Raw genomic sequence first — 224,436 nt, forward strand, 5'->3', positions numbered from 1 at the left:
GGCCCGCGCTCCCCGTCGCTGCCGTGCAGAGCGCCATCGGAGCGATCGCCCGCCTGACCATCACCGCAACCAACGGCGTCTCGCTGAGCGCCACACCCCTCCCCGCTTCGCCGGGGCAGCACCAACCAACCGGAATCCCCGCATGACCCCCAGCTGGCACGACAAACTCCTCGGCGGGTTCAAGCGGACCTCCGACCGACTGCTCGGCAATCTTGCCGGGCTCGGCACCGGACCGCTCGACCGCGCGACGCTCGATGAGATCGAGGAGGCGCTGATCGCCTCCGACCTTGGCCCGCAAACCGCCGCCCGCATCCGCCACCGGCTTTCGACCGGCGTGTTCGAGCGCGACATGGAGGATCTCGGCATCCGGCTCGTCGTCGCCGAGGAGATCGAGAAGGTGCTCGACACCGTCGCAAAGTCGCTCGAAATCACCGGCTTCCCGCGCCCGCACGTCATTTTGGTGATCGGCGTCAACGGCTCGGGCAAGACGACGACGATCGCCAAGCTCGCGCATCTCCTGAAGGAACAGGATTACGGCGTGATGCTCGCCGCCGGCGACACCTTCCGCGCCGCCGCCATTGGTCAGCTCGCCACCTGGGCCGAGCGCGCCGGGGTCCCGATCATCAGCGGCAAGGAAGGCGGCGACGCGGCCGGAATCGTCTATGAGGCGGTCAAGCAGGCGACCGCCACCGGCATCGACGTGCTGATCGTTGACACCGCCGGCCGCTTGCAGAACAAGCGCGAGCTGATGGACGAGCTGTCGAAGATCCGCCGCGTGCTCGGCCGCCTCAACGTCGATTCACCGCACGACGTCCTGCTCGTGCTCGACGCGACGACGGGCCAGAACGCGCTCAGCCAGATCGAGGTGTTCAAGAAGGACGCCGGCGTCACCGGCCTCGTGATGACCAAGCTCGACGGCACCGCGCGTGGCGGCGTACTCGTCGCCGCGGCCGAGCAATATGGCCTGCCGATCCACGCGATCGGCGTCGGCGAGGGGATGGGCGATCTGCGCCCGTTCGACGCGAACGAGGTTGCGCGGATCATCGCCGGCGTGGAAGGGGTCCGCAAATGACCCCAACCTCCCCCAAGCCCATTCCTGCCGGGAAGAAGCCGCTCGGCGCCGGGCAGCGCCTGGCGATCGACATCGGCCCGATCGCGATCTTCTTCCTCGTCAATTTCCTGACGCCCGGCCTCGACATGGTCAAACTGATCGCGGGCACCACCGCGTTCATGATCGCGAGCATCGCGGCGATGGTCTATTCGCTCGTGCGCTCGGGGCGGATCTCGCCGATGCTGTGGCTGACGGGGACGCTGGTGCTCGTGTTCGGCGGGTTGACGCTCTATTTCCACAACAAGGAATTCATCCAGATCAAGCCGACGGTCATCTATGCGATGCTCTCGGCGATCCTGGTCTTCGGCCTGCTGACCGGCCGGCCGCTGCTCAGCCTGTTCCTCGAAGCTGCCTATCCCGGCTTGAACGAAACCGGTTGGCGCAAGCTGACGATCAATTGGGCGGTGTTCTTCGCCTTCCTGGCGGTGATCAACGAAATCGTCCGGCACGAATTCAGCTATGCCTTCTGGCTCGGCTTCAAGCTGTGGGGCGTAATCCCGCTGACGCTGATCTTCGCCTTCGCCAACGTACCCATGCTGATGAAGCACGGTTTCAGCACGCAGGACGAGCCGCCGATCCCGCCGCAGGAGTGATGCGCGCCGGGTAGCGCACCTCTTGCTCGTCCCGGCACCAACCCGATGCCATGCCGCGTCTGAAACGCGCGCGGTGCGGTGCCCCCGGGACAAGCCCGGGGTGACGAGACCAGCAAACCTGCTCGCTGCAAATCGCGGGGGAGAGCCCCCTGCTCCATCCCCCGCACGATCGTGTCGCCGTTGCCGGTCTTACCGGCGGCCTACCTCTTCCGTCGTTTTTGTTATGATCCGGCGCTACGACAGCGACTCGACTATATTAGGCGGCAAAACAAAAAAAGGCCGGTCTTTCGACCGGCCGTGAAAGTTTTAGGAGAGGATGCCTGAAAGGCACACTCTTTGTGCAGTGCAGCAGGATCTTTAGCAATTGCGTTGTTTGCGCTCCCAAATGCGTTTCACGCAACTGCAATCGCGACATCCCGCCGCTGCGTGTCAGGCCGCGTCGAAGCGCTTGCCGGCTTCGTCCCAGTTCACGACGTTCCACCACGCCTTCAGATAGCCCGGACGGTCGTTCATGTAGGTGAGGTAGTAGGCGTGTTCCCACACGTCGTTCGCGAGGATCGGCGTGCCCTTGTCCTTGGCATCGTCCATCAGCGGATTGTCCTGGTTCGGCGTCGAGACGACCTTCAGCGCGCCGCTCTCGTCCTTGATCACCCACGCCCAGCCCGAACCAAACTGGCCCGCACCCTTGGTGTTGAAATCCTCCTTGAGCTTGTCGAGGCCACCATAGGCGGTGATCGCCTCGGCGAGCGCGCCCGAAGGCTGCGTCGAGCCGGCCGGGCCCATGATCTTCCAGAAGAAATCGTGGTTCCAGAAACCGCCGCCATTGTTGCGCACCAGCGGCGGCAGGCTCGAGATCATGCCGAGGATTTCCTCGATCGTCTTGCCTTCGAGCTTGGGATCGGCGGCGACGCCCTCGTTGAGCTTTGCGGTATAAGCCGCGTGATGCTTGTCGTGATGGAAGGTCATCGTCTCTTTCGAGATCGTCGGCTCCAGCGCGTCATAGGCATAAGGCAGCGGGGGAAGTTCGAAAGCCATGGGTCTTCTCCTGTAAAGCTCGATACGCAAACGTCAGGCCCGGCAAATGGGTCCGGGGCGCTCGTTACGCAACCGATTCTGTCGCCGCACCAGAAATCAGCCCGTGGCGCTTCAGCGCATGGCGCAACTGGTCGTAACTGAGGCCCAGCGCTTCGGCGGTGGCGCGCTGGTTGAAGCGGTTCTCGGCCATCGCGGTCTGCAGCATCTCGCACTCGAAGCGCGCGAGCCGCGTCTTGTAATCCATCGGCGCTGCAGCCTCGCTCGAAGGCGTCGCTGCGACGGGCGGTGCCACGGCTGCGACGGCATTCGGCTCGGGCACCTGCGTGACCGTTGCGGGGCGGTGCGGAGAGGCGAACGGATCGAACTGGATCGCATCGATCGGCCCGTCGAGATCCCAGCGATACACCGCACGTTCGGCGACGTTGCGCAATTCGCGGACGTTGCCCGGCCATGAGTAGGCCTTCAGCGCCGCCTCGGCGGTCTTGCTGAACCCCGGCCAGCTGTCGCGACCCAGTTCCGACGCCATGCGCCGTCCGAAATGCTCGGCGAGCACGAGCACGTCGTCGACGCGTGCGCGCAGCGGCGGCAAGGTCACCACCTCGAAGCTCAGCCGGTCGAGCAGATCGGCGCGGAACTGATGCCGCGCGACCTTGTCGGGCAGATGCTCGTTGGTCGCCGCCACGATACGGACATCGACGCGCATCGGCCGGGACGATCCGATCCGCGTCACCTCGCCATATTCGACCGCGCGCAGTAGCCGGTCCTGCGCCGCCATCGACAGCGTGCCGAGCTCGTCGAGAAACAGCGTACCGCGATGCGCCTCCTCGAAGCGCCCTGCCCGCGCCTTGGTCGCGCCGGTGAACGCGCCGGCTTCGTGACCGAACAGTTCGGCCTCGATCAACGTTTCGGGCAAAGCCGCGCAGTTCATGATGACGAGCGGCTGATCCCAGCGCGGGCTCAGGCGATGCAGGCGCTCGGCGACGAGCTCCTTGCCCGTCCCACGCTCGCCGATGACGAGCACCGGCCGGTCGAGCGCCGCCGCGCGGCTGGCAAGTTCGAGCGCATCGAGAAACGCGCCCGATTGTCCGATTACCTGGGTCGTTCGCTCCATTCCCAACGCTTGGCGTAAAATCCCAAGCCTTGGCAAGTGTGTTTTTCCTATACCACACTAGAAACGGCGCAAATCCGCCATTCCGGAAACTGGCACGCTCCCTGCAAAGCTGTTGGTACCGCCCCACCGGGCACCGCACTTCCGCCAAGGAGACTCGCCATGACCACCGAATACACATCGCGCAGCTCGCTCGCCCAGATCGCCGTCGCCCTCGTCGCCACCGTCCTGATCGGGTCGGTCGCGGTAGTCGGCACGGTCGGGCAGGCCGCCGCCGCGCCGCACCAGATCGCCGCCCAGCCCCACGGGTGAGGTGATCCGCGGCGGGGGCCCACCTCCGCCGCGGTCTTATCGAGTATCACAAGCGTACCCCCCGAAGGAGTAACACGATGGGCATCTTCAGCCGCACCCGCGATATCATCGCCGCCAACTTCACCGACCTGCTCGACAAGGCCGAAGACCCCGCGAAGATGATCCGCATGATCATCCTCGAGATGGAGGAAACGCTGGTTGAGGTCCGCGCCTCCGCCGCGCGCACGATCGCCGACCAGAAGGAAATGCGCCGCCACATCGGCAAGCTCGGATCGTTGCAGGAAAGCTGGACCGAGAAGGCCGAGCTCGCGCTGTCGAAGGGCCGCGAGGACCTCGCCAAGGCCGCCTTGGTCGAAAAGCAGAAGGCCGCCGACATGGCCGACCAGCTCGGCAGCGAGATCGTAGTGCTCGACGAAGCGCTGCGCAGCTCGGAAGAGGACATCGCCAAGCTCACCGGCAAGCTGCGCGAGGCGCGCACCCGCCAGAACTCGATCGCGACGCGGCTCGAAACGGCGCAGAACCGCTTCAAGCTGCGTGACCTCTACGCTGGCCCGAAGATGCAGGATGCCTTCAGCCGCTTCGAGATCATGGAGCGTCGTGTCGACATGGCCGAGGGCCGCGCCGACGTCGCCGGCTTCGGCGCACCGCCCAAGACGCTCGACGAGGAAATCGCAGAGCTCAAGGCGGCCGAGAAGGTCGATGCCGAGCTCGCCGCGATGAAGGCCCGCGTCGGCCCGAGCACTGGCGGAAACGGTTGAGATGGAGGACGTCCTCGTCCCCATCGCCGTCTGCGGCACGCTCTTCATCGGAATTCCCTGGGTCATCCTGCACTACATCACAAAGTGGCGGCAGGCGCCCAAGATCACCAATGAAGACGAGAAACTGCTCGACGAGCTCTATTCGCTCGCCCGCCGGCTCGAGGAGCGCCTCGGCACGGTCGAACGGATCATCGCCGTCGATCACCCCGAATGGCGCGCGAGCATGCCGCTCGCCGAGCCGACCCCTTACGATCCAGCACGGAGGAACTGAAATGTCCGCCAGCCGCACCAAATTCTACCTCGACAAGCAGAACAGCAAATGGCTGGGCGTCTGCTCGGGGATCGCCGATTACACCGGCATCGACGTCACCCTCGTCCGCGTCGGCACCGCGATGCTGACGTTGGTCACCAGCGGATGGGTGCTGCTGGCGTACATCGTCATCGCCTGCGTCGCCGACAAGAAGCCGCTCGGCCTCTACGACAGCGCCGAGGACGCCAAGTTCTGGCAAGGGGTCCGGACCAACCCGACACGCTCGACCGCCGAAGTCCGCAGCAAGTTCCGCGACATCGACCGTCGCCTCGCCGACATCGAGACGATGTACACCAGCCGCAACACCCGCCTCGCCGACGAGATCGACAGCCTGCGCTGATCTGATCCGGGCTTGGGGCAAAGCCGAACAGGGGAAATGACATGAGCGACTTAGCACTTTGGATCCCGATCGCCGCGATCACCGCCGGGCCGGTTGCCTGGGCCTTCACCACCTGGGTCCGCGCCAAGCACGGCTACCCGATCGAGACCAAGAAGGGCGAGCTGATCACGCGCGACAGCGACCTCAGCCTGGTGCGCCAGACCGACTTGCTCAAGGCGGAGAACGAGAAGCTGCACGGCCAGGTCAGCCGGCTCGAGGAGCGCCTCGCGGTGCTCGAACGCATCGCCACCGATCCCGCCGAGCGTGTCTCGCGCGAAATCGACGCGCTGCGCTGAACCAGACCCAGGGAGACGCGCCATGAATGGTTTCACGATTTTCATGATCGCCTTCGTGGTCGTCGGCATCCCCGTCATCGGCGGGTTGTGGCACGAGACCTACAAGGTCGGCCTCAAGCACAAGGAAAAGATGGCCAATGCGCTAAGCGCGCAGACCGCCGAGAAGGCCGCGCAATATGCCGCGCAGACCGAACGGCTCGAACAGCGCGTTCGCGTGCTCGAACGGATCATCACCGACCGCGGGGTCGATCTTTCGCACGAGATCGATCGGCTACGCGACACACCGCTCAACTAACTCTATAAAAACGAACTCTTTCTCCCCGAGGATATCATGATCGCATTCTTTATCGTGCTCGCCGTCGTCACGGCGGGGGGTGTCTGGGCGACCGAAAGCGTCGACCGCCCACGCCGCCGCAAACTTCGCGAAGCCGCCATCCCCGCCGAATAGGCCGGTCCGATTCCACCCTTTTGAAGGAGTGACCTCTATGAACCCGTTTGAAATGGTCGTCACGCTCGGCCGCGTACTGACGGCGCGCTACGGCGCCAGCTGCAGCAAGGCCGGCCAGGATGTCCGCTTCCGCGACGATCCCGCCGCCGCCGCCGAGAACGACCGGCTGCGCGACGAGCTCAAGGCGATGAAGGACCGGCTCGCCGTGCTCGAACGCCTCGCCACCGACAGCAACGACAGCGGCGCCCGCCTCGATCGCGAGATCGAGAAGCTCCGCGACCGGCCCTAACCAATGACCCTTTTCGCAGGAGCAGGGATGATGACCGACCCGACCTTCTACATCACCATGGCCGCCGCCGGCCTCGCCGGGCTCGCAATGCTGACCGGCGCCGCGCTGACCGGCTGGCGCGGCTGGCTCGCCTTCAAGCAGCACGAACTCCACGCGTTCGGCGATCCGACGCCGACGCAATCGCTTCCGAACGCGAGCGCCAGGATCGAGATCGCCGACCTCAAGGAGCGCATCCGCAAGCTCGAGGCGATCGCGGCCGGCGTGGATCTGTAATCCTCTAGCCCCTCCCCTGAAGGGGAGGGGCGAAAAAGGTGACGAAGTCCGCGCCGGGCGGCTATACGCCCCCCATGCAGACCCTCGCCGATCTCGAATCCGACTACAGCTTCCTCGACGCGGACGACCGCTACCGTCTCCTCATCGACCTGGGCCGCGAGCTCGAACCGATGCCCGACGCGCTCAAGACCGATGCGACGCTGGTGCGAGGATGTTCAGCCTCGGTCTGGGTCTATCCGATGGCGAAGGACGACGGCACGCTGCACTTCCTCGCCGATTCGAACGCCGCGATCACCAAGGGGATCATCGCGTTGGTGTTGCTGGCGGTGCAGGATCAGCCATCGGCCGCGATCCTCGCCACCGATATCCCGACCGAACTCGCACCGTTCGATCTTAAGAACCAACTCAGCTCGAACCGTACGCAGGGCATCCCCAACATGATCGCGCTGATCCGCGAGACCGCCGCGCGCTACGCCAGCGCATAGCGCGCGTTCCGCAGCGACATCGTCCAAGTCAGGATTGGGCGTCGTCCGGCGTCTCGCGCAAGCCGAGCGCAGCCGCGACCGCGGCGACCGGCAGGCCCTCGCGCACCAGCATCCATTCCCCCGGGGTCGCACCGTTCACAACGGTCACAGCGCCCTTGGGACATACGCCGAGGCACTTCACTTCGACGATCCCGAGCGTACCCTTGCGGCCCTTGGCGACGCCCAGCTCGGCGCGGAGCGCGTTGGCGAGCCCGGTCTTGCCCTTCGCGCCAAAACCGCCGTCCAGCTTCTTCGAGCATTTCTTGCAGACCAGCAGCGTGTTCGACCAGCCCGACCGGACCGTTTTCAAACCGTGGGTTTCCACTGCCGCTGCTCCTCGGCCGCCTTGAGCACGTCATAGGCGGCCTGGATCGCGAGGAAGCGCGCCGCGGCATCCTTGTCGCCGGGGCGGACATCGGGGTGGTTCGACTTGGCAAGCCGCCGCCACGCGAGCCGCACCGCGTCGAAATCGGCGTCGACCTCGAGCTCGAGCACCTCGAGCGCGCGCATTTCGTCACGCGAGCGGCTGCCATCGCCCGGCCCCGCCCACTGATTGGTGCGCGATTCGGTATAGCCCTCGGCGGTCTGCGTCTCGGCGCGTTCGCGCTCGGCAGCTTCCTCGGCGGAGAGACCTTCGAAATAATTCCAGCCGCGATTGTATTCGCCGGCATGGACCTGGCAGAAATACCAGCGTTCCGGGCTGTTCGGCGATTTCGGCGCAGGGCAATCGCCCTTCTCATTGCAGCCGTGACGGTCACACAACCGCACGGTCGCGGCTTCGCTGCCAGCCTCGCCATAAGCGCGCCAGCGCGGAAAACCCCAGTCGACCGATCGTGATGATGTACGCGCCATAGCGGGCCATCTAAGCATCGTGGTGCGATAGCGCCATGACGCTTTTGTGAAACACCCGTGAAAAGCGTCGAAATCGAAAATGCGCCAGAGGGTCTGTAAGCCGGGTTCTGTCCCCCCCGCCATGCGACGGGGATAGGCGACCATTCCTCTAGGACGACGTTTGCACGCCGCCTCAAGCAATCAACCCGGGTGACGAGCTGAAACGAAGCCCATGTGCCACCCCTATTCGATCTTGCTCCCGGTGGGGTTTACCATGCCGCTTCGGTTACCCGTCGCGCGGTGCGCTCTTGCCGCACCCTTTCACCCTTGCCTGTTCCTCACCTCCCTTGCGGAAAGATCGGACATCGGCGGTCTGCTCTCTGTGGCACTGTCCCTGGGGTCGCCCCCGCCGGGCGTTACCCGGCACCGTCGTTCCGCGGAGCCCGGACTTTCCTCGCGGTGCATGAAGCACCCCGCGGCCGCCCGACCCTCTGGCTGCGCGTTCCTTAGTCGTCCCCCTGCGGCTTTGGCAACAGCAGTGCGAGCAGGATGCTGCGGCATTCGCCGTCGATCACGCCGTCGATCAGTTCGGGCCGAAACCGCCGCTGGAACGCGACGACCGCGGCGAGCTTGTCGCGCACGTCATAGCCGAAGCGCTCGAGCGCGACGAGGAACCCCGCATCGGCCCACATCGGATCGAGCAGTTTCTTGGTCGGCCGCGGCAGCGCGAGGCGCACCTTGGCAAGCCGGCTCCACGGGAACAGCTCACCGGGATCCTGCTTGCGCGTCGGCGCGATGTCCGAATGGCCCACGACATTGCCGCGCGTAATGCCGTGCCGTTCGGTGATCCCCGCGACCAACGGGATCAGCGCGTCGATCTGCTCCTCGAAGAACGGACGATAGCCGAATTCGTGGCCCGGATTGACGATCTCGATCCCGATGCTTGCCGAATTGACGTCCTCGATCCCGCGCCAGCAGGATTTGCCGGCGTGCCAGGCGCGCTTGTCCTCGGGCACCATCCGCAGCACCTGGCCATCCTCGGCGATGAGATAATGCGCCGAGACCTTCGCCTCGGGGTCGCGCAGCCGGTCGATCGCTGCCTGGCCGCTCTCCATGCCGGTATAGTGAAGAACGATGATCGACACCGGCAGGGTGCGGTCGTCGAAATTCGGCGAAGGGGTTTCGATGATCGTCATGGGGAAGTCCCTGCGCAAGCCAAACCAAAGCTTAAGCACGGACACGCGCGCCAGGAAACCCCGTCAGCCCTCGCTCGACACGTCGCGTTCGTAGAGGCCGCGATATGCGCTGCTTGGACGAAACGCCTCGGTTTGACCGATCACGGTCTCGCCCGCGCCGAGCACCAGGACGCCGCCAGGCTGCAGAATCGTCGCGAACCGGTCGAGGATCTGCTGGCGGTGCTCGGCAGTGAGATACAGCAGCACGTTGCGGCACAGGATGACATCGAAGCGCCCCGACGGCTGGGCGGGGGCGACGAGGTTCATCCGGCGAAAGGCGATCCGCCGGACGAGATCGGGCTTGGCGATCCAGTCCGCTCCGTCGGTGTCGAACCACTCGACCATCCGGCGGATCGGCAGACCGCGCTGGATCTCGAATTGCGAATACCGTCCGCTGCGGGCGCGCGCCAACGCCGCTTCGGAAACGTCTGTCGCCACGATCTCGGGCATCGCCGCGCCGCGAAATGCCGGCTGCTCGGCGAACAGCATGGCGAGCGAAAGCGGCTCCTGCCCGAACGAACAGCCGGCCGACCAGACCCGCAGCCGCCGCGCCGGATGCGGCTCGAGCATCGCAACCGCCGCCTTGGCGACAAGATCGAGCACCGATGCGTCGCGAAAGAACGAGCTTTCCTGATTGAGCAGTGCTTCGGCGACCTGCTCGGCGATCGCGGGGGTGCCCTGCGCCGCCAGCGCCAGCGCCTCGAGCGTCGCGAGGCCGAGCTCGCGCATCAGCGGGGTGAGCTCGGTGCCGATCCGCCACGCACGGTTCGCGGCGAGTTGCTGCCCGGTGCGGCTTTCGAGGATCGCGGTCAGCACGCCCATCGCCCCGCTCGACGAAGCGCGTTCCACCGGCAGAGGAGGCTTCAGACCGCTCGCGCCCATGCTCATATCGGGCGGCGGCGGGCGGCGACGAGACGCCCGATCTCGGCCGGCGGCAGCAGAGCGCTGGCGAGCCCGGCGGTCGCGATCGCGCCGGGCATGCCCCACACCACCGAACTCGCGCGGTCCTGCGCCACGATCGCACCGCCGCGATCGATCATCCGACGCGCACCCTCGCACCCGTCGCGCCCCATGCCGCTGAGCACGATGCCAAGCGCGCGCGCGCCGTAGACCTCGGCCAGACTGTCGAACATCGGATCGACCGAGGGCATGCAGCCACTCTTGCTGACCTCGCTGGTGAGACGGATCGCGGCGCCATCGCCAGTGCTGACGACCCGCATGTGCGCGTCGCCCGGCGCGACGATCGTTCGCCCGGGGCGGATCCGCATCGAATCGGTCGCAACGTCGCACGGCCGATCCGCCATGACCGCGACTTGCGCCGCAAAGAACGGCATGAACGAACCGGGCAAATGCTGCGTGATGAGGATCGGCAGCGGAAACGATGCGGGCAATTCGCGCAGCAAGCTGGCGAGCGCGTGGATGCCGCCGGTCGAGGCACCGATCGCGACGATGTCGAAGGCCTGCCCGGTGACCAAGGCGGCGCTGACGGGATCGGGCGAGCCACGCCGCGGCGCAAGCGGCGCGTCGACCGGCGCTTCCACAGCAAGCAGGCGGCGCAGTTTCTCGACGATCGCAACCGAGAACCGTCCGGCGAAATCGCCGATGCCCGGCTTCATGAGCGTATCAGCGGCGCCGAGCGCCAACGCCTCGATCGTCGCTGCGGCGCCCTCGGCCGCTGCCGACGAGACGATCAGCACCTTGGCTCCCTGCCCCGCGACGATCAGATCGGGCAGCGCGGCAAGCCCCGAAATGCCCGGCATCTCGAGGTCGAGCACGACCGCATCGACCACGGTGTGCCGCAGAAACGCCAGTGCAGCGTCGGCGTTCGATACCGCCCCCGCTACCAGAAAGGGTCCGCCTTCCAGCGCCCGCGCGATCACCGCGCGGGCGACCGCCGAATCATCGACGATCAGCACCCGTGGCGGGTCGTCGGCGGCGCGTGCGGCCAAGCCGGAAGGGTGAGACGGCATCGACGTGCCCTCAGGCCATGCCGACGATCTGAAGTTTGCTCTCTAACGTTTCGCGGTCGAACGGCTTCATGACATATTCGTCGGCGCCCGCCTCGATCGCCGCGCGGATATGCGCCATGCCGTTCTCGGTGGTGCAGAACACCACCTTGGGGCGGCTGGTGATCGCGCTGTCGCGCAGCGCACGCAGGAAATCCATCCCGCTCATCACCGGCATGTTCCAGTCGAGCAGCACGACGTCGGGCGCCGAGGCGAGGCACGAATCGAGCGCCTCGCGGCCGTCACCGGCTTCGGTGACACGAAAGTTGAGCGTTTCCAGGATGTGGCGGGCGACCTTGCGGATCACCTTCGAATCGTCGACGACGAGGCAGGTCTTCATGAATTCACCCTGTTTGAGCACGCTGTGGCAAACCTTGCCCGAAATGCGTAAGCGTCGCGTTAATCTCAGGCCGCGAGCGCAAGCCCGCGTGGAATGAGCGCGGCGAGGCCGATCGCGAGGATCGGCTCGCCCTCGCGCTCGATGATCCCGCGTCCGACGGTCAGCCAACCCTTGTCGAGCACGATCCCGGCCGCGAGCGGCGCGAGATCGAACGGCGCGACATCGTCGAGCGCATCGACCAGCACCGCATAATGATGCCCATCGACGATCGTGATCACCGCGCGATTCGCCTCGCGTGTCCCGCACTCGAGCCCGAGCGCGGCGCGCGTATCGAGCACGGTGACGACGCGACTGCGAAGCGCGGCGAGCCCGCGGACATGGCGGTCGGCGCGCGGCACCGGGATGATCGTCCCGATGTCGATCACCGATTCGACCTGGTCCGATTCGATCGCGACGGTACGGCCGGCAATCTGCGCGATCAGGAACAACGGCATCAGCGGCCTCCTGCCGACCGTGCGACCGCCGCCAATACGGCGGGGCGATCGTAGCGGAAAATCGTGTCTTCGCCGCCGCCCTCGGCATCGCGCCGCAGCCGGACGATCGGGATCACGCTGACGGATGGCGCTGCGTCGCCCTCCATCCGCACCAGCACCTGCGGGACTTCGCCCGGTCGCAGCGCGGCGGTGACGCGGTAGCCCGAGGCCTCGAGCACGGGTTTGAGAAACGTCGTCATCCACGCCGATTCGGCGCCGTCGAGCAGGCAGAGCGGCGCCTCGGCCTCGAGCGGACTCGCCCCGTGCGTCGAGAAGATCCAGAAGAGATCGAGCACTTCGATCTGCTCGCCGTCGAGCGCCACGACCCCGGCGATCGGCCCGATCTCCTGCGCTGCGACGATCGCGCTGGGCAGTTCGACGATGTCGAGCGCCTCCTTGATGGCATAGGCGATCTCGGTCGCGCCATCGCGTAGTCGCAGCACCGACACGGTCGGCAGGTTGGCCCATTCGCCGAGCGCGACGAGCGGGATGATCGCGCCTTCGACCGACAGCCGCAACCGCCCCGCCGACAGGCGGATCGCGCCCGCGGCGACCGGCTCGACGCGGTCGATCACCGACAGCGGCACGATCCGGCGGCAGCCGTCGAGATCCTCGAACAGCAAGGCCTGCACCCCCGGCACGACATCGACCTCCACCTCTTCATCGGCTGCAGTCGCGCGCGTGAAGACCAGCCCGGCGACGTGCGCGATTCCCGCACAATCGAGCATCAGCATCGGCAGCCCGCTATCGGGCAGCGTCTGGCCGGCATAGATCCCGGTCGCCATGATCGCGGGCGCGGCCGGCTTGATCACCAATTCCTCATGGTCGAGCACGCCGTCGACCGCGAGCGCATAGCTGCCGCCCGAGACGCTGACGATGACGAGCATCGCGGGATCGTGCGGCGTGAAGCCGAGCAGGCCGCCCAGATCGATCAGCGGCATCCGCCGGTCGCGCACGGTGGCCGTCAGCGTATCGCCGATCCGGTCGATGCGGATCGTCTGCCCGCCGACACGGACGATCTCCTCGATCGCCTGGCGCGAGATCGCGAAGCGCTGGTCGCGCACGGCGACGCCGATCGTCGACATGATCGACAGCGTCAGCGGCACGTGAATCGCGATCCGCAAGCCCAGCCCCGGCGTGTTGAACAGTTCGATCCGCCCGCCGATCTGCTCGACATTGGCGCGCACCACATCCATCCCGACGCCGCGCCCCGAAATCGCGGTGACCACCTCCTTGGTCGACAGGCCGGGCTCGAAGATCAGGTCGAGCTTCGCCTGCGCGCTCAGCCCACGCAATTCGGCCTCGCTGCGCCGGCCCTCCCGCGCGGTCCTGGCGATCAGCGCGTCGACATCGATCCCGCGACCGTCGTCGCAAATCTCGATGATGATCTGGTTGCCCGATTGCCGGGCGGAAACGTTGAGCCAGCCATTCTCGCGCTTCTTCGCCAGACGGCGGAGCGCGGGCGGCTCGATCCCATGGTCGATCGAATTGCGGATGATGTGGACGAGCGGATCGCGCATCATCTCGATCATCTCGCGGTCGAGCTCGACGTCGCTGCCCTCGATATGCAGCGTTACCGACTTGCCGAGTTCGGCAGCGGTATCGCGCACCATCCGCGGCAGTGCCGAGAACAACGCATCGATCTTCTGCATCCGCGTGCGCGTGACGGTGTCACGCATCTCGGCGACGGTCAGCGACAATCGTTCGAGCGCCGCCTCGACACTCGGATCGGCGCCATCGTCGCGCAGCCGGCGCGCGAGTTCGTTGCGCGCCAGCACCATGTCGGACATGCCGCTCATCATCCGGTCGAGCAGATCGACGTTCAAGCGTACGCTGCGGCTCGGCGCGCGGCTCGGTGTCACCACGCTGATCGGGGCGACCGCCTGCGCGCCGGGGTCGAGCGCCGCGACGAGCAGATCCTCGCCCGAATCGTCGACGGCGTGGCCAGCATCGATCGCCTCGACGAGCTCGCCGATCCGGTCGACGATCGCCAGCACGGCGTTGACCAAAGCGGTATCGGGCATGCGCTCGCCCGCACGGACCGCGGCGAGCACGTCCTCGGCGGCATGGCTCAGCCGCGCGAGCCGCGGCAGATCGAGAAAACCGCAGCTGCCCTTGACGGTGTGGACGAAGCGAAAGATCGAATCGAGCCGGTCGCGGTCGCCCGGCGCCGATTCCCACGCGACGATCTCGCCCGAGAGCGCCTCGAGCGTCTCGCGCGTTTCCGCGATAAATTCCTGTAATAGGTCGTCCATGAGTCCCCGCGAAACGGTACGGGGGACCATGGTCGAAAAATGGTTAAGGGCGGGTGTAGCGCGCGAAATAGCGCTGCGCATGCCGGGAGTTGCCCGGCCGCGCGGCTCAGCCGGCCTTGAACGCCGCCCCGAACAGCAGCACCGCGTCGCCCGGATCGGAAACCTGGACGCCCCCCCCGCCCTCGGCCACGAGCGCATGGACCAGATAGGCCGCGGCGGCGCGCGGCGTGATCACCGCATCGCCCTGCGTGCCGGTCAGCGCGGCGCGCATCTCGGCATCGAGCACGATCCGTGGCCCCGATGCGCGCACGACGATCTCGGTCTGGCCCTCGATGGTTTCGGCGCCGACATCGAGCTGCCCGCCGCGCACGAGCGCATCGCCGGCGATCAGCGCAAGGTTGAGCAGCACCTTGATCGCGGTCTTGGGCAGCGTTGCATTCTCGACCAGCCAGCCGAGTTTGACGCGGTGCCCGTCGCCGAACAGCCCCTCGATCGCGGCCCGCGCCTCGCGCGCGTCGATCGTCTCCCCGAACCCGCCCGCGGCGCCGAACGCCAGCCGGAAGAATTTGAGCTTGTTGGCCGATGCCTTGGCGCTTTCGCTGAGCAGTTCGAGACAGCGCGCGCGCATCTCGGGATCATGCTCGTCGGCAAGCAGTTCGAGCCCGTTATTGAGCGCACCCACCGGGCTCAGCAGATCGTGGCAAAGCCGCGAGCAGAGCAGGCTGGCGAAATCGACGGAGGTCATCGTCATTGGATAAGCGGCTTTCGGGTCACCATGTGTCGGTTCTTCTTACGGCGCGGGGCGTTTGGCGCAAGCGGCGTGCGGGTTTAGCGTTGGTATCCGAGCGTGGAGCGCGTTGGTGTGCGGGCCGGACGGGGCGGGGCGATGTCTGAGGTCGAGGGAACCCTGCCCTTGCCCACCCCCGTCGCCCCGGCAGAGGCCGGGGCCGCTGCATCCGGCATCGGCCGTTCGCCAGCCCACCGACGGGCCCCGGTCTCTGCCAGGGCGACGAACAGCGTACGTCTCTTTTTGGTGGAAAGCGGTCGTTCGCCCTTCTCACCCGGTGAGGGTGGGGAAACGCTCGCCTTCAATCCAACCGGTGCAGAAAAGCTCTATGAGCGCTTTTTCGTTCACGGCGAACCCGAGAACAAAGCCGATCTGCTCCGATGAAAGATTTTCAACCCGGTATTGGCCTTCGTCGTCAACGATCATCCATCCTATCTCCCTCCCGGAAGGTCCGAGCGGATATCGAAATCGAAGAGGCTTATATCGCTCCGATATTTCAGACCGGCCGACCCGTTTAATTACGTTCTGCCTACTTGCCGAATGCACCGGAAACACGATCGTAAATCTGAAATCTGATAGCTCGGCGTCAGCGAATACAGCTACTGCACTCCCGAATGTGGAATTTGAGCCAACGTGCTGAAGGTAGAGCGGGCCACATTCAGATGGCATCTCGTATATTGCTCCAGAGCCAGTCTGCGTCATCTCCGCCCCTCAACTGCAAGCAAGCTTCGGTTTCTACGCTCCACGGGAATGTCTTCAAGTGGTCGAGAGCGGACGTGGCTTTGTCCCACACTTCCACCGTCATGAAATATGCGACGAAGCATTTTGAAATCGTCGAACCTGCACAGCGTCGTTCGCGAAAAACCTGCACGATCATCGTTGTAAACTTCGCCTAGGGGGAAACCGGTCGCACGGTTCGTCGCACGCATGGCTCCCAACGCCTCCCACCCGCCCCCGGCGCCAAGCGCCTGCGGCCTACAGCGTCCAGATGACGACGTTGCCGACCAGCACCGCCGCCATCACCAGCATCAACACACCCTTGCCGACGTTCTGACGCTTGGCGATCAGCATGCCGCCGCCGATCAGGCAGGCGAACGCGGCGAGCATTGCGATAGCGGGCGCCAGGCCCTCGAGGTTCTTCATGGCGCACCCTTCCTCCGGTTCGTGCGAAGCCTGTCGCCCCCTCCTCTCCACCAGCGCGGCGATCGTGGCTAGGGCCCTTCGAGCGGCTCAGCGCGAAGCGATCGCCGAGTTCGCGCCCGCCAGCACCGCGCCATACGCCGCCAGATCGACATTCCCGCCCGACAGGATCACCAGCAACCCTGGCTCGACCGCCACCTTGCCCGCCAGCACCGCCGCCAGCGCAACCGCGCCGCCCGGTTCGACCACCAGCCGCAACTTCTCGGCCACCCAGCGCTGCGCGGCGCGGATCTCCGCCTCGCTCACCGCCACCCCGGTCGCCCCACGGCGCGACAGCACGTCGAAGGTGAGCCCCGACACCCGCATCGTCTGCAAGGCGTCACACGCAGTTGGCGGAGGCGAATCGCCGACGGGTTCGATCCACCCCGCCTCGAGCGAGCGGCGCATATCGTCCCACCCCTCGGGCTCGACCACCGTGATCGCCGCCTCGGGCAATGCCAGCGCCAGCCCCGCCGCGAGCCCGCCGCCGCCGCACGGCACCACCACGCGGGTCGCGCTCCCCAGCCCCGCCGCCGCCATCTGAGTGGCCCCTTCGATCCCGGCACTGCCCTGCCCCTCGATCACCCACGGATCGTCGAAGCTCGGCACCAGCACCGCGCCGCGCGCTTCGGCGAGTCGCGCGGCGATCTTCTCGCGGCTCTCGGTCTTGCGGTCGTAGCTCACCACTTCCGCCCCCAGCGCGAGCGTGCCCTCGCGCTTGGCCTTGGGGGCATCGGCCGGCATCACGATCGTCGCGGGCATCTGCAGCCGTCGCGCCGCCCAAGCGACTCCCTGCGCGTGATTCCCTGACGAGAAGGCGACCACGCCTTTGCTGCGCACATCGGGCTCGATCGCGGTCAAACGATGCCACGCGCCGCGCAATTTGAACGCGCCCATCGGCTGCAGGCACTCGGCCTTGAAAGCAACGGCAACGCCCTGAATATCCACGATGAACAGCGGCGTTGCCGGCACCACCGAGGCGACCTTGGCGGCGGCATCGCGGACCCCTGCGCGTGTCGGCTGTCTTAAAATCGTCACGTGTTACCTCCCGGGGTCCAAAACCGCTTTACATTGAAAAAGCGCGACCCTATTTCGCCCATCCGCTGCCCCATGGGACTTCCAACCGCAAGGCAGTGTTTTCGTGAACTTGTCTGCGGACATTGGAGGTCCCTTGAATTGCACAACCTACATCGCGCGCTGGGGTTAGCGACCACCCCTTCGACTGCCATTGCTGGCATCGACATCGCTAAGCAGAAGCCGGTTCAGCCGGTAACGCTCGTTCGTCCGCACGCTGCTGCGCGTGCGGCCCGGTTCTTCGCGGAGAAGTTCCCGGGTCGCTCGATGTATGCGGTCAAGGCGAACCCCTCGCCGGATCTGTTGAAGATCCTGTGGGATAGCGGAATCACGCATTACGACGTGGCTTCGATCGCCGAGGTACGGCTGGTGGCGTCCACGCTGCCGGGAGCGACCCTGTGCTTCATGCACCCGGTCAAGGCACCCGAGGCGATCCGCTCGGCCTATTTCGACTATGGCGTGAAGACGTTCTCGCTCGACAGCGTGGAAGAGCTGGAGAAGATCGTCGACGCGACCGATGGCGCCGAGGACCTGACGCTGTGCGTCCGTCTTCGCGTTTCGTCGGAGCATAGCAAGCTGAGCCTCGCCTCGAAGTTCGGCGCGGCGCCGGGCGAGACCAAGGACCTGCTGTTCCGCGCCCGCCAGGCGGCGGACGCGCTCGGCATCTGCTTCCATGTCGGATCGCAAGCGATGACGCCCGAAGCCTATTCGAACGCGATGGAGCGCGTCCGCGCGGCGATCGTCGATGCGGCGGTGACGGTCGACGTGATCGACGTCGGCGGTGGTTTCCCGTCCTCCTATCCGGGGATGGAGCCGCCTCCGCTCGAGCGCTATTTCGAGACGATCCACCGCGTCTTCGAATCGCTGCCGGTCAGCTATTCGTCCGAGCTGTGGTGCGAGCCCGGCCGTGCGCTGTGCGCCGAATACAGCTCGATCGTGGTGCGCGTCGAAAAGCGTCGCGGCGACGAGCTCTACATCAACGACGGCGCGTACGGCGCGCTGTTCGATGCGGCGCATATCGGCTGGCGTTTCCCGGTCGAGCTGCTGCGCGAGCTCGAGAGCCGCTCGAAGGACATGCCGTTCAGCTTCTACGGCCCGACCTGCGACGACATGGACCATATGGTGGGGCCGTTCTACCTCCCCGCCGACGTGAAGGCCGGCGACTATCTCGAGATCGGAATGCTCGGCGCCTATGGCTCCGCTATGCGCACGGCGTTCAACGGCTTCGGTTCGGACGAGACGGTGATCGTCGGCGACGAGCCGATGGTGTCGCTGTACGGCGAAGAGCAGCCAGAGGTCGCTTCGAACGTCGTCACGCTGTAACACGATACAATCACTATCGCCTGACCTCCTCCCCTCCCGCTTCCGGGAGGGGTCGGGGGAGGGCCTGTAATCATTGGGGACGCGGGTCGACATGCCCTCCCCTGACCCCTCCCGCAAGCGGGAGGGGAATATGGAGACTATGATGAACGACATCGCCACCACCAACCGCAAGGCCGAGCTCCTCTCGACCACCGTCGAGCATATCGACATCACCAAGTTCGACGCGCGGCCGATCGTCGACGCGATGAAGAAGATGAGCTTCACCAGCCGCGACCTCGGCCGCGCGACCGACATCTACAACCAGATGCTCGCCGACAAGGATTGCTCGATCTTCCTCGTCATCGCCGGCTCGACCTCGGCCGGCGGCTGCATGGACCTCTATGCCGAGCTGCTGCGCAACAACATGATCGACGGCGTCGTCGCGACCGGCGCGTCGATCGTCGACATGGATTTCTTCGAGGGCCTCGGCCACAAGCATTATCAGGCGCTCGAAGTGCCCGATGACGACACGCTGCGCTCGCTGCTGATCGACCGGATCTACGACACCTATATCGACGAAGAGCAGCTCCAGGATTGCGACCACACGATCCTCGAGATCGCCAACTCGCTCGAACCGCGGCCCTATTCGAGCCGCGAATTCATCCGCGAGATGGGCAAGTATCTCGTCGAGAACGGGAAGAAGGAAAACAGCCTCGTCAAGCTCGCCTATGAGCATGACGTGCCGATCTTCTGCCCGGCATTCGTCGATTCGTCGGCGGGCTTCGGTCTGGTCAAGCACCAGGTCGACCGCGCCAAGGAGGGCAAGCCGTACATGGTGCTCGACGCGATCGCCGATTTCCGCGAGCTGACCGACATCAAGATCAAGGCGGGCACCACCGGCCTGCTGATGATCGGCGGCGGCGTGCCGAAGAACTTCATCCAGGACACCGTCGTCTGCGCCGAGATCCTCGGCCATGACGACGTGCAGGTCCACAAGTACGCGGTGCAGATCACCGTCGCCGACGTGCGCGACGGCGCCTGCTCGTCCTCGACGCTGCAGGAAGCGGCATCGTGGGGCAAGGTCAACACCGGGATCGAGCAGATGGTGTTCGCCGAAGCTGGATCGGTGATGCCGCTGCTGGCATCCGACGCCTATCACCGCGGCCTGTGGAAGGACCGCGTCAAGCGTCGCTGGGGTGCCAGCTTCGACTGATCGCGTTGCAAACAGCAACGAAGTGAGGCAGCCTCCCCCAAGCAATTGGGGGAGGCTTTTTCATGCACAGCGAGATTTTGAAACCGGTCGTGGCGCTGATCGCCTGGTCGCTGGTCATGCTGCTGTGGATGCTCGTGACTCGGCTGCCGGCAATGAAGGCATCGGGGATCGATATGGCCAAGCTGGTCGGCACCAAGGCCGCCGATGCCGATCGCGGCCTGCCGCCCAAGATCCAGTGGATCGCGCACAACCACAACCATCTGACCGAACAGCCGACCTTGTTCTACGCGGTGTGCGGCGTGATCGCGCTCACCGGCACCGGCGACGGTTTCAACGCCTGGATCGCCTGGGCCTATGTCGGCTTGCGCGTCGCGCACAGCCTCTGGCAGGCCACCGTCAACAAGGTGTCGGTGCGGTTTGTCTTGTTCCTCGGATCGTCGCTGGCGCTCGTGGCGCTGACGCTGCACGCGGCGATGGCGGTATTCCGCTAGTTCAGCCGAACAATCGCGCCATCGCGCGTTCCAGCATCACGAGCTGCCACAACGTCCGCCCATGATCGGCGCGGCCGCTGCGATGGTCATCGGCGAGCCGCGCGATCGTCGCGGCGTTGAACCAGCCCGTCCCGGCGAGCACGCGCGATGACGCCAGCCGCGCCGCTTCCTCCGCCAAGGCGCCTCGGAACCACGCGCTGATCGGCGTCACGAACCCCATCTTCGGGCGATACAGGATGTCCTTGGGCAGATACCGCTCCATCGCCTTCTTGAGCAGCCACTTACCCTGCCCGCCCCGCAGCCGCATCCCGACCGGCAGTTTCGCCGCGAACTCGACCAGGCGGTAATCGAGCAACGGCTCGCGCGCCTCCAGGCTCACCGCCATGCTCGTGCGATCGGCCTTGGTCAGGATGTCGCCGGGCAGCCAATGCTGGAAATCGGCATATTGCGCGCGGTCGAGCGCGTCGCGCGCCGGCGCATCGCGCATCGAACGGACGTAGCGATCCTCGGCGCGGTGCCCGCCAAGCGCCGTTCTGGCGGCATCGGTGAACAGCGCTGCGCGCAAAGCCGGCGTCGTCACCCCGACCGAGCGGGCATAGCCCTCCGCGCCATCCTCGGCGAGCGCGAGCAAGGTCGTCTTGGCGCGTAGCGGTCGCGGCGCCCAATCGGCCTTCGGGTAATAGCGCCCGAGCGTGCCGAACACATTGGCGCGCACCGACGCTGGTACCAGCCCGCGCACCCGCTCCTCGGCGGCCTGGAACTTGTAGCGCCGATAGCCGGCGAACGCCTCGTCGGCGCCGTCACCCGAGAGGGCAACCGTGACGTCCTCGCGCGCCAGCTCGCACACCCGGTAGGTGGCGAGCGCCGAGGCATCGGCAAAGGGTTCGTCGAAGGCCTGGACCAGCGTGTCGATCAGCGAGAAATCGTCGGCCGCGACGACACGCTCGCGATGCTGCGTCGCGAAGCGCTGTGCGATCTCGTTCGCATATGTGCGCTCGTCGAGGCCGCTTTCGTCAAAGCCGATCGTACAGGTCCGCACCGCCCCGCGCGAGGCTTCGGCCATCAGCGCGACCACCGCCGAGCTGTCGACCCCGCCCGACAGGAACGCGCCGAGCGGAACGTCGGACACCATCCGCGACGTCACCGCCTCGCGCAGCAATGCCGTCAGTTCCTCTTCGAGCGCCTTGGCCGATCCGGTCGCCCGCCTCGAGAAATCGACGTGCCACCAGCGCGACGGCGCGGGCACCGGCTTGCCGCGCTCGATCAGCAGGTAGTGCCCCGCGGGCAGCTTCTTGACCCCGGAGACCAGGCAGGCATCGTCAGGCACATAGCCGAACGCCAGATAATCCTCGACCGCGCGAATGTCGGGCACGCGGCGCATCAAGGGATGCGCGAGCAGACCCTTCAATTCCGACGCGAAGGCCACCGCGCCATCGGCGAGTTCGGCATAATGGAGCGGCTTCACCCCGAGCCGGTCGCGCGCGAGGAACAGCCTCTGCCGGCGCGCATCGTGGAGCGCGAAGGCGAACATGCCGTTGAGCCGGTCGAGCATCGCCGGCCCCCATGCCGCCCAGCCGTGGAGCAGCACCTCGGTATCGCCCGCGGTGACGAACACAGCGCCGAGCGCCTGCAACTCGGCGCGCAATGCCGCAAAATTGTAGATCTCGCCATTGTAGGTAACCGTGAGCGCGCCGTCCTGGCTCGCCATCGGTTGCGGTGAGCCCGCGACGTCGATGATCGACAGACGCCGATGCCCAAGCCCGACGCCCGGCGCTGTCCACACGCCCGAACCGTCGGGACCGCGATGCGCCTGCGCGTCGGCCATCGCCTGGACCCGCGCGGGATCGACCGGCTTGGGGGTGGCGGGATAATAGAGACCTGCGATGCCACACATCAGCGCGACATCCCGGCAGCGCGATCGGCCAGGCGGTCGATCGGGCCGAGCGCCGCGACGAAGCGCGTCATCGCCGCGCGCGGATCATGTCCCGGCAGGATCTCGGCGGAGACATGCACCGCCACCGCGCGCTGCGGCCCACCGAGCAGCTTGGCTTTCACCGTTTCCAGTTTCACGATCGGTCCCTTGGTCGTCAGCGCATCGCCGACACGGTACCACGTTACGATCTGCCGCTCGACCGGGCCAGGTGCGCTGACGCGGACCACAGCGCCACCCGCGAGATCGGGCAGATCCTCGACGCGCAGCCAGACATCGTCCTCGCGGATCGGCCCGACCCCGAACGCAACGAGCTCCTTGCCCTCCTGCTGGCTGCCATAGACCGCGATCGCGAGATCGACCATGCCGCCCGCGCTGTCGGCATAGCGCCCGAACAGGAAATGGTCCGCCCCCGGGTAATTGGGCGACCAGGCCGCGCGCGTGCTCGTCGCGACGCGGTGCCAACCGGGGACCTCGGGGAGCGAAATCTCCGCCGGCAACACCTGCGCCCGTCCCGCGATGGCGGATGACCAGGCCGGGAATAGCGCCGCCGCCGCCAATACCAGCACCGCGCAGACGACGGCATCGAGCCGCAACCGCGGGACGGTCTGCAGCTTTGCCGGATCGAACACCGGCGCATCGGGCGCGCGATCGAACCAGCGCCAGCCGATCGCCAGCGTCGCCGCCATCACCAGCCCGAAGAATACCCAGCCATAGACGATATGGTCGAACCCCGTCGCTTGCTCGACCGAGCTATGATAGGCGGCAAAGATCGTCGCGAAGGCGCGCACGCCGTTGGCGAGCACCGGCACGACGATCGACACCAGCATGAACAGCGCGCGCCGGCTCCACGACACGAAGCAGACATTGGCGACAAGCGTGCCATAGGCGATCATCGCGATCACGAACTTCGCGCCCGAACACGCCTCGGCCACTTCGAAATAGCCGTTGGGGATCGTGATCAGCACGCCGTCGACCTGCGCGGGCACGCCGAACAGGTGGAGCAGCGGCATCGTCATCCCCACCGTCACGCGCTGCAACGGCGCCTCGAGCCCCTCGCCGAACGGCACGAGGAAGACGGCGTAGGCCAGCGGGAAAAGCAAAGCGCGCGCAACATTGGGGCCGAGCAGCGTCACCACCGCCCCCTGCAGCATCATGACGATCCCGAGATGCCGCGCGAGCGCGACGCCGCCGGCATCGCCGAGCAACCAGCCGAACCCGCCAAGCGCGACGATCGCCAGCCCCGGCGCCCAGGCGACCGGCGCCATCTGCGCGAGCTCGACGCGCCGCTGCCACACCAGCCAACCGAGTACGGGCGTGATGAACAGGCAATGCCCGAAGGTCGTGCTCGTCCACCAGATCGTCGTCAGCGCGGCGACATCGCTGCGGAACAGGGCGAGCAACACGACCGCGACGACCGCCAGGATCGCCGACTGCCGTCGCCAAAGCATCGCGCGTGACACCCGCGAGGAAGCCGACGCCGGCGCTGGCATCGCGAGCGTCACCGCGTCAGGCCGCGGTGCGGCGCGGTGCGGCCTCGACGCCGATCCCGAGGATCGCATCGAGCGGGGAGAGCCGCGCGTCCCAGCTGTACCGCGCCTGGACCCGCGCGCGCCCGGCGCGGCCCAGTTGTGCCGCCGCTGCGGGATCGTCGAGCAAGGCGATCACTGCATCGGCGATTTCGCCGGCCGTCTCGCCGACGCGCAGCGTATCGGCATGATCGATCCCCTCGGCTGCCGCGCGCGATGCCACCACGGGCCGCGCCATCGCCATCGCCTCGAGCACCTTGTTCTGGATCCCGCGCGCGAGCTTGAGTGGTGCCACCACGACCGCGGCGGCGGCGAGCCAGCCGCGCACATCGGCGACCTCGCCGGTGACGATCACGCCGGGCTGCCTGGCGAGCGCCTTGACCGCCTCGCTCGGCGCGCGCCCGACGATCGCGAACTGTGCCTGCGGAAAGCAAACGCGGATCTGCGGGAAGATCGTCTCGGCGAACCAGCTCACCGCTTCGATATTGGGCCGATAATCCATCTGGCCGGTGAACACGATCAGCGCATCGATCGCGTCGACCTGCCCGAACGGCGCATTCGGCGCGAAGACGGCGGTGTCGATGCCGTTCTCGACGACATGGACGCGCTCCGCCCCGCTACGCTCACGGAACAGCTCGGCCTCGGCTTCGCTGACGAACAGGCTGGCGTCGGCGCGTGCGGCGATCGCGCGTTCATACTCGAACAGCAGATGGGCTTCGCGGCGCATCACCCAGGCCATAGGGCCACGGCCCGCGCTCGCATAGGCGGCGAACTTGGCCGAATCCATGTCGACGAAATCCATGATGACCTTCTGCCGCGGGCGCGCTGGCAGATATTGCGCCATCTGGCTGGAAAAGACGTAGATCGTGTCGATCGGCTCGCAGGCGAGCAGCGCCTCGACCGCGCCGCGCACCGCACTGCTGTCGAACGCGGTGAGTGAGATCGGCTTGCGCGTCAGCAGCGCCTCGATCGAGGCGCGCAGCCGCGATTTGGCGCGCCAGATGACCGAGGCGTGGCCCGTCATCTCCGCCGGCGCCTTGGCGGCGAGGTCGCGCGGATCGTCGGCAAAGGCGATGAGATGAACGCGTTTGCGCGCCGACAGGTATTTGAGGATGTGGAACCCACGGATCTTGTCGCCGCGATCGGGCGGGTACGGCACGCGGTGGCCGAGAAAGAGGATATCCCCCATCAGCCAAGGCCGCGCGAAATGTGCGGGCCAAGCTGGTTCGCGACCCACAGTGGCAGCTTCTTCCAAAGTTCGACCTTGCGCGAATAGCGCGGATCGAGCGGGTTGATCTCGCGCGGCTCGGTACCGGGCGCAGCGCGCTTGGCGTAGGGCAGCGGGACGCCCTCGAAGCCCCAATTCTTCTTGAACGCGGCAGGCCCGGTCCCGGCCTTCGAGCGTCCGAAATCGAAGCGGCTGCAACCGCGCGCGCGGGCGTGCGCCATCAGCGCGAAATACATCCGGTCATTGGCGCGAAGCCCGCGTGCGGCGTGCGTGCCGCCGCCCCAATAGGGATAGACGGTGCCGTTGAAATACAGGCTGAGCACCGCCGCGACGGGCTCGCCGTTCGCGCGGACGGTGAGGATGTCGGCATCCTCGCCGAATTGGTCGAGCACCGCGCGGAACAGCCGCTTCGGGAAGACCGGCGTGCCGAGGTTGCGCACCGATTCGGCATAGACCGCATAATGCGCCTTGAGGTCGGTCGGGGCGCGACCGATCGAGACCTCGAGATCGCCGTCGAGCGCCTTGCGCACCTCGGCGCGCTGCTTGCGCGGGATCGCGAGCAGTTCGTCGGCATCGCTTGGCGCAAGGTCACGCGCGAATCCGAGATAGGTCGTCGTATCGATTTCCCAGCCCTCGGCCGGGATCGGGCCGCCGCGCAGTTCGAGCGTCGGGCAGCCGAGCCGCTCGCCCAGCGCCCAGCCGGCGTCGGCAAGCGCCGGGATCGCCGCAGCGTCGGTCGCGAGAATACCGCCGCCGACCGCGAAGCCGTTCGAGACCAACGCCTTGCCGAACAAGGGCGAGCGCACTTCGGTCAACGGGAGCATCCCGACGAGCGCCCCATCGGCCTGCTCGGCGACGAGCGTATGGCTGGTCTGCCCGCAGCCGTGCGCGACGCCGAGGCTCCACGCCGGCAGATGGAACGGCGTCGCGTGATCGTGCGCGCGCACGAAGGCATCGAGCCGCGCGCGTTCGTCGCCAGTCCGGAGGTCGATCGCCCGGACGCCGACCGGCATCGCGAGCAACGGCACCGTCACGCGACGGGCTCGCGCGCCCGCGCCGGCAGGTCGAGCGCGGCGACGACGGCGTCCATCCGGCCCCAGTCGTGCCGGCCGATCAGCCCGCGCAGCTTGCCCGCCATCGCGCCGAGCCGGCTGTAATGCCGCAGCTTCGATTTCGCGGGCGCGTTGGCGACGCGCGGCTGGCCGGGATCGATCTCCCACGGATGGAAATAGAAGACCGCCGGCTGTGCCGCACGGCTGACCTGGCGCACCGCATGATCGGTGAGCGCTGCCGGGAAGAGCCGGAAGAACCCGCCGCCCGTCGCCATCCGGCGCTGGCCGAATTCGGCGACCGTCACCGGCACCTCGATCAGCGGCGCATCGGCGAGCGGGCGGAAGGCGTAACGCGAGGCTTCGGGCCAGCCGTAATGATCGTGGCGGAGCGGCGCGACGCTCGACGAATAGGCATAGCCCTCCTCGGCCAGCACGTCATACGCCCACGGCGTGCGCGCATCGATCGAGAAGCTCGGCGCGCGATAGCCCGTGACCGCAACGCCGGCCGCATCCTCGAGCGCAGCGCGCGCGCGGCCAATGTCGGCGCGGAAGCGCGCGGCGTCGAGCGTGAAGACACGGTCATGGTCCCAACCATGGCTCGCCACCTCATGCCCCTGCTCGACGATCCGGCGGATCAACGCGGGGTACCGGTGCGCCACCCAGCCGAGTGTGAAGAAGGTCGCCTTGACACCGCTCTCGCCAAACAGCGCGAGCACCGCATCGGTATTGCGCTCGACGCGCGGCGTCAGCGAATCCCAGTCGCGCTTGTCGATCACCGTCTCGAACGCGCCGACCTGGAACCAGTCCTCGATATCGACGGTCAGCGCGTGGCGCATCGGCTCAGTCCTCGTCATGCGGCATGGCAAGGCCGGGGGCCTGGCCCGATTCCGCCCAATCGACGAGCAGCTTCAGCACGCGTCGCAGGGCGAGATCCTGCTCGTCCACGCGCGCGGTCAGAACGGCGATCTGCTCGGCCAGCGCCGGGTCGGGAGCGTGTTCGGTCGCGGGAACCGGCTCGTCGTGAGCGGCGGGCGTCCAGTCGCCCTCGTCGATCTCCGCGACGGGCGGCGCAGACCCTTCCTCGACCGGTTCCGCAACAGGCTCGCTGACCGCAAGCACGACCGGATCGGGCGCGTGCAGCGTTTCGAGCTCCGGTTCTGGCTCGGACGCTGGCTCGGGCTCAGGTTCTGGTTCTGGTTCCGGTTCCGGTTCCGGTTCTGGCTCGGGCTCGGGCTCTGGTTCTGGCTCCGAGTCCAGCTCGGGCTCCAGGTCTGAGTTCGGCTCGGGCGGCACAACCGGATCCGAGTGCGGCACGGCCGGCGCGTCGGGTTCGGGCACCAGGCTCGGCACCGGTTCGGCGAGCAGCGCCGCGCGCTCGGGGATCGCGATCGGCTTCACGCCGGGCATGTCGCCCGCGATATCGGCGAGCACGGTTGCCACTGCATGCGCGTCGATCGTCTCGAGCTGCTCGATCGCGGCATAGAGCAGGACCCGCCCGGCCAATTGGTTGAGCCGGCGCGGCACGCCATCGGTGCCCTCGTAAAACGCTTCATAGGCGTCGGTAGTAAAGCCCGGTCGCCCGTCCCACCCCGCCACGCCGAGGCGATGGCGCATATAGGGCTCGACCTCGTCGCGCTCCATCGGGTCGAGGTGATGCACCGCGATCACGCGCTGGCGGAGCTGTTCGAGCCGGTCGGACCCGTGCAACCGCTCTCGAAACTCGGGCTGGCCGAGCAGGAAGATCTGTAGGAGCGCATGGCTGCCGGTCTGGAAATTCGACAGCATGCGCAGCTCTTCGAGGCTCGACACGGGCAGCGCCTGCGCCTCATCGACGATCAGCAGCGTGCGCCGCCCGGCGCGCGCGGTCGCACGCAACCCGCGCTCGATCGCGACCAGCAATTGCGCCTTGGTCAGCCCGTCGCTTTCGATCTCGAGGCCGCCCGCGACGATGCGGAGCAGATCCTCGGCCTCGATCTGCGTCGACACGATCTTGATGACGTGCAGCCGCGTCGCATCGACCGTGTCCATCAGATGGCCGACCAGCGTCGTCTTGCCCGCGCCGACATCGCCGGTGATGACGATGAAGCCCTCGCCCTGCGCGAGGCCATAGCCGAGATACGCCATCGCCTTGCGATGCGTCGCGGTCTCGAACCAGAAGCGCGGGTCGGGCGTCAGCTGGAACGGGCGACCGCGCAATCCGTAATAGTCTTCGTACATACTGCTATCCCCGCAATGACAGTCGTCCGCCCGTGCGTTTTAGAATTGATACCGTACACCGACTTGCCCTGTCGCCGAAATCTGGTCGGCGAGCCCAGATTGGCTGAACGAATAGAGCCCCGCCGAAGCGCTGGTGCCGATCCGTCCGAAATTGTGGTAATAGAGCGCGGTCGCGGCGGCACTGGTTACGCCCGACGCGTCGGGTATCCCGCTGTCGTAGTAATTGTAGATCAGCGTGCCGTTGATCCCCGAGTCGCGCGTCAGCGGCACGTTGGCGAAGGCCTGCGCATAATAGCTCTGGTCGCTGACGCCGTTGATCGAGAAGGCCGCATTGGTCTGGTCGGGCGCGAGGAAGCGACGGTTCGAATAGCCAGCGCCCACGCCGAGATTGAGCTTGCCGCGCGTCGCCGAGATCACAGCGTCGATGCCGCGTGCGCGGTACGCCGAAGTCGAGATCGACTGGAACGCGCCGTTGAGGCACCCGCCCGCCCCGGCGCCCGCCGCGCCGAAGGTGCAGCCGCCATATTGCTGGGTGAATGCGGTCCGCTGTTGCAGGAAGGACGTCGGCAATCCGGCCAGGCTGTTGCGCAGCTGCCCGCCAAAGGTCTCGACCGCGTCATAGACATCGGCATTGACCGAGATCGAGCGTGTCGCAGCGTAGCTGAGCGTGCCGAAATAGGTCATCCCGCCATAACGCCGTCCGACATGCCCCTGAACCGTCGTGCGCGACGACGGACGCCAGATCACCCCCGCGTCATAGATCAGCCCGTCGGTCTCGTAGGCGATGCGCTGCGGCGAGGCGGGGTCGGTCTTGAACCGCCCGTTGGTATCGACCACCGGCACGCCATTGGCGTCGAGCAGGGCGTCGCGCTGCTTCACCTGCAAATTCTCATAGCCCACACCCGCGGTCAGCGCGACCGTCGGCGCGACCGGCGCGACAAAATCGGCGCGGACGATCTTGTCCTCGAACTTCTGGTCGAGCTGGTTCGCGGTCTCGCGGTCGTACGCCGCCGAGACGTTGACGCCGACGGGCAGCACCGTGCCCGGCTTCACGCCCGCGCTGACGTTGACGGTATGGCTTTGCGAACTGTCGAACACATCGAGCCTGGGGCTACCGGGCGTGACGCCGGTATTCCCAGGCGACCCCGCCTTGGTATAACCGTAGCGATAGCTCGCCGCGACGCCGACCGGACCGACATGCGCGGCATAGCTCGGCCCGACATAGCCCGAGAACACCTGGCTGATATTGTCGCGCCGCCCGACCTGCGCGATCGGCGCGGCACCGCGGATGTCGGTGCGCGTCTGCGTCGCGAGCAGGCCCGCCTCGACGCTGAGATTGGGCGCGACGCTGATGCTGCCGCGCGCGAGGCCGTTGTGCAGATCATCGTCGCCGACGCGCTTGGCGTAGGAGAAATGCCGCTCATAGCGATAGCTGACCTGCAGCTGCGTGCGCGGCGTCTGGACCGACGCCTCGACCCCGCCCGCGACCGTCGTATAGGTCAGGACGTCGTCGTTCGTTAGGTCGGCCGTGACGATCTGGCCGATCTCGATATAGGGCGAGATCCGCGTTCGGCGTTGCTGGTCCTGCGCCTGCGCCTGCGCGGGTGCGGCCGCGATCAACGCGATCAGCGCGGTCCCGAGCAATACAGCGGTGGAGCGGATGCGGCACATCATGACGCGTCTTCCTGTTGTCCATAATAGCTGCCGAACCGCCGCCCCCCAGGGGCGAACGACACGGCGTTGAGGAGGAGTTGGATGTCTTCGCAGCCGTCGAGCAGATCGACGGCTTCGCGCAGATCGCCTTCGCCGGTGCGATCGGCCCGCACGACGAGCATCACCTGCCCGGCATGATGCGCGAGCGCGGCAGCGGGCGATGCGGCGAGCACCGGCGGCGAATCGAAGATCAGCACGCGGCGCGGATCGGCGGCGAGCAGCTCGGCGATCAGCTCGCCGGTGCGCGCGCTCGCGACGAGCTCGGTATCGGCGTTCGACTTGGTGCCGCACGGCAACAGGCTGAGATGCTGAATATCGGTTCGGACGATGCAGCTCTCGAGCTCGACCTGCGGATCGGCGAGCGCATCGAGCAGCCCCCGCCCCTCGCTCAAGCCAAGCCGCGCCATGACGTCGGGCTTGGCGAAATCGGCGTCGATCAGCAGAATCTCGAGGTCGCGCTCGGCCGCCATCGAGATGGCGAGATTGAGCGCGCAATAGGTCTTGCCGTCATCGGGCTGTGCCGAGGTGACGAGGATCGTCCGCGACAGATCGCCTGCGCGGACGCGCACGCCGCGCGCGGTCGTCAGCAACTGGCGCTTCACCAGGCGGAATTCCTCGACCAGCGCACCGATCGGCGCACCGGGCACGAGCATCCCGCGCTCGGCGAGCAACGCGCGATCGATCTTGACCTCGGTGCCCGGCCGCGAAACTGTTCGCGGCTTGGCGGCCGGGTGCGGCGCAGCCTCGGGCGAGGCCACCGGCGCGGCGACTGACGACTGGACTGGCGACTGGGCCGGCGACCGGGCCGGCGACCGGGCCGGCGCCTCGGCCGGGACGTCGTCGAGCGGACGGATCCGGTCGTTGAAATCGTAGCGGCTCGCGGCCTGTTCGAGCAGCGACGGACGCTTGCGCGGGGTTGGATCGCTCATGCCGCCAATCCCCGCTGAAGCATCTCGACCCCGAGCAAACCGACATAGGCCGCGCCGAGCGCACCTGCCCCGCCGGCGAAATAGGCCAGCATCCGCCGTCGGTGCGCGATCTGCGCCTTGGTCACGATCGCGCCGATCGAGCCGAGCACCGGCAGCCCGGTCGCCTTTTCGAGCCGACCCGCGGTCGCAAACGTCGTCTTGAACTGCGCCAGCCCGAACGCGACCGCCACGCCCCCCCCCAGCGCGACGATCAGCACGCCGGTCAGCAGTAGCGGCCGGTTCGGCGATGCCGGGACGCGCGGCGCGGTCGGCGGGTCGATCACGCTGAACTTGATCGAATCGGTCTGGCTCTGGGCCTGGCCGCGCAGCTTGATCGCTTCGCGATCAGCGAGCAGCTTGGCATAGCCGTCCTTCATCACCTGATAGTCGTTGTCGATCTGCGATTGCTGCGCGGCGACCGCCGGGTCGCCCGCAAGCTTTCCATTGATCGCATCGAGATCGTGCTGCAGCTGCGCCTTGCGGGCGCTCAGCGCTGCGACCTGCGCCTGCTTGTCGGCCTGGATCGAGCGCAGCCCGACATAGGCCGGGTTTGATGCCGCAGCCGCGCCACCGCCGCCGACTATTGGTTCGCTCCGCGCCGCCGCCTGCGCCGAAGCCAGCTGGCTGCGGAGCGCGACGACGTCGGGGTGGTTCTCGGTATAGCCGCGCGCGCGCGCATCGGCGAGCTGGCCCTGGATCGCATTGAGCCGTGCGCGTGCGGGGCCTGCACTTGCCGCGCTGCCCGCCATACCCGGGATGTTGGCCGGGGTGCCCGCCATCTGGCCATTGACGACGGACAGCGCCGATTGCGCCGCCGCAAGATCGCTATCGACCTGCGCCATCGCCGAACGCGCCGCGCCCATCCGGTCGGTCAGCGACCCAGACCCCGGCAGGCTGCCGAGATAGCGGTTCTGAAAATCGGCGCGCTTGGCGTCGGCATCGGCGAGCTGCTTCTGGCGCTGCTCGAGCTGCGCATCGAGGAATTTGAGGCTCGAATTCGTCTCGTCGCGATCGCCCGACAGGTTCTGCTCGACGAACAGGTCGATCAGCTTCTGGACGACCTGCGCGGCCACCTTGGGGCTCGACGCGCTCGCGACGATTTCGAACAGATTGTCCTGCTGCGCCGTGATCTTGATCGCCTTGGACAGCGTGCTGACACGATCGGCGACGTCGCGATCGGTCTTCACCGTATTGGCAAGATCGGTGCCGCGCACGACCTTTTCGAGGTTGACCGCCGAGGTCAGCGTCTGCCGGATCGTGTCGACGTCCTTCTGCTGGTCGGCGGCGGTGATGCCGACCGCGCTCGGCAGGATCGTGTTGAGCTGGACGAAGACGCGCGCACGCGATTCATAGCTGTTGTGCAGCTGCGCGACGACCGCCCAGCCGAGCACCGCGACACCCCAGGCGACGCCAAGCGCGATCCAGCGCCGCATCCACATGGTGTGCAGGATGATCTGCACTTCGGTGAGGAAACCACTCATCTACCGCCGCCCCTAGAACATGCTCTCGGGGATGATGATCACGTCGCCGGGTTCGAGCCGGACGTTCGCACGGCTGTCGCCGTCCTTGAGCAGGCGCGACAGCTTCAGATTGTATTCGACCTGCTTGCCCGTCTCGCGGTTGTAGCGGACGAGCTTGGCGCGGTTGCCTGCGGCATATTGGCTTAAGCCCCCAACCGAGATCATCGCGTCGAGCAGCGTCATGTTGGCGCGGTACGGGATCGACGCGGGCTTGGCGGTCGCACCGACGATGCGGATCTGCTGGCTGAAGGTTCCGCTGAAATTCTCGACGATGACCGAGACGATCGGATCCTTGATATATTCGCCGAGCGCGATCTTCATGTCGTCGGCGAGCATCCGCGGCGTCTTGCCGACCGCAGGCATGTCGCTGATCAGCGGCGTGGTGATCCGGCCGTCGGGGCGCACCTGCACCTTCGACGAGAGCTCGGGGTTGCGCCATACGAAGATGTTGAGCTGGTCGAGCGGGCCGATGATATATTCCTCGCCCGGCTGTTCCTGCCCGGCGACGAAGGCCGCCTGCGGCAGTTCGGGCCGGCTCGCGGTCGTGCAGCCGGCGAGCGCGAGCGCACTCGTACCAACGCTCAGGAGCCCGCGAACTGACTTAGAAAAACGCTGCATGCATACCTCCCGCCGCTTCCTGTTGCCGACCCGAGTCACGTCTGACCCCGGCGAGCAAGCTACGGCTATTGCACTGCTATGATGCCGAAGGGGTGAATATACCGTTAGGAATGCCGGGCGAGGATTTCCAGCGGCATAGGATGCCCAAGAAACGCCGTCGGGCTCGCGCTCACCCCGTAGGCGCCGGCCATGAAAACCGCAACCAGATCGCCGACGTGCGCGACCGGCAATGTGACGCGGTCGGCGAGGCGATCGAGCGGCGTGCAGAGTGGACCGACGACGCTGACGGTCTCGGTCGGCGCTCCCGCGGCAGCGGTGGCGACGCTGACGGGATAGTTGCGTTTGACCACCGTCCCGAGATTGCCGGTCGCCGCGAGCTGATGGTGCAGCCCGCCATCGACGACGAGAAACGTCTCGCCGCGGCTTTCCTTGCGGTCGACGACGCGCGTGAGATAGACGCCCGCCTCGCCGACCAGCCAGCGGCCGAGCTCGATCGCGAAGCGCGTGTCGCGCAAGGCGGCGCTCCGATTGGCGCGGGTTTCCGCGAGCGCCTCGCCGATCACGGCGATGTCGAGCGGAACCTCGCCCGGAAAATACGGGATCCCGAATCCGCCGCCAAGATTGACCAGGGGCGGCATGACGCCGATCTCGTCGGCGAGTCGCCCGGCAAGCGCCATCGTCGCCGCCTGCGTCTCGATGATCGCCCTGGCGTCGAGCGCCTGCGACCCTGCGAAGATGTGCAGCCCGCGCCAGTCCGCGCCGGCCGCGATCACATCCCGCGCCACCGCCGCGGCGCGATCGGCGTCGATCCCGAACGGCGACGCGCGACCGCCCATCCGCATCCCCGATCCCCGCAGCTCGATCTCGGGATTGACCCGGATCGCCAGGCGCGGCGTGACGCCGAGGCGATCGCCGATGCCGACCGCGCGCGTCGCCTCGCCCGCCGATTCGAGGTTGATCGTCACGCCCGCCTCGATCGCCGCAGCCAGCTCGTCGTCGCGCTTGCCGGGGCCAGCGAAGCTGATCGTGCGCGCGGGTTTATCCGCCGCCAGCGCCATCGCCAGTTCGCCGCCCGAGGCAATGTCGAAGCCATCGACCAGCGGCGCCATCGCGGCGAGCAACGGGGCGAACGGATTGGCCTTGATCGCATAGTGCAGGTCGATCCCGGCAAAGGCAGCGCGGAAGCGGGCGATCCGCGCTTCGGCCGCCGCCATGTCATAGACGAACAGCGGCGTATCGCCCGCCGCCCCGACCCAGTCCGAGGCGCTGCGCCCGGCTATGGTCAAAGGAGACCCGCCAAAGTCGGCGGGGATCGTGCCCATCGGTTTCATGACGTCAGTTCCGCTTTTATCGCTGCCCGGTCGAGCTTGCCATTGGCGTTGCGTGGCAGTTGCGCGCGCCACTCGTAGCGCAGCGGCTGCTGAAAGCTCGGCAGATCGCGCCGCAAGCGCGCCCGCAAGTCGGCCTCGCTCAAGCCATCGCCACGCGCCACCACGACGATCGCCTGGCCAAGCCGCGGATCGGGCAGGCCGAGCGCGACCGCCTCGACGGTCTCGCCGCCGGCCAGCACGGCCTCCTCGATCTCGGTCGGGCTGATGCGGTTGCCCGCGCTCTTGATCATCTCGTCGTCGCGCCCGACGAAGCGGAGCAGCCCGTCACCGTCCATCACCACGGTATCACCCGACCACACCGCCGTGCCGCCCGCTGCCGACCAGGCCGGCGCTGGACGAAAGCGCTGCGCGGTCCGCTCGGCATCGCGCCAATAGCCCTGCGCCACCAACGGCCCGGCGTGGACGAGCTCGCCCGGTTCGTCCGGCCCGGCCTGCGCCCCATCGGGGCGAACGACCATCACCTCGGCAAAGGGAATCGCGCGGCCGATCGAGTCGGGATGCGTAGCGACCAGTTCAGGCGCGAGATAGGTCGAGCGGAACGCCTCGGTGAGCCCGTACATCGGGTATAGATCCGCCTCCGGGAAACGCGCCCGCAAACCGGCGATGAGCGGCGCGGTCAACGCCCCGCCCGAATTGGTGAGTCGTTTCAGACGGTTTGCCACGGCATCCGGCCATTCGCTCTCGATCAGCTGGACCCACAGCGGCGGCACGCCCGCCAGCGTCGTCGCGCCGACGCGTTCGACCGCCTTCACGACATCGCGCGCCGTCAGATAGTCGAGCGGCGCATAACTGGCGCCCGCCGCCCAGGTCGAGAAGAGCTGGTTCTGGCCGTAATCGAAGCTCAGCGGCAACACGCCGAGCACGCGGTCGTCGGGCGTCAGCGCGAGATAGTGCGCCACGCTGATCGCGCCGAGCCACAGATTGGCGTGGCTGAGCATCACGCCCTTGGGGCGGCCGGTCGAGCCCGAGGTATAAAGGATCGCGGCGAGCGTATCGGGATCGCCGGACGACGGCGGCAGCGGATCGGCCGCACTTACATCCGCCTCCAGAAAGCTCACACATCCATCTGGAATGTCGCCGTTTTCCAGCGTCTCGCGCCTGCCCGCCTGCGTCAGCAGCACAGACGCACGACTGTCGGCCAGGATATGGCCGACCTGCGCGCGCTTGAGCATCGGATTGATCGGGACATGCACCAGCCCGGCACGCGGTGCGGCCAGCGGCAACACGCATGCCAGCCGCGTCTTGGGCAACCAGCTCGCGACCCGCGCGCCCGGCGCGTAGCCTTGCGCCGCCAGCCATGCCGCCACTTCACCCGTCAGCCGCTCGAGCGCGTCGAAATCGAGCGTACCCGCGCGGTCGATCAACGCCACCGCGTCGCCGCGCCCACATCCGGGCAGCGTATCGATGGGCCGAGGGATTGGGTCTAGCGCGGACATGCCCCCCTGATAGCGCACGCGGCCTGCCTGTGAAGGGCCCGCACAGGGCTGGCACGGGGCCCGCACGGGGCGCGCTCTTGGCATAAGCGGGCCCAGTCTCTATCGCGGCGCAACATAACGGCTAGAACCGGGGCTCCTTGTGCTTCCAGATGATTACGACCAGATCGATTCGACCGTCCGCGCAACCTTGCGCGACGTGCTGGGGCTGAGCGCGGCGCGCGCCGCATCGCTCACCGCCGACACCGCGCTGTTCGGTGCGTTGCCCGAGCTCGATTCGATGGCGGTTGCGGGGCTGTTGACAGAGATCGAGGAACGGCTCGGCATCCTGATCGAGGATGACGAGGTCGATGGCGAGATGCTCGAAACCTATGGCAGCCTCGTCCGCTTCGCCGCGGCCAAGACGCCGCGATGACGGCAACCGCTTGATCGGCTCGTACGAAACGCGCCTTGGCCGCGAGGCCATGCTGCGTTTCGGGCCGGCGACGGGGCCGGTCGCGGTGGTCATCCTGCCGTTGTTCGAAGAAGCCAATCGCGTCCGCGCGCTTGCGGTGGCGATCTGTCGCGCGCTTGCCCGGCGCGGCGTTGGCAGCCTGCTTCCCGACGTGCCGGGCCAGGGCGAGAGCCTCGTTCCGCTCGAACAGTGCAGAATCCCCGATCTGAGCGACGGGGTCGCCGATGCGGTCCGGCAAAGTTCGGACAACGGCCGCCGCTGCTACAGCGTGGCGATCCGCAGCGGCGCACTGCTCGACAGGACCGCCGCTCTGCACGGTCGCTGGCAGCTCGCGCCGCAAGACGGCGCGAGCCTGCTGCGCGACCTCAAGCGGATCCGGCAAGCCGCCCGGCCTGGCCCCCCTCTTGGCGACCGATGGTATCACGACGGCGACGCACCAGTGGAGATTGCGGGGAACCGCATCGCGCCGGATCTGCTGACCGCGCTCCCGCTTTCCATGCCGTGGCGCCGCGAGGATGGCGGGGTCGTTCGCACTGTGCGGCTCGAAACCGACCCCCTGCCCGCCGACCGCCACGTCGCCGGCGCACCCCTCTGGCGCCGGGCCGAGCCCGACACCGACCCCATGCTCGCCGCGCTGCTCGCCGACGACATTGCCGACTGGATCGCGCGATGCGAAGGGTGATCCGCTTCGCCTGCGCGGGCGACACGCTGTACGGGACGCTCGATGCGGCGCCAGGCAAGACCGGGGTGCTGATCGTCTCGGGCGGCAACGAGATCCGCATCGGTGCGCATCGCGGCATGGCGTTGCTCGCGCAGGCGCTCGCCGCGCGCGGGATCCCGGTGCTGCGCTTCGACCGGCGCGGGATCGGCGATTCGACGGGGATGAACGGCGGCTTCCTGTCGTCGGGCCCCGACATCGGCTGCGCGGCCGCGACCTTCAGCGCCGAGGCGGGGATCGAGCGGCTCGTCGCGTTCGGCAATTGCGACGCCGCGACCGCGCTCGCGCTGTTCGGCGCCACCGCGGGGATCGACCGGCTGATCCTCGCCAACCCCTGGGTGATCGAGCAGCAGGACGACTTGCCCCCCGCCGCCGCGATCCGCGCGCGCTATGCGGCGAAACTCAAAGACCCGCGCGAATGGCTCCGCCTGGCGCGCGGCGGAGTCGATTTGCGCAAGCTGGCCAGCGGGTTGGCGAAGGTTGCTCAGCCGCAGGCGGAAGCGCCCGACGGCCTCGCGCAACGCCTATCGGCGGCCTTGGCGGCGAGCCGCCTCGACACGACGATCCTGCTCGCGGCGCGCGACAATACCGCGATCGCGTTTCGCGAAGGCTGGGATGGCCCGGTCGCGATGTGCGACACCGACAGCCACAGCTTTGCCCATCTCGCCGACGCGGCGTGGCTGGAGGAGCAGATCGTCGCGGCGGTGCTGCGCGACTAGCCGCGCCCCTCCCGCACGCAGGAGGGGAAAGACCGCTCCGCTATTCCGCCGCCTCGGCCAATTCGAACTCGGCCTCTGCCAGGAACTTCTCGGCATCGAGCGCGGCCATGCAGCCGGTCCCTGCCGCGGTCACCGCCTGGCGATAGATCTTGTCCATCACGTCGCCGCACGCGAACACACCCGGCACGCTGGTGCGGGTCGAACCCGTCTCGACCCACAGATAATGATCCTCGTCGAGCTTCAAATGCCCGCGGAACAGTTCGGTTGCGGGATGATGCCCGATCGCGACGAAGCCGCCCTCGGTGTCGAGCCGCGACTGTTCGCCGGTGACGGTATCGATCAGGTCGATCGCCACGAGGCCCGCATTTCCGCCCCCGTCGACGAACTGGTCGACTTCCTTGTTCCACAACACTGTCACGCCCTTGTGCGCGAACAGCCGCTCCTGGAGGATCCGCTCGGCGCGGAGCGCGCCGCGGCGGTGGATCAGCGTCACGTCGGGCGAATGGTTGGTGAGATACAACGCTTCCTCGACTGCCGTATTGCCCCCGCCGATCACCGCCACCTTCTTGCCGCGATAGAAGAAGCCGTCACACGTCGCGCAGGCGCTGACGCCCTTGCCCTTCAACGCTTCCTCGCTATCGAGCCCCAGCCATTTGGCCTGCGCGCCGGTCGCGATGATGAGCACGTCACCTTCATAGACGTCGCCGCTGTCGCCGGTCAGCCGGAACGGGCGCTGCGTCAGGTCGACCGCGACGATCGTGTCGTACATCAGCGTCGTGCCGACATGCTCGGCCTGCTTCTGCATCTGCTCCATCAGCCACGGGCCCTGGATGACGTCGGCGAAGCCGGGATAATTCTCGACATCGGTCGTGGTCATCAGCTGACCGCCGGGCTGGATGCCCTGGACAAGGATCGGCTTCATTCCGGCGCGCGCGCCGTAAATGGCGGCCGAGAGGCCGGCGGGGCCCGAGCCGAGGATCAACATGCGCGTGTGGTGGGTGGTCATGATGGCTTTCGTCCTGTCGGTCCGTCGCCGCTAGGGGAGCGACAGACCGGCCAATGAGATGGGAGGTCCCGGCCGGCGCACAAGGGCGCGCCGGCCTGCATCAGGCAGGCATACGATGCAGGGAGCACAGCTTGTTGCCCGCGGGGTCGCGCAGATAGGCGAGATACAGCTTGGCGAAGCCGGCATCGCGAATGCCGGGATCGTCCTCGACTGCGGTACCGCCCGCGGCGAGACCTGCGGCATGCCACGCATCGACCTGCGCGGGCGAGGATGCGGCAAAACCGATCGTGCCGCCATTGGCGTGGCAGGCCGGCGCACCGTCGATCGGCTTGGTGACCAGAAAGCGCCCGCCGGCGTGATCATAGACGAGTCGGCCATGGCTCTCGATCGCGGGCTTGGCGCCGAGCGCGGCGAGCGTTGCGTCGTAGAATGCACGCGACGCCTCGAGATCGTTCGATCCGACCATGATGTGGCTGAACATGGGATGCTCCATAACTGGGCCGCGCCCTGTGCAGCGGCATCCCGCCGCGGCTAGCGCATTTGCCGCAGTCACGAAAGATACCCGTTTCGACCCTAGCGTCTGCGCGGCCGCAAAACGCGCGCACGCGCAAACGCCGCTTGTCGCGCTGCCCGCGACCGCCCTATCGCTGACCGCAGATGCTCAGCCAGCTCGAACAGGTCAGCGTGAACTTGGCCGCGGCGCGTGCGCTGCGCGCGGAGGGCGTGCCATATCGCGAGATCGGGCGCCGGCTGCGGCTGACGACAAGCCAGCTCGGCCATATCCGCCGCACGCTGAAGCGCGAAAAGGCCGGGCAGACCCGCTTGCAGACGACGATGCCGGGCGCCACGGCGCGGGATTTGCCGATCGGCCGATCGGCCTTGCCAGCCGGACTGCGTCGCATCCTCATGAGTGCAGGCTATCGTACGCTCGGCGCGGTCGCCGCCCGGGTCGCCGACGGGGACCAGCCCGGGCTCGAGTCGATGGCGGGTATCGGGCCGTTTCGCATACGGCTGATACGGGCGTTGCTCGACCAATTCGACCTCAACGCCGGCCCGGGCGATCTTCAGGCGGAAGTCGAAAAGCTGTTTCCCGAGTTCCGCGATTAACGGGCGCAGCGTCGAGCGATACTGAGGGGCCAGCCCTTCGCTGCGCGACGTGTTCCGGCGCGGCCGCGCCGTCTCGTGGAGGAAGCGCCCAGGCTACCGCATCGCACGAGGCAGTGCGTGGGCCGCTTGGGTCGTCGGCAAAGGCGACCCGCCGCGCCGCGCGCCTCCGTGCTCGACACGGTCCACGCCCCGATCGTCGCCTTTGCGCGCGATGATCCGTGGCCTGCGAAGCGCGTTCGGTGCTGGCCGTTGGAGCCATTCGACGCGTCATGCTTTGATGCGCTGACCGCCTCGCCCCCACGCCCCGTGAGCGGCTTCGGAAGGATTCTAAATGCGCTACAACAAGCTTGGCCGCACCGGCCTGTTCGTCTCGGAACTGTGCCTCGGCACGATGACCTTTGGCGGCGGCGATGACATGTGGGGCAAGATCGGCCAGCTCGGTCAGGACGAAGCCGATGCGCTCGTCCGCGTCGCGGTCGATGGCGGTATCAATTTCATCGACACCGCCAACGTCTATTCGAACGGTCGCTCGGAAGAGATCACCGGCCAGGCGATCCGCAACCTGGGCCTCAAGCGCGAGGAGATCGTCGTCGCGACCAAGGCGTTTGGCGATATGGGTCCCGGCCCCAACGCCCGCGGCGCCTCGCGCTACCACCTGATCGACGCGTGCAAGGCGAGCCTCAAGCGGCTCCAGCTGGACCATATCGATCTCTACCAGATCCACGGCTTCGATCCGGCCACGCCGATCGAGGAGACGCTGCGCGCGCTCGATACGCTCGTCCAGCACGGCCATGTGCGCTATATCGGCTTGTCGAACTGGGCGGCGTGGCAGATCGTCAAGGCACTTGGCGAATCGGCGCGGCTCGGGCTGCACCGCTTCGCCTCGCTCCAGGCCTATTACACGATCGCCAGCCGCGATCTCGAGCGCGAGATCGTGCCGATGCTGCACTCCGAAGAAGTCGGGCTGATGGTATGGAGCCCGCTCGCCGGTGGCTTCCTGTCGGGCAAGTACGACCGTACCGACGAAAGCAGGACCGATGGCCGCCGCGCCAAGTTCGACTTCCCGCCGATCGACAAGGATCGCGGCTATGCGATCATCGACGTGATGCGCCCGATCGCCGAGGCCCACGGCGTCTCGGTCGCGCAGGTGGCGCTCGCCTGGCTGCTCCACCAGAAGGCGGTGTCGAGCGTGATCGTCGGCGCCAAGCGGCCCGACCAGCTGACCGACAACCTTGCCGCGACCAAGGTCGAGCTGTCGGCGGACGATCTCGCCAAGCTCGGCGAAACGAGCGCCCTGCCCGCCGAATATCCGGGCTGGATGTTCGAGCGCCAGGGCGACTATCGCCGCACGCTGCTCGAAAAGATGCGCTGATGCTCCGCGCCCGGTTCGTCCATGCTGGCGAGCCGGGCCTGTCCCGCTCATAGCGGGAGCGGTGACCCGAAGCCGAGTTCTGAAAGGGATGGTAGCGAAGGAGGGACTTGAACCCCCGACCCCAGGATTATGATTCCCGTGCTCTAACCAACTGAGCTACTTCGCCGAGGCCCCGGCTAAACCGGAGCGTGCCGCTGTGTGCGAGGCGCGGGCTATAAGTAGGCGCATCCGAGCGGTCAACCCACCTTTGCGCCGGTTTCGTCTCAGGCGAACATATGGCGCGAGAGCGGCTCCCACGGGCCACCGCGATACCACCAGCTCGCGAGCCCCGCGAGGCGGACGGTGCGGGGTTGAAAATCGCGCGCGAGCTCGGCTTGCAGCGCCTTGGCGACCGCGGGCTCGACCTTATTCTGGACGGTGACGTGCGGCCGCCAGCCCGCGCGGTCCTGCGGCGTCAGCACTGCGGAAAAGGCATCGGCGAGCCGATCGCGGATATCCTCCAGCGCGGGCGATTCGATCCGGAACGCGACACCGCGGCCAAGCGACATAAGCCCGGAGATCCGCGCCTCGGGCGCGCGAACGCGGCTGGTCTCCGCCGCGAGCCGCTGCTTGAGCTCGCGTTCGAGGCTCGGCGCGAGATGGTGGAACATCGTCAGATGCGCCTTGAGCTGGTTGCGCTCGGGCGGGAAGTGCCGGACGCGCAGATCATCGAACCACGCCGCATCGCCCGCGCCGAACAGCGCGGTGACGATGATCGGCGCAGGGCCCGACGCGGGCGCGACCTCGCTCAAATCTCGAGCTGGCTGCCGAGTTCGACCACGCGGTTGGTCGGCAGGCGGAAGAATTCCATCGCGCTTTCGGCGTTGCGCAGCATCCACGAGAAGAGCTTCTCGCGCCACAGCATCATTCCCGGCCGCGACGACGGCAGCAGCGTCTGGCGCGACAGGAAGAAGCTCGTGTCGATCATGCGGAAATCGGCACCGCAGCGATGGACATTGGCGAGCGCCACCGGCACGTCGGGCTCCTCGATAAAGCCATAGCGCAGGACCATGCGGTGGAAGCCGGCCCCCAGATCCTCGATCATGCAGCGATGCCCCTCGGACACGTAGGGCACGTCGGCGATCTTGATCGTCAGCAGGATGATCCGCTCGTGGAGCACCTTGTTGTGCTTGAGGTTATGCAGCAGCGCGTGCGGCACGCCTTCGGGCGACGAGGTCATGAACACCGCGGTTCCCGGCACGCGCGTCGCCGAGGTGGCGGCCGACTGGATGAAGATCTTGATCGGCATCGCGCCCTCGCGCATCCGGTCGATCATCAGCTGCCGCCCCTTCGACCAGGTCGTCAGGATCGTGAAGATGATGAAGCCGACCAGCAGCGGGAACCAGCCGCCCGCCGGCACCTTGGTCAGGTTCGCCGAGAAATAGGCGCCGTCGACGAGGAAGAACACCGCGAGCAGCGGCACCGCATAATAGACCGGCCAGTTCCACAGGCGGAACAGCACGACGCTGAGCAGGCAGGTGTCGATGAACATCGCCCCCGTCACCGCGATGCCGTACGCCGAGGTCAGGTTCGACGAGGTGCGGAAGAAGATCACCAGCAGCAAAACCATCGTCAGCAGCAGCCAGTTGACGAGCGGGATGTAGATCTGTCCGACGGTCGCCGCGCTGGTATGCTCGATCCGCAGCCGCGGCATGAAGCCCAGCTGGATCGCCTGCTGCGTCACCGAGAAGGCACCCGAGATCACCGCCTGCGACGCGATCACCGCAGCCATCGTCGCGAGGATGACGAGCGGCAGCTGGAGGCTGTCCGACGCGAGCATGTAGAACGGGCTTTCGAGCGCCGGTTGCCCCATCCGCGACAGCAATGCGCCCTGCCCCATGTAATTCATCATCAGCGCGGGCAGTACGACGAACAGCCACGACACGCGGATCGGGTTGCGCCCGAAATGTCCCATGTCGGCGTACAACGCCTCCGCGCCGGTCACCGCGAGCACGACCGACCCGAGCGCAAGGAATGCGCGCAGCGGATCGAGTGCGAAGAATTCGACCGCGTAGTGCGGCGAGAACGCCCACAGGATCTCGGGTGTCTTGACGATGCTCAGCACGCCAAGCGTTGCGATCACCGCGAAATAGAGGATCATGATCGGCCCGAAGAACAGCCCGACGCGTGCTGTCCCGCTGCGCTGGATCCAGAACAGGCCGATGATGATCGTCATCGCGATCGGCATCACGAGGCCGCCGAGCCCCGGCGAGACGACCGCGAGGCCCTCGACCGCCGACAACACCGACACTGCCGGGGTGATCATCGAATCGCCGTAGAACAGCGCGGTCGCGAACACGCCGAGCAGAATGATACCGCGCGACCAGCGCTTGTTCTTGGTCCGCCCGTTGACGAGCGCCAACAGCGCGAGGCTGCCGCCCTCGCCCTTATTGTCGGCACGCATGATGATCGTGACATATTTCAGGCTGACGACGATCATCATCGACCAGAACATCAGGCTGACGACGCCCATGATGTGGATCGGATCGAGCGCGAGCTTGTGATGCCCGGCAAAGGTTTCGCGAAAGGCGTAGATCGGGCTGGTGCCGATATCGCCGAACACGATGCCGATCGCGCCCAAAGCGAGCTTTGCCAGGCCGTCCTTGCCGTGATGGTGCGCATCATCCGCGCCTGTATCCGGCGCCGAGTCGCGATTGGCGGGCACGCTGCCCGCACTTGCTTGAGTGATGCTCACGCTAAGGGTGTTCTTGCCCGGATTTCATGCAGATAGGTCATGGATGACGGCGCTGGCCTCGGTCCCGATGGTGCGGCGCAATAGCACGCGGCATTGCCCCCCGCAACGCCGTGTACAGCGAGGGTTCAGCCAGGCTCAATCTTCGGTCGCGAGCGTGCGGATCGTGAATTGCGTAACGAGCCGATGGACGCCGGGAAGCGCCGAGAGCACCTCGCGGTGGATGCGTTCGTAGCTGTCGTCCTCGCGCACCAGCACCTTTAGCAGGTAATCCGATTCGCCGCTCATCAGATGCGCCTCGCTGACTTGCAATGTTCGCGCGAGCGCTTGCTCGAACTGCTGCATCGTCGCTTGCCGTTGGTCGGTCAGCGTCACCGAGACGAACACCGTTGAGGGATTGCCGCGTGCGGCGCGCGACAGGCGGGCACGGTAGCCGAGGATCATCCCCTGGAGCTCGAGCGTCTTGACCCGGCGATGCGCCGCCGAGGGCGACAGACCGACGCGCGCGCCGAGCGCCTCGCTTGTCAGCCCCGACTCCTGCCCAAGCTGTGCGATGATCTTGCTGTCGATCGTATCCATGCGGGACGCTGTTGCGCGGACGCCTCGCTTTTTGCAATACCATCCCGATCTGCCCCGCCTTGCTGGCGAGTTTGCACGCACTTCCTGCGCCCGCTGCTGTAAAAGGCGCATACTCAATAGGAGAGTTTGCGATGCGCATCGGCGTTCCCAAGGAAATCAAGAATCACGAATATCGTGTCGGCCTGACCCCTCCGTCGGTTTCCGACCTCGTCGCCGCTGGCCATAGCGTTGCGGTCGAGACCGGGGCTGGCCTCGGCATCGATTTCGAGGACCAGGATTATGTCGCCGCCGGTGCGACGATCCTGCCCGACGCCGCGAGCGTGTTCGCGCAGAGCGACATGATCGTGAAGGTCAAGGAGCCGCAGGCGAGCGAGATCGCGCTGCTCGAGCCGCGCCACCTGCTGTTCACCTATCTCCACCTCGCCGCCGACAAGCCGCAGGCCGAAGGCCTCATGAAGTCGGGCGCGACCTGCATCGCGTATGAGACCGTCACCGCGAGCGACCGCTCGCTGCCGCTGCTGAAGCCCATGTCCGAAGTGGCCGGGCGCATGTCGATCCAGGTCGGTGCGCATTATCTCGAGAAGGAGCAGGGCGGCCGCGGCATCCTGCTTGGCGGCGTGCCGGGCGTGGCGCCAGCCAAGGTCGCGATCCTCGGCGGCGGCGTGTCGGGCGTCAACGCCGCGCAGATGGCGGTCGGGATGCGCGCCGACGTGACGATCTACGACATCTCGAACGCGCGGCTCGCCGAGCTCGACATGTTCTTCGGCAGCCAGATCAAGACCGCCTATGCCTCGCGCGCGGCGATCGCGGCGGCGGTGAAGAATGCGCATCTCGTGATCGGCGCGGTGCTCGTCCCCGGCGCGGCGGCACCCAAGCTCGTCACGCGCGACATGCTCAAGACGATGAAGCGCGGCTCGGTGCTGGTCGACATCGCGATCGACCAGGGCGGCTGCTTCGAGACGAGCCATGCGACGACGCACGAAGACCCGGTGTTCGAGGTCGACGGCGTGATCCATTATTGCGTCGCCAACATGCCTGGCGCGGTCGCGCGGACTTCGGCGTTCGCGCTCAACAATGCGACGCTGCCGTTCGTGCTGAAGCTCGCCACGCTCGGCGCCGAGGGCGCGATGGCGGCGGATGCGCATCTGGCAAACGGGCTCAACGTCTCGGCGGGCAAGATCCGGCATCAGGCGGTGGCGGATGCGCTCGACCTGCCGTTCGAGGCGTGGGCGGGCTGAGCGAAAGCTCGGCGCTTCGGTAAAGGGAATGCGCTGCGGACCGGCGGTCCGCAGCGGGATTGCCGGAGCTCGCTGTTCCACGGTCTTCGTCCCGCGGCGGGATTGCCAATCGGTGTGAACTCGTCCAGCCTCCGGCCATCCGGGGGATACGATGTCACTGATTATTGCTGCATTATCGGCCGCGGCCATCGTCCAGGGATCTGGCGCTTCCCCTGCCGCTCCGCCATCCGCCGGGACCATTCCGACCCTGCCTACCGCCGAACAGCGGATCGCCCAGGCAGTGAACGTCGGCCGCTTGATCTACCTTTTCGACCGGGCGGCATGGGTGAGCTCGGATGCGTTGACGGCGAGCGTGCCCAAGGATCAACTCACCGGCGCGGGCGGCTATGTCATCGAACTGACGGACCCGCAGACCTTGCGAGTCACCTATTATCATGGCGCGGGGGCGGCTGCCCGGGCATTCTTTATCGCGGATGTGCGCACCGGGCAGGTCGTCCGGAAGGACGTGCTCGCCACGCCCGTCGCGTTGAGCGCCAATCAGGCGATCCTCGCGCGGGCACGCGATGTGGCGTCGGCCCGGGCGGTCGAGCGCGCGTATAAGCCCTGCACTCCCTTCCCGTTCAACACCGTCGTCTTGCCGTCGCGCAACGGTGGTCCGATCGCGGTGTACCTGTTGTCCGCCATGCCGGATGCGGCGACCTATCCGATGGGCGGGAATTACCGCGTCATCATGGCGTCCGACGGAACCGTCGTCGCTTCGCGCCCGTATAGCGTGAGCTGCCTCAACGTGCCGGTGCCGAAGCTCCCGGCCGGCGCCAAACCGGTCGGCATCGTGGTCAATCACCTGCTGGACCCGGTTCCGACCGAGATTCATGTCTTCGCATCCTACAGCCTCAGGATGCCGGTATTTGTCGCCACCCCTGACAAGCGGGTGTGGGAAGTGCAGGGGAGCACTATAACGCTAGCGAAAATGAAATGATGTCGCGCCGCAGGGGGACGGTCGCGGCTTTGAGACCGCAGTGGATTCGCCCCTCGGGCTCAGACGCTGGGCGATAGAGGTTCGTTCGCACCGGTTTCCCGCGACCCGGAAATCCGCTAGCGTACGGCCGTGCGCAGTCTTCCCTTCGTCCTCGCCTTGCTCGTCGGCCCGACCGGCGTCTGGGCACAGTCGACGCCGCCGCTGGTGCCGACGGAAACACAGCAGCCCCCGGCGGTCCCGGCAAACCCGCCACCGCTGATCGCGACCCAAACCACCCCGCCCCCGTTCTTCGCGCTCCCGATCCTCGAAACCCCAGCGGCCGCGCGCGCCGAGGACGCCGCCGAATATGCCAAGCTCTTCGCCGTCCCGCTGCGCGACGCAATCGCGCGGCTTGCGGTGCAGGATGCGAGCGTTCCCGTCACCGACGCGATCGCCGAGCGCTATCGCGACCGGCTCGCGGGCATCGCGATCGAGCATCGGCCGGCCTATCGCATCGTCGTCAACCTTACCGGCTCCACGCCGGTCGCGGCCGAGCAGGTCAGCGCGGGCGGGATCACCGTGCCGATCGTGTTCCGCCCCGGCGCCGCGGTCACACGCGACCGGGTGATCTGGGCGATGACCAATCACCAGGCGGGGATCCGCGCCGCGTTGCGCACCCCGCCCGGCATGGGGCTCGATCCGCACACCGGCGCGCTCGTCGTGACGATCGGCAGCACCGACGCCGCCGAGGGTGCGGCCAATCTGGAGAAGCGCCTCGGCGCGATCGCCGGCGTGCCGGTGAGCGTCCGCGCGCTCAACCAGAGAGACGTCAACCTCTCGCCCGAAGGCGGCGCGCGGGTCGAGGGGCTCAACCCGGCCGACAATCGCCGCTACGTCTGCACCACCGGCTTCAACATCACCGATGGCGCGCGCAGCGCGGTCACCACGGCCGCGCACTGCGTCGACCATCTCGATTATCGCGGCGCGCGCGGGACGGTCGAGCCGCTGAGCTTTGTCGGGCAATGGGGCTGGGGCTATCGCGACGTGCAGATCAACGCGTCGCTCGGGCCGCTGCCGCCGACCTTCTATGCCGATGCGGCGCGCACCCGGCTGCGCCCCGTCACGGGCAGCCGCGGTCGCGCGAGCACGCGCGCCGGCGACTTCGTATGCCATCGTGGCGAGCGCACCGGCTATAGCTGCGCGGTCGTCCAGCTCACCGATTTCGCGCCGGCCGGCGATCTGTGCGGCGGGCCATGCCTGCCGACCTGGGTCACGGTATCGGGCCCGACCTGCAAGGGCGGCGACAGCGGATCGCCGGTGTTCAGTGGCACCACGGCGCTCGGCATCCTCAAGGGCGCGAGCTATCGCGGCGACGGATCGTGCGCGTTTTATTTCTACATGTCGCTCGATTATCTGCCAGAGGGCTGGTCGTTGCTGCAGGCGATGCCGGGCGTCGTTCCGACGGGATGACGCTAGGCCGCGCCGATCTTCTCCCGATCGAGTCTGGCCAATCCTATGTATCGCGTATCGCTCCTGCCGTTGGTGGCGCTTGCCACGCCCCTGCCCGCGCTCGCGCAGCAGGCCCCGCCCCTGCCCCTGCCAACCGACGGCCCGGATATCGTCGTGCTCGGCCAGCCGCTGCCCGTCCCGCCGGGCGTTCCGGCCTATGGCTCGGTGACGATCTCGCGCGACCGGCTGACGGGGGACGCGTCTGGCCGGGTCGAGGATGTCCTGCTCGACGTCGCGGGCTTCCAGCAGTTCCGCCGTGCCGACAGCCGCTCGGCCAACCCTTCCGCGCAAGGTGTGACGCTGCGCGCGCTCGGCGGCAATGCGTCGAGCCGGGCGCTGGTGCTGCTCGACGGGGTGCCGCTCGCCGATCCGTTCTTCGGCTATATCCCGTTCAACGCGATCTCGGCGGATCGCCTCGGCGGCGTGCGCGTGACGCGCGGCGGCGGCGCGGGGGCGTTCGGCGCGGGCGCGGTCGCGGGGACGATCGAGCTGGCGAGCGCGACGCGCCGCGACGTGCCGTTGGTCGCGGGCGAGGCTTTCTACGGCAGCAACAATGCGCAGGAGGTGTCGGCGAGCGTCTCGCCGAACGTGGGCGGCGGATTCGTTAGCGTCTCGGGCAAGTTCGAGCGTGGCGACGGGTTCTATACGACGCCCGAAAACCAGTTTTCCGCAGCGACCGTGCGCGCGCGCTATCGCGATTTCTCGGGCGGGATGCGCGCGGTCGTGCCGATCGACGCCGAGACCGAGATCCAGGCGCGCGGGCTGCTCTATCGCGATTATCGTACGCTGCGCTTCGCTGGCGCCGACAGCAGTTCGCAGGCCAATGACGCGAGCGTCCGGCTGATTCATCGCGGGCCGTGGGCGATCGACGCGCTCGCTTATGTCCAGACGCGCACCTTCACCAATCGCGTGATCAGCGCGACGACCGCCAAGCTGACGCTCGACCAGCGCAACACGCCCGCCACCGGGATCGGCGGCAAGATCGAGCTGCGCCCGCCGGTCGGGCCCGACCATGTGCTGCGTGTCGGCGTCGATGCGCGGCTCGGCGACGGCACGCTGTATGAAGATGCCTATGCCGCGACCGGGCTGGTGACCACCCGACGGACCGCCGGCGGAAAGACCAGCACGCTCGGGGCGTTCGTCGAGGATGACTGGACGCTCGGCAAGCTCGTGCTGACCGCGGGAGTGCGTGGCGACCGCTGGACGATCACCAACGGCTTCTTCCGCGAGGCGAATGCCGCAGGGGCGATCACCACCAACACACGCTATGCCGATCGCGACGGGTTCGAGGGGACGGCCCGCGCCGGCGCGCTCTTCCACGCGAGCGATGCGATCGCGTTGCGCACCGCTGGCTACACCGGCTTCCGGCTGCCGACGCTCAACGAACTGTATCGCCCATTCGTCGTCTTCCCGATCACGACGCAGGCCAATGCCGCGCTCGGGCTCGAGCGATTGCGCGGGGTCGAGGGCGGCATCGACCTCACACCGTTCACCGGGGTGACGCTCGGCATGACCGCTTTCTACAATCGGCTCGACGGTGCGATCGCAAACGTGACGATCGCCCCCAACGTCCGCCAGCGGCAGAATGTCGATGCGATCGTCGCCAAGGGAATCGAGCTGACCGGCCATGTCACGCACGGCGCCGTCTCGCTCGACGCGTCCTATGCGTATAGCGACAGCACGGTACGCGCATCGGGCACGCAGGCGGCGCTCAACGGCCTGATCCCGGCGCAAAGCCCGCGCCATACCGGCAGCGCGACGCTTGCCTGGGCCAGGAACGGCCTCGGCGCGTCGGCGACGGTGCGCTATGCCGGCGATCAGTTCGAGGACGATCTCCAGACCGGGCTGCTGCCCGCGGTGACGACGCTCGACGGCGTGATCACGCTGCCCGTCGGGCACCGCGTGTCGCTCGTCGCGCGCGCGGAGAACCTGCTCGATGCGACCGTGCTGACGCGCAATGCGGGCGGCTCGATCGACCTCGGCACGCCGCGTACGCTGTGGATCGGCGTGCGGCTGCGCTGAGGCGTCAGGCCGGGCCGCTCGCCGCGACGATCTTGAGGAAGGCGCGGCAGGTCAGGCTGGCATCCTCGCGCAGGTGGAGCAGCCACATGCCGGTCCGCGATTCGGGGTCGGACAGCGGGACATAGACGAGCTTGCTCGACTGCAGCGCGCAGAGCGACTCGGCCACCACCGTCATCCCGATCCCCGCCGCGGCGAGCCCGAACAGCGTCGACACTTCGCGCACGGTATGCGCGACATTCGGCTCGACCCCGACGCCGCGCAGCATCGCGAAAAGTTCGCCGGTGAAGGTCGCGCCGTCCTCGCGGCTGTAGACGATCAGCGGTTCGCCCTCGAGATCGCGCAGGCCCAGTTCGGGGCGGTCGGCAAAGCGATGGTCGGGGCGCATCGCCACCATCATCCGCTCCTCGAGGATCGGCGTCGCCTGGATCGTCGCATCGACATCGGGCCGGCGGAAGCCGCGGACGAAGCACAGGTCGAGCGCATGGTCGATCAGCGCGGTCGGCTGGACGCGCCCGGCGAGCTCGGTCAGCGCGAGCTTTACGTCCGGATAGGCCTGACGATAGTCGAAGATCGCCTTGGCGATGCGCGGCACGAACGGGGCGGAGGCGTTGAACCCGAGATTGAGCTGACCGAGTTCGCCCCGCGCGGCGCGGTGCGCGACGTCGATCGCGCGTTCGGCCTGGGCGAGGGTCGCGCGCGCTTCGCCGAGAAACGCCGCGCCCGCGCTGGTCAGCCGCACGCTGCGGCTGGTGCGATCGAACAGCCGGACGCCCAATTCCTGCTCGAGCGCGGCGATCTGCTGGCTGAGCGGCGGCTGCGAAATGCCGAGCCGCGCGGCGGCGCGCGCGAAGTGCAGTTCCTCGGCGACGCCAACGAAATAGCGGAGATGGCGCAATTCCATTGATCAAGAGCTAATCGCTATCGATCATGCTGTAAACCATATTGGACGAGGATGAATGTCGAGGAGCAAGGGCGAATTGCTGCGGGTGCGAAGGCACTCTCAGTGCGCCCAGGATCCTGGAGTTTTGCTGTGTTTGCACCGCTTTCCCGCTTTGCCCAGCGCCCCTCGCGGAGCCGCACCGCGTGATCGGAATCGTTCGCGTCGCGCTCCAGCGCCCGCTCACCTTCATCGTGATGGCGATCCTGATCGCGATCATGGGCGTGCTCGCGGCGATCCGCACCCCGGTCGACATCTTTCCGAACATCGGCGTGCCCGTCATCGCCACCGCGTGGCAGTATAGCGGCCTGTCGCCCGACGAGATGTCGGGCCGGATCATCACGCCGTTCGAGCGCGTGCTGACGACGACGGTCAACGACATCGACCATATCGAGAGCCAGTCGATGAACGGCATCGGGGTGGTGAAGATCTATTTCCAGCCCGGCGCCGACATCCGCACCGCGACCGCGCAGGTGACGTCGGTGTCGCAGAGCGTGCTCAAGCAGCTGCCGCCGGGCATCACCCCGCCGCTGATCCTGAACTACAACGCCTCGACCGTGCCGATCGTCCAGCTTGCGCTGTCGGGCAAGGGACTGTCCGAGGGGCAACTGTTCGACATCGCGCAGAACCAGATCCGTACCAATCTGGTGACGGTGCCGGGCGCCGCAGTGCCCTACCCGTCGGGCGGCAAGACGCGCCAGATCCAGATCGATCTCGACCCGGAGGCGCTCCAGTCGAAGGGCCTGTCGGGCCAGGACGTCGGCAATGCGATCGCCGCGCAGAACCAGATCAACCCGGCGGGCTTCGTCAAGATCGGCGGGTACCAGTATAACGTGAAGCTCAACAACGCGCCGGGTTCGGTCGAGGAGCTCAACGCGCTGCCGATCAAGGTGGTGAACGGCGCGACGATCTACATGCGCGACGTGGCGCATGTCCGCGATGGCTCGGCGCCGCAGACCAACATCGTCCATGTCGATGGCGCGCGCTCGGTGGTGATGACGATCCTCAAGAACGGCGCGACCTCGACGCTGGCGATCGTCCAGGGCGTCAAGGACGCGCTGCCCAAGATCGAGGAAACGCTGCCGGCTGCGCTTAAGATCGTGCCGATCGGCGACCAGTCGGTGTTCGTGAAGGCCGCGGTCGAGGGCGTCATCAAGGAGGGCGCGATCGCGGCGGCGCTGACCTCGCTGATGATCCTGCTGTTCCTCGGTTCGTGGCGCTCGACCGTCATCATCGCGATCTCGATCCCGCTCGCGATCCTCGCCGCGATCATCGCGCTGTCGGCGACGGGCAATACGCTCAACATCATGACGCTCGGTGGCTTGAGCCTCGCGGTCGGCATCCTGGTCGATGATGCGACGGTGACGATCGAGAACATCAACTGGCACCTCGAACAGGGCAAGGGCGTCACCGAGTCGATCCTCGACGGCGCGGCGCAGATCGTCACGCCGGCGTTCGTGTCGCTGCTGTGCATCTGCATCGTGTTCGTGCCGATGTTCTTCCTGCCCGGAATCGCGGGCTTCCTGTTCGTGCCGCTCGCGCTCGCGGTTGTCTTCGCGATGATCGCGTCGTTCATCCTGTCGCGCACGCTGGTGCCGACGATGGCGATGTATTTGCTGAAACCCCATGCCGGCGACCAGCACGCCGCGGGAACGCCGACCTCGCGCAACCCGCTGGTGCGCTTCCAGCGCGGCTTCGAGCATCGCTTCGAGAAGATCCGCCTCGGCTATGGCGGGCTGCTCGAAAAGGCGCTCGGCCGCCCCAAGCCGTTCCTGTTCGGCTTCATCGCCGCGGTGCTGCTGTCGTTCCTGCTGCTGCCGTTCCTCGGGCAGAACTTCTTCCCGAGCGTCGATGCCGGCGCGATGGCGATCCACGTCCGCGCGCCGGTGGGCAGCCGGATCGAGGATACGTCCGCCGAGTTCGACCGGATCGCGCACCGCATCCGCGCGACGATCCCGGCGCGCGAGCTCGTCTCGGTCGTCGACAATATCGGCCTGCCGGTCAGCGCGATCAACACGGTGTACGGCAATTCGGGGACGGTCGGCCCGCAGGATGGCGACATCCTGATCCAGCTGTCGAAGGATCACAGCCCGACCGCGGACTATGTGCGAACGCTGCGCGAGAGCCTGCCCAGGGCGTTCCCGGGCACGCAATTCTCGTTCCTGCCCGCCGACATCACGACGCAGATCCTCAATTTCGGCGCGCCCGCACCGATCGACATTCAGATCACCGGCAAGGACGCGGTCGCCGATGCCGCTTTCGCGCAGAAGATCCTGCGACAGGTCAAACGCATCCCCGGCGTCGCCGATCCGCGGTTGCAGCAATCGGCCCGCTATCCGCAGCTGAACGTCACCGTCGATCGCACGAGAATCGGGCAATATGGGCTGACCGAGCGCGACGTCACCACCAGCGTCGGCAGTTCGCTCGCCGGCACATCGCAGACCGCGCCGGTCTTCTACCTCAACCCCGACAACGGCGTGTCTTACGCCGTGGTCGCGCAGACCCCGGAATATCGCCTCGGCTCGGTCAGCGACCTGTCGAACATCCCCGTCACCGGAAGCGGCACCGCGCCAACCAGCCAGGTGCTCGGCGGCCTGAGCACAGTGACGCGGGCGAGCGCGGCTGCGGTCGTCTCGCACTATAACATCGCGCCCGTCATCGACATCTTCGCGACCCCGACCGACCGCGACCTCGGCGCGGTGTCGGGCGATATCCTCACGGTGATCAAGGACCTCAAGGGCCAGACGCCCAAGGGCGTGAGCGTCACGCTGCGCGGGCAATATGCGACGATGAACAGCGCGTTCTCCGGGCTGGGCTTCGGGCTGATCGGCGCGATCGTGCTGATCTATCTGCTGATCGTGGTGAACTTCCAGAGCTGGCTGGATCCGTTCGTGATCATCACCGCGCTGCCCGGCGCGATCGCCGGGATCATCTGGATGCTGTTTGCGACGGGCACGACGCTGTCGGTCCCGGCGCTGACCGGCGCGATCATGTGCATGGGCGTCGCCACCGCCAACGCCATTCTGGTCGTCAGCTTTGCGCGCGAACGCCTCGCCGAACTCGGCAATGCGACCGCCGCCGCGCTCGAGGCCGGGCTGGTGCGCTTCCGTCCGGTGCTGATGACCGCGCTCGCGATGATCATCGGCATGCTGCCGATGGCGATGGGCTTCGGCGAGGGCGGCGAACAGAATGCACCGCTCGGGCGCGCCGTCATCGGCGGGCTGATCGTCGCGACCTTCGCGACGCTGATGTTCGTGCCGGTGATCTTCTCGCTGGTTCACAAGAAGCGCGACCGCGCCCCTACCCTAGCGCCTGTCGCGCGCGCCCATTTGGAGGAAGCACATGTCTGAGGGCGGCAACGGTCGGCTTAAGGTTGCCGGCGGGATCGCGGCGATCGTCGCGGTGGGCCTGGTCGGCGCCGGGATCGCGACGCGCGTCCATTCCGAGCATCGCCTGGCCGACTGGACCGAGCAGCAGGCATTGCCGGCGGTCTCGGTGATCCACGCGAGCTCGGTGGCGAGCAGCGATGCGCTGCGGCTCCCCGCGGCGCTGCAGGCGCTCAACAGTGCGCCAATCTATGCGCGCACGACAGGCTATGTCCGCCGCTGGCTGGTCGATCTCGGCGATCCGGTGCGGCGTGGCCAGACGCTCGCGATCCTCGACGCGCCCGAGGTCGACCAGCAATTGGTCGCTGCGCAAGCCGATCTGCAGACCGCACAGGCAAACCAGGCGCTTGCTGCCACCACCGCGACGCGCTGGCGGACGATGCTCGCCAAGGATGCCGTCTCGAAGCAGGAGACCGACGAGAAGGCGGGCGACCTCGCCGCGAAATCCGCGCTGACCAACGCCGCGCGCGCCAATGTCGCACGGTTGCGCTCGCTCACCGGCTTCACCCGGCTGACCGCGCCGTTCGACGGGATCGTGACGAGCCGCGCAACGCAGATCGGTGCGCTCGTCGTGGCAGGCAACGCCGCTTCGACCCCACTCTTCACGGTCGCCGATGTCAGCCGCATCCGCGCCTATGTGAAGGTGCCGCAGGCCTATTCGGGGCAGGTCCATCCCGGCATGCCCGTCACGCTGACGCTGCCCGAATATGCCGGGCGCACCTTTGCCGCCACGCTGACGCGCAGTGCCGGTGCGGTCGATCCCGGATCGGGCACCGTGCTGGTCGAGGTGCAGGCGCCCAACCGCGACCATGCGCTCAAGCCCGGCTCCTATGCGCAAGCGAGCTTCCCGCTGAGCGGCGCGTCGGGCACGGTCTCGCTGCCGCCGAGCGCGCTGATCGTCGGGTCGGGGGGTACGCAGGTCGCGCTGCTCGGGCCCGACGGCAAGGCGCAGCTGCGCACCGTCACGATCGGGCGCGACCAGGGCAAGTCGGTCGAGATCGCCGCCGACCTGACCGCGCAGGACCGCGTCATCGACAATCCGCCCGACTCGCTCCAGACCGGCGATGCGGTGAAGGTGCTCCCCAATGCCGGCAAATAAGCGCCGTCTCGCGGCGATGGCGCTGGTGAGCCTGGTGCCCCTCGCGGGCTGTTCCCTCGCGCCCGACTATCATCAGCCGGCCGTGGCAGTCGCGCCGGCCTATAAAGAGGCCGGGCCGTGGCAGACGGCCGGTAGCGCCGTCGTGCCGGCCGGGCGCTGGTGGGAGGCGTTCGACGATGCGACCTTCAGCGCGCTCGAGGCGCGGATCGAAACGGGCAATTTCGATCTTGCCGCCGCCGCCGCACGCTATGAAGAGGCGAGCGCCGCGGTCCGTCGCAGCCGCGCCGCCTTGCTCCCGCAGATCGACGCCGGCGCCGATGTCGAGCGCACGCGCGTCTCGGCGGGTCGTCCCCTCTCGTCCGGGCGCGCCGTTACCTACAACAATGCACTGATCGGCCCGTCGCTCTCCTACGAGATCGACCTGTTCGGACGTGTCCGCAACACGCTCGCCGCCAACCGCGCCGCAGCGCAGGCAAGCGCGTCGGATCTCGCCGCGGTCCGGCTTGCGCTCCAGGCGCAGCTCGGCTCGGCCTATTTCGACATGCGCGGGCTCGATGCGCGGATCGTTCTGCTGCAGCAGACGGTCGATGCCTATGGCCGCGCCTTCCAGCTGACCGACACGCGCCATTCGGGCGGGATCGCCTCGGGAATCGACGTCAGCCGCGCGCAGAGCCAGCTCGCCAGCGCCAAGGCCGAACTCGACGCGGTCCGCGCCGAGCGCGCGCGCGACGAACATGCGATCGCGGTGCTGGTCGGCGAAAGCCCGTCCAGCTTCACGCTGCCGGTCGACGACCGGCAGATCGCGCCGCCGGCGATCCCCGCAAGCCTGCCCTCGACGCTGCTCGAACGCCGCCCCGACATCCGCGCCGCCGAACGCCGTGTCGCCTCCGCCAATGCGCGGATCGGTGTCGCGCGTGCGGCGCTGTATCCGAGCATCTCCCTCGGCGCGGCCGGCGGGTTCGAGGCGGGCAGCGGCAATCTGCTCAGCGCGGCCAACGGGTTCTGGGCGCTTGGCCCGCTGTCGCTCGCGCAGACGCTGTTCGACGGCGGCGCGCGGCGTGCCGATGTGCGACTGTCGCGCGCACAGTTCGACGAGGCGGCGGCGACGTATCGCCAGACGGTGCTGAGCGCGTTTCGCGAGGTCGAGGACGATCTCGCCGCCGGACGGCACCTCGCCGACCAGGAGCGCAACCAGGCGATCGCCGCCGCCGCCGCCGAGCGCACGCGCGATCTCGCCACGACGCGCTACCGCGACGGTGCATCGGATTTTCTCGAGGTCGTCCTCGCGCAGACCGCCGCGCTCGATGCCGAGCGCGCGCTGCTCACGGTGCGGACGCAACACCTCACGGTCGCGATCGATACCGTGCGGGCGCTCGGCGGGGCGTTTCCGGCGGGTTGATGCTGCGCCTCAGCGCGCGCGGGTGTCCGGCTGACAATCGCCGTCGGGGAGGACCAGCGCGCCGACGCCGTTCTCGGCATATTCCCCCGGATGCCGCTTGCGGTGCCGGACCGAGGCAAGCAGCGACAGCGCGATAAGGACCGCGCCGATCAGCCCGGTGACGATCTCGGGCGTCTCGATGCGGATGCTCAGCAGCATGATCGTCGCGAGCGCGAGGATCGCATAGAAGGCGCCGTGTTCGAGATAGCGGAACTCGGCGAGGTGCCCCCCATGGACGAGCGCGACCGTCATCGAGCGAACGAACATTGCCCCGATGCCGAGCCCGAGCGCGATCAGCACGATGTCGTTGGTGATCGCGAACGCACCGATCACACCGTCGAACGAGAAGCTCGCGTCGAGAAACTCGAGATAGATGAACGCCCCCAGCCCCGAGCGGACCACCGCGCCGGTCGCGTGATCGACATCGCCGCCGACCAGCGCGCCGATCCAGTGGACGCAATAGAACGCCCCCACTCCGCACAGGCCGGCGATCAGAAAGGTGCGTTGCGTCGCGCCGTCGAGCAGGAACGAAAGGCCGATGATCGCCGCGATGACGACGAGATAGGCCGCAAACGGGATCCGCGCGAACGCCGCGAGCGGACGCTCGATCCACGACAGCCCGAGATGCTCGCGATTGGGATCGAAGAAGAAGGTCAGGCCGACGAGCAGCAGGAACGCGCCGCCGAACCCCGAAATGCCGATATGCGCGCCGGTGACGATCGTCTCGTAGCGCGCCTGATCGACCACCGCGATCCGCGCGGCCTCCCACGGGCTGATCATCGCCGACACCGCGACGATCAGGATCGGGAAGACGATCCGCATCCCGAACACCGCAATCAGGACGCCCCAGGTGAGGAAGCGGCGCTGCCAGATCGGCGCCATGTCCTTCAGGATCGAAGCGTTGACGACCGCATTGTCGAGGCTGAGCGAGGTCTCCATAGCGCCGAGCACCGCCGCAACGAAGACGAACGCGCCCGCCTGCTCGATCCCGCCGCCCTGCCAAAAGGCCAAACCGCCCGCCAGCAGCAGGCAGACGATCGTGAACAGGATCGAGCCGTAGAAGTTTTTCATCCCGCTCCGAAAGACGATCTGGTCCGGTTTTGCAACCGAACTTCACCGCAGGCGACGCGATCGAATTGGGGCCCTCGTTCCGTAAATGACCGATTTCGTTGCTTTACCTATCGTCATTACGATTGCGTTACGGTATAGGGTCTCCGCGTTTCATTGGGAATATTCCGCCGATGATCCATTCGCTCCTCTACGTCAGTACCCAGGTGGTCGCGCCCACCGACGCCGACGCGACGATCGCCAGGATCGTTTCCGGGTCGCGGCGGCGCAATGCCAGGTTCGGCGTGACCGGGGCGCTGATTGCCACGGCGCGGCGCTTTGCACAGGTCATCGAGGGGCCATCCGATTCGATCGCGACACTGTTCGCGTCGATCCGGTTCGATCCGAACCATCGTGACGTCACGGTCCTGCTTGCGGATACGATATCGGAGCGGCGGTTCGGCGAATGGTCGCTCGCCTATCACGGGCCGGCGCCGTACCTCGAGCATGTCGTGGCACCCATGGTCGCGTCCAGGACCGTAACAGAGCGCGACGGCCACCGGCTGATCAGCGTGATGCGGCACCTTGCCGCCGAGCCGATCTGGGCATCCCCGGTCCATACCAGCGCCGATTCGTAGCGCACGCTGCGGCCAGCCGGCGCTGTCGAAGCAAATTGCGTCAGACGAGCGCCAGATCCGCCGGTGCCACCCCGGCGAAGACCGAGCCCAGCCGATCGGGCGTGAGCCCGCACTGTCGCGCCGCCAGTCCGCCGAGCAGCGCGCGATAATCGGTCAGCACCGGCAGATCGCGCCCCTGGTTCAGCGTCGCCGGCGATAGCGCGACCTGCGGCCCGGCGATGCGCCCGCCTTTTACCCCGCCACCGAGCACCCAATAGATGCTCCCATGGCCATGGTCGGTGCCCTTGTCGCCATTCTCGTGAAAGGTGCGGCCGAATTCGGACACGACCACCACCGTCGTATGCTGCCACGCATCGGGCCCGATCGCCTCGGCAAAACCCGCCAGACCACGGCCGAGTTCGCCGATATGCGTCGCCAGATAGCCCTGTGCGCCGCCCTGGTTGACGTGCGTGTCCCACCCGCCGACATCGACGAAGGCGAGATTGAACTGGTCGCGCATCAACGCGCCGATCCGCCGCGCCGATAGCGCGAACCCCTTAGGGCTGACAGCGCCACGGCTCGCCTGCTGCATCTCCTCGTCGACGGTCTTGAAGACGCTGTCGCGCACCTGGAACCCCGCGGCGACCGCGCTGCCCAAGTCGGCCGCGCCGTTACGCGTTCCGCGATACATTTGCGTGATCAGCGCGGCATCCCTGGCGGGCACCGCAGGCTTCGATCCGATCGCGCCCAGCCCGACATTGGGGATCACCGGCCCGCCGCGGAAACACAGGGGCAGTTGGTCGGTAAACGCGATCGGCTTGTCCTGCCCGAGCGCCGTGGCGAGCCGCGCCATGAAGCCCGAATTGTAATCGCGATGCCCGCCGATCGGCTGGCCGAGCTCGATCGTGTCCTGCGTCTCGAAATGGCTGCGGCTCATGTCGTCGGTCCCGACGAACGGCACGAAGGCGATCTGCCGCTTCTGCCAGAGCGGATAGATCGACTCCTTCAGCGCCGGGTGGAGGCTCCAGTCGGCGTCGAGCGCGAGTGGTGCATTCGGATCGGCCGGATCGGGCTTGCCGAGCGCGATCGTCGGGCGCGAGGTGTGATAGAAATCGCTCCCGGTCGGCGCGATGATGTTGGCCGCATCATACGCCCCGCGCAGGAAGACGACGAGCATCCGGCTCCCCGCCTGCGGTGCCGCGAACGCGCGGCCAGCGATGACGAGCGGGGCCAGCGCCGCGGCGCCGGTGAGCAATTGACGACGGTCGAGCAGCATCAGCGATCTCCGAACCATTAGCGGCGCATGAAGTCGGGCGAGGACAGGAACAGGGCGTTCCACACCTGTGGCGCGGTCGCCTGCGCGAGCGCGGCCTTGGTCGGCCCGGCGATTCGCGGGGCGATCGCGGTGTAATAGGCGGCGGTCTGCAGGTGCGGCAGCGGTGGCGCGGGCAGCGCCGCTGCGGGCGATATCGGCAGCGCGGGAGCAGGCACCGGCGGCGCCATTCCCGGCACGACCGCCGCGGTCGGCGGCGGCGGCGGCTTGAACAGCGCGGTCGCGCCGCCGCCGATCTGGCGCGCGATCTCGAAGCGGACCGACATCTGGCCGGGTCCGGTCCAGGCGGCGGATTCGAGCGGGAAGCCATCGGGGGTCTCGCGCGCGTAGAGCCCCTCGCCCATCCGGTTGAGCCAGCCGAGGATCGGCTGCGGATTGACGATCGTCCGGTCGCCGTACATCAGCCGGACCGCCGATACGGTATATTGCACCGGATCCTTGAAGCGCGTGCCGGACGAGCGGCGAAACGCGGGCGCGCGGATCATCGCGCGCATCACGGCTGCGATGTCGCCATCGCTCCTGCGCCACGCCGCGGTCATCCGGTCGATCACCGCGGGCGGCGGCTGGTCTCCCAGGAAATAGGTCGCGAGCTGGAGCGAGACGTGGCGCGCGGTCGCCGGCGCGCGGGCGATCAGGTCGAGAGCGGTCTCGACTTCGCCAAATCCGCTGCCCTTGATCGTCTGGCCAAGGAATTGCTTGTCGCCGAAATCATGGCGGTTGGGATTGAACTCGAACAGCCCGGCGCGCAGGTACAGAGCCTGCCGCTGCGGCGTGAGCTTTGGCGCAGCCGGGCTGAGATCGACACCGACGCCGGTCAGGATTCGCGCGAGTTCCTGCACGTCCTTCTGCGTATAGTCGGTCCCCACCCCCATCGAGTGGAGCTCCATGATCTCACGCGCGTAATTTTCGTTGATATGGCCGGCGGCGTTCTGGTCGTTGTCGAGATAGCGCAGCATCGCGGGATGCTTGAGGGTCGCCTCGAGCAGGTCGCGGAACTTGCCGAACGCATGATCGCGCACCGTTTCCTCGTAATCGCCGACCATCGCGCGGACGTCGCGCTTTTGCGCCTGGACGCTGAAATGGTTCATCCAGGACCACGTCATCTGCTCGCGGAGCTGATCGGGCGCGTAGATGTCGCGCAACAGCGAGCGTGTCGCGGCCTCATTGGCGAGCGCGGTCATGTCGCGCTGATATGCGGTGCGCGCCGCGTCGCGCTGCGCGACGTCGGGGAGCTTGCCGGCATTGCGGTTGGCGGCATCGGCATCGACGACGAGTTGCGCGACGGGCGTGCGGCTGATTCGCATTGCGGCGATCTGCGCGGCAATGTCGGGCGGCAGCGTGTCGTCGGGATGCTTGAGCTGCGCATCGAGCCAGGCGGCGCTGCCTGGCTGCGGTCCGTCGCGCCACTGCGAAGAAACGCCCCAAGTCAAACGACTCGCCAGCGCAGCATTGTCCGTATCGTTCGAAGCAGCGATCGCCGGGGTCGCGCCCGTCAGCAAAAGCAGCAGGCATGCGGAACGGGTGCGCATTTCGATCTCCTTTCGACACCGATATCGCAATACAACGCTTAACCGCGGCTGTAGCCCCGCATGATGACACCGAATTCATGGGGACGGCGTGGCAGAGGGTCGTGACCTCCCCGATCATCTATGCCGCAGACGCGGCTTCCCCAGTGCGCACGCTACGCGAAGCGGCACTGCGACCGCGTGACCGATCCGTCATTTTTGGGTGCCGCCGTCGCGTGTGATCGCGTGGCCGGCGAATTCACGGCCGCCGAACCGCGCCATGCCAATCAAGCGGATCCCCCTGCGCGGCGCGCGGGCGGTGGCGGTGCGGTGAAATGAGGGGAATGGTCGGGGAGACAGGATTCGAACCTGCGACATCCTGCTCCCAAAGCAGGCGCGCTACCGGACTGCGCCACTCCCCGACGCTGGATGCGCTTAGGCGGGTGCTGCGCGAAGCGCAAGGGCGGACCGTCACGAACGGTTGCTGGTGGCGCCCGATACCAAACGCGCGCGTTCAAGCGTGCGGTCGTCCGCGACGCCGCCGAACCATTGGTCGAGCGCCTCGGTAAACAGCGGCTCGTCACTCGCGAGCCGGAACAGGGTCAAGGACGAGCGCAGCTTGGCCGCATCGACCTCGCCGAACACTGCCTGAGCCGTAGATCCACGCAGACCGTCGAGCGTTGCAACGCAGAGGCGCAGCCGAGCCCCAAGCAGCGGGTGGGCGAGATAGGCACGCGCCTCGTCGAGCGAGCGGATCGCGTAGCGCTGCGCCATCGGGCTGTGCCCCAGGCCAGCGAATTGGGGAAAGACGAACCACATCCAGTGGCTGCGTTTTGCACCGCCGCGGATCTCGGCGAGCGCCGTATCGAAGGTTGGTTCCTGCGCGGCGACGAACCGTGACAGGTCGAAGCGGTCGGACATGGCGAAGGGCGGCCCCGCCTTAACGCCGTCCGCTTTGGCGCGGATATCCAAAGCGGCTACTTTCGAACGACACCGTCGCGGCCGCGCTGTCGCCGAGCGGGATCTGCGCGACGCCGTACAGGCCCCGCGTGCCGTTCGAGCCGATCATCGCGCCGACTTCGCCATGAATGCCGAGCGTCTTGCGCTCCTCCGCGGGCATTTCGCCGCGCGCGGCGGCAGCGCTCTCGGGCGTGGTGTGATCCAGGATCGCGAGACGCTGCTCGTCGCTCAGCCGGACCGTGTCGGATGATGTCGTCGGCCCCGGCGCCGGCGCCGATTGGGCGAACAGCGCGACCGGCGCGGACGCGAAAACCGCGACAAGCGCAAAGCCGATCGAAGGGCGGGGCCGCCAGAACGGAATCGAAACGATCATAAAGCGTGTATAACTCGAGGAAGCCGTACCCAGCATGAACCGCACGCGCCGAATTGGCAACGGAGACGGCCCCCCGACATGCCGTGTGCTCGCACCGCTTGCATTAGACATGGACCCCCCGCCCCCTGCGCATTAGGGCTGCACCGAAAACGTAACAATCAGGCAGAACACCGTGGGAAACGTAGCAGTGATCGGCGCCCAATGGGGCGATGAGGGCAAGGGCAAGATCGTCGACTGGCTCGCCGAGCGCGCCGATGTCGTCGTGCGCTTCCAGGGCGGGCACAATGCCGGCCACACGCTCGTCGTCGGCGAGGCCGTGTACAAGCTCTCGCTGCTACCGTCGGGCATCGTGCGGGGCACGCCGTCGGTGATCGGCAATGGCGTGGTGCTCGATCCTTGGGCGCTCAAGGCCGAGGTCGAGAAGCTGCGCGGTCAGGGTGTGACGATTACCCCTGACACGCTGATGGTCTCCGATACCTGCGCGCTGATCCTGCCGTTCCACCGCGACCTTGACGGCCTGCGCGAGGATGCATCGGGCGCGGGCAAGATCGGCACGACCCGCCGCGGCATTGGGCCGGCCTATGAAGACAAGGTCGGTCGCCGTGCGATCCGCGTCTGCGACCTCGCGCATCTCGACGCGCTCGAGGCGCAGCTCGACCGGATCAGCGCGCATCACGACGCGCTGCGCGCGGGCTTCGGCGAGCCGCCGGTCGATCGCGCCGCCTTGGTCGAGGCGTTGCGCGAGATTGCGCCGTTCGTCCTGCCCTTCGCCAAGCCGACCTGGCGCAACCTCAACGCCGCCAAGGCTGCGGGCAAGCGCATCCTGTTCGAGGGCGCGCAGGGCGTGCTGCTCGATGTCGACCATGGCACCTACCCGTTCGTCACCTCGTCCAACACGATCTCGGGCACCGCCGCGGGGGGATCGGGCCTGGGACCGGGCGCGGTCGGGTTCGTGCTCGGCATCGCCAAGGCCTATACCACGCGCGTGGGATCGGGGCCGTTCCCGACCGAACTCGAAGACGCGACCGGCGAACAGCTCGGCGTACGCGGGCATGAATTCGGCACCGTCACTGGGCGCAAGCGGCGCTGCGGCTGGTTCGACTCGGTGCTGGTGCGCCAGTCTGCAGCGGTCGGTGGCATCACCGGCATCGCGCTGACCAAGATCGACGTGCTCGACCGCTTCGACGAAGTGAAGATCTGCACCGGCTACCGCCTGCGTGGCGAGACGCTGGATTACTATCCCGCGCACGCCGCCGATCAGGCCGAGGTCGAGCCGATCTACGAATCGATGCCGGGCTGGCAGGAAACGACCGCGGGCGCGCGCAGCTGGGCCGACCTGCCGGCGCAGGCGATCAAATATATCCGCCGGATCGAGGAGCTGATCCGCTGCCCCGTCGCACTGGTGTCGACGAGCCCCGAGCGTGACGACACGATCCTGGTGCGCGATCCTTTCTCCGACTGACGCAAAACCCCGGCCGCGCTTTCGCGCGACCGGGGGCCGTGACGAACCGAAGGGGTAACGCGATTACATCGGGCGCTTCTTCTTGGACTTGCTCTTCGTCGTCGTGGTGGTCGAGTCAGACGGAGTCTGGGTCGACATGGTCGAGTCGGTGGTCGACGTCGTGGTGGCGGTCGAGTCCGGGGTCGACATCGCTGGATCGGCGGTCGTCGTGGCCGAAGTGCTTGGCGACGAGGTCATCGGCCCGGTCGTCATCGGTCCGCTGGTCGATGGCGCCGATGTGGTCGGCGCGCCTGGCGTAGCGGGCGCGGTCTGTGCGAACGCCGCCGACGAAAGGGTCATTGCAGCAATTGCGGTAAGGGTTGCGATACGCATGGGTCTGTCCTTTGGAATGACGTGACCATCGAATGGGTCAGGCATAAGAACGACCTTGTCGGCATTTGGTCGCTCGACTTGCCGCTTCTCGGCCACGACCTATCCCTTCGCGCACCCTATCGATGCGAACTTTCGATGCTCGCGCCTGTTCTTGCGAATATTTGCCGCATTGCAGCATCATTCGCCAGCTAACTAAGATATGCCGTACGGTGCAGAACACGGACCATTGTCTGTTTCCTGTACCGGCGTCAGCCCACCTGCGCGCGATGCAGCAGCTTATGGTCGGCCAACACCAGAGCGACCATCGCCGCAACGACCGGCGCGCCGCGGATCCCGACGCAGGGATCGTGGCGACCCTTGGTCATGATCTCGGTCGCCGCGCCCGAACGGTCGATCGTCTCGACCGGGGTGAGGATCGAGGCTGTCGGCTTGAACGCGACGCGCAGCGTGATCGGCTGACCGGTCGCGATCCCGCCCGCGATCCCGCCGGCATGGTTGGCGAGGAAGGCCGGGCCGTTCTCGCCGGGGCGCATCGCGTCGGCATTGTCCTCGCCGCGCAAGGTCGCCGCGGTGAAGCCGTCGCCGATCTCGACGCCCTTGACCGCGTTGATCCCCATGCAGGCCGCGGCAAGCTCGGCGTCGAGCTTGGCATAGAGCGGCGCGCCCCAGCCCGCGGGGACGCCCGTCGCCGCGCAGCCGATCACCGCGCCGAGCGACGATCCGGCTTTCCGCGCGGTGTCGACCAGTGTTTCCCAGCGGGCTGCGGCGACCGGGTCGGGGCAGAAGAACGGGTTGCGGCCGATCTCGGCGGCGTCGAAATTGGCCGGGTCGATCGCATCGCCACCGATCGCCTCGACCCAGGCGGTGATCGTCACCTCGGGGATCACCAGCCGCGCGACCGCGCCCGCCGCAACGCGCGACGCGGTCTCGCGCGCCGAGGAGCGCCCGCCGCCGCGATAATCGCGGAAGCCGTATTTGGCGTCATAGGCGTAATCGGCATGGCCCGGGCGATACGCCTTGGCGACGTCGCTATAATCCTTCGAGCGCTGGTCGACATTGTCGATCATCAGGCTGATCGGCGTGCCGGTGGTGCGCCCCTCGAACACGCCCGAGAGGATGCGGACCTGGTCGGGCTCCTGCCGCTGCGTGGTGAAGCGCGAGGTGCCGGGGCGGCGCTGGTCGAGGAACGGCTGGAGATCGCTCTCCGTTATCGCGATGCCGGGAGGGCAGCCATCGACCACCGCGCCGATCGCGGGGCCGTGCGATTCGCCCCAGGTGGTGAAACGGAAGGCGTGGCCGAAGGTGTTGTAGCTCATCCCCGCGCTGTAGCGGGCTTCGCGCGTGACTGTCAGCCCCCCGCGCGTTTCGATGGCGCATCGCTCGCGCGCGTCAGTTTGGGGATCTCGTCGCGATAGCGGAACCGCAGCGCCGACCAATCCTCATCGATCGCGATTTGCGTGACCGGGAGGAGATCGGCGCGGTGGACCGCATCCCAACCCTCGTCCCGGCTGATATCCGACCGCAGCCGCCCACTCTTCTTCGGGTAGGCGAACCACAGGGCATTGCCGCGCGCATAATGGGGCAGGATTTCGGGCAGAACCTCGGCGACTTGCTGGGCGCCGCTGACGAAGGCGAGGATGAAGGCCGGATGCGGATCGGCGAGGACATCGGGAACCGGAAGGCGGTCCGCCAGGTCATCGGGCCGCTTGCGCACCCACCCAGACATGCCGGGCTTGTACCCCATCTTCTCGAGCGCTGTCCTCGCCATCGCGGTCCCCCTTCAGGCCAAAGCGATATCCGGTGCGTCCTCGGCCTTCATGCCGATGACATGATAGCCAGCGTCGACATGATGCGTCTCGCCCGTCACGCCGCTCGCCAGATCGCTGAGCAGGTACAGGCCAGCCCCGCCGACATCCTCGATCGTGACGTTGCGCTTCAAGGGCGAGTTGAGTTCGTTCCACTTGAGGATCAGGCGGAAGTCACCGATCCCGCTCGCGGCCAGCGTCTTGATCGGCCCGGCCGAGATCGCGTTGACACGGATGTTGTCGCGTCCGAGATCGACCGCGAGATATTGCACGCTGGTCTCGAGCGCGGCCTTCGCGACGCCCATGACGTTGTAATGCGGGATGACCTTTTCTGCGCCGTAATAGCTGAGCGTCAGCAGCGATCCGCCGTTGGGCATCATCGCCGCCGCGCGCTTGCACACTGCGACGAACGAATAGACCGAGATGTTCATCGTCATCAGGAAGTTGTCGAGACTGGTATCGACATAGCCGCCGCGCAACTCGTTCTTGTCCGAGAAGCCGATCGCGTGGACGACGAAGTCGATCGTCGGCCATTCCTTGGCGAGATCGGCAAAGGTCGCATCGAGCGCGCCCATGTCGGACACGTCGCAGTCGAACAGCCGCGCCACGCCCAATTGCTCGGCAAGCGGACGCACGCGCTTCTCCATCGCCTCGCCCTGGTAGCTGAAGGCGAGCTCCGCCCCCGCTTCGCTCAGCTTCTTCGCGATCCCCCAGGCGAGCGAACGATCATTGGCAAGCCCCATGATCAGCCCGCGTTTGCCTGCCATCAATTCCGTCACGCTATCACCACCTCATTGGTTTCGTGGCCGCTCTCTACCCCGTGTTCGGTCGGTTCCGCCAGTGCCGCGTTCAAATGCGCGCCGAACACGATGCCGAGGCCGACCAGAAAGAAGAACAACAAGGCGATGATTACGCCCGCAAGACTGCCATAGGTGAGATCATAACTACCCAGCCGAGACAGTACGATGGGCAGCAACGCGGTGATGCTGACCCACCAGACGGTCGTGAAGAGGGCGCCGGGCCATTTCGGGCATTTGCTCAGGCGATACTTGGAGGGCGTGACCGAAAAGAACAGGATGTAGAGCGCGCCGAACATCACCACGCCGGGCACGATCCGCGACAGCCCGACCCAGCCCGCGACATTCTGCGCAAACGGCAGCAGCGTGTAGATGAAGCGTTCGATCGCGGTCATCAGCCCCTGGACGAGGAACGACAGCAGCGCGAGCACTACCGAGGCGATGATGACGAGCATCGAGCTCAACCGGTAATGCCAGAACGGCTTGGTCGAGACGACGCCGTATGCCCGACGGAAGATATCACGGATCGTTTCCACAAAGCTGCCGACCGACCACAGTGCCACGATCGCACCGATCCAGAGCAGCGAACCGGTCCGCGCGAGCAAGACATCGTGGATCGGCTTTTCGAGCAATTCGCTGACATTGGGCGGCAGCACATGCAGGAACGAGGCGACCGCGCGCTGCGTCTCGGTGCTCTGCCCGATCAGCGAGGCGATCGCGGCCGCCAGGATGAAGAACGGAAAGACGGTCACCAGCGCGAGATAGGCCAGGTTACCGGCGTGGATGAATCCGTCCGAGAACACGCCGATCAGGACGCGGCGCAGGATCTGCCAGGCACGCGCCGGGAGCCGTGCGGCGGGCGGTACGTCGTCGGGGGAAACACCCGCCTCGCCACGGGCGGCGCGGACTTCGGGCGAGGCGGGGGAAAGCTGACTCAAGCGTTAAGCTCCGGTTAAAACAGTCAGACGTCCATCCCTGCCCGCGGGTTCCGTCCGTCACTGTCTTTCCAGCCTTCGACAAATTCTGTCAGCGCCGCATCGTCGGCGGGCAGATCGACCATCAGCGTCACGAGCTGGTCGCCGCGCGTGCCATCCTTGCGGTGGAAACCGCGGCCGCGCAGCCGCAGCGTCTTTCCCGAGCTCGAGCCCTTCGGGACCGTCAGCATCACCGCGCCCTCCGCCGTCGGCACGCGGACACTCGCGCCGAGCACCGCTTCGGCGAGGCTGACAGGCAGATCGAGCCGGACATCGTCGCCGACACGCTCGAAGAAGCGATGCGGCAACACGTTGATCGTCACGATGCCATCGCCGTGCCCCCCCGGTCCGGGCTGCCCCTTGCCCGCGAGCCGCACCTGCGCGCCGCTCTCCAGCCCCGCCGGAAGCTTGAGATCGATCGTCTTGCTGTCGCCGAGCGTGATGCGCTGGGGCTTGGCGGCAACCGCGTCGATGAAGGGGACGTCGAGCTTATAGAGGACGTTGCCGCCCTTGGGCTGCTCGCGCCGCCCGAAACCGCCGAACCCGCCCGCAAAACCGCCGCGGCCACCGCCGCCGCCGCCTGCGAACATATTTTCGAAGATGTCGCTGAGGTCGGGCCCATCGGCCTGGAAGCCGCCGCCGCCCGGTCCGGGTCGGAACCCTCCGGGATTCCCCCCGCCCGCGCCAAAGCCGAACGGCGCGGCGGGGTTGCCGTCGCCGTCGATCTCGCCGCGATCGAAGCGCGCGCGCTTGTCCTTGTCGTTGAGCAGATCATAGGCTTGCGTCACGGTGCTGAAGCGCTCGCTCGCCTTGGGATTGTCCTTGTTCTTGTCGGGATGCAGCTCTTTTGCGAGCTTGCGATACGCCTTCTTGATATCGGCCTCGGACGCGGTCCGCGCCACGCCCAGCGTTGTATATGGATCGGCCACAAAAGTCCCCGGTAGTCTGGAAGAGATTCAGTGCGGCCTATCTGGGGTATAGCTCGCCTGAGTGCAAACGCCGTTCGTTACGCCGCCGCCTCAAGGACCGGCGCGACATCGACGCTGACGTCCATCTTCTGCGCGCCCGACCCGAGCACGACTCCGTCGATCGGCGCGATCTCGCCATAATCTCGGCCGATCGCCATGACGATATGATCGCCCGCCATCCAGATGCCGTTGGTCGGATCGACCCCGACCCAGCCGAGCTCTGCGCCACACCACAGCAGGACCCAGGCGTGCGTCGCATCCGCGCCGACCAGGCGCGCCTGGCCGGGGGGCGGGATCGTGCGGATATAGCCCGAGGCATAGGCCGCGGGCAGTCCGGCGGCGCGCAACCCCGTGATCATGATCTGCGCAAAGTCCTGGCACACCCCGCCACGCTTCATGAACGCCTCGTGCGGCGAGGTATCGACCAATGTCGCCTCGGCATCGAAGGCGAAATCGTGCTGGATCCGCTGCGCCAGCGCGATCGCGGCGTCGAGCGCGGGGCGATCGGGGTGCAGATCGGCGGCACACCATTCGGCGATGTCGCGGTCGAGCGGGATCAGCGGCGACGGGAACAGATAGGCGGCGGGTCCCGCCGGCGACGGATCGCGGCTCGACCGCGCGGCGCTGGCGATATCGCGCAGCGCCGGCGAGCCGTTCGACGGCATCGGCACCGGGCGGTCGATCTCGATCCGCGACACGCTCTCGATCGTCAGATGGCGGACCGGCTGCTCGACCACCATCCGCATGACATTGGCGAGCCCCGCCTCGGCGCGCGCCGGGGCGACGCGGCCCGAGGGCGAGATCGTCAGTTTATAGTCGAGCAGGTTCTGGCCCGACCAATGGATCGGCTTGAGCCGGAGATTGCAGCGGGCGAACTTGACGCGTGCGCCGTAATCGAAGTGCGTTACGTGGCGGATGTTGTAGATCATTACTTTCCTCCCCTCCCTGGAAGGGAGGGGTTGGGGGTGGGTCGGCCCGTTGAGAGGTCGACGCTCGCATTAGACCGACCCACCCCCAGCCCCTCCCTTCCAGGGAGGGGAGACACCCGAACGGAGCGCATCACGCACCTCATGCCAGCGTCATCCCGGCCGCGCGCAGCGGCTCGGCGCCCTGAAGGAAGTAGCGCCGCGCCACCGCCTCGGACAATTGGAACAGCCGCCGCTCGACATCGCCGAGAATGTCGGCGTCGAGCCCCGCCGCCGTCGCGGTCGAGACGATCGCGTGGAGGACGGTGCCCTGGATCTGCTGCGGTTCCTCCATCCCGTCATCTTCGAGCACAGGGAGGCTTATGAGATGCTCGCAGATCCGGCAGATCTGGAACGCGAGCGAGCGCGGGTTGCCCGGATCGAGCGCGACGAGATCGACGACAGGCACGCGCGCGATTCCGGTCAGATAGCGCTGGCGATAGCTGATCTGGCTATCGGCGAGGTCGAGCAAGGTCGACAGATCATCGACGCTCGCCTGCGCCATGCCAAACGCGCGGACCGCGCGCGTGACGCTCAGCGCACGCTCGAGCCGGCGGCCGAGATCGTGGAAACGCCACGCCGCGGTCCGCCCCATATGCTCGGCCGAGAGCCCCGACAGCGCGGCATAGCGCCGCTGCAGCGACCCGGCGCGATCGAGCATCCCGCCCTTGCTCGGATAAGGCGCATCGAGCAGCCGCACGACATCTGCCGCCAACCGATCGCGCGAGCCCTGCCCGATCCCGCGCGCGAGCCGGTTGATCGTGCGAACGCTGTGCCAGCCGGCATCCTCCATCGCGGTGCGCGCGAGCGCGGCAAGATCGGCGCGGCGCAGCGTCGCGGGGTGCGGCGCGGCACCGCCATTGATCACCAGCCCGACGAGCCGCCCGACGGTCTCGGCCGAGAGCGCGGCGCCGGCATCGGCGTCGATCGAATTGCCGAGCATCACGCGGACGATGCCGAGCAACGCCTCGCCGCGTTCGAGATAGCGGCCGAGCCAGAAGAAATTGTCGGCGACGCGGCTTGGCAAGGTCCCTGGGTTGCGCCGGACATGGATCGTGTCGGCGGGCGGCAGCAGCGATACCGGCGCGACCGTCTCGGCGCCGTAGATCGCGACATCGGCCGACCAGCTCCCCTCGCCCATCACCGCCGCGCGCGGATCGGGATGTTCGCCGATTCGGGCAAAGCCGCCGGGCAGCACGGTCCAGCCGCCGTCGGCCCCGCGCGCCGCAAACACGCGCAGGGTGAACGGCCGCGCAGCGAGGCCGGCGTCGGTTACCACCGGCATGGTCGACAGCTGGACGATCTCCTGCCCGACATAATCCTGCGGGCGGCGCGCCATGTCGTCGAGCAATGCCTCGCGCGCCGCGCCGGTGATATCGGCGCCATGCATCGCAACGCCGCCGGGCAGGCCGAGCGGCGCGACGCCGAAAGCGGGTCCGATCAGCATCCGGTCGAAATCGTCGATCACCTCGCTGCGTGCGCGGTCCTGCCCGCACCACCAGGTTGCGATATTGGGGAGGATCAGGTCGGCGCCGAGCAGCCGCGTCGCCAGCGCGGGCAGGAACGCGCCGAACGCCGCCGATTCGAGCACGCCCGCGCCCGGTACGTTGGCGATCACGACATTGCCCGCCGCCGCCGCGTCGATCAGGCCGGCGACGCCGATATGCGAATGCGAATCGAACGCCAGCGGATCGAGCAGTCGCGGGTCGATGCGGTGCCACAGCGCATCGACGCGCTTCATCCCGTCGATCGTGCGGATGTAGAGCTTGTCCTCGAGCGCGGCGAGATCGGCGCCCTCGACCAGCAGGAAGCCGAGATAGCGCGCGAGATGTGCCTGTTCGGCATAGCTCGCGCTGTAGCGGCCGGGGGTTAGCAGCCCGATCCGCGGCTCGACCCGGCGGCAGGCGGCGGCAAGACCGTCGCGGAACGCCGCGAAGAACGGCGCGTGGCGCTGGACGTTGAGCCGCGACTGCAGCCCGCCCAAGGTCCGCGCGATCGCGAGCCGGTTCTCGAGCGCATAGCCCGCGCCCGCAGGACTGCGCAGATGATCCGCCAGGACGCGCCATTCGCCGATCGGCCCGCGGCCGAGATCGACCGCAATGAACTGGAGGTGGTGCCCGCCCGGCGGCACCAGCCCCGCCATCGGCCGCAGGAAGAAGGGCGACCCGCCGACCAATGCCGCCGGGATCAGGCCGCGCGCGACGAGCGTCGCGTCGCCGTAGAGATCGCCGATCACGGTCTCGAGCAGATCGGCGCGCTGGACGATGCCGGCCTCGATCGTGCGCCATTCCTCGGCGTCGATCAGCAGTGGGACGGGCGAGAGCGGCCAGGGCCGCTCCTCGCTTTCGCCGATGATGCGGAAGCCCGTGCCGATGTCCTCGGCGTGGCGCTGCACCCGCTCGCGCGCCTGGCCCAGATCGTCGCCGGCGACCGCAGCGAGTTCCTCGAACATCGCGGTCCACGCCGGGTCGGCATCGGCGGCGAGAACGTCGCCCTTTATCGCGCGGGCGCGATAGTCGGCGATCCAGCGCGCGGCATGCGTGGCGGGATCGAGCAACGAGGGCGCGGCAACCGTAGCCATCGAATGTGTCAAATCCCCAAAACAGCGGAAGCGACATGGCCACAATCGCTTCGCAGGTGCAACCGGCTAAGACGGATTAAGATCACAGATCGGGCAAAACCTGGTCGGCAACGCCCCATCCGGCGAGATCGCGAGAGCCGGCGCGCGCAATCAGCTCGGCCGCATCGCGCACGCTCCAGCGCGCTGCCGTATCGATCTCGCGCAGCTCGGTCCACGAAACGGGTGCCGCGACCGGCGCGCCGGCGCGTGCGCGCGCAACGTAGGGCAGCACCGCGGTGCTGCCGCGCTGGTTGCGCAGCCAGTCGATGAAGATTCTGCCCTTGCGCTTGGCCTTGGACATCGTCGCCAAGAAGCGATCGGGTTCGGCCTCCCCCAGCGCGCGCGCGAAGCGTTCGGCGAAATCCTTGACCGCCGGCCATTCGGCCTGCGGGGTGAGCGGCACGACGACATGCACGCCCTTCCCGCCCGACAGCATCGCGAAACTCACGAGCCCGAGTTCGGCGAGATGCTCCTTGAGGTCCGCCGCGGCCGTCTTCACCACGTCGAAGCCAAGCTCCTCGTCGGGATCGAGATCGAACACCATCCGGTCGGGCTGTTCGAGGCTGCCGACCGACGAGCCCCAGCCGTGGAATTCAATCGTCCCCATCTGGACGCAAGCGACGAGCCCGTCGGCATCGTCGACGTAGAGATAGTCCTCGCTCGACCCATCCTTCTCCTTGATCGGGACCTTGTGGACGTGGTCGCCCTTGAAGCTGCCGGCGTCGTGCTTCTGGAAGAAGCAAGCTTTCGCGCGGCCTTGCGGGCAGCGCACCAGGCTGATCGGACGGTTGCCGGCGAAGGGCAGCATGATGGCGGACACTTGCGCATAATAGTCGGCGAGTTCGCCCTTGGTGACGTCCGATTCGGGGAAAATCACGCGGTCGCGACTGCTGACCTTGATGTGGATTTCGGGCGCGTCGACCGCCACCGGCGTTTCGGCGACGACCTCATCCGCCGCCTTGTCCTCGCGCAGCCCGAGGAAGCTCGAATGGCGCAGCACGCCGTCGGGCGTGGTCTCGGCATAAGCGACTTCGGCGACGAGTTCGGGCGTGACCCAATGGGCCCCACGGACCGCCGCCCGAGGCGCCTTTACCGTCGGAGTCTTGCGCTCGATCGTGCCGAGCCGCTCGCGCAGCTCGACCATCAGGTCGGTGCTGAACCCTGTCCCAACCTTTCCTGCATAGACCAGCCCGTCCGGCCCGTTGAGCCCGAGCAGAAGCGAGGCGAAGCCGCGCGATTTCGCGCTCGTCGTCCAGCCGACGATGACGAATTCCTGGCGGTGCGTACATTTGATCTTGAGCCACGCCTGCGTCCGCTTGCCGCGATACGGCGCATCGGCACGCTTCGACACAACGCCTTCATAGCCCTCGCGGCACATCGTCTCGAACAGTTGCTCGCCCTGGCCGATGATATGCTGCGAATATTGGACGCGCGCGTCCTTGCCGTCGATCAACGGCTCGAGCCGTTCCTTCCGCGCGATGTTGGCGAGGCCGGTCAGATCCTCGCCGTCGAGCTGGAGCAGGTCGAAGGCGAAGAAGGTCATCTCGCCGCCGCTCGAAATGGCGTTCTTCAGCGTCGAGAAATCGGGCTTGCCGTCCTTGAACGCGACGATCTCGCCGTCGAGCAGCGCGGTCTTGACGGGAAGCTTGGCGACGGCGTCGGCGATGTCCTGAAATTTGTCGGTCCAGTCGAGCCCGGAGCGGGTGAAGACCGTGGCCTTACCCTTGGCGACCGCGATCAGCGCGCGATAGCCGTCATACTTCACCTCGTGCAGCCACTGGTTTCCGCTCGGGACGGAGTCGACCAGCGTGCACAGCTGCGGCTCCTGAAACGTACCGTCGCCCCGGCGCAGGTCGGGGCCCCTGGACCGCGGACGCGCCGCCGGCTTCTCACTGATGCGGGCCAGCCCCGGCCTACGCCGGGGCGACGGTTTCTTCCCCTCGGCGATCTCCGCCATCGTCCGCCCGGTCGCGACACTCGTCAGCCCGGTCTCGACCAGCGCATCGGTCCCGCCCGCTTCGGCATCGCTCACCTTGCGCAACAGCCAGTTCTCGCCCTTCTCCTTGCCGCGCGGTTTCAGGCGGATGAGCATCCACTCGCCCTTCATCCGCTCGCCCTCGAGCACGAAGTGGAGGTGGCCCTGTTCGATATCCTTCGCGCTCTTGCCTGCGATCGGCGACCAGGTGCCACTGTCCCACAGCATCACCGTGCCGCCGCCATATTCGCCCTGCGGGATCGTGCCCTCGAAATCGGCGTAGGACAGCGGGTGGTCCTCGGTGCGGACGGCGAGCCGCTTCTGGTCGGGATCGATGCTCGGGCCGCGCGTCACCGCCCAGCTCTTGAGGACGCCGTCGACCTCGAGGCGGAAATCCCAGTGGAGCCGCGAGGCATCGTGCTTCTGCACGATGAAACGGTTGCCATGGCCGGGATCGAGCGTGCCAGCGGGCTCCGCGGTCTTCGCGAAGTCGCGCTTGGCGTTGTATTTGGCGAGCGGGTCGATGCTCATGCCTCCCCTCCCTGGAAGGGAGGGGTCAGCGGGTGGGTCGGCCCGTTATCGAACGAACTGCCCATTTCCGCGCAAGCCACCCCCGGCCCCTCCCTTCCAGGGAGGGGAGGAAGAAGCAGCTCAAGCACGCTTCTTCGCCGGCGCGCTCTTGGCGGGTGCGCTTTTCGCGGGCGCTTTCTTGGCCGGGGTCTTCTTCGCCGCCGCGGGCTTCTCCGCCGCCTTGGCCGGCGCGGCCGACCCCATCGACTTGCGCAGCGCCGCCATCAGATCGACGACGTTCGATCCCTTGACCGGCTTACCGTCATCCTTCTCCTCGATGATCTTGCCGCCCTTGGCCTTGCGCTTGCGCTCGACCAGATCCTTCAGCGCATCGACATAGCGATCGTGAAAATCCTGCGGATGGAACGCGCCCGACTTTTTCTCGATCAGCGCCTCGGCGAGATCCATCAGGTCGGCATCGGGCGTCGCATCGGCGATGTCGCGGAAATAGCCCTGCGCCTTGTTGACCTCGTCGGCATAGCGCAGCGTCTCGAGCACCATCCCGCGCCCACACGGTTTCAGGCTCACGACATATTCGCGCCCGCGCATTGCGAGTTGCCCGAGCCCGACCTTCTTGGTCCGCCGCAGCGCCTCGCGCAGCACGATGAACGCCTCTTCGGCCAGATCGTCGGCTGGCACGACGAAATAGGGCTTCTCGTAATAGAGAACGTCGATCTCGCTCGCATCGACGAACTGCGTCAGCTCGAGCGTCTTCTTCGATTCGAGCTTCACCGCGTCGATCTCGTCCTGTTCGAGCAGGACATATTCGCCCTTCTCGAATTCGAAGCCCTTCATGATCTCGTCGACATCGACCGGGCCGACTCCGGTGACGACCTTCTCATAGTGGATCGGCTTGCCGGTCGGCTCGTGGATCTGCTTGAAGCTCACCGCCGCGCCCGATTTGGTCGCCGAATAGATCTCGACCGGGATCGAGACCAAGGCGAGCCGGATCTGCCCCTGCCAATACGCGCGTGCGGCCATGCGTTTAGGTCCTTCATTACGAAGCCGATTCGATAGCGCAACAATCCTTCAGCATCGAAGTCGTTCCGCTTTCTCGACAGCGCCGCCCCGCGATCGTAAAGCGCAGCGATGGCCGATGATCCCTTCCAGCTGTTCGACACGTGGTACGCCGAGGCGCGCACGAGCGAAATCAACGATAGCAATGCGATGGCGCTCGCCACCGCCGATGCGGACGGGCGCCCGTCCTCGCGGATGGTGCTGCTCAAGGGCCATGGACCAGACGGCTTCGTCTTCTACACCAACCGCGGCAGCCGCAAAGCCGGCGAGCTCGATGCCAATCCGAACGTCGCCTTGATGTTCCACTGGAAATCGCAACGCCGCCAGATCCGCATCGAGGGGAGCGTCGCACGCGCCACCGATGCCGAATCCGACGCCTATTTCGCCAGCCGCGGTCGTGATTCGCAGCTCGGCGCCTGGGCCTCGGACCAGTCGCGCCCGCTCGAGAATCGCGCGACCTTCGAGGCGCGCTTCGCCGAGATCCAGGCGAAGTTCGAAGGCCAGGACGTGCCACGCCCGCCGTTCTGGGGCGGCTATCGTGTCACCCCAAAGGTGATCGAATTCTGGCAGGACCGCGCCCATCGGCTCCACGAGCGCCGCGTCTTCACCCGCACGGGCTCGGGTGATTCGGTGGGCTGGAGCGAAGGACTGCTCTACCCATGACCGAAGACCAGCGCCGCGCCATCCCACATACCGTCCGCGCCGCGCTCGCCAGCGTGGCAATGGCGTGTGGCCTGATCGCGCTCAAAACCTATGCCGCCTGGTCGACGGGCTCGGTCGCGATGCTCGGCAGCCTCGCCGATTCGGGACTCGATCTGCTCGCCAGCCTTGTCACGCTGTATGGTGTGCGCCTCGCCGCGCAGCCGGCCGACCATGACCATCGCTTCGGGCATGGCAAGGCGGAGGCGTTGGCAGCGCTCTTCCAGGTCATGCTGATCACCGCGTCGGCCGCCGGCATCGCGTGGCGCGCGGTGATGGCGTTCGGCAGCGACGAGCCGACGCAGGGCGCGGAATTCGGCATCGGCGTATCGATTATCGCGATCGTGGCGACGATCGTGCTGCTCGCCTATCAGCGCAGCGTCATCCGGCGCACCGGCTCGGTCGCGATCGTTGCCGACAACGTCCATTACCAATCCGACGTGCTGCTCAACGGCTCGGTGATCGTCGCGCTGGTCCTCGACCAGTATCTCGGCTGGCACAAAGCCGACCCGATCTTCGGCATCATCATCGCGCTCTGGCTCGCCTTCGGGGCGTTCCGCGCCTCGTCGAGCGCGATCGACCAGCTGATGGACAAGGAATGGCCCGAGGACATGCGCCGCGACTTCATCGAAGTCGCCGCGCGCCAGCCTGGCATCAAGGGCATCCACGATTTCCGGACACGCCATTCGGGCTCGCACGATTTCGCGCAGTTCCACATGGAGGTGGCGCGCGACATCACCGTGGCGCAGGCGCATGTCGTGGTCGAAGGCGTCGAACGTGCGCTGCGCCAGGCCTTTCCCAAGGTCGAACTTCTGATCCATCTCGACCCCGAGGGGCATGTCGATACCGACAACCCGCTGGTCGAGGCCGACGTCACCCCTCACTGGTTCGGGAAGCGCGCATGAGACTGCCGATCGTTCAAATCGACGCCTTCGCCAGCGAAGCCTTCAAGGGCAATCCGGCAGCGGTAATGCCGCTTGCCGCCTGGCTCGACGATGCGGTGCTCCAGGCGATCGCCGCCGAGAACAACCTCAGCGAAACCGCCTTCATCCTGCCCGACGCAAGCGGCGATGCCGATTTCGAGCTGCGCTGGTTCACACCGACCAACGAGGTCGTGCTGTGCGGCCATGCCACGCTGGCGAGCGGGCATTTCGTGCTGTCGAGCGACCCCGAGCGCGACGCGGTCACCTTTCGCACGCGTAAAGCCGGAATCCTGACCGTTATGCGCGCGGGCGACAGTTACGAGCTTGCCCTGCCGGCCTGGGCCCCTGCCCCCAAGCCGCTGCCGCACATCGTCGCGGGGCTCGGGCTCGACTCGGCGGTCGAGACGCTGTGGCACCCGCATCGCTATGCTCTGATCGTGCTCGAGCACGCCGACCAGATCCGCGCGCTCGATCCTGATTTTCGGCTGCTCGGCCGTCCGTCGGGCGCCGACCCTGCAGCGGGCGCCGATGCCGAGGTCGACGTACTGACGATCGTTACCGCGCCCGGCGACGACACCGACGTCATCAGCCGCGTCTTCGCCCCCGGTGCCGGGATCGACGAGGATCCGGTGACGGGTTCCGCTCATGCCGTGATGACACCCTACTGGGCGGCCCGCCTCGGCCGCGATCGCTTCACCGCCTATCAGGCAAGCGCGCGCGGCGGACATCTGACCTGTCGGCTCGACGCCAATCGCGTCGTGCTCGGCGGATCGTGCGTCACGGTGATGGAGGGCACGTTCTTCCTCGGTTGAGGCGGCATGCATGCTATAGCAGCTCATCATCGACGGCCGCTTATGCTCCCGCGTGCAGAGCCGAGGCCCTGCCATGATACCGCCATATGACCTCGAGTGCTCGCTCGAACGTGAGACCCCCGAACGCGCCGCGCGACAGCGGTCGATTGTCTAAGGACCTCCCCCGCTCCCCGATTCCGCCTCGATTGCGAAGGGAGCTAGGTGCTGCGTGGTTCTGGAAGGTCATAGACCAGCAGGTTTCGGTCACCGATGCCGAGGCTGGGCCACCCCGCACGCCACTCGGCAATGTGCGTCGAAGCGAAGTGACGATCCAGGGCGGCCTGATCGGTCCACATCTCTTTCACGTGGATGAGGCCGGGTCGAACACGTCTTCCGCATAGCTATATTCGACGCAGCCTTCCTCCGCGCGACTGGCATCGGCCATACGCTTCATGACCGGGCGAGCGGCATCCATTTTTTGGGCCGGCAAACGAACGGTTCCAACAATCAGCAACATCCCGCGAGCCTATCGGCGAAGCCGCACGAAGGGAAGCCACGGTCCGCGATCGACGAAGCGGCGCGCTGAACCAGATCGTCGACGAACCACCCGATGTGCGCCGCTCTAGTTCGAACCCCAGCGCGACAGGGCCCGGCAGGAAACCCTCCGCTAGCGCGCCGGGGAACCGCCGGGCCGAAACGATCCCTTGCGGCCCTTCGGCTACCGGCTGATAGCGCCAGCGGCGCGGGGTCCGTGGGAGGGTGTCGAGATGGGAAAGCCAATCACCGGGGTGAGCAAAGTCCCGGCAGTAACGCTGGCATTCTGGATCATAAAGATTCTTGCGACGACGCTCGGCGAGACCGGCGGGGACGCCGTCAGCATGAGTTGGTTGGGCGAGACGACGCCGACTGCCGGCAGCGGGGGGTTGAACGGCTACCTCGTCGGCACCGCCATTTTTGGCGTATTGCTGATAGTCTTTGTCTGGTTTCAGATCCGCGCGCGTCGGTTCAACCCGTGGTTGTATTGGGCGACGATCATCGCATCCACGACCGCTGGAACGACGCTTGCCGATTTTGCGACACGCTCCATCGGCCTGGGCTATCCGGGTGGCTCCGTCCTGCTGTTGAGCCTGGTCTTTGCCTGTCTTTTGAGTTGGTATCGTACCGTCGGTACGGTGGATGTTGATGCAATCGACAACGCCCGCGCCGAGACGTTCTATTGGATCACCATCACCTTTTCGCAAACGCTCGGCACCGCCTTGGGGGACTGGGTGGCGGATTGCACGCTGGGGTATTCGGGAGCGGCCTTGCTGTTCGGCGCAGCGCTCGCTGCATTGGGCGTGCTGTATTTCACGACCGGGACCTCGCGAGTTCTCCTCTTCTGGGCCGCCTTCATTCTCACGCGGCCGCTTGGCGCAACCGTGGGAGACTTTCTCGACAAACCCGTCGCAAAGGGCGGTTTGGAGTTCAGTCGCCCCCTCGCGACAGGCTGCCTCGTGGTAGCAATCGTCCTTCTGATCTTGTGCGTGCCACAGCGTGCAGGGGGGCGTCACGGACCTGTACGAGCCGAGTAGGCCTACGGCGCCTCACCGCCAACACGCGACATCCGCAGTGCTGACACTGGACATCGCTCGCACCCCGGCCCTCCACCCGGAGTCCTGCCGCACCCGACACGCTTACGCCGCGACCAGCGCGCTCCGCGTCTCCTCGATCCAACCGCCGCCGAGTACCCGCTCGCCGGCATAGAGCACGGTCGCTTGCCCGGGCGCGACGCCATATTCGGGCGCGTCGAAGACCACGCGATCGCCATCGAAATGCGCCGCGACCGGCTTGGCGAGCGAGCGCACTTTGGCGGTCATCGGCCCGCGATAGTCTCCCGCGAGCCAGTTGACCCCGCTCAGCCGCGCCGCGCTTACGCCCAGCGCAGCCTTCGGTCCCACCACGACGCGCTTCGCCGCGGCATCGAGGCGGATGACGTAGAGCGGCTCGGGTGTCCCACCGATCTCGAGCCCGCGGCGCTGGCCGACGGTGAAGTGGATCAGCCCGCGATGCCTGCCGAGCACACGCCCGGTCTCATCGACGATCTCGCCGCTGGTATCGGCATCGGGCCGCAGTTTCTTGACGAGCGAGGCGTAATCACCGTCCGGCACGAAGCAGATGTCCTGGCTGTCGGGCTTGCCCGCCACGGCCAGGCCCAGTTCGGCCGCCAGTTCGCGGACGCGCGGCTTGGGCATCGCGCCGAGCGGAAAGCGCAGATAATCGAGTTGCGCCTGCGTCGTCGCGAACAGGAAATAGCTCTGGTCGCGCGCCGGGTCGGCGGCGCGGTGGAGTTCGGCACTGTCCGGCCCTTCGACTCGGCGCACATAATGCCCGGTGGCAAGGCAGTCCGCGCCGAGATCGCGCGCGGCGGCGAGCAGGTCGGTGAATTTCGGCCCCATATTGCACTGGATGCAGGGAATCGGCGTGCGCCCGGCGAGATAATCGTCGGCGAAACGATCGATCACCTGGTCGCGGAAGCGCGATTCATGATCGAACACATAATGCGCGATGCCGAGTCTGTCGCAAACACTCCGCGCATCGCGGATGTCGCGCCCGGCGCAGCACGAGCCCGCACGCCCGACCGCCTCGCCATGATCGTACAGCTGGAGCGTGATGCCGATCGTCTCTGCCCCGGTCCGCGCGGCAAGCGCTGCAACGACCGAACTGTCGACCCCGCCCGACATCGCGACGACGATGCGCTTGCCCGCCAGATCGGAGCCCAACTGAAATTCACCTGTATCCATGCCCCGCCAGATAGGCGTTCGCCCGCCGCGATGCAAAAGTATCGAAAAGATCTCCAGCGGCTTTACCTGCCCTTTAGGACCTTGCCTGTACAGCGTCCCTTCTAACCGCAATCGGATGTGCTGCGTGGACCTGAATTTCGCCCGATTTGAAGCCGACGCCACCGTCGCGGCGCTCCCGCCCGACCTGGCCGTGCTGATGGTCGGAGTCGCGGCGCGCCAGGCGGCAAGCCCGACGGCGATGATTCAGGCGCATCTTCCCCCCGTGCACAGCATGCCCGACTGGTTCGCCCCCGTGCACGGCTGCTTTAACCTGGCTGTTGCACAACTGATCGCACGCCCGGCCAGCGGGGCACAGGAATGAAGATGTTGTTTACCGAGCCGCTTTAGCCGGCGTTCAAGTCCGCCGGCGTAAAGCCGTTACTGAGATGACGGGGTCCCCCGCCCCACACGAGGTTTCAACGATGATCGAAAACCAGAAGATCCGCCCAGCCAAGGTGATCGGACCGCTCGGAGAGCCGCTGACGCTCGAATCGCTTCCCCCGCCCGAGACGACGCGCTGGGTTGTGCGCCGCAAGGCGGAGGTCGTGGCGGCGGTCAATGGCGGCCTGCTGACGGTCGATGAAGTATGCGAACGCTATGGCCTGACGGTCGAGGAATTCGCCGGCTGGCAGCGTGCGATCGATCGCTCGGGTATGCCCGGTCTGCGCGTCACGCGGATCCAGCATTACAAGTCGCTCTACGAGCGCCAGCAAAAATATTGAGCGATTGCAGATCGGCTCGAACCGGCCCCGGAACAAAGTTTGCCAGTCGTGAGTCTTACCTCCGTATCCCGGATGCACCCGGGCAAATGGAGGGTAAGATGATCGGTCTCATTGTTTGGCTTGTAGTCGGTGGCGTCTGTGGTTGGCTTGCCAGCATGGTGATGCGGACCGATGGTCAGCAGGGCATCATCCTGAATATCGTCGTCGGCATTATTGGATCGGTGATCGCGTCGTTCCTGTTTGGCGCCGGGATCAACCAGGTCGTAACTATCACGACGTTCCTGTATTCGCTGATCGGTGCAATCATCCTGCTGGCGATCGTCAATCTGATCCGTCGCGGTACTGTCCGCTAAACCTAGCGACAGACTGCCAAATGGGCCGCCGGGAGCATTCCCGGCGGCCCATTTGTCATTTCAGCAGGAAGCGCACCGCGAGTGTCACCGATACGTCGGTCTCGCCGGCGCTGATCTCGGTCGACGGCGCCGCCTTGGCGCGCGCCATGAACACCATCGGCGGTTGCGCGCCGCCATCGTTCGCGCCGCTCTCGGTGATCGACACGACTCGCACCACGCTCATCCCTGCCGCCTTGGCGTAAAGCTGCGCGCGGGCCGTCGCGATCTTGACCGCCGAAATGCGCGCTTCGTCGAGCGCGGCGTCGGGCTGGTCGAGCGACAGGCTCGGGCCGTCGATCTGGTTGGCGCCCTGCGCGACGAGCGCGTCGAGGATCGCGCCCGACTTGGCCACGTCGCGGAAGCGGATCGCGACGCTGTTCGACGCCTGATAGCCGGTCACCACGGGCGCCTGGCCGTCGGCATAGCGATATTGCGGGCTGAGCGACACGTTGGCGGTCCGAATGTCGCGCGCCGCCACACCCGCCTGTTTCAACGCAGCAAGCACGCGCGCCATCCGGCCAGCATTGTCGCCAAGCGCCGCAGCGGCCGTCTGCCCCTGGGTCATCACGCCGGCGCGGATCGTCGCGACGTCGGGCACGCGGCTGGTCCGGCCCTCGGCCGAAATGTCGAGCAGCGTGCCGTCGGCGAGGACGGTCGGCACGGCCGGCGCGGTCTGTGCCGAGGCGGCGCCGGCGGCGAGGATCAGGGCAGGCGCGAGACGAAGGAAGGTCGAACGCATATCATACTCCCGGTGATCGGAGCCGGTCGGCCCCCTGCCCGGTGCTGTGACAGCTATTGTGGCAACGGGCGATGAACGATGCGGACCGGATGCCACGGTGTTGCCAAAGCGCCACCGCCCCCGCCTATTTCGCGCGACCTCGCGATTCATGTCGCGATCGTGCTGCAGCGCGAAACGATGTTGCCGCGAGGCGGTGTGATCTTGTTGCGAAACGTGGCGAATCGCGGCATTGACCTGCTCATGTGGCGGCCCCCTTGAGGTCGGTGATGTATTTCGATAACACAGTGACGGAAGAGGGTCGTCGGCTCGGGTCGGCGGCGCTAGGCGAGACCTACCGGGTCGAGCCGAGGGGTCGGGCCAAAAGGTCGGGGATATGACGCAGATGCAATATGAGACGCGGACGATCGGTACGGAAGACGTCATCGCGCTGCCCGGCGAGCCTGCACCGCGCGCGCCGCGGCGGCGGCTGATCGTGGGGATCGCGATCGCTGTGCTCGCGATCGTGATCCTCGGCTATGTCTTTTTCGGCCATCGCGCTGCCGCACCGCAAAAGGCGACGGAGCAGCTCCCGCTCGTCTCGGTCGTCGTCCCGGGCCGGTCGGCGGTGGCGCGCACCGTTACCGCGACGGGTTCGCTCGCCGCACGGCGCGAGATGCCGATCGGCGTTTCGGGCGAAGGCGGCATCGTCACGCGCGTGCTGGTCGAGCCGGGCCAGTGGGTCGAAAAGGGCCAGGTCCTCGCGCAGGTCGATCGCTCGGTCCAGACGCAGACCGCCGCTTCGCTGGCCGCCCAGATCAACGTCTCGCAGGCCGATGCGACGCTCGCCCAGTCCGAGCTCGACCGCGCCAAGCAGCTTGTGTCGCGCGGCTTCATCTCGCGCGCCGATATCGAGACCAAGACCGCGACCCGCGATGCCGCTGCGGCGCGCGTCAAGGTCGCGCAGGCGCAGCTTGCGCAGCAGCAGGCCAGCAACGGGCGGCTCGACGTGCGGGCGCCTGCGCGCGGGCTGGTGCTCACGCGCAGCGTCGAAGCGGGCCAGGTGGTCAGCGCCGGCGCTGGCGTGCTGTTCCGCATGGCCGAGGGCGGCCAGCTCGAGCTGCGCGCCCAGGTCAGCGAGAACGATCTGCGCGGGCTGCATGTCGGATCGCAGGCGCGTGTCACCCCGGTCGGCGGCGCCACGGTGTTCACCGGTGAAGTGTGGCAGGTCTCCCCCGTGATCGACCCGACGACGCGCCAGGGCATTGCCCGCATCGCGCTCAACTACGATCCCGCGCTTCGCCCCGGCGGCTTCGCCTCGGCGGCGATCGTCGCAGGGACGACCAACGTTCCCGAACTCCCCAACGCCGCAATCCAGAGCGACGACAAGGGAAATTACGTGTATGTCGTTGGTCCGGACGACAAGCTCGTCAGGCGTGCGATCAAGGTGGGTGAAGTGTCCGACAGCGGCGTGGCGATTACCGACGGTCTCAACGGCACCGAGAAGGTGGTGCAATCGGCCGGCGCGTTCCTGAATGCCGGACAGAAGGTCAAGCCAACGCTGGTGACGGCGGATATGGCGAACAAGAGGTAGGTCGATGAACTTCCGGAACATCTCGGCCTGGTCGATCCGCAACCCGGTTCCGTCGATCGTGCTGTTCTTCATGCTGACGATCGCCGGGATCGTCAGCTTCACGCGGCTCGACGTCAACAACCAGCCCGACATCGATTTTCCGGTCGTCATCATCGACATCACGCAGCCCGGCGCCGCGCCGACCGAGCTGGAGACGCAGGTTACGCAGCGCGTCGAGGCAGCGGTCCGCTCGCTCCAGGGCATCGACGAGATCGACTCGACCGTGACCGAAGGCGAATCGCAAACGATCGTCCAGCTCAACATCGGCACGCCGATCGACCGTGCGGTCGAGGACGTCCGCTCGGCGATCGCCCAGATCCGCAGCAACCTGCCCGACGGCATTCTCGAGCCGCAGATCATGCGCGCCAACACCACCGGCCAGGATCTGGCGAGCTACGCCGCGATCACCACCGACATGACGGTCGAACAGCTCAGCTGGTACATCGACAATGATGTCGCCAAGGAATTGCTGTCGGTTCCCGGCCTCGCCACCGTCAGCCGCAATGGCGGCGTCGACCGCGAAATCCGCGTCATCCTCGATCCGCTCAAGCTCTCTTCGCAGGGGCTGACCGCAAGCGCGGTCAACCAGCAACTGCGCCAGGTCAACCTCAACGCCGCGGGTGGCCGCGCGCAGCTTGCCGGCTCCGAACAATCGGTCCGCGTGCTCGGCAACGCCCAGACCGCCTATGATCTCGGCCAGGTCCAGATCGCGACCGGCACCGGTCGCACGATCAAGGTCGCCGATCTCGGCCGCGTCGAGGACCTTTATGCCGAGCAGCGTTCGGCCTCCGAGCTCAACGGCCGCCAGGTGCTGAGCTTCGATTTCCAGCGTGCCAAGGGCTATTCGGACGTCACGGTCTACCACGAGGCGGAAAAGAAGCTCGCCGCGCTCGAGGCGCGCAATCCCAAGGTGCATTTCAAGCGCATCTCGGACAGCGTGAAATACACCAAGGCGCAATATGACGCCGCGATGGAGGCGATGGTCGAAGGCGCGTTCCTTGCGGTCGTGATCGTCTTCCTGTTCCTGCGCGACTGGCGCTCGACGATCATCTCGGCGCTCGCCATCCCGCTCTCGGCGATCCCGACCTTCTGGGTGATGGAGCTGCTCGGCTTCACGCTCAACAACATGACGCTGATGGCGCTGAGCCTGGTTGCGGGTGTGCTGGTCGACGATGCGATCGTCGAGATCGAGAATATCGTGCGGCACATGCGGATGGGCAAATCCGCCTATCAGGCATCGATCGACGCCGCCGACGAGATCGGCCTCGCGGTGCTTGCCACGACGATGGCGATCGTCGCGGTGTTCCTGCCAGTCGGCCTGATGCCGGGCGTATCGGGCCAGTTCTTCAAGAATTTCGGCCTCACCGTCGTCGCCTCTGTGCTGATGAGCCTGGCCGTCGCGCGGCTCATCACGCCGATGCTCGCCGCCTATTTCCTGAAAGCAGATGGTGAGGCCAAGCATGGCGAGGGCTGGCTGATGGACCGCTACATGGTGATCCTGAAGTGGACTTTGCTCCACCGCTGGTCGGCCGTCGTCGGTGGCGCGACCGCGTTCGGCGCGACGATCGCGCTGTTCATGGTCATCCCCTCGACCTTCCAGCCGCTGCGCGATTCGGATTCGAGCGTCGCGCAGATCGACATGGTCCCGGGCACTACGCTTGCCGAAACCAAGGCGGTGGTGCGCCGCGTCGCCGACTTCCTGCAGAAGCAGCCGAGCGTCGAATCGGTCTATTCGCGCGCCTTTGTCGGCAACGGTCGCGTCACCGCGATCTTCAAGCCCAAGGCCGAGCGCAAGATGAAGAGTTATGAGTTCGAACGCGCGCTCGCGCCCGAACTCCAGCTGATCCCCGATGCGCGCGTCTCGTTCCGTTCGTCGAGCGGCTGGGGCGGCGGTGGCCGTGCGCTGACCGTCACGCTCGGCGGCGACGATCCCAAATTGCTCGCCGAGACGGGCGCCAAGATCGTGCAGCAGATGTCGACGCTGTCCGACGTGGTCGCGCCGCGCATCTCGGGCGATCTCAAGCGGCCCGAGCTCGTCATCACGCCGCGGATGGATCTCGCCGCGACGATGGGCGTGACGACCGCATCGCTGTCGAACGCGATCCGCCTCGCGACGCTTGGCGATATCGACCAGAACAGCGCGAAATTCTCGCTGTCGGATCGTCAGATCCCGATCCGCGTCGCGCTGGACCAGAATTCGCGCCAGCGGCTGTCGACGATCCAGAACCTGCCCGTCGCGACCGCGAGCGGCGGTTCAGTCCCGCTCAACGTCGTCGCCGATATTGGCTTCGGCGCCGGGCCGACCAAGATCGAACGCGTCGCGCAGCAGCGCCAGCTGACGATCGGCGCCGACCTCGCGCCGGGCGTCGTCAGCGGCACCGCGCAGGAGGAAATCCACAGGCTGCCGATCATGAAGACCCTGCCGCTCGGCGTGAAGGAACTCGTGCTCGGCGAATCGAAGTGGCAGGTCGAGCTGATCCAGAACTTCATCATCGCGCTGATCGCGGGCGTCTTCCTGCTGTTCGCGGTGCTGGTGCTGCTCTACCGCCGCCTGCTGCCGCCCTTCGTCAACGTCATATCGCTTGCGGTCGCGCCGCTCGGGGGGTTGATCGGCCTGGCGGTGACCGGCATGCCGATCTCGATGCCGGTCTATATCGGCATCATCATGCTGCTCGGCATCGTTGCCAAGAACTCGATCCTGCTGATCGACTTCGCGCTCGAGGAGATGAACAAGGGCGTCGACAAGGTCACCGCGATCATCGACGCCGGACACAAGCGCGCGCAGCCGATCGTGATGACCACGGTCGCTATGGTCGCCGGCATGATGCCGACCGCGCTCGCGCTGACCGGCGACGGATCGTCGCGCGTGCCGATGGGCATCACCGTGATCGGCGGGTTGACGATGTCGACCGTGCTGACGCTGCTGATCACCCCGGCGCTGTTCAGCCTTGCGGTCGGGGTCGAGGCGCGCGTCGGGCCGTATCTGCGGCGCAGCCTGCTGACCTATCGCCCCGGCGACGATCTCGGACCGCTGATCGACAACCGCCCGCCGGGCGGCCCCGCCCTCCCCGGCACGCCGCCGCGGATCGTCTATCAGGACGGTGGACCGCATCCGGCGGAATGATCTGCGCGACCAATCCCCCTCTCCTTCAGGGGAGGGGGATTGAAGGGCTCGCCGCTTTCTCCTTGAACTATCGCGCCGCTCGGGGATTGGTCGCGACATGAGCCGTACCCGCCCCCTGCGCACTACCGAAGCCCCGCCCGCCGGCCTTGTCCGGATGCGCTGGATCGCGGGGGGGTTGCTCGTCGTCATGGCGGTGACCTTCCTCGTCACGCGTGCTTATGCGCCGACCTATCCCGCGCTTGGCTTCGTCCGATCGTTCGCCGAGGCCGCGATGGTCGGCGGTCTCGCCGACTGGTTCGCGGTGACCGCGCTGTTCCGCCATCCGCTCGGGCTGCCGATCCCGCACACCGCGATCATTCCGCGCAACAAGGATCGCATCGGGACGACGCTCGCCGCATTCCTGCGGGACAATTTCCTGATCCCCGGCGTCGTCGCGCGGCGGATGCGGCGCGTCGATGTCGCCGGCGCGGCGGGGCGCTGGCTCGCCAACCCGCCCGGCGGTGACGGTCGGATTCGCCGCGGCGCCGCGGGACTCGCCACGCACATGCTCGAGGCGTTCGATCAGCAGCGGCTGGGCGGAATGGTCAAGGCCGGGATCGGCGCACGGCTGCGCGCGCTCGACGTATCGCCGCTGCTCGGCCAGGCGCTCACCGCGGCGATCGCCGAGGATCGCCACCTGCCGCTGCTCGACGGGATCGTCAAATGGGGTGCCCGGCTGCTCGCCGCGAACGAGCCGGTGATCCGCCAGATGGTGTCGGACCGCGCCGGCAACCTCATGCGCTGGACCGGGCTCGACGAGACGCTCGCTACCAAGATCATCGATGGGCTCAACGGCCTGCTGACAGGCATCGCTGAGGATCCCGAGCACCCCTTGCGCGCCAAGGCCGAGGAGGCGCTGGCGACGCTCGCCCACGATCTTGTCCACGACCCCGAGATGCGCGCGCGTGTCGCCGCGGTGAAGGGCGAAATCATCGACAATCCCGCGATGCAGCGCTGGCTCGACGGGCTGTGGGAACAGGCGCGCGGCGGGATGCTGCGGATCGCGCGCAACCCGGACAAGCTGCTCGCCGGTCCGGTCGGCGATGCGCTGCGGCAATTGGGCGGCACGCTGCAGGCCGACCCGAAGCTGCGGCGCACGATCAACCGCTTCGTCCGCCGGACCGTCGTCGGCATGGCGGCCGATTACGGCGACGCGATCGTGCGGCTGGTATCGGAAACGATCCAGGGCTGGGACGCCGGCACGATCACGCGACGGCTCGAGAACGCGGTCGGGCGTGACCTGCAATATATCCGCGTCAACGGCACGCTCGTCGGCGGGCTGGTCGGGCTGGTGATCCACGCCGTGGACGTGTCGCTTTAGGATCGCGCGAGATCACTGATAGCGCAGGCGGTTTTCGAACCCGGTGTTGGTCTTGGTCATCTTGACCAGTCTCCTGAGGTAGGCGCGCACCTCGCGTTCAAAGCGGCGGTCATCATGCGCGCCGGCATGGCGATACTCGTCCTGATCGAGCAGGCCCTTGAGGCGTGCGGCAAAGCGTGTTTGATCGTTCGTCGAATCATCCGCTTTGAGCGCGCGGCACACGAACTCCTCGGCCGCGGCCTTGTCGGAGTCGCCCTCAGCCGAGCGACCTTGCCGGTCCGCGACCGCCTGGTCGCTGCGGGCAGCCTCGAAGCGGCGCTCGAACCATTGGCGGACCATGGCCCCGTCCCACGCGGTCTCGACGCTCATCGCGCCCAATCCTCGACTCGCCATTTTCGCTCCCACGCCATCGCCCGCAATTGCGTATGCGGGTTGGTCGCGATCGCGACGTCGGCCCATGCGAGCGATGGCTCGTCCGAGACATGGTCCGAATAGAAGCGCACCACGGCATCCGCCCGTGGCGATCCCCTGCCCCGCCAGCCACGCCTCGATCATCGCCAGCTTGGCTGCCCCATAGCAATTCTCTCCGGCGATTCGTGGCAGGATCGCCCCATTTTCGCGCACGGCCTGTGTCGCGATCACCGCCTCGAAGCCGAGTCGCGCGGCAATCGCCTCGGCGTAGAATCCATAAGACGCCGTCGCCAGCACGAGCCGCTGGCCCGCCGCGCGATCCTCGGCGATCTGCGCGAGCGCGCCGGCATAGACACCCGATTCGACGATACGCTCGGCAAAGCGGTCCGCGGCGCGGGCTGCGACCACTTCCGAAAGCCGCGGGCCGAGCAAGAGCGCGTGCGTGAATTCCTTCAGACGTGCGCGGCCTACCAGTCTTGCCACATAACCGAGCGTCGCCAGCGCAGCGACGGGCAGCAAGGCGAGCCGCCAAGGCGATTCGACCGCCGCAGTCCAAACGAGGAACGAAGTCCAAGTCGGCGCGTAAGTGATTGTCTTGTCCATATCATAGACGGCAAAGTGATGCATTCACGCGCCATACGCCGCAGGAGCCTTGCCGATCCAGCCCGATTGCATCACAGAAGGCGATAGATGACCGAAATGGCCGCCTTCTCCAACGATACCGACGTCGTTCGCTTCACCGGTAGCCTGTCCCTGGCGAAGATCGGTGATTTGCCCGAGCGCCTGCGCGCCTATGACGGAAAGGTGTCGAGCGTCGATCTCAGCGGCATCGAGCGGATCGATACCGTCGGGGCATGGCTTGTCCACCGCTTTGCCGCCGAACATGATGCCGAGATCACCGGCCTCGATGCCGATGGCGAACATTTGCTGAAGCAGGTCGCCGCCGCCGATCAGCCGGTCGCAATGCGGCCGGCGACGAAGGGCACGCTGGTCCGCATGGTCGGCGAAATCGGCGATGCCGTGGTGACGACCGGGCACACGCTTTACGGCCTGCTAGGATTCCTCGGCGCCACTCTGATCGCCTTCTGGCATGTTGCGACGCATCCCAAGCGCTTCCGCTTCAACGCGGTGGTCCAGCGGTTCGAGGTCGTCGGCGTCAACGCGTTGGCGATCGTCGGGCTGATGAGCTTCCTGATCGGCATCGTCATCGCGCAGCAGGGCGCGGTGCAGCTCCAGCAGTTCGGCGCCGAATTCCTCACGATCAACCTGGTCGGCCGAATCACGCTGCGCGAGCTCGGCGTGCTGATGACCGCGATCATGGTCGCGGGCCGCTCGGGCTCGGCGTTCGCCGCGCAGATCGGCACGATGAAGCTGACCGAAGAGGTCGATGCGATGCGCACGATCGGCGTCTCGCCGATGGAGGCGCTGGTGCTGCCGCGCGTGCTCGCCACCGTGATCATGATGCCGCTGCTCGGCATGTATGCCTCGATCGTGACGATCATTGGCGGCGGGCTGCTGTGCTGGATCACGCTCGGCATTCCGCCGGTGACCTTCATCCAGCGCCTGCGCGAAGTCGTTCCGATCACCGATCTCTATGTCGGCCTCGTCAAGGCGCCGGTGTTCGGGCTGATCATCGCGGTCGCCGGCTGCTTCCAGGGGATGCTGGTCGAGAGCGACGCCGAACAGGTCGGTACGCGGACCACCGCCGCCGTCGTCCAGGCGATCTTCCTCGTGATCGTGATCGATGCGTTCTTCGCGGTCTTCTTCACCTCGATCGGCTGGATATGACGCAGACCGAACGCGACGACAAAGAGCAGGGCGACGACGTCATCGTCGTTCGCGGCCTCAAGAACGGCTTTGGCGAACAGATCGTCCATGACGGGCTCGACCTGAGCGTCCGCCGCGGCGAGATCTTCGGTGTGGTCGGCGGATCGGGCACCGGCAAATCGGTGCTGATGCGCTCGATCATCGGACTGCAGACCCCGATGGCGGGCGCGATCGAGGTGTTCGGCGAATCGACGATCGAGCGCGAGGAAATCGAACTTACCGACCTGACCAAGCGCTGGGGCGTCTTGTTCCAGGGCGGGGCGCTGTTCTCGACGCTGACCGTGGCGGAAAACGTCCAGGTGCCGCTGCGCGAATTCTATCCCGGACTCGACGCCGCGCTGCTCGACGAGATCGCCGCCTACAAGGTCGTGATGACAGGCTTGCCGGCCGATGCCGGCCCGAAATTCCCGTCCGAACTGTCGGGCGGCATGCGCAAGCGCGCCGGGCTTGCGCGCGCGCTCGCGCTCGATCCCGAACTGTTGTTCCTCGACGAGCCGACCGCGGGGCTCGACCCGATCGGTGCGGCGGCGTTCGACGAACTGATCGCCTCGTTGCAGAAGACGCTTGGGCTGACGGTGTTCCTGATCACGCACGATCTCGATACGCTGTACGCGATCTGCGACCGGGTTGCGGTGCTTGCCGACAAGAAGGTGATCGCGGTCGGGACGATCGACGAACTGCTCGCGCTGGACCATCCGTGGATCCAGGAATATTTCAAGGGACCGCGCGGCCGCGCCGCGACCGCGACGATCCAGCACAACGCAGACGTGGCGAAAGCTGAGGGCAAAAGCTGATGGAAACCCGCTCGAACCATGTGCTCGTCGGCAGCGTCGTGCTGATCCTGCTCGCGGTGATGCTGCTGTTCCTCGTCTGGATCGCGCGCTGGGGCACCGCGACCAACAAGGAATATGACATCTTCTTCAAGCAGTCGGTCGACGGCCTGGCGAAGGGCTCGGCGGTCGCCTTCTCGGGCGTGCCCTCGGGCCAGGTCAAGGAAATCAGTCTGTGGAAGCCCGATCCCCAGCTCGTCCGCGTCCGCATCAGCGTCAATCCCGACGTGCCGATCCTGGTCGGCACCACCGCGACGCTGCAGGGCAGCTTCACCGGCACGAGCACGGTGCAGCTCGACGGCGCGATCAAGGGCGCCCCGGCAATCGCCTGCCCGGTCGACAATCCGCTGAGCGACTGCCCCAATGGCGTCCCGACGATCCCGACCAAGCCCGGCGGCCTTGGCGCGTTGCTGAGCTCGGCGCCGCAGCTGCTCGAGCGCATCTCGACGCTGACCGAGCGGCTGTCGGACATGCTCTCGGACAAGAACCAGCAGTCGATCGCCGGCATCCTCGCCAACACCAACAAGCTGACCGCGGCGCTCGCCGATCGTGGGCCCGAGATCGCGGCGACGCTCGCCGAGTCGCGCGTCACGATCCAGAAGGCTGGGCTCGCCGCCGACCAGTTCGCGGCCTTGGCGAAGACCACCAACGGCATGCTGGAGAGCGACATCCACCCGCTGATGGGCAACCTCAACAAGACGATCGCTTCGGCACAGCACAGCATGGAATCGCTCGATGCGGCGATCGGCGATGCCCGCCCGGGGCTGCAATCCTTCTCGAAGCAGACGATCCCCGAGGTGGGCCAACTCGTTCACGATCTGCGCGAGATGTCCCAGGCGCTGACGTCGGTCGCCGAGAAGCTCGACCGTGGCGGCGCGACCTCGCTGATCGGCCAACCCAAATTGCCTGATTACAAGCCCGGAAAGGGACAGTGACCATGATCCGCTCCAAAACGCTGCTGGCGCTCTTTGTTGCCGCCCCGCTCGCTGGCTGCATCAGCTTCGGCGCAAAGCCCCCGCCCTCGCTCCTCTCGCTGACCTCGGCGGCGAGCGTTCCCGCCGGGCAGACGCAGTCCTCGGCGACCTCACCGACGATCACGATTCTCGTCCCCGGCGCGTCGCAGGCGATCGCGGGGACGCGCGTGCCCGTGCAGGCGAGCGAGACGTCGATCGCTTATGTCACCAATGCGCAGTGGGTAGAGCCGCCAAACCGGATGTTCGTCCGGCTGCTGATCGACACCGTTCCGGCGCGGACCGGGCGGATCGTGCTGAGCAGCGCACAATCCTTCTCCGACCCCGGTGCGATCCTGTCGGGCGAACTGCGCACTTTCGGCGTCGATGCGGCGACCAAGGAAGCGGTCGTAACCTTCGACGGATCGCTGATCCGGACCACCGGCAAGATCGTCGAGAAGCGCCGATTCGAAGCGCGCGTGCCGGTGACGGCGATCGCCGCGGCACCTGTCGGCCAGGCGCTCAACACGGCGGCCAATCAGGTCGCGGGCGAGATCGCCGATTGGGTGGGCAAATAACATTTCGCCTGACCACGGGGCCGGCGAAGCGCGCACCCGCCGCCCCGACTGGTATCGCCGAGCATCGCAGGGCATAACGCCCGAATGCTGTTCCTCACCCTCAAAGCGCTGATCTCGGGCGTCCTGATCACGATCGCCTCGACTCTCGCCAAGCGCTATCCTGGCTTCGGCGCGCTGATCGCGTCGCTTCCGCTGGTCTCGGTGCTCGGGATGCTGTGGCTGTGGGGCGAGAAGCCCGATGCCGGCAACATGGCCGCGCACGTTCAGGCAACCTTTTGGTTCATTCTCCCCTCGCTGCCGATGTTCCTCGTCATCCCGGCGCTGCTGCGCGCGGGGATCGGGTTCTGGCCCGCACTCGGGCTTGGCTGCGCGCTGACGATCGCGCTGTACTTCGCGATGCTCGCGCTCGCACCACGGCTCGGGATCGCGCTTTAGGTGCGGCGCCAAACTGTACCTAGCCAAACGATCGCGTTCAGCAACCATCGTTACGGCCGCGCGTAGTGTGCTGGTCTCGCCCGATCATCGGGCCGAAAGGACATCGCATGAAAATCACCCACCTCATCGCCGCCGGGCTCATGTTCGCCGGCCTTGGCGTTTCGACCACCGCCGCCTCGGCACAGGGGCATCGCGACGATCGCCGCTATGACCAGCGCGGCGACCGCGGCTTCAACCATCGTGGCGACCGTGGCGACCGCAACTGGCGCGGCGACCGCGGCCGTGGCCATGGCTGGAACAACCATCGCCGCTGCCGCACCGAATGGCGCCACGGCCGTCGTATCCAGATCTGCCGCTGATTTCGGGTCGGGGGGTGTCGCGCCTGCGGCTCCCCCCGGCGCATTCAGCTGCCTGACGCCGGATGTCATCTGGACGTCACAAAGTCTTCACGCCATGGTGGCTATTCCGTCCTTCCTAGGGCCATCCATCAGGCGACGATCGGGAAAATCGTCTTCGCAAGCAGGCGTATCCCGTGTCGATCCCAACCACCTCGACCTATGCAATCGCGACACCGCTGCCCATCGGCAGCGTCCGTCAAACCGGGCTGATACCGGGCGGATGGCTCGCGCTCGGGTTCGGCCTCAGCGTGCTTTGCGTCGCCGCCCTGCTATATGATGACGGGATCACGATTGACCCCTGGGCGCCGAGCACGCTGCTGTTCGGTTTCGCCTTTGCGTTTCTCGGAGCGGTCCGCTTCGCCATGCGCGACCCTTCCACCGATGCGCAGCGCATCGCGCGCGATCTGGCGGAGTCGGTCGGTCTGTTCATGGGCGTCGGCCTGCTCGGCGCGGTGGCGACCTATCCGCTCGCCGCCGATACGCGCGGATCGGTCGATGCGGTGCTGCAGCACATCGACGAGGCGCTGCATTTCAACTGGCTCGCCTGGTACGAACTCGTTGTCGCCCACCGCTCACTGCAAATCCTCGGCACTGCGGCGTATCAGAGCATCTTCGTCACGCCCGCATTGATCCTCGGCCATTATGCTTTCGCCAACAAGCGGGCAGAGGCGCGCAGCTTCCTCGTCGGCTTCTGGATCGCGGCGGTGATCTCGCTGGCGGTGTTTCGCTACATTCCGGCGCTCGGCCCGCTCGCGACGTTGTGGCATGGCCAGGTGCCATATCTGCCCGAAAGCGGCTTGTACGAAGCGGATCTCCTGCCCGCCTTGCGCAGTCACCTGCTGCGCGAGGTCGATCTGGGAACGCTACGCGGGCTGGTATCGGCGCCGAGCTTTCACACCGCCAGTGCGGTGCTGTATATGGCAGCGGGGTGGCAGATCGCACGGCTGCGCTGGACCGTAATGGTGCTCAACGGCGCGATGCTGCTGTCGACGCCGATCGAGGGAACGCATTATCTCGCCGACATGATCGCCGGTGCTGCGGTCGCGATCACGGCGCTGATTTTGATGCGCACGCTGCGCCGCACGATGGCGGCGCGTGGTCGAGAGCGCGTTTAGGCTTCGACCGCCATCAACGCGGCATCGCTATACTTCGGGTCGGTCGCGGCGAAGAGCGGGTTCGCATCGAAATTGCGTTCGGTCAGGCCGACACCGTTGAGCCCGGCGAGCTTGAACGTACCGAGCTTCAATTCCTTGGGAGGCTTGCCGTCGCGTTCGAGCACCACGCCGTCGACGAACAGATCGTCATGACGCGTATAGATGATGTGCGGCGCTAGCATGATGTCGGTGCGATTGTAGGTCGCGCGCAGGCAGCGCTTGCGGACGATCGCTTCGAACACGGTAGGAACGGGGCCGTTAGACATGGCAGACTCGCCTGACTGAAGAAATTGTGACAACGCTGTACCAAACTCACCCATATCAAAAATGGTGCGCTGCAACAAGCAACGATCGTGAAACCGAAAGTTTCCGCTGTCGGCGCCAAGGAGGCGATACCCCGCCGCTGGAGCGTTACCCGGGAGATCTGTGGCGGGTTCTGGAACCGCGAACCGTCGTATCCGTTCGCCTTGCCTCCGTCCCGTCAATCGTTAGGCAAGGATCGTGACCGACGGACTTCCCCTACCCCGCCGCTATCTTGCAATCGCCGCCATGTCGTTCGGCTCGGCGCTGGTGATCATCGACGGCGGCGTCGCCAATGTCGCGCTGCCGACGATCGCGCGCGACCTCCATGTGGACCAAAGCGCGGTCGTCTCGGTCGTGACGATTTATCAGGTCATGCTGGTCATGCTGATGCTGCCCTTTGCCGGGCTTGGCGAGCGCGTCGGCCTCAAGCGGATCTACCAGGGAGGCCAGTTGGTCTTCACGGTCGCGACCTTGCTGTGCTTCTTCGCCAAGAGCCTGCCCTTCCTGCTGATCGTGCGCGCGGTCCAGGCGATCGGCGCGGCGGGCGTCCTGAGCGTCGCCTCGGCGCTGATCCGCCAGATTTATCCGGCCAACCAGCTCGGGCGGGGACTCGGGATCAATTCGGTGGTGGTGACGAGTGCGGCGGCGGCGGCACCGACGATCGGTGGTCTCGTCCTGTCGGTGGCGCCATGGCCGTGGGTGTTCGCCAGCGCGATCCCATTCGCGGTCGCCAGCCTTGCGCTCGGCAGCGCGATCCCCGCCCCCAAGCCACGCGCCGCAACATTTGACGTGATCGGCGCGGTGATGTGCGCAGCGATGTTCGGGCTGATCATCGGCGGGCTCGAGACGATGGTGCATGGCGACAGCCCGGTCGTGTCGGCAGCGATCGTGCTGCTGGGTATCGTCATCGGCTATTATTTCGTGCGGCGCGAGAAGGGTGAGCCCGATCCGATCCTGCCAATCGACCTGCTCGCGCGGCCGGTGCTTGCTCTTTCCGCCGTCGGCGGGTTTCTCGCGTTCACCGCATCGATGACCTTGCTCATCTCGACGCCGTTCCGGCTGCATGCCCTGGGGTTCAGCGCGGCGGCGATCGGCGCGGCGATCGCGCCGTGGCCGCTGACCAACATGGTCGTCGCGCGCCGCTCTCAGGCTTTCTCTCGGATCGCATTCCGGCGGGAATCCTCGGTGGGATCGGAATGGTGGTGTCGATCTGCGCGTTGCTGCTGCTTGCGTTTATGCCCGCCGATCCGAGCTATTTCGACGTCGCGTGGCGAATGGCGCTGTGCGGATCGGGGTTCGGCACCTTCCTGCCGCCCAATGCGCGCCTGGTGGTCGGCTCGGCGCCGCGCGAGCGCGCTGCGGCGGCGGGCGGGCTCGTCTCGACCGTGCGGCTCGCCGGGCAGACCACCGGCGCCACCGTGGTCGCATTGCTGCTCGCGCTCGGTGTCGGCGAAGGGTTCGTACCGCCGCTCGTCGCGGTCGGGCTCGCCGCGATCGCGGGACTGTGCAGCGTGGCGCGCCTACGGCCATCGATCCGCAATCCGCAGGCGGCCGAAGTTGCCGACGAAGTGCCGACGCTGAAGCAGGCGCGCTGACCGCGCAGGACGTTCCCCGACCGTGGCCGGGGAACGCGGACGTCAGAACACCGCCGTGTTGTCGCCCCCAAGCATCGCCTGGCGCACCAACGGAATCGGCGGGCCGCCATAGCGCAGGAACTGATCGTGGAACGCCTTCCAGCTCGCGCGCCCGCCATGCGTCGCGGTCCAGTCGGCGCGCAGCTTGCGGATCATCAGCTTGCCCATCGTATAGTTGAGATAGGCCGGGTCGTACGTTCCCCGCGCCGACTGCTGCTTGGCGTTGCCCGCGTCCTGATAGCACTGCTCCTGGAACATTTTCAGGGAATCCGCCTGCGTCATCGTGCCGGTGTGCATCTCGATCGCCGAGAGATAGCGGCAATTGCGCAGCAGCGCGTTCGACAGCTGGCCGACATGCGTCTCGGCATCACCCTTGTGGAGCCCCGCCTCCCACATCATTTCCTCGGCATAATGCGCCCAACCCTCGGCAAAAGCATAGCCGACGAACAACCGCCCGAAGAGCGACGGCGAGGCATTGGCGTGGCGGAACTGCAGGAAATGCCCCGGCATCACTTCGTGCACCGTGGTGAACAGCAGATCCATCTTGCCGGGAATGAACCCGTCCTGCTCGGCCTTGCTCCACGCCGGGTCGGGCGGCGAGATGTAATAGACCGAGGGGATGCCCTTCTCGAACGGCCCGGGCGGATCGATATACGCGCTGTTCTGGCGGTTATAGGGCGGGCTTTCCTCGACCAGGGCCTGCTCCTGATCGGGGATCGTCACGATCTGTTTGGCGGTGACGAAGGCGCGCAGTTCGGGGATCTGCTTGCGCGCCTCGGCGACGGGATCGTTGTTGGCGGGCTTGTTGGCGTTCATCTTGGCCATGCACGCCGGGATCGTCGCGCCGGGCGCATAAATCGTGCACGCCTCGGCCAGCGCCTTCTGGTTACGCAGCAGGTCGGCCTTGCCCGCCGCCTCGAGCGTGGCGAGCGGCACGTCGACGCCTTCGGTCAGCTTGACCATCCGCGCGAACCGATCGGGCCCGAGCGCAAAGTCCTGCGTCGCGGTGCCGCGCTGGCTCTCCACCCACGCGCCGAGATCGTGCATCGCCTTCGACGCGGCGGCGGCGGCCTTGTCGAACTCCTCCTGCAGCGCCGGGCTCTTCACGTCCGCGAACGCTTTCTTGGCGTCACCGGTATAATAATCGCCGAAGCCATTAAACGCCGCGACGCCGAAATTGACGTAGCTCAGCGGCATCGGCGTCTTGAGGTTTGCCTTGATCAGCGTGGTCGCGTCGGGAATCTTGCGCAGAAAGGTGACCATCGCGCGCATCCGGGTCGGCGCATCGGCATAATGGCGCGCGATATAGACGTTCGGGTCGAGCCCGGCATTGACGTACCAGGCCGGATTCTTGTGCGGGAAATCGGCATCCTCGAGCCAGAACAGTTTGCCCGAGGCGACCACCACCAGATAATCGCGTTCGAACGCTTCGTCCTTGGTCAGCTTGGTCGCGTCGAACGCCTTGGCCTTGGCGATCGCCTCACGGAAGAAATCGCCCTGCCGCTTGAGGCCACCGGCAGTCCAGTCGCCCAGCCCGCCGTCGAAATCATGCCGTCCCTGATAGACCGCATCGGCTGGCGAGATCTTGAACCAATCCTCGATGAAGGTGTCGCGGAAGCTCTTCCAATCGGTCGTCGGCAATGCGGCCAGCGGCGCCATCGTCCCTCTGGGCTCGGCCGACTGCGCCGAACACGACATCAACGCCAGACCCGCAATCCCCGCCAGCAAACCCTTGCGCATACGCATCCTTTTGATTCGGCAATCGTGCGACGCTGACAGCTTGTGGCCGATCACGCCACCCCTGGGGAACGCCGGGCGCTCGCCATCGTTGAGTCTTGCGACATCCAAAGGAGCGCTTCCATGCCGTATATCAAGACTCGCGATGGCACTGACCTCTACGTCAAGGATTGGGGCAGCGGCCGTCCGGTCGTGCTCATCCACGGGTGGCCGCTGAGTTCGGACAGCTGGGACGCACAGGCGATGGCCCTCGCCGATGCCGGTTTCCGCGCGATCGCCTATGACCGCCGCGGCTTTGGGCGGTCGAGCCAGCCGTGGAGCGGCTATGATTATGACACGCTGACCGACGATCTCGCCGAAGTGCTCGAGCAGACCGGCGCGACCGAGGATGCCACGCTGGTCGGCTTCTCGATGGGCGGCGGCGAGGTCGCGCGCTACATGAGCCGCCACGAGGGCAAGGGTGTCGTCGCGGCAGGCCTGATCTCGTCGGTCGTGCCGTACATGCTCAAGACCGAGGACAACCCGCACGGCGTACCCGAGGAGCAGCTCGCGAGCATCGGCGACGGCATCAAGAAGGATCGCTACGGCTTTTTCCAGACGTTCCTGAAGCAGTTCCTCGGCGTCGGCTTCATCTCTTCGCCGGTCAGCAACGAGACGGTCGACTGGGCGTGGAGCCAGACCAATTTGGCGGGCCTCAAGCCGATCCTCGCCTGCGCGGAGTCGTTCGGCCATACCGACTTTCGCGGCGACCTGCCGGCGTTCCGCGTGCCGACGCTGATCGTCCACGGGACGAGCGACCAGACAGTGCCGATCGACGCGACCGGGCGTGAAGCCGCCAAGGGCATTTCGGGCTCGCAGCTCGTCGAATATGACGGCGCGCCGCACGGCCTGACGATCACCGAGAGCGACCGTTTCACCAACGACCTGCTGACGTTCCTCGGTCAATAAGCGGCGATAATGAAAAGCCCTTCCCCTTTTGGGGAAGGGCTTAAGAGCCGTTCACTTGTCCAGGGGTACGATCACTTCGTCCTGATGCGCCACCCCGAGATCCTTGCGGGCAAGTTCATCGACCAGATCGGGATCGGCATGGCGCGGATCGAGCAGTTCGACCCGGTTCTTCAATTCGGTTCGGTTGCGGTCGAGCATCGCCAGCTGGCGCTGCCGTACCGCGAGCTGGCGCTCGATATCGCCATAGGCCAGCGCGCCGTTCGGCCCGAAGATCGCATAGCCCCCGAAGAAGATACCGACGATCAATAGCGCCGCCGGCGCGATCGCGCGGCGCAGCATCGGACGAAGGGTTGAGCGTTTCTTGACCACGAGCGCGACTCTGACTCATCGCGACTCGTGGATCAAGCCCGTATTTACCTTGCGTTAAACACGCAGGATCGAACGTCCGGCATAGATGCCGGCGCCTTCCAGCTCCTCCTCGATGCGGATCAGCTGGTTGTATTTTGCGAGCCGGTCGGAGCGCGCGAGGCTGCCCGTCTTGATCTGCCCGCAATTGGTCGCGACAGCCAGATCGGCGATCGTCGAGTCCTCGGTCTCGCCCGAGCGGTGCGACATGACGGCCGTGTAGCCCGCTCGTTGCGCCATCGATACGGCTTCTAGCGTTTCAGTCAGCGTACCGATCTGGTTCACCTTAACCAGCAGCGAATTCGCGGTGCGGGTCTCGATGCCCTGCTTGAGGCGCTTCGGATTGGTCACGAACAGGTCGTCGCCAACGAGCTGGACCTTGTCGCCGACCATGTCGGTGAGCGCCTTCCAGCCCTCCCAATCGTCTTCGCCCATGCCGTCCTCGATCGAAAAAATCGGGTAGCGGCGCGTCAGGTCGGCGAGATATTCGGCCATTTCGTGGCTCGACAGGCTCTTGCCCTCGCCCGAAATCTCATATTTGCCGTTCTTGTAGAACTCGGTCGCGGCGCAATCGAGCGCCAGCATCACGTCGTCGCCGGGCGTGTAGCCCGCCGTCTCGATCGAGCGCAGGATGAATTCGATCGCTTCGTCGGTCGATGCGATGTTGGGCGCGAAGCCGCCTTCGTCGCCGACCGAGGTCGCGAGACCCTTGTCGTGCAGCGCCTTTTTGAGCGTGTGGAAGATCTCCGAGCCGCAGCGCACCGCCTCGATCATCGAGGTCGCGCCGACCGGCACGATCATGAATTCCTGGAAGTCGATCGGGTTGTCGGCATGCTCGCCGCCATTGATGATGTTCATCATCGGCACCGGCAGGACATGCGCCGAAACGCCGCCGACATAGCGATAGAGCGGCAGCGTGCGCGCATCGGCCGCAGCCTTGGCGACGGCGAGGCTGACGCCGAGGATCGCGTTGGCGCCGAGCCGGCTCTTGTTCTCGGTGCCGTCGAGCTCGATCATCACCTGGTCGATTTCGCGCTGGTCTTCGGCCTCGAGGCCCATCACCGCGTCGGCGATCTCGCCATTGACGCCGTCGATCGCATCCTCGACGCCCTTGCCGCCCCAGCGGCTCTTGTCGCCGTCGCGCTTCTCGACGGCTTCATGCGCGCCGGTCGAGGCGCCCGACGGAACGGCTGCGCGGCCGAAGCTGCCGTCTTCGAGCATGACATCGACTTCGACGGTCGGATTGCCGCGACTGTCAAGGATCGTGCGGGCATGAATGTCGATGATTGCGGTCACGGAACGATCCTTCTAACGATATGGACGAGCGGTTCGCGCGTGCCTCTATCGGCTTAACGTCCCCGCGGCAATTCGCGTGGAAGCGATGGAACCGCCGGATGCGCTGGCCGGTTATCTTGTTTCGATATTCCAACGAAGGGCGCTTGTCATGGCTACCACCGATTTCACCTCCGCCGCACACGATACGATCGACGCCGCGGCCGACGCCACGAAGACCGCCGGCGACGAGGCCGCCAAGGCGACCGCGACGGCGTTGCAGCTGCTCAAGGACAGCGCATCCAAGCTCGGCAAGGAAGCCGTCGACCGGGCGCGCGCCTATGCCGACGATGGCAAGGCCCGTGCGGGCGGCGCGCTCGACGAGGTCGTCAAGATGATCAATGACGCGGCGGGCACCGTCGATGAGAAGCTCGGTGAGCAATATGGCCAATACGCCCGCACCGCAGCCGACAAGGTTTCGGAATTTTCCGAAGGCCTCAAGGCCAAGCAGCTCGACGATCTGATCGAGGACGCGCGTGGTTTCGTGCAGAAGAGCCCGGCAGTGGCGATCGGCACCGCAGCAGCGCTCGGTTTCGTATTGGTGCGGTTGCTGCAGGCGGGCCTGGCGGTCGATCGCAGCGATGCCACCACCACCGATCCCAAGGCCTGATCGGGCATTCGGGGGCACCGATGGAAGACATAACAAGCCCGAACCTGGTGGCGGACGAGAGTATCGCTACCCTGCTCTCGCGCGTCGTCAGCGACGCGCAGCAGGTCGCACGCAGCGAGATCGATCTGCAGAAGGCCAAACTCGGCGCGAAGGCGAACGACGCCAAGGGCGGCATCGTGCTGGCGCTCGGTGCGGTCGTGTTTGGCTCACTGGCGTCGATTGCGCTGGTCGTCGGCGCACTGATGGCGCTGACCCCGCAGGTCGGCCCGTTGGCGGCGACCGGGATCGTTGCGGGCGTGCTGCTCGTGGCGGCGGCGCTGTTCGGTTTCCTGGCATCGCGCCATTTCAAGCGGATCTTCGGAACCGCGGGAGCCGCTGCATGAGCACCCCACACCTCGACCCCAAGATCGCGCTTGCACAAGCGCGCGCCGATGCGGCACGAGCGCGGCTCTCGGCGACGATCAGCGCCCTGCAGCACAAAGCGAGCCCGCAGGTGATGGCGCAGGACGTGGCCGACACGCTGAAGGAGCGCGGCAAGGAAGCCGTTACCTTCGCGGTCGACACCGCGAAACGCCAGCCGGTGCCGGTCGGCATCGGATTAAGCGTGCTGGGGCTGTTTTTTGCCCGCGGCCCGATTTCAAAGGTGATACGCTACGCAACGGGTTCTAAAGCCAAGAGTTAGCAGCCTCGCCCCCTTATGAAGAGGATCCTAGCGATGAACGACGCAACCGCCCCCACCCGTGCCGACCATACGAAAAAGAACGGCGCGCACGCCAAAACCAGCACCGTGCAGTCGCTCAGGGACTCAGCCGGCAAGACGATTGAAAACACCGGAGAGTCGCTCCGCGATCTTGCTGGGCGCGCAGCCAGCGGGCTCGAGGCCAATCCGATTTCGGCGTTGGTCGGCGGGATCGCGCTCGGCGCGGTCGCCGGTGCGTTCGTGCCGCGCACCGATCACGAGGCGCGCCTGCTCGCCCCGGTCGGTCAGCGGCTGAGCGATACCGCGCGCGGCGCTGTCGATGCGGCTAAAGACACCGCGAAGTCCGAGCTCGGTGTGCTCGGCCTGTCGCGCGACTCGGCGCGCAGCCAAATGTCGCGGATGCTCGAAGGCGTCATCAAGGCAGTCTCGACCGCCGGCCTCGCCGCGCTGACCGCCGCAAACGACAAAGCGACCACCGACCGGTCTACCATGCAGACGGCCGGCGATACCAAAGCCGCTGCCAAAACGACGCCTAGCGGCGAATAAACGCGGCTTGACGGTTCCCGATGGCGTGGTTCGCGACTAGGACGTCGCGAACCACGCCATTTTTTTCGGGAAACCGCATATGAGCAAGCTCCACCTCGTTTTCGGCGGCCGCGTCAGCGACCCGCGCACGCTCGATTTTGACGATCTGTCGTCGATCGACATCGTCGGGGTGTTTCCCGATTATGCCAGCGCCGAGAAAGCCTGGCGCGCCGCCGCGCAGCGGACGGTCGACGATGCCGAGATGAAATATGTCGTGGTGCATCTGCACCGGCTGCTTCAGCCCGACCTGCTGGCGCCGGGGGCGTGACCTAAACTCCCTCTCCCGCTTGCGGGAGAGGGTGGCCGAGCGCAGCGAGGTCGGGTGAGGGCAGTCTGCAAACCGCACTGCCTTCACCCAGCGCCGCCTTCAGCGTCTGCCCCTCTCCCGCGAAGCGGGAGAGGGAGATACTCAGATGAATTCGATCTTCGACACGACGTAGTAGCGGTCGCCCGACGGCACCGTCACCTCGACCTCGTCCTCGAGCTTGCGCCCGATCAGCGCGCGGCCAAGCGGCGAGTTGTACGAGATCCGGCCGCCCTTGGCATCGGCCTCGGTCTGGCCCACGATCTGGTAGGTGATCGGCTTGTCGTCCTCATCGAGCAGCGTCACGGTCGCACCGAACACCACCTTGTCGCCCGACAGATCCTTGGGATCGATGACCTGCGCACGCGCAAGCTTGTCCTCGATGTCGCTGATCGAGGCTTCGATCTGACCCTGGCGTTCCTTGGCGGCGTGATATTCGGCGTTCTCCGAGAGATCGCCGTGCGCACGCGCTTCCTCGATCGCGTCGACGATGGTCGGACGCTCCGCCTTAAGCCGTTTCAGATCCGCATTGAGCCGGTCGTGACCCTCTTGCAGCATCGGCATCTTTTCGACGGTAGCCATCCCTCTTCGTCCTTCGTCTTCAAAATTCCCCGGTTGGCCGACCCGCCCTGGGCCCGCCCGCACGATGTTATGATGTGGGGAATTACTTGTGCGAGTGCGAATAATAGGATTGCAGCGGCCGTACTTCAAGGCTGCGCGTCGAAAGCGCGACAATTGCCTGTGCCGCCTCGACGCTTGCGGGCGCCGTGGTGAAGTACGGAATCTTCTGCGCGAGCGCCGACGCACGGATCGGCGAGCTGTCCTTGAGGCTCTGCCACCCCTCGGTGGTGTTGAAGATCAGGTCGATCCCGCCATCCTTGATCCGGTCGACGATGTGCGGCCGGCCCTGCGCCACCTTGTTAACGCGCTCGACCGTAACGCCGTGCTCGGTGAGGTAATCCGCCGTCCCGCCGGTCGCGACGATCGTGAAGCCATGCGCGGACAGCGCACGGATACCCGGCAGGATCACCGGCTTGTCGCCATCCTTGACGCTGACGAACAGTGCGCCGCTCTTGGGCAGGACGGTCCCCGCACCCAGCTGCGACTTGGCGAAGGCGAGCGTGAAATCGGGATCGATTCCCATCACTTCGCCCGTGCTCTTCATTTCAGGCGAGAGGACAGGATCGACACCGGGGAAGCGGTTGAACGGGAACACCGCTTCCTTGACCGCATAATACTCGATGTGGCGGTCGATCTTGGGCAGGTCGGCGAGCTTCTCGCCCGCCATCACGCGCGCGGCGATCTTGGCGATCGGTGCGCCGATCGCTTTCGCGACGAACGGCACGGTGCGCGAGGCGCGCGGGTTGACCTCGATGAGGTAGACCAGGCCGTCCTTCACCGCGAACTGGATGTTCATCAGGCCCACGACCGACAGCGCCTTGGCGAGCGCGACCGTCTGGCGCTCGATCTCGGCGATGATCTCAGCGCTGAGCGAATACGGCGGGATCGAGCAGGCGCTGTCGCCCGAATGGACGCCGGCTTCCTCGATATGCTGGAGCACGCCCGCGACGGTCACGTCGGTGCCGTCGGAGATCGCATCGACATCGACCTCGATCGCATCGCGCAGATACTGATCGATGAGCACGGGCGATTCGCCCGACACCTGCACCGCGGTCTGGATATATTCCTCGAGCTGCGGACGCCCGTCGACGATCTCCATCGCGCGACCGCCGAGCACGTAGCTCGGGCGCATCAGCACGGGATAGCCGATCCGCTCGGCAGCGACGATCGCCTCCTCGCGGCTGCGCGCGAGGCCGTTGGCGGGCTGGCGCAGGCCGAGCTTGTTGACGAGCGCCGCGAAGCGCTCGCGGTCCTCGGCGAGATCGATCGCGTCGGGGCTGGTGCCGAGGATCGGGATTCCAGCATCCTGCAGCGCCTGCGCCAGGTTGAGCGGGGTCTGCCCACCGAACTGGACGATCACGCCGTGGAGCGTTCCGTTCGACATCTCGACATGCAGGATCTCGAGCACGTCCTCGGCGGTCAGCGGCTCGAAATAGAGCCGGTCCGAGGTGTCGTAGTCGGTCGACACCGTCTCCGGGTTGCAGTTGACCATGATCGTCTCATAGCCGGCATCCCCCAGCGCGAAGCACGCGTGGCAGCAGCAATAGTCGAACTCGATCCCCTGCCCGATCCGGTTCGGACCGCCGCCGAGGATGACGACCTTCTTGCGGTCGGTTGGCTGGCTCTCGCATTCGGGTTCGCCGAAGCTCGGGGCTTCGTAGGTCGAATACATATAGGGCGTCTTGGCGTCGAACTCGGCCGCGCAGGTGTCGATCCGCTTGAACACCGGGCGCACGCCGAGCTTGTGGCGCGCCGCGCGCACCTCGGCCTCGGTGGTGCCGCCGGTCATCATCTGAACGACGTCATGGATCAGCCCGCCGCGCGCGGTGCCGCGCTCGCGCAGGTTCGCCGACTTGAGCGCGAGGTAGGCGAGCCGCTTGTCGCTGAAGCCCATCGCCTTGAGCCGGCGCATCCCCGCCGCATCGCGCGGCAGGCCATCGGTGCAGACCTCATTCTCGGCCGCGACGATCTCGGCGATGCGTTCGAGGAACCACGGGTCGTATTTGGCGAGCGCATGCACTTCGGCGACGGTGAAGCCCTCGCGCAGCGCCTGCGCCGCGACCAGCAAGCGGTCGGGGGTCGCGATCGACAGCGCCGCCTCGATCTCCTCGCGCGGGGCACCGGCGAGGCGATCGACGATGTTGAAGCCGCTCAGACCCGTCTCGAGCCCGCGCAGCGCCTTCTGGAGGCTCTCATGGATGTTGCGGCCGATCGCCATCACTTCGCCGACCGACTTCATCGCGGTCGACAGCACGGCTTCGGCGCCCTTGAACTTCTCGAACGCAAACCGCGGGATCTTGGTGACGACGTAATCGATCGTCGGCTCGAACGACGCCGGCGTTGCGCCGGTGATGTCGTTGGTGATCTCGTCGAGCGTATAGCCGACCGCGAGCTTGGCGGCGACCTTGGCGATCGGGAAGCCCGTCGCCTTCGACGCCAGCGCCGAGGAGCGCGACACGCGCGGGTTCATCTCGATCACGATCAGGCGCCCGTCCTTGGGGTTGACCGCGAACTGCACGTTCGAGCCCCCGGTCTCGACGCCGATCTCGCGCAGGCACGCGATGCTCGCGTTGCGCATGATCTGATATTCCTTGTCGGTCAGCGTCAGCGCGGGCGCGACGGTGATCGAGTCGCCCGTATGGACGCCCATCGGATCGACATTCTCGATCGAGCAGATGATGATGCAATTGTCGGCGCGGTCGCGCACGACTTCCATCTCATATTCCTTCCAGCCGATCAGAGATTCCTCGATCAGCACTTCGGTGGTCGGCGAAAGGTCGAGCCCGCTGCGCACGATCGCGAGGAATTCCTCGCGATTGTACGCAATGCCGCCGCCCGATCCGCCCATCGTGAAGCTCGGCCGGATGATCGCGGGCAACCCGGTGCGCTCGAGCCCGGCGAGCGCCTCCTCGACGGTGTGCGCGATCGCCGAGCGTGCGGATTCGAGACCGATCTTGGTCATCGCGTCCTTGAACTTGAGCCGGTCCTCGGCCTTGTCGATCGCCTCGGCATCGGCACCGATCATCTCGACATTGTATTTCGCGAGCGTGCCGTCGTTGAACAGCGCCAGCGCGGTGTTGAGCGCGGTCTGCCCGCCCATCGTCGGGAGCAGCGCCATCACGTCGTTCGGGCGCGCAGCGACTTCCTTGGCGATGATCTTCGCCACGATCTCGGGCGTGATCGGCTCGATATAGGTCGCGCCTTCGGCCTCGCTCCAGCCGACCAGCTCGGGGTCGGTCATGATCGTCGCCGGGTTCGAATTGACCAGGACGATCCGGTAACCCTCCTCGCGCAGCGCCTTGATCGCCTGCGTGCCCGAATAATCGAACTCGCACGCCTGGCCGATGACGATCGGCCCGGCGCCGATGACGAGGATGGTAGTGATGTCGGTGCGTTTTGGCATGTCAGCTAATCAGTCCGGTTTCGGCGGTGCAACCCCAGCCGTCATATTCCACGTCATAGATCAGTTCGATCTGCAGGCAGCGCTTGGTCAGCGCACGGATCGCGGCCTCGTCCGAGGTCTGCTCGCAGCCGAGGAAGAGCGAGATTTCGCCTTCCTCGTCCTCTTCGCGCTCGATCACTTCGAAGCCGAGCTCCTCGGCATCCTCTTCGAGCCGGTCGAGCGCCGGCTCGGACCCGCGGAAGCTCACGTCCACGGCGCGGACGATGTCCGAGCGGTCGCCATTCTCGGCGAGGCTGGCGAGCACCTCCTTGTCGGCGCTCCATTCTTCTTCGAGCCGGGCGGGATCGACGTCTGGGAGGGTCATGAGAAAACCTTTCGCTGAGGTGCGAGATTAATGGATCGAGGCATCATCGTTTCCGAACGGAAGGCCGTTAAGGATGCCAATGATGGCCGAATACTCTTTCGGGAAAGCCGACACGAGCGCCCACTGATCACCCTCGGGAATACCTCGAAACTCGATCGACGTGTTGCCGTCTTCGCGCCCTTGAACCGCAAAGGGCTCAAAGCCTGCTTCACGAAACTTCACCAACGCATCCTCTACATGCGCGGGAAGCACCCTGAAGCGCAGCAGCCCTTTCACTCTGCTGCAACACCCAGCATCCCCACGAACTTCTCGAACAGATACAGGCTGTCCTGCGGGCCGGGGCTCGCTTCGGGGTGATATTGCACGCTAAAGGCGGGGCGGTCGGTCAGCTCCAGGCCGGCGTTCGAGCCGTCGAACAGCGAGACGTGCGTTTCGCGCACGCTCGCCGGCAGGCTCGCGCGCTCGACCGCGAAGCCGTGGTTCATCGAGGTGATCTCGACTGCACCGTCGCTCAGACGCTGCACCGGATGGTTGGCGCCGCGATGGCCCTGGAACATCTTGGTGGTGGTCGCGCCGACCGCGAGGCCGAGCAACTGATGGCCGAGGCAAATGCCGAACAGCGGTTTGCCGGTTTCGAGCAGCTGGCGGATCACCGGCACGGCATAGATGCCGGTCGCGGCGGGGTCGCCGGGGCCGTTCGACAGGAAGATGCCGTCGGGCTCGAGCGCCATCACTTCGTCGAAGGTCGCGCCTGCGGGAACGACCGAGACATCGGCGCCGGCGCGTACGAGGTTGCGGAAGATGTTGCGCTTCGAGCCGTAGTCGATCGCGACGACGTGGGGGCGTGCCTTCTTAAGCCCCTCCCCTTCAGCGGAGGGGTTTGGGGTGGGGACGTGTGCCGCGGGCGTATCGCTTGCTTGCGGCACGGCCCCACCCCCGGCCCCTCCCCTGAAGGGGAGGGGAGCAGAAGTGTCATACCCCGCGCCCAAATTCCATACGCCGCCGGCCCAGCCGTAATCCATCGCGGTGGACACCTCGATCGCCAGGTCCATGCCCTCCAACCCAGGCCACGCCTGCGCCATCGCCAGCAACGCCGGCACATCGAACACGCCATCCGCCGCATGCGCGAGCAACGCGTTCGGCGCGCCGCCCGCGCGAATCCGCCGCGTGAGAGCCCGCGTATCGACGCCCGAAAGCCCGATGCGCCCGTGCTTGGCCATCCACGCATCGAGCCGCTCGACTGAACGGAAGTTGCTCGGCCCGGTCACGTCCTCGCGCACGATCATGCCGAGCGCATGGGGGTTGTCGGCCTCGATATCGTCGGCATTGGCGCCGACATTGCCGATATGCGGAAAGGTGAAGGTGACCATCTGCCCGGCAAAGCTCGGGTCGGTCATGATCTCCTGATAGCCCGTCATCGCGGTGTGGAAGCACACCTCGCCGACGGCCGCCCCTTCCGCGCCGAAGCCACGGCCCCACACGACCTCGCCGCTGGAGAGCACCAGCACGCCGGTGGCGCCTTCAGGAGCCTTGGACGCGGTCGTAGGATAGGCGTCGGCCATTGCGGCGGGCACTCCGTTTTAATTGTCGATGTCGCTAAGGGGCGGGAACTAGAAGTGCGGGGGCGATGCGTCAATCGGATAAACCCGCTAGGGTCTCCGCCACACGAAAAGGACCCGTAATGATTCGCGACGACATCAAGGCTGCCCTCATCACTGCCATGAAGGGCGGCGACAAGGCGACCACCGCCACCCTCCGCCTCGTCCAGAGCGCGATCAAGAATCGCGATATCGAGGCACGCACCGGCAAGGCGCCCGACGATGACGACGCGCTGGTGGTCGAAGTGCTGCAGAAGATGGTCAAGCAACGCCGCGAGTCGATCGAGATGTTCGTCAAGGGCGGGCGCCAGGAGCTCGCCGATGGCGAAGCGGCCGAGGTCGCGGTGATCGAGCGCTTCCTGCCGACGCAGATGGACGAAGCGGCGACCGCCACGGCGATCGAGGCGATCAAGGCTGAGCTGGGGGCGAGCGGCATGAAGGACATGGGCCGCGTGATGGCGGAGCTGAAGGCGCGCCATGCGACGACGCTCGACATGAGCAAGGCGAGCGCGGCGGTGAAGGCGGCGCTTTCGTAAAGGTCCTGCCGCTGACCGGAGGACCGCGATAAACTCCCCTCCCGCTTGCGGGAGGGGTTGGGGGACGGCCTGTTGGACAAGGGATACGCCAGACCCACGATGCGCGCCCGCGACCTGCGTGCTAACGCGACGGATGCGGAGCGGCGGCTTTGGGCGCAGATCAGCGCTCGCAAAGTCGCCGGCGCCCGCTTCAACCGCCAAGTTCCGATCGGCCCCTTCATCTGCGACTTCGTCTCGCGCAGCGCAAAACTCGTGATCGAAGTCGATGGCGGGCAGCACACCGCAAACGCCGAAGCGGACCTTTCACGCACCCTTTACCTCGAACGCCAAGGCTATCGCGTGCTGCGCTTCTGGAACAACGACGTAATGGAGCGTATCGAGGGCGTGGTGATGACGATCGAACGCGCGTTGGTGGACAGCCCCTCCCCCCAACCCCTCCCGCAAGCGGGAGGGGAGTGAAGAAGTATGACCCTTTCCCCGCAATTCCTCGACGAACTCCGCGCGCGAACGCTGCTGTCGGGCCTGGTCGGCCAGACCACCAAGCTCCAGAAAGCCGGCCGCGAGTGGCGCGCGTGCTGCCCGTTCCACAACGAGAAGACCCCGTCGTTCTACGTCAACGACGACAAGGGCTTCTACCATTGCTTCGGCTGCTCGGCGCATGGCGACGCGATCCGCTGGATGACCGATCAGCGCGGCCTGCCCTTCATGGATGCCGTCAAGGAACTTGCCCAAAACGCCGGGATGGAGCTCCCGGCGATGGACCCGCGCGCCGCCGAGAAGGCCGAAGCCGCCAAGGGCCTGCACGAAGCCTGCGCCGACGCCGCCACCTGGTTCACCGACCAGCTCAACGGCCTGGCGGGCGCCACCGCGCGCGACATCCTCGCCAAGCGCGGGATCAAGCCCGAGACCGCACGCGAATTCGGCCTCGGCTTCGCCCCCGATTCGCGCGGGAGCCTCAAGGGCGCGCTTAAGGACTATGGCGACCCGCTGCTGGTCGAGGCCGGCCTGCTCATCAAGGTCGAGGAGAAGACCCCGTACGACCGCTTCCGCGGCCGCCTGATGATCCCGATCCGCGATCCGCGCGGCCGCACGATCGCGTTCGGAGGCCGGATCATCGGCGATGGCGAGCCGAAATATCTCAACTCCCCCGAAACCCCGCTCTTCGACAAGGGCCGCACGCTCTACAATCTCGACAAGGCCGCGCCGGCCACCCGAAAAACCGGCCGCGTGCTGGTGGTCGAGGGCTATATGGACGTTATCGCGCTCGCGCAGGCGGGGTTCCGCGAGGCGGTCGCCCCGCTCGGCACCGCGCTGACCGAGCCGCAGCTCGAGCGGCTGTGGCGCCTCGCCGAAGTCCCGATCCTGTGCTTCGACGGCGACAGCGCCGGGCAGAAGGCCGCGATCCGCGCCGCGCACCGCGCGACCCCGCTGCTCCAGCCGGGCCGCAGCCTCGCCTTCGTCACGCTCCCGCCGGGCGTCGACCCCGACGATCTCGTCCGTACCAAGGGTGCAGGCGCGCTCGAGGCGCTGCTCGCCAAGCCCGAGCCGCTGGTCGACCGGCTGTGGGCGAGCGAATTCGCCGCCGAACCGCTCACCACGCCCGAGCAGCGCGCGGGCCTCAAGCAACGCCTGACCGAAATCGCCAACACGATTGCCGACGCGAACGTTAAGTCGGAATATATCGCCGAGTTCCGTCGCCGCACCGACGCGCTCAACGCCCGCCCGCCCCGCGCGCCGTTCGTGCCCCGCCCGCAAGGCGGTGGGCGCAAGGGCAACCAGCCGTGGAAACCCGCACCCGGCCCGGTCGGCGACGGCGCCAAGGGCATCCACGCGCGCGGCATGGACGGCGTGCTGACCAAGCCCGTGCTGATCGGATTGCTCCGCCATCCGACCGAAATCGGGCGGCATATCGGCGAACTCAGCCGCCTCAACATCACCGATCACCGCCTCGCAAATCTGCTCGATGCGATGATTGATGTGGCTGTCGAAGAACAGACGCTTGATAGTGAGCGCCTTCTTACCATATTGGCGACATCTGGATTTGATATAATCGCGCACGATCTGTTGCGGGCTGACCAACTCATGTGTTCGTTCACCCAAAGGGATGCCGAGCCGGCCAGGGCACGCGAGGAGCTCGATGAGGCGATCGCGATCCTGGTGGCGCGGCCTGAAGTGGACGCGGCTCTGGCCGAGGCGACGGCGATGATGCAGACCGATTATTCGGATGAGGCGTTCGAGCGGCAAGTGTCGCTCGTGAAGGAACAACAGGCTCTGGACGTGCGGCTCGCCAATCTGGTGCAGTCGAACGAGGATGCCAGGGCTTTTGCTGAGGGCAGTTGATGGCGAAGACGGATATGGCGGATGTCGGTGAAACCACCGAGGGTAGCGACGCACCGCTGATCGATTTGAACGACGCGTCGATCAAGAAGGTGATCGCCCGCGCCAAGAAGCGTGGCTACATCACCTACGAACAGCTCAACGAAGCGCTGCCGCAGGGCGAGATGTCGTCCGACCAGATCGAGGACATCAGCGCCGCTTTGTCCGAAATGGGCATCAACATCGTCGAGAATGACGAGCAGGGCGAGGAAGGCGACGAGCAGCCCAAGTCCGACGACGAGGACGATGCCGAGCCGACCGAGGCCGGCGAGGACGCCGGCCCCGCGCTCGACGTCAAGAAGAAGGAAGTCATCGATCGTACCGACGATCCGGTGCGGATGTACCTGCGCGAGATGGGCGCGGTCGAATTGCTCAGCCGTGAGGGCGAAATCGCCATCGCCAAGCGGATCGAAGCCGGTCGCGACACGATGATCCTCGGCCTGTGCGAATCGCCGATCACCTTCAACGCGATCATCGATTGGTCGACCGCGCTCAACGAGGGCACGATGCAGCTGCGCGAGATCATGGATCTCGACGCGATGCTGTCGAAGGATCCCGCGCCCGAAGCGATGGCCGAAGCCGAAGAGGGCGACGGCGAGATTTCCGAAAAGAACGCCGGCCCGTCGTTCAAGGAAGAGGCCGAGCCCGAAGAGCCGTCGGTCGACGAGGACGAGGATGGCGAGCGCCGCACGCCGCGCGCCTCGGACGACGAGGAAGAGGACAACACGCTCAGCCTGGCGCAGATGGAAGAGCAGCTCAAGCCGATCGCGCTCGAACGCTTTGCCAACATCACTGCGCTCTACAAGAAGTTCTCCAAGATCCAGCAGTCGCGCCTCGACGCGATGGCGGGCGGCGGCGAACTGTCGAGCGGCGACGAGAAGAAGTATCACAAGCTGCGCGAGGAGCTCACGGCCGAGGTCGAGAGCGTCCAGTTCCACAACGCCAAGATCGAATATCTGGTCGACCAGCTCTATGCCTTCAACCGGCGCCTGACCGCGCTGGGCGGCCAGATGCTGCGCCTTGCCGAGCGCCACAAGGTGCCGCGCAAGGACTTCCTCGATCGCTATATCGGCCACGAGCTCGACGAGCAGTTCCTGTCGTCGGTCGCCAAGATCGACAAGAAGTGGACCGCCTTCGTCACCAACGAGAGCGACGCCGCCGACCGCATCCGCACCGAGATTTCGGAGATCAGCCAGGCCACCGGCATGGCGCTCACCGAATTCCGCCGCATCGTCAACATGGTCCAGAAGGGCGAGCGCGAGGCGCGTATCGCCAAGAAGGAAATGGTCGAGGCGAACCTGCGGCTCGTCATCTCGATCGCCAAGAAGTACACCAACCGCGGCCTGCAGTTCCTGGATCTCATCCAGGAGGGCAATATCGGCCTGATGAAGGCGGTCGATAAGTTCGAATATCGCCGCGGCTACAAATTCTCGACCTATGCGACGTGGTGGATCCGTCAGGCGATCACCCGCTCGATCGCCGATCAGGCGCGCACCATCCGTATTCCGGTGCACATGATCGAGACGATCAACAAGCTGGTCCGCACCAGCCGCCAGTTCCTTCACGAGCAGGGCCGCGAGCCCACGCCCGAGGAAATGGCCGAGCGTCTGTCGATGCCGCTCGAGAAGGTCCGCAAGGTGATGAAGATCGCCAAGGAGCCGATCAGCCTCGAAACGCCGATCGGCGACGAGGAGGATTCGCATCTCGGCGATTTCATCGAGGACAAGAACGCGATCATCCCGGTCGATGCCGCGATCCAGGCGAACCTCAAGGAAACCGTCACGCGGGTTCTGGCTTCGCTGACGCCGCGCGAGGAGCGCGTGCTGCGCATGCGCTTCGGGATCGGCATGAACACCGACCACACGCTCGAGGAAGTCGGCCAGCAGTTCAGCGTCACGCGCGAGCGTATTCGCCAGATCGAGGCAAAGGCGCTGCGTAAGCTCAAGCACCCGAGCCGTTCGCGGAAAATGCGCTCTTTCCTCGACCAATAAGCCAAACGACAGCGGTGGCCCGGCGCCACCGCTGTCGATCTGCGCAGAGCATTCGACGGCCGCGCGGTGCCACGATCTACGCGGATTACGTACCGCTCGCCGGCGGAAAGCCGCGGCAAGATTGCTCCATTTCGGTGCGATACTGTGACGCACGCGGCCGCTTTGCGTACGCCTGGCGCCATGGCGTCCCACCCTGCCCTGCCCGCTGATCAGAGCGTCACCGCCTCGGACCTCGTGCGGCATTTCGGTATCTGGCAGGACCGCGCGGCGCAGGCGCCGCTTTACATTCTCCACCGTGACCGCCCACGCTTCGTCCTGACCTCGATCGAAACGATGGACGCGCTGTGCGCGGCGCATCAACTCCCCGCTCCCATCGCTAGCGCAGTGATCGATGCGATCCCGGTGCTCGATGCGATCGGCGATTTGGTGCTCTTGACCGACGCTGACGGCATGATCCTCGCCTCGAGCCGGGCCGCGCGGGCCTATTTCAGTGCGCTCGCGCGGACGGGCTTGCCCGTCAACGCGATCGCACCATCGACCGCCCGCGCGGACCTCACCGCCGCAATCCGGCACGTCATCGACCGCGGGATCGGCGAACGGCTCGAAATCGCGTCGGCGGGACGCGCCGCGCGAAGCTTGGAGCTCGCGATCGAGCCTGCCGGGCACGGCGTGGCGGTTATTGCAAAGGATGCGGCGCGCGATCGCGAGATGCGTGTCGTTGGCGCGAGCGACACGGCCAACATCGCGGCGCTCGTCGTTGCGGGCGGGGCGTGCATCACGCTCGACTCGCGCGGGCGAATCGATCACCCCGACGCCGCGTTCGCCGCCCTCATCGATTGGGATCCGGCGGCGCTGCGGCTCCGCTTGTTCATCACTGTAGCGGTCGAAGAAGCGCGCACAGCGCTCGACGCCGCGCTCGCCCGGGTGCTGCTCGGCCACCCCGCCGCCGCGATCGACAGCGTGCTGATGACCGCGTCCGGCGCCACCGTCCCGGTGCGGATCGGGCTCGCGCCCATCCGTCACGGCGAAGACGTCGGCGGCGTGGCGCGGCGATCCTCGCGACGCGGTAAGTGACTGATCTGGTTTAAGTACCCTTAACCGGCTCTAAACCAGCTCTTTACGTCGTTCGGTATATCCCTTGGGTCCACTCCTCGGATCGGACAGCACCCGCACCACGCACGGATCGGGACAAGAGGGACAGTACGGAACACATGGCGAGCGCATCGACTCAATCCACGAAGGCGGAGGACGCAGGCTTGATTGCGGCCTTGGCGATCGAGGACGGCATTGCCGGGCATTCGCTGCTCCGCCGGCTGGCCACTCCCGGTGCCGCCGGACGCGACCTTGCCGATGCCGTTCACGCGTTATGCTCGGTGCATGGCCGGCTCACCGACGTGTTCGAGGAAGCCGCGCGGCGCAGCGTCGCCGCGCTCGACAATCGCTGGATCGCGGTTGCGAACGCGGCGTTTCAGGACGAACGCGCCTATCTCGCGCATCTCACGGCCGCGGTCGGGCCGTTGCCGTCGACGCCGGGCCAAGCGGAAAGCGACGCCGCCTTTGCCGCGCTGCGCCACGCCTTCGACATGCTAGCGCGCTCGGACCGCGCCGGCTGTTCGACCGGCGCCGCGCTCGCGCTGGTAATCGACTGGCACGCTTTCCGTACGATCCTCGACGCCGCCGCGCACCGGGCGGGCTCGCCTGCCCCCACATCGCAGCTCCCGGCACTGGCCGAGACCGAGTCGATCGCGCTCGCGCACGGCGCCAGCGCCGCGGTGCGCCGCGCGATGGCGTTCGGCGCGCAGCAGACCTTCGCGCAGCATCGCGGGCTGTGCGATCTGATCGAAGCCCGCGCGATCGCCCGCGACCGGCTCTAGCCGCAGCTTGCGCTGCGACCCCGTTTCCTTCTATCGCCGTACCCGGTATTCAAATGAAACGGGATTGCAGCGATGAAGCGTTTCGAGGGCACACAGGGCTATGTCGCGACCGACGACCTCAAGGTCGCCGTCAACGCCGCCGTCACGCTCCGCCGCCCGCTGCTCGTCAAGGGCGAGCCTGGCACCGGCAAGACCGTGCTGGCCTATGAGATCGCCAAGGCGCTGGATGCCGAGCTGATCGAGTGGAACATCAAATCGACGACCAAGGCGCAGCAGGGCCTGTACGAATATGATGCTGTCGCGCGCCTCCGCGACGGCCAGCTCGGCGACGAACGTGTCCACGACATCGGCAATTATATCCGCCGCGGCAAATTGTGGGAGGCCTTCACCCGCGACAAGCCCCCGGTCCTGCTGATCGACGAGATCGACAAGGCCGACATCGAGTTTCCCAACGATCTGTTGCAGGAACTCGATCGCATGGAATTCTATGTCTACGAGACCAAAGAGACGGTCCGCGCAGTCGAGCGCCCGATCGTCATCATCACCAGCAACAACGAGAAGGAACTGCCCGACGCGTTCCTGCGCCGCTGCTTCTTCCATTACATCAAATTCCCCGACCGCGCGACGATGCAGGCGATCGTCGATGTCCACTTCCCCGGCATCCAGAAGATCCTCGTCAACCGCGCGATGGATATCTTCTACGACGTACGCGACGTGCCGGGTCTCAAGAAGAAGCCGAGCACGAGCGAGCTGCTCGATTGGCTCAAGCTGCTGCTCCACGAGGACATGCCGCTTGACGTGCTGCAGAACCGCGATCCGACAAAGGCGATCCCGCCGCTCCACGGTGCCTTGCTCAAGAACGAGCAGGACGTGATGCTGTTCGAACGTCTCGCCTTCATGGCCAAGCGGCAGCAGAACAAGGGCTAAGTGTTTGATCTGCAGCGATCGGGGCGGACAATGGTAACCTCGTCTTAAACCCTTTCCCGTTACGTGGTCTTTGGGGGGCAGCCGGTATCGGATGCCTGTATGCGTATCACCTTTCCCTTGTGCCTCTTGGCCGCGCTGCTGCCGATCAGCATCCCGGCCGATGCGAAAAGCTCATTGCTCAATTATGTCGGCCAATGCGTGCCGTTCGCGCGCGCGGCATCGGGAATCGCCATCTATGGCGATGCCTGGACCTGGTGGACGCAGGCCGCGGGACGCTATCAGCGCGGCGACACGCCCCGCCCCGGCGCGGTGATCGTGTTCGAGCGCACGTCGCGGCTTCCGCTCGGGCACGTGGCGGTGATCAGCCGGGTGGTCGATCCCCATGTCGTGATGGTGACGCACGCCAATTGGTCGCGCCAGAATGGCGAACGCGGCCATGCCGAACAGGACGTCACGCTGACCGACGTCTCGCCACGCGGCGACTGGAGCGCGGTCAAGGTGTGGTATCGCGACATGGATGGGCTCGGCAGCACGGTTTATCCGACCTATGGCTTCGTCTATGGCCGCACGCTCGACCACGCGAGCAGCGCGCAGCCCGCGCCCGAGCTGACCGGGCGTGATCCGGATTATGTCGGCGCGCTGATCGACTCGTACGTACGGTAATCCGTTAACCATCGCGCAACATCGCGTCGCTAGACCCGCCTGATCGGGGACAGGCTTTGGTTCAGCGGCGATATTCTCTCTTTCTCGCGGCGATCGTGCTGCTCGGTCTGGGCCTGCGCATCGCCGCCGCGACGGGCGGCCTGTGGCTCGATGAAGCCTGGTCGGCCGAGCTTGCGCATCAAGCCGGAACCCCGCTCGGGGTGTTCCTCAACATCAACCACGACAACAACCACCATCTCAATTCGCTGTGGTTGCAATTCGTCGGCTTCGACGCGCCGCCACTGCTCCAACGCGCGCTGTCGATCTTTGCGGGCACGGTCGCGATCCCCGTTGCCGCAGCGATCTTCCGACCGCGCGGGCCGCTCGTCGCGCTGATCGCCGCGCTGGTGTTCGCCATCTCGCCGATGGTCGTGACGATGGGCTCGGAGGCGCGTGGCTATGCCGGGATGACGCTCGCGGTGCTGGTCGCGATCCTGCTGATCGATCGCTGGCTGATCGACGAACGCGGCGAGCGCACGCGCATCCGGCTGGCGCTGTGCTTCGCGCTCGGCGCGCTATCGCAACTGACGATGCTGTTCGGCTGCGTCGCCGTAATCGGCTGGGTGTTCTGCACGCTGTACCCACGCCACGGCGCGCGGCGCGCGGTACAGCGCACGCTCGTCCTGTTCCTGCCGGCGCTGATCGCGCTTGGCGCGGTCCTCGCGCTCGTCCTGGGCGCGGCTTGGGCGAGCCCGACGGGGTTCCAGTTCGGCGACTACAAGCCGTTCCAGTTCCTGCTCTTCCTCCACGCGCTGGTCGAGATGCTCGGTTATACGATCGGCTGGCCAATCGTCTCGCTCTGGCTGATGCCCGCTGCGCTGATCCTCGTCGTGCTGGCGCGGCGAATGGGCGCGCGGCATACCGCTTTCTATTGGCTGGCGATCGCGGCGTTCCCGACAACTTTGGCGATCCTCCACGCCGGCAATCCCGGCCATCCGCGCTATTACCTGCTGGCGTCGCTTGCTTTGCTGCTGCTGCTCGCCGAGGCGGGTGGGACGATAATCGCACGCGGCGGTTGGCAGCGTGGCGGTGCGGTGATTGGACTCGTCGCAATCGCGGCGGGCAGTCTGTGGCAGGATGCCGATCTCATCCGCAACCAGCGCGGCGATCCGACCCGGGCGGTCATCGCGTTGCGCGCGCATTCCCCACGCGGCGCCGTGGTGCTCCTCGACCGGTCGACCGGGCTTGCGATGCTGCGCGTCGCCGCCGCGCATCTGCACTACCCAATCACGATCATCGACAAAGGGTGCAAGCCCGCGCGGTTCCTGTTCGTCGATCGCTTCAAAGGCGAGACGCCGCCCGTCGCCCCCGTCCGCTGCGGCGCGCGCTATCACGCGATCGCCACAGCGCAGGCGCGCGGCCTGTCAGGAACCCACTGGACACTCTATGAGCGCCAGTCCTAGCATGCGGCATGTTCCTTAACTTCCTCGACGAGCTTCGCGCCGCCGGCATCCAGGCCAGTCTCAAGGAGCATCTGCTCCTGCTCGAGGCGCTCGACGCCGAGGTGATCGACCGCACGCCCGAAGATTTCTACTACCTGTCGCGCGCCGTGTACGTGAAGGACGAGGGCCTGCTCGACAAGTTCGACCAGGTCTTCGCCAAGGTGTTCAAGGGGATCGCCACGACCTTCGGCCAGACCAGCGCCGACATTCCGGCCGACTGGCTGAAGGCCGTCGCCGAGAAATATCTGACGCCTGAGGAAATGGCGAAGATCGAATCGCTCGGCTCGTGGGACGAAATCATGGAGACGCTCAGGAAGCGGCTCGACGAACAGCACGAGCGCCATCAGGGCGGCAGCAAATGGATCGGCACCGGCGGCACCAGCCCGTACGGCAACAGCGGCTACAATCCCGAAGGCGTCCGCATCGGCGGCGAAAGCGTCCACAAACGCGCGCTGAAGGTGTGGGACCAGCGCGACTTCAGGAATCTCGACAACACCAAGGAGCTCGGCACCCGCAACATCAAGATCGCGCTCCGCCGCCTGCGCAAGTTCGCGCGCGAGGGCGCGGCCGACGAGCTCGATATCGACGCGACCATCGCTGGCACCGCGCGACAGGGCTGGCTCGACGTCGTGATGCGTGCCGAGCGGCGCAACGCGGTCAAATTGTTGCTGTTCCTCGATGTCGGCGGATCGATGGACCCGTGGGTCAAGCTCTGCGAGGAGCTGTTCTCGGCCGCGACGACCGAGTTCAAGAACCTCGAATTCTTCTATTTCCACAATTGCCCGTACGAGGGCGTGTGGAAGGACAATGCCCGCCGCTTCTCCGAGCGCACGCCGATGTGGGACGTGCTCCACAAGTTCGGGCACGACTATAAGCTGGTGTTCGTCGGCGACGCGTCGATGAGCCCGTACGAGATCACGCACCCCGGCGGGTCGGTCGAGCATTTCAACGAGGAATCGGGGGCGGTGTGGCTGCACCGGCTGACCAACACCTACCCGGCGGCGGTGTGGCTCAACCCGATCCCCGAACAGCAATGGGGCTATTCGCAGTCACTGCGCATCATCCGCGAGTTGATGACCGAGCGGATGTACCCGCTGACGCTCGCCGGGCTCGACGACGCGATGCGGGAACTGACGCGGAAGCGGTGAGACGTTGGCCGAGATCCGTCTATGATCTCTGCCGCCGAATGCTCGGCAGCTACACCATCGACGACCCGCGACCGATCGCTGAAGAAGCGCGCTACACTTTCCGCATACCGACCGAGAACCAGCTGCTGGCGCTCCAAGCCGGCGATCTGGTAAAACTCATCTTTCGGTCGCATCCCCGGGGGTGGGAGTGGGATGCCGAGCGGATGTGGGTCACTCTTACGTCAGCGGAGGGCGATGCGCTGGTCGGGACCCTGGACAATGTCCCGTTTGATATGCCGCAGCTCAGGATCGGTGCCTCGATTTCGTTTCAACGCTGCGATATCATCGACGTGCAGTGGAATGCCGATCGAACGGCGTCCCCGCCCCCACCCGACCCGGGTCGCGAATATTGGGATCGATGCCTGGTCGATGCCTGCGTCGTAGCTGGCACGAGCCCGGTCGGGTATCTGTACCGCGAGGAGCCGGACCTGGGGCAGGCAAGCGACACATTTCCCGATAGTGGTTGGCGCATTCGTGGCACCGATGCAGCCATCTCGGTGGATGAACGCAATGGCGACAGCCCGAACTATGTCGCTCTGGGCGCAGTCCTGAACCGCGACGACAGTTGGCTCGCGCTCATTGATGCCCCGGTGGGATCGCGCTTTGTCCGCGATCTGGATCGCGGCACGTTCGTCGCCTGCGATTCCGGTTGACGCACGAGAAGGCGTTCAGGCCGGCATCGCCTGCAATTTCTGCAAATAGGTCTCCACGAGAACCAGCCGACGCTGGCGGCCCTCCTCGGTAACGGCGCGAGCGGCGGCAAGGCGTTCTGCGACAACACGGCGCATGTAGAAGTGACGATCGGATTCCACGACGTTTCTCCGGCACACGATACGACCCCCCCCGGGCCGGTAATCGATGGAATTGTCCTGAAATACCGGAGGATAAAGCGCCACCTTCGAATCCAGAGGCAGCCCCGAGTCGTTGCGCAAGCGCGACGAAACGAGTGTAGCTTACGTCCTATTGTTCAATAGAGCAGGAAACGCGCGCGCAACTCGGCCCATTCCGCCTCATCCGGCTGCGTCATGGCGTCCAAGTCACGCGGAGTCGCTCCCGAGTCGTCGGCCCATTCGCGCAAGCCCGGTCCGCCGTTGATGACGTCGATCGGCAATTTGCCGAAAGCGTATTCGTACGGAAAATCGCGCCATAGATCGTAATCGGAATACAGCGCGCGGATCGCCTTGAACGCGAGCGCCTGGACCCGCCACGGGCGAAACGCGGTGTGATCGTACGCCGGTCCTTCGGCGTGGATATGAACGCCGTTGCACAAAGCCTTCACATGCTTGTGAAACGTCGGTTCGAACCAGATGTCGCGCAGCCGACAGCCGTCGAGCCACTCGGGCGCCAGCCGACGCATCTCTGCCACCACCGCGCGCGCGTCCACGTCGGGGGCGCCGAACAGTTCGAGCGGGCGCGTCGTGCCGCGGCCTTCGGACAGCGTCGTGCCCTCGAGCATCACCGTGCCGGGATAGGCGCGCGCCATCATCACATTGGGGGCGTTGGGGCTCGGATTGATCCACACGCGGTCGCTCGGCCAGCCGAAGCCTGGCGCGGCGTCGGGCTGCCAGCCCTCCATCGCGATCACGCGATAGTCGACATCGAGCTTGAGCAGATCGATGAACCAATGGCCGAGTTCGCCCATCGTCAGCCCGTGCCGCATGGGCATCGGCCCCGCCCCGACGAAGCTCTCCCAGCCGGGCAGCAGCGTCAGCCCCTCGATTGGCCGGCCGATCGGGTTGGGCCGATCGAGCACCCATACCGTCTTGCCGTGCTCGGCAGCGGCTTCGAGCACGTAGCGCAGCGTGGTGATGAAGGTGTAGATCCGCGTGCCGAGGTCCTGCAGGTCGACGAGCATCACGTCGAACGTCCCCATCGACTGCCCGGTGGGTTTGCGGACTTCGCCGTACAAGCTGAACACCGGCATGCCGTAGGTCGGATCGGTGAAGTCGGGCGACTCGACCATATTGTCCTGCAGGTCGCCGCGCACGCCGTGCTGCGGGCCGAACATCGCGGTGACGTTGAGCCCCGCGGCAATGAGCGCATCGACCGAATGCGTCAGGTCGGCGGTCACAGAGGCGGGATGCGCGAGCAAGGCGACGCGCTTGCCCTCAAGCGGAGCGCGCAGCGCGGGGTCGGCGAGGAGGCGATCGATACCGAAGTTCATGGGTGCTCAGGTGCCGGGAGGGTCGCGATAAAGCAATCCCGGTCGTGGAAATCGGGCGGGCCGTCTGCATGCGCGAGCGCCCAATAGGATTTGGTGCCGTCGGTTTCCTCGATCACCGCGGTCAGGCCCATCTGCAGCGGACCGCCCGGAAGATCGGCGAGCGACTGGTCGATCTCGAGCAGATAGGCCGAATTGTCGTCGCCGCGGTCGACATGCGGATCGGCCGAGAGCGACAGGTCCGCCCTGCCCGCGCGATGCGACTCGAAGCGATACGCCGCCCATTGCGAAGAGGGCGAATAGTTGAACTCGAAATAGCCCGCGGCACCGGCCGCGGCGAGGAACAGCTCGCAGCACGTCGTCTTCCACAAATCGTCGGCGCGGGTCGAGGTGACCCAATCGGGCAGCGCGACATGCTCGTTGCCCGCGACGGTAAAGGTGAGCACGACGGTGTCGCCATCGCACACGACATCCACACCGACCGCCTCGACGGCATTTGCCGGCCTGTCCGGATGTGGCACCAACGCGTAATGCGTCGCGCCCGAGCGCGGCGCTTCAGAGGCAAGATCGGTCAACAGCGGCGTTCCTTCTTGTTCCACTCGGGGATCAACCGCAGCCGCCGCTTGCCCCAATAGCTCAGATCCATCGAGACCCGGACCGGCATCCCCGCGTGCGTGTAGATAATCTGGTCGCCGCGCTCGCCGTCGCCGGTGCTGCAGTTCTTCCAGCCTGTTCTGTCGAGCACGTCGGTAATCTTGTAGACGGCATATTGATCCTGCGGCTGCCACAGCGTCAGCTGGTCGAACCCGCCGCCACCATCGCCGCCGACCAGATCGACCGCCGCTTCGTAAGGGCCCGCGCCGTAGATCATCACGCCGTGCCGACGGCAGCGCATGCTCCCCCAATCGGGCTGGACGCAGTCGGTAAAGCCGGCGCGGCGCGCGTCGCCGACGCTACCGCTGACTGGTAGGCCGGCGAACGCGACAGACGGTGGCGGCTGCCGCTCGGGCGCGCATCCTGCGAGCAGCAACAGCGCCAGCCAAGGTCTAGGATATGTCATTCGGGTGCGACGATAAATGCGATCGCAGGATCGGCAAAGCCCAGAATCGGCGGCGTTTCATAACGGGCGGGTGAGGGCCGAACCGCAACCGCTGGAAAATTCCGCCGAACACGCCTATGTGCCGCCGTTCACATGGCAACAACACTCCCCTCCCCGCCGAAGATCGGCATGGTCTCGCTCGGCTGTCCCAAGAATCTGGTCGATAGCGAACGGATCCTGACCAAGCTGCGCTCTGATGGCTATGCCATGTCGCCCGATTATGCCGGCGCCGACGTCGTGTTGGTCAACACCTGCGGCTTCCTCGATTCGGCGAAGGAAGAATCGCTCGAAGCGATCGGCGAGGCGATCGCCGAGAATGGCCGCGTCATCGTTACCGGCTGCATGGGCAAGGAAGCGGAGATGATCCGCGCCAAATTCCCCGGCATCCTCGCCGTCACCGGCGCGCATCAGTATGAAGAAGTCGTCGGCGCGGTCCACGAAGCGGCACCGATGCCGCCGAGCGCGTTCCTCAACCTCGTCCCCGACAGCGGGCTGAAGCTAACTCCGCGCCACTACAGCTATCTGAAGATCAGCGAAGGCTGCAACCACCGCTGCAGCTTCTGCATCATTCCCAGCTTGCGTGGCGACCTCGTCAGCCGCCGCCCCGACGCGATCCTGCGCGAAGCCGAGAAACTGATCGAGGCCGGCACGCGCGAATTGCTCGTCATCAGCCAGGACACCTCGGCCTACGGCGTCGACATCCGTCACCAGCCGCGCATGTGGCACGGCGAAGACGTCCGCGCGCACATGACCGATCTGTCGCGCGAACTCGGCAAATTGGGCGCGTGGGTGCGCCTGCACTACGTCTACCCCTACCCGCACGTTGACCAGGTTATCCCGCTGATGGCCGAGGGGCTGATCCTCCCCTATCTCGACATCCCGTTCCAGCACGCCAGCCGCAACGTCCTCAAGCTGATGAAGCGCCCGGCGAACGAGACCAAGGTGCTCGAGCGCATCAAGACTTGGCGGACGATCGCGCCCGACATCGCGATCCGCTCGACCTTCGTCGTCGGCTTCCCCGGCGAGACCGAGGACGATTTCGCCTATCTGATGGACTGGCTCGAGGAAGCGCAGCTCGACCGCGTCGGCGCGTTCCGCTTCGAGCCGGTCGAAGGCGCCGCCGCCAATGACCTCCCCAACCCTGTGCCCGAAGAGATCAAGGAAGAGCGCTACGCCCGCCTGATGGAACTGACCGCGCGCATCTCGGCCGACAAGCTCCAGGCCAAGGTCGGCCGCACGCTCGACGTCATCATCGACGCGGTCGATGAGGATGGCGGCGCAACCGGCCGCTCGAAGGCCGATGCGCCCGAGATCGACGGCGAGGTCTTCCTGCGCGACGCCGGGCATCTCAAGCAGGGCGACATCGTCGCGGTCAGCATCGAGGATGCCGACGAGCACGACCTGTACGGCGTCCCCGTCGCGTAACCACGCGTGGGTTGCGCCCCGGCGCTGCGCTTCCGATAAAGGGGTATGACCTTCGACCCCGCAGCGTTGCTGCAACCCGACCGTGGCCAGTCCGCCCGCCTCATCCATGTCGTTCGCCCCGAGGCGTGGGAGGCGTGGCTCGGCGCGCAACCGCCGCGGATCCGCACCGCGGTCGCCGCCCACCGGCTGACCGGCAAGCCGGGCAACCGCGCGGTCCTGCCGGGCGAGAAGCCCGAAGATTGGGCGATGCTGCTCGTCTGCAACGAAAGCCTCGACTCACCCTGGCGGATCGCCTCGCTCGGCGAGCAATTGCCCGAAGGCACCTATCGCCTTGCCGAGGGCGAGCCCGGCGCGGCGATGCTCGGCTGGTGCCTCGCACAGCACAAATTCGATCGCTACCGCAGCGGCGACGAAGCCCCAGTCGGCGCGCGCGTGCTGCTCACCAACGAGCCCGCGCGGATCGAGGAGACCGTCAGGCTTGCGCGCGCCACAGCGAAGGTGCGCGACCTCGTCAACACCGCCGCCGCCGATCTCGGCCCGGCCGAGCTCGAAGCCGAAGCGCAGCAGCTCGCACAAGTGCACGGCGCGACCGCCTCGGTCACCAAGGGCGACGCGCTCGAAAAGGGCTATCCGATGATCCATGCGGTCGGCCAGGCCGCTGCGCGCGGGCGCGAGCCGCGGCTGATCGAGCTCGAATGGGGCAATCCCGCACATCCCCGCATCGCGATCGTCGGCAAGGGCGTGTGCTTCGATTCAGGCGGGCTCGACATCAAGCCGTCGTCGGGGATGCGGCTGATGAAGAAGGACATGGGCGGCGCGGCGCATGCGCTCGCACTTGCCGGGCTGGTGATGGCGGCGCGGCTGCCGGTGCGGCTGCACCTGCTGATCCCCGCGGTCGAGAACAGCATCTCGGGCAATGCCTTCCGTCCGGGCGACGTGCTGCACACGCGAAAAGGGCTGACCGTCGAGAACACCAATACCGACGCGGAAGGGCGCCTCGTGCTCGGTGACGCGCTGACGCGTGCGGCGGAGGAAAACCCGACGCTGATCCTCGATTTCGCGACGCTCACCGGCGCGGCGCGCGTCGCGCTCGGGCCCGATCTGCCCGCGACCTTCGCCAATGACGAAGCACTCGCGGCGGCGTTGCTCGCAGCCGGGGCGGCGGTTGGCGACCCGGCTATGGCGGCTGCCCTTGTGGGACGGCTATGACGACATGTTGACATCGGACATCGCCGATCTCGTCAACGCCCCCGACGGCGGTTTCGCAGGATCGGTAACGGCCGCGCTGTTCCTGCGCCGCTTCGTTCCAGAGGGCACGCCCTGGGCGCATTTCGATACCTTCGCCTGGCGTCCAAGTGCGAAGCCCGGTCGCCCCAAGGGCGGCGAGGCGCTCGGCCTGCGCGCGGCGTGGGCGATGCTCAAAGGGCGCTTCCCGGCATGATCTACATCCTGACCAACCTCGTGCCGATCCTCGTCGCGACGCTGATCGGGCTGCTGCTGGGCGCGGGCTATCACGTGGCGTTCGGGCGCGGTCGCGTGGCGCGCGGCACGATCGTCGTCGCCGCGCTCGGCCTGTTCTGGTTCGCCTCGATCCTGGCGGGCGCGCTGATCCTCGCCCCGCCCAAGGCCGCGCCGTGGATCATGGCGGTGGGGAGCGCGGTGGTGATCTGGGCGGGGTTCGTGCTGCCGGTGGTGGCAGTCACGCAGCGCTATCACGCCGCGCCACCGCGCCGAATCGTGGCGGACAGTCTGTTCTGGCTGGTGACGATGGTGGCGCAAGCGGTGGCGATGAAGCTGATCGGGTTGGTCCCGCCGCCGGTGTGATAGCCCGTCCGGTGGTCGACGCCCCGTATCGGGAGAATGGCTGCCGCCGTCCCCGCCACGGCGACTGAACCGCGCATGTCTGCATCTGGTGGAAACGCGACGGGCGGCCTCATCGCGACGGTTTGGCTTAGGCTGCCAGCCGATCAGTCTCGTAGTTCGCAAACCCCGCCGAAACCCGTTTGGCAGTCCAAATGCCGCGAGGCGCGGACGGCGTTCGAAGAATCAACCTTAGATCGGAAAGGAACGCGCGCGCCTGCTTCACTCGATCAAAGTCTATCGGGATGTCAGCGGAGCGGTGGCCGGTACGGCGTCAAGTGCTACGCCCACAGCCTCTTGCAGCTCGTCGAGACTGTATCCGTCACGCGCTTGGATGGCCAATCCCTGCATGACAGCCGTGATAAAACGCGACAGACGATCGGCCTGCTGTGCCGTCACCCAATACAGCAATTTTCCCGCGAGCAGGGTGCGGAATGCGGCACGCCGCTGGACCAGTTCCTGTGCCAGCTCGGCATGATCCGGATGGCTGGCGATCATCCCGGTGTTGAGCATGCAACCAATCTCTCCGGCTGGATCGAGCAATCCCCGAGCTGTGCCGTCGAGCAGAAAGTGCACCGCCTCCCGGAGCGACTCCGCCGCATCCATGAACGATAGGTCAGAGGCGCCGCGGATATCCGAATACCGGTCGAGCGCCTCGCGATAGAGTGCCGCCTTGTTGCCGAACGCAGCATATAGGCTCGGCGCCGCGATCCCCAATACCGCCGTAAGCTGCTGGAACGAAACACCTTCATAGCCGTGTCGCCAGAACAAGCGCATCGCGCTGTCCAACGCAGCATCTCGATCAAAACCGCGTGGCCGCCCACTCGGTCTGTTGGATGGGGCTTCCATAACGGCCATTAAACAACGTTTGACAGAACGAAGCAACCGATCCATTCTTTTATGACCGTTAAAGAATATCGAGGTCGTTCCAATGCCATCAGCCAATCCCGTTGCCGTCATCACCGGAGCGTCCTCCGGAATCGGTGCCATGTATGCCGATCGCCTCGCCGCGCGAGGCTATGATCTGGTGCTGGTCGCGCGCCGGATCGATCGCTTGCAAAAGCTGGCGGACACCTTGTCAGCCGCGCATCAGATCGAGGTTCGGGCGATCGAGGCAGACCTGACCGGGGAAACCGGCCTTGCACAGGTCGAGCACCTGCTACGCTCCGACGAGCGGATCGCGCTGCTGGTGAACAACGCGGGCAACGGCAAGCTTAGTGGTACCGCCGATATGTCCGATGCCGATACGGCCTCGACGATCGCGCTCAACGTCGTGGCGCCGACCCGACTGGCCCGCGCCGTCCTGCCTGCGTTCCTGAAGCGGGATGCCGGTGCGATCATCAACATTGCATCGGTCATGGCACTGCACGCGCTTCCCATCACGACGCTCTACAGCGCGACCAAGAGCTACGTGCTGATGTTCAGCCGTGGGCTGCAAGGCGAGTTGGAGGGTACCGGCGTTCGCGTTCAGGTTGTTCTTCCGGCAGGTACGGCAACCGAGTTCTACGACCAATCCGGCATTCCGCTTTCGGCGTTCGATCCTGCGGCGGTGATGACGACCGACAACCTTGTTGACGCGGCGCTTGCCGGTTTCGATGCTGGCGAGGCGGTGACCCTTCCGTCCGTCCACAATGCCGATCTCTGGACCGCTTACGACGCGGCACGGGGGGCACTGTTCGGCGACACGCAGGTCGGCAGTCCGGCACCGCGCTACGCTCGGGCGATTTGAGCAGGTCCAGGAGACTCGGGCTGGGGTGAAGCGGCGCTAACAGATCTTCACGATGACGATCTGTTAGCGCTCCGTGCTTCCCACAATGGGACGCGCGACGGGACAGTCGCCCCGGGGATCGCGCCCTTGGGGGCCGGGCCACCCGCTTCCCCAGAATCGGTTGCCGAGTGCCTTTTCGTGAAATCGCCACTTGGACAGGGAGAAATGGAAAGATCGCGCTGACGGAATGGCGGCTTGCGAGGATATCGATCGCCCTCCTGAGTGTCCGGGGTTGAGCGAAGGCGGAGGTCGCTGCCCTAACACTCATCCGTCGTGACATTCCCGTGAAGCTGCGGGAAATCGCCGGATCCTCACGGATGCATTGGCCCGACACCGGAAACGATCGTCGCTATAAATGTCGCGTCCTGGGGTGGATCGCGTCAAGGACTCGGCGCCGCCCTTCGAAGGATCAACCGGCACCCCGCCCCTTCCGCCAGCGCGCCACGGCCGCATCGTAGCGGTCGCGCTCGGTGGCGAGGGCCTCATTGCGGGCTTTGCTATCCCGGTCGTGCCTCGCATCGAACTCACGGCGTTCGCGGTCGAGCGCGTGTTGGCGGGCGACAAGCTTGGCATCGGCGTCGCGGTAGCTGTCTTCGAGATCGGCCAGCGCGTGTTCGGCTGCGGCGAGGGCAGCGCTCGAGGGTTTGGGCGCCGGTGCGGGTTTGGGTTTGGGTTTGGGTTTGGGCTCGGTCTTTCGCAACGCCGAAGCCGCGCGCTTGGCTGGGCCCCTCCCGGTCATCGCGCGTGTTGTCGGTGGATCGTCCGGCGCTTCCGCCTTCGCCACCCTTGCCGGTTCAGCCGGCAGCGCCGCGATCTGCTCGACGGTCGTCCCGCGCGACCGCTTGATCACCTCGCCCGGATGCGCGAGCGGCTCGGCGGTCAGCGCGGGATCGGCCACTTCCTGCGCGATTCCGCGCGCGAACAGATCGTGCTCGCTCCCCCACGCCGCGAGCGCCGCCTTGCGGCTTGGCGCGGCGACATAGGCGTCGTGGAACCCCGCCGGTACGACGAATACCTTGAGCCGCCGCGCCATGCCGAAGCCTCAGGCCGCTTCGATGATCGGCACGAACTTCGCCGCCGTCAGGCTCGCGCCGCCGACCAGCGCGCCGTCGACATCCTCGGTCTCGAGGATCGCCGCCGCATTCGCCCCTGTCACCGACCCGCCATAGAGGATGCGGATCCCGTCCGCCGCATCGCCAACCAGCGTGCGCAGCTTGGCGCGCGCGATCGAATGGACCTCGCCAATCTCGTCGAGCGTCGGGGTGCGGCCTGTGCCGATCGCCCAGCGTGGCTCGTACGCCAGCGTCAGCCAGTCGCCCGTGGCGAGATCGGGCACCGATTTCTCGATCTGCGCCTGGACGACGCGCGCGGCGCGGCCGGCGTCGCGCTCGGCATCGGTCTCGCCGACGCACAGGATCACGCCGAGCCCGTGGCGATGCGCCGCGCTCGCCTTGGCCCAGGCATCCTGGCTCGTCTCGCCCTGGTCGGCGCGGCGCTCGCTATGGCCGACGATCGTGAAGACCGCCCCGGCCTCGGCCAGCATCGCGGCGGACAGGCAGCCGGTATGCGCGCCGCTTTCGGCGGCATGGACATCCTCCCCGCCGAACGCGAAGCCCGGAACCAGCGCCACCGCGGGCGCGATGAGCGTCGCCGGCAGGGCGATCGACACATCGACCAACGGCGCGCCACGCGCGGCCTCTGCGATCGTGACCAATTCGGCGAGTGCGGCATGATTGCCGTTCATCTTCCAATTGCCTGCTACCAGCTTGCGTCGCGCCATTCTGCGTCTCTCCCTGTTTGATCCTCGCCGGACAGCGATACCGAAGCGCGCGCGCGGCACAAGTCCAAGCCCCGGGTTGATGCCGCCTCGCGCGCCGCCTAAAGCGGCGCGTTACCGCTCCAGACAGATTGGCCGTTTCCGACCATGCTCAGCTTTTTCCGCCGAATGATTGCCCACCGGTTCGGAGGCGCGATCGCGCTCGGTTTCGTCGCATTGCTCGGCCTGGGGTTCGTGCTCGGGGACCGGGCCGGCCTGTCGGGCAGCGCCAACCCGGTCGCCAAGGGCGATATCGTCGCAACCGTCGGCAAGAAGACGATCTCGGTCGCCGAGCTTCAGACCGCGGTTCAGCGCGACATGGATGGCTATCGCCAACAGCAGCCGACGCTCGACATGGCGCAGTTCGTGGCCGGCGGCGGGTTCGACGCGACGCTCGAGCGGCTCATCGATTCGACCGCCTATCGCCAATATGCGCAGGCGCAGGGCATGGTCGTCGGCAAGCCTGCGGTCGACGCGGTGATCGCCGCGCAGCCGGGCCTTTCGGGGCTCGACGGCAAGTTCAGCCAGGAGAAGTATGAAGGCGTGCTGCGCCAGATCGGCATGACCGACGCCGACGTCCGGCTGCAGACGACCGACCAGATTTTGGTCAAGCAATTGTGGCAGTCGCCACTCAAGGCCAGCCAGGTCCCGCTGCAGCTCGCGCTCCCTTACGCCAGCCTGCTGCTCGAAAAGCGCGCCGGGACGATCGGCTTCATCCCGTCGCAGGCGGTGCCTGCCGGCGCCGTGCCGACCGACGCCGAGCTCACCACCTATTACACCCGCAACGCGTCGCGCTACCGCGTGCCCGAGCGGCGGGTTGTGCGCTACGCGCTCGTCAGCCCGGCCAGCGTTGCAGCCGCAGCGACGCCAAACGCCACCGAGATCGCCGCTGCCTATAAGGCGCAGTCGGCCAAATATGCCGCAGCTGACCTCCGCACGATCGTCCAGGTCGTGGTCGCCGACCAGACCGCCGCCAATGCGCTTGCCGCCAAGGTGCGTGCCGGCACGCCCATCGACCAGGCGGCAAAAGCCGCCGGGCTCGAGCCGGTGACGCTGACCGATACCACCAAGGCCGACTATGCTGCGCAATCCTCGCCGCAGATCGCTAGCGCGGCGTTTGCCGGCAAGGCTGGCGATGTTGCGGGTCCGCTGCGCGCGCCGCTCGGCTTCATCGTGCTCAAGGTCGAGAAGCAGCGCGTCCGCCCCGCCACCACGCTGGCGGCCGCGACGCCCGAACTGACCAAGACGCTGACGACGCAGAAGACCGCGGCGCTGCTCACCGAGAAGCGCAACACGTTCGAGGATACGCTGTCCAAGACGAGCTTCGACGGCATCGTCGCGCAGCAGAAGCTGACCGCGCAGACCACGGCCGCGCTGCTTGCATCCGGGCAGGATGTCGCCAATCCCACTGCCAAGCCTGATCCCGCGATCGCGCCGATCCTCACCGCGGCCTTCGCCGCACATGCCGGTGATTCGCCGCAGACCGTGCCGCTCGGCCAGGACGGCAGCTTCGCGCTCATCACGCTCGACAAGATCGTGCCGGCCGCACCGCGGCCGCTCGCGCAGATTCGTGACCTCGTGATCCGCGATTTCGAGTTGGCGCGCGCGCAGAAGGCGGTCCGCCAGATCGCCGCCGGTGTCGTCGCCGCGGCGAACAAGGGCATGCCGCTCGCGCAGGCGTTCGCCGCGACCAAGCTCAAGCTGCCGCCGCTCCGCCCGATCGCGGGGCCCCGCGCCGAGCTGCTCGCCAACCCGCGCGCCGTCCCCGCCCCGCTGCAGATGCTCTTCGCGATGGCGCCCAAGACGACCAAGCTGCTCGAGGCCCCCAACAATGCGGGCTATCTGATCGTCCATCTCGACACGATCACCTCGGGCGACGCGTCCGGCAACGCGAAGGTGATCGCTGGCACGCAGAGCGATATCGGCAGCGTGATCGGCCGCGAATATGTCGCGCAGTTCGGCAAGGCGGTGCAGAATGCCGTCGGCACCAAGCGCAATGCGCTGGCGATCGCCAAGCTCAAGGCGCAATTGTTGGGTGGCGTGAGCGCAGATGACCAGCAGCCCTGATCGCGCCGACCGCATCGCCGCACGCGCCGCGCTCGCGGCGGGCAAGCCAGCGTTGCTTTGGCAGCGCCAGGTCGCCGACACCGAGACGCCGGTCGCCGCAGCGCTGAAACTGATCGAGCCCGGGCGCGGCGATTTCCTGCTCGAGTCGGTCGAGGGCGGCGAGACGCGCGGGCGGCACAGCCTGATCGGACTGGCCCCCGATCTGGTGTTCCGCGCGCACGGCGCCGAGGCCGCGATCAACCCGCACTGGCTGACCGACCGCGAGGCCTTTGCACCGTGCGATGCGCCGACGCTCGACGCTTTGCGCGCGCTCGTCGCGTCGTGCCGGATGGACGTGCCGGCCGAGCTGCCGCGCGCGCTCGCCTGTCTCGTCGGCTATTTCGGCTATGAGACCATCGGGCTGGTCGAACGCCTGCCGCGCCCCGCCACCGACGCGCTCGGCCTGCCCGACATGATGTTCGTGCGCCCGACGATGATCCTGATCTTCGACCGGCTCGCCGATGCGCTGTTCCTCGTCGCGCCGGTCTGGCCCGATGCGGCGCGCACGCCCGAGGCGATCGTCGCAGAGGGCAGCGAGCGGATCGAGGCAACCGCCGCGCGGCTCGCCACGGCACAGCTCCCCGCCCCCGTGCGCGCCCCCGCCGCCGAGGAGATCGCGCTCACGCCAACGCTCGCACCGGGCCGCTACGCCGAGATGGTCGCGGCGGCGAAGGACTATATCGTCGCGGGCGACATCTTTCAGGTGGTGCTCGCGCAGCGCTTCACCGCGCCGTTTACGCTGCCGCCGTTCGAGCTCTATCGCGCGCTGCGGCGAATCAACCCGTCGCCCTTCCTCTACCATCTCGACCTGCCGGGTTTCGCACTGACCGGCTCGAGTCCCGAGATCCTCGTCCGCGTTCGCGACGGCGAAGTGACGATTCGCCCGATCGCGGGCACGCGCCCGCGCGGCAAGACCGCCGCCGAGGACGAAGCCAATCGCGTCGGCCTGCTCGCCGACCCGAAGGAGCGTGCCGAGCATCTGATGTTGCTCGACCTTGGCCGCAACGATGTCGGGCGCGTCGCCGAGGCCGGCAGCGTCACGGTCACCGCGAGCTACACCACAGAATTCTACAGCCATGTGATGCACATCGTGTCGAACGTCGTAGGCCGGCTGTCGCCAGACCATGATGCGATCGACGCGCTCCTCGCCGGCTTCCCCGCGGGCACCGTCAGCGGCGCGCCCAAAGTGCGGGCATGCGAGATCATCGCCGAGCTCGAGGATGCGGTGCGCGGGGCCTATGCCGGCGGTGTCGGCTATTTCTCGCCCGACGGATCGATGGATTCGTGCATCGTGTTGCGCACCGCGGTGGTCAAGGACGGCACGATGCACGTCCAGGCCGGCGCCGGCATCGTCGCCGACAGCGTCGCCGCATATGAGCAGCGCGAATGCGAAGCCAAGGCCGGCGCTTTGCTGGCCGCCGCGCGCGAGGCGATCGCACGCGCGGCGGAGGTCAGTTTCGGGCAGTAATCAGCCGGCGGCGATCAGGGGATCGCTGCCGCCTGACGCTTGGCCTCGGCCTTTTCGGCAGCATATTGCTGCGCGCGCATCATCGCGCAGCCGGTCTGGCCGCCTGATCCGGTCGGCGAGCACGTGTCGGGCAAGCCCGCCGCACGACGGCCGACTTCGTCGGCGACCGCGGCGCGATTGGCCCAGCTCTGGTTCTGCGCGGGGATCGGCTTGTCGTCACGCAATTCCTTGGGGATGCGATACGGCTCACCCTGGCGCGCGCAGACGACGATCTCGGCATCGGGGTCGCTCGACTTGGGACAGGCCTGGTTGCCGGTCAGCGTGACAGAACGGATCCGCAGCGGGGGCTTGCCGGACTCGGCCTGCTTGGCGGCGGCATCGGTCCGCTCGGCGGTCTGCGCGAAACTCGAGACGGGAAGGGCGGCCAGCGTCAGGGCAATGGCAAAGGGGCGCAGCATGGTGAAAATTCTCCTCGAGGATCAACAACGTCCACCACGCCAGCTTGATCCAAGCTGAACGCGCGGCTTCGTTCGCACATTCGATCGCGCATTCGATCATTGTCGCTACACCACAAAAGCGGTAGCGGCGCGCTATGATCCGCGCACAGATCCTTGTCATCGACAATTACGACAGCTTCACCTGGAACCTCGTCCATTATCTGATGGAGCTCGGCGCCGAGGTGAAGGTCGTGCGCAACGACGCGATGACCGCCGCCGAAGCGCTGGCGAGCAACGCCACCGGCTTCCTCATTTCGCCCGGCCCCAAGACGCCGACCGAGGCGGGCATTTCGCTCGGCCTCGTCGCCGCCTGTGCCGATGCGGGACGGCCGCTGCTCGGCGTGTGCCTGGGGCACCAGGCGATCTGCCAGCATTTCGGCGGCAGCGTGGTGCGCGGCGGGCTGATGCACGGCAAGACATCGCCCGTGACGCATGACGGGTCGGGCGTGTTCGCCAATCTCCCCTCGCCCTTCACCGCCACGCGCTATCATTCGCTGATCGTCGAGGATCTGCCCGAGACGCTGATCGTCAATGCGCGCGCCGATGACGGATCGGTGATGGGCGTACGCCATGCGAGCCTGCCGATCCACGGCGTGCAGTTCCACCCCGAGAGCATCGCGACCGAGCACGGCCATGCCCTGCTGGGGAATTTCCTGGCGGATGCCGGGGGTGGCTCGTGACCACCCTGGCGCTGCTCCCCGACACGTCTTCTCCGCTCAGCCGCGAGACGGCAGCGCAGGCGTTCGCCGACCTGCTCGACGGGAACGTCCCCGACGACGCGATCGCGGCCTTCCTGATTGGCCTGACCGACCGCGGCGAGACGAGCATCGAGATCGCCGAGGCGGCGCGCGCGATGCGCGCGCGTCTGCTGCCGATCGAAGCGCCACCCGGCACGGTCGACGTGTGCGGCACCGGCGGCGACGGCCACCACACGCTCAACGTGTCGACCGCCGTATCGATCGTCGTCGCGAGCACCGGCGTGCCCGTCGCCAAGCACGGCAACCGCGCCGCCTCGTCCAAGGCGGGCGCCGCCGATACGCTCGAGGCGCTCGGGCTCGACATGCACCGCGCCGGGCTCAACGCCGAGGCGAGCCTCAACGATATCGGCATCGCCTTCCTGTTTGCCGCCAACCACCACCCGGCGATGAAGCGCATCACTCCGATCCGCCAGGCGATCGGCCGTCGCACGATCTTCAACCTGATGGGCCCGCTTGCCAATCCGGCGGGCGTGACGCGACAGCTGATCGGCATCGCGCGCCCCGATTATGCCGCAACCTATGCCGCCGCACTTGAGCAGCTCGGCACCGAGGCCGCGCTTGTCGTTTCGGGCGAGGAAGGGCTCGACGAACTGTCGAGCGCGGGGCCGAGCATCGCGGTTGCAGTCGGCGCGATCGATCTCCCGCGCACGATCACGCCCGAGGATGCCGGCCTGCCGCGCCACCCGGTCAGCGCGATCCGCGGCGGCGATGCGGCGCACAACGCCGCGGCGCTACGCCGCCTTCTCACCGGCGAGCATGGCGCGTATCGCGACGCCGTCCTGCTCAACGCCGCCGCCGCGCTGATCGTCGCGGGCACCGCGCACACCCTTCCCGAAGGTGTCGCCACCGCTGCCGAAGCGCTCGACAGCGGCTCGGCGAACGCCTTGCTCGATCGTTGGATCGCCTATTCATGACCGATATTCTGAACCGTATCCTCGAAACCAAGCGCGCCGACGTCGCCGCGCGCAAGGCGACGACGGCATTGAGCGAGCTCGATTCGCGGATCGCCGCCCAGTCGCCGCCACGCGGCTTCCGCGCCGCGCTCGATGCGCGCGCGGCAGCGGGCGGCTACGCGCTGGTCGCCGAGATCAAGAAGGCGAGCCCGTCCAAGGGCCTGATCCGCGAGGATTTCGATCCCCCGGCGCACGCCCTCGCCTATCAAGCCGGCGGCGCGACCTGCCTGTCGGTGCTGACCGACGAGGCCTGGTTCCAGGGGGCGGACGGCTTCCTGAGCGCGGCGCGCGACGTGTGCGACCTGCCGGTGCTGCGCAAGGATTTCATGGTGGATCCGTGGCAGGTGCCCGAGTCGCGCGGGATCGGCGCCGATGCGATCCTGCTGATCATGGCCGCGCTCGATGACGTGACGCTCGCCGAGATCGAGGCGAGCGCGATCGAATGCGGGATGGACGTGCTGGTCGAAGTCCATTCGCAGGCAGAGATGGAGCGCGCGATGAAGCTCAAGTCGCGGCTGATCGGCGTCAACAACCGCAATTTGCGCGATTTCACCGTCGATTTCGCGCGGACGTACGAGCTGGTGTCGAAGGCGCCGAAGGACTGCACCTTCGTCGCCGAAAGCGGGCTGACGACGCGGGCCGATCTCGACGCGATGGCCGAGCACGGCATCCGCTGCTTCCTGATCGGCGAGGCGCTGATGCGCCAGAGCGATGTCGAGGCGGCAACGCGCACCTTGGTCGGCTAGGCGGCGATCGCCGGCGGACCATCGGAATCGCGCGGAACGAAGCCCAGCGCTGCGCCGTTTGCGTCTCCAGATTCGACACGGAGACATGCAATGAAAACCGCCCTGCTTGCCCTGATGGCAATCGCCACGCCCGCCATTGCCCAGACGCCCACCGCACGCGCGCCGCAATCCGTGGCGATCACCATGACCGACCACGGTTTTGTGCCACGCACCATCGTGTTGCGCCGCGGCGGTTCGTACGTGCTGCGCATCGCCAATCGCTCGGACAAGGGCCACAACCTGACGCAGAAGGCGTTCTTCCGCGCAGCGCGTCTCGCGCGCGAGGATCGTGGCCTGGCGGGCGACGGCCAGATCGTCCTCGCGGCAGGCGAGCGCGCGACGGTGCGGCTCGAGGCGCCCCTGAGCCGGCCGGGTGGGACGTATCAGTTCAGCAGCACGACCTTGGCGGACGCCGACAGCGAGTATACCGGCGTTTTCCGGATGCGGTGACGATTGCGTACGGTTGGCCGCTCTCCCACGCAGCCGGGACAGTGCCCCGGCTGCGGGGAGATCGCGTTCGAGATAGGGCTACGCCTTACCGACAGCGACCCCCGACACGATGCCGAGAGGGCCGTCGCGCGGTGTGATCGATCACGCCCCGCCGGCCGGGAAAGAGCCCAGCGAACGAAGCGGCCGATGTGCCTGACGCCCGCACACCGGCCCTACCCGATCAGAACTTGCCGCTAAGCGACACGCCGATGATCCGCGGATCGTTGAACACGGCCGCATTGTAGTTGTCGAGCACGCCCTTGAGGTTCTTCTCATTGGTGACGTTGCGCGAGAACACCGCGAGCTCATACTTGCCGTCGGGCGCAGTATACCCAGCCTTCAGACCAGCCTCGAACGTGCCGTCCGACGTATATTCGACCGTCTTGTACGGTACGAAGCTCGTATAGCCCTGCAGCGTCACATCGCCGCCGACGAACAGCTTGCCGCCATTGCCGAGCGGGAAGTCGTAGCGCGCGTTCGCATCGAGCTGATACTTCGGCGCGTTGGGGAGCGCGTTGCCGTTGATCTGCGCGAGCGTCGCGGTCGTAACCCCTGCGGCGTTGCGGATCGCGATCGTCGGGTTGAGCACGGTGCAGGTCAGCGCGCCGTTGAGGAAGCACGCCGGGGTATAGACGCGGGTGTCGTTGATCTCGGTGTGCAGCACGCTGCCGCCAAGACCCAGCGTGAAGTCGCGCACCGGGCGCCACGTCAGCTCGGCCTCGCCGCCCCAGGCCTGCGCCTGATTGGCGTTGAACAGCAGGCCGTTATTGTTGGCGTCGTTGCCGTTCAGCTGGATGTTGTGGACCTTGTAGTAGAAGCCCGTCGCGTTGAAGCGCAGCGTATTGCCGAACAGGTTCGACTTGAAGCCCGCTTCGTACGACGTGATCGTCTCCGAGCCCGCAGTCACGAAGGCCGAGCTGAACACCGCGTTGCGGCCCTGGATCGTCGGCCCGCGGAAGCCGTGCGAGACGCGCGCGAACACGTTGACGTCGGGATCGACCGCATAGTTGAGGCTCGCTTCCCAGCTCGGCTGGGTGTCGGCGAGGCGGACGTTGGTCGCCGCAGTCGCCGGGAAGGTCGACACGCCCGCTGCGGTGCGCGGCGGGGTGACGAGGCGCGTCTTCTTCTCGTCATAGGTCACGCGCACGCCGCCGGTCAGCGTCAGCTTGGGGAGGATCTGATAGCTTGCCTGGCCGAAGCCGGCATACGACGTGTTGGTGTTGCGCAGGACGACGAAGTTGTTCGGGTTGGGATTGGTGCCGAACGAATTGTTGAGCAGGAAGAAGCCGCGCTGGTCGAACTCGGTCGTGTCACGCGATTCGAAGTAGATCCCACCGATCTGCCACTTGAAGCGGCCCGTCCCGTTGCTGGCGAGGCGAACTTCCTCGCTCAGCTGATCGAGATCGCGCACGCGGCCCTGGCTCTCGCCGTAGAACTTACCGCCCGCGAAGTTGCTCGCGGCACCACCGTCGGTGTCGCCACGGCTATAGCCCTTGGTGGTCTCGTACGCGGTGATCGAGGTCAGCGTGACCGCGCCGAAATCGTTCTTCGCGTTGAACGATCCGCCATAGGTCTTGTACGCCTGACGGTTGCCCGCACCCTCGTCGAGCGCGACGCTCGCACGCGGTGCCGCGCTGACGTCGTTCGAGCCGCGCAGGATCGCGCCGCGATGGAAGATCGTCGAAGTGCCCGAATAATCACGCGCATGCGCCGAAACCAGGCCGGTGAAGCCGGTCTCGGGCGGGGTCAGCATCAGCTGGACGCGGATGTCCTTCTCTTCGAAGCCGCCGAGCTTGTCCTTGCCGCCGACGGTGCCGTCGTCGCTCGGGCCGGTATAGGTGTTGTCGATCCAGTTGTCGCGGCGCTGGTACAGGCCCGACACGCGGAAGCTCAGCACGTCCTTGACGATCGGGCCGCCCACGCCGGCATCGACGCTGACGGTGTTGTAGCTGCCATAGGACGCGGTCGCGCGGCCGGTGAACTCGTTGGTCGGACGGTTGGTGTCGAACTTGATGATGCCCGCGGTCGTGTTGCGGCCGAACAGCGTGCCCTGCGGCCCGCGCAGCACTTCGATCTGGTTGACGTCATAGACCGGGTTCGACTTGAGCACGACATGCTCGAGCACGACCTCGTCCTGGATGATCGACACCGGCTGCGACGCGCCGAGGTAGAAATCGATGTTGCCGAGGCCGCGGATGTAGAAGCGCGGGAAGATCTTGCCGGTGGTCGTCTCGGCGTAAAGGCCGGGGACGCGGTTGGCGAGTTCGAGCAGCGTGTCGCTGCCGCCGGAGGTATAGGTGCGCAGATCGGCGCCCGACAGCACGCCGACCGAGACCGGGACCTTCTGCAGGTTCTCGCTGCGACGCTGCGCGGTAACAACGATATCGCCGAGGCTGTCGCTCTCTGGCGCGGCCTGAACCGCGGCTGCAGGCGCCGCGGCGTCCTGTGCGTTCGCCGAACCGATGCTGGCGATCGCGCCGAACGCGGTGCCGAGCAGAAGGGCCGCCTTGGCGGCGTGTGATTTGGACATGATGTTCCCCCGATAGGTTAAATGGTCTGCCCACACCCTTCGCCGCAGCGGACCTGTTAGTCCTGCGCGGCGATGCTTCAGCAGCGATGCTGGATGCGGTGTGGCCTCGACGGCGCGGCTAGGTCGCTATTGTGACGCGATTATGACACCATGCTGGCGCACCACGCTTTGTCCGTGGCGTGTGGCTTTCGGGTTGCACCAGCGCTTTGAATTCCAAAGCTGATGCAGGATATCGTCACCGGTCACGATCCACCGCAACGACAGCGCACATGCACCGCCCGTAACGCTCAGGTTCACGAGTAAGGATTAACGACATGCGTCAAATCCTGTATGTCAGCCTGAGCATGGTGCCCGACGACAAAACCGATCTCGCCAGCATCCGCGAGCAATCGCGCCACAATAATGCGATCGACGGGATTACCGGGCTGCTTTGGTCCGATGGCAAGAGCTTCATGCAAGTTCTCGAGGGTCCACGAGCGAGCGTCACGACGACCTTCGCGCGGATCCTTGCCGACACGCGTCATCATTCGCTCGTCGTGCTGCAGGAACGTCGGATTAGTGTTGCCGAGTTCGGCAGTTGGACGATGGCGCACCGCCACCCCTGCGACGCCGCCGACAGCGATGACGCCCAGCTGCAGCGACTGTTGATCAACGCATCCGACCAGATCCGCATGCACTTCCTGACCTTGATCGCATCCGGTCATGTCGCGGCGCTCGCGCTCCCCATCGATGCAATCGGCGCATCGCCCCCGACGAAGCTCGACGGCACCGGCGATCCGGCCCGCCCGCGCCGCCCCCTCGATCGCCGGGTCGGCGCGCCGTTTCACAATGCTGGCGTCGCGCTCAACGCCGCCTTCGCGCAAACCGCCCTGCCCGCACACGCACCGCATGACGCCTGCCTCGAAGACCTGCGCCGCGTGGCGCGGATCCCGATCGGCGACTCGTCGGAAACCGCGCACCGACGTGATCGCTCGGCTTGACGGGCGATTTTTCGTTCCGTATAGGTTCGTCGTCTGTTCCGACGAAAGGGCCGCGCGATGCTTACCCGCAAGCAGCATGAGCTGATCTGCTTCATCAACGACCGGCTCGACGAGACCGGTGTATCGCCGTCCTTCGAGGAAATGAAGGAAGCGCTCGATCTCAAATCGAAGTCGGGCGTCCACCGCCTGATCAGCGCGCTCGAGGAACGCCAGTTCATCCGCCGCCTGCCCAATCGCGCGCGCGCGCTCGAAGTGCTCAAGATGCCCGAGCGCGGGATCAAGACGCCGAGCAAGACCGCGCCGGCCAGCGCACCGCGCTCCGCGCCACAGCCTGCCAATGACGTGATCGAGATCCCGCTGCACGGCCGGATCGCGGCTGGCGTGCCGATCGAAGCGTTCGAGGGTGCGTCGATGCTTTCGGTCCCCGCAGCATTGCTCGGCAGCGGCGAACATTATGCACTCGAAGTCTCGGGCGATTCAATGGTCGAGGCGGGGATCCTCGACGGCGACTATGCGCTCATCAGGCGCCAGGACGTCGCGCGCGACGGCGAGATCGTCGTGGCGCTGATCGAGGAAAGCGAGGCGACGCTCAAGTTTTTCCGGCGCGAAGGCGCGATGGTGCGGCTCGATCCGGCGAACCGCGCGTACGATCCGCAACGCTACGCGCCGGCGCAGGTACGGGTGCAGGGCAAGCTTGCCGGACTGCTGCGCCGCTACGACTGAGCTAGGGTCGGCATAATGCGGGATCGCGCCTGATCGACGCGCCGCTGGCGGTCGGGTCGGATCAGTCCTTTTGCTCTGCAAGAGTGGACGCCACGACTGCATTGGCATGGCCGTGGCCCATGCCATGAACGGTCTTCAGCATGGCGACGAGGTCCCTATGCTTTGCCGGCAAGCGGTCGCGCACCAGCGCCTGCCACTCGGCGATCGGACGGCCATAGGTCTTCTCGATCGATGGAAAGTAGGATGCGGGTCCCTTGATGCTTTGGTCAGCCACGGCGTGCAGGCTCCGAGGTGCGCGAACAAGACGGATATCCTCCGGCATTCCAGGCCACGCCGCAAGGACGTGCCACCCGCAGCAGCATCCGTCCATCACCGCACACCCGCCGCCCCGCGCGCGGAGGGCGTCGACCGTGACCGCATCGCGCCGCCCCACCGCCTCCGGACGGTCCCGGCATCCGGCGCGGCGATCCACGGATGCTGGTCGCCCGCCTGGCGAACCGTCCGCACCGCACGCGATGCCAAAGCGATCGCGACCCCGCCGGTTCGCTCCACCGTCGGCCGGTCGAGCCGCAACCAGCGCGGTCCGCACCGCCGCGGCAGTCGCCGCTCGCTGATCACGATATCGACGCCGGCGCAGGCCGCGACCAGATCGGCGGTGGCAACGCGATAGCCGCTCCGCGTCGCCAACACCCGCCACTCCCGCCCGCCCGCCATCCGGCGCGTCAGACACAGATCCCGGCTACAGCGGGCGTCGCGTCGCTCGGACAGCAGCACGGGCAGGTCCGAGACCCCGCCATTTTCGGCAAGCGTGTCGGCCGTATAGTCGCCCGTCCGATCGCGCAGCAGCGCCAGCGCGCCGTCGGCGGTCCGGATCGCGACATGCCGCCCGTCCCCGGTCACGAGCAGATCGGGCGCCGGCGTCGCGATCGCCCACACCATCCCGATCAGCAAGGGCACCGCCCCGAGCCGCCGCCAGCGCGTGCGCCACAGCGCGATCCACAACCCACCCGCGATCATCAGCCCATAGGCGCCGCCCGGCATCGCCGGCAGCGGCGCGACTGCGCCCGGCGTGGCCGCCGTCACATGCGCGATCCACAGCAGCAGATCGAGCGAGCGCGCCGTCAGCCACCAGAATGGCAGCCCCGCGCCAACGGTGTCGAACAGCAAGGCGAGCGCTTCGCACGGCATCGTCACGAAGGTCGTCAGCGGGATCGCGACGATATTGGCAACCGCGCCGTAGACGCCCGCTTTGTGGAAGTGGAACAGCGCGATCGGCAGCAGTGCAAGCTCGACGACGATGCCCGTGAGGAGCAGCGACGCGAGTTCGCGAGCGAACCTCGCCAGCCGCGTCTGCTCGCGCGGCCCGAACCAGATCCGCAACTGCGGATGCTCGTTGAGCGAGACGATCGACGCGACCGCGGCGAAGGAGAGCTGGAAGCTCGGCCCGGCCAGCGCCTCCGGATAGAGCAAAAGCACAACGACCGCCCCCGCCGCGACCAGCCGCAGCGTCAGCGCCTGGCGCCCAAGCGCCAGCGCGACAAGCACGAGCAACGCCGCGACGCACGAGCGGATCGTCGGCACTTCTGCCCCGGTCAGCAGCGTATAGCCGATCGCCGCGAGCGCTCCCGCCCCCGCGGCGATCAGCGGCACGCGCGTCCGCAGCGCGATCCATGGGCTGAGCGCGAGCAGACGCGCGACGAGCAGCATCACCGCACCGACCGCCGCGGTGATATGGAGCCCGCTGACCGACAGCAGATGCGCAAGCCCCGAGCGGCGCATCGCCTCATTGTCCTCAAGCGGGATCCCGCCCTGGTCGCCGGTTGCGAGCGAAGCTGCGATTCCCCCGACGCCCCCGCCGCCCGCCTGCTGCTGGATGTGCTCCGACAAGGCTTGCCGTAGCCCGATCCCCCCCGCACCGCCGCCCGCGACGATCCGGATCGGCCCGAACCCGCGTCCGGTCGCGCCGATCCCGTCGAACCAGGCGCTGCGCGCATAATCGTATGCACCGGGCACGCCGGGCGGCGGCGGCGGCATCAAGCGCGCCGACAGCGCGAGCATAGCTCCGGGGACGAGCCGCGCGGGAACATCCGCATCGACGAGATTGACCCGGATATGCGCCGGCAGCGTCGGAAGCGGGCGGGCGGGCCCCCTCGTCGCCGGCACCGCGAGCACGCGCAGCGGTGCCAGCCGCAAACGCACGAGTTCGCGCGCCGCCAGCGGCTCGATTCGCTCGACTCGGGCGGTGAAGGTCGCGATCGTCGGCACGGGGAGCACCGCGTGCGCCACCCGCTCGGCGCGCCACCAGATCAGCCCAAGTCCGACTGCGACCGCGACCCCACCAACCGCCACGACCCGCGCGGCGCGCCCATGCCGCGCCAGCGCGACACCAGCGAGCGAAACGGCCAGTGCGAGCAACGCAGCGGTTTGCCACGCCACCGGATCGGGCAGCACGAACCACAGGGCAATCCCCGCGCCGAGTGTCACCGGCAACCACAATGGCAGTTGATCGCGCTCGCTTTCAAGCCAAGCTTCAAGCCCTGCCTCGAGTCGCGCGCCGACGCCAAACCACCCCCGCGGCACGCCGATTTGAAGCGCAGGAAGGTGCGTGCTAGAGGCGCTCAAGGCTGATCCGGCCATCCAATCTCTAGTCTGGGAGCATGCGCGATTGAGCGCAATATCTGACCCCGCCGCGGCCCCCGCCGCCGGCGCATCCGACACCAAGGTCGTCACCCGGTTCGCGCCGTCGCCGACCGGGTTTCTGCACATTGGGGGCGCGCGCACCGCCCTGTTCAACTGGCTCTATGCGCGGCATCACGGCGGCGAGTTCCTGTTGCGGATCGAGGATACCGATCGCGCGCGCTCGACCCAGCCGGCGATCGACGCGATCCTCACGTCGCTGCGCTGGCTCGAGCTCGATTGGGACGGCGCCGAAGTCTATCAGTCGCAGCGCGCGGCGCGTCATGCCGAGGTAGCGCACACGATGGTCGAGCATGGCCACGCCTATCGCTGCTATCTGACGCAGGACGAGCTCGCCGCAATGCGCGCCGAGGCCGAGGCGGCAAAGAAGCCGCTGCGCGTGCGCAGCCCGTATCGCGATGCTGATATCAGTGCGGAAACGCGCCCGTTCGTCGTCCGGCTCAAGGCTCCGCTCGACGGCGCGACGACGATCGAAGACAAGGTCCAGGGCTCGGTCACGGTGCAGAATGCCGAGCTCGACGATCTCGTGCTGCTGCGGTCGGACGGCACGCCGACCTATATGCTCGCGGTCGTCGTCGACGATCACGACATGGGCGTGACGCACGTGATTCGCGGCGACGATCATCTCAACAACGCCTTCCGCCAGCTCCCGATCATCCGCGCGATGCACGCCATCGAAGGCGGCTGGCCCGATCCGGTCTATGCCCACATTCCGCTGATCCACGGTTCGGACGGCGCCAAGCTGTCGAAGCGCCACGGCGCGGTCGGCGTCGAATTCTACCGAGACGAACTGGGCGTGCTGCCCGAGGCGCTCGATAATTATCTGCTCCGTCTGGGCTGGGGGCATGGTGACGACGAAGTTATCAGCCGCGAACAGGCAATCGAATGGTTCGATCTCGACGGCGTCGGAAAATCACCATCGCGGTTCGACCTGAAGAAGCTTGAGAACCTCAACGGTCAATATATCCGGCAAGCCGATGATGCGCGACTGGCTGCGCTGGTCACGCCGATGCTCGGCTTCGAACCGACGGACCGCCAGGCAGACATACTTTGTCGCAGTATGGCATCGCTCAAGCCCCGCGCCGCCAACCTCAACGAGCTGGCCGCGGGAACGGCGTTCCTTTTCCACGTTCGGCCGGTGGAAATGCACGCCGAGGCGACCGCCTTGCTGGGTCCAGATGCACGTGCGTTACTCGCTCGATTGCACGTCGCGCTTGACGCGACCGAAAGCTGGGATACGGAGGCGCTCGAAGCTGCGGTTCGGCTGGTCGCCGAGGATGCAGGGGTCAAGCTCGGTCAAGTCGCGCAGCCGCTGCGCGCCGCACTGACCGGGCGCAAGACCTCTCCCGGAATCTTCGACGTGCTCGATCTGCTCGGGCGCGACGAGAGCCTGGGGCGTATCGCCGACCAGATGGCCGCATAGGTTTTCGAAAGGACCACCGATGACTGACTCCGTCAAGCTGAACGCCGCAGGCAAGGACCTCGATCTCAAGGTCCTGTCGGGCAGCGTCGGTCCCGATGTGATCGATATCCGCAAGCTCTATGCCCAGACGGGCATGTTCACCTACGATCCCGGGTTCACCTCGACCGCGTCGTGCGACTCGGCGATCACCTATATCGACGGCGACGAGGGCGTGCTGCTCCACCGCGGCTACCCGATCGGCCAGCTCGCCGAGCAGTCGACCTTCATGGAGGTCTGCCACCTCCTCCTCAACGGCGAGCTGCCGACCAAGGACGAGCTCGACAAGTTCAGCTACACGATCAGCCGCCACACGATGTTGCACGAGCAGCTTGCGACCTTCTATCGCGGCTTCCGTCGCGACGCGCACCCGATGGCGATCATGTGCGGTGTCGTCGGCGCACTTTCGGCCTTCTACCAGGATTCGGCCGACATCACCGATCCGCAGCAGCGCATGATCGCGAGCCATCGTCTCATCGCCAAGATGCCGACGATCGCCGCGATGGCGTACAAATATTCGATCGGCCAGCCGTTCATGTCGCCGAAGAATAACCTCAGCTACACCGGCAACTTCCTGCAGATGACCTTCGGCGTTCCGGCGGAAGAGTATGTCGTCAACCCGGTCGTCGAAAAGGCGATGGACCGCATCTTCATCCTCCACGCCGATCACGAGCAGAACGCGTCGACCTCGACCGTGCGTCTTGCCGGCTCGTCGGGCGCCAATCCGTTTGCGTGCATCGCGGCGGGCATCGCCTGCCTGTGGGGCCCGGCGCATGGCGGCGCCAACGAAGCCGCACTCAACATGCTGCGCGAGATCGGCACGGTCGATCGCATCCCCGAATATATCGCGCGCGCCAAGGACAAGAACGATCCGTTCCGCCTGATGGGCTTCGGTCACCGCGTCTATAAGAACTACGATCCGCGCGCGACCGTAATGCAGCAGACCGTGCGCGAAGTGCTCGGCGAGCTCGGCGTGACCGATCCGGTGTTCGACGTCGCGATCGCGCTCGAGGAAATGGCGCTGAGCGATCCGTACTTCATCGAGAAGAAGCTGTTCCCGAACGTCGACTTCTACTCGGGCGTGATCCTCTCGGCGATCGGCTTCCCGACGACGATGTTCACCGCGCTGTTCGCGCTTGCCCGCACCGTCGGCTGGGTCGCGCAGTGGAACGAGATGATCTCGGATCCGGAGCAGAAGATCGGCCGTCCGCGTCAGCTCTACACGGGTCCGACGCAGCGCGACTTCGTGCCGCTGGCCGACCGCACGTGAGCGGACTCAAGACGCTCGTCCTCGTGGCGGGCGTCTTGATCCTCGCCTTCGGCCTGCTGTTCGCAGGCCAGGGGGCCGGGCTCATTATGTGGCCCGCCTCGAGCTTCATGCTCAAGCAGGGCAGTTGGGTGCTCTACGGTGCGATCGTTGCGCTCGCTGGCGCCGGGCTGATCTGGTGGGCGCGCCGCTGAGGCGCACCCACGTTACTCTGCCGCCGGCAGCGTAAACACGAAGCGCGCCCCCTGCCCCGGCGCCGAATCGACCGTGACATCACCCCCCATCGCCCGCGCCAGCCGCCGCGCGATGTAGAGCCCGAGCCCGCTGCCGCCGGCCTCGCGCGGATCGACCCGCTCGAACTTCTCGAAAATCCGCGCCTGATCGTCGAGCGCGATGCCCTTGCCCTGGTCGGCGACGATCACCGCAGCGACGGCCCCCTCGCGCTCGGCGCGGACCCACACCATCCCGTCGGCGGGCGAATAGCGCACCGCATTGCCGATCAGATTGACCAGGATCTGCAACGCGCGCCGGAATTCGCCCGTCGCTGCCAGCGTCTCGCCGAACGCCGGGCGATCGATCCGCACGCGCGCCTCGCTCGCGCGAACCTGCAACAAACCCGCGGCACGCCGCGCGACGTCGGCCAGGTCGACCGGCTCGTGGAGAACGGCAAAGTCGGGTCGCTCGATCGCCTGCAGGTCGACCAGATCATCGACCAACCCCTTCAGATGCCGCCCCGCACTGGCGATATCCGCGGCATAGTCGGCATAGTCCTGGCGCAGCGGCCCCTCGGACTGATCGTGGATGCTGTCGGCGTTGGCGATGATCCGGTCGAGCGGCAGCCGCAACGCCTGGTCGAGTCGCTCGGCAAAGGCGCTGATCGTGGCGTCGCTGCTCGGCGCGGGTTCGGGCGCGGGGGCTGCGTCGAGCATCTGCGTCGCCCCGACGAAACCCGCAAAGGCGCCGCTCGCATCGGTGCGCGGGGTGGCAGAGAGTCGTACGGGCCGCCCGGTATCGCGGATCGTCGCGGGCTGATCGTCGAAGCGCTGCTGCAAGGCGAGCCCGCCCAGGATCGGGAACGCCCCGCCATCGCTCTCGCCGAGGATGAACAGCCGCGTCAGCGGATGACCGAGCAGCGCCCCGGCATCGAAGCCGTACTGGACGCCCGCGCTGATCGACAGAAAGGTCAGTCGGAGCGCACTGTCGGTTTCCCACACCCAATCGGCCTGGCTGCGCAGAAAATCGCTCGCGCGGTCATTGGCGATGTCGCCGGGATACCAGGGCGCGCGCGCGCGCCAGCCGGTGATCGTGAGGCGTACGCCATCGGGGGCACGGCTCGGCCCGGTCTCGGGCTGCGCGCGTACCCACAATTCGAGATCGTCGTCGCCATCGGCCGCGACGACGCCGCGCGAAATTAGAATGCCGAGCCGCTGCGCGAGATGCACCAGCGTGGCGATCTGCGGGATCGCCAGCGGCAAGCCGATCGCACCGCCAGCCCGCGCGTTCAAATCGTAGAGACGCTGGTCGGCCTCGACCAAGCGGCCTTCGCGGTCGATCAGCCCCCGCACCGGCGGCAACATCGGATCGTTCACGTTCATCGCCCGCGTCCTAGCGCAACCAGCGCGGCGCGATAATCGCGGTGGAGCAGCAGCGGCGCGAGCGCCTGGCGCGCCAGCACCGCGTCGATCGCGGCGATCTCATCGAGCGCATCGGCGAAGCGATCGAGATCGCGCGCGGGATCGGCCTCGCTGAGCGCCAGCCCGATTCGTGCGATCGATTCGCGGTCGAGCTCGAGCGCGCGCAGCAACAGCCACAGCCGTTCGGCGCCCGGATCGAGCACGATCTCGCGTGCGTCGCCGTAATCGATCCCCATCGCGTGGGCGAGCAGCGCTATGAACAAGGCCAGCCGCCGGTCGGCGAGCGCTTCGACCAGCAGTCCGGCAAATTCGTCCGCCTGCGGATCAAGCGCGGCGGCCAGTCGCAGCGCGACCGCTTCGAGCCGATCTCCCTCGTCATGCGCAGCGATGCTGCGTAGCGCGGCCTCGGCGAGCGCCCGGTCGAGCTGCGCCAGCGCATCGGGCGCGCCCGCTCCGAAGCGTTCGCGGAGCACCGCCGCGACCCACCACACGAGGCGATGGTGCAGTTCTGCGGGCAATTCGGTCGATCCGAGCTGGCTGGGTTCTAGCGGAATCCGCCGCCGGCTGTCGGCCGAGAGTAGCGCCATCGCGCCCGACGCGACGACGCCATCCGACGCGGCGACGAGTCGCGGCAACAGGCTCGCGCGATCGGGATCCTCGGGCGCCTCGCTCGGCAGCGCCTCGGCAAGCAGATCCTGCCGAACCCGCCCGAACAGCTCGCGCATCAGGTCCGGGTCGCGCATCAGCCCCGAGCCGATCAGGCGGTCGAGCGTCGCGGGCGATTCGGTCGCGAGCGCATCGGCAAGGTGCGGCACCGCGCGCGCCGACAGCAGGCGCGCGGCATGGCGACGCAGCGCGGTTTCGACGCCGAGCGCGAGATCGCCGAGCACGCGCCGCATTGCGAGGCGCGTGCGATCGTCGAGCCGAGCCTCATCGGCGAGATAGAAATCCTCGATCGCGCCGCGCAGCCGCGCATCGACACGGCCATCCGCCGCCGCCGCCCGGCCGAGCAGCGCCATGGCGCCCGCTTGGGCGCCGTCATCGATGTCGCGACGTTCGATTGACATGCGTCCAGCATCTAGGGGGTTGTCGTTAAAGCCAAGCTAAGGCTTTTGACGAAACCCCTCAATGGCGGCTGCGAGCGTTCCGGCAGCATAAAGCCCCGCCGCGCCGAGCGCGAGCAGCGGTTGGCCCAGGACGAGCAGGACAAATAGAACCACCGGGTACGCCGCAGGGCTCGCCCACCAGCGCCGCTGCAGCGCGGGATCGGCCGCGCGCTCGAGCAAGGCCGCCGCAATCACCAGCGCGACCGCGAGGATCATTCCCGCCGGCGCCTCAGCGCGATAGCCGACCAACAGCGCCCCCAGCGCGGCGATCCCGGCCTTGGCGCGATCGGCGACCTGCGCCAGTTCGGCTTCGTCGCGGACCCAGGCGATCGCCGCCGACATCGTCGCGATCACGAGCGCGAGGCAGACGACCCCCATGCCGATCGCGGCATGACCCGACAGCACCGTCGCGAATCCGCCGATCGCGACCGCGCCGCCCGCCGCCATCAGCCCGAGCGTCGGCACGCTGCGCGCCATCAGCGGCGGCAGCGCGAATCGGACCAGCGGCGCGAGCAGATAGCGATCGGCCCAGCGCAGCGGCTTGGCGACGAGCGCGGCGACCATCCCGTTGCCGCGTCGCGCCAGCGCCTGCGCGCTGCGTTCGATCCCGTGCGAGACAGCCATGTGCGAGTCGAGATGCACCTGATCGGCGCCGCCCTGTGCCGCCACGCGGAGCAGTGTCGATTGAAAATCGTAATCGCGCGGCAAAGCGGCGACTTCGGCGACCCGCTTGCCATCGAGCAGAGCGAGCCCGGCCCATGCAGTGTCGGCGCCGACGCGCTCGTAATGCGGGTTGCCCTCGTCGGTCACGAGCAAGGTGTCGTGCGGCATCACCGCGATCGCCTGGACGACATCGCCCGTCGTCACCACCCCGTCCGCGACGACCAGCACGCGCGCGAGCGGATGGAGCTTCTCGACCGCCTCGGCCGCGGTGCGCACCGCATCGACCGAGACGCCGCGCCGACCGATCCGGCTGATCGCGCCGAGCAATTCCGGGGTCATCCGCGCGACGATCAGGATGATCTGCGTCGCGCCGGCGGTGGCGAGCAGCCGCGCCTGAAACTCGATCAGCGTCAGCCCGCCGAACGGCAACGTCGCCGCGAGCACGCCCATCCGATCATCGGCATCTTCGGTTGCAAAAATCAGTCCAGCCAGCATTGCTGGGCTGTTACGGCCTTCGCGCGCTTAAGGCAAAGCCCGTGAAGTGGTTACAGCCGGTCGACCGCGCGTCGCAGCCGGCGCAGCAGCGCGGCGTCGTGCGCCTCCGCCTCGGCCGCCTCGGTCGCGATCGCCATCAGCCGCACCGCGCCGAAACTCGCGGCCAACCCGCGCAGGCGGAACGCCGCAGCGCGCCACGCCGCATCGCCACGCGCCGCCTCGAGCGCCTCGAGACCGTGCCGCACGCTGTCGAGAAAGGCTGCGCGCAGTTCGGCGATCAGCGCGGGCTCGTCGCCCACTGCCGCCGCCAAGGTCGCATCGATTGCACCGGGATCATAGGCCATGCCCCCCACATAGCGAACGAGCGGTTAAGCCAAGGTTTCGCTATTCGCTTTGCGCGCGGCATAATCGTGGTAAACACATGGACATGAACGGGGGTTCGCGGATCATCGACTTGCGGCCGAACGGCGCCGCGTCATCGGGCGAAGCGCGCGACAGCGCCACTGCGGCCGAACCCCTGGCCCGCTCCTATGAGGAACCGATCGCGCTGACCCATATGTTCGAAGACGGGATCGAGGACGAAGACGCGTTCGGACCGATGCGGTACCCGCTGCCGTGGCCCGCGCTGCTCGGTGGTGCGGTGTCGCTCGTCTGGATCGGGGGGATGCTCGCGGCATCGTGGACCAGCCTCGCCGATCTGTCCGCGCCTGCGCTCACCAGCTTCATCGCCAGCCTGTGCGTCCCACCCGCCCTGATCGGCATCGTGTTGCTGCTCGCTTTGCGGACGAGTCGCGCCGAGGCGAAACGCTTCGGCATCACCGCGCACGCGATGCGTGCCGAAGCCGCCAACCTCGAACGCAGCGTCGCGCTGCTCGGCCACAACATCGAGACGCACCGCGCCAATCTCGCCGAACAGACCAACGCGCTGATGGCGCTCGGCGATGCCGCCGCCACGCGGCTGGCGAGCGTCGGGTCGGGCCTCGTCGCACAGGTCGAACAGGCCGACGCCCATGCAGCGACATTGGCGACCGCCGCCGACCAGGCGCATACGCGACTCGAAGTCCTGCTGGCGCTGTTGCCGCGTGCGCAGGGTGAAACCGACGCCCTTGCGCAACTGCTCAAGACCACTGGCGTCACCGCGAGCGAACATGCGGCGGCGCTCGACGCGCAGTTGCACGCGCTCGCCGAGCGTGGACGCGAGGCCGATGCCGTGGCCAACGGCGCCGCGCAGAAGCTCGCCGCCCATATCACCCGGATGGAAGCGACCAGCGAGACCGCCGGTGCGCGGCTCGAACAGGTCACGGGCGACATGTCGCATGCGGTCGATGCGCTGCTCGGCCGCACCGCCGATGCAGTCGATGAAGCCCGCAAGGGGATCGCCGCGCAAGGCGATGCGATGCTCGCGATGTTGGGGACGAATCAGGCCGCGCTCGATCGCGCGGCGCACGACAGTGCCGAGGGACTCGCCGCCCGCATCATCGACATCGAGCATCTGATCGCGCAAGTCGCCGCACGGCTCGGCGAGCAGCGCGATCTCAGCCACGGAATCGTCCGCGACATCGATCAGGGCATCGCGCATGTCAGCGCGCAATTCGATCATCTCAACACGCAAGGCGTTTTGCGCGCGCAGGCTCTGGCTGCATCGATCAGCGCGCTCGGCGGATCCGCCGATGCGATGACCGAGGCGCTCCAGACGGGCGACACCATGGCGACCAACGCCATTGCGACGACCGAACGCCTGCTCCTGGCGCTCGACGCGGCGGCGCGCGAGATCGACGAAACGCTGCCCGAAGCGCTGACCCGGCTCGACGCACGCACCGCCGAGAGCCGGCGCGGCGTCGCGCTGGCAAAGCCAGAACTGCTCGCCTTGGTCACCGCCGCCGAAAGCACGCACGACGCGATCGAGGCGATCGCGCATGTCATCGCCAATCAGCGCGACACCGTCGAGAAACTTGCCGGAACGCTGCTCGACACGCTCAGCGACGGCAAGCTTCGCGCGGATGCGCTGGGCCAGATGGTCGACGACACGATCGATCGCACCCATCGCTTCGCCGAGGAGGCCGCCCCGCGGCTGGTCGAGGCGCTGCTGCGCGTGCGCGACACCGCGAGCAGCGCCGCCGACCGGGCACGCGATACGCTCGCCAGCGTCATCCCGGCCGCCGCGCAGGCGCTCGAAGAGCAGAGCACTGCCGCAATGGAACGCGCGACCGCGATCGCGCTCGATCGCCAGATCGCCAGCATCGGCAGCGCCGCCGAAGCTGCCGCCGACGCCGCCGAACGCGTCGCCGCCCGCCTGACGCACCAGATGCAGACGATCGCCGACTCGACCGCAATCGTCGAGACCCGGCTGGTCGAGGCGCGACAGGAGCGCGACAAGGCCGATCAGGACACACTGACACGGCGCGTCTCGTTGCTGATCGAATCGCTCAACTCGGCGTCGATCGACATCGCCAAGGCGTTTTCGGTCGATGTTTCGGACAGCGCCTGGTCGGCCTATCTCAAGGGCGATCGCGGCGTCTTCACGCGCCGCGCCGTGCGGCTGATCGACTCCGGCGAAGCGCGCGAGATCGCACGGCTGCATGACGAGGACCCGGCGTTCCGCGATCAGGTCAATCGCTACATCCATGATTTCGAGGCAATGCTGCGGACGATCCTGTCGCAACGCGACGGCTCGCCGCTCGGCGTGACCCTGCTCTCGTCGGATATGGGAAAATTGTACGTGGCGCTGGCGCAGGCGATCGAACGCCTGCGCTGAGCCGCGGCGTCAGACGGCGCGGCGGCCGAAGGCCGGGCGTCTCGCCACCAGCGGGTTCGCTTCGCGCTCGAGCATCGCCAGCGTCGCTTCGAACAGCGGCCGCAGGGCGACGATATCGCTCAGCGCTTCTTCGGGCGTATCGCGGCTCTCGACGCAATCGCGCGCGATCATCTCGATCTTTTCGGACACCGCGCCCAGCGGCTCCGCCCCGAACTGGAGCGCTTCGCCTTTCAGCGTATGCGCGGGGATGACCATCGCGGCCGCATTGCCGGCACGCATCGCGGCCTCGATCGCGGCGACCGACTTGACGCCGTCTTCGCGAAAATAGCCGAGGATCCGCACGAACCCGGCGCCGAGTTCAGCGCGCGCACGGGCGAATGCCGTCCAATCGACCAAGTCCTTCTGTTCGAGCGTCACCGCAATCTCCCGCGGGCCTACCGCCCCATTACCCCAATATTAGGCAATCGAAGTAAACGAGAGGTTGATGCTGCCTGCGAAATAGCGATGATCGCACTAACGATAATATTTAGATCAATACTTCCGATTAGATTTTAGTCACGGCCTCACCGATCGAACGGGTTTTTCGGCGCGCGCAAGGTCAACCGCACCGGAACCGCGCCAAAGCCCAGATCTCGACGGATCCCGTTGATGAGATAGCGCTGATAGCTCATTGGCAGCTGGTCGACGCGCGTGCCGAACAGGACGAAGCCCGGCGGACGCGTCTTGGCCTGCGTCATGTAGCGCAGCTTGATCCGCTTACCGCCGGGTGCGGGCGGCGGGTTGGCCTCGACCGCCTTTTCGAACCAGCGGTTGAGCTCGCCCGTCCCAACGCGCCGCGACCAGGTGTCGCGCGTTTCGAACGCGACCTTGAGCAACGTGTCGATGCCCTTGCCGGTCGCACCCGACACGGTCAGCACGGGCATGCCCTTGATCTGGCTGAGTCCTTCCTCGAGCGCGCCACGGATGCCGTTGAACAGGCTCGAGCCGTTCTCGGCGATGTCCCATTTGTTGATCGCGACGATCAGCGCGCGGCCTTCCTGCAACGCGGCGTCGGCGATCCGCAGATCCTGCGATTCGAGCCCGCGCGTCGCATCGAGCAGCAGCACGACGACTTCGGCGAAATCGATCGCATGGAGCGCGTCGGCGACCGACAGCTTCTCGAGCTTGTCCTGGACGTTGGCGCGCTTGCGCATACCCGCGGTGTCGATCAGCCGGACTTTCCGCGCATCCTCGCCATGCTCGCGCTCGGGATCGTGCCAGATCCAGTCGACCGCGATCGAATCGCGCGTGATGCCGGCTTCCGGACCGGTGATGAGGCGCTGCTCGCCGAGGATCTGGTTGATCAGGGTCGATTTGCCCGCGTTCGGGCGGCCGATGATCGCCAGCTTGAGCGGCGCGTCGGGGGCGTATTCCTCGTCTTCATCAAGGCCGTGCGGGATGTCTTCGCCGGCGGCGTTCTTCTCGGGCTCGATATAGGGGAGCAACGCGTCGAACAGTTCGACCAGCCCCTCGCCATGCTCGGCCGACAGCTCGACCGGATCGCCGAAGCCGAGCGACAGCGATTCGAGGATCCCGTCGGCGCCGGCCTTGCCCTCGGCCTTGTTGGCGACGAGGATCACCGGCGTGGTCGAGCCACGCAGCCAGCGCGCAATCTCTTCGTCGAGCGGGACGAGCCCAACGCGCGAATCGAACATGAACAATGCGACGTCGGCCTGCGCGACCGCCGCCTCGGTCTGCTGGCGCATCCGGCCGGGCAAGGACGCGGCGTCCTCATCCTCATAGCCGGCGGTGTCGATGATGCGGAAATTCAGCCCGACAAGCATCGCATCGCCCTCACGGCGATCGCGCGTCACGCCGGGGCGATCGTCGACCAGAGCGAGCTTCTTGCCGACAAGGCGATTGAATAGCGTCGATTTGCCGACGTTCGGCCGGCCGATAATCGCGACCACGGGGGTTTTGGACATGCGCGCTCCTTACGGCACGCGCGGCCTTTCGTCACCCCCGTGCCGAGACATCACTTATAGGCGGAAACGCGGCCCTTCTGGTCGAGGACATACAACGTCGAATTCGACACGATCGGTGGCAGCGTGAAGGGTGCCTTGTTCTCGATCACCGTGCCGACCTTGCCGCTTTCGACCGAGGCCGAGACGATCTGCCCGGCCGAATTGGTCAGCACCAGCCGGCCGCCTGCGAGCACGGGCCCGAACCAGGTAACCGGGTTGGCCTTCTTGCCTTCCTTGAGCGTGCCATCCTTCTTGGTCTTCTCGCTCATGTAATGGCGCAGCTGGCTGATCCACCGCACCTTGCCGGTCGCGCGCGCGAGGCAGACGAGCCGCGCATCGTCGGTGACGATGAACACCCACTCACCCGCGACCCACGGCGTCGAGATGCCGGCGAAATTCTGCTCCCACAGACGCTGGCCCGAATCGATCTCGATCGCGACCATGCGACCGCCCTGCCCGACGGCATAGACGATCCCGCGGTCGATCACCGGATCGGCATCGACGTCCGCCAGCGACGAGACCGAGGTCGAGATGGTCGAGCGCGACAATGCGTCCTGCCACAGCGTGCGGCCGTTTTCGTAGCGATAGGCGTTGAGCTCGCCCGACGAGAAACCGGCGACGACCGTCCCCTGGCTGACCGCCGGCGCCGCCACGCCGAACACGCCCTGCGTCTCGACCGAGCCCGACTGGTTCCACACCACCGTGCCATCGGCCTGCGACAGTGCGAACAGCTGATTGTCCTGGCTCAGCACATAGACCTGGCCATTGGCGACGGTCGGCGCACCGCGCAGCGGCGAGCCCGGCTTGACGTGCCACAGAATCTTGCCGCTCGTCGCGTCGAGCGCGACCACGTCGCCCAGTCCGTCGGTTGCAAACACCTTGCCATCGTCGAAGCTCACACCACCGCCGAAGCGCGCGCCGCGGGCCTTCTTGTCGGCCTTGGCCTTGTCGGTCTTGGCGATGTCGGTCGACCAGACCTTCGCGCCCGTGGTCGCCGAGAAAGCGTGGATCGTCGCATCGACGTCGATCGTGTAGAGCTGCCCACCGGCGACGACGGGCGCCGCGCCGAGCCGCTGACGGTTGCTGCCGCCGTCGATCGAAGCGGTCCAGACACGCGACAGATTGGTGCCGAGCGTGACCTGGCCGAGCGCTTTGGACGGGTTGCCGCCGGGCTGCGCCCAATTGTCGTTGGTCGTCGCGGGCGGAACGAGCACTTCGACACCGGCGATCGTCTTGTCGGCGACGACGTCGTTCTCGCTGGCGAGGATCGCGATCCGCTGACCGAGCACCGGGGTCTTCTTCTTGCCCTTGAACGCGGCGCAGCTGCTCAGGGCAACGGCGGAGACGGCGATCAGGAGATAGCGGTTGGTCATCTTCATTGCGATTTTTGTTCCTTAGCCCCGGACACGGCATCGACACCCAATATACCCGCCATCTGAACCGCGCGTTGCCGGATCGTCTCCGACATATCGGGAGCCTGTGCAATCTGTCCGTACAGCGTTCCCGCAAGATCGCGCCGGCCCATCCGCAGATACGAGATCGCGACGAGCTCACCCGCGCTGCCGAACCAGGGGTTGCCCTTGACCGCGATGCCGCGCAGCCGCGCGACGACGACGTCGGGCTTCACCGTATCGAACTCGGCGGTGGTCTGGCGAACGAGCGCGAGATCGCCGAACGGCTGGCCGATCGAAGTGTCGCTGGCGACCGCGCCGAACTTGGCGGCGGCACCGCGCAGATCCTTCTTCTGCAGCAGCGCATCGCCCTGACTCATCAACGCGAGCGCGCGGTATCCCTCGCCACGCGACTGGGCGAGCGTGGTCAGCTCGCCCTGCGCCGCATCGGGCTTGGCGGCATTAAGATCGTCATACGCCTTGGTCAGCGCGGCGCCCTCGTCGGCGGCGACGGTCTGTTCGTGCGACTGCCAGAGCAGCCAGCCGGCAAAACCGACGAGCGCGAGGACGATCACCGCGACCGCCGCAACGCCATAGCGCCGCGCCGCCTTCGCCATCTGATCGCGGCGCAATTCCTCATCGACTTCGCGCAGGAATGCGGCATCGGTATTCGGCGGCACGGCCAAGGGGGAAACTCCATCGGATCAGGGCGGGAAGGCGCGGACCTTAGCCGCGCCGCCCGCCAAACAAAAGCGCTCAAAAAACGGGTGCGGCCGCTAGTCCTTCGGGGGGTAGATCTGCTCTACACCGGGAAAGGCCCGCGACCGCACATCGGCGGCATAGTGCCCGACCGCGGCGGAAATGCGGCCCGACAGATCATCGAACTTCTTCACGAAGCGCGCGGTCCGCTCGAACATGCCGAGCATGTCTTCGGTAACGAGCACCTGCCCGTCGCATTGTGCCGAAGCGCCGATGCCGATCGTCGGGCAGGCAATGCTGCGCGTAATCTCGATCGCAATCGGCTCGACCACGCCTTCGATCACGACGGCGAACGCACCAGCTTCGGCCACCGCCTTGGCATCGGCGACGATCTTGGCAGCCTCGGCCGCGCTGCGCCCGCGCGCGCCATAGCCGCCGAGCGCGTTGACCGCCTGCGGGGTGAGACCGACATGCCCCATCACGGGAATGCCCCGCTCGGACAGGAAGGCGACGGTCGGCGCCATCGCCGTGCCACCTTCGAGCTTCACCGCGGCGGCCCCGGTCTGCTTGAGCAGCCAGGCCGCGCTCTCGAACGCCTTTTCGGGGCTCGCTTCGTAGCTACCGAACGGCATGTCGATCACCACGACGCTGTGATAGCTGCCGCGTACCACCGCCGCGCCGTGCGCCGCCATCATCTCGAGCGTGACGGGTACGGTCGACGGCAGGCCGTAGATCACCTGCCCGAGACTGTCGCCGACGAGCAGCATGTCGCAATGCGGATCGAGCAGCTGCGCGGTGCGCACGGTATAGGCGGTGAGCATCACCAGTGGCTCGCCGCCGCCGTGCCCATCGACCTTGCGCGCGCGGATGGCGGGAACGGTGAGCCGCTTCATCGGCGCAGGCGTCGGATTGGCGCGACTGGTCGCGGTATCGATCGTGAAGGTCGTGGACATGGCTAAGGCGAATAGCGCCTCGCGCGGTGCGACGCCAGCGCCCCGCGTGGGGGCGCCGGCGCGCGGGACGTCTTACTTGACCTCGACACCCTTCCAGAAGGCGAAGCGGTCCTTGATCTCGGCTGCCTTGGGCTTGGGATCGGGATAGTACCAGGCGGCGTCGGCATTGCGCTTCCCGTCGACGACTATCGTCTTGTAGCTCGCCTCGCCCTTCCACGGGCAATGCGAATGCGTCGCGCTGTCCTCGAAATATTCGGCGACGACGCTGTCGGCGGGGAAATGGTGGTTGCCCTCGACCACCACGGTATCGTCGGACTGGGCAATGACGGTGTCGTTCCAGCGTGCAGTCGGCATGGCGGTCTCTCCTAGGCGGTTACATCAGCTAGATAGGTATCGGGCTTGAACCCCGCCAGCAGCGTTTCGCCCTGCACCAGCACCGGGCGCTTGATTGCCGAGGGATTGCCCAGCATCAGTGCGATCGCCTTTTCGGCATCGAGATCGGCCTTGTCGGCGTCGGGCAGCTTGCGGAAGGTCGTCCCCGCGCGGTTGAGCACCGCTTCCCAGCCGAGCCGATCGACCCAATCGCGCAGCGCGGCGTCGGGCACGCCGGCCTTCTTGTAATCGTGGAAATCGTAGGCGACCCCGTGATCGCTCAACCAGACACGCGCCTTCTTCACGGTGTCGCAATTGGGAATGCCGTAGAGCGTCGTCATGCAATGCGCTTTCGTTCGATGTGGGCGATGCGAGCGGCGCGTGCGACCTGCCTCTCGACCACGGCGGGATATCCGTTGCGGCCGCGGCTGTGTAGGGCGGAAATCGTGACGGCGATAAGGGGATCGGGATGACGATAGTGGTGACCGGCGCGGCAGGCTTTATCGGTGCGCATGTCGCAAGGCGCCTGCTGCAGGACGGCCGCGACGTGATCGGGATCGACAATTTCGAACCCTATTACAGCGTCGGCCTCAAGCACGATCGCCTCGCCTGGGTGCGCGAGGCAGAGGGCGATGCGCGCTTCGCGTTCCACGACGTCGACATCGCCGACGAGGATGCGCTCGAAACGGCGCTCGCCGGGCGCGAATTGACCGGGATCGTCCACCTCGCGGCGCAGGCCGGGGTGCGCTATTCGCTGACGCATCCGCGCAAATACATCCGCGCCAACGTCGCCGGGCATCTCAACATGCTCGAGATCGCGCGCGCGCGGCCGGGCGTTCACATGGTCTACGCCTCGTCCTCGTCAGTCTATGGCGCCAACACATCGGTGCCGTTCCGGCTCGAGGACCGCGTCGATCACCCTGTCTCGCTCTACGCCGCGACCAAGCGCGCCGACGAATTGATGAGCGAGACCTATGCCCACCTCTATCGCCTACCGCAGACGGGCCTGCGCTTCTTCACCGTCTACGGCCCATGGGGACGCCCCGACATGGCGGCGTGGCTGTTCACCGACGCGATCCTCCAGCGCCAGCCGATCAAGGTGTTCAACGGCGGCGACATGATGCGCGACTTCACCTTCATCGACGACATCGTCCAGGGCGTGATCGGCACGCTCGATCGCCCGCCCGCCGATGACGGCGTGGAGAAGCCCGGCGGCAGCTTCGTGCCGCACGCCCGCTACAATATCGGCAACAGCCATGCCGAGCGGCTCGAGGATCTGATCACCGCGATCGAGACGGCGTGCGGCGTCGAGGCGATTCGCGACTATCAACCGATGCAGCCCGGCGACGTGCCCGCGACCTTCGCCGACATCAGCGCGATCGAACGTGATATCGGTTTCCGGCCGACGACGTCGATCGCGGCGGGCATCCCGCGCTTCGTCGACTGGTTCCGCGCCTATAACGGCGTATGACCTGGCTGATCGAGGGATTGGCTGGGGCGGCAGGGTTCGAACCTGCGAATGGCGGCATCAAAAGCCGCTGCCTTACCACTTGGCGACGCCCCAATCCGGGAGGGCGGTGCTTTAGGCGGTGAATCCGGGCTTGGAAAGCCCGGATGTGCGCCTCACAGCACGCGCTCGAGCCAGCCGTGCGGATCGGGCGCGGTGCCGCGCTGCAGATCGATCAAAGCCTGGCGCAAACGCGTCGTGGTTTGGCCTGGGCCACCGCTCCCGATCGTGAAATCGCCGTCGCGCATCTTCATCGTGCCGATCGGTGTGACGACCGCCGCCGTGCCGCAGGCAAACGCCTCGACCAGCCGCCCGCTCTCGGCGTCGGCGCGGCACTGCTCGATCGCATAGGGTTCCTCGCGCAGTTCGAGCCCCATGTCGCGGGCGAGCGTGATCAGCGAATCGCGCGTGATGCCGGGCAGGATCGTGCCGGTCAGCGGCGGCGTCGCGATGCTGCCGTCGTCGAACACGAAGAAGATGTTCATCCCCCCGAGTTCCTCGATCCAGCGCCGCTCGATCGCATCGAGGAACAGCACCTGGTCGCACCCGTTCCGAGTCGCCTCGGCCTGCGCGATCAGGCTGGAGGCATAATTGCCGCCGCACTTCGCCGCCCCGGTCCCGCCAGGTGCCGCGCGCGTATAGTCCTGCGTCACCCACAGCGTGACCGCCGGCGCATTCCCCTTGAAATAGGCGCCGACCGACGAGGCGATCACCGCATAGAGATATTCGGCCGACGGCTTGACGCCGAGGAACACCTCGCTCGCGATCATGAAGGGGCGCAGATACAGCGCGCCGCCATCGATCTCGGGGATCCACCCGGCTTCCTGCCGAACGAGCGCGCGGACCGACTCGACGAAGAGCTCCTCGGGCAGCGGCACCATCGCCATCCGCTCGGCCGAACGGCGGAAGCGCGCGGCGTTCTCGAACGGGCGGAACAGCGCCGCGCCGCCGTCGGGCAGTCGATACGCCTTCATCCCTTCGAAGATCTCCTGCGCGTAATGCAGCACCGCCGAGGCGCTATCCATCTGGAACGGCGCACGCGCGACAATCTTGGGATCGTGCCAACCATCGCGCTCGTTGTAGCGGATCGTCACCATGTGATCGGTGAAGACGCGCCCGAAGCCGGGATCAACCAGCATCGCGCTGCGCTCGTCGAGCGGGATCGGCGTGGCATGCGGCTCGATCGCGAAGACCGGGGCCAATGTCTTGTCCGATGGAAGGCTGTGCGCGTCGAGGCGATTTTGCGGCATGGAATGCGACATTCTGTTACAATTTGGGGATTGAAGGCGTGTACGGGGTGCGCCAAAGGCGGTCAACAATGGCCACAGCAATCGCCTCCGCCTCACCGCTGTTCCTGCGCGAACCCGAGATTCGGCGCGGGATCGAGCTGATGTACTTCGCGCAGAGCACGCTTGCGCGCACGACCGAGACGCGCCTCGCCGCGATCGGTCTCGGGCGCGCGCATCACCGCGCGATCTATTTCATCGCGCGCCATCCCGATCTGACGGTGAGCACATTGCTCGGCCTGCTCGGCATCACCAAGCAGTCGCTTGGTCGCGTGCTCAACGAGCTGGTCGACCGCGCGATGGTCGAGACGCGCGTTGGCGAGCGCGACCGCCGCCAGCGGCTGTTGCGGCTGACGCCCGAGGGCGCGGCGCTCGAGACCGAATTGTTCGAGACCGTGCGCCAGCACTGGGCCGCTGCGTATGCGCGCGCCGGGCAGCAGTCGGTGACGGGGTTCTGGTCGGTGCTCGAAGGCATGATCGGCGAGGATGATCTCGCACGCCTTTCGGGATTGCGCGGGTAACGTCGCCGGCGTCGTCGCCAACCGACGATTTGCGATATCACCATGATCCGGGCAGCCGCTTAACCTCGCGCCGCTGCCGCCATTTCTGCATTCCGCCGCGTTGCCGCCGCGATCGTTTCGGTCAGCAGCATTTCGAGAGTGCGCGCTTCGTCGAGCACATCGAGCCCACGCCGCGTCGAGCCGCCGGGGCTGGCAACCTGATCGGCCAGCGCCCCCGGCCCGACCTCGGCCGCCGCCGCCAACAGCCCCGCCCCCTCTACGGTCGCCAGCGCGAGGCGCTCGGCTTGCGTTTCCGGCAAACCCTGCGCCACGCCGGCTACGGCCAGCGCGTCGATGAAGCGGTACAGGAAAGCCGGCCCGCTGCCGGCCAGCGCGGTCACCGCATCGAACTGCGCGGCGGCAACCCATTCGACCAAACCGAGCGGCGCCATCAGCGCGGCCACGGCAGCCCGCATGGGCGCGTCGGCACTCGCCGAATCAAGCGCGACCACACCCTTGCCGATCGCGACGGGAAGATTGGGCATCGCGCGGACGATCGCGCCGGTGTCGAAACGCGCCGCCAGCGCAGGCTCCTCAACCCCCGCCAGGATCGAGATGAGCATCGGCGCGCCGGCGAGCCGCGCCGCAAACCGGCTCGCTACGTCATCGATCTGCTGCGGCTTCATCGCGAGGATCACTGCGTCCGGCAGAGCACCGCTCGGAAGATCGCGCGCCTGCCGCACGCCCTCCGGCAGTCCGCGGTCAGCGCGGTTGACCACATCGACCTGATCGCCGGCCAGCACGCCGCTCGCCACCCAGCGGCGCAGCATCGCGCCGCCCATGTTACCGCATCCGATCATCCAGACGCGACGGATCGTCACGCTTCACCTTGCGTCTCGGTCATTGCCGCAGCGAGCGCTTCCTTGGGAGTCTTGCCGCCCCACAGCACGAACTGGAACACCGGGTAGAAGCGCTCGCACTCGTCGATCGCGCTTTCGACCAGCAGCTCGGCGGCGCCGAGCGACATCGTCCCGCCCCCGGAATCGGTCGGCCCCTCGATCATCGCGGCATGGCGATAGAGCAGGATCCCGCTCGACGACCAGAGTTCGAAATGCCCGACCCAAAGCTGCTCGTTGATCAGCCCGATCGCCTCGTAGATCGCGCTGCGGCGATCGTCAGCGACGCGGATATCGGGAAACGCCAGGAACTGGATGACGCTGTCTTCCTCGCGCCACAGCGCGCGCAGTTCATACTGCGTCCAGCTGCCCTTGACCTTCGCGATGACCTCGTCGTCCTGGCGCTCATGCTCCCAGCCATGCGCCGCAAAATAGATTTCGAGCATGTCGATGGGCGCGGCATCGTCTCGGTCGAAATCGGCTTCATCAAGCATCACAAGAAAGCTCCCGCCCCCGCATTACAGGATGTGGGAGCCACACAACAGGCAGCACGCCAGACAGAGGACCCAAGCGTCGAGAAATCTGTGGAAAAGATCGGATCAGCCTTCCGCCTTTGGGGAAATGGCAAGCTTCGCCTCGAGCGCATCGAGCCGTGCGCGCAAAGCGTCGGCATCGTCGCGCGCCGCCGCCGCCATCGCCTTGACCGCGTCGAACTCATCGCGCGAGACGAAATCGAGCCCGCCGATCCACTCACGCGCGCGCGCGCGCGCACCGGCTTCGGCTTCGCGACCAACGCCGGCAAGCGTCCCGGCGGCACCGTTGAGGAGCTTGGCGAAATCGTCGAAAATCTTGTTGTCGGATTGCATGAGCCGAAAATCCAGTCGCTTCAGAGCTTGATGATTTGGGTGGTGGACGCCGACGGCGCAAGGGTTTCCGCGCCGGGGTTCAGGTCCATTATCGCATAGTTGAGGTAAAACGCCACCACCAGCCAGGCGAGATAGGGAACCAGCAAGACCGCCGCCAGCGGGCGGATCCGCGCGAACACGAACGCCATGACGAGCGTCAGCGCGGCCATCAAGGTGACGATACCGAGCGCCACCGCGACCTGATGCATCCCGAAGAAGACCGGCGACCAGGTCAGGTTCACGACCAGTTGGACCGCGAAAAGCACAAGCCCCAGCGTTCGCAGGCGCGCGCCGCGTGCATGCAGGATCATCGCGAGCGCGAGCCCGAGCAGGATGTAGATCGTCGTCCAGGCGACCGGAAAGACCCAGTCGGGCGGAGTCAGGCGCGGTTTGAGCAATGCGGCATACCAGGCGTTCTGCGACCCCGCCGGCGCCAGCCGTGCGGCGCCAAACCCCAACAACAGGATGAACGGCACCGTCACTGCCGCCCATCGCAGGAAAGCCAGACGCAATTGTTGCTGCGATGCGATCTCTCTCAAGCCTTACGCCCTTCCCGCCTCGTTTTGCGCCATGTCGTTCCCGATATGACAGCCCGTATCGGCCATATAGGAGAATCCGCCGCGTGTAGCTGCTAATTTCAAGGCATTGCCGACGCACTGTCTCGCATTGCAGCAATCAGGAACTCGACATTGCCCTCGGGCCCGGTGATCGGGCTTTCGACAATCGTCGCGACGGACCATTGCCGAGCGACGATCCACGACGCCACCTCGTCGCAGACGCGCGCGTGGATCGCGGGATCGCGCACCACCCCGCCCTTGCCGACCTCACCGCGCCCGGCCTCGAACTGCGGCTTGATCAGCGCGAGCAGCTTTGCTGCAGGCTTGGCGAAGCGCAGCGGCGCCTCGAGCACCTTGGCGAGACCGATAAAGCTCGCATCGCACACGATCAGATCGACCGGTTCGGGAATGTGCGCGTCGGTGAGGATCCGCGCGCTGGTCTGTTCGTGGACGATGACGCGCGGGTCCTGCCGCAATTTCCAGGCGAGCTGGTTGGTGCCGCTGTCGACCGCATAGACGCGCGCCGCACCGCGCTGGAGCAGCACGTCGGTGAAGCCACCGGTCGACGACCCGACATCGATCGCCACCGCCCCCGTCACATCCCAACCGACGGTATCGAGGCCATGCGCCAGCTTGATCCCCCCGCGCGAAACCCAGGGGTGATCGCGCCCGCGCACGTCGAGCACGACATCGTCGCCGATGGCTTGCCCCGGCTTGTCGATCTTGCGCTCGCCGGCAAAGACCAGTCCGGCCATGATAAGCGCCTGCGCACGCGTCTTGCTCTCGGCAAGGCCGCGATCGACGAGGAGTTGGTCTGCGCGGAGCTTGGGCATCCCTGCTTCCAACGCGAAGTCGCCTTCGACCGCAAGGGGCATCCGCATTTACGCGCACGACGACACGCGACTAGGCGCGGCAATTCCCGGAAAAACAGGGCCGATCCGGCCTGTCGCACGCCGCCATCGCTTGGTCGCAACGCTATTGCCTACCGATCTGATAGAGATACCTTTTCGCACAGGGAGGCGTGGCCGCACGGCGTCCCCCTAGAGCACGGGCGGCCACGTCTTCCATTGCGTCCGGCGCGCGGCGTCAATCGAAGAAGAGATACGCCGGATCGAACTTGGCGAAACGCCGCAGCGCATCCCAGTCGAGGATCTCGACCTCGCCCTGGCGGAACGCAACCATCCCGCGTTCGCGCAACTGCCGTAGCATGCGATTGGCGTGGACCGCGGTCAGGCCCGTCGCATCGGCGAGATCGACCTGTGTCAGCGGCAGCGGGAAGGTCGTCGTCGGCGCCTGCCCGATCCGCTCGAGCCGCACGTACATCTCGCAGAACAGATGCGCGAGCCGGATTGCGGCGCTGCGCGCGCCGATCGAGACGATCCATTCGCGGTTGATCGCCGCGTCGACCAGCGTCGAGCGCCACAGCAATTCGGTGAGCGTCGCCGAGGCCTTGGTCAGCGCGCGGATCTCGGGATGCGGGAACAGCGCCACGCGCACATCGGTCAGCGCCGCGACCGAATGTTCGAGCCGCTTGAGCGGGTAGGAATGCAGATCGACGAAATCGCCCGGAATATGGATCGCAAGGATCTGCCGTCGCCCCTCGGGGGTATCCTTGTAGCGCTCGACAAACCCTTCGAGCAGCAGCGTGCATTGCGTCAGCGGAGTCTGCTGGCGCACGATGATCTGCTTGGCGCTGTACGTCACGGTGCGCACGGACGCCCCTTCGAGCGCGGCTTGCTCGTCGGCGGTGATGGCCGGCACACGATGGGTCTTCAGGAACAGATCTGTATACATGGCCCCCTCCACGGCGCGGGAACATGCGCTGGATGTTTGCGTTTTGTCCAGTGTTGGAGAAGCAATGTGGCCCGATTACCGTGTGATGTTCCGATCGAGGCCGCCGCCGAGCATGGCGAAGTGATTCTCGATGGCCCCGACGGTCTCGCCGCGTCGCTGACGCCAGACGCCGCGCGGCAATCCGCCAAGACGATGGTCAAGGCCGCCGAGACCGCCGAGCGCAATCCGGACGCCGAGGCGCCCTGACGGTTACTCCAGTCGCGAGCGGCTTGTTAACTGCCGCGGCGTAGCGTCGCGCGGTGCCGTTCCGCAAACTTTTCCTCAGCCGTTGGGCTGCCGTGCTGTGGGCCGCCGGGATCCTATGGACCGCGGTCGATATCGTCGGCTTGGGCCCACCGGCGGCGGTGCGACACGCCGCGATTCCAGTGCCCCAAGCAGCCGATACCGATGCAACCGGGGTGGCGGTCAACACCGACGATCTGGCGGTTCTGGCCAACGCCATCCGGCAAGAATGATCGCGGTGCCGATCCACCACGGAGGCCCCCGCCCTAGCGCTTGGGGGCCGGCGTCAGGCTGATCGAGCGGATGCGCCATGTCCGTTGCGTCTTTGTCGCACCGTCGATGTCGCCGGTGCGATGCAGCGTGACCGATCCGATCTCGTAGACCGGGGTGCCACCGCGCTTCAGCCGGGCGTACGTCTGTACCGGCACCGTGACATACCGCTGGCCCGCGCCTGCGTCGATCGGCCCGGGCGCGCCGACATTGGCGTGATATTCGCTGTACCCGGCAAATCCGGCGGCGAAGGCCGCGGCGTCGCCAGCGTTCGGGTCGCGCAGCGCGAATGCCGCCGCGTATTTCCGTTCGCCGAGCAAGGCGTAATAGGTCTGGACGACATTTGCCGCACCCTGCGCACTGTCGGGGGTGAACGCCGTTTCGGCCACAGGTGTGCGATCATCGGGGAGCCCACCCGGCGTCCCCGGCGCCGGCGGATCGAGCGGTGTCGGCTCTGCGCCATTCGCGTCTGCGTCGCGTTCCGGCACGGCATCGGGTTCGCCGACGTCGACCGGATCGTTCGAATCATAGGCATCGACAGAATTCTGCGCCCGCATCGCCGCGGCGTTGATGTCGATGCTGTTGCTCTGGGTCGACGGCTTCTCGGTGCAGCCGGCTGCCAGGACGAGCGGCAGGGAAAGGGTCAGCAGGCGTTTCATGGCAGATACTCGCCGAACAGGATGAAGCGTACCCGTCAACGTCGCGTGTGTCGGCCCGTTCCTGTCCACCTGATCCGACACGCCGAAGCGTGCCAAACGCCGGATGCCTCCCGATTGGTGCTCGCGTATCGGCCGCGGACGGAAGCCGAAGCGTTCCCGTCCGCGGCGCGAGATCAGGGCCGCAGCGCGGCGTCGTTGCGGTCGCTCAATGCATCGTCGTCGACGGTGTCGTCGTCGAGTTCGTCCTGGACGTCATCTTCGTCCGCATCGTCGTCGCTCTCGTCGGCGTCGTCGTCTTCCTCGCCGACCTCGTCGTCTTCCATTTCGAGATCGTCGTCATCGTCATCGTCGCTCGACGCGATATCGGGGCTGATATCGGTCAACAGCGTGCCGTCGCTCGGCCCGTCGCGCGTGACTTCAAGGATTTCCGCGCGCTGGCTTTCGTCATAGCCCTCTTCGTCGAACCCGTCGTCGCCCGTGCCCTCGCCGGGCACCTGATGTCCACCGATGCTCATCTTCGCTCTCCCGACGGCCCCGCAGGATGCGGGATCGTTTCATCAGCGAACCGTGCAAGCGGGGAACGGTTCCGGCTATGCCGACTAAACTGCGTCAACTCGGGCGAAATAACCGCCCGCGCTCGACGATCGCTGCGATCACGATACCCGATATGCCTGCCACCAGAAAGCCCAGATGGAGCGGCACGGTGGTTCCGTCGAAGCTGCGGCCGATCGCCCAACCGACGATCGCGCCCATCGTGATGCCGAAAAATCCCTGCACGCTCGACGCGACGCCGGCGATCGAGCCCATATTTTCCATCGCCATCGCCGACATGTTCGACGTGGCGAGGCCGAAGCACGCCATCGTGATCGCCTGCAGCACGACAAAGACGAGCAGCGGTTCGTCGCCGAACCAGCCGACCACCGCGCCGGTGCCCGACGAGAGGATCATCACCACCAGCGCGGTTTGCGAGATGCGCCGCATGCCGAGGCTCATCACGATCCGCGAATTGAGCAGATTGGCCACCGCCATCGTACCCGCCGAGGCGGCGAACACCCCGCCGAGCCATTCGGGGCGGTGGAACACACGCTCCATGATCGGCTGGATCGACCCGAGATAGCCGAAGATCGCGCCCTGCGCGATGAGCGCCGCGATCGTGTAGCCGACCGAGTAGCGGTCCGACAGCGTCTGCCGCCAGCCGGCCAGCGTCGTCTTGAACGACAGCGGAGATTTGTTTTCGGGGCGCAGCGTCTCGGGCATGCGCAACACGAACCAGATCAGGCACAGCAACGCGCCCCCCGCGATCACCTCGAAGATCAGCCGCCACGATCCGATCAGCAGGATCGCCTGTCCGATGCTCGGCGCGACGATCGGCACCGCCATGAACACCATGAAGGCGAGGCTCGTCACCTGCGCCATCGCGCGGCCCGAAAAGCAATCGCGGATCAGCGCGATCGTCACCACGCGGCTCGCGGCGATGGCGAGCCCGCTGAGGAAGCGTACGGTCAGCAGCAGGGTAAAGCTGTTCGCCAGCCCGGCGCAGAGATTGCCGATGATGAAAAGGATCAGCCCGACGATCAGCACCGGGCGCCGTCCATAGCGATCGGTCAGCGGCCCGTGGATCAACTGCCCGATCCCGAGCCCGATGACGAACACCGTGATGATCAGCGGCGCATCGACAATCGCATCGACGCCGAGCCGCCGCGCGATGTCGGGCTGGGCGGGCAGCATCGTGTCGATGCCGAGCGAGGCCAGCGCGATCAGCGATGCAATCAGGGGAACGAACTCGACCAGCCGCAGCGGCGGCGAGTCCATCATCGGGCGTGGCGGGGCAGCAGACATGGCGTGCGCAATGCCCGAGTCGGCCGCGCGGGTCACCCCGCAAAGCGTGCAGTTGGTCCGGACGGTGCTGCAATCGTCGCGGAACGGACACGTTGGCGGCGCATTATCGAGGTTCAACGAGAGAGGAACGAGACGATGAGCATCTTCGGCATGATCAAGGACGCGATCTGGGGTCATAAGGCGGCACCGGCTCCGACCCCAACACAGGCGGCCCCCGCCGCACCGCAGACCCCGGCTGCACCCGCGCCCGCCCCGGCTGCAGCCCCCGCTCCCGCCCCCGTTTCGGCAGCGCCAGCCGAAAAAATCGATGTAAACGCGGTGCTGACGCAGAAGGCGGCCGAAAAAGGCCAGCCGCTCAACTGGCAGACTTCAATCGTCGATCTGATGAAGGTGCTAGATCTCGACCCAAGCCGCGAAAATCGGACTTCGCTCGCGCACGAGCTCGGTTACACCGGTGATACCAACGACAGCGCGACGATGAACGTGTGGCTGCACAAGAAGGTGATGGAGAATCTGGCGTCGTAATACGCTAGACTTGACCACACTGTGGCGGGTCGCGTCGTCGCCTCGGCGACATACGCGATCCGTTGCGACCGACCTCGAGCGGTCAGCGACATTTGCGGTCGGACTTTCGTCCAATCGGTTTGCCACGACTCCCGTGCCGCTCGAAACCGCTGCTTCATGGTTCGCCGCCACACGACCTCGATCAGCCTCCGGAAACCCGTCCGCGCGCGATCCGCACCGGCGAAGACGCCCGACCCGGGTACGGGTCGCAGCGGCACACGCACGATAGTAAGCGTTGCGGCAGCGCCTGGCGGAATAGGCGGCACGGGCTCGCTCGCCTTCCACGACGACGGGCGCGCCAGGATCGTGGCAGCGGTCAAACCCGTGGCCGTGCAAGCGGAGCTGCGGCGTTCCCGCGCGCCGCAGCCGGGCGACGTGTGGGGCGGTTGCAACGCTGCGCGCGCTGCCGGCACCGCCCCGATCTATGCCGGAGAGCCGGGCTACCGCCCCAAAATGGATGGCGACTCCGATGGAATCGCCTGCGAGCCGATTCGCTAGGGATGATCCGCGTTCCTCGGCACGCAGAGGCGGCTCGAGGATCCCCGCGGGGCTGACGCGGCGGCAAATCGGCGCTATCTTCGCGCTTTGCCAGTATCACGGACGCGTCTCATGCTCGACACCCCCACCGCCGAAGTCCCGCCGCTGTCGCTTGCCGACGAGGCGGCCGATCCCACCGCCTTTGCCGCGGCGCTGGGCGAATCGTTCGAGCGGTTCGGGTTCGCCGTCGTGTCGGATCACGGCGTCCCCGCCGATCTGATCGCGCGCGCCTGGGCGATGACCGAGGCGTTCTTCGCGCTGCCCGAGGAAACCAAGCGCAGCTATTTCAGCACGGGTGGCGGCGGTGCGCGCGGCTATACGCCGTTCAAGACCGAGATCGCCAAGGGCGCGACGCATGTCGATCTCAAGGAATTCTGGCACGTCGGCCGCGAGCTGGCGAAGGGCCACCGCTTCGAGGCGCAGATGGCGCCCAACGTCTGGCCCGAGCAGCCCGAGGGCTTCCGCGAAACCTTCATCGAACTGTTCGCCGCGCTCGACGTGGCGGGCGACCGTTTGCTGTCGGCGATCGCACGGCATCTGGGACTCGCGCCCGACTGGTTCGACCATGCCGTCAAGGACGGCAATTCGGTGCTCCGCTTGCTGCACTATCCGCCCGTCCCCGCCGACGCCGCCGAGGTGCGCGCCGGGGCGCATGAAGACATCAACCTGATCACGCTGCTGCTCGGTGCCGAGGAGGCGGGGCTGCAATTGCTGACCAAGGAAGGCGCATGGCTGCCGATCAAGCCGCCCGAGGGCGCGATGGTCGTCAATGTCGGCGACATGCTGCAGCGGCTGACCAACCATGTCCTGCCCTCGACCACGCACCGCGTCGTCAACCCGGCGCCCGAGCGGCGCGGGCATTCGCGCTACTCGATGCCGTTCTTCCTCCACCCCGCCCCCGACTTCCTGATCGAGACGCTGCCCTCGACGATCACGGCGGAACGGCCCAACTGCTATCCGACGCCGATCACCGCGCATGACTATCTGCACGAGCGGCTCGTCGAGATCGGCCTGGTCAAGAAATAGCCTTCCGCGTCACCCCGGACTTGTTCCGGGGTCCACTCCTCCGCTAGCGCAGTCGGCGATCGCTGCGCGCCCCATCCCGCGTGCTCGCTGGTCGGGGGATCCCGGAACGAGTCCGGGGAGACGAAGGTGTGACTGCTATGACCAAACCTCTCCGCATCGCGCTCGCCGGGCTCGGCACTGTCGGCGGCGGCGTGATCCGCTTGCTCGACACCAACGGCGCGCTGATCGCACGCCGCGCAGGGCGGCCGATCGAGATCGTCGCGGTTTCGGCACGCGATCGCAGCAAGGATCGCGGCGTCGACATGAGCCGATTCGAATGGGTCGACGACACGACGGCGCTCGCGCATGCCGATGTCGATGTCGTGGTCGAGCTCGTCGGCGGGTCGGACGGCCCGGCCCTCACGCTCGCGCGCACCACGCTTGGCGCGGGCAAGAGCTTCGTCACCGCGAACAAGGCGATGCTGGCGCATCACGGGCTCGAGCTCGCGCGTGCCGCCGAAACGGCCGGCGTGGCGCTCAAGTTCGAGGCGGCGGTCGCGGGCGGCGTTCCGGTGATCAAGGGCTTGCGCGAAGGCGCCGCCGCCAACGAGATCGAGCGCGTCTACGGCATCCTCAACGGCACCTGCAATTTCATCCTGTCGAAGATGGAAGCCGAGGGCCGCGATTTTGCCGACGTGCTCGCCGAGGCGCAAGCGCTCGGATTTGCCGAATCCGATCCGAGCTTCGACATCGACGGCGTCGATGCGGCACACAAACTCTCGTTGCTCGCGAGCCTTGCCTTCGGCACGCAGCCGGCGTTCGGCGACGTCGCAGCGACCGGCATCCGGCACGTGCTCGCCGCCGACATCGCCGAGGCGGCGGCCCTCGGCTATCGCGTGCGCCTGCTCGGACTTGCCGAGGCCGGGCCCGGCGGGCTGTTCCAGCGCGTCCATCCGCATCTCGTACCGGTCAGCCATCCGCTCGCGCATGTCACCGGCGCGACCAACGCGGTGGTCGCCGAAGGCAATTTCGTTGGGCGGTTGCTGTTCCAGGGCGCCGGTGCAGGCGACGGGCCGACCGCGTCGGCGGTCGTCGCCGATCTGATCGACATCGCGCGCGGCGAATTTGGTCCCGCCTTCGCGATGCCCGCCGATGCGCTGACCGCGCAGGGTCCGGCCGATGCCGGTGAACGCCGCGGCCGCGCCTATGTGCGCTTCACCGTCGCCGATCGCGTCGGCGTGCTTGCCGAGATCGCCGCGGCGATGCGCGACGCGGGCGTTTCGATCGAGAGCCTGATGCAGCGCGGCGCGCATGCCGATGGATCGGTGCTCGTCGCGATCGTGACGCACGAGGGGCCGGAGCGCAGCGTCGCGCAGGCGCTCGAGCGGTTGCGCGGGTCGCAGAGCCTCGTCGGGCAGCCGTTGTGGATGCATATCCTGGGCTAAGGTTCGCCCCTGCGGCGAGTCCAAGAGACCGTCACCTCGAGGCGAGCCCGGGGTGACGGAGGTGGCGCACGCAGGCAGCGCTTACGGCAAGATCACCGATTTCGGCGGCGTGTCATCGAGCGCAATCGCCACGCGCCCTGACTTGTCGGGCTTCTTCTTGAAAACCCGCCCGACGCCGTGCGCGGCATCGCCGACGAGCATCAGGAAATCCTTCGACTCGCCCGGCCGCTCGCAGCAGCTGTCAGGCGCGACGATTTTCTGAATCAGCCGCACGACCTGCGTCCCGCCCTCGAAGAATTGCACGCCGCCGGCACAGCCGCGCTGCATCGTCGCGCAGGGAGAACTGCTCTCGACCGCCATCGCGCCCGCGCCTGTCAGATACGGATTGGACGGCTTGGGCTCGTTGAGCACAACCTCGTTGGGATACGGCAGCGCCTGCGACGGCAGCGGCTTGCCGCACACGACGATGTCGTTGGGATCGACCGCCTTGCCACGCCGCGTGCACGGCTCGTTCGCGACGGGCTGCAGAATCGAAAAGGACGTCGACGCCGCTGGTGCGGGGGCGGCGGGAGTCGCGGCTTGCGCGGCGAGGAGCAGCACGATCATGAACCCGATACTCCGCTGCAATCATGGCCGATTTCAGGCGATCTTGGCGACGCCCAACCGCGGCAGCTCGATTGCCGGGCAACGGTCCATCACGACCTTGAGCCCCGCCGCCTCGGCGCGCGCCGCGGCGGCTTCGTTGACGACGCCCAACTGAAGCCAAACCGCCTTCGCCCCCGCCGCGATCGCCTCGTCGACCGCGTCCCCAGCGGCAGCGGAATTGCGGAAGATGTCGACCATGTCGATCGGGTCGCCGATCTGCGACAGATCGCGAAACACGAATTCGCCGTGGAGATGCTCGCCGGTGATCTGCGGGTTGACCGGGATCACGCGATATCCATGCTCCTGAAGCGTCCGCATCACGCGGTACGATGGACGATCGGGCCGGTCCGACGCGCCGACCAAGGCGATCGTGCGGGTTTCCTCGAGCAGGGTGCGAAGGTCGCTATCGCTGGTGAGCGGCATCAGGCATGTCCTTCGATCCAGCCGGCGACGCTGCCGGCAATCTGCTTGAACGCCACCGCCTCGGGGCCGTTCCCCGTCACCGGCGGCTGGCCAGCGTCGGATGCAACGCGCACGCGCATGTCGAGCGGGATGCGCCCGAGGAACGGCAGCCCCAACTCCTTCGCTGCAGCCTCCGCGCCGCCGGTGCCGAACGGATCGGACACTTCGCCGCACGACGGACAGACATAGCCCGCCATATTCTCGATCAGGCCGATGATCGGCACGCCCGCCTTGACGAACAGGTCGATCGCGCGCCGCGCGTCGATGAGCGCGAGATCCTGCGGGGTCGAGACGATCACCGCACCGGTCGGCCGGTATTTCTGGATCATCGTCAGCTGGACGTCGCCCGTCCCCGGCGGCAGGTCCATCACCAGCGTGTCGGCAGCGCCCCAATTGGCGTCCATCATCTGCGTCAACGCGCCCGCCGCCATCGGCCCGCGCCATGCGATCGCCTGGTCGGCGGTGACGAGCATCCCCATCGACAGCAATGGCACGCCGAACGGCGTCTGTACCGGGTTGAGCACCTTGTTGTGCGCGGTCGGCTTGAGATCGGCGACACCCATCAGCCGCGGCTGCGACGGCCCGTAGATATCGGCATCGACCAGCCCGACGCGCCGCCCCGCCTGGTGCAAGGCGATCGCGAGATTGGCCGAGACGGTCGACTTGCCGACCCCGCCCTTGCCGCTGCCGACTGCGATCGTCACGCGGCGCTGGCGCTGGCTCGTCAGCGCAACGCGCACCGTCTCGACCCCGGCCACCAGGGCCGCCGCCCGACGCACGGCATCCTCGAGCGGCGCGTGATCGGCTTCGTCGAGCCCGCTGACATCGACGATCACGCTCGCGCGGGCATCCTCGATCCGGCCGGTTGCGCGGGTACCCGCGACCAGCGAGAGGGCGGCGTTGAGGGCGGCGTCGGGCGAAATCGGATCGGTCATCGCCGCCAGATAGGCGTCATGGGCACGCTTGCCACTGTTTTTCGTCGGAGCACGCCCCTATAAAGGGACCATGACGATCCTATCGCGCTGGTTTCCACGCCCTTCCCTCCAATCCGCCGATGGCAAGGGCCCGTGGGGCAGCGGCGGCGCTGGTGGCGGTTCGGGCGGCGGGGACGACGACAAGAGCGGCGGTCCGCGCAACCCCTGGGCGCAGCCCCCCGTCGGCAAACCGCGCGGCACGACGGCTGGCCCGAGCGCGCTCGACGAATTCCTCAAACGCGCACGCGGCGGCGGCAGCGGCCCGGGCGGCTTCGGCGGTGGCGGGCGTCCGCGCATCCCCGGTGCGCCGAGCGCGACCAATCTGTGGCTGATCGCGGTCGGCGTGATCGTGCTTGCCTGGATCGTCCTCACCAGCTTCCATTCGATCGGGCCGCAACAGCGCGGCGTGGTGACCTTCCTCGGCCGCTATTCCGAAACGCTCGAGCCCGGCATCCGCATGACGCTGCCCGCGCCGTTCGTCGACGTGGCGAAGGTCGATGTCGCGGCGATCAACACCGAAACCTTCCCCGATGAAGGCGATGGCGGTTCCGAGACCGACAAATTGATGCTGACGAGCGACCAGAACATCGTCGATCTCGATTATTCGGTGCGCTGGCAGATCTCGAACCCGCAAGACTTCGCCTTCCAGATCGCCGAGCCGCGCAACACGCTGCGCGCGACCGCGATGAGCGCGATGCGCGCGGCCGTCGCCACCGCGACGCTCGACGACGCGATCGGCAGCGGGCGCAACGCGATCGAGGTCAAGGTCCAGCAATCGATGCAGGACATTCTCGACGGCTATAACGCCGGCATCCGCATCCAGGGTGTCGCGATCCGCGGCGCGCAGGCACCGGCGCAGGTGTCCGACGCGTTCAAGGAAGTCTCGGCAGCCCAGCAGCAGGCGCAGAGCGACATCAGCAAGGCGCGCGGGTACGCGCAGCAGGTGCTTGCCAAGGCGCAGGGCGAGGCCGCGGCGTTCGACGTGATCTACGCCCAGTACAAGCTCGCGCCCGACGTGACGCGTCGCCGCATGTATTACGACACGATGGAGCAGGTTCTGTCCAAATCCGATAAGACGATCATCCAGGCTCCAGGCGTCGTGCCGTATCTGCCGCTGCCTGGTATCACCAAGCGCCTGCCCGACGCCGCGCCCGCCCCGCAAGCTCAGGGAGCCGCACAGTGAACCGCACTTTGCTCCGCAATCCGATCACGCTTGGCATCGTCGCGCTTCTCCTGCTGATCGTTGCGGCGAGTTCGGTCGCGATCGTCCCCGAGACGCGCCAGGCGGTGATCCTGCGCTTTCAGCAGCCGGTCGCGACGATCAACGAATATCGCCCGAACGAGGTGTTCGGCCGGACCGGCGCGGGGATCAACTTCCGCGTGCCGTTCATCGACCGGCTCGTCTGGGTCGACAAGCGCGTGCTCGACGTCGAGCTCGACAACCAGCCCGTGCTGTCGACCGACCAGACGCGGCTCGAGGTCGACGCCTATGCGCGCTTCCGCATCGTCGATCCGCTGAAAGCGGTGATCTCGACCGGCAGCACCTCGGTGACCGAGCAGCGCGTCAAGGATCAGCTCCAGCCGCTGTTCAGCTCGTCGCTGCGCAACGAGCTCGGCAAGCGTCCGTTCGCGGCCTTGCTCAGCCCCGAGCGCACGCAGGTGATGGGCAACATCCGCGCCGGCCTGCAGCGGCTCGCGTCGCAATATGGCGTGCAGATCGTCGACGTCCGCATCAAGCATGCCGACCTGCCGACCGGCACCCCGTTCGACAGCGCCTTGAACCGGATGCGCACCGCGCGCCATCAGCAGGCGCTGACGATCCAAGCGCAGGGCGCGCAGACCGCGCAGATCATCTCGGCGCAGGCCGATGCGCAGGCGGCGCAGATCTATGCCGCGGCGTTCAACAAGGATGCCGAGTTCTACGACTTCTATCGCGCGATGCAGTCGTATCGCTACACCTTCGCGCAGGACGGCAAGGGCTCGACGAGCTTGGTTCTGTCGCCAGACAATGCCTATTTGAAGGAATTCCAGGGTCGCCGTTGATTCGACGGCCCCGCAACGGCCCGCCAGCCGTTGATATTCAATCGCCGTTCAGCAACTATGGCTAACAGCTATCGCGTTGCTGCCAATTGGTAGACGAGAGGAAACGACCCTAGTGCGCTACGCCTACGCCATCACCGCCGCCCTGCTGCTGAGCGGGACCGCCACCGCCATTGCGTTGCCATCCGCCGGAGGCGCGCAGACCGCCCAGAACGAACCCGCCGTCATGGCCGCCGCCGCCCCCAAGCCCGGCGCGCCGATGAGCTTCGCCGACCTGGTCGCTCGGCTGCAACCCGCGGTCGTCAACATCTCGACCAGCCAGCATATAACGCAGGCGCAGCCCGCCAACCCGTTTGCCGGCACCCCGTTCGAGGGTCTGTTCGGCCAGCAGCAGGGCCAGGGCGGCGGCGCCGCGCCGGTGACGCGCGAAGCGACCTCGCTCGGTTCGGGTTTCATCATCTCGCCCGACGGTTATGTCGTGACGAACAACCACGTCGTCGCGGCCGGCGCCAAGGGTGCGACGGTCGATTCGATCACCGTCACGCTGACCGACCGCAAGGAATATGTCGCCAAGCTGATCGGCCGCGATCCGACCTCGGACCTCGCGCTGCTCAAGATCGAGGCGAAGAACCTGCCGTTCGTGAAGTTCGGCGATTCGGACTCGGCGCGCGTCGGCGACTGGATCGTCGCGATCGGCAACCCCTTCGGCCTCGGCGGCACCGTGACCGCGGGGATCGTCTCGTCGCTCCACCGTGTGACCGGTGCGGGCGCCTATGACCGCTTCATCCAGACCGATGCCGCGATCAACCAGGGCAATTCGGGCGGCCCGATGTTCGACCTCAACGGCAATGTGATCGGCATCAACTCGCAGATCCTCGGCAGCACCGGTGGCGGCAATATCGGCATCGGCTTCGCGATCCCCGCGACCGACGCCAAGCCGGTCATCGAAAAGCTGATGAAGGGCACCAAGATCGCACGCGGTTATCTCGGCGTCGGCCCGCAGCCGATCGACGATGATCTCGCTTCGTCGTTCGGCCTCGCCAAGAACAAGGGCGAATTGCTGCGCAGCATCGAAGCCGGCCAGCCCGCTGACAAGGCCGGCCTCAAGGTTGGTGACATCGTGCTGCGCGTCGGCGGCAAGGATGTGAACCCCGACCAGTCGCTCAGCTATCTCGTCGCCAACGTGACGCCCGGAACGCGCGTGCCCGTCGACATCGTCCGCCAGGGCAAGCCGCAGACGATCATCGCGACGATCGGCACGCGTCCGTCCGAAGATGCGCTGCTCGCGCAGGCCAATGCCAATGCCGACGACGACATGTCCGACGACGGCGATACGCCGAACGCCGGCCAGGCAGCGTCGAACCCGCTTGGCGTGACCGTCGCGACGCTCACGCCGCAGATCGCGCGCACCTTCAGCATCGATTCGTCGGTGCAGGGTGTCGTGATCGGCACGGTGGATCCGTCGAGCGACGCAGGCGCCAAGGGCCTCAAGCGTGGCGACGTGATCATCTCGGCCAACGGTACGCTGGTCGGCACCCCGGCAGCGCTCGGGGCGATCGTGATGCAGGCGAAGGCCGCGGGTCGGTCGCAGGTCGCGCTCTATGTCGTACGCGGGCGTCAGCCGGCGTTCTTCATCGGCGTCAAGCTCAAGAAGTAATTTCGATGATTAAGCCCCTCCCCTTCAGGGGAGGGGTTGGGGTGGGGCTGTAATGGGCACCCGCTCTCTGCGAGACCTCCCCCACCCCCAACCCCTCCCCGAAAGGGGAGGGCTAAAGTGGCTTCCGCAGTGCTGAATTTCGCGCGATAGTTCGCGTCGAAATTTCGCGAGGCTGCATGACCGACACCACCAGCATCTTCATCGGCGCAGGCCCCGGCGGCGCCAACCCCCAGCAGCTTGAGCTCAAGCGCGCCAATCGCCACGGCCTAATCGCGGGCGCGACCGGCACCGGCAAGACCGTCACCGTCCAGGGCATCATCGAAGGCTTTTCGCGCGCGGGCGTCCCCTGCTTCGTCGCGGACGTGAAAGGCGATCTGTCGGGCCTCGCGATGGCCGGCTCCCCCACCGCCAAGAATCACGAGATCTTCGCCGCGCGCGCCAAGCAGATCGGCGACGACGCCTGGGCCTATGCCGATACGCCCGTGCAATTCTGGGACCTGTACGGCGAACAGGGCCACCCGATCCGCACCACCATTTCGGAGATGGGGCCGCTGCTGCTGTCGCGGCTGATGGACCTCAACGAGGTTCAGGAAGGCGTGCTGACGATCGCCTTCCACGTCGCCGACAAGGACGGGCTGCTGCTGCTCGACCTCGACGATCTGCAAGCGATGCTCGCCAGTTGCGCCGAACGCGCCGACGAGCTGACCACGACCTACGGCAACGTCTCGAAGCAATCGATCGGCACGATCCAGCGTGCGCTGCTCCAGCTGCGCAGCCAGGGCGGCGAGCATTTCTTCGGCGAACCCGCGCTCGATCTCGACGATTTCATCGGGATGGACGAAAAAGGCCGCGGGATCGTCAACGTGCTGGCCGCCGACAAATTGATGGCGTCGCCAAAGCTTTACGCGACCTTCCTGCTGTGGCTGATGAGCGAATTGTTCGAGCACCTCCCCGAGGTCGGCGACCCCGAAAAGCCCAAGCTCTGCTTTTTCTTCGACGAAGCGCATCTGCTGTTCGATGCCGCGCCCAAAGCGCTGCTCGAAAAGATCGAGCAAGTCGTCCGGCTGATCCGATCGAAGGGCGTCGGCATCTATTTCATCACGCAGAACCCGATCGACATTCCCGATACTGTCGCCGGGCAACTCGGCAACCGGGTGCAACACGCGCTGCGCGCCTTCACCCCGCGCGACCAGGCTGCGGTGCGTTCGGCCGCGACCACCTTCCGCGCCAATCCGGGCGTCGATGTCGAGACCGCGATCACCGAATTGAAGGTCGGCGAGGCGCTGGTCTCCTTGCTGCTCCCCGACGGATCACCCTCGCCCGTTCAGCGCACGCTGATCGCCCCGCCCGCCTCGCGCGTCGGGCCGGTGACGCCGGTCGAGCGCGGCGTGATGATCTCGACCGATCCGGTCGGCAATAAATATGACACGCTGGTCGATCGCCACTCGGCCGAGGAAATGCTCGGCGCCAAGGCGCAGGAGGCCGCCGCCGCTGCGGCCGAAGCCAAGGCCAAGACCGACGCCGAAAAGGCCGCCGCGGTGCAGGCCAAGGCCGATGCGGTCGCCGCCAAGGACGCCGAGCGCCAGCGCATCGCCGCGCAGCGCGAAGCGGATCGTCAGGCCAAATTGGCAACGCAGCAGGCCGCAGCCGAGGCGAAGGCCGCCGCCAACTCACCCTGGAACCGCGCGATAACCTCGGCGACGCGTTCGGCGAGTTCGGCAGTCGGTCGGCAAGTCGCCAACGAGGTCTCGAAAGCGGTGTTCGGATCGTCGCGCAGTTCCGCGGGCGGCATCGTCGGGAGCCTGGTTCGCGGCGTGCTCGGCGGCTTGTTCAAGGGGCGGTGAGGGTCTGACGGCGCCCCTTGCTTGCGCCACCCCGGCGAAGGCCCGGGGGCAGCGCTTCGGCTATGCGATAACGCCCGTTGCCGCCAACGCATCGAGCCCCTCCTCGGACAGCCCCAAGGCCTCGGCCAGCGCCGCACGCGTATCCGCCCCGGCGCGTGGCGGCGCTCGGTCGTAGCTGGCGGGTGTTTCCGACAGCTTCGCCGGGAAACCGACGACCTTCAGCGGCGTGCCATCGCCGCGCGCCATCGCCTGGACGCTCTCACGGTGCGCAACGTGCGGATCGGCGAAGATCTCGGGGAGCCCGGCGACCTTGCCCGCGGGCAGCTTCGCCGCCTCCATCGCCGCGACGAGCTCATCCGATCGCCACTGCGCCACCGCCGGCGCGAGCTGCGCGTGGAGCGCGTCGCGATGCTCGCTGCGCAACGCAACGCTGGCGAAGCGCGGATCGTCGCCCAGATCGCTCAACCCCAGCACGCGCAGGAAATCGCGAAACTGCCGGTCGTTCCCCAGCGCGACGACGATCGCGCCATCGGCGGTTTCGTAATCGCGATACGGCACGATGTTGGGATGGTCGTTCCCACGCCGCACCGGCACCGTGCCGCCGTTGAGCCAGTTCGACGCCTGGTTCGACAGCATCGCCAGCTGCGTGTCGAGCAGCGCGCAATCGACATGCTGCCCCCGCCCCGTCGCGTCGCGGTGGCGCAAGGCGGCGAGGATCGCGACGGTCGCATAGGTGCCGGTGAACAGATCGACGATCGGCACGCCGACCTTCATCGGCGGCCCGTCGGCCTCGCCGGTGACGCTCATCAGCCCGCCCATCGCCTGGATCAGGAAGTCGTAGCCGGCTTTGTCCTTGTACGGACCGTCCTGCCCGAAGCCGGTGATCGAGCAATAGACCAGCCGCGGATTGATCGCGGCGAGGCTCGCATAATCGAGCCCGTATTTGGCGAGCCCGCCGACGCGGAAATTCTCGACCAGCACGTCGCTCTGCGCCGCGAGCCGGCGGATCAGGTCGGCCCCCGCGGGCTGCGCGAGATCGATCGCGAGCGAACGCTTGTTGCGATTGGCGCAGAGATAATAGGCCGAATCGCCCGAATCATCGGCGAGCGCCGGCGGCCCCCAGCGGCGCGTATCGTCGCCCTGCCCCGGCTGCTCGATCTTGAGCACCTCGGCCCCGAGATCGCCGAGCATCTGCGTCGCCCACGGCCCCGCGAGCACGCGCGACAGATCGAGCACCTTGACCCCGGCGAGCGCGCCGTGCGGGGCTGTGGTCTCAGGCGGCATCGGCACGCGTCAGCCGCGCGAGCACGACGCCTTCCTGCGTCTGTCCACCGACCTCGACGTTGAGTTCGGCGACGGTGCCGTCGAACGGCGCGGTCAGGCTGTGCTCCATCTTCATCGCCTCGAGCGTGACGAGCTTTTGGCCTTTGGCGACGCTGTCGCCCGCGGCGACATCGACCGCGATGATACGGCCGGGCATGGGCGAGAGGATCGCACCGTCGGCGGCGGCGCCGGTGGCGGTGCCGCGCGGTTGGTACAGCCGATAGCTTCGGCCTTCGCCGAGGAAGAAGCTGACGACTTCGTCCTGTGGCGGGCCGTCGTCGATCATCAGGTCGCCGACGACACGCACCGCGCCCGTATCGTCGACAATCCGCACCTCGGACCGCGCCGTCGCATTGAGCCGCAGACCGATCGCATCGTCCCACACGCCAAGCATCGGGCGCGCGGCAAGCGCCGCGGCGGCGTCGCGCAGGTGCGTCGGCTGCGGCGCGGGCGGCACCGTTAGCGCCTCGCCACGCCGCTCGATCAGCCCGGTGTCGATAGTCCCCGCGCCGAAGTCCGGATCCTCGCAAATCCGCGCGAGGAAACCAGCGTTGGTCCGCACTGGCCAGACCTCGACATCGCTCGTCGCGTCCCACAAGGCCGCGATCGCTGCCAATCGATCTTCGGCATGGACGATGATCTTGGCTATCATCGGATCGTAGAAGGGCGAGACCTCGCCCGCTTCCTCGACCCCAGTCTCGATCCGCGCGAAACGCGGCAGGGACAGATGCTCGAGCGTACCGGTCGAGGGCAGGAAGCCGCTCGCTGGGTTCTCCGCATACAGCCGCGCCTCCATCGCCCAGCCATTGATCGACAGCTCGTCCTGTCGCTTCGGCAACGCCTCCCCGCTGGCCACGCGCAGCTGCCACTCCACCAGATCGACCCCGGTGATCTCCTCGGTCACCGGATGCTCAACCTGGAGGCGCGTGTTCATTTCCATGAACCAGATGCGATCGGCGCGCAGGCCCTCGCTCGCATCTGCGATGAACTCGATCGTCCCCGCCCCGACATAGTCGACGGCCTTGGCCGCCTTGACTGCGGCCGCGCAGATCGCTTCCCGCGTGACCGCGTCCATCCCCGGCGCGGGGGCTTCCTCGATCACCTTCTGGTGACGGCGCTGGAGCGAGCAGTCGCGCTCGAACAGATGGACGACGTTGCCATGGGCATCGCCGAACACCTGCACCTCGATGTGGCGCGGCGAGAGGATGTATTTCTCGATCAGCACGTCGATATTGCCGAACGACGACGCCGCCTCGCGCTGGCACGAGACCAATGCATCGGCGAAGTCCGCGGGATCGTCGACGCGCCGCATCCCCTTGCCGCCACCGCCCGCGACCGCCTTGATCAACACCGGATAGCCGATCGCCGCCGCCTCCGCCGCTAGCCGCTCGGGCGATTGGTCGGCGCCGAGATAGCCCGGCGTCACCGGCACGCCCGCCGCGATCATTCGCTCCTTGGCGGCGTCCTTGAGCCCCATCGCGCGGATGCTGTCGGGATTGGGGCCGACCCAGACGATCCCGGCGTCGATCACGTCTTGCGCGAAGTCGGCATTTTCGGAGAGGAAGCCATAGCCAGGATGGATTGCCTCCGCGCCCGTGGCCTTTGCCGCGGCGATGATCTTCTCGGCCACCAGATAGCTTTCGCGTGCCGGCGACGGCCCGATATGCACCGCTTCATCGGCCTGCCGAACGTGGAGCGCTTGGGCATCGGCATCCGAATAGACCGCGATCGTCCGCACCCCCATCGCCTTGGCGGTGCGGATGATGCGGCAGGCGATCTCGCCGCGATTGGCGATGAGCAGAGACTGGATCATGCGTGTCTATCCGTCGCCCCGGCGCAGGCCGGGGCCGTTACGATGAGAGAAGCGCCGCGCGCACACGCACAGCGGCCCCGGCCTGCGCCGGGGCGACGAGTGTAGGTCATCCCTCGCAGCCCGTCGTGCGCGACGACCAGGTCAGGTTCTGGATCTTCCAGCTGCCGCCCTCGCGCACCAGGTCGAAATGGTCGTAGCCGCAATGGTGGAGCTTGCCGTCGATGCGGAAGGTGTAGGGGCTCCACACCATCGCGATGTCGCCATCGATCTCGACCGCGGTGTCGCTGAGCCGCTCGTCATAGCGCTCGGGCCCGGGGGCGAAGCGCGCGAGCAACTGTTCGCGGGTCGAATGCGTGATCTTGCGCGTGCCGTCGGGCTGCTCGGCAACGGCAGTCGCCGTGGCATCGCTGCGCAACGCCTGGCCGATCGAGGCGGCGTCGCGCGCGGCGATCCCGGCGAGCAGCGCGTTGACCGGCGCCATCACCTGCGCTTCCTCGGTGCCGGGGGGCGGCAGGCCGGTGCCCTTGACGATCGGCTGGACCGGCGTGGTCTGCGACGACATCTGCGCGGCGAGCGCGAGGGCGAAGATCAGGGACATGGCGGTTCCTTATAGTCTCGCGGGATCGGGGAAGGCGAAGGTCGGATCGGCCATCACATCCGGAACACGCCGAACGCCGGACGCTCCGGGATAGGCGCGTTGAGCGTCGCCGCAAACGCCAGGCCGAGCACGTCGCGCGTCTGCGCCGGGTCGATGATGCCATCGTCCCATAGCCGCGCGGTGGCGTACCAGGGATTGCCCTCGTCCTCGTACTTCTGGCGGATCGGCGCCTTGAAGAATTCCGCCTGCTCGTCGCTCCAGCTGTCGGCGTCGCGGTGGACGGTCGCGAGCACGCTCGCCGCCTGTTCGCCGCCCATCACCGAGATGCGGCTGTTGGGCCAAGAGAACAGGAAGCGCGGCGAATAGGCCCGCCCGCACATCCCGTAATTGCCCGCGCCGAAGCTGCCGCCGATCAGCACGGTAATTTTCGGCACGGTCGCGGTGGCGACCGCGGTGACGAGCTTGGCGCCATGCTTGGCGATCCCCTCGGCCTCATATTTGCCGCCGACCATGAAACCAGAGATGTTCTGCAGGAACAGCAACGGGATGCGCCGCTGACACGCCAGCTCGATGAAATGCGCGCCCTTCTGCGCGCTTTCCGAGAAGAGCACGCCGTTATTGGCGAGGATCGCGACCGGCATCCCCCAGATATGCGCGAAGCCGCAGACCAGCGAAGTGCCGTACAGCGCCTTGAACTCGTGAAACTCCGACCCATCGACCAACCGCGCGATGATCTCGTGCACGTCGTACGGCGCGCGCACGTCGCTCGGGACGATGCCGTACAGCTCCTCCGCGTCGAACTTCGGCGGCCGCGGCTCCTCGAGATTGACGTCGCCCCCGCGCTGCGGCTGGAGCGTCGAGACGATGTCGCGCACGATCGTCAGCGCATGTTCGTCATTCTCGGCGACATGATCGACCACGCCCGAGCGCCGCCCATGCGTATCCGCACCGCCCAGCTCCTCGGCCGAAATCACTTCGCCCGTTGCCGCCTTCACCAACGGCGGTCCGGCGAGGAAGATCGTCCCCTGCCCGCGCACGATGATCGTCTCGTCGGACATGGCGGGAACATAGGCACCGCCCGCGGTGCACGATCCCATCACGCAGGCGATCTGCGGGATGCCCTTCGCGCTCATGTTCGCCTGGTTGAAGAAGATCCGCCCGAAATGGTCGCGGTCGGGGAAGACTTCGGCCTGATGCGGCAGGTTCGCGCCGCCGCTGTCGACGAGGTAGATGCACGGCAGCATGTTCGCCTCCGCGATCTCCTGCGCGCGCAAATGCTTCTTGACGGTCAGCGGGTAATAGGTCCCGCCCTTCACCGTCGCATCGTTGCACACGATCATGCACTGCCGTCCCGAGACGCGCCCGATCCCGGCGATCACGCCCGCGCCCGGCACCTCGTCATCATACAGCCCGTTGGCGACGAGCTGGCCGATCTCGAGAAACGGCGAGCCCGGATCGAGCAATCGCTCGACGCGCTCGCGCGGGAGCAGCTTGCCGCGTGCGGTATGGCGCTCGCGGCTCTTCTCGGTGCCGCCGAGCGCCGCCTGCGCGACATCGGCGCGCAGCCGCTCGACCAGGGCGCGATTGTGCGCGGCATTGGCGCGAAAGGTCTTGCCATCGGCGCTGAGCTTGGTGTCGAGGACGGGAGCGCTCAAAGCGGGCTTCCTGCTTGCGGTATCCGTTGCATATGAAACTGCCTAGCGGTCCACAGCCGCGAAGGAAAGCCGATTGGCAGGCGCCACGGAGCGCGTATACCGCCATCCAAAGCCGATGGTTGCAGAGGAAACTTGTCCATGAAACGCCTGACCGTTCTTTCGATCGCATTGCTCGCCAGCTCGGCGATCGCCACCGGCGTCGCGGCGCAGATGATCGGCACGCAATCGGGCGTCGATCCGGCGCTGGTCGACAAGAGCGTCAAGCCGGGCGACAATTTCGATGACTACGCCAATGGCAATTGGCGCAAGACCGCCGAGATCGAGCCGGCGCGCTCCTCGACCGGCGTTGGCGTCGAGGTCTCCAAGGTGGCCGAGGCGCGCAACGCCGCGATCATCGAAGACGCCGCCAAGGGCAACGCCGCGCCCGGCACCAGCCAGCGGCTGATCGCCGACTATTACGCCGCCTATAACGACACCGCCGCGATCGAGGCCCGCGGCATCGCGCCGCTCAAGGTGCTCATCGCGCCGTATTACGCGCTGCGCGACAAGGCGGCGCTGGCGAAGGTGATGGGTGCACAGATGCGCGCCGATACCGACCCGTTCAACAACAACAATTATGCCAGCACGACCAACCTTTTCGGCCTGTTCGTCTCGCAGGATCTCAACCAACCCAAGCGCAACACCCCCTACCTGATGCAGGGCGGCCTCGGCCTAGCCGACCGCGACTATTACCTCTCGCAGACCCCGCAAATGGCCGAGCTGCGCGAAGGCTACAAAGCCTATCTGACGCAGATCTTCGGTCTCGCCGGCCTCAGCGATCCGGCGGCACGCGCCGCGCGCGTCTTCGCGCTCGAAATGAAGATCGCCGCCGCCCAGACCGACATCGAAGCGAGCCAGGACGCGAGCGAGGGCGACAATCCGTGGACCCGCGCCGACTTCGCGCGCAAGGCGCCGGGGCTCGACTGGGCGGCCTATTGGGCGGCGGCGGGCATCCCGGCGGGCCAGCAGGACTTCATCGCCTGGCAGCCCGATGCGATCACCAAGCTCTCGGGCCTCGTCGCGAGCGAGCCGCTCGCCGACTGGCAGGACTGGCTGACCGCACACCGCATCACCGCGACAGCCTCGGTCCTCCCCAAGGCGTTCGACGATGCGCGCTTCGCCTTCTACGGCAAGCAGCTCAACGGCACGCCCGCGCAACAGACGCGCGACAAGCGCAGCATCGCGGCGGTCAACGCAGCGCTGGGCGATGAAGTCGGGCGGCTCTACGCCGCGCGCTATTTCTCGGCGCAGTCGAAGGCCGAGATCCAGACGATGGTCAAGAACATCGTCGGTGCGTTCGACCAGCGTATCCAGAAGCTCGACTGGATGACCCCCGGGACCAAAGCCGAGGCGCGCCGCAAGCTGTCGGTGCTCTATGTCGGCATCGGCTATCCCGACCATTGGCGCGCCTTCCCGAAGTTCGCGGTCGATGCGAAGGACCCGATCGGCAATCTCGAACGCGCCGATCTCGCGATCTATCGCTACCAGATCGGCAAGCTCGGCAAGGCGCCCGACCGCACCGAATGGTGGATGACCCCGCAGACGGTGAACGCGGTCAACCTTCCGCTGCAGAATGCGCTCAACTTCCCCGCCGCGATCCTGCAGGCGCCGTATTTCGACGCGAAATACGATGCGGCGGCCAATTACGGCGCGATCGGCGCGGTGATCGGGCATGAGATCAGCCACAGCTTCGACAATCTCGGCGCCGATTTCGATTCGACCGGCAAGTATCGCAACTGGTGGACCCCGGCGGATCTCGCGCGCTTCGAACAAGCCGGCTCGGCACTCGCGGCGCAATACGATGCCTATGAGGCGCTGCCGGGGCTCAAGCTCAAGGGCAAGCAGGAGCTCGGCGAGAACATCGCCGACACCGCCGGCCTTACCGCGGCGTACGAGGCGTATCGCGCGTCGTACGGCGGCAAGGAGCCGCCGGTGATCGACGGGATGACCGGCGACCAGCGCTTCTTCCTGGCGTTCGCGCAGAGCTGGCGGACCAAGATGCGCGACAAGGCGCTGCGCGCGCGGATCGCGACCGATGTCCACGCGCCGGCGATGTTCCGCGTGCTGACGGTACGCAACCTCGACGCCTGGTATCCGGCGTACAAGGTGCAGGCGGGCGAGAAGCTTTATCTTGCGCCGGGCGCGCGGGTTCACGTCTGGTAAGACGCGGGCCCCCCGCCGCCCCATCCCGTCATGCCGGGCTTGTCCCGGCATCCACCGTGCCGCATAGCTGGCGATTGTAACGCCAAGACCACGGTGGATCCCGGCACAAGGCCGGGATGACGGATATGCGTTACTGCGCGGCGGGCGCGTCGTTGCCGATCAGCTCGCGCCCGATCAGCATCCGGCGGATCTCATTGGTCCCTGCGCCGATATCGAGCAGCTTGGCGTCGCGATAGTAGCGCTCGACCGGCCAGTCCTTGGTATAGCCCGCCCCGCCCAGCGCCTGCACCGCCTCGTTGGCGACCTTCACGGCATTCTCGCTCGCGAGCAAAATCGCCCCCGCCGCATCGAAGCGCGTCGTCCGTCCGTCGTCGCAGCTGCGCGCCACTGCATAGACATAGGCGCGCGCCGAATTGAGCGCGACGTACATGTCGGCGACCTTCGCCTGCATCAGCTGGAAACTGCCGATCGCCTTGCCGAACTGCCGCCGCTCGCGCACGTACGGCACGACGACGTCGAGACACGCCTGCATGATCCCGAGCTGGATTCCGGCAAGCACGGTGCGCTCATAATCGAGCCCCGACATCAGCACGCCGACGCCGCCATTCTCCGGACCCATGATATTCTCTTCCGGCACCTCGCAGTCGGTGAAGACGAGTTCCGCGGTCGGCGAACCGCGCATCCCCATCTTGTCGATCTTCTGCCCGATCGCGAAGCCGGGCATGTCCTTCTCGATCAGGAAGGTAGTGATCCCGCGCGAGCCCTCGCCCGTTTTGGCATAGACGACGAGCGTATCGGCATAGGCCGCGTTGGTGATCCAGAATTTGGTGCCGTTGAGCACATAGCCGCCCTGCACCTTGTCGGCCTTGAGCTTCATACCGACGACGTCGGACCCGGCGCCCGCCTCGGACATCGCAAGGCTCCCGACATGCTCGCCCGAGATCAGCTTGGGCAGATATTTCGCCTTCTGCTCAGGCGACGCCCAGCGCGCGATCTGGTTGACGCACAGGTTCGAATGCGCGCCATAGCTCAGGCCGACCGAAGCCGACGCGCGCGACACTTCCTCGCACGCGATGACATGCTCGAGATAGCCGAGCCCGAGCCCGCCATCCTCCTCCGCAACGGTTACGCCGTGCAGCCCGAGCGCACCCATCTCTGGCCAGAGGCTCTGCGGGAACCAGTCCTCGGCGTCGACCTTCGCCGCGATCGGCGCGATCCGGTCGGTCGCGAAGCGCTGCGTCGTGTCGCGGATCATATCCGCCGTCTCGCCCAGCGCGAAATCCATCTGGTTCATGATCGGCCTCTCTTAGTTTCTCGTGTTACCACTGCCATTAGCGCGACCCGCCGCGAAGCGGTAGCGTCGGATTGCGCGGCGAACGCGGTTGACCCCGCACGTGTGGAACCAGCAAACTGACCACGGGTTAGACCCGCGGCGATCCCGGATCGTTGCTCCGCTCTCACGAGGATCCCTATGCCCATCAAATCGCTCTTCGCCGCAGCGCTCGCCCTGCTCGCCGGGAGTTCCGCGCTCGCGGGGCCAGTGCCGATCGCGCCCGCCGCCACCGCGTTCAAGCTCGGCAGCCTGCGGCTCGTCGCGTTGCGCGACATGATCAACGCCGTGCCCAACGACGCGAGCGTGTTCGGCCCGCAAGTCGGCGTGCCCGCCGTCTCGGCAGTGCTGCGCCAAGCCGGCGCGCCAACCGATACGCTGCCGCTCGGCGTCGACGCACTGCTCGTCGAGATGCCGGGGCACACCGTGCTGATCGACACCGGGCTTGGCCCCAAGGTCGGTGGATCGTTGCCCAAGAGCTTCGCCGCCGCCGGCGTCGACCCCGCCAAGGTGACCGACGTGCTGATCACCCATTCGCACGGCGACCATGTCGGCGGCCTCCTCACCGCCGACGGCGGCCTCGCCTTCCCCAATGCGACGATCCGAATGGCCGCAGCCGAATGGGCGTTCCTCAAGAGCAAGCCCGACAATGCCGCGCTGGCCGCCGCGATCACGCCCAAGGTGCAGACCTTCGCCCCCGGCGCGACGGTCGTCCCCGGCATCCGCGCGGTTCCCCTGCCCGGCCACACCCCCGGCCATTCGGGATACGAGATCACCTCCGGCAAGGAGCGTCTGCTCGACATCGGCGACAGCGCGCACAGCGCGATCGTGTCGCTTGCCAAGCCCGAATGGGTGATCGCGTACGACACCGACGCGAAGCAGGGGATCGTCCGCCGCGAGGCGACGCTCGCGCAACTCGCCGCAAGCCATGAGCGCGTCTTCGCGCCGCACTTCCCTTTCCCCGGCGTCGGTCGCGTCGTGAAAAGCGGGACCGGGTATCGCTGGCAGCCCGGCCTGCGCTGACCCTGACCGCTTGCGGAGACTCTCCATGTCCAAGACCAGCATCGCCGATTTGTTTGCCGAAACGCTCGAACTCGCAGGCGTCGAGCGCATCTACGGCGTCGTCGGCGACAGCCTCAACGGCCTGACCGACGCGCTGCGCCGTCGCGGCAAGATCGCCTGGGTGCACGTCCGCAACGAGGAAGCCGCCGCCTTCGCGGCGGGCGCCGAGGCGCAGCTGACCGGCAAGCTCGCGGTCTGTGCCGGCTCGTGCGGGCCAGGCAACATGCACCTCATCAACGGCCTGTACGATTGCAACCGCACGCGCGTGCCCGTGCTGGCGATCGCCGCGCAGGTGCCAAGCGGCGAGGTCGGCTCGAATTACTTCCAGGAAACGCGCCCCGAAGCGCTGTTCCGCGAATGCAGCGTCTATTGCGAGACGATCTCCGACGCAGACCAGATGCCGCGCACGCTCGACACCGCGATCCGCGCCGCGGTCGGGCATCGCGGCGTGTCGGTCGTCGCAATGCCGGGCGACGTCGCGTTGCGCAGCACGACGGGCACGCTCGCCCGCTCGGCACAAGCGTTGCTGCCGCCACAGGCCACCGTCGTTCCCGGCGCGCCCGAGATCGCGCAGCTGGCCGAACTGCTCAACGGTTCGGACAAGGTGACGATCCTCGCCGGCCGCGGCTGCCGCACCGCACACGCCGCACTGGTCGAGCTCGCTGGCGCGTTGCAGGCCCCGGTCGTCCATGCGCTCGGCGGCAAGGAGTTCGTCGAATACGACAATCCCTATGACGTCGGGATGACCGGGCTGATCGGCTTCTCGTCGGGCTATGACGCGATGCTCGGCTGCGACACGCTGCTGATCCTCGGCAGCGACTTCCCCTACCGCCAGTTCTATCCCGAAAAGGCCAGGGTCGCGCAGATCGACCTGCGCCCTGAAAACCTCGGCCGCCGCACCGCGATCGACCTCGGATTCGTTGGCGACGTAGGCGCGACGATCGCGGCGCTGCTGCCGCAGCTCAAGGCCGGACGCGATGGCGCATTCCTCAAGGACGCCCGCGAGAATTATGCCAAGGCGCGCGAAGGCCTCGACGAACTCGCGCACGGCACACCCGGCAGTGGCGTGCTCCACCCGCAGCACGTCGCGCGTGTGGTGAGCGAACTCGCCGCCGACGACGCGATCTTCGCGTGCGACGTCGGCACCCCGACGATCTGGGCCGCGCGCTACCTAAAGATGAACGGCCGCCGCCGCCTCATCGGCTCGTTCAACCACGGCTCGATGGCGAATGCGCTGCCGCAGGCGATCGGCGTGCAAGCAACCTATCCGCAACGCCAGGTCGTGACGCTGTCGGGCGATGGCGGGCTCGCCATGCTGATGGGCGAATTGCTCACGGTGAAGCAGCTCGGCCTGCCGGTGAAGATCATCGTCTTCAACAACGGCACGCTCGGCTTTGTCGAGATGGAGATGAAGGCGGCGGGGCTGGTCGAAACCGGCGTGACGCTCGACAATCCCGATTTCGCCGCGATGGCGCGCGCGATCGGCCTGCACGGCGTGCGCGTCACCGATCCCGGCGATGTCGAGACCGCAGTGCGCGACGTGCTCGCCCACCCCGGCCCGGCGCTGCTCGACGCGGTGACCGCACGCAACGAACTGTCGATGCCGCCGGCGATCACGCTCGAGCAGATGAAGGGCTTCACGCTCTACATGGCGAAAGCAGTGATCAGCGGCCGCGGCGATTCGGTGATCGACCTCGCCAAGACCAATGTCGGGCTGCTGAAGCGGCTGTTCTGACGCCGCGCGTGCGCGTCAGCCGGCGAGCTGACGCGCATGCCAGGCGACATGCTCGGCGAGGAAGGTCGAGATGAAATAATAGCTGTGGTCGTACCCAGGCTGCATCCGCAGCTCGAGCGGGATCCCCGCCGCAGCGCACGCCGCCTCGAGCACTTCCGGCCGCAGCTGGGTGTCAAGAAACGCATCCGCATCGCCCTGATCCACGAGCAACGCCGGCACCCGCGCGCCATCCTCGATCAACGCGACCGCGTCATGCGTGCGCCACGCGGCGCGATCCTCGCCCAGATAGCCCGCCAGCGCCTTCTCCCCCCACGGCACCTGGCTCGGCGCGACGATCGGCGCGAACGCCGAGACCGAGCGATACTGCCCCGGCCGCGCCAGCGCGAGCGTCAGCGCGCCATGCCCGCCCATCGAATGTCCGGTGATCGACTGCCGGTCGGGATCGACCGGGAAATGCTCCGCGACGAGCGCGGGCAGTTCCTCGGTGACATAGCTCGCCATCCGGTAATGCTGCGCAAACGGCGCCTCGGTCGCATCGACATAGAAGCCCGCGCCTAGCCCGAAATCATACGCCCCCTCGGCATCGTCGGGAACGCCCTCCCCCCGCGGCGAGGTATCGGGCGCGACGAACACGATCCCCGCCGCGCGACACGCCGCGCGATACTCGCCCTTTTCGGTGACGTTCGCCTGGGTGCAGGTCAGCCCCGAGAGGTACCACAAGACCGGCAGCCGATCGCCCGGCGCATGATCGGGGACGAACACGCTGAACGTCATCGGCGTCCCCGTCTGCATCGAATCGTGGCGATAGACGCCCTGCGTCCCACCCTGTGCGCGGACTTCGGATACCGTTTCGAGGGGCATGGCCACCATCCCTTATGTCGCCGCCAACGATCCCGACGATCGCGCGGACCAGGGCCATAGCCGCGATCACCGCACTCTGAAAAGCGGGTCAGCCGCGACGGATCGCGCATCCGCGTCCGAGCGCGTCGCTATTGTGTCGCTGCGGGACGAAGAAGACGTTGCGGAAGCCACGCGCTGATCAGATCGAGCGTCGCAGGATCAGAGATAGGCCATCCGCGATAGTCCTTCTGGCCCGATGTCGTTGAAACGAGCGGTTTGAAGCCATGCTCGACATCGGGCATCTCGACGATCGTGGCGTCACCGTTCGCGCGCAGCGCAAGCCGAGCCTCCGGTAGACTGAGCGCGGTGGACACGACCGTGTCGTCTGCGGCGTAAAGCGCGAGCACGGGTGCACGAACCCGCGCGAGAACGTCACTGGCGGCAACGGTGTAGAGCGAGGACGTCGCCGGATCGGCCAATGTGCTCACCGCGCCTTCGGCCTGTTCCGGCTTCCACCCCCCGGCGACAAACGCTCGAACCACCTCCGCACGACCGGAAGCGATCGTTGCGGGCGAGGCTGCCGTCGTGAGTGCGTCGAGATAGCCGTGCGTCGCATCGACGACCTGCGTGACAGCCTTTGGCGCCATGCCAGCGGCCGCCAATTTCACGCGCATGGCATCGAGGAACATCACCCCGCGCGTTCCCGCCGGCGCGGCCAGCAACACGACCGCGGCGACCGCCGGAGTCTCTACAGCCAGCGCCGGGGCGATGACCGCCCCCTGACTCAGCCCGAGTATCGCGATGCGGTTTGCATCGATGACGTCCCGGCGGGAGCGAAGATATGCAAGCGCTGCGCGGGCATCACGCTCCGCGGGCGTCATCGCATCGACGAAGGTCCCCGTCGATTTGCCGACGCCGCGCTTGTCGAAGCTGAGCGTGGCAATCCCTTTGGCGTGCAATCTCGCTTCCAAAAGCGGATAGATGCCATGCGGCGATGCGCCACCCCCGCCGAGCAACAGCACGGCAGGACGATGCGGCTCGGTGCTCGGCGGAACATGCAGTTCGCCCGCCAGCACGACCCCCGGTTCGGATTCGATCCGCACCGCCTCCGCTTGGATCGCAGCGGCCGGTGCGATCTCGCGGCCCGCCTCGGCTGGTTCGGCAAGCATCAGGCATATCGCTGTGGCAACACAGGCTGGCAGACGCCTCGTCCTGGTCATGGGGGTAGCTCCTATCTGGCCTGATACGGACGGACCTTGCTCGCGCGCCAGTCCAGCAGTCCCAGACCAGATGGTCAAAGGGCTTTGTGCGGCCTGTCGATGAGAAGCGCCCACGTCCTGAGCCACGATGCTGTGCAAGAAAGTCGACGATCACCACGCCAGCCGCTCCACCTGCACGGCTGGAAACCGCACGGTGTGCTGCCCATAGCTATCGAATGTCGGCCCGCGCCAGGGGCTCTTTCTGCTCGGAGCACGCAAAGGCTGTTGCTGGAGCGGGTGAAGGGAATCGAACCCTCGTCGTAAGCTTGGGAAGCTTCTGCTCTACCATTGAGCTACACCCGCGTGGCGGCGCTTTTAGAAGGTTTGCGTCGCGCTGTCAACCGAGCGTTTCGGCCAGGCGTTTCGACCGGGCAAAATGATCGCCCGGCCTACCCCCGCCCGCACGCGTCCATCGCAAAAGAGTCCGCGCCGGACGCGATTTGCGCTCGCACGGGCGCGTGTGCGGGAACATACCAATGCTCCCCGGCGCTGTGTCGGTCTGGGCCGGATGGCAATTCTAGCACGAGGCGAACGATCATGACGGAAGCAACCTGGGGCGACGACACCAAGACGCCCCCGATCGACTGGCGGATGAGCGCCGCGCTCGAGGACGTGCCGCGCGGCGCGGAGGACGTGGCCGAGGTCACCAGCCTCGAAGGCGCGGTGCGCGCGTGGCGCGAGCTCGATCCCGCACACCAGTCGGCTGCGACGCTGACGCTCGAGCGCGCGATCCAGCTCGACGGCGTGTCGCTCACCGCCTTTACCGGGAACAGCATCGCCGCCTTGGTCGAGAAGCTGCCCACCTGAACCGGCGCCGCCGCGCGCGACGAAGTTACGAGTTGAATTATAGCGCCCGACCGGAGTAACGGGTGCGCGATTATGTCGATCGCCCCGGGGCCGCGCTGTCGCCGGCCCCGTGTTGCGGTCGTTTTGCAGGACGAGGTGCGATGGGCAGCCGCGCCGGGATCGGGACGATACCCGATGGCACGGTGTGGCGGCAAACTTGCATTGAAGGACGACCTATTGATGAGTGATGTGGTGACAAGCCTGCCCGGTCTCGAATCGACCTCGGCGCTGAGCGTCGAAACCGTGCTCAGCGTGCGGATGTGGAACGAGCATCTGTTCAGCTTCACGATCACGCGCCCCGCGAGCTTCCGCTTCCGCTCGGGCGAATTCGTGATGCTCGGCCTGGCGGGCGAGCAGCGCCCGCTGCTGCGCGCTTACTCGATCGCCAGCCCGGCTTATGCCGAAGAGCTCGAATTCCTCTCGATCCGCGTGCCCGATGGCCCGCTCACCTCGCGCCTGTCGCAGATCCAGCCGGGCGACCAAGTCTATCTCGGCCGCAAACCGACCGGCACGCTCGTCGCCGACGCGCTGCTGCCGGGCAAGCGCCTGTTCATGCTGTCGACCGGAACGGGCCTCGCGCCGTTCCTCAGCGTCGCGCGCGATCCGGAGATCTACGATCGCTTCGACCAGATCCAGATCGTCCACAGCGTCCGCCGCGTGACCGACCTCGCCTACCGCCAGCCGCTCGAGGCGAAGCTCGCCGATGATCCGCTGGTGGACGAGCAGGCGGCGACGGCGTTTTCGTATGTCCCGACCGTGACGCGCGAGCCGTTCCACACCAGCGGGCGGATCGACACGCTGATCGACGACGGCACGCTGTTCAAGGACATGCCGGGCGAGAAGCACCTCGACCCCGAGACCGACCGGATCATGCTGTGCGGCAGCATGGCGATGATCAAGGATCTGGCGGCCAAGCTCGAGACGATGGGCTTCGTCGAGGGGTCGAACTCGCAGCCCGGCCAGTATGTGATCGAGCGCGCCTTCGTCGGTTGATGTGGGGAAAGCCCCTTTCCTGCTGGGAGGGGCGAGCCCAGGCCTTTGAGTCTTGAGTCGCAGATGGCCCGAACTGGCGGTCAGCCGCCGGTGCGACAACGACGGTCGGGACGGAATGTCTTGCAATCTTTCCGTCATTCCCGCGTAGGCGGGAAGCTATTAGCACCGGCCGTCCTGTACTGCGCAGTCAGCCAGTATGGATCCCCGCCTTCGCGAGGATGACGGAAGGGGGACAGTGACCCTTTTAATAGCGGCCCGCGATGGACCGGACTGAACGGCACAAGGTGGTGGGAAGCGGTCGGGCAGCTTTCGGACGCTTGGTAGCGAAAGCAGACATCGCGTTTGCCTATTGAAAAAGCTTTTCCCGATGCTCGTTCAACAATCGCGCTCGGCTTTGTTGCATAATTACGCGAGAGTATGACCGACGTTTTACTTGAAGATGTTATTGGATGCGGACGGTCACCGGCGTTCCTATTTCGGAGAACCGATTGAGAATTGCAGCACGGACTTTGAGCTCGGTAATCTGACGATCGAAGGTGCGGGCGACAACGCGCTGGCCCAGGAGTTTGAAGCAGTGCATTTTGGTCTCGACCAGACTGCGGCGATGATAGCCGCTCCACTTTTTCCAGATTGCGCGACCAAGCCGCTTTGTCGCGCGTAGCGCTCCATTGCGTGCATCGACGCCGGGACCGCCTTCTGCCCATGGTTGCCCGTTGCGGCGGACCGGGATGACCGCATCGGCACCGCGCCCGGCAATAGCGGCATGGCAGTCCCTGGTATCATAAGCGCCATCTCCGCCGACGCTGAGTATCCGCTCGTCTCCGGGAATTTGCGCCAGGAGAACGGGCAGCGTCGGTGCGTCACCAATGGCATTCGTCGTGACCTCAATGGCCCGGATATCCAGCGTCCCAGCATCAATCCCGAGATGCACCTTGCGCCACTGGCGACGGTAGGACGGTCCGTGTTTGCGCGTCTTCCACTCGCCTTCTCCCGTCATTTTGATCCCGGTGCTGTCGACCAGCAGGTGCAGTCCGCCCGAGCTGATCCGCCCGCCGAGGTTGACCTTCAACGTCTTCTGCCGTCGGCACAGCGTCGTATAATCCGGCACCGACCAATCCAGCCCCGCCATTTTGATCAGGCTCGAAACCAACCCCGTCACTTGCCGCAAAGGCAGGTTGAACAGCGTCTTCAGCGTCAGGCACAGCTCTATCGCGCTGTCTGAAAACCGCATCGGGCGACCAGGGCGACCACACGGCTTCGAAAGCCAGTGCATCTCCGGATCAAACCATATTTCCAGCGACCCACGCCGCTTCAGCGCCGCATTATACTCAGGCCAGTTCGTCGTACGATACACAGGTGCGGCAGGTTTGGGCATTACGCCTATCTATACCGCTCGATTCCCTGCGTGAATCCCCGCCATCAGTTTTGCAACAAAGCCAAGGCGGGCCCAAAGACCGCGAATATCACCGGATGAGTCTCGATTGTCCTGCCTTGAAACCAGATCAGCACTCCAAGCGCGATCATCCAAGGTACGGACAACAGCCCGCCCAGAAAAAGGCCCAGGCCTGCTCCCGCGATGCTAAATCCTGAAGTTGTCCCAATCGTATCGGTAATGCCGGCAACGCCCAGTCCGCAGACGTGCGCGATAAGAACGCGTATCGCGATATTTCCTCGCACCGTGCCTGTGTCCATAAGTCATTCTGGCTACCAAAACTGGTATTGGCAACGGCATCTATCGGGATCGACTCATCGGGTCGCCTACGACCGCAATTGGTCGATTTCTGCCCATCCGCGTTTCCACCCGATAGCTGCCGCTCCGCCTTCGGAACGCGTGTCTGTGCTGGCGGCAGCCGAACGGGGAATAAGGCCCGAATTCCAGTCGCTCAGTCCGGCACTTGAACCAACCGGATCAACGTTCCGTCCAGATCGATTAGAGCCCCGACGATGCCGCCCCATGGTTCGCGTTTCGGCTTGTGCGTTCGCGGCCACCCTACGGTTACTTCCGGCACACCAGCGGCTTTGATATCTGCGAAAAATGCGCCGACGTCCTGCATTCTGAAGCAGCAGCCGAAAGAACTTTCGGCGGGATCCAGGTCGGGATACGGAAAGAACTCGAGCGTCATAGCGCCGCGCTTGCGGATCATCCACCCGGGGTCGCGCCACGTCTCCATGAAGCCCAGCTTCCCGAAAAATGCAGCCGTCTGGTCGAAGCTTCTGCTCGGCAAATTGGGAGTGGCGATGTCGGGCAAAGGATGAGGCTCCATCGAAATTTCCATGATCATAGCGCGGCAACGAAGCGATGAAAGCCGCCATCCGCGCCCACAACGCCCCTCACCTATCACCCCCGATGCCCACTCATCCCCGCCCCCGCATCGGCAGCAAAGCGCGCGTTCCAGATCGTCGCGCTGGTCGAGATCGCGGTGACCACCAGAAACGCCAGCGTGAAATCACCGAGCCGCGGCAGCGGATGCCCGCCCCCCAACATCCCGACATGCAGCGCCGCAGCGCCGACACAGATCCCGGACGACAGCATCAATTGCTGGAAGGTCGCGTAGAAGCTCGTCGCCGAACTCATTCGGTCGCTCGCAATCTCGTCATAGGCGATCGTGTTGTACGCCGAGAATTGGAACGACATGAAAAAGCCCGACAGCATCAGCACGCCGAAGATCAGCGCGATCGGCCAGTCGGGCCGAAACAGCCCGCACACCGCATAGCCCGCACTCGCGCCGAGCCCGCCGAGGATCAGGCTGCGCCGGAACCCCCAGCGGCGCAGGATGCGCGGCGCGAGCCCCTTCATCGCGAGCGAGCCGATCGCCCCCGCGACGGTGATCGCCCCGCTCGCCGCCGCGGTCATGCCGAAGCCCAATTGCAGCATCATCGGCAACAGGAAGGGCTGCGCGCCCTGCGTGATCCGCGTCAACGATCCGCCGATCAGCGACAGGCGGAAGGTCGGCACGCGCATCAGCGACAGGTCGAGGATCGGATCGGCGCGGTGCCGCGCATGGCGGATGTAGAGCGCGCCCGCGACGCAACCGATCCCGATCAGGCCGAGCGCCACCGGCAACTCCCCCGTCCGACTCGTCATCTCGAACCCGAACAGCAGGCAACCGAGCGCCACGCCCGACAGCACGAACCCCCACGGATCCGCCCGCACCGGCGTCTCGGCGCGCACCTCGCCGATATAGCGCGTCACCAGGAAGACGCCGAGCAGGCCGATCGGCAGGTTGAGATAGAAGATCCAGCGCCAGTCGAGATAGGTGACGATCGCACCGCCGACCGGGGGCCCGAGGATCGGCCCGATCAGCGCGGGCATGATCAGCCACGACATTGCCGAGACCATGTCCTCCTTGGCGACGCTGCGCAGCAGCACGAGCCGCCCGATCGGGATCATCATCGCGCCCCCCAGCCCCTGCAGGAAGCGCGCACCCATGATGAAGGGCAGGCTCGGCGCGACCCCGCACAGGGCCGAGCCCGCGACGAAGATCAGGATCGCCCCGCGGAACACGGTGCGCGAGCCGAAGCGATCCGCCAGCCGCCCGCTCGCCGGGATGAAGATCGCGAGCGCGAGCAGATACGAGGTCAGCGCCGAGCTCATGTTGGTCGCTGGAACGTGAAAATCGCGCGCCATCGTCGGCAGCGCGGTGGCGAGGATCGTCGCGTCCATCTGTTCCATGAACAAGGCGCAGGCGATGATCAGCGCGACCAGCCGGTAGTTCTTGGGCGTATGATCGACCGCGCCATCCTCGCGCGCGACCTGCGCGATGTCGCCGGCCGCGGGCAGGATGCCGTCGCGGATTTCGCTGTTGATCGAGGCGAGGCCCCGGCGGCGCAATCTCATGGCGCAGTTCCGAAAGCTTGGGTCGTTGCTGCGTAGGGCGCGATCTGCGTCCAGGACGGTGCGCGGGGACCGGATGGCTCTCCCGTGTCAGCGCTTGGTCGGCTGATCGAATGGTCGGCGGTGCGTCTCCTGCGCCTCAAATCCTGCCGCCGCAACCCGCCTTCGGTACCGTCCGCGATCGAACCGCAGCGAGATGGCGGTCGACTGCCGCTTGCGCTATCGATGCGGTTGCGTCCGAGCCGCCATCATAAGGAAAATGGCTCCTATGAACAGCACCTTGCGAAGCCTTCGCTGCGAATGCGGCAACGTCCGGTGCGAGGCGGTCGGCGATTCGATCGTCGTTGCCGTCTGTTATTGCAGCGATTGCCAGGCGGGCGGCCGTCGCCTCGAAACACTGACCAACGCCTCGTCTGTCCTCGATCCGGACGGCGGCACGCCGTATCTCACCTATCGCAAGGACCGGTTCACCTGTGTGGCCGGTCGCGATCTGCTCACCGGCCACAAGCTTGGCAAGCGCGCGCCGACTCAGCGGTTCGTCGCCTCGTGCTGCAACACCGGCATGTTCCTCGAATTCGGGCCCGGTTTCTGGATCTCGGCCTATCGCCAGCGGTTCGAAGGGCCGCTGCCGCCGATCGAGATGCGCAACAAGACAGATCGGCGGCATTCGGACCTGCCGCTTCCGACCGACGCGCCGTCCTATCGCGGCTTTCCGATCGGGCTGTTCTGGCGGCTGATTAAGGCCCGGGCCGCCATGTTCATCGGGAGATAGGCGCCCACTTGCCCTTGGTCCGGCTGGTCAAATGAAACTGTCGACACCGATCGCAACGGTAGCTCCGCAGCACGAGCCCCGAACGCGCGATCGCGTCCGCCGCCGCCGCCTGGGACTCGAACCGCCGCTTGCGCTGGCAGACGCTGAGCTTGGTGCGCGTCAGCGCGGCTTCTTCGGCTGCGGCACGCCGCTCACCCAGAAGATCCCGCCGGGCTGGAGCGTGATGACATATTGTCCCTTGTCGTCACACTCGGCGATCCACACCGCCTTGCCGTCGATCGGCGCGTGCTTCTCCATCCGCACGATTTTCTGGCAGGTATAGCCACCGTCCTGGATCGCGCGGAACATCGTCGTTTCCTGGAGCGACGGCGAGAGCGCGTCGATCTTGGCTTCCATCGGATCGTGCGTCGCGACTGCGGCGGGCGCGCCGCTGCCGGTCGGGCTGCCATCGCACGCCGCCAGGCTCACCGTGAGCAGTGCCGCCAGATAGATGCGCTTCATCGGTTCGCTCCCAACTCTCAAATCCCGCCGGCCACGACGCTGCGGCCGGTCTCTTCCAACGCCTGCGTCAGATCGGCGATGCAGCGATCGGCGAGCGCCGCATCGGTCGCGCGCACGACGAAATTGGCGCCGGTGCGCCCGTCGCGAAAGAAGGGGTAACTCCCGATCGCGACGCCTTCATGGCTTGTCTCGGCCTGGCGCAGCAGATCGGCGACCTCGCTCTCGGCCACCCAGCAGCCGATCGTGCGCGACAGCACCGGCAACCCGCCCTCGAGCGTGCCGGTCAGCGCATCGAGCATCCCCGCGGTGACGTGCGGCACGCCCGCCATGATGAAGACGTTGCCGACGCGGATCCCCGGCGCGCCCGACATGCGATTCTCGATCAGATCCGAACCCTCGGGCACGCGCGCCATCCGCTTGCGCGCCTCGGTCAGCCCGCCGCGGCTCGCATAATAGCTGTCGAGCACCGCGACCGCCTGCGGGTGAAACACCACTGGCACGCCGAGCGCCTGCGCGATCGCATCGACGGTGATGTCGTCATGCGTCGGCCCGATCCCGCCGGTGGTGAACAGATAATCGTTGCGTTGCCGCAAGATATTGACCGCCTCGACGATCGCCTCGGGCTTGTCGGCGACGATCCGCACCTCGGCGAGACGGATCCCCTGGACGTTGAGCCACGCCGCGATCTGCGCGACATTCTTGTCCTGCGTGCGGCCCGACAGGATTTCGTCGCCGATCACCGCGAGCGCGGCCGTCCAGATGCGTGTCGTCATGTCCCTGCCATAGCCCCGCCGCCGCCCCCTCGCAAAGCGAAAGCGGTTTCGCTATATCGTGCGGATGACCGACTATGTAACCGTAACCGCCGACGCCCCCTCCGGCCGCACCGGCGCGATCAAGCTCTATGGCCGCGATGCGTTCGACGGAATGCACGCCGCCGGCAAGCTTGCCGCCGAGACGCTCGACATGATCGTCCCGCACATGGTGCCCGGCACCTCGACTGCCGAGATCGACGACATGGTCCGCCGCTTCATCGTCGAGCGCGGCGGGATCCCCGCGACGCTCGGCTATCGCGGCTATACGCATTCGAGCTGCATCTCACTCAACCATGTCGTCTGCCACGGCATCCCGAGCGAGAAGACGCTGAAAAGCGGCGACATCGTCAATGTCGACGTGACGCCGATCCTCGGCGGCTGGCACGGCGACAGCAGCCGGATGTATCTGATCGGCGACGTGCCGATCAAGGCCAAGCGCCTGGTCGAAGTGACCTACGAATGCCTGATGCTCGGGATTGAGCAGGCCAAGCCCGGCAACCATCTCGGCGACATCGGCCATGCGATCCAGCGCCATGCCGAGAAGCACCGCTACGGCATCGTCCGCGATTTCTGCGGGCATGGTCTGGGCCAGCTGTTCCACGACGCGCCCGAGGTCGTCCATGTCGGCAAGCCCGGCACCGGCCCCGAGCTCAAGCCCGGCATGATCTTCACGATCGAGCCGATGATCAACACCGGCCGTGCCGACGTGAAGCTGCTCGACGACGGCTGGACCGCGGTGACCCGCGACCGCTCGCTCTCGGCGCAGTTCGAACATTCGATCGGCATCACCGAGACCGGCTGCGAGATCTTCACGCTCAGCCCCGGCGGGTTCGACAAGCCGCCGTACTGAGCGCTGCGCCAGACACAGACATGCGCCGGCGGTATCGCCGGCGCATGTCTGGTCGATCGGTCACGCTTCCTTGCTGACTTTCGCGTGTGTGATCATGTGGGTGCCGTAGCGATACGTCCCCACGCCGTTCCACGCGCCATCGACCGCGAGCGCGGCGAAGAACTGCGCGAGATAGCTGCCGATCGCGGGCGGTGGCACCGACACGACATAGTCGCCGTGCAGCGCGACGAGCTGGGTGTCATGACCAAAGCCGGTGTGATGGAGCACGCCGCTCACCGGAAATTCGATCGAGCCATAGGGCGGCGGCAGCGCTTGCGTGATGTACGCGGTGCCGGTGATGTGCCCGGTCGGCGCGTTGACCAGCAAGGCGAGTTCGAGCTTGGGCGCACCGGCCAGATGCCCGTCGCCAACCTGCACGAGAAGCTTAACCTGATAGAGTCCTATTGCGTCGGCCATTGTCGTTCTCCTGAAACGATTTCGGAAAAGCAACACGTCGCGAGACGTTTGAGACGCTCTTTCACCAGGAACCAGCGCGAAGGCGCCTATCTGTTAGGGGCATCGCGCTGCAACCCCGTTGCGACGCCGCGTTTTACCACGCAAATGACGTAAGACGACGTGTTTACTGCAAAAACCAGGTTAAACACCATGATCAACAGCGCAGAGGAGACGACCCCCGGCGGACAGCGCCAACAGCGAGTCTTTGAACCGCCCGACCTGCGCTCAGGCATCAGCCACATGCCCGCCAATCCGGCAAATCGTGGCGCCCTGCCTGTTCGTTAAGCAGACCCCGCACGCCTCTCGGATGCGCTGCCCCGCATTTCCGCCCCTCGCGCGGCTGGCACGGTTGTTGTAAGGTCACCCGGCATAGCGGGAGGCGTAGCAAGCGTGAAAAAGATCGAGGCGATCATCAAGCCGTTCAAGCTCGATGAAGTGAAGGAAGCGCTGCACGAAGTCGGCGTCAGCGGCATCACCGTGACCGAGGCCAAGGGCTTCGGCCGCCAGAAGGGCCATACCGAACTCTATCGCGGCGCCGAATATGTCGTCGACTTCCTCCCCAAGGTAAAGCTCGAGGTCGTCGTCGAGGACGCGATGGCCGACCGTGTGGTCGAGGCGATTGCCGCGGCCGCACAGACCGGCCGCATCGGCGACGGCAAGATTTTCGTCATCCCCGTCGAAACCGCGTTGCGAATCCGCACCGGCGAGCGCAACGAGGACGCGATTTGACGCAGCGCAACATTCTGTGACAGCGTAAACATCCGGGCGACACACGATTCCCGAACCACTCGGGCAGACTATTCGAAAACGAAAGGCGTGGGGACTATGGCTAAGGCACCGAATACGGCCAGCGACGTACTGAAGATGATCAAGGAGCAGGAGATCGAGTGGGTCGATCTGCGCTTCACCGATCCCAAGGGCAAATGGCAGCATCTGACGATGGTCGCCGGCGTCGTCGGCGAAGACGAGCTGACCGACGGCTTCATGTTCGACGGTTCCTCGATCGAGGGCTGGAAGGCGATCAACGAGTCCGACATGATCCTCATGCCCGATCTCGATGCGATCTGGACCGATCCGTTCTCGGCCACGCCGATGCTGATCCTCGTCTGCGACATCGTCGAGCCCTCGACCGGCGAGCTCTACGCGCGCGATCCGCGCTCGACCGCCAAGCGCGCCGAGGCGTATCTCAAGACCACCGGCATCGGCGACACGATCTTCATCGGCCCCGAGGCCGAGTTCTTCATGTTCGACAACGTCCAGTTCGAGAACAGCTATTCGACGAGCTATTACAAGATCGACGATATCGAACTGCCGACCAACACCGGCACCAGCTATGACGGCGGCAATCTCGGCCACCGTCCGCGCGCCAAGGGCGGGTACTTCCCGGTCGCGCCGGTCGACTCGGCCGTCGACATCCGCGGCGAGATGGTCTCGACCATGCTCGAAATGGGCCTCCCCTGCGACAAGCATCACCACGAAGTCGCAGCCGCCCAGCACGAGCTCGGCCTGACCTTCGGCACGATGACCGTCACCGCCGATCGCATGCAGATCTACAAGTACGTCTGCCACAACGTCGCGCAGGCGTATGGCAAGACCGTCACCTTCATGCCCAAGCCGATCAAGGAAGATAACGGCTCGGGGATGCACACGCATCTGTCGATCTGGGACAAGGGCAACCCGCTCTTCGCCGGCAACGGCTATGCGGGCCTCTCGGACATGTGCCTGTATTTCATCGGCGGCATCATCAAGCATGCCAAGGCGGTCAACGCCTTCACCAACCCGACGACCAACAGCTACAAGCGCCTGGTCCCGGGCTATGAAGCACCGGTGCTGCTCGCATATTCGGCGCGCAACCGCTCGGCATCGTGCCGCATTCCGTACGGCACCGGCCCCAAGGCGAAGCGCGTCGAAGTGCGCTTCCCCGACGCGATGGCCAACCCCTACCTGTGCTACGCGGCGCTGTTCATGGCGGGCCTCGACGGCATCCAGAACCGCATCCACCCGGGTGAGGCGATGGACAAGAACCTGTACGACCTTCCGCCGGAAGAGCTCGCCGAGGTTCCGACCGTCTGCGGTTCGCTCCGCGAGGCGCTCGATTGCCTGGCCGCCGATCACGACTTCCTGCTGAAGGGCGACGTCTTCTCGAAGGACCAGATCGAATCGTACATCGAGCTGAAGATGGAAGACGTGAAGCGGTGGGAGATGACGCCGAGCCCGGTCGAGTTTGATATGTACTACAGCTACTGAGGCCGCCGAGCCGGCGGCCGATGGGGACAAGGCGAAGCCGAAGTCCCCACAGGAGCTGTCGGCCGGCCTCGCTACAGCGAGGACCGACGACGTGGCTTTGCCACGGCGGTGATTTTGGAGAGGGCGTTCGGAGCGATCCGGGCGCCCTTTCTGTTTGAGTGCGGCGCTTATGGACCATTGTCGCCCGCTTACGGCTTAAGCGGTCCGCAAATCCCGTCGTTCGTTCTACCGTCACTAGCCCGGATTATTCATCGGGAGCCCAAATCGGTGGTGGCGATCGTGGTCTAAGTCTCTGGTTTGGAGTAGAGAAAGGGTGCTTACGCCATCCCTCTGCTCCAGACAGAAAGTGCCACGACCGCCATGGCTGACGATAGCGGGTTCTCCTTTACCTTCCCAGCCATTCGTGGTCGAAAAATCACCGCCGCGTTCGACGGCGGTCGGCTGACGTCGGACGGCGGCGTGCTACTGCTCGCACAGGCCGAGCGGCGGTTGGGGATCGCGGATCGGCTCGCCGCCTGCATCGCTGATCCGCGCGATCAGGGTCGGGTGATCCACCGGGTCGCCGACATCTTGCGCGCCCGCATGCTGGCGATCTCGTGTGGGTATGAAGACGCCGACGATCTCGACACCCTGCGGCATGATCCAGGGTTCAAGCTGGCGCTCGGCAAACTGCCGGGTGATCCGTTCGGGCTGGCCAGCCAGCCGACGATGAGCCGGTGGGAGAACGCGCCGACTACGCGCGAGTTGATCCGTCTGACCGGCACGCTGGTCGACCTCTATTGCGCGAGCTACCCCGTGCCGCCTGCGGCGGTGACGCTCGACATCGACGATACCGTCGACGTCGTACACGGCGCGCAGCAGCTCTCCTTCTGGAACGGGCACTACGGCGAGCGTTGCTTCCTGCCGATCCATGTCTACGACACCGCTACCGGGCGGCCGGTTGCGATGCTGCTGCGCACCGGCAAAACGCCGTCGGGCAAGGAAGTCGCCGGCCATGTTCGCCGGCTCGTGCGACGTATCCGTCGCCACTGGCCCGATACCCGGATCACGCTGCGCGGCGATGGTCATTACGGTCGGCCAGAGCCGATGGCCTGGTGCGAGGCGAACGGCATCGACTACATCTTCGGGCTGCCCGGCAACCGCACGCTCCACGCCGATCCCGTCATCGTCCGGGAAGGCGATGCCTGCGCGACCGACCGGGCATTGCAGGGACTGGTCGAACTACGGCGTTACGCAGAGACGCGCTACGCTGCGAAAACCTGGGGGAATACCGAACGTCGCGTCGTTGCTCGCATCGAGGCGAGCAGCCTCGGCCTCGACATCCGCCTCGTTGTCACCTCGCTTGCCGAGGGCAGCGCTGAACGGATCTATGACACGCTCTACTGCGCTCGCGGCCAGGCGGAAAACCTGATCAAGCTGCATAAAACGCAGCTGAAGAGCGACCGAACCTCCTGCTGCTCGGCCAACGCCAATCAGATGCGGCTCATCCTTCACACCGCCGCCTACTGGCTGATGTGGGCCGTGCGGCACGCTATGCCCGCAACCGCCACGCTCCGCACCGCCGAGTTCGCGACCATCCGCCTGCGGCTGCTCAAGGTCGCCGCGCGCGTCGTCGAAACCGCCAGCCGCATCCGCATCGCCTTCGCCAGCGCATACCCCGATGCCGCACTGTTCCGATCCATCGCGCTCAATCTGCGCACCGCGGGCCCATGATCGATGCGGCAGTGGCCGCCTAACGAACCCCGCCCATCAACTCCGCCCCAACCTGTGAAACCGCGATGAGACAGGCGCTTCGGACCCATGCGCCCTGCCTGCGGCTATACGACGCCTGCGCTAACCCATCGGCTGAGAAACGCTGCCGGTGAATAGATCAGGCTAGGGATCAGGCATCGCTCCGTTAGTGAAACGTCAGACTACGGAGCATCAGAGACGCCATTGTTCAAAACCATCGGTGGCCATGAAACTGATAAGAGATTATTTAGAGTGTTAGACGTCGCTTACCGCCAATTTCTACAACACCATTTAGAGAAAATGCACTAGGGCTCAAGTCCAGAGACCTTATCATAAAGTTTCTTAAGGTGATGATTAGACATATCCAATATCGGCTCATATATAAATGAGTTTATATGGATATTTCTGGTGTCATTAACGTGACTTGCTTTAAGCATTTTAACGTTTCTGAATCTATCAGACTACCCTGCTCAAGTTTTTGCAGCAAGCGAAACGTCTGATTACTCTTGATTGTCTCTAGAAACGCTTGATTATCTAGCCTCGCAATCATAAAGTTTTCCGCTTTCAAGCGGATTGCCATAGCGAGTACAATCTTCGTCTCCAACTCGATCTGCTCTTCTGACAGGGCGCACGCTGCCTTCGCTCGCTCGAACAGCAGGTCAAACACCTTCCGGTCACCTTGAGGTAACGCTAGAGGAGCCTTAAATGTGATCACTTGCTTAAAAAGTGCTTCAAGATCCGCTACGGTTAGATCGGCTGATCCAGCTTTAACGTGAAGATATCGTGTTAATTCTCGCTCGACATCCTCTTTTCCAGAAAATTCAGCAATATTTCTAACAAATGGGATCATTGCTAGAAGGAAGTTGTCATGCGTTCCCTCCGGGATTTTTTCCTTCCAGTAGTTAAACGGATTATTTTGGTATTTTTCTTCTCTAATATGAACTCCATGATCATCACGGAGCGTATGAAACTTGTTCGACCGATCTAAATCGAGACGGCTAGAAACCGTCCGATAGAAGTCATATTTGTGCGTGAGGATAATCTGATAAAAGAATGAAGTCTCAGTTATATCACGCAGATATTCAACGATGGCATATTTATTCTTATAATCGAAAGAGTCCGCGATATCGTCAAACACGAACAGAGTTTCGAGCTGAGCCTCACGGCGTGCTATTACTTCAAAAATGATGTTAAGTAGGTACAAAGCCCGTTTTTCGCCGTTACTTAAAACACGAATGAGATCGCTCTCGGTCACGGGAACTTCGGTGCCGTCATGGCCCCGAAAACGGAATCGGATGCTGGGCGCGTCGGCCTTCAGGATCACGTCATGCTGATTTTCCATCGTAACCAAAAACGGTACGGAAAAGCGACTGTTGAACTCATCTAGAACCTCGGCCCAGCGCGTAGCTTCCTGCCGGGCCTCTTCAACAATCGCCTCAAGCTGCTGCCGCCCACGATCGAAGGTATCTAACGTATCATTCATGGCCTCACGGTTGCTAGATAAATATGCAATCCATAAGCGCTGTCGGAGGCGATCGGGATTAGCCAACTCTGGAATTAGCTTCTCATTCTCGGCCAAATAGACCCGGAAATCCTTCATATCTACATTCTTGACGAGCAACTTATCTACGCGCTCAAATTGCCCCTTTAACTCAGGATCACCGAGTATTTCGTCTTTCTCCTCTTGAATGACACGCTCTAAATCTTTCTCATTTTTAATCTCTTGACGGACGTTTTTGTTGTTAACGTACACACTGTGATCAGCCTAAAAAACCCATTTGCCTTCAGACTTTTGGCCACGTCGGAAGCGTTGTTATGATTGAACGCGCCCTTCCGGAAAAATGTCGAGCGAGTGACCAACCGATCGTAAATCGCCATATAGTTTCAATGTCGCTTATGAACGACGCGGATTTAAGCTGCTCGGCCACTTTCGGGGTGAAAATCGACCCATAACGTAAGTCTGCAAGCGTCTCATGAGATCCGCTTTCTACCTCCGGCTTGAGACGTCGAAGTGCAGTGAAAAACTCCTTCGGATCACTCGTGACGTCCGTTGCGAGCGCCTCCTCTAGGCCATCCTTTAAGCCAGATACAGACTTGAGGCTTGCGATCAGGGCGTCCTTCTTGTCGTCAATATCTCGACGAACAGCGTCGTACCGCTCTCGCAAACGCGCGTTTGCAAGTAAGGTCGACATCCGGTTTGACCGATATGATTCGTTATAAGGCTCAACAACGAAGATGCTTTCCGGCGCCAACTCAGCTCCAGTCTCGTTAACGATCGAGCGCTTGGTTTCTCTATCCTTGTGGATGCGGTCGCTTGACGCCTTGCCTTCTGAAAGATCTTTGAAGGTGAGAGCCAACGAGCTCTTCATTACGCCGTTCGGCGCGTAGACGACGTTTTGCCGTCTTTTCGCGAACGAAAATTCATGGTGGAGCGCTGTTATCCCGTAGCAGTAAGCTAGTGGTCCGAATCTAACACTTGGTGCCCGCGTCTGACGGCGGCGATGATTTTATCGGGGTCGGCGGTCCAGACGAAGGGCTTTGAGCTTTCGTTGTGCTCGACCAGGAAGCGGTTGATGGCGGCCTGAAGGTCGACGAGCGAATGAAACACGCCGCGTTTGAGTCGACGGTTGGTCAGCCTGGCGAAGAAGCCCTCGACGGCATTGAGCCAGGAACAGGACGTAGGCGTAAAGTGGAAGGTGAAGCGCGGGTGGCGCTCGAGCCACTCGCGAACCTTGGGGTGCTTGTGAGCGGCGTAATTGTCGAGGATCACATGGATCGCCTTGCCGGCGGGCACGCGCGCTTCGATCAGATTGAGAAAGCGGATGAATTCCTGGTGGCGGTGCCGTTGCATGTTGCGGCCGATCACGGTCCCGTCGAGGATGTTGAGCGCGGCAAAGAGCGTAGTGGTGCCGTTGCGCTTGTAATCATGGGTCATGGTGCCGGCCCGCCCCTTTTTCAGCGGCAGGCCGGGCTGGGATCGGTTGAGGGCCTGGATCTGGCTCTTCTCGTCGAACGACAGGACGATCGCGTGGGCGGGCGGCGCGACATAAAGGCCCACGACATCGCGAAGCTTGTCGATAAACTCGGGATCATTGGACAGCTTGAACTGCCGAACGCGGTGAGGCTGGAGGCCGTGGGCGCGCCAGATCCGGTGAACCGAACTGGCGCTGATGTCGGCTTCGCGGGCCATCAGCGAGGCTGTCCAATGGGTCGTCTCACCCGGCGGCGCCTCATGCGTCCGGCTCGCTACCCATGCGACAACCTCCGCGGTTAGGGGAGGGATGCGCGACGGACGGGTCTTGTCGCGCAGCAGCCCCTCCACCCCTTCCTGCATGAACCGCTCCTGCCAGCGCCACACGCATGTCTTCGATGTGGCCGTCCGCCGCATGATCTCGCTGGTGCCGATCCCCTCGGCGCTCAAAAGCACGATCTTGGCGCGCCAGACGTGCTTTTGGGGCGCGTTACGATCCTTGCAGATCCGCTCGAGACGCTCTCGGTCCGCCGACGCAAGGTCGATGATTATACCACTTCGCATCCCCGATGACTCGCACGGCAAAACGGCGACGGGAATCCCTAATCGGACTCAACTGTCAGGCGATAACCACTAGGTCCGAACGAAAAGGCCGCTTAGGCTACCTCGACAACAAAAGCGGCTGAGCCGCAATTTACCAAGAGCGGACACCGGCCCGGCGGCGGATCTCTCTTATTCCCCGACCACAAACTCGCGCTGTCCTACATGTGGGAATTACGCCATAGGACCTTCTGTTCTTTCTAATCGTCGGTCCCAGCCCACCGCCCGAAAAAACCGGGCAGGCCGTGGAATATCTGCACCAACCGCCGATCATCACAAAATTGGAAACAATCGCAAAAGTAAACACCACGTCCAGGGGTCAATCGAGTCAACCACCGCACGGTTCGTCGCACTAACGCACCCCACACGGTCTCCCACCCCCGTGGAGAAAATCCCCCCGCCCCGCGTTCCTCCCCCAACCCCCCGGGAGACCCGCAAATGCCGCTCAAAGCCATCGCCATCAACTGCACGCTCAAGGCCGACGCCAGCGAAGCCTCCTCGACCGACGTGATGATCGGCCTGCTCAAGACCGCCTTCGCCGAGCGCGACGTCGAGCTGACCGAGACGATCCGCATCGCCGCGCACGACGTGAAGCCCGGCGTCAGCTCGGACGAAGGCGATGGCGACGCCTGGCCCGCGATCCGCGCGAAAATCCTCGCCGCCGACATCCTCGTCTTCGGCGGCCCCGTCTGGATGGGCCAACTCGGCAGCGTCGCCAAGCGTGTGCTCGAGCGGATGGACGCCTTTCTCGGCGAGACCGACGAGCAGGGCCGGATGCCGAGCTACTCGAAGGTCGCGGTCGCGGCGATCGTCGGCAATGAAGACGGCGCGCATTTCTCGACCGCGCAGCTGTTCCAGTCGCTCAACGACACCGGCTGGACGATCCCCGCGGTCGGTGCGGTCTATTGGGTCGGCGAGGCCTATGGCTCGGTCGACTTCAAGGATCTGAAGGAGACGCCCGAGAGGCTTTGTTGCATAATTACGCGAGAGCATGACCGACGTTTTACTTGAAGATGTTATTGGATGCGGACGGTCACCGGCGTTCCTATTTCGGAGAACCGATTGAGAATTGCAGCACGGACTTTGAGCTCGGTAATCTGACGATCGAAGGTGCGGGCGACAACGCGCTGGCCCAGGAGTTTGAAGCAGTGCATTTTGGTCTCGACCAGACTGCGGCGATGATAGCCGCTCCACTTTTTCCAGATTGCGCGACCAAGCCGCTTTGTCGCGCGTAGCGCTCCATTGCGTGCATCGACGCCGGGACCGCCTTCTGCCCATGGTTGCCCGTTGCGGCGGACCGGGATGACCGCATCGGCACCGCGCCCGGCAATAGCGGCATGGCAGTCCCTGGTATCATAAGCGCCATCTCCGCCGACGCTGAGTATCCGCTCGTCTCCGGGAATTTGCGCCAGGAGAACGGGCAGCGTCGGTGCGTCACCAATGGCATTCGTCGTGACCTCAATGGCCCGGATATCCAGCGTCCCAGCATCAATCCCGAGATGCACCTTGCGCCACTGGCGACGGTAGGACGGTCCGTGTTTGCGCGTCTTCCACTCGCCTTCTCCCGTCATTTTGATCCCGGTGCTGTCGACCAGCAGGTGCAGTCCGCCCGAGCTGATCCGCCCGCCGAGGTTGACCTTCAACGTCTTCTGCCGTCGGCACAGCGTCGTATAATCCGGCACCGACCAATCCAGCCCCGCCATTTTGATCAGGCTCGAAACCAACCCCGTCACTTGCCGCAAAGGCAGGTTGAACAGCGTCTTCAGCGTCAGGCACAGCTCTATCGCGCTGTCTGAAAACCGCATCGGGCGACCAGGGCGACCACACGGCTTCGAAAGCCAGTGCATCTCCGGATCAAACCATATTTCCAGCGACCCACGCCGCTTCAGCGCCGCATTATACTCAGGCCAGTTCGTCGTACGATACACAGGTGCGGCAGGTTTGGGCATTACGCCTATCTATACCGCTCGATTCCCTGCGTGAATCCCCGCCATCAGTTTTGCAACAAAGCCCGCCCGAGATGGTCGCCAAGACCGTCAAGATGGTCGCGGGCAATGCGGCGCATCTGGCGGGCCTGCTCAAGGCGACGCCCTACCCGGGCTGACCTCGCGGGTCAGCCGGGGAATGGCAGGTCGCGCCACTCCCCCGGCGCGATCCCGTCGAGCGACCAGTCGCCGATCCGCCAGCGCACCAGCCGCAACGTCGGATGGCCGACCGCCGCGGTCATCCGGCGGACCTGGCGGTTGCGGCCCTCGCGGATCGTCAGCTCGATCCAGCAATCGGGCACGCTCTTGCGGAAGCGCACCGGCGGATCGCGCGGCCACAACGCGGGCGGATCGATCCGCCTGGCTTCGGCGGGAAGCGTCACCCCGTCGGTGAGCCGCACGCCCGCGCGCAACCGGTCGAGCGCGGCGGCGTCGGGCTCGCCCTCGATCTGGACGAGATAGGTCTTGGGCAGCTTGAAACGCGGGTCGGCGATCCGCGCCTGCAATCGCCCGTCGTCGGTCAGCAGCAGCAGCCCCTCGCTGTCGCGGTCGAGTCGCCCGGCGGGGTAGACGTGCGGGACGGCGACGAAATCGGACAATGTTCGCCGCACTGCGGAATTATTTGCATCGGTGAATTGCGACAGGACGTCGTAGGGTTTGTTAAGCGCGATCAAGCGCGTACCGACCGCGACCGGCTTGCGTTCGGGACGAGGCGCCGGTCGCGGCGACGGTCGCGCCCGCGCGCCGGTGGTAAATTTTTCAGACTTTGGCGGCACACTTCGCCTTATGAGCACCAACCACCCGCTTGACCAGTTCCATCGGCTGCATGCCGACGTGCTGACCCTGCTCGATCGGGCAAAGCCGTATCTGAGCGGCCGCGAGGCCGGCGCCTGCGTCGTGCTCACGCCGTTCCGCGACGAACTGACCGCGGCGCTGCATGCGCTCGACGCCTATACCCAGCGCGCGCTGTTCGGCCCGATCCTGACGGCGGGCGGGCCGGACGTCGCGACGGTGTGCACGCTCAAGGCCGAATATATCAAGCTCGGCTTCGACTATCAGGTCTATCAGCGCAAATGGGCCGGCGTCGACATCAACGCGCACTGGGCGGAATATCGCCTCGCCGGGCTGGCGATGATGCGGCACATGCGCGAGCGGATCGGCGCGCTCGACGTGGCGATCAGCGCGCTGTGCGAGCGGCACTTTGATGCGGTCCGCGACCCCGTCACGGTCGATTGATCACACCGTCAGGACGCTCGCCCCGCGCGTCTCGCCGGACTCGAGCGCACGGTGCGCCGCCGCCGCATCCTCGAGCGCGAAGGTCTGGCCGATCTCGGGCGTGATCGCGCCGCTGCGCAGCATCGCGAACAGCCGCTCGGTTCCGGCCTCGCGTTCCGCCGGCGTCGCGTAATAACTGAACAGCGTCGGCCGCGTGACGAACAGCGAGCCCTTGGCCGCGAGTATGCCGAGATCGACGTCCGTGACCTTGCCGCCGGCATTGCCATAGCTGACGATCAACCCGCGCGGTGCCGCGCTTGCGAGCGACGCTTCCCACGTCGCCATGCCGACCCCGTCGAGGATGACCGGCACGCCCTTCCCGTCCGTGATCGCGCGCACACGCGCGGCGATGTCCTCGTGTTTGTGAAGAATGACATGATCGGCGCCCGCGGCCGTGGCGTGCGCGGCCTTGGCCGCGCTTCCGGCGGTCCCGATCACTGTCGCGCCGATCGCCTTGAGCCAGCCGACGAGCAGATGCCCGACACCCCCCGCTGCCGCATGGACGAGCACGGTCTGCCCCGCCTCGACCTTGGCGCAGCGCTCGACCAGGAATTCGGTGGTGCAGCCTTTGAGGAGCAGCGCGGCGGCGGTCCGGTCGTCGACATCGTCGGGCAAGCGCAACAGGCTGGCAGCCGTGACGTTGCGCGCCGTCGCATAGGCGCCGAGCGCCGGGCCGAAGGTGCCGACACGATCGCCGGGTGCGAAGCCCGTGACGCCCTCCCCGACCGCCTCGACCACCCCAGCCGCTTCCGAGCCGAGCCCGCTCGGCAACTTGGCGGGATAGACGCCGGTGCGATAATAGACGTCGATATAGTTGAGCCCGACCGCGGTATTGCGCATCCGCACTTCGCCCGGGGCCGGATCGGGCAGGTCCACGTCGACCCATTCGATCACCTCGGGTCCGCCCGTCCGTTCGAACCTGGCGGCGCGTGCGCGATTGGTGCTTGCCATCTCTGGTCTCCTTGGATCGGCTCAACCGGCGATCTACGTTTCGGGTTGCAACCGATCTCGCGCCACGCCATTCATCGCGCCTAGCAGAGAAACAGAAACGTGGAGAGCGGCGATGAAGAGCTATCTCAAACAGTATATCAACGGTGCCTGGGTCGAGAGCCTGGGCGGCACGCGCCATGACGTGATCGACCCCGCGACCGAGCAGCCCTGCACCGAGATCATGCTCGGCACCGCCGCCGATGTCGACGCCGCGGTCGCCGCCGCGCGGACCGCGTTCGACAGCTATTCGCAGACCACCGTCGCCGAGCGCGCGGCGTTGCTCGAGCGGATCATCGAGGAATATAAGAAGCGCATCCCCGACCTCGCCTTTGCGATCAGCAGCGAGATGGGCGCGCCGATCGGCTTCGCGACCGCTGCGCAGGTCCCCGCCGGGCTCGGGCATTTCATCGCGACGCTAAAGGCGCTCAACAGCTTCGAGTTCGAGCAGAAGCTCGGCCGCGCCAAGGTGGTGCACGAGCCGCTCGGCGTCGTCGCGATGATCACGCCGTGGAACTGGCCGCTCAACCAGGTCACCGCCAAGGTCGCGCCGGCGCTGGCGGCGGGTGACACGATGATCCTCAAGCCTTCGGAGGAATCGCCGGGCTGCGCGGTGATCCTCGCTGAGATCCTCGATGCGGCTGGTGTTCCGCCGGGCGTGTTCAACCTCGTCAACGGCGACGGCAAGGGCGTCGGCTCGGCGCTGTCGGCGCATCCCGATGTCGACATGGTGAGCTTTACCGGATCGACCCGCGCGGGCATCGCGATCGCGCAATCGGCGGCGGCGACGGTCAAGCGCGTCCATCAGGAATTGGGCGGCAAGGCGGCCAATCTCGTACTCGAGGGCGCTGATCTCGCCGCCGTCCTGCCGCCGACCGTCCAGGGCGTGCTCGCCAATGCGGGGCAGAGCTGCATCGCGCCGACGCGGCTGCTCGTCCACACCAGCCAAGTCGCCGAGGCGACCGGCATCGTCAAGGCGATGATGGAAGGCACCGAGGTCGGCGACCCGTCCGTGATGGGCGCGCATATCGGGCCGGTGGTCAACAAGGCGCAGTTCGACAAGATCCAGGGGCTGATCCAGTCGGCGATCGACGAGGGCGCGACGCTCGTCACCGGCGGCACCGGGCGGCCCGACGGGCGCAATGCCGGGTACTTCATCAAGCCGACGCTGTTCACCGACGTCACTCCCAACATGCGCATCGCGCAGGAGGAGGTGTTCGGCCCCGTCGCGACGATGATCGCCTATGACAGCGAGGACGAAGCGGTGAAGATCGCCAACGGCACGCCCTACGGCCTGTCGGCGACGATCTCGGGCGATCCCGCCAAGGCCGCCAAGGTCGCGCCGCGGCTGCGCGCCGGGCTCGTCACGATCAACTCGTGGAGCCCCGACGGCAACGCGCCGTTCGGCGGCTACAAGCAATCGGGCAATGGCCGCGAGAATGGCAAATTCGGCCTGACCGACTTCATGGAAGTGAAGACGGTGATCGGCGAGGCGGCCTGAGGCGCGCATGACACGCCGCATCGATGTGCTGATGCCGGTGAGCGGCAGTCCGTACGATGCGGCGGCGGCGGCGGCGCTCGCGCCATACCGTGTGGCGTTTGCCGCTGCGGGCATGACGCTGGTACCGCGGCCGTGGGACCTCGGCCTCGGTGACGGCGACGCGGCGCTGGCACTCTTCGCCTGGGGCTATCATTTCGATGTGGCGCGCTGGGACGCGCTGCTTGGCGCGTGGCCCGATGAACGGCCGTTGTTCAACGCGCCTGCCCTCCTCGCCTGGAACACGCGCAAGACCTATCTGCTCGAACTCGAGGCGGCGGGCATCCCGATCGTGCCTAGCCGCTTCGGCCGTGCGGACGACGCGACCGTCGCCGCCGCGTTCGATCAGTTCGGGTGCGAAGAACTGGTGGTGAAGCCGCAGATTTCGGCAGGAAGCCACGAAACGATGCGGCTGAAACGCGGCGACTCCATCCCCCCGCTCGACGATGCGATCATCCAGCCCTTCCTGCCTGCGATCGCAGAGGAAGACGAACTCTCGCTCTTCGCGATCGACGGCACGTTCAGCCACGCCGCGCGGAAGGTCGCGACCGGCGGCGACTTTCGGATCCAGCCGCAATTCGGCGGCCGTTTCAGTCGCTATGCACCCGATGTCGAGGCGCGCGGCGTGTTCGACGCGGTGCTCGCCGCGCTACCCGCGCCGCCGCTGTATGCGCGGGTCGATCTCCTCCGCCGTGCCGACGGCAAGCTCGCGCTGATAGAGGTCGAGGCGATCGAGCCCGACCTCTATCCCAACATCGCGCCCGAAGTGCCGGCGCTCCTCGCTGCCGCCCTCGCCCGCCGGATCGGTGCGCGCGCTCAATAATCCTTCGACACGCGCACGTTTGCGGTCTGGCGGCCCAGCGTCGACACCGTCGAGAGCAGCGACAGCCAGCGCGTTACCTGGAACTCGACCTGCGTCGCCGAATAGCCTGCGCCGTCGGTGACGATCTCGGCATAGAAGCGCCGCGTGATGTATTTGCCTGCCGCGACCGAGGTCTTCTGCCCGGTCGTCGGATCGGCCGAGACGATCCGCAGCCGGTCGAGCCCTGCGACACGGCGCACCGCGTTGATCGGATCGAGCCCGCCCTTGCCATTCTGCAGGGCCGCCACCGCCGAGGCCAATTGCAGCGCCTCGGGGGCCGACAGATTGGTGATGGACGTGCCGAACAGCAGCCGGGACAGCAGTTCGTCCTGCGGCAAGGCAGGCGTGCTCGAAAAGGTGATCTCGGGCTTGAGCGCGGGCCCCGTCACGTTGATCGACGCGGTCAGGCCGGTCGTATTGGCGTTGGCGACGATGTCGAGCGCAGGGTTGGCCGGCACCTCGCCCGAGAACAGGATCTTGCCGCGGTCGAGCCCGAAGGTGCGCCCGGCGAAATCGTAATTGCCGCGCACCAGATCGGCGCGCCCGGTGATCGCCGGATTATCGGGCGCCCCCGCGATCTGCAGATCGGCCGACCATTCGCTGCGCAGGCCAAGCCCGGTGACGAGCACCTGGTTGGGCGCGCGCGCATGGATCGCCAGCGTCCACGGCACCGACGGCGTCTCGTCGTCCTGGCCGCCATCGGGCAGGTTGATCTCGCGGATGTTGAGCTGCGGCAAGGCGCTGGCGGCGCTCGCCTGGCCGAGGCGATAGCGGCTCTTGTCGAGCCGGAGATTGCCCGAGATGGTGCCCCCCGCCCCGTCCGACTGGAAGCGTAGCGGCCCGGTGACGGTTGCGCCGATATCGTCGCGCGCGATCATCACGGCGTGATCGGCCTGGACCTGCAGATCGAGCCCGAGCCCGTTCTTCGCTGCGAAATCGAACACGCCGGTGCCGGTGACATGGCCGCCCTTGCCGGCGTCGGCGGCGAAGCGGTCGAGCACGAGCCGCGATCCGCCGAACCGGCCGGTGGTCTGGACATTGGTCAGCACCGTGCCGGTCGTCGTGCTCTCGATCTTCGCGCCCTTCGCCTGGACGACGCCCTTGATCTGCGGGTTGGCGACCGTCCCGCCGGCATCGGCGCCGATCGCGACCGGCCCGGTAAGGTCGAACAGCTCGATCCCCGTTAGCCGCCAGACGGTATCGGCGGGTCCGTCGTAGCGCAGCTGCGCGAACAGGCCGGCATTCTGCACGCGCTGTGCGAGATCGCCACCGCCGGGCAAGGTGAGCAGCATCTGCGCGCGGCCGACGGTCTTGCCGCCGGTCTCGGCGACGGCGCGCGCCGCGAGCCGGTCGCGCGAGAGCAGCCCCGAAATGCCGACATCGACCGGGCGCGACGACACGATCAACCCCGAGCGCGTCAGGCCGCGCACCGTCATGTCGATCTTGCCCGTCGGCGCCGCGCCGCCGCCCTGCGCGTAGGACAGGCTGCCAGAGGCGTTGCCGCCCAGCCCAAGCCCTGGATAGCCGATGTCGAGGATCGACAGCGGCATCCGCGCAACGGTCGCGGCAAGCTCGCTCGACGCCCCGGTGAAGCGTCCCGAGACCTTGGCGTCGCCCCCGGAGAAGGTCAGGTCGGTCGGCGCGAGCCGCCAGCCATCGCCATCGCGCGTCACCACCGCAGGCGTGACGAGCGTGAGCGGGCGACGGTCGAGTGTGCCCTGCGCCGACACGACATAGCGGTCGGGCGACACCCGCGTCACCGATTGGATATCGAAGGCACGACCCTGCGAACCCGCAATCGAGGCTGTGATCGTCCCCGAGCCGTCGCGCAGCTTGGCATGCGCGGCAAACCGTCCGATCACCAGCGACCGTCGGCGCAGCCCGGCACCCGTCAGGTTCGCGTCGATCGATGTGCCGGCAGGATCGAGCAACGCAACGAGGTCGAGATGTCCGCGCCGCAGGACGAAAGCGTTGGCGAGCTTCGCGGCGGTCGCGTCGAGATGCGCTTCGATCTGTTGCTTCTCCTGCACCGGACGGAACAGCAGCGTTCCCGCCAGGCCGCCACCGGCCACATCGAGCTTCCCGTCGAACCCGCCGGGAACGATCCGCAGCGGTCCCTTGGCGTGGGTGCCACTCACAGCGAGATCGGCGATCGCGATCGTCCCGTCGCCGCCCTTGGGCAACAGGATCGCACCGTTGCCGGCAAACGGCCCAAGCCGCGAATCGCCGCGTGCGGTGAAGGCGAAGCCAGCATCGGTCGGGTCGAGATGTGCGACGACGTTCGCCAGGCCCATCGCTTGGTTGGGCCGCGCGAAGACCAGGTCGAGCGTCGGATGGTCGATCTTGCCGTCAAGCTTGAGCGTCAGCGGCCCATAGGTCGTCTGCTGGCCCGTGCCCTCGAAGTGGAAAGTGCCGTCGCGGCGCCGCACGCCATTGCCGGTGATGCGAAGCTGCGGTGCGGTCAGTACGAGGGTGTTGAGATGGAGGAGCCCATCGGGCGTGCGCTCGAGCCCGGTAACGATCCGCGGCAGCCCGCCACCGAGCGAACGGAAGAAGGCGTTTTCGAGCGTGATCATCTGCGCGACGCCCTGTCCCACGACGCGCGTCCCACGCCCGCCCGGCCCCGGCACGACCGTCAGCGTCGTCTGCACGTCGACCACGCCGAGCCCCGGGATGCGATAGCGCCCGAGCCCGCCATTGATGCCGATGTCGTAGCGACCGTCGCGCAGGTCGAGCAGCAGGTTGATCCGCCCGTTCAGCTTGTCCGAGGTCAGCTTCAGGTCGTCGCCGAGCACGAGCTGCGGCGTCACGCGCAGCACGCCATCGATCGTCAGGTTGCGGAGGATGCCGCCCGCGACATCGCCGACGCCCGTCACGCGCGCCGCGGTCGCGCGGATCGGCACGAGCACGGGCTGTTTCGAGAAATGCCCACGCCCGGCTGCACGGAAATCCTCGAAGCCGGTATCGTCGAACGCGAAACGCTGCGCGGTGAGGCGATAGTCGAATGCCGCGGTTGCGAAGCGGCCGTCGAGGATCGCGCGCAGTTCGATCGCGCGGCCGGTCATGTTGGGAAAGAGCGCGTTCGGGCGCGTCAGGAAGGCATGGAGCCGAACAGTGCGGAACGCACTTTGCGCCAGGTCGATCGTACCGTCGCCGGTGACGTCGAGCGAGTCCGAGCGCAGCGACAGATTGCCCTTGAGCTGACGATCGACAAGCGTCGCAGCGCCGTGGACGAGCACGCGCGGCACCGTCAGCCGTTGAAGCTTGCCATGCGCGAGCGGTGCCGGGACGAGCACGCCCGACACCGCATAGCGCCCGGCGCGGTTGGTCAGCGCGAGATCGGCAAGCCGCGTCGTCCCGACGTCCGCCACCATGCTGCCGCGCCACGCCGCCCAGCTTCCGTTGCCGGCGATATCGAGCGCGATCGGCTTGCCGAAGCCCGAGAGCTTGGCGAGCACGCCACGCGCGGTGCCGCGCACGCGCGCCGTCGCCTCGAGCCGGTTGCGATCGGGCGCAGCATCGAGATGGAGGCGGATGTCGTCGCTCCCCGTGACGACCGCGGCGAGATCGATCAACGCGCGCCCGCGATGGACGTCGGCCCGCGCGCGCAGCCGCGCGACACGCTCGACCCCGGCGAGCGCCGGCGCGACGACGAGCCGGTCGACCGCGAGGCGGCCGATATGAATATCAAAGCTCGGCAGGATCGGACCGGGGCGCGTCGGCTTGGTCTGCGGCAGCCGCGCGAGCGAGGCGGATGCGATCCGCAAGCTGGTGATGTCGAGCCGATTGTCGAGCCAGTGGAACGGCGACCAGTCGAGCTCGGCGCGTGGTGCTGCAAAGAACACGCCGCGCGTGTCGCGCACCCGCACGTCGATCAGCGTCGCGCGCCCATAGATCGAGCCTTCGATCCGGCCAATACTGTAGCGAAGGCCGTTGGTCGGCCGGATCGCCGCGATCTGGTCGGTGAGAAAGCGGTGCCCGATGCTAGTATCGATCAGCCCAAGCGCCGCCAGCGCCAGCAGGAACAGCGATGCGACGACGACGAACACGATCCGCCCCCACACCCCATGCGGCTTGACCGTCCGCGGCGCGGAATCGTCGGGTACCGCTTCGGGGGGCACGGCTACAGGGCGCGCAATTTCGGGAGGCAGCGTGTCGTCGCTCAAAACGCCTGTCCCAGCGAGACATAGACCGCGACGCGCGGATCGCCCGGCGCGGGGTTTACGGGCGTGCCGACATCGATGCGGATCGGCCCGAAATTGGAATAATAGCGCACCCCGAGCCCCGCGCCGTAGCGGAGCGCGCCAAGGCTCGGGAGCAACCCAGTCGAGATATTGCCGCCGTCGAAAAACGGCACCACACCGAAATTGCCGAACGTCTTCACGCGCGCCTCGAGCGAGAATTCGGCGAGACTGCGGCCGCCGACCGGATCGTTATTGGGATCGCGCGGGCCGATATCCTGATAGCCATAGCCGCGCACCGACGC

At 66.5% G+C, this 224,436-nt stretch carries 220 protein-coding genes, 4 tRNA genes, 1 other RNA gene and 3 pseudogenes (2 of these 228 cut by a window edge); 107 read left to right on the plus strand and 121 right to left on the minus strand.

From position 1 onward, the window contains the following. The 3 genes in view from mtaB to ACVWYO_RS00680 are tightly spaced (each overlapping or abutting the next) and all read left to right on the plus strand, a layout consistent with a single transcriptional unit that may run on beyond the window. On the plus strand, window positions 1–146 hold the final stretch of the coding sequence (mtaB, locus tag ACVWYO_RS00670; protein WP_457348267.1) for a tRNA (N(6)-L-threonylcarbamoyladenosine(37)-C(2))-methylthiotransferase MtaB. It extends 1,147 nt beyond the left edge of the window; only the last 146 of its 1,293 coding nucleotides appear in the window; its start codon lies off the left edge, out of view; it ends in the stop codon at window positions 144–146. Next, window positions 143–1,072 carry a signal recognition particle-docking protein FtsY gene (gene ftsY, locus ACVWYO_RS00675; protein WP_457348269.1) on the plus strand — a complete coding sequence of 310 codons (930 nt, stop codon included), beginning with the start codon at window positions 143–145 and terminating at the stop codon, window positions 1,070–1,072. Before mtaB ends, ftsY begins: the two co-directional genes overlap by 4 nt. Next, window positions 1,069–1,704, plus strand: a complete 636-nt coding sequence (locus tag ACVWYO_RS00680) for an inner membrane-spanning protein YciB (protein ID WP_457348270.1) — start codon at window positions 1,069–1,071, stop codon at window positions 1,702–1,704. Before ftsY ends, ACVWYO_RS00680 begins: the two co-directional genes overlap by 4 nt. A gap of 429 nt (window positions 1,705–2,133) precedes the next feature. Here ACVWYO_RS00680 and ACVWYO_RS00685 read toward each other — a convergent pair whose 3' ends face one another. Both ACVWYO_RS00685 and pspF read right to left on the minus strand, forming a co-directional pair. Beyond that, the gene (locus tag ACVWYO_RS00685; RefSeq protein WP_457348271.1) at window positions 2,134–2,739 is read right to left on the minus strand and encodes a superoxide dismutase; all 606 of its coding nucleotides are present in this window, start codon (window positions 2,737–2,739) and stop codon (window positions 2,134–2,136) included. Window positions 2,740–2,803: 64 nt separating this feature from the next. Then, entirely contained in the window at window positions 2,804–3,850 is a 1,047-nt protein-coding gene (pspF, locus tag ACVWYO_RS00690) for a phage shock protein operon transcriptional activator (protein WP_457348273.1), read from the minus strand. A 159-nt stretch (window positions 3,851–4,009) separates the two neighbouring features. On the opposite strand from pspF, the gene ACVWYO_RS00695 reads away from it, so the two are divergent. From ACVWYO_RS00695 to ACVWYO_RS00735, 9 genes are all read left to right on the plus strand, one after another. Next, on the plus strand, window positions 4,010–4,159 hold the full coding sequence (locus ACVWYO_RS00695) for a hypothetical protein (RefSeq protein WP_457348274.1): 150 nt from the start codon (window positions 4,010–4,012) through the stop codon (window positions 4,157–4,159). A gap of 77 nt (window positions 4,160–4,236) precedes the next feature. After that, window positions 4,237–4,917 carry a phage shock protein PspA gene (gene pspA, locus ACVWYO_RS00700; protein ID WP_457348276.1) on the plus strand — a complete coding sequence of 227 codons (681 nt, stop codon included), beginning with the start codon at window positions 4,237–4,239 and terminating at the stop codon, window positions 4,915–4,917. A gap of 1 nt (window position 4,918) precedes the next feature. Next, the gene (pspB, locus tag ACVWYO_RS00705) at window positions 4,919–5,188 is read left to right on the plus strand and encodes an envelope stress response membrane protein PspB (RefSeq protein ID WP_457348278.1); all 270 of its coding nucleotides are present in this window, start codon (window positions 4,919–4,921) and stop codon (window positions 5,186–5,188) included. 1 nt (window position 5,189) lies between these two features. Further along, window positions 5,190–5,567 (plus strand): envelope stress response membrane protein PspC, encoded by a 378-nt coding sequence (gene pspC, locus ACVWYO_RS00710; protein WP_457348279.1) that lies wholly within the window; start codon window positions 5,190–5,192, stop codon window positions 5,565–5,567. A 41-nt stretch (window positions 5,568–5,608) separates the two neighbouring features. Continuing rightward, on the plus strand, window positions 5,609–5,902 hold the full coding sequence (locus tag ACVWYO_RS00715; RefSeq protein ID WP_457348281.1) for a hypothetical protein: 294 nt from the start codon (window positions 5,609–5,611) through the stop codon (window positions 5,900–5,902). A gap of 22 nt (window positions 5,903–5,924) precedes the next feature. Next, complete coding sequence (locus ACVWYO_RS00720) at window positions 5,925–6,197, plus strand: hypothetical protein (RefSeq protein WP_457348283.1); 273 nt, start codon at window positions 5,925–5,927, stop codon at window positions 6,195–6,197. A gap of 190 nt (window positions 6,198–6,387) precedes the next feature. Next, window positions 6,388–6,639 (plus strand): hypothetical protein, encoded by a 252-nt coding sequence (locus tag ACVWYO_RS00725; protein ID WP_457348284.1) that lies wholly within the window; start codon window positions 6,388–6,390, stop codon window positions 6,637–6,639. A gap of 30 nt (window positions 6,640–6,669) precedes the next feature. Further along, complete coding sequence (locus ACVWYO_RS00730) at window positions 6,670–6,912, plus strand: hypothetical protein (RefSeq protein ID WP_457348286.1); 243 nt, start codon at window positions 6,670–6,672, stop codon at window positions 6,910–6,912. Between the two features lie 74 nt (window positions 6,913–6,986). Then, window positions 6,987–7,397: a SufE family protein gene (locus ACVWYO_RS00735; protein WP_457348287.1), complete on the plus strand. Its 411-nt coding sequence runs from the start codon at window positions 6,987–6,989 to the stop codon at window positions 7,395–7,397. A gap of 28 nt (window positions 7,398–7,425) precedes the next feature. On the opposite strand, the gene ACVWYO_RS00740 is transcribed toward ACVWYO_RS00735, so the two are convergent. The 13 genes from ACVWYO_RS00740 to ACVWYO_RS00800 all read right to left on the minus strand — a co-directional run bounded on the left by ACVWYO_RS00740 (window position 7,426) and on the right by ACVWYO_RS00800 (window position 17,640). Further along, window positions 7,426–7,746 carry a hypothetical protein gene (locus ACVWYO_RS00740; RefSeq protein ID WP_457348289.1) on the minus strand — a complete coding sequence of 107 codons (321 nt, stop codon included), beginning with the start codon at window positions 7,744–7,746 and terminating at the stop codon, window positions 7,426–7,428. After that, entirely contained in the window at window positions 7,743–8,288 is a 546-nt protein-coding gene (locus ACVWYO_RS00745; protein ID WP_457348290.1) for a J domain-containing protein, read from the minus strand. Before ACVWYO_RS00745 ends, ACVWYO_RS00740 begins: the two co-directional genes overlap by 4 nt. A gap of 80 nt (window positions 8,289–8,368) precedes the next feature. Beyond that, window positions 8,369–8,762: RNase P RNA component class A (rnpB, locus tag ACVWYO_RS00750), an RNA gene on the minus strand. An 11-nt stretch (window positions 8,763–8,773) separates the two neighbouring features. Beyond that, window positions 8,774–9,463 (minus strand): N-acetylmuramoyl-L-alanine amidase, encoded by a 690-nt coding sequence (locus ACVWYO_RS00755; protein ID WP_457348292.1) that lies wholly within the window; start codon window positions 9,461–9,463, stop codon window positions 8,774–8,776. Window positions 9,464–9,526: 63 nt separating this feature from the next. After that, window positions 9,527–10,324, minus strand: a complete 798-nt coding sequence (locus ACVWYO_RS00760) for a CheR family methyltransferase (RefSeq protein WP_457354807.1) — start codon at window positions 10,322–10,324, stop codon at window positions 9,527–9,529. Between the two features lie 62 nt (window positions 10,325–10,386). Further along, window positions 10,387–11,472: a chemotaxis-specific protein-glutamate methyltransferase CheB gene (gene cheB, locus ACVWYO_RS00765; RefSeq protein WP_457348294.1), complete on the minus strand. Its 1,086-nt coding sequence runs from the start codon at window positions 11,470–11,472 to the stop codon at window positions 10,387–10,389. Between the two features lie 10 nt (window positions 11,473–11,482). Further along, complete coding sequence (locus tag ACVWYO_RS00770) at window positions 11,483–11,848, minus strand: response regulator (protein ID WP_457348296.1); 366 nt, start codon at window positions 11,846–11,848, stop codon at window positions 11,483–11,485. Window positions 11,849–11,913: 65 nt separating this feature from the next. After that, window positions 11,914–12,342 carry a chemotaxis protein CheW gene (locus ACVWYO_RS00775; protein WP_457348297.1) on the minus strand — a complete coding sequence of 143 codons (429 nt, stop codon included), beginning with the start codon at window positions 12,340–12,342 and terminating at the stop codon, window positions 11,914–11,916. Next, window positions 12,342–14,636, minus strand: coding sequence for a chemotaxis protein CheA (locus ACVWYO_RS00780; RefSeq protein ID WP_457348299.1), 2,295 nt, complete (start codon window positions 14,634–14,636; stop codon window positions 12,342–12,344). The genes ACVWYO_RS00775 and ACVWYO_RS00780 overlap by 1 nt, the downstream gene beginning before the upstream one ends. A 106-nt stretch (window positions 14,637–14,742) precedes the next feature. Beyond that, window positions 14,743–15,387: a histidine phosphotransferase family protein gene (locus ACVWYO_RS00785; RefSeq protein ID WP_457348301.1), complete on the minus strand. Its 645-nt coding sequence runs from the start codon at window positions 15,385–15,387 to the stop codon at window positions 14,743–14,745. 306 nt (window positions 15,388–15,693) lie between these two features. Continuing rightward, window positions 15,694–15,849 carry a hypothetical protein gene (locus ACVWYO_RS00790; protein WP_457348302.1) on the minus strand — a complete coding sequence of 52 codons (156 nt, stop codon included), beginning with the start codon at window positions 15,847–15,849 and terminating at the stop codon, window positions 15,694–15,696. A gap of 549 nt (window positions 15,850–16,398) precedes the next feature. Then, window positions 16,399–16,566: a hypothetical protein gene (locus ACVWYO_RS00795; RefSeq protein ID WP_457348303.1), complete on the minus strand. Its 168-nt coding sequence runs from the start codon at window positions 16,564–16,566 to the stop codon at window positions 16,399–16,401. Window positions 16,567–16,653: 87 nt separating this feature from the next. Then, complete coding sequence (locus ACVWYO_RS00800) at window positions 16,654–17,640, minus strand: threonine ammonia-lyase (protein WP_457348305.1); 987 nt, start codon at window positions 17,638–17,640, stop codon at window positions 16,654–16,656. A 138-nt stretch (window positions 17,641–17,778) separates the two neighbouring features. On the opposite strand from ACVWYO_RS00800, the gene ACVWYO_RS00805 reads away from it, so the two are divergent. The 3 genes from ACVWYO_RS00805 to ACVWYO_RS00815 all read left to right on the plus strand — a co-directional run bounded on the left by ACVWYO_RS00805 (window position 17,779) and on the right by ACVWYO_RS00815 (window position 20,682). Then, window positions 17,779–18,999 carry a type III PLP-dependent enzyme gene (locus ACVWYO_RS00805; RefSeq protein ID WP_457348306.1) on the plus strand — a complete coding sequence of 407 codons (1,221 nt, stop codon included), beginning with the start codon at window positions 17,779–17,781 and terminating at the stop codon, window positions 18,997–18,999. Window positions 19,000–19,141: 142 nt separating this feature from the next. Next, the gene (locus tag ACVWYO_RS00810) at window positions 19,142–20,191 is read left to right on the plus strand and encodes a 1,9-bis(guanidino)-5-aza-nonane synthase (RefSeq protein WP_010186065.1); all 1,050 of its coding nucleotides are present in this window, start codon (window positions 19,142–19,144) and stop codon (window positions 20,189–20,191) included. A 62-nt stretch (window positions 20,192–20,253) separates the two neighbouring features. Continuing rightward, window positions 20,254–20,682, plus strand: coding sequence for an MAPEG family protein (locus ACVWYO_RS00815; RefSeq protein WP_457348308.1), 429 nt, complete (start codon window positions 20,254–20,256; stop codon window positions 20,680–20,682). A 1-nt stretch (window position 20,683) separates the two neighbouring features. Here the strand turns inward: ACVWYO_RS00815 and ACVWYO_RS00820 are convergent, their stop codons facing one another. From ACVWYO_RS00820 to ACVWYO_RS00875, 12 genes are all read right to left on the minus strand, one after another. Next, window positions 20,684–22,576, minus strand: a complete 1,893-nt coding sequence (locus ACVWYO_RS00820; RefSeq protein WP_457348310.1) for an XrtA/PEP-CTERM system amidotransferase — start codon at window positions 22,574–22,576, stop codon at window positions 20,684–20,686. Continuing rightward, the gene (xrtA, locus tag ACVWYO_RS00825) at window positions 22,576–24,063 is read right to left on the minus strand and encodes an exosortase A (protein WP_457348312.1); all 1,488 of its coding nucleotides are present in this window, start codon (window positions 24,061–24,063) and stop codon (window positions 22,576–22,578) included. The genes ACVWYO_RS00820 and xrtA overlap by 1 nt, the downstream gene beginning before the upstream one ends. A gap of 58 nt (window positions 24,064–24,121) precedes the next feature. Further along, window positions 24,122–25,330 (minus strand): TIGR03087 family PEP-CTERM/XrtA system glycosyltransferase, encoded by a 1,209-nt coding sequence (locus ACVWYO_RS00830; RefSeq protein ID WP_457348314.1) that lies wholly within the window; start codon window positions 25,328–25,330, stop codon window positions 24,122–24,124. Continuing rightward, complete coding sequence (locus tag ACVWYO_RS00835; protein WP_457348316.1) at window positions 25,330–26,403, minus strand: FemAB family XrtA/PEP-CTERM system-associated protein; 1,074 nt, start codon at window positions 26,401–26,403, stop codon at window positions 25,330–25,332. The genes ACVWYO_RS00830 and ACVWYO_RS00835 overlap by 1 nt, the downstream gene beginning before the upstream one ends. Continuing rightward, window positions 26,400–27,257, minus strand: a complete 858-nt coding sequence (locus ACVWYO_RS00840; RefSeq protein ID WP_457354809.1) for an XrtA system polysaccharide deacetylase — start codon at window positions 27,255–27,257, stop codon at window positions 26,400–26,402. The genes ACVWYO_RS00835 and ACVWYO_RS00840 overlap by 4 nt, the downstream gene beginning before the upstream one ends. Window positions 27,258–27,261: 4 nt before the next feature. Further along, window positions 27,262–28,638 carry an XrtA/PEP-CTERM system-associated ATPase gene (locus ACVWYO_RS00845; protein WP_457348317.1) on the minus strand — a complete coding sequence of 459 codons (1,377 nt, stop codon included), beginning with the start codon at window positions 28,636–28,638 and terminating at the stop codon, window positions 27,262–27,264. Window positions 28,639–28,677: 39 nt separating this feature from the next. Then, window positions 28,678–30,312: a hypothetical protein gene (locus ACVWYO_RS00850; RefSeq protein WP_457348319.1), complete on the minus strand. Its 1,635-nt coding sequence runs from the start codon at window positions 30,310–30,312 to the stop codon at window positions 28,678–28,680. Beyond that, window positions 30,309–31,280, minus strand: a complete 972-nt coding sequence (locus ACVWYO_RS00855; RefSeq protein ID WP_457348320.1) for an AAA family ATPase — start codon at window positions 31,278–31,280, stop codon at window positions 30,309–30,311. Before ACVWYO_RS00855 ends, ACVWYO_RS00850 begins: the two co-directional genes overlap by 4 nt. Then, window positions 31,277–32,800 (minus strand): XrtA system polysaccharide chain length determinant, encoded by a 1,524-nt coding sequence (locus ACVWYO_RS00860; protein WP_457348322.1) that lies wholly within the window; start codon window positions 32,798–32,800, stop codon window positions 31,277–31,279. Before ACVWYO_RS00860 ends, ACVWYO_RS00855 begins: the two co-directional genes overlap by 4 nt. 12 nt (window positions 32,801–32,812) lie before the next feature. After that, window positions 32,813–33,457, minus strand: a complete 645-nt coding sequence (locus ACVWYO_RS00865) for an XrtA/PEP-CTERM system exopolysaccharide export protein (protein ID WP_140852027.1) — start codon at window positions 33,455–33,457, stop codon at window positions 32,813–32,815. A 104-nt stretch (window positions 33,458–33,561) separates the two neighbouring features. Beyond that, on the minus strand, window positions 33,562–34,788 hold the full coding sequence (locus ACVWYO_RS00870) for a pyridoxal-dependent decarboxylase, exosortase A system-associated (protein WP_457348324.1): 1,227 nt from the start codon (window positions 34,786–34,788) through the stop codon (window positions 33,562–33,564). Continuing rightward, a complete protein-coding gene (locus tag ACVWYO_RS00875) occupies window positions 34,785–36,284 on the minus strand; it encodes an acyl-CoA ligase (AMP-forming), exosortase A system-associated (protein ID WP_457348325.1) in 1,500 nt (499 codons plus the stop codon). Before ACVWYO_RS00875 ends, ACVWYO_RS00870 begins: the two co-directional genes overlap by 4 nt. A 139-nt stretch (window positions 36,285–36,423) precedes the next feature. Between ACVWYO_RS00875 and ACVWYO_RS00880 the strand changes: the two genes are divergently transcribed. The 3 genes from ACVWYO_RS00880 to ACVWYO_RS00890 are packed head-to-tail and all read left to right on the plus strand — an operon-like array spanning window position 36,424 to window position 38,172. Further along, window positions 36,424–36,696, plus strand: a complete 273-nt coding sequence (locus ACVWYO_RS00880; RefSeq protein ID WP_457348327.1) for an acyl carrier protein — start codon at window positions 36,424–36,426, stop codon at window positions 36,694–36,696. A 10-nt stretch (window positions 36,697–36,706) separates the two neighbouring features. Continuing rightward, window positions 36,707–37,417 (plus strand): hypothetical protein, encoded by a 711-nt coding sequence (locus ACVWYO_RS00885; protein WP_457348329.1) that lies wholly within the window; start codon window positions 36,707–36,709, stop codon window positions 37,415–37,417. Continuing rightward, on the plus strand, window positions 37,405–38,172 hold the full coding sequence (locus tag ACVWYO_RS00890; protein WP_457348331.1) for a hydrolase 1, exosortase A system-associated: 768 nt from the start codon (window positions 37,405–37,407) through the stop codon (window positions 38,170–38,172). The genes ACVWYO_RS00885 and ACVWYO_RS00890 overlap by 13 nt, the downstream gene beginning before the upstream one ends. A gap of 40 nt (window positions 38,173–38,212) precedes the next feature. Here ACVWYO_RS00890 and trxB read toward each other — a convergent pair whose 3' ends face one another. Both trxB and ACVWYO_RS00900 read right to left on the minus strand, forming a co-directional pair. Then, window positions 38,213–39,178 (minus strand): thioredoxin-disulfide reductase, encoded by a 966-nt coding sequence (trxB, locus tag ACVWYO_RS00895; RefSeq protein ID WP_457348333.1) that lies wholly within the window; start codon window positions 39,176–39,178, stop codon window positions 38,213–38,215. 100 nt (window positions 39,179–39,278) lie between these two features. Continuing rightward, window positions 39,279–39,659, minus strand: a complete 381-nt coding sequence (locus tag ACVWYO_RS00900) for a VOC family protein (protein WP_457348335.1) — start codon at window positions 39,657–39,659, stop codon at window positions 39,279–39,281. A 176-nt stretch (window positions 39,660–39,835) separates the two neighbouring features. Between ACVWYO_RS00900 and ACVWYO_RS00905 the strand changes: the two genes are divergently transcribed. After that, window positions 39,836–40,285, plus strand: coding sequence for a hypothetical protein (locus tag ACVWYO_RS00905; protein ID WP_457348337.1), 450 nt, complete (start codon window positions 39,836–39,838; stop codon window positions 40,283–40,285). Window positions 40,286–40,616: 331 nt separating this feature from the next. Then, the gene (locus ACVWYO_RS00910) at window positions 40,617–41,657 is read left to right on the plus strand and encodes an aldo/keto reductase (protein ID WP_457348339.1); all 1,041 of its coding nucleotides are present in this window, start codon (window positions 40,617–40,619) and stop codon (window positions 41,655–41,657) included. 89 nt (window positions 41,658–41,746) lie between these two features. On the opposite strand, the gene ACVWYO_RS00915 is transcribed toward ACVWYO_RS00910, so the two are convergent. The 4 genes from ACVWYO_RS00915 to ACVWYO_RS00930 all read right to left on the minus strand — a co-directional run bounded on the left by ACVWYO_RS00915 (window position 41,747) and on the right by ACVWYO_RS00930 (window position 44,967). Further along, window positions 41,747–41,823, minus strand: a tRNA-Met gene (locus ACVWYO_RS00915). Window positions 41,824–41,920: 97 nt separating this feature from the next. Then, window positions 41,921–42,448: a 2'-5' RNA ligase family protein gene (locus ACVWYO_RS00920; RefSeq protein ID WP_457348341.1), complete on the minus strand. Its 528-nt coding sequence runs from the start codon at window positions 42,446–42,448 to the stop codon at window positions 41,921–41,923. Continuing rightward, entirely contained in the window at window positions 42,445–44,391 is a 1,947-nt protein-coding gene (locus tag ACVWYO_RS00925; RefSeq protein ID WP_457348343.1) for a potassium transporter Kup, read from the minus strand. Before ACVWYO_RS00925 ends, ACVWYO_RS00920 begins: the two co-directional genes overlap by 4 nt. A gap of 135 nt (window positions 44,392–44,526) precedes the next feature. Next, window positions 44,527–44,967, minus strand: a complete 441-nt coding sequence (locus ACVWYO_RS00930) for an Lrp/AsnC family transcriptional regulator (protein ID WP_457348345.1) — start codon at window positions 44,965–44,967, stop codon at window positions 44,527–44,529. 131 nt (window positions 44,968–45,098) lie between these two features. Here ACVWYO_RS00930 and ald point away from each other — a divergent pair, with 131 nt between their 5' ends. The 4 genes from ald (at window position 45,099) to ACVWYO_RS00950 (ending at window position 50,694) form a co-directional block, all read left to right on the plus strand. After that, window positions 45,099–46,205: an alanine dehydrogenase gene (ald, locus tag ACVWYO_RS00935; RefSeq protein ID WP_457348348.1), complete on the plus strand. Its 1,107-nt coding sequence runs from the start codon at window positions 45,099–45,101 to the stop codon at window positions 46,203–46,205. A gap of 151 nt (window positions 46,206–46,356) precedes the next feature. Then, window positions 46,357–47,184: a hypothetical protein gene (locus ACVWYO_RS00940; RefSeq protein WP_457348350.1), complete on the plus strand. Its 828-nt coding sequence runs from the start codon at window positions 46,357–46,359 to the stop codon at window positions 47,182–47,184. 129 nt (window positions 47,185–47,313) lie between these two features. After that, window positions 47,314–48,633: a S1 family peptidase gene (locus ACVWYO_RS00945; RefSeq protein WP_457348352.1), complete on the plus strand. Its 1,320-nt coding sequence runs from the start codon at window positions 47,314–47,316 to the stop codon at window positions 48,631–48,633. A gap of 45 nt (window positions 48,634–48,678) precedes the next feature. After that, window positions 48,679–50,694, plus strand: coding sequence for a TonB-dependent receptor plug domain-containing protein (locus tag ACVWYO_RS00950; RefSeq protein WP_457348353.1), 2,016 nt, complete (start codon window positions 48,679–48,681; stop codon window positions 50,692–50,694). Window positions 50,695–50,698: 4 nt separating this feature from the next. On the opposite strand, the gene ACVWYO_RS00955 is transcribed toward ACVWYO_RS00950, so the two are convergent. Then, the gene (locus ACVWYO_RS00955) at window positions 50,699–51,595 is read right to left on the minus strand and encodes a LysR family transcriptional regulator (protein WP_457348354.1); all 897 of its coding nucleotides are present in this window, start codon (window positions 51,593–51,595) and stop codon (window positions 50,699–50,701) included. Window positions 51,596–51,777: 182 nt separating this feature from the next. Here ACVWYO_RS00955 and ACVWYO_RS00960 point away from each other — a divergent pair, with 182 nt between their 5' ends. The 3 genes from ACVWYO_RS00960 to ACVWYO_RS00970 are packed head-to-tail and all read left to right on the plus strand — an operon-like array spanning window position 51,778 to window position 57,515. Next, a complete protein-coding gene (locus ACVWYO_RS00960) occupies window positions 51,778–54,981 on the plus strand; it encodes an efflux RND transporter permease subunit (RefSeq protein WP_457348355.1) in 3,204 nt (1,067 codons plus the stop codon). Further along, window positions 54,974–56,116, plus strand: coding sequence for an efflux RND transporter periplasmic adaptor subunit (locus ACVWYO_RS00965; RefSeq protein WP_457348356.1), 1,143 nt, complete (start codon window positions 54,974–54,976; stop codon window positions 56,114–56,116). Before ACVWYO_RS00960 ends, ACVWYO_RS00965 begins: the two co-directional genes overlap by 8 nt. Continuing rightward, on the plus strand, window positions 56,103–57,515 hold the full coding sequence (locus ACVWYO_RS00970; protein WP_457348357.1) for an efflux transporter outer membrane subunit: 1,413 nt from the start codon (window positions 56,103–56,105) through the stop codon (window positions 57,513–57,515). Before ACVWYO_RS00965 ends, ACVWYO_RS00970 begins: the two co-directional genes overlap by 14 nt. Window positions 57,516–57,524: 9 nt before the next feature. Here the strand turns inward: ACVWYO_RS00970 and ACVWYO_RS00975 are convergent, their stop codons facing one another. Beyond that, window positions 57,525–58,625, minus strand: a complete 1,101-nt coding sequence (locus ACVWYO_RS00975) for a DUF475 domain-containing protein (protein ID WP_457348358.1) — start codon at window positions 58,623–58,625, stop codon at window positions 57,525–57,527. Between the two features lie 170 nt (window positions 58,626–58,795). Here ACVWYO_RS00975 and ACVWYO_RS00980 point away from each other — a divergent pair, with 170 nt between their 5' ends. Beyond that, window positions 58,796–59,239 carry a BLUF domain-containing protein gene (locus ACVWYO_RS00980; protein WP_457348359.1) on the plus strand — a complete coding sequence of 148 codons (444 nt, stop codon included), beginning with the start codon at window positions 58,796–58,798 and terminating at the stop codon, window positions 59,237–59,239. A 40-nt stretch (window positions 59,240–59,279) separates the two neighbouring features. Here ACVWYO_RS00980 and ACVWYO_RS00985 read toward each other — a convergent pair whose 3' ends face one another. The 5 genes from ACVWYO_RS00985 to ACVWYO_RS01005 all read right to left on the minus strand — a co-directional run bounded on the left by ACVWYO_RS00985 (window position 59,280) and on the right by ACVWYO_RS01005 (window position 63,389). Further along, the gene (locus ACVWYO_RS00985) at window positions 59,280–60,494 is read right to left on the minus strand and encodes a DUF1501 domain-containing protein (RefSeq protein ID WP_457348360.1); all 1,215 of its coding nucleotides are present in this window, start codon (window positions 60,492–60,494) and stop codon (window positions 59,280–59,282) included. Between the two features lie 17 nt (window positions 60,495–60,511). Then, window positions 60,512–62,080 (minus strand): DUF1800 domain-containing protein, encoded by a 1,569-nt coding sequence (locus ACVWYO_RS00990; protein WP_457348361.1) that lies wholly within the window; start codon window positions 62,078–62,080, stop codon window positions 60,512–60,514. A gap of 321 nt (window positions 62,081–62,401) precedes the next feature. After that, window positions 62,402–62,478 (minus strand) — tRNA-Pro (locus ACVWYO_RS00995). Between the two features lie 49 nt (window positions 62,479–62,527). Beyond that, a complete protein-coding gene (locus tag ACVWYO_RS01000) occupies window positions 62,528–62,977 on the minus strand; it encodes a DUF1810 domain-containing protein (protein ID WP_457354811.1) in 450 nt (149 codons plus the stop codon). A 19-nt stretch (window positions 62,978–62,996) separates the two neighbouring features. Then, entirely contained in the window at window positions 62,997–63,389 is a 393-nt protein-coding gene (locus ACVWYO_RS01005) for a hypothetical protein (RefSeq protein WP_457348362.1), read from the minus strand. 172 nt (window positions 63,390–63,561) lie between these two features. On the opposite strand from ACVWYO_RS01005, the gene ACVWYO_RS01010 reads away from it, so the two are divergent. Continuing rightward, a complete protein-coding gene (locus ACVWYO_RS01010) occupies window positions 63,562–64,851 on the plus strand; it encodes an adenylosuccinate synthase (RefSeq protein ID WP_457348363.1) in 1,290 nt (429 codons plus the stop codon). Between the two features lie 82 nt (window positions 64,852–64,933). After that, window positions 64,934–65,248: a hypothetical protein gene (locus ACVWYO_RS01015; RefSeq protein ID WP_457348364.1), complete on the plus strand. Its 315-nt coding sequence runs from the start codon at window positions 64,934–64,936 to the stop codon at window positions 65,246–65,248. A 223-nt stretch (window positions 65,249–65,471) separates the two neighbouring features. Here ACVWYO_RS01015 and aroC read toward each other — a convergent pair whose 3' ends face one another. The 9 genes from aroC to ku form a co-directional block, all read right to left on the minus strand. Continuing rightward, window positions 65,472–66,539, minus strand: coding sequence for a chorismate synthase (aroC, locus tag ACVWYO_RS01020; protein ID WP_457348365.1), 1,068 nt, complete (start codon window positions 66,537–66,539; stop codon window positions 65,472–65,474). 32 nt (window positions 66,540–66,571) lie between these two features. After that, window positions 66,572–66,991 carry a hypothetical protein gene (locus tag ACVWYO_RS01025; protein ID WP_457348366.1) on the minus strand — a complete coding sequence of 140 codons (420 nt, stop codon included), beginning with the start codon at window positions 66,989–66,991 and terminating at the stop codon, window positions 66,572–66,574. Window positions 66,992–67,003: 12 nt separating this feature from the next. Further along, on the minus strand, window positions 67,004–67,807 hold the full coding sequence (fabI, locus tag ACVWYO_RS01030) for an enoyl-ACP reductase FabI (protein ID WP_010162137.1): 804 nt from the start codon (window positions 67,805–67,807) through the stop codon (window positions 67,004–67,006). Then, complete coding sequence (locus ACVWYO_RS01035) at window positions 67,804–68,763, minus strand: YihY/virulence factor BrkB family protein (RefSeq protein WP_457348367.1); 960 nt, start codon at window positions 68,761–68,763, stop codon at window positions 67,804–67,806. Before ACVWYO_RS01035 ends, fabI begins: the two co-directional genes overlap by 4 nt. 23 nt (window positions 68,764–68,786) lie before the next feature. Next, window positions 68,787–69,728: a DnaJ C-terminal domain-containing protein gene (locus ACVWYO_RS01040; RefSeq protein ID WP_457348368.1), complete on the minus strand. Its 942-nt coding sequence runs from the start codon at window positions 69,726–69,728 to the stop codon at window positions 68,787–68,789. Window positions 69,729–69,805: 77 nt separating this feature from the next. Next, a complete protein-coding gene (locus tag ACVWYO_RS01045) occupies window positions 69,806–70,696 on the minus strand; it encodes a transglutaminase family protein (RefSeq protein ID WP_457348369.1) in 891 nt (296 codons plus the stop codon). A 139-nt stretch (window positions 70,697–70,835) separates the two neighbouring features. Further along, window positions 70,836–73,313: a circularly permuted type 2 ATP-grasp protein gene (locus ACVWYO_RS01050; protein ID WP_457348370.1), complete on the minus strand. Its 2,478-nt coding sequence runs from the start codon at window positions 73,311–73,313 to the stop codon at window positions 70,836–70,838. An 82-nt stretch (window positions 73,314–73,395) separates the two neighbouring features. Continuing rightward, on the minus strand, window positions 73,396–75,858 hold the full coding sequence (gene ligD, locus ACVWYO_RS01055; protein ID WP_457348371.1) for a DNA ligase D: 2,463 nt from the start codon (window positions 75,856–75,858) through the stop codon (window positions 73,396–73,398). Between the two features lie 120 nt (window positions 75,859–75,978). Next, window positions 75,979–76,878, minus strand: a complete 900-nt coding sequence (gene ku / locus ACVWYO_RS01060; protein ID WP_457348372.1) for a non-homologous end joining protein Ku — start codon at window positions 76,876–76,878, stop codon at window positions 75,979–75,981. A 108-nt stretch (window positions 76,879–76,986) separates the two neighbouring features. Here ku and pdxH point away from each other — a divergent pair, with 108 nt between their 5' ends. The 3 genes from pdxH to ACVWYO_RS01075 are packed head-to-tail and all read left to right on the plus strand — an operon-like array spanning window position 76,987 to window position 79,348. After that, entirely contained in the window at window positions 76,987–77,577 is a 591-nt protein-coding gene (gene pdxH, locus ACVWYO_RS01065; protein ID WP_457348373.1) for a pyridoxamine 5'-phosphate oxidase, read from the plus strand. Then, window positions 77,574–78,518, plus strand: a complete 945-nt coding sequence (locus tag ACVWYO_RS01070) for a cation diffusion facilitator family transporter (protein ID WP_457348374.1) — start codon at window positions 77,574–77,576, stop codon at window positions 78,516–78,518. Before pdxH ends, ACVWYO_RS01070 begins: the two co-directional genes overlap by 4 nt. After that, a complete protein-coding gene (locus ACVWYO_RS01075) occupies window positions 78,515–79,348 on the plus strand; it encodes a PhzF family phenazine biosynthesis protein (RefSeq protein WP_457348375.1) in 834 nt (277 codons plus the stop codon). The genes ACVWYO_RS01070 and ACVWYO_RS01075 overlap by 4 nt, the downstream gene beginning before the upstream one ends. Before the next feature lie 340 nt (window positions 79,349–79,688). On the opposite strand, the gene ACVWYO_RS01080 is transcribed toward ACVWYO_RS01075, so the two are convergent. After that, a complete protein-coding gene (locus ACVWYO_RS01080; protein ID WP_457348376.1) occupies window positions 79,689–79,844 on the minus strand; it encodes a putative quinol monooxygenase in 156 nt (51 codons plus the stop codon). Window positions 79,845–80,094: 250 nt separating this feature from the next. On the opposite strand from ACVWYO_RS01080, the gene ACVWYO_RS01085 reads away from it, so the two are divergent. After that, window positions 80,095–80,898 carry a COG4705 family protein gene (locus ACVWYO_RS01085; RefSeq protein WP_457348377.1) on the plus strand — a complete coding sequence of 268 codons (804 nt, stop codon included), beginning with the start codon at window positions 80,095–80,097 and terminating at the stop codon, window positions 80,896–80,898. Window positions 80,899–81,000: 102 nt separating this feature from the next. Here ACVWYO_RS01085 and mnmA read toward each other — a convergent pair whose 3' ends face one another. Continuing rightward, entirely contained in the window at window positions 81,001–82,107 is a 1,107-nt protein-coding gene (gene mnmA / locus ACVWYO_RS01090; RefSeq protein WP_457348378.1) for a tRNA 2-thiouridine(34) synthase MnmA, read from the minus strand. Window positions 82,108–82,222: 115 nt separating this feature from the next. Here mnmA and ACVWYO_RS01095 point away from each other — a divergent pair, with 115 nt between their 5' ends. The 3 genes from ACVWYO_RS01095 to ACVWYO_RS01105 all read left to right on the plus strand — a co-directional run bounded on the left by ACVWYO_RS01095 (window position 82,223) and on the right by ACVWYO_RS01105 (window position 83,221). After that, window positions 82,223–82,468, plus strand: a complete 246-nt coding sequence (locus tag ACVWYO_RS01095) for a hypothetical protein (protein WP_457348379.1) — start codon at window positions 82,223–82,225, stop codon at window positions 82,466–82,468. 100 nt (window positions 82,469–82,568) lie between these two features. Next, window positions 82,569–82,868 carry a CtrA inhibitor SciP gene (gene sciP / locus ACVWYO_RS01100; RefSeq protein WP_010185929.1) on the plus strand — a complete coding sequence of 100 codons (300 nt, stop codon included), beginning with the start codon at window positions 82,569–82,571 and terminating at the stop codon, window positions 82,866–82,868. Window positions 82,869–82,969: 101 nt separating this feature from the next. After that, window positions 82,970–83,221, plus strand: a complete 252-nt coding sequence (locus tag ACVWYO_RS01105) for a GlsB/YeaQ/YmgE family stress response membrane protein (protein ID WP_457354813.1) — start codon at window positions 82,970–82,972, stop codon at window positions 83,219–83,221. Between the two features lie 55 nt (window positions 83,222–83,276). On the opposite strand, the gene ACVWYO_RS01110 is transcribed toward ACVWYO_RS01105, so the two are convergent. Beyond that, a complete protein-coding gene (locus ACVWYO_RS01110) occupies window positions 83,277–83,999 on the minus strand; it encodes an SIMPL domain-containing protein (RefSeq protein WP_457348380.1) in 723 nt (240 codons plus the stop codon). Window positions 84,000–84,381: 382 nt separating this feature from the next. Here ACVWYO_RS01110 and ACVWYO_RS01115 point away from each other — a divergent pair, with 382 nt between their 5' ends. The 3 genes from ACVWYO_RS01115 to ACVWYO_RS01125 all read left to right on the plus strand — a co-directional run bounded on the left by ACVWYO_RS01115 (window position 84,382) and on the right by ACVWYO_RS01125 (window position 90,092). Beyond that, complete coding sequence (locus tag ACVWYO_RS01115; protein WP_457354815.1) at window positions 84,382–85,569, plus strand: efflux RND transporter periplasmic adaptor subunit; 1,188 nt, start codon at window positions 84,382–84,384, stop codon at window positions 85,567–85,569. Window positions 85,570–85,573: 4 nt separating this feature from the next. Continuing rightward, the gene (locus ACVWYO_RS01120; RefSeq protein WP_457348381.1) at window positions 85,574–88,732 is read left to right on the plus strand and encodes an efflux RND transporter permease subunit; all 3,159 of its coding nucleotides are present in this window, start codon (window positions 85,574–85,576) and stop codon (window positions 88,730–88,732) included. A 97-nt stretch (window positions 88,733–88,829) separates the two neighbouring features. Further along, entirely contained in the window at window positions 88,830–90,092 is a 1,263-nt protein-coding gene (locus ACVWYO_RS01125) for a DUF445 domain-containing protein (RefSeq protein WP_457348382.1), read from the plus strand. 12 nt (window positions 90,093–90,104) lie between these two features. Here ACVWYO_RS01125 and ACVWYO_RS01130 read toward each other — a convergent pair whose 3' ends face one another. Further along, window positions 90,105–91,130 carry an HAD family hydrolase gene (locus ACVWYO_RS01130; RefSeq protein WP_457348383.1) on the minus strand — a complete coding sequence of 342 codons (1,026 nt, stop codon included), beginning with the start codon at window positions 91,128–91,130 and terminating at the stop codon, window positions 90,105–90,107. A 63-nt stretch (window positions 91,131–91,193) separates the two neighbouring features. On the opposite strand from ACVWYO_RS01130, the gene ACVWYO_RS01135 reads away from it, so the two are divergent. From ACVWYO_RS01135 to ACVWYO_RS01165, 7 genes are all read left to right on the plus strand, one after another. Next, complete coding sequence (locus ACVWYO_RS01135; protein ID WP_457348384.1) at window positions 91,194–92,291, plus strand: MlaE family lipid ABC transporter permease subunit; 1,098 nt, start codon at window positions 91,194–91,196, stop codon at window positions 92,289–92,291. Then, window positions 92,288–93,124, plus strand: a complete 837-nt coding sequence (locus tag ACVWYO_RS01140; RefSeq protein ID WP_457348385.1) for an ABC transporter ATP-binding protein — start codon at window positions 92,288–92,290, stop codon at window positions 93,122–93,124. Before ACVWYO_RS01135 ends, ACVWYO_RS01140 begins: the two co-directional genes overlap by 4 nt. Next, complete coding sequence (locus ACVWYO_RS01145; protein WP_457348386.1) at window positions 93,124–94,095, plus strand: MlaD family protein; 972 nt, start codon at window positions 93,124–93,126, stop codon at window positions 94,093–94,095. The genes ACVWYO_RS01140 and ACVWYO_RS01145 overlap by 1 nt, the downstream gene beginning before the upstream one ends. Next, window positions 94,092–94,688 (plus strand): ABC-type transport auxiliary lipoprotein family protein, encoded by a 597-nt coding sequence (locus ACVWYO_RS01150; protein ID WP_457348387.1) that lies wholly within the window; start codon window positions 94,092–94,094, stop codon window positions 94,686–94,688. The genes ACVWYO_RS01145 and ACVWYO_RS01150 overlap by 4 nt, the downstream gene beginning before the upstream one ends. A gap of 84 nt (window positions 94,689–94,772) precedes the next feature. Then, window positions 94,773–95,123, plus strand: a complete 351-nt coding sequence (locus ACVWYO_RS01155) for a DUF3147 family protein (protein WP_457348388.1) — start codon at window positions 94,773–94,775, stop codon at window positions 95,121–95,123. A gap of 107 nt (window positions 95,124–95,230) precedes the next feature. After that, window positions 95,231–95,482: a hypothetical protein gene (locus ACVWYO_RS01160; RefSeq protein WP_140851975.1), complete on the plus strand. Its 252-nt coding sequence runs from the start codon at window positions 95,231–95,233 to the stop codon at window positions 95,480–95,482. Between the two features lie 173 nt (window positions 95,483–95,655). Beyond that, window positions 95,656–96,636: a phosphatase PAP2 family protein gene (locus tag ACVWYO_RS01165; protein ID WP_457348389.1), complete on the plus strand. Its 981-nt coding sequence runs from the start codon at window positions 95,656–95,658 to the stop codon at window positions 96,634–96,636. Here the strand turns inward: ACVWYO_RS01165 and ACVWYO_RS01170 are convergent. Beyond that, the gene (locus tag ACVWYO_RS01170) at window positions 96,633–96,941 is read right to left on the minus strand and encodes a hypothetical protein (RefSeq protein ID WP_457348390.1); all 309 of its coding nucleotides are present in this window, start codon (window positions 96,939–96,941) and stop codon (window positions 96,633–96,635) included. The genes ACVWYO_RS01165 and ACVWYO_RS01170 overlap by 4 nt on opposite strands. A gap of 235 nt (window positions 96,942–97,176) precedes the next feature. Here ACVWYO_RS01170 and ACVWYO_RS01175 point away from each other — a divergent pair. Beyond that, window positions 97,177–98,573 (plus strand): annotated as a pseudogene (locus ACVWYO_RS01175) (MFS transporter). A 42-nt stretch (window positions 98,574–98,615) separates the two neighbouring features. On the opposite strand, the gene ACVWYO_RS01180 reads toward ACVWYO_RS01175, so the two are convergent. Next, on the minus strand, window positions 98,616–100,352 hold the full coding sequence (locus ACVWYO_RS01180) for a DUF885 domain-containing protein (RefSeq protein WP_457348391.1): 1,737 nt from the start codon (window positions 100,350–100,352) through the stop codon (window positions 98,616–98,618). Between the two features lie 120 nt (window positions 100,353–100,472). On the opposite strand from ACVWYO_RS01180, the gene ACVWYO_RS01185 reads away from it, so the two are divergent. Continuing rightward, entirely contained in the window at window positions 100,473–101,297 is an 825-nt protein-coding gene (locus ACVWYO_RS01185) for an alpha/beta fold hydrolase (protein WP_457348392.1), read from the plus strand. A 51-nt stretch (window positions 101,298–101,348) separates the two neighbouring features. On the opposite strand, the gene ACVWYO_RS01190 is transcribed toward ACVWYO_RS01185, so the two are convergent. Then, window positions 101,349–101,636, minus strand: a complete 288-nt coding sequence (locus ACVWYO_RS01190) for an FtsB family cell division protein (protein ID WP_457348393.1) — start codon at window positions 101,634–101,636, stop codon at window positions 101,349–101,351. Between the two features lie 84 nt (window positions 101,637–101,720). Next, the gene (gene eno, locus ACVWYO_RS01195; RefSeq protein ID WP_457348394.1) at window positions 101,721–102,998 is read right to left on the minus strand and encodes a phosphopyruvate hydratase; all 1,278 of its coding nucleotides are present in this window, start codon (window positions 102,996–102,998) and stop codon (window positions 101,721–101,723) included. Window positions 102,999–103,146: 148 nt separating this feature from the next. On the opposite strand from eno, the gene ACVWYO_RS01200 reads away from it, so the two are divergent. The 5 genes from ACVWYO_RS01200 (at window position 103,147) to ACVWYO_RS01220 (ending at window position 105,197) form a co-directional block, all read left to right on the plus strand. Next, the gene (locus ACVWYO_RS01200; RefSeq protein WP_457348395.1) at window positions 103,147–103,644 is read left to right on the plus strand and encodes a hypothetical protein; all 498 of its coding nucleotides are present in this window, start codon (window positions 103,147–103,149) and stop codon (window positions 103,642–103,644) included. Window positions 103,645–103,664: 20 nt separating this feature from the next. Then, window positions 103,665–104,027 (plus strand): phage holin family protein, encoded by a 363-nt coding sequence (locus tag ACVWYO_RS01205; protein ID WP_457348396.1) that lies wholly within the window; start codon window positions 103,665–103,667, stop codon window positions 104,025–104,027. Next, a complete protein-coding gene (locus ACVWYO_RS01210) occupies window positions 104,024–104,326 on the plus strand; it encodes a DUF3618 domain-containing protein (RefSeq protein ID WP_457348397.1) in 303 nt (100 codons plus the stop codon). The genes ACVWYO_RS01205 and ACVWYO_RS01210 overlap by 4 nt, the downstream gene beginning before the upstream one ends. Window positions 104,327–104,359: 33 nt before the next feature. Continuing rightward, complete coding sequence (locus ACVWYO_RS01215; RefSeq protein ID WP_457348398.1) at window positions 104,360–104,890, plus strand: hypothetical protein; 531 nt, start codon at window positions 104,360–104,362, stop codon at window positions 104,888–104,890. Window positions 104,891–104,969: 79 nt separating this feature from the next. Further along, window positions 104,970–105,197, plus strand: a complete 228-nt coding sequence (locus ACVWYO_RS01220; RefSeq protein ID WP_457348399.1) for a DUF4170 domain-containing protein — start codon at window positions 104,970–104,972, stop codon at window positions 105,195–105,197. A 141-nt stretch (window positions 105,198–105,338) separates the two neighbouring features. Here ACVWYO_RS01220 and greA read toward each other — a convergent pair whose 3' ends face one another. The 5 genes from greA to carA form a co-directional block, all read right to left on the minus strand. Beyond that, window positions 105,339–105,815 (minus strand): transcription elongation factor GreA, encoded by a 477-nt coding sequence (gene greA / locus ACVWYO_RS01225; RefSeq protein ID WP_140851963.1) that lies wholly within the window; start codon window positions 105,813–105,815, stop codon window positions 105,339–105,341. Between the two features lie 82 nt (window positions 105,816–105,897). Beyond that, window positions 105,898–109,257 carry a carbamoyl-phosphate synthase large subunit gene (gene carB, locus ACVWYO_RS01230; RefSeq protein ID WP_457348400.1) on the minus strand — a complete coding sequence of 1,120 codons (3,360 nt, stop codon included), beginning with the start codon at window positions 109,255–109,257 and terminating at the stop codon, window positions 105,898–105,900. 1 nt (window position 109,258) lies between these two features. Then, window positions 109,259–109,621, minus strand: a complete 363-nt coding sequence (locus ACVWYO_RS01235; protein WP_140851961.1) for a ribonuclease E inhibitor RraB — start codon at window positions 109,619–109,621, stop codon at window positions 109,259–109,261. Between the two features lie 27 nt (window positions 109,622–109,648). Further along, window positions 109,649–109,843, minus strand: coding sequence for a hypothetical protein (locus ACVWYO_RS01240; RefSeq protein WP_457348401.1), 195 nt, complete (start codon window positions 109,841–109,843; stop codon window positions 109,649–109,651). Between the two features lie 50 nt (window positions 109,844–109,893). Next, window positions 109,894–111,183 (minus strand): glutamine-hydrolyzing carbamoyl-phosphate synthase small subunit, encoded by a 1,290-nt coding sequence (gene carA, locus ACVWYO_RS01245; protein WP_457348402.1) that lies wholly within the window; start codon window positions 111,181–111,183, stop codon window positions 109,894–109,896. A gap of 119 nt (window positions 111,184–111,302) precedes the next feature. Here carA and ACVWYO_RS01250 point away from each other — a divergent pair, with 119 nt between their 5' ends. The 11 genes from ACVWYO_RS01250 (at window position 111,303) to ACVWYO_RS01300 (ending at window position 122,907) form a co-directional block, all read left to right on the plus strand. Then, complete coding sequence (locus ACVWYO_RS01250; RefSeq protein WP_457348403.1) at window positions 111,303–111,755, plus strand: GatB/YqeY domain-containing protein; 453 nt, start codon at window positions 111,303–111,305, stop codon at window positions 111,753–111,755. Window positions 111,756–111,854: 99 nt separating this feature from the next. Next, complete coding sequence (locus ACVWYO_RS01255) at window positions 111,855–112,214, plus strand: endonuclease domain-containing protein (protein WP_457348404.1); 360 nt, start codon at window positions 111,855–111,857, stop codon at window positions 112,212–112,214. A gap of 6 nt (window positions 112,215–112,220) precedes the next feature. Continuing rightward, window positions 112,221–114,095: a DNA primase gene (dnaG, locus tag ACVWYO_RS01260; RefSeq protein WP_457348405.1), complete on the plus strand. Its 1,875-nt coding sequence runs from the start codon at window positions 112,221–112,223 to the stop codon at window positions 114,093–114,095. Next, window positions 114,095–116,122: an RNA polymerase sigma factor RpoD gene (gene rpoD / locus ACVWYO_RS01265; RefSeq protein ID WP_457348406.1), complete on the plus strand. Its 2,028-nt coding sequence runs from the start codon at window positions 114,095–114,097 to the stop codon at window positions 116,120–116,122. Before dnaG ends, rpoD begins: the two co-directional genes overlap by 1 nt. Window positions 116,123–116,302: 180 nt before the next feature. Next, the gene (locus tag ACVWYO_RS01270) at window positions 116,303–117,196 is read left to right on the plus strand and encodes a PAS domain-containing protein (protein WP_457348407.1); all 894 of its coding nucleotides are present in this window, start codon (window positions 116,303–116,305) and stop codon (window positions 117,194–117,196) included. Window positions 117,197–117,333: 137 nt separating this feature from the next. Next, a complete protein-coding gene (locus ACVWYO_RS01275; RefSeq protein ID WP_457348408.1) occupies window positions 117,334–117,996 on the plus strand; it encodes a DUF6975 family protein in 663 nt (220 codons plus the stop codon). A 72-nt stretch (window positions 117,997–118,068) separates the two neighbouring features. Next, a complete protein-coding gene (locus ACVWYO_RS01280; protein ID WP_457348409.1) occupies window positions 118,069–118,923 on the plus strand; it encodes an AAA family ATPase in 855 nt (284 codons plus the stop codon). Window positions 118,924–119,022: 99 nt separating this feature from the next. Further along, complete coding sequence (locus ACVWYO_RS01285) at window positions 119,023–119,586, plus strand: CHAP domain-containing protein (RefSeq protein WP_457348410.1); 564 nt, start codon at window positions 119,023–119,025, stop codon at window positions 119,584–119,586. A gap of 95 nt (window positions 119,587–119,681) precedes the next feature. Next, window positions 119,682–121,028, plus strand: a complete 1,347-nt coding sequence (locus ACVWYO_RS01290) for a hypothetical protein (protein ID WP_457348411.1) — start codon at window positions 119,682–119,684, stop codon at window positions 121,026–121,028. 8 nt (window positions 121,029–121,036) lie between these two features. Next, complete coding sequence (locus ACVWYO_RS01295) at window positions 121,037–122,215, plus strand: vWA domain-containing protein (protein ID WP_457348412.1); 1,179 nt, start codon at window positions 121,037–121,039, stop codon at window positions 122,213–122,215. A gap of 38 nt (window positions 122,216–122,253) precedes the next feature. Next, window positions 122,254–122,907 (plus strand): immunity protein Imm33 domain-containing protein, encoded by a 654-nt coding sequence (locus tag ACVWYO_RS01300; RefSeq protein WP_457348413.1) that lies wholly within the window; start codon window positions 122,254–122,256, stop codon window positions 122,905–122,907. Window positions 122,908–122,922: 15 nt separating this feature from the next. On the opposite strand, the gene ACVWYO_RS01305 is transcribed toward ACVWYO_RS01300, so the two are convergent. Genes ACVWYO_RS01305 through ACVWYO_RS01320 form a run of 4 tightly spaced genes read right to left on the minus strand, consistent with a single transcriptional unit; the run spans window position 122,923 to window position 125,475 of the window. Beyond that, the gene (locus ACVWYO_RS01305) at window positions 122,923–123,186 is read right to left on the minus strand and encodes a hypothetical protein (protein WP_457348414.1); all 264 of its coding nucleotides are present in this window, start codon (window positions 123,184–123,186) and stop codon (window positions 122,923–122,925) included. A 35-nt stretch (window positions 123,187–123,221) separates the two neighbouring features. Next, window positions 123,222–124,418, minus strand: coding sequence for an exo-beta-N-acetylmuramidase NamZ family protein (locus ACVWYO_RS01310; protein WP_457348415.1), 1,197 nt, complete (start codon window positions 124,416–124,418; stop codon window positions 123,222–123,224). Continuing rightward, on the minus strand, window positions 124,415–124,990 hold the full coding sequence (locus tag ACVWYO_RS01315) for a DOMON-like domain-containing protein (RefSeq protein WP_457348416.1): 576 nt from the start codon (window positions 124,988–124,990) through the stop codon (window positions 124,415–124,417). The genes ACVWYO_RS01310 and ACVWYO_RS01315 overlap by 4 nt, the downstream gene beginning before the upstream one ends. Then, window positions 124,987–125,475: a hypothetical protein gene (locus ACVWYO_RS01320; RefSeq protein ID WP_457348417.1), complete on the minus strand. Its 489-nt coding sequence runs from the start codon at window positions 125,473–125,475 to the stop codon at window positions 124,987–124,989. Before ACVWYO_RS01320 ends, ACVWYO_RS01315 begins: the two co-directional genes overlap by 4 nt. Window positions 125,476–125,607: 132 nt before the next feature. Between ACVWYO_RS01320 and rimO the strand changes: the two genes are divergently transcribed. From rimO to ACVWYO_RS01335, 3 genes and pseudogenes are all read left to right on the plus strand, one after another. Then, window positions 125,608–126,939, plus strand: a complete 1,332-nt coding sequence (gene rimO / locus ACVWYO_RS01325; RefSeq protein WP_457348418.1) for a 30S ribosomal protein S12 methylthiotransferase RimO — start codon at window positions 125,608–125,610, stop codon at window positions 126,937–126,939. Between the two features lie 45 nt (window positions 126,940–126,984). Continuing rightward, window positions 126,985–128,380: pseudogene (locus ACVWYO_RS01330) on the plus strand (leucyl aminopeptidase family protein). Beyond that, on the plus strand, window positions 128,377–128,763 hold the full coding sequence (locus ACVWYO_RS01335) for a hypothetical protein (protein ID WP_457348419.1): 387 nt from the start codon (window positions 128,377–128,379) through the stop codon (window positions 128,761–128,763). Before ACVWYO_RS01330 ends, ACVWYO_RS01335 begins: the two are co-directional and overlap by 4 nt. A gap of 273 nt (window positions 128,764–129,036) precedes the next feature. On the opposite strand, the gene ACVWYO_RS01340 is transcribed toward ACVWYO_RS01335, so the two are convergent. Beyond that, window positions 129,037–129,789 (minus strand): TetR/AcrR family transcriptional regulator, encoded by a 753-nt coding sequence (locus tag ACVWYO_RS01340; RefSeq protein ID WP_457348420.1) that lies wholly within the window; start codon window positions 129,787–129,789, stop codon window positions 129,037–129,039. Here ACVWYO_RS01340 and ACVWYO_RS01345 point away from each other — a divergent pair. Next, entirely contained in the window at window positions 129,788–130,528 is a 741-nt protein-coding gene (locus ACVWYO_RS01345; RefSeq protein ID WP_457348421.1) for an SDR family NAD(P)-dependent oxidoreductase, read from the plus strand. The two genes, ACVWYO_RS01340 and ACVWYO_RS01345, sit on opposite strands and share 2 nt — an antisense overlap. Before the next feature lie 448 nt (window positions 130,529–130,976). Here the strand turns inward: ACVWYO_RS01345 and ACVWYO_RS01350 are convergent, their stop codons facing one another. Next, window positions 130,977–131,600, minus strand: a complete 624-nt coding sequence (locus ACVWYO_RS01350) for a hypothetical protein (RefSeq protein WP_457348422.1) — start codon at window positions 131,598–131,600, stop codon at window positions 130,977–130,979. Window positions 131,601–131,609: 9 nt separating this feature from the next. Beyond that, window positions 131,610–132,347, minus strand: a complete 738-nt coding sequence (tpiA, locus tag ACVWYO_RS01355) for a triose-phosphate isomerase (RefSeq protein WP_457348423.1) — start codon at window positions 132,345–132,347, stop codon at window positions 131,610–131,612. Between the two features lie 144 nt (window positions 132,348–132,491). Here tpiA and ACVWYO_RS01360 point away from each other — a divergent pair, with 144 nt between their 5' ends. Further along, window positions 132,492–134,450: a SurA N-terminal domain-containing protein gene (locus tag ACVWYO_RS01360; RefSeq protein ID WP_457348424.1), complete on the plus strand. Its 1,959-nt coding sequence runs from the start codon at window positions 132,492–132,494 to the stop codon at window positions 134,448–134,450. Continuing rightward, a complete protein-coding gene (trpE, locus tag ACVWYO_RS01365) occupies window positions 134,434–135,957 on the plus strand; it encodes an anthranilate synthase component I (RefSeq protein WP_457348425.1) in 1,524 nt (507 codons plus the stop codon). Before ACVWYO_RS01360 ends, trpE begins: the two co-directional genes overlap by 17 nt. A 14-nt stretch (window positions 135,958–135,971) precedes the next feature. Here the strand turns inward: trpE and ACVWYO_RS01370 are convergent, their stop codons facing one another. Further along, entirely contained in the window at window positions 135,972–136,415 is a 444-nt protein-coding gene (locus ACVWYO_RS01370) for a hypothetical protein (protein WP_457348426.1), read from the minus strand. A 134-nt stretch (window positions 136,416–136,549) separates the two neighbouring features. On the opposite strand from ACVWYO_RS01370, the gene ACVWYO_RS01375 reads away from it, so the two are divergent. The 4 genes from ACVWYO_RS01375 (at window position 136,550) to ACVWYO_RS01390 (ending at window position 139,400) form a co-directional block, all read left to right on the plus strand. Next, complete coding sequence (locus tag ACVWYO_RS01375; RefSeq protein ID WP_457348427.1) at window positions 136,550–137,134, plus strand: anthranilate synthase component II; 585 nt, start codon at window positions 136,550–136,552, stop codon at window positions 137,132–137,134. After that, complete coding sequence (trpD, locus tag ACVWYO_RS01380) at window positions 137,131–138,126, plus strand: anthranilate phosphoribosyltransferase (protein WP_457348428.1); 996 nt, start codon at window positions 137,131–137,133, stop codon at window positions 138,124–138,126. Before ACVWYO_RS01375 ends, trpD begins: the two co-directional genes overlap by 4 nt. Next, window positions 138,123–138,911, plus strand: a complete 789-nt coding sequence (gene trpC, locus ACVWYO_RS01385; protein ID WP_457348429.1) for an indole-3-glycerol phosphate synthase TrpC — start codon at window positions 138,123–138,125, stop codon at window positions 138,909–138,911. The genes trpD and trpC overlap by 4 nt, the downstream gene beginning before the upstream one ends. A 90-nt stretch (window positions 138,912–139,001) precedes the next feature. Continuing rightward, window positions 139,002–139,400, plus strand: coding sequence for a cupredoxin domain-containing protein (locus ACVWYO_RS01390; protein WP_457348430.1), 399 nt, complete (start codon window positions 139,002–139,004; stop codon window positions 139,398–139,400). 220 nt (window positions 139,401–139,620) lie between these two features. Here the strand turns inward: ACVWYO_RS01390 and ACVWYO_RS01395 are convergent, their stop codons facing one another. Next, window positions 139,621–141,969, minus strand: coding sequence for a TonB-dependent receptor (locus ACVWYO_RS01395; RefSeq protein WP_457348431.1), 2,349 nt, complete (start codon window positions 141,967–141,969; stop codon window positions 139,621–139,623). Window positions 141,970–142,283: 314 nt separating this feature from the next. Here ACVWYO_RS01395 and ACVWYO_RS01400 point away from each other — a divergent pair, with 314 nt between their 5' ends. Further along, window positions 142,284–142,949: a BLUF domain-containing protein gene (locus tag ACVWYO_RS01400; protein WP_457348432.1), complete on the plus strand. Its 666-nt coding sequence runs from the start codon at window positions 142,284–142,286 to the stop codon at window positions 142,947–142,949. 57 nt (window positions 142,950–143,006) lie between these two features. After that, window positions 143,007–143,672 carry a transcriptional repressor LexA gene (lexA, locus tag ACVWYO_RS01405; protein ID WP_457348433.1) on the plus strand — a complete coding sequence of 222 codons (666 nt, stop codon included), beginning with the start codon at window positions 143,007–143,009 and terminating at the stop codon, window positions 143,670–143,672. A gap of 61 nt (window positions 143,673–143,733) precedes the next feature. Here the strand turns inward: lexA and ACVWYO_RS01410 are convergent, their stop codons facing one another. Together ACVWYO_RS01410 and ACVWYO_RS01415 are read right to left on the minus strand one after the other, a co-directional pair. Next, window positions 143,734–143,946 carry a DUF4287 domain-containing protein gene (locus ACVWYO_RS01410; protein WP_457348434.1) on the minus strand — a complete coding sequence of 71 codons (213 nt, stop codon included), beginning with the start codon at window positions 143,944–143,946 and terminating at the stop codon, window positions 143,734–143,736. A gap of 95 nt (window positions 143,947–144,041) precedes the next feature. After that, complete coding sequence (locus ACVWYO_RS01415) at window positions 144,042–146,309, minus strand: ComEC/Rec2 family competence protein (protein WP_457348435.1); 2,268 nt, start codon at window positions 146,307–146,309, stop codon at window positions 144,042–144,044. A 28-nt stretch (window positions 146,310–146,337) separates the two neighbouring features. On the opposite strand from ACVWYO_RS01415, the gene gltX reads away from it, so the two are divergent. Genes gltX through ACVWYO_RS01430 form a run of 3 tightly spaced genes read left to right on the plus strand, consistent with a single transcriptional unit; the run spans window position 146,338 to window position 149,289 of the window. Next, window positions 146,338–147,792, plus strand: coding sequence for a glutamate--tRNA ligase (gene gltX, locus ACVWYO_RS01420; RefSeq protein ID WP_457348436.1), 1,455 nt, complete (start codon window positions 146,338–146,340; stop codon window positions 147,790–147,792). Between the two features lie 19 nt (window positions 147,793–147,811). Beyond that, window positions 147,812–149,098, plus strand: coding sequence for a citrate synthase (locus ACVWYO_RS01425; protein WP_457348437.1), 1,287 nt, complete (start codon window positions 147,812–147,814; stop codon window positions 149,096–149,098). After that, the gene (locus ACVWYO_RS01430; protein ID WP_457348438.1) at window positions 149,095–149,289 is read left to right on the plus strand and encodes a hypothetical protein; all 195 of its coding nucleotides are present in this window, start codon (window positions 149,095–149,097) and stop codon (window positions 149,287–149,289) included. Before ACVWYO_RS01425 ends, ACVWYO_RS01430 begins: the two co-directional genes overlap by 4 nt. Window positions 149,290–149,301: 12 nt before the next feature. On the opposite strand, the gene ACVWYO_RS01435 is transcribed toward ACVWYO_RS01430, so the two are convergent. Genes ACVWYO_RS01435 through ACVWYO_RS01450 form a run of 4 tightly spaced genes read right to left on the minus strand, consistent with a single transcriptional unit; the run spans window position 149,302 to window position 153,337 of the window. Next, window positions 149,302–150,690, minus strand: coding sequence for a sensor histidine kinase (locus ACVWYO_RS01435; RefSeq protein ID WP_457348439.1), 1,389 nt, complete (start codon window positions 150,688–150,690; stop codon window positions 149,302–149,304). Further along, the gene (locus ACVWYO_RS01440; protein ID WP_457348440.1) at window positions 150,687–151,796 is read right to left on the minus strand and encodes a DUF2336 domain-containing protein; all 1,110 of its coding nucleotides are present in this window, start codon (window positions 151,794–151,796) and stop codon (window positions 150,687–150,689) included. Before ACVWYO_RS01440 ends, ACVWYO_RS01435 begins: the two co-directional genes overlap by 4 nt. Before the next feature lie 36 nt (window positions 151,797–151,832). Beyond that, entirely contained in the window at window positions 151,833–152,993 is a 1,161-nt protein-coding gene (locus tag ACVWYO_RS01445) for a hypothetical protein (protein WP_457348441.1), read from the minus strand. Window positions 152,994–153,043: 50 nt separating this feature from the next. Then, window positions 153,044–153,337, minus strand: coding sequence for an Hpt domain-containing protein (locus tag ACVWYO_RS01450; protein ID WP_457348442.1), 294 nt, complete (start codon window positions 153,335–153,337; stop codon window positions 153,044–153,046). A gap of 83 nt (window positions 153,338–153,420) precedes the next feature. Here ACVWYO_RS01450 and ACVWYO_RS01455 point away from each other — a divergent pair, with 83 nt between their 5' ends. Continuing rightward, window positions 153,421–155,748 (plus strand): hypothetical protein, encoded by a 2,328-nt coding sequence (locus ACVWYO_RS01455; RefSeq protein ID WP_457348443.1) that lies wholly within the window; start codon window positions 153,421–153,423, stop codon window positions 155,746–155,748. 9 nt (window positions 155,749–155,757) lie between these two features. Here the strand turns inward: ACVWYO_RS01455 and ACVWYO_RS01460 are convergent, their stop codons facing one another. The 7 genes from ACVWYO_RS01460 to ACVWYO_RS01490 all read right to left on the minus strand — a co-directional run bounded on the left by ACVWYO_RS01460 (window position 155,758) and on the right by ACVWYO_RS01490 (window position 161,507). After that, entirely contained in the window at window positions 155,758–156,171 is a 414-nt protein-coding gene (locus ACVWYO_RS01460) for an Hpt domain-containing protein (protein ID WP_457354817.1), read from the minus strand. Window positions 156,172–156,311: 140 nt separating this feature from the next. Continuing rightward, window positions 156,312–157,712, minus strand: a complete 1,401-nt coding sequence (gene der, locus ACVWYO_RS01465; protein ID WP_457348444.1) for a ribosome biogenesis GTPase Der — start codon at window positions 157,710–157,712, stop codon at window positions 156,312–156,314. 50 nt (window positions 157,713–157,762) lie between these two features. Beyond that, window positions 157,763–159,130, minus strand: a complete 1,368-nt coding sequence (locus tag ACVWYO_RS01470) for a PQQ-binding-like beta-propeller repeat protein (protein ID WP_457348445.1) — start codon at window positions 159,128–159,130, stop codon at window positions 157,763–157,765. Beyond that, complete coding sequence (locus ACVWYO_RS01475) at window positions 159,127–159,822, minus strand: tetratricopeptide repeat protein (RefSeq protein ID WP_457354819.1); 696 nt, start codon at window positions 159,820–159,822, stop codon at window positions 159,127–159,129. Before ACVWYO_RS01475 ends, ACVWYO_RS01470 begins: the two co-directional genes overlap by 4 nt. Before the next feature lie 96 nt (window positions 159,823–159,918). Next, the gene (panB, locus tag ACVWYO_RS01480; protein WP_457348446.1) at window positions 159,919–160,794 is read right to left on the minus strand and encodes a 3-methyl-2-oxobutanoate hydroxymethyltransferase; all 876 of its coding nucleotides are present in this window, start codon (window positions 160,792–160,794) and stop codon (window positions 159,919–159,921) included. Window positions 160,795–160,866: 72 nt separating this feature from the next. Beyond that, complete coding sequence (locus ACVWYO_RS01485) at window positions 160,867–161,148, minus strand: DUF427 domain-containing protein (RefSeq protein WP_457348447.1); 282 nt, start codon at window positions 161,146–161,148, stop codon at window positions 160,867–160,869. An 11-nt stretch (window positions 161,149–161,159) separates the two neighbouring features. Continuing rightward, entirely contained in the window at window positions 161,160–161,507 is a 348-nt protein-coding gene (locus tag ACVWYO_RS01490; protein ID WP_457348448.1) for an ArsC family reductase, read from the minus strand. A 128-nt stretch (window positions 161,508–161,635) separates the two neighbouring features. On the opposite strand from ACVWYO_RS01490, the gene ACVWYO_RS01495 reads away from it, so the two are divergent. Next, the gene (locus ACVWYO_RS01495) at window positions 161,636–162,637 is read left to right on the plus strand and encodes a GDP-mannose 4,6-dehydratase (protein ID WP_457348449.1); all 1,002 of its coding nucleotides are present in this window, start codon (window positions 161,636–161,638) and stop codon (window positions 162,635–162,637) included. Between the two features lie 18 nt (window positions 162,638–162,655). Here ACVWYO_RS01495 and ACVWYO_RS01500 read toward each other — a convergent pair. Both ACVWYO_RS01500 and ACVWYO_RS01505 read right to left on the minus strand, forming a co-directional pair. Further along, a tRNA-Gln gene (locus ACVWYO_RS01500) sits at window positions 162,656–162,730 on the minus strand. A gap of 59 nt (window positions 162,731–162,789) precedes the next feature. After that, window positions 162,790–163,923: a branched-chain amino acid aminotransferase gene (locus tag ACVWYO_RS01505; protein WP_457348450.1), complete on the minus strand. Its 1,134-nt coding sequence runs from the start codon at window positions 163,921–163,923 to the stop codon at window positions 162,790–162,792. A gap of 68 nt (window positions 163,924–163,991) precedes the next feature. Between ACVWYO_RS01505 and ACVWYO_RS01510 the strand changes: the two genes are divergently transcribed. Beyond that, window positions 163,992–164,480 (plus strand): MarR family winged helix-turn-helix transcriptional regulator, encoded by a 489-nt coding sequence (locus ACVWYO_RS01510; protein ID WP_457348451.1) that lies wholly within the window; start codon window positions 163,992–163,994, stop codon window positions 164,478–164,480. A 59-nt stretch (window positions 164,481–164,539) separates the two neighbouring features. On the opposite strand, the gene proC is transcribed toward ACVWYO_RS01510, so the two are convergent. From proC to ACVWYO_RS01540, 6 genes are all read right to left on the minus strand, one after another. Continuing rightward, window positions 164,540–165,319, minus strand: a complete 780-nt coding sequence (gene proC, locus ACVWYO_RS01515; protein WP_457354821.1) for a pyrroline-5-carboxylate reductase — start codon at window positions 165,317–165,319, stop codon at window positions 164,540–164,542. A gap of 17 nt (window positions 165,320–165,336) precedes the next feature. Then, on the minus strand, window positions 165,337–165,849 hold the full coding sequence (locus ACVWYO_RS01520; protein WP_457354823.1) for a YbjN domain-containing protein: 513 nt from the start codon (window positions 165,847–165,849) through the stop codon (window positions 165,337–165,339). Between the two features lie 105 nt (window positions 165,850–165,954). Beyond that, a complete protein-coding gene (locus ACVWYO_RS01525; RefSeq protein WP_457348452.1) occupies window positions 165,955–166,221 on the minus strand; it encodes an accessory factor UbiK family protein in 267 nt (88 codons plus the stop codon). A 20-nt stretch (window positions 166,222–166,241) separates the two neighbouring features. Next, window positions 166,242–166,799 carry a TspO/MBR family protein gene (locus ACVWYO_RS01530; protein WP_457348453.1) on the minus strand — a complete coding sequence of 186 codons (558 nt, stop codon included), beginning with the start codon at window positions 166,797–166,799 and terminating at the stop codon, window positions 166,242–166,244. Between the two features lie 98 nt (window positions 166,800–166,897). Beyond that, window positions 166,898–167,650: a TlyA family RNA methyltransferase gene (locus ACVWYO_RS01535; protein WP_457354825.1), complete on the minus strand. Its 753-nt coding sequence runs from the start codon at window positions 167,648–167,650 to the stop codon at window positions 166,898–166,900. Between the two features lie 253 nt (window positions 167,651–167,903). Further along, the gene (locus ACVWYO_RS01540) at window positions 167,904–168,611 is read right to left on the minus strand and encodes a Crp/Fnr family transcriptional regulator (protein WP_457348454.1); all 708 of its coding nucleotides are present in this window, start codon (window positions 168,609–168,611) and stop codon (window positions 167,904–167,906) included. 66 nt (window positions 168,612–168,677) lie between these two features. Between ACVWYO_RS01540 and ACVWYO_RS01545 the strand changes: the two genes are divergently transcribed. Together ACVWYO_RS01545 and ACVWYO_RS01550 are read left to right on the plus strand one after the other, a co-directional pair. Then, complete coding sequence (locus ACVWYO_RS01545; protein ID WP_457348455.1) at window positions 168,678–168,857, plus strand: hypothetical protein; 180 nt, start codon at window positions 168,678–168,680, stop codon at window positions 168,855–168,857. Window positions 168,858–168,910: 53 nt separating this feature from the next. After that, complete coding sequence (locus ACVWYO_RS01550; RefSeq protein WP_457348456.1) at window positions 168,911–169,126, plus strand: hypothetical protein; 216 nt, start codon at window positions 168,911–168,913, stop codon at window positions 169,124–169,126. A 33-nt stretch (window positions 169,127–169,159) separates the two neighbouring features. Here ACVWYO_RS01550 and ACVWYO_RS01555 read toward each other — a convergent pair whose 3' ends face one another. The 3 genes from ACVWYO_RS01555 to ACVWYO_RS01565 form a co-directional block, all read right to left on the minus strand. Then, entirely contained in the window at window positions 169,160–169,822 is a 663-nt protein-coding gene (locus tag ACVWYO_RS01555) for a hypothetical protein (protein ID WP_457348457.1), read from the minus strand. 173 nt (window positions 169,823–169,995) lie between these two features. Then, the gene (locus ACVWYO_RS01560) at window positions 169,996–170,337 is read right to left on the minus strand and encodes a DNA primase (RefSeq protein WP_457348458.1); all 342 of its coding nucleotides are present in this window, start codon (window positions 170,335–170,337) and stop codon (window positions 169,996–169,998) included. Between the two features lie 94 nt (window positions 170,338–170,431). Continuing rightward, window positions 170,432–171,661, minus strand: a complete 1,230-nt coding sequence (locus tag ACVWYO_RS01565) for a multidrug effflux MFS transporter (RefSeq protein WP_457348459.1) — start codon at window positions 171,659–171,661, stop codon at window positions 170,432–170,434. A gap of 135 nt (window positions 171,662–171,796) precedes the next feature. Between ACVWYO_RS01565 and ACVWYO_RS01570 the strand changes: the two genes are divergently transcribed. From ACVWYO_RS01570 to ACVWYO_RS01585, 4 genes are all read left to right on the plus strand, one after another. Further along, window positions 171,797–172,186 carry a DUF3597 domain-containing protein gene (locus tag ACVWYO_RS01570; RefSeq protein WP_457348460.1) on the plus strand — a complete coding sequence of 130 codons (390 nt, stop codon included), beginning with the start codon at window positions 171,797–171,799 and terminating at the stop codon, window positions 172,184–172,186. Between the two features lie 156 nt (window positions 172,187–172,342). Then, window positions 172,343–172,723 carry an excalibur calcium-binding domain-containing protein gene (locus ACVWYO_RS01575; protein ID WP_457348461.1) on the plus strand — a complete coding sequence of 127 codons (381 nt, stop codon included), beginning with the start codon at window positions 172,343–172,345 and terminating at the stop codon, window positions 172,721–172,723. Window positions 172,724–172,834: 111 nt separating this feature from the next. Further along, window positions 172,835–173,788, plus strand: coding sequence for an isopenicillin N synthase family dioxygenase (locus ACVWYO_RS01580; RefSeq protein WP_457348462.1), 954 nt, complete (start codon window positions 172,835–172,837; stop codon window positions 173,786–173,788). 137 nt (window positions 173,789–173,925) lie between these two features. Further along, entirely contained in the window at window positions 173,926–175,212 is a 1,287-nt protein-coding gene (locus ACVWYO_RS01585; protein WP_457348463.1) for a homoserine dehydrogenase, read from the plus strand. A gap of 81 nt (window positions 175,213–175,293) precedes the next feature. On the opposite strand, the gene ACVWYO_RS01590 is transcribed toward ACVWYO_RS01585, so the two are convergent. The 3 genes from ACVWYO_RS01590 to ACVWYO_RS01600 are packed head-to-tail and all read right to left on the minus strand — an operon-like array spanning window position 175,294 to window position 177,254. After that, complete coding sequence (locus tag ACVWYO_RS01590) at window positions 175,294–175,818, minus strand: hypothetical protein (protein WP_457348464.1); 525 nt, start codon at window positions 175,816–175,818, stop codon at window positions 175,294–175,296. A 33-nt stretch (window positions 175,819–175,851) separates the two neighbouring features. Then, a complete protein-coding gene (locus tag ACVWYO_RS01595) occupies window positions 175,852–176,280 on the minus strand; it encodes a CoA-binding protein (RefSeq protein WP_457348465.1) in 429 nt (142 codons plus the stop codon). Further along, complete coding sequence (locus ACVWYO_RS01600) at window positions 176,280–177,254, minus strand: Mrp/NBP35 family ATP-binding protein (protein WP_457348466.1); 975 nt, start codon at window positions 177,252–177,254, stop codon at window positions 176,280–176,282. Before ACVWYO_RS01600 ends, ACVWYO_RS01595 begins: the two co-directional genes overlap by 1 nt. 70 nt (window positions 177,255–177,324) lie before the next feature. Between ACVWYO_RS01600 and hflK the strand changes: the two genes are divergently transcribed. The 4 genes from hflK (at window position 177,325) to ACVWYO_RS01620 (ending at window position 182,834) form a co-directional block, all read left to right on the plus strand. Then, window positions 177,325–178,476 (plus strand): protease modulator HflK, encoded by a 1,152-nt coding sequence (gene hflK / locus ACVWYO_RS01605; protein ID WP_457348467.1) that lies wholly within the window; start codon window positions 177,325–177,327, stop codon window positions 178,474–178,476. Next, window positions 178,473–179,336: a protease modulator HflC gene (hflC, locus tag ACVWYO_RS01610; protein ID WP_457348468.1), complete on the plus strand. Its 864-nt coding sequence runs from the start codon at window positions 178,473–178,475 to the stop codon at window positions 179,334–179,336. Before hflK ends, hflC begins: the two co-directional genes overlap by 4 nt. 112 nt (window positions 179,337–179,448) lie before the next feature. Beyond that, a complete protein-coding gene (locus tag ACVWYO_RS01615; RefSeq protein WP_457348469.1) occupies window positions 179,449–180,990 on the plus strand; it encodes a Do family serine endopeptidase in 1,542 nt (513 codons plus the stop codon). 176 nt (window positions 180,991–181,166) lie between these two features. Continuing rightward, window positions 181,167–182,834 (plus strand): helicase HerA-like domain-containing protein, encoded by a 1,668-nt coding sequence (locus ACVWYO_RS01620; RefSeq protein WP_457348470.1) that lies wholly within the window; start codon window positions 181,167–181,169, stop codon window positions 182,832–182,834. A 60-nt stretch (window positions 182,835–182,894) separates the two neighbouring features. Here the strand turns inward: ACVWYO_RS01620 and ACVWYO_RS01625 are convergent, their stop codons facing one another. The 4 genes from ACVWYO_RS01625 to ACVWYO_RS01640 all read right to left on the minus strand — a co-directional run bounded on the left by ACVWYO_RS01625 (window position 182,895) and on the right by ACVWYO_RS01640 (window position 188,223). Next, the gene (locus tag ACVWYO_RS01625) at window positions 182,895–184,118 is read right to left on the minus strand and encodes a CaiB/BaiF CoA transferase family protein (RefSeq protein ID WP_457354827.1); all 1,224 of its coding nucleotides are present in this window, start codon (window positions 184,116–184,118) and stop codon (window positions 182,895–182,897) included. Continuing rightward, window positions 184,108–185,970, minus strand: coding sequence for an acetyl/propionyl/methylcrotonyl-CoA carboxylase subunit alpha (locus ACVWYO_RS01630; protein WP_457348471.1), 1,863 nt, complete (start codon window positions 185,968–185,970; stop codon window positions 184,108–184,110). The genes ACVWYO_RS01625 and ACVWYO_RS01630 overlap by 11 nt, the downstream gene beginning before the upstream one ends. A gap of 106 nt (window positions 185,971–186,076) precedes the next feature. Then, window positions 186,077–186,568 (minus strand): nuclear transport factor 2 family protein, encoded by a 492-nt coding sequence (locus tag ACVWYO_RS01635; RefSeq protein ID WP_457348472.1) that lies wholly within the window; start codon window positions 186,566–186,568, stop codon window positions 186,077–186,079. Between the two features lie 53 nt (window positions 186,569–186,621). After that, complete coding sequence (locus tag ACVWYO_RS01640) at window positions 186,622–188,223, minus strand: carboxyl transferase domain-containing protein (protein WP_457348473.1); 1,602 nt, start codon at window positions 188,221–188,223, stop codon at window positions 186,622–186,624. A 138-nt stretch (window positions 188,224–188,361) separates the two neighbouring features. Between ACVWYO_RS01640 and ACVWYO_RS01645 the strand changes: the two genes are divergently transcribed. Beyond that, window positions 188,362–190,425, plus strand: a complete 2,064-nt coding sequence (locus ACVWYO_RS01645; protein ID WP_457348474.1) for a M13 family metallopeptidase — start codon at window positions 188,362–188,364, stop codon at window positions 190,423–190,425. A 130-nt stretch (window positions 190,426–190,555) separates the two neighbouring features. On the opposite strand, the gene ACVWYO_RS01650 is transcribed toward ACVWYO_RS01645, so the two are convergent. Then, a complete protein-coding gene (locus ACVWYO_RS01650; RefSeq protein ID WP_010183402.1) occupies window positions 190,556–191,719 on the minus strand; it encodes an isovaleryl-CoA dehydrogenase in 1,164 nt (387 codons plus the stop codon). Window positions 191,720–191,896: 177 nt separating this feature from the next. Here ACVWYO_RS01650 and ACVWYO_RS01655 point away from each other — a divergent pair, with 177 nt between their 5' ends. Both ACVWYO_RS01655 and poxB read left to right on the plus strand, forming a co-directional pair. Then, window positions 191,897–192,778 (plus strand): MBL fold metallo-hydrolase, encoded by an 882-nt coding sequence (locus ACVWYO_RS01655; RefSeq protein WP_457348475.1) that lies wholly within the window; start codon window positions 191,897–191,899, stop codon window positions 192,776–192,778. 25 nt (window positions 192,779–192,803) lie between these two features. Beyond that, window positions 192,804–194,552: a ubiquinone-dependent pyruvate dehydrogenase gene (gene poxB / locus ACVWYO_RS01660; protein ID WP_457348476.1), complete on the plus strand. Its 1,749-nt coding sequence runs from the start codon at window positions 192,804–192,806 to the stop codon at window positions 194,550–194,552. A gap of 15 nt (window positions 194,553–194,567) precedes the next feature. On the opposite strand, the gene fghA is transcribed toward poxB, so the two are convergent. From fghA to ACVWYO_RS01675, 3 genes are all read right to left on the minus strand, one after another. Continuing rightward, window positions 194,568–195,413, minus strand: a complete 846-nt coding sequence (gene fghA / locus ACVWYO_RS01665; protein WP_457348477.1) for an S-formylglutathione hydrolase — start codon at window positions 195,411–195,413, stop codon at window positions 194,568–194,570. A 128-nt stretch (window positions 195,414–195,541) separates the two neighbouring features. Continuing rightward, on the minus strand, window positions 195,542–196,561 hold the full coding sequence (locus ACVWYO_RS01670) for an alpha/beta hydrolase (RefSeq protein ID WP_457348478.1): 1,020 nt from the start codon (window positions 196,559–196,561) through the stop codon (window positions 195,542–195,544). A gap of 319 nt (window positions 196,562–196,880) precedes the next feature. Then, a tRNA-Gly gene (locus ACVWYO_RS01675) sits at window positions 196,881–196,954 on the minus strand. Window positions 196,955–197,188: 234 nt separating this feature from the next. On the opposite strand from ACVWYO_RS01675, the gene ACVWYO_RS01680 reads away from it, so the two are divergent. Both ACVWYO_RS01680 and ACVWYO_RS01685 read left to right on the plus strand, forming a co-directional pair. Beyond that, window positions 197,189–197,458, plus strand: coding sequence for a hypothetical protein (locus ACVWYO_RS01680; protein ID WP_457348479.1), 270 nt, complete (start codon window positions 197,189–197,191; stop codon window positions 197,456–197,458). Window positions 197,459–197,677: 219 nt separating this feature from the next. Next, on the plus strand, window positions 197,678–198,490 hold the full coding sequence (locus ACVWYO_RS01685) for a ferredoxin--NADP reductase (RefSeq protein ID WP_457348480.1): 813 nt from the start codon (window positions 197,678–197,680) through the stop codon (window positions 198,488–198,490). Between the two features lie 442 nt (window positions 198,491–198,932). On the opposite strand, the gene ACVWYO_RS01690 is transcribed toward ACVWYO_RS01685, so the two are convergent. From ACVWYO_RS01690 to ACVWYO_RS01705, 4 genes are all read right to left on the minus strand, one after another. Further along, window positions 198,933–199,865 carry an IS5 family transposase gene (locus tag ACVWYO_RS01690; RefSeq protein WP_457348219.1) on the minus strand — a complete coding sequence of 311 codons (933 nt, stop codon included), beginning with the start codon at window positions 199,863–199,865 and terminating at the stop codon, window positions 198,933–198,935. 44 nt (window positions 199,866–199,909) lie between these two features. Beyond that, a complete protein-coding gene (locus ACVWYO_RS01695; protein ID WP_457348481.1) occupies window positions 199,910–200,182 on the minus strand; it encodes a hypothetical protein in 273 nt (90 codons plus the stop codon). Window positions 200,183–200,373: 191 nt separating this feature from the next. Next, window positions 200,374–200,739, minus strand: a complete 366-nt coding sequence (locus ACVWYO_RS01700; RefSeq protein ID WP_457348482.1) for a bleomycin resistance protein — start codon at window positions 200,737–200,739, stop codon at window positions 200,374–200,376. Between the two features lie 89 nt (window positions 200,740–200,828). Beyond that, window positions 200,829–202,328 (minus strand): MDR family MFS transporter, encoded by a 1,500-nt coding sequence (locus ACVWYO_RS01705; RefSeq protein WP_457348483.1) that lies wholly within the window; start codon window positions 202,326–202,328, stop codon window positions 200,829–200,831. Between the two features lie 265 nt (window positions 202,329–202,593). Between ACVWYO_RS01705 and ACVWYO_RS01710 the strand changes: the two genes are divergently transcribed. Next, on the plus strand, window positions 202,594–203,097 hold the full coding sequence (locus ACVWYO_RS01710) for a GFA family protein (RefSeq protein WP_457348484.1): 504 nt from the start codon (window positions 202,594–202,596) through the stop codon (window positions 203,095–203,097). Between the two features lie 159 nt (window positions 203,098–203,256). On the opposite strand, the gene ACVWYO_RS01715 is transcribed toward ACVWYO_RS01710, so the two are convergent. Both ACVWYO_RS01715 and ACVWYO_RS01720 read right to left on the minus strand, forming a co-directional pair. Continuing rightward, window positions 203,257–203,598 (minus strand): hypothetical protein, encoded by a 342-nt coding sequence (locus ACVWYO_RS01715; RefSeq protein ID WP_457348485.1) that lies wholly within the window; start codon window positions 203,596–203,598, stop codon window positions 203,257–203,259. 17 nt (window positions 203,599–203,615) lie between these two features. Continuing rightward, a complete protein-coding gene (locus ACVWYO_RS01720; protein WP_457348486.1) occupies window positions 203,616–204,371 on the minus strand; it encodes a competence/damage-inducible protein A in 756 nt (251 codons plus the stop codon). 64 nt (window positions 204,372–204,435) lie between these two features. Between ACVWYO_RS01720 and map the strand changes: the two genes are divergently transcribed. Then, a complete protein-coding gene (gene map / locus ACVWYO_RS01725; protein ID WP_457348487.1) occupies window positions 204,436–205,260 on the plus strand; it encodes a type I methionyl aminopeptidase in 825 nt (274 codons plus the stop codon). Between the two features lie 60 nt (window positions 205,261–205,320). Here map and ACVWYO_RS01730 read toward each other — a convergent pair whose 3' ends face one another. Beyond that, the gene (locus ACVWYO_RS01730) at window positions 205,321–205,716 is read right to left on the minus strand and encodes a DUF1842 domain-containing protein (RefSeq protein WP_457348488.1); all 396 of its coding nucleotides are present in this window, start codon (window positions 205,714–205,716) and stop codon (window positions 205,321–205,323) included. A gap of 429 nt (window positions 205,717–206,145) precedes the next feature. Here ACVWYO_RS01730 and ACVWYO_RS01735 point away from each other — a divergent pair, with 429 nt between their 5' ends. The 3 genes from ACVWYO_RS01735 to ACVWYO_RS01745 all read left to right on the plus strand — a co-directional run bounded on the left by ACVWYO_RS01735 (window position 206,146) and on the right by ACVWYO_RS01745 (window position 209,715). Beyond that, entirely contained in the window at window positions 206,146–206,484 is a 339-nt protein-coding gene (locus ACVWYO_RS01735; RefSeq protein WP_010183375.1) for a P-II family nitrogen regulator, read from the plus strand. Between the two features lie 96 nt (window positions 206,485–206,580). Continuing rightward, the gene (glnA, locus tag ACVWYO_RS01740) at window positions 206,581–208,002 is read left to right on the plus strand and encodes a type I glutamate--ammonia ligase (RefSeq protein ID WP_457348489.1); all 1,422 of its coding nucleotides are present in this window, start codon (window positions 206,581–206,583) and stop codon (window positions 208,000–208,002) included. 360 nt (window positions 208,003–208,362) lie between these two features. Next, complete coding sequence (locus ACVWYO_RS01745) at window positions 208,363–209,715, plus strand: IS1380 family transposase (protein ID WP_457348490.1); 1,353 nt, start codon at window positions 208,363–208,365, stop codon at window positions 209,713–209,715. 409 nt (window positions 209,716–210,124) lie between these two features. Here the strand turns inward: ACVWYO_RS01745 and ACVWYO_RS01750 are convergent, their stop codons facing one another. The 3 genes from ACVWYO_RS01750 to ACVWYO_RS01760 all read right to left on the minus strand — a co-directional run bounded on the left by ACVWYO_RS01750 (window position 210,125) and on the right by ACVWYO_RS01760 (window position 213,268). Then, on the minus strand, window positions 210,125–211,486 hold the full coding sequence (locus ACVWYO_RS01750) for a hypothetical protein (RefSeq protein ID WP_457348491.1): 1,362 nt from the start codon (window positions 211,484–211,486) through the stop codon (window positions 210,125–210,127). 31 nt (window positions 211,487–211,517) lie between these two features. Further along, a complete protein-coding gene (locus tag ACVWYO_RS01755) occupies window positions 211,518–212,090 on the minus strand; it encodes a hypothetical protein (protein ID WP_457348492.1) in 573 nt (190 codons plus the stop codon). 98 nt (window positions 212,091–212,188) lie between these two features. After that, a complete protein-coding gene (locus ACVWYO_RS01760) occupies window positions 212,189–213,268 on the minus strand; it encodes an IS630 family transposase (RefSeq protein WP_457348493.1) in 1,080 nt (359 codons plus the stop codon). 474 nt (window positions 213,269–213,742) lie between these two features. Between ACVWYO_RS01760 and ACVWYO_RS01765 the strand changes: the two genes are divergently transcribed. Continuing rightward, window positions 213,743–214,315 carry a flavodoxin family protein gene (locus tag ACVWYO_RS01765; protein ID WP_457348494.1) on the plus strand — a complete coding sequence of 191 codons (573 nt, stop codon included), beginning with the start codon at window positions 213,743–213,745 and terminating at the stop codon, window positions 214,313–214,315. A gap of 5 nt (window positions 214,316–214,320) precedes the next feature. Here ACVWYO_RS01765 and ACVWYO_RS01770 read toward each other — a convergent pair whose 3' ends face one another. After that, window positions 214,321–215,253, minus strand: a complete 933-nt coding sequence (locus ACVWYO_RS01770; RefSeq protein ID WP_457348219.1) for an IS5 family transposase — start codon at window positions 215,251–215,253, stop codon at window positions 214,321–214,323. Window positions 215,254–215,417: 164 nt separating this feature from the next. Continuing rightward, window positions 215,418–215,963, minus strand: a complete 546-nt coding sequence (locus ACVWYO_RS01775) for a pseudouridine synthase (protein WP_457348495.1) — start codon at window positions 215,961–215,963, stop codon at window positions 215,418–215,420. Between the two features lie 112 nt (window positions 215,964–216,075). Between ACVWYO_RS01775 and ACVWYO_RS01780 the strand changes: the two genes are divergently transcribed. Next, window positions 216,076–216,525 (plus strand): hypothetical protein, encoded by a 450-nt coding sequence (locus tag ACVWYO_RS01780; protein WP_457348496.1) that lies wholly within the window; start codon window positions 216,076–216,078, stop codon window positions 216,523–216,525. On the opposite strand, the gene ACVWYO_RS01785 is transcribed toward ACVWYO_RS01780, so the two are convergent. Beyond that, entirely contained in the window at window positions 216,526–217,515 is a 990-nt protein-coding gene (locus ACVWYO_RS01785) for a quinone oxidoreductase family protein (protein WP_457348497.1), read from the minus strand. 112 nt (window positions 217,516–217,627) lie between these two features. Between ACVWYO_RS01785 and ACVWYO_RS01790 the strand changes: the two genes are divergently transcribed. Then, window positions 217,628–219,052: an aldehyde dehydrogenase family protein gene (locus ACVWYO_RS01790; protein WP_457348498.1), complete on the plus strand. Its 1,425-nt coding sequence runs from the start codon at window positions 217,628–217,630 to the stop codon at window positions 219,050–219,052. Window positions 219,053–219,059: 7 nt separating this feature from the next. Further along, complete coding sequence (locus ACVWYO_RS01795) at window positions 219,060–219,911, plus strand: ATP-grasp domain-containing protein (RefSeq protein ID WP_457348499.1); 852 nt, start codon at window positions 219,060–219,062, stop codon at window positions 219,909–219,911. Here ACVWYO_RS01795 and ACVWYO_RS01800 read toward each other — a convergent pair. Both ACVWYO_RS01800 and ACVWYO_RS01805 read right to left on the minus strand, forming a co-directional pair. Further along, on the minus strand, window positions 219,905–224,014 hold the full coding sequence (locus ACVWYO_RS01800; protein ID WP_457354829.1) for a translocation/assembly module TamB domain-containing protein: 4,110 nt from the start codon (window positions 224,012–224,014) through the stop codon (window positions 219,905–219,907). The two genes, ACVWYO_RS01795 and ACVWYO_RS01800, sit on opposite strands and share 7 nt — an antisense overlap. Before the next feature lie 98 nt (window positions 224,015–224,112). After that, window positions 224,113–224,436, minus strand: a pseudogene (locus tag ACVWYO_RS01805) (autotransporter assembly complex protein TamA) (it continues 1,673 nt past the right edge of the window).

This window comes from Sphingomonas sp. UYP23, from assembly GCF_054059235.1.

Bases quoted from the DNA above. Each gene is read 5' to 3' on its own strand.
- ftsY (WP_457348269.1), top strand. From the start codon at position 143: ATGACCCCCAGCTGGCACGACAAACTCCTCGGCGGGTTCAAGCGGACC.
- ACVWYO_RS00680 (WP_457348270.1), top strand. From the start codon at position 1,069: ATGACCCCAACCTCCCCCAAGCCCATTCCTGCCGGGAAGAAGCCGCTC.
- ACVWYO_RS00685 (WP_457348271.1), bottom strand. From the start codon at position 2,739: ATGGCTTTCGAACTTCCCCCGCTGCCTTATGCCTATGACGCGCTGGAG.
- pspF (WP_457348273.1), bottom strand. From the start codon at position 3,850: ATGGAGCGAACGACCCAGGTAATCGGACAATCGGGCGCGTTTCTCGAT.
- ACVWYO_RS00695 (WP_457348274.1), top strand. From the start codon at position 4,010: ATGACCACCGAATACACATCGCGCAGCTCGCTCGCCCAGATCGCCGTC.
- pspA (WP_457348276.1), top strand. From the start codon at position 4,237: ATGGGCATCTTCAGCCGCACCCGCGATATCATCGCCGCCAACTTCACC.
- pspB (WP_457348278.1), top strand. From the start codon at position 4,919: ATGGAGGACGTCCTCGTCCCCATCGCCGTCTGCGGCACGCTCTTCATC.
- pspC (WP_457348279.1), top strand. From the start codon at position 5,190: ATGTCCGCCAGCCGCACCAAATTCTACCTCGACAAGCAGAACAGCAAA.
- ACVWYO_RS00715 (WP_457348281.1), top strand. From the start codon at position 5,609: ATGAGCGACTTAGCACTTTGGATCCCGATCGCCGCGATCACCGCCGGG.
- ACVWYO_RS00720 (WP_457348283.1), top strand. From the start codon at position 5,925: ATGAATGGTTTCACGATTTTCATGATCGCCTTCGTGGTCGTCGGCATC.
- ACVWYO_RS00725 (WP_457348284.1), top strand. From the start codon at position 6,388: ATGAACCCGTTTGAAATGGTCGTCACGCTCGGCCGCGTACTGACGGCG.
- ACVWYO_RS00730 (WP_457348286.1), top strand. From the start codon at position 6,670: ATGACCGACCCGACCTTCTACATCACCATGGCCGCCGCCGGCCTCGCC.
- ACVWYO_RS00735 (WP_457348287.1), top strand. From the start codon at position 6,987: ATGCAGACCCTCGCCGATCTCGAATCCGACTACAGCTTCCTCGACGCG.
- ACVWYO_RS00745 (WP_457348290.1), bottom strand. From the start codon at position 8,288: ATGGCGCGTACATCATCACGATCGGTCGACTGGGGTTTTCCGCGCTGG.
- ACVWYO_RS00755 (WP_457348292.1), bottom strand. From the start codon at position 9,463: ATGACGATCATCGAAACCCCTTCGCCGAATTTCGACGACCGCACCCTG.
- ACVWYO_RS00760 (WP_457354807.1), bottom strand. From the start codon at position 10,324: ATGGGCGTGCTGACCGCGATCCTCGAAAGCCGCACCGGGCAGCAACTC.
- cheB (WP_457348294.1), bottom strand. From the start codon at position 11,472: ATGCCGTCTCACCCTTCCGGCTTGGCCGCACGCGCCGCCGACGACCCG.
- ACVWYO_RS00770 (WP_457348296.1), bottom strand. From the start codon at position 11,848: ATGAAGACCTGCCTCGTCGTCGACGATTCGAAGGTGATCCGCAAGGTC.
- ACVWYO_RS00775 (WP_457348297.1), bottom strand. From the start codon at position 12,342: ATGCCGTTGTTCCTGATCGCGCAGATTGCCGGCCGTACCGTCGCGATC.
- ACVWYO_RS00780 (WP_457348299.1), bottom strand. From the start codon at position 14,636: ATGGACGACCTATTACAGGAATTTATCGCGGAAACGCGCGAGACGCTC.
- ACVWYO_RS00785 (WP_457348301.1), bottom strand. From the start codon at position 15,387: ATGACGATGACCTCCGTCGATTTCGCCAGCCTGCTCTGCTCGCGGCTT.
- ACVWYO_RS00790 (WP_457348302.1), bottom strand. From the start codon at position 15,849: ATGATCGTTGACGACGAAGGCCAATACCGGGTTGAAAATCTTTCATCG.
- ACVWYO_RS00795 (WP_457348303.1), bottom strand. From the start codon at position 16,566: ATGAAGAACCTCGAGGGCCTGGCGCCCGCTATCGCAATGCTCGCCGCG.
- ACVWYO_RS00810 (WP_010186065.1), top strand. From the start codon at position 19,142: ATGAACGACATCGCCACCACCAACCGCAAGGCCGAGCTCCTCTCGACC.
- ACVWYO_RS00815 (WP_457348308.1), top strand. From the start codon at position 20,254: ATGCACAGCGAGATTTTGAAACCGGTCGTGGCGCTGATCGCCTGGTCG.
- ACVWYO_RS00820 (WP_457348310.1), bottom strand. From the start codon at position 22,576: ATGTGTGGCATCGCAGGTCTCTATTATCCCGCCACCCCCAAGCCGGTC.
- xrtA (WP_457348312.1), bottom strand. From the start codon at position 24,063: ATGCTTTGGCGACGGCAGTCGGCGATCCTGGCGGTCGTCGCGGTCGTG.
- ACVWYO_RS00830 (WP_457348314.1), bottom strand. From the start codon at position 25,330: ATGGGGGATATCCTCTTTCTCGGCCACCGCGTGCCGTACCCGCCCGAT.
- ACVWYO_RS00840 (WP_457354809.1), bottom strand. From the start codon at position 27,257: ATGCGCCACGCGCTGACCGTCGATATCGAGGACTGGTTCCAGGTCGGC.
- ACVWYO_RS00845 (WP_457348317.1), bottom strand. From the start codon at position 28,638: ATGTACGAAGACTATTACGGATTGCGCGGTCGCCCGTTCCAGCTGACG.
- ACVWYO_RS00850 (WP_457348319.1), bottom strand. From the start codon at position 30,312: ATGATGTGCCGCATCCGCTCCACCGCTGTATTGCTCGGGACCGCGCTG.
- ACVWYO_RS00855 (WP_457348320.1), bottom strand. From the start codon at position 31,280: ATGAGCGATCCAACCCCGCGCAAGCGTCCGTCGCTGCTCGAACAGGCC.
- ACVWYO_RS00860 (WP_457348322.1), bottom strand. From the start codon at position 32,800: ATGAGTGGTTTCCTCACCGAAGTGCAGATCATCCTGCACACCATGTGG.
- ACVWYO_RS00865 (WP_140852027.1), bottom strand. From the start codon at position 33,457: ATGCAGCGTTTTTCTAAGTCAGTTCGCGGGCTCCTGAGCGTTGGTACG.
- ACVWYO_RS00870 (WP_457348324.1), bottom strand. From the start codon at position 34,788: ATGAAACCGATGGGCACGATCCCCGCCGACTTTGGCGGGTCTCCTTTG.
- ACVWYO_RS00875 (WP_457348325.1), bottom strand. From the start codon at position 36,284: ATGTCCGCGCTAGACCCAATCCCTCGGCCCATCGATACGCTGCCCGGA.
- ACVWYO_RS00890 (WP_457348331.1), top strand. From the start codon at position 37,405: ATGCGAAGGGTGATCCGCTTCGCCTGCGCGGGCGACACGCTGTACGGG.
- trxB (WP_457348333.1), bottom strand. From the start codon at position 39,178: ATGACCACCCACCACACGCGCATGTTGATCCTCGGCTCGGGCCCCGCC.
- ACVWYO_RS00900 (WP_457348335.1), bottom strand. From the start codon at position 39,659: ATGTTCAGCCACATCATGGTCGGATCGAACGATCTCGAGGCGTCGCGT.
- ACVWYO_RS00905 (WP_457348337.1), top strand. From the start codon at position 39,836: ATGCTCAGCCAGCTCGAACAGGTCAGCGTGAACTTGGCCGCGGCGCGT.
- ACVWYO_RS00910 (WP_457348339.1), top strand. From the start codon at position 40,617: ATGCGCTACAACAAGCTTGGCCGCACCGGCCTGTTCGTCTCGGAACTG.
- ACVWYO_RS00930 (WP_457348345.1), bottom strand. From the start codon at position 44,967: ATGGATACGATCGACAGCAAGATCATCGCACAGCTTGGGCAGGAGTCG.
- ald (WP_457348348.1), top strand. From the start codon at position 45,099: ATGCGCATCGGCGTTCCCAAGGAAATCAAGAATCACGAATATCGTGTC.
- ACVWYO_RS00940 (WP_457348350.1), top strand. From the start codon at position 46,357: ATGTCACTGATTATTGCTGCATTATCGGCCGCGGCCATCGTCCAGGGA.
- ACVWYO_RS00950 (WP_457348353.1), top strand. From the start codon at position 48,679: ATGTATCGCGTATCGCTCCTGCCGTTGGTGGCGCTTGCCACGCCCCTG.
- ACVWYO_RS00955 (WP_457348354.1), bottom strand. From the start codon at position 51,595: ATGGAATTGCGCCATCTCCGCTATTTCGTTGGCGTCGCCGAGGAACTG.
- ACVWYO_RS00965 (WP_457348356.1), top strand. From the start codon at position 54,974: ATGTCTGAGGGCGGCAACGGTCGGCTTAAGGTTGCCGGCGGGATCGCG.
- ACVWYO_RS00970 (WP_457348357.1), top strand. From the start codon at position 56,103: ATGCCGGCAAATAAGCGCCGTCTCGCGGCGATGGCGCTGGTGAGCCTG.
- ACVWYO_RS00975 (WP_457348358.1), bottom strand. From the start codon at position 58,625: ATGAAAAACTTCTACGGCTCGATCCTGTTCACGATCGTCTGCCTGCTG.
- ACVWYO_RS00980 (WP_457348359.1), top strand. From the start codon at position 58,796: ATGATCCATTCGCTCCTCTACGTCAGTACCCAGGTGGTCGCGCCCACC.
- ACVWYO_RS00985 (WP_457348360.1), bottom strand. From the start codon at position 60,494: ATGCTGCTCGACCGTCGTCAATTGCTCACCGGCGCCGCGGCGCTGGCC.
- ACVWYO_RS00990 (WP_457348361.1), bottom strand. From the start codon at position 62,080: ATGCGCACCCGTTCCGCATGCCTGCTGCTTTTGCTGACGGGCGCGACC.
- ACVWYO_RS01000 (WP_457354811.1), bottom strand. From the start codon at position 62,977: ATGTCCGACCGCTTCGACCTGTCACGGTTCGTCGCCGCGCAGGAACCA.
- ACVWYO_RS01005 (WP_457348362.1), bottom strand. From the start codon at position 63,389: ATGATCGTTTCGATTCCGTTCTGGCGGCCCCGCCCTTCGATCGGCTTT.
- aroC (WP_457348365.1), bottom strand. From the start codon at position 66,539: ATGAGCTACAACACCTTCGGCCACGCCTTCCGTTTCACCACCTGGGGC.
- ACVWYO_RS01025 (WP_457348366.1), bottom strand. From the start codon at position 66,991: ATGGCGAGGACAGCGCTCGAGAAGATGGGGTACAAGCCCGGCATGTCT.
- ACVWYO_RS01045 (WP_457348369.1), bottom strand. From the start codon at position 70,696: ATGATCTACAACATCCGCCACGTAACGCACTTCGATTACGGCGCACGC.
- ACVWYO_RS01050 (WP_457348370.1), bottom strand. From the start codon at position 73,313: ATGGCTACGGTTGCCGCGCCCTCGTTGCTCGATCCCGCCACGCATGCC.
- ligD (WP_457348371.1), bottom strand. From the start codon at position 75,858: ATGAGCATCGACCCGCTCGCCAAATACAACGCCAAGCGCGACTTCGCG.
- ku (WP_457348372.1), bottom strand. From the start codon at position 76,878: ATGGCCGCACGCGCGTATTGGCAGGGGCAGATCCGGCTCGCCTTGGTC.
- pdxH (WP_457348373.1), top strand. From the start codon at position 76,987: ATGGCCGATGATCCCTTCCAGCTGTTCGACACGTGGTACGCCGAGGCG.
- ACVWYO_RS01070 (WP_457348374.1), top strand. From the start codon at position 77,574: ATGACCGAAGACCAGCGCCGCGCCATCCCACATACCGTCCGCGCCGCG.
- ACVWYO_RS01075 (WP_457348375.1), top strand. From the start codon at position 78,515: ATGAGACTGCCGATCGTTCAAATCGACGCCTTCGCCAGCGAAGCCTTC.
- ACVWYO_RS01080 (WP_457348376.1), bottom strand. From the start codon at position 79,844: ATGTTGCTGATTGTTGGAACCGTTCGTTTGCCGGCCCAAAAAATGGAT.
- ACVWYO_RS01085 (WP_457348377.1), top strand. From the start codon at position 80,095: ATGGGAAAGCCAATCACCGGGGTGAGCAAAGTCCCGGCAGTAACGCTG.
- mnmA (WP_457348378.1), bottom strand. From the start codon at position 82,107: ATGGATACAGGTGAATTTCAGTTGGGCTCCGATCTGGCGGGCAAGCGC.
- ACVWYO_RS01095 (WP_457348379.1), top strand. From the start codon at position 82,223: ATGTGCTGCGTGGACCTGAATTTCGCCCGATTTGAAGCCGACGCCACC.
- sciP (WP_010185929.1), top strand. From the start codon at position 82,569: ATGATCGAAAACCAGAAGATCCGCCCAGCCAAGGTGATCGGACCGCTC.
- ACVWYO_RS01110 (WP_457348380.1), bottom strand. From the start codon at position 83,999: ATGCGTTCGACCTTCCTTCGTCTCGCGCCTGCCCTGATCCTCGCCGCC.
- ACVWYO_RS01115 (WP_457354815.1), top strand. From the start codon at position 84,382: ATGCAATATGAGACGCGGACGATCGGTACGGAAGACGTCATCGCGCTG.
- ACVWYO_RS01120 (WP_457348381.1), top strand. From the start codon at position 85,574: ATGAACTTCCGGAACATCTCGGCCTGGTCGATCCGCAACCCGGTTCCG.
- ACVWYO_RS01125 (WP_457348382.1), top strand. From the start codon at position 88,830: ATGAGCCGTACCCGCCCCCTGCGCACTACCGAAGCCCCGCCCGCCGGC.
- ACVWYO_RS01130 (WP_457348383.1), bottom strand. From the start codon at position 91,130: ATGCATCACTTTGCCGTCTATGATATGGACAAGACAATCACTTACGCG.
- ACVWYO_RS01135 (WP_457348384.1), top strand. From the start codon at position 91,194: ATGACCGAAATGGCCGCCTTCTCCAACGATACCGACGTCGTTCGCTTC.
- ACVWYO_RS01140 (WP_457348385.1), top strand. From the start codon at position 92,288: ATGACGCAGACCGAACGCGACGACAAAGAGCAGGGCGACGACGTCATC.
- ACVWYO_RS01145 (WP_457348386.1), top strand. From the start codon at position 93,124: ATGGAAACCCGCTCGAACCATGTGCTCGTCGGCAGCGTCGTGCTGATC.
- ACVWYO_RS01155 (WP_457348388.1), top strand. From the start codon at position 94,773: ATGCTGTTCCTCACCCTCAAAGCGCTGATCTCGGGCGTCCTGATCACG.
- ACVWYO_RS01160 (WP_140851975.1), top strand. From the start codon at position 95,231: ATGAAAATCACCCACCTCATCGCCGCCGGGCTCATGTTCGCCGGCCTT.
- ACVWYO_RS01170 (WP_457348390.1), bottom strand. From the start codon at position 96,941: ATGTCTAACGGCCCCGTTCCTACCGTGTTCGAAGCGATCGTCCGCAAG.
- ACVWYO_RS01180 (WP_457348391.1), bottom strand. From the start codon at position 100,352: ATGCGCAAGGGTTTGCTGGCGGGGATTGCGGGTCTGGCGTTGATGTCG.
- ACVWYO_RS01185 (WP_457348392.1), top strand. From the start codon at position 100,473: ATGCCGTATATCAAGACTCGCGATGGCACTGACCTCTACGTCAAGGAT.
- ACVWYO_RS01190 (WP_457348393.1), bottom strand. From the start codon at position 101,636: ATGCTGCGCCGCGCGATCGCGCCGGCGGCGCTATTGATCGTCGGTATC.
- ACVWYO_RS01200 (WP_457348395.1), top strand. From the start codon at position 103,147: ATGGCTACCACCGATTTCACCTCCGCCGCACACGATACGATCGACGCC.
- ACVWYO_RS01205 (WP_457348396.1), top strand. From the start codon at position 103,665: ATGGAAGACATAACAAGCCCGAACCTGGTGGCGGACGAGAGTATCGCT.
- ACVWYO_RS01210 (WP_457348397.1), top strand. From the start codon at position 104,024: ATGAGCACCCCACACCTCGACCCCAAGATCGCGCTTGCACAAGCGCGC.
- ACVWYO_RS01215 (WP_457348398.1), top strand. From the start codon at position 104,360: ATGAACGACGCAACCGCCCCCACCCGTGCCGACCATACGAAAAAGAAC.
- ACVWYO_RS01220 (WP_457348399.1), top strand. From the start codon at position 104,970: ATGAGCAAGCTCCACCTCGTTTTCGGCGGCCGCGTCAGCGACCCGCGC.
- greA (WP_140851963.1), bottom strand. From the start codon at position 105,815: ATGGCTACCGTCGAAAAGATGCCGATGCTGCAAGAGGGTCACGACCGG.
- carB (WP_457348400.1), bottom strand. From the start codon at position 109,257: ATGCCAAAACGCACCGACATCACTACCATCCTCGTCATCGGCGCCGGG.
- ACVWYO_RS01235 (WP_140851961.1), bottom strand. From the start codon at position 109,621: ATGACCCTCCCAGACGTCGATCCCGCCCGGCTCGAAGAAGAATGGAGC.
- carA (WP_457348402.1), bottom strand. From the start codon at position 111,183: ATGGCCGACGCCTATCCTACGACCGCGTCCAAGGCTCCTGAAGGCGCC.
- ACVWYO_RS01250 (WP_457348403.1), top strand. From the start codon at position 111,303: ATGATTCGCGACGACATCAAGGCTGCCCTCATCACTGCCATGAAGGGC.
- ACVWYO_RS01255 (WP_457348404.1), top strand. From the start codon at position 111,855: ATGCGCGCCCGCGACCTGCGTGCTAACGCGACGGATGCGGAGCGGCGG.
- dnaG (WP_457348405.1), top strand. From the start codon at position 112,221: ATGACCCTTTCCCCGCAATTCCTCGACGAACTCCGCGCGCGAACGCTG.
- rpoD (WP_457348406.1), top strand. From the start codon at position 114,095: ATGGCGAAGACGGATATGGCGGATGTCGGTGAAACCACCGAGGGTAGC.
- ACVWYO_RS01270 (WP_457348407.1), top strand. From the start codon at position 116,303: ATGGCGTCCCACCCTGCCCTGCCCGCTGATCAGAGCGTCACCGCCTCG.
- ACVWYO_RS01275 (WP_457348408.1), top strand. From the start codon at position 117,334: ATGGCGAGCGCATCGACTCAATCCACGAAGGCGGAGGACGCAGGCTTG.
- ACVWYO_RS01280 (WP_457348409.1), top strand. From the start codon at position 118,069: ATGAAGCGTTTCGAGGGCACACAGGGCTATGTCGCGACCGACGACCTC.
- ACVWYO_RS01285 (WP_457348410.1), top strand. From the start codon at position 119,023: ATGCGTATCACCTTTCCCTTGTGCCTCTTGGCCGCGCTGCTGCCGATC.
- ACVWYO_RS01295 (WP_457348412.1), top strand. From the start codon at position 121,037: ATGTTCCTTAACTTCCTCGACGAGCTTCGCGCCGCCGGCATCCAGGCC.
- ACVWYO_RS01300 (WP_457348413.1), top strand. From the start codon at position 122,254: ATGCTCGGCAGCTACACCATCGACGACCCGCGACCGATCGCTGAAGAA.
- ACVWYO_RS01310 (WP_457348415.1), bottom strand. From the start codon at position 124,418: ATGAACTTCGGTATCGATCGCCTCCTCGCCGACCCCGCGCTGCGCGCT.
- ACVWYO_RS01320 (WP_457348417.1), bottom strand. From the start codon at position 125,475: ATGACATATCCTAGACCTTGGCTGGCGCTGTTGCTGCTCGCAGGATGC.
- rimO (WP_457348418.1), top strand. From the start codon at position 125,608: ATGGCAACAACACTCCCCTCCCCGCCGAAGATCGGCATGGTCTCGCTC.
- ACVWYO_RS01335 (WP_457348419.1), top strand. From the start codon at position 128,377: ATGATCTACATCCTGACCAACCTCGTGCCGATCCTCGTCGCGACGCTG.
- ACVWYO_RS01345 (WP_457348421.1), top strand. From the start codon at position 129,788: ATGTATGCCGATCGCCTCGCCGCGCGAGGCTATGATCTGGTGCTGGTC.
- ACVWYO_RS01340 (WP_457348420.1), bottom strand. From the start codon at position 129,789: ATGGCACCGATTCCGGAGGACGCTCCGGTGATGACGGCAACGGGATTG.
- ACVWYO_RS01350 (WP_457348422.1), bottom strand. From the start codon at position 131,600: ATGGCGCGGCGGCTCAAGGTATTCGTCGTACCGGCGGGGTTCCACGAC.
- tpiA (WP_457348423.1), bottom strand. From the start codon at position 132,347: ATGGCGCGACGCAAGCTGGTAGCAGGCAATTGGAAGATGAACGGCAAT.
- ACVWYO_RS01360 (WP_457348424.1), top strand. From the start codon at position 132,492: ATGCTCAGCTTTTTCCGCCGAATGATTGCCCACCGGTTCGGAGGCGCG.
- trpE (WP_457348425.1), top strand. From the start codon at position 134,434: ATGACCAGCAGCCCTGATCGCGCCGACCGCATCGCCGCACGCGCCGCG.
- ACVWYO_RS01370 (WP_457348426.1), bottom strand. From the start codon at position 136,415: ATGCTGCGCCCCTTTGCCATTGCCCTGACGCTGGCCGCCCTTCCCGTC.
- ACVWYO_RS01375 (WP_457348427.1), top strand. From the start codon at position 136,550: ATGATCCGCGCACAGATCCTTGTCATCGACAATTACGACAGCTTCACC.
- trpC (WP_457348429.1), top strand. From the start codon at position 138,123: ATGACCGATATTCTGAACCGTATCCTCGAAACCAAGCGCGCCGACGTC.
- ACVWYO_RS01390 (WP_457348430.1), top strand. From the start codon at position 139,002: ATGAAAACCGCCCTGCTTGCCCTGATGGCAATCGCCACGCCCGCCATT.
- ACVWYO_RS01395 (WP_457348431.1), bottom strand. From the start codon at position 141,969: ATGTCCAAATCACACGCCGCCAAGGCGGCCCTTCTGCTCGGCACCGCG.
- ACVWYO_RS01400 (WP_457348432.1), top strand. From the start codon at position 142,284: ATGCGTCAAATCCTGTATGTCAGCCTGAGCATGGTGCCCGACGACAAA.
- lexA (WP_457348433.1), top strand. From the start codon at position 143,007: ATGCTTACCCGCAAGCAGCATGAGCTGATCTGCTTCATCAACGACCGG.
- ACVWYO_RS01415 (WP_457348435.1), bottom strand. From the start codon at position 146,309: ATGGCCGGATCAGCCTTGAGCGCCTCTAGCACGCACCTTCCTGCGCTT.
- ACVWYO_RS01425 (WP_457348437.1), top strand. From the start codon at position 147,812: ATGACTGACTCCGTCAAGCTGAACGCCGCAGGCAAGGACCTCGATCTC.
- ACVWYO_RS01435 (WP_457348439.1), bottom strand. From the start codon at position 150,690: ATGAACGTGAACGATCCGATGTTGCCGCCGGTGCGGGGGCTGATCGAC.
- ACVWYO_RS01440 (WP_457348440.1), bottom strand. From the start codon at position 151,796: ATGTCAATCGAACGTCGCGACATCGATGACGGCGCCCAAGCGGGCGCC.
- ACVWYO_RS01445 (WP_457348441.1), bottom strand. From the start codon at position 152,993: ATGCTGGCTGGACTGATTTTTGCAACCGAAGATGCCGATGATCGGATG.
- ACVWYO_RS01450 (WP_457348442.1), bottom strand. From the start codon at position 153,337: ATGGCCTATGATCCCGGTGCAATCGATGCGACCTTGGCGGCGGCAGTG.
- ACVWYO_RS01455 (WP_457348443.1), top strand. From the start codon at position 153,421: ATGAACGGGGGTTCGCGGATCATCGACTTGCGGCCGAACGGCGCCGCG.
- der (WP_457348444.1), bottom strand. From the start codon at position 157,712: ATGTCCAAAACCCCCGTGGTCGCGATTATCGGCCGGCCGAACGTCGGC.
- ACVWYO_RS01470 (WP_457348445.1), bottom strand. From the start codon at position 159,130: ATGAAGATGACCAACCGCTATCTCCTGATCGCCGTCTCCGCCGTTGCC.
- panB (WP_457348446.1), bottom strand. From the start codon at position 160,794: ATGTCCACGACCTTCACGATCGATACCGCGACCAGTCGCGCCAATCCG.
- ACVWYO_RS01485 (WP_457348447.1), bottom strand. From the start codon at position 161,148: ATGCCGACTGCACGCTGGAACGACACCGTCATTGCCCAGTCCGACGAT.
- ACVWYO_RS01490 (WP_457348448.1), bottom strand. From the start codon at position 161,507: ATGACGACGCTCTACGGCATTCCCAATTGCGACACCGTGAAGAAGGCG.
- ACVWYO_RS01495 (WP_457348449.1), top strand. From the start codon at position 161,636: ATGACGATAGTGGTGACCGGCGCGGCAGGCTTTATCGGTGCGCATGTC.
- ACVWYO_RS01505 (WP_457348450.1), bottom strand. From the start codon at position 163,923: ATGCCGCAAAATCGCCTCGACGCGCACAGCCTTCCATCGGACAAGACA.
- ACVWYO_RS01510 (WP_457348451.1), top strand. From the start codon at position 163,992: ATGGCCACAGCAATCGCCTCCGCCTCACCGCTGTTCCTGCGCGAACCC.
- proC (WP_457354821.1), bottom strand. From the start codon at position 165,319: ATGATCGGATGCGGTAACATGGGCGGCGCGATGCTGCGCCGCTGGGTG.
- ACVWYO_RS01520 (WP_457354823.1), bottom strand. From the start codon at position 165,849: ATGCTTGATGAAGCCGATTTCGACCGAGACGATGCCGCGCCCATCGAC.
- ACVWYO_RS01525 (WP_457348452.1), bottom strand. From the start codon at position 166,221: ATGCAATCCGACAACAAGATTTTCGACGATTTCGCCAAGCTCCTCAAC.
- ACVWYO_RS01535 (WP_457354825.1), bottom strand. From the start codon at position 167,650: ATGCCCAAGCTCCGCGCAGACCAACTCCTCGTCGATCGCGGCCTTGCC.
- ACVWYO_RS01540 (WP_457348454.1), bottom strand. From the start codon at position 168,611: ATGTATACAGATCTGTTCCTGAAGACCCATCGTGTGCCGGCCATCACC.
- ACVWYO_RS01555 (WP_457348457.1), bottom strand. From the start codon at position 169,822: ATGAAACGCCTGCTGACCCTTTCCCTGCCGCTCGTCCTGGCAGCCGGC.
- ACVWYO_RS01560 (WP_457348458.1), bottom strand. From the start codon at position 170,337: ATGAGCATCGGTGGACATCAGGTGCCCGGCGAGGGCACGGGCGACGAC.
- ACVWYO_RS01565 (WP_457348459.1), bottom strand. From the start codon at position 171,661: ATGTCTGCTGCCCCGCCACGCCCGATGATGGACTCGCCGCCGCTGCGG.
- ACVWYO_RS01570 (WP_457348460.1), top strand. From the start codon at position 171,797: ATGAGCATCTTCGGCATGATCAAGGACGCGATCTGGGGTCATAAGGCG.
- ACVWYO_RS01575 (WP_457348461.1), top strand. From the start codon at position 172,343: ATGGTTCGCCGCCACACGACCTCGATCAGCCTCCGGAAACCCGTCCGC.
- ACVWYO_RS01580 (WP_457348462.1), top strand. From the start codon at position 172,835: ATGCTCGACACCCCCACCGCCGAAGTCCCGCCGCTGTCGCTTGCCGAC.
- ACVWYO_RS01585 (WP_457348463.1), top strand. From the start codon at position 173,926: ATGACCAAACCTCTCCGCATCGCGCTCGCCGGGCTCGGCACTGTCGGC.
- ACVWYO_RS01590 (WP_457348464.1), bottom strand. From the start codon at position 175,818: ATGATCGTGCTGCTCCTCGCCGCGCAAGCCGCGACTCCCGCCGCCCCC.
- ACVWYO_RS01595 (WP_457348465.1), bottom strand. From the start codon at position 176,280: ATGCCGCTCACCAGCGATAGCGACCTTCGCACCCTGCTCGAGGAAACC.
- ACVWYO_RS01600 (WP_457348466.1), bottom strand. From the start codon at position 177,254: ATGACCGATCCGATTTCGCCCGACGCCGCCCTCAACGCCGCCCTCTCG.
- hflK (WP_457348467.1), top strand. From the start codon at position 177,325: ATGACGATCCTATCGCGCTGGTTTCCACGCCCTTCCCTCCAATCCGCC.
- ACVWYO_RS01620 (WP_457348470.1), top strand. From the start codon at position 181,167: ATGACCGACACCACCAGCATCTTCATCGGCGCAGGCCCCGGCGGCGCC.
- ACVWYO_RS01625 (WP_457354827.1), bottom strand. From the start codon at position 184,118: ATGCCGCCTGAGACCACAGCCCCGCACGGCGCGCTCGCCGGGGTCAAG.
- ACVWYO_RS01630 (WP_457348471.1), bottom strand. From the start codon at position 185,970: ATGATCCAGTCTCTGCTCATCGCCAATCGCGGCGAGATCGCCTGCCGC.
- ACVWYO_RS01635 (WP_457348472.1), bottom strand. From the start codon at position 186,568: ATGTCCCTGATCTTCGCCCTCGCGCTCGCCGCGCAGATGTCGTCGCAG.
- ACVWYO_RS01645 (WP_457348474.1), top strand. From the start codon at position 188,362: ATGAAACGCCTGACCGTTCTTTCGATCGCATTGCTCGCCAGCTCGGCG.
- ACVWYO_RS01650 (WP_010183402.1), bottom strand. From the start codon at position 191,719: ATGAACCAGATGGATTTCGCGCTGGGCGAGACGGCGGATATGATCCGC.
- ACVWYO_RS01655 (WP_457348475.1), top strand. From the start codon at position 191,897: ATGCCCATCAAATCGCTCTTCGCCGCAGCGCTCGCCCTGCTCGCCGGG.
- poxB (WP_457348476.1), top strand. From the start codon at position 192,804: ATGTCCAAGACCAGCATCGCCGATTTGTTTGCCGAAACGCTCGAACTC.
- fghA (WP_457348477.1), bottom strand. From the start codon at position 195,413: ATGCCCCTCGAAACGGTATCCGAAGTCCGCGCACAGGGTGGGACGCAG.
- ACVWYO_RS01670 (WP_457348478.1), bottom strand. From the start codon at position 196,561: ATGCTTGCCGAACCAGCCGAGGCGGGCCGCGAGATCGCACCGGCCGCT.
- ACVWYO_RS01680 (WP_457348479.1), top strand. From the start codon at position 197,189: ATGACGGAAGCAACCTGGGGCGACGACACCAAGACGCCCCCGATCGAC.
- ACVWYO_RS01685 (WP_457348480.1), top strand. From the start codon at position 197,678: ATGAGTGATGTGGTGACAAGCCTGCCCGGTCTCGAATCGACCTCGGCG.
- ACVWYO_RS01690 (WP_457348219.1), bottom strand. From the start codon at position 199,865: ATGCCCAAACCTGCCGCACCTGTGTATCGTACGACGAACTGGCCTGAG.
- ACVWYO_RS01695 (WP_457348481.1), bottom strand. From the start codon at position 200,182: ATGGACACAGGCACGGTGCGAGGAAATATCGCGATACGCGTTCTTATC.
- ACVWYO_RS01705 (WP_457348483.1), bottom strand. From the start codon at position 202,328: ATGAGATTGCGCCGCCGGGGCCTCGCCTCGATCAACAGCGAAATCCGC.
- ACVWYO_RS01710 (WP_457348484.1), top strand. From the start codon at position 202,594: ATGAACAGCACCTTGCGAAGCCTTCGCTGCGAATGCGGCAACGTCCGG.
- ACVWYO_RS01715 (WP_457348485.1), bottom strand. From the start codon at position 203,598: ATGAAGCGCATCTATCTGGCGGCACTGCTCACGGTGAGCCTGGCGGCG.
- ACVWYO_RS01720 (WP_457348486.1), bottom strand. From the start codon at position 204,371: ATGACGACACGCATCTGGACGGCCGCGCTCGCGGTGATCGGCGACGAA.
- map (WP_457348487.1), top strand. From the start codon at position 204,436: ATGACCGACTATGTAACCGTAACCGCCGACGCCCCCTCCGGCCGCACC.
- ACVWYO_RS01730 (WP_457348488.1), bottom strand. From the start codon at position 205,716: ATGGCCGACGCAATAGGACTCTATCAGGTTAAGCTTCTCGTGCAGGTT.
- glnA (WP_457348489.1), top strand. From the start codon at position 206,581: ATGGCTAAGGCACCGAATACGGCCAGCGACGTACTGAAGATGATCAAG.
- ACVWYO_RS01745 (WP_457348490.1), top strand. From the start codon at position 208,363: ATGGCTGACGATAGCGGGTTCTCCTTTACCTTCCCAGCCATTCGTGGT.
- ACVWYO_RS01760 (WP_457348493.1), bottom strand. From the start codon at position 213,268: ATGCGAAGTGGTATAATCATCGACCTTGCGTCGGCGGACCGAGAGCGT.
- ACVWYO_RS01765 (WP_457348494.1), top strand. From the start codon at position 213,743: ATGCCGCTCAAAGCCATCGCCATCAACTGCACGCTCAAGGCCGACGCC.
- ACVWYO_RS01770 (WP_457348219.1), bottom strand. From the start codon at position 215,253: ATGCCCAAACCTGCCGCACCTGTGTATCGTACGACGAACTGGCCTGAG.
- ACVWYO_RS01780 (WP_457348496.1), top strand. From the start codon at position 216,076: ATGAGCACCAACCACCCGCTTGACCAGTTCCATCGGCTGCATGCCGAC.
- ACVWYO_RS01785 (WP_457348497.1), bottom strand. From the start codon at position 217,515: ATGGCAAGCACCAATCGCGCACGCGCCGCCAGGTTCGAACGGACGGGC.
- ACVWYO_RS01790 (WP_457348498.1), top strand. From the start codon at position 217,628: ATGAAGAGCTATCTCAAACAGTATATCAACGGTGCCTGGGTCGAGAGC.
- ACVWYO_RS01795 (WP_457348499.1), top strand. From the start codon at position 219,060: ATGACACGCCGCATCGATGTGCTGATGCCGGTGAGCGGCAGTCCGTAC.